The organism is Novosphingobium malaysiense (genome assembly GCF_000802225.1).
Lineage (GTDB): Bacteria > Pseudomonadota > Alphaproteobacteria > Sphingomonadales > Sphingomonadaceae > Novosphingobium > Novosphingobium malaysiense.
The window spans coordinates 514,720-745,405 of the sequence record NZ_JTDI01000001.1; the positions used below are offsets into that span (position 1 = coordinate 514,720).

198 protein-coding genes (1 of these 198 cut by a window edge) are annotated in these 230,686 nt (G+C 64.1%); 86 read left to right on the top strand and 112 right to left on the bottom strand.

Features of this window, described 5'->3' with window-relative positions; genetic code table 11:
* Window positions 1–260: 260 nt before the first annotated feature.
* Window positions 261–2,570: a TonB-dependent receptor gene (locus tag LK12_RS02245; protein ID WP_039278735.1), complete on the top strand. Its 2,310-nt coding sequence runs from the start codon at window positions 261–263 to the stop codon at window positions 2,568–2,570.
* Between the two features lie 110 nt (window positions 2,571–2,680).
* Here the strand turns inward: LK12_RS02245 and LK12_RS02250 are convergent, their stop codons facing one another.
* On the bottom strand, window positions 2,681–3,460 hold the full coding sequence (locus LK12_RS02250; RefSeq protein ID WP_156135357.1) for a TetR/AcrR family transcriptional regulator: 780 nt from the start codon (window positions 3,458–3,460) through the stop codon (window positions 2,681–2,683).
* A gap of 149 nt (window positions 3,461–3,609) precedes the next feature.
* Here LK12_RS02250 and LK12_RS02255 point away from each other — a divergent pair, with 149 nt between their 5' ends.
* Both LK12_RS02255 and LK12_RS02260 read left to right on the top strand, forming a co-directional pair.
* Window positions 3,610–5,826 (top strand): molybdopterin-containing oxidoreductase family protein, encoded by a 2,217-nt coding sequence (locus LK12_RS02255; protein WP_052223099.1) that lies wholly within the window; start codon window positions 3,610–3,612, stop codon window positions 5,824–5,826.
* Window positions 5,827–5,851: 25 nt separating this feature from the next.
* Window positions 5,852–6,400 carry a carboxymuconolactone decarboxylase family protein gene (locus tag LK12_RS02260; protein ID WP_039278742.1) on the top strand — a complete coding sequence of 183 codons (549 nt, stop codon included), beginning with the start codon at window positions 5,852–5,854 and terminating at the stop codon, window positions 6,398–6,400.
* A gap of 106 nt (window positions 6,401–6,506) precedes the next feature.
* Here LK12_RS02260 and LK12_RS02265 read toward each other — a convergent pair whose 3' ends face one another.
* Window positions 6,507–7,850, bottom strand: coding sequence for an aromatic ring-hydroxylating oxygenase subunit alpha (locus LK12_RS02265; RefSeq protein ID WP_052223100.1), 1,344 nt, complete (start codon window positions 7,848–7,850; stop codon window positions 6,507–6,509).
* 169 nt (window positions 7,851–8,019) lie between these two features.
* On the opposite strand from LK12_RS02265, the gene LK12_RS02270 reads away from it, so the two are divergent.
* A complete protein-coding gene (locus tag LK12_RS02270; RefSeq protein ID WP_039278748.1) occupies window positions 8,020–8,670 on the top strand; it encodes a TetR/AcrR family transcriptional regulator in 651 nt (216 codons plus the stop codon).
* Here LK12_RS02270 and LK12_RS02275 read toward each other — a convergent pair whose 3' ends face one another.
* A complete protein-coding gene (locus LK12_RS02275) occupies window positions 8,671–9,486 on the bottom strand; it encodes a sugar phosphate isomerase/epimerase family protein (RefSeq protein ID WP_156135358.1) in 816 nt (271 codons plus the stop codon).
* A gap of 220 nt (window positions 9,487–9,706) precedes the next feature.
* The gene (locus LK12_RS02280; protein ID WP_039278752.1) at window positions 9,707–10,438 is read right to left on the bottom strand and encodes a ThuA domain-containing protein; all 732 of its coding nucleotides are present in this window, start codon (window positions 10,436–10,438) and stop codon (window positions 9,707–9,709) included.
* A gap of 85 nt (window positions 10,439–10,523) precedes the next feature.
* Between LK12_RS02280 and LK12_RS02285 the strand changes: the two genes are divergently transcribed.
* Genes LK12_RS02285 through LK12_RS02295 form a run of 3 tightly spaced genes read left to right on the top strand, consistent with a single transcriptional unit; the run spans window position 10,524 to window position 13,254 of the window.
* Window positions 10,524–11,741, top strand: coding sequence for a CaiB/BaiF CoA transferase family protein (locus LK12_RS02285; RefSeq protein ID WP_039278754.1), 1,218 nt, complete (start codon window positions 10,524–10,526; stop codon window positions 11,739–11,741).
* The gene (locus tag LK12_RS02290; RefSeq protein ID WP_039278757.1) at window positions 11,738–12,106 is read left to right on the top strand and encodes a Zn-ribbon domain-containing OB-fold protein; all 369 of its coding nucleotides are present in this window, start codon (window positions 11,738–11,740) and stop codon (window positions 12,104–12,106) included. The genes LK12_RS02285 and LK12_RS02290 overlap by 4 nt, the downstream gene beginning before the upstream one ends.
* Window positions 12,103–13,254, top strand: a complete 1,152-nt coding sequence (locus tag LK12_RS02295; RefSeq protein ID WP_039278761.1) for an acetyl-CoA acetyltransferase — start codon at window positions 12,103–12,105, stop codon at window positions 13,252–13,254. Before LK12_RS02290 ends, LK12_RS02295 begins: the two co-directional genes overlap by 4 nt.
* A 44-nt stretch (window positions 13,255–13,298) precedes the next feature.
* On the opposite strand, the gene LK12_RS02300 is transcribed toward LK12_RS02295, so the two are convergent.
* A complete protein-coding gene (locus LK12_RS02300; protein ID WP_039278764.1) occupies window positions 13,299–13,763 on the bottom strand; it encodes a VOC family protein in 465 nt (154 codons plus the stop codon).
* Between the two features lie 97 nt (window positions 13,764–13,860).
* On the opposite strand from LK12_RS02300, the gene LK12_RS02305 reads away from it, so the two are divergent.
* On the top strand, window positions 13,861–14,634 hold the full coding sequence (locus tag LK12_RS02305; protein WP_039278768.1) for an enoyl-CoA hydratase/isomerase family protein: 774 nt from the start codon (window positions 13,861–13,863) through the stop codon (window positions 14,632–14,634).
* An 8-nt stretch (window positions 14,635–14,642) separates the two neighbouring features.
* Here LK12_RS02305 and LK12_RS02310 read toward each other — a convergent pair whose 3' ends face one another.
* Window positions 14,643–15,284 carry a TetR/AcrR family transcriptional regulator gene (locus LK12_RS02310; RefSeq protein ID WP_039278770.1) on the bottom strand — a complete coding sequence of 214 codons (642 nt, stop codon included), beginning with the start codon at window positions 15,282–15,284 and terminating at the stop codon, window positions 14,643–14,645.
* A 211-nt stretch (window positions 15,285–15,495) separates the two neighbouring features.
* On the opposite strand from LK12_RS02310, the gene LK12_RS02315 reads away from it, so the two are divergent.
* The 5 genes from LK12_RS02315 (at window position 15,496) to LK12_RS02335 (ending at window position 19,508) form a co-directional block, all read left to right on the top strand.
* Window positions 15,496–16,722 carry an aromatic ring-hydroxylating oxygenase subunit alpha gene (locus LK12_RS02315; RefSeq protein ID WP_052223101.1) on the top strand — a complete coding sequence of 409 codons (1,227 nt, stop codon included), beginning with the start codon at window positions 15,496–15,498 and terminating at the stop codon, window positions 16,720–16,722.
* 41 nt (window positions 16,723–16,763) lie between these two features.
* Window positions 16,764–17,570 (top strand): SDR family oxidoreductase, encoded by an 807-nt coding sequence (locus LK12_RS02320; RefSeq protein ID WP_039278772.1) that lies wholly within the window; start codon window positions 16,764–16,766, stop codon window positions 17,568–17,570.
* Window positions 17,567–18,037 (top strand): VOC family protein, encoded by a 471-nt coding sequence (locus LK12_RS02325; protein ID WP_039278773.1) that lies wholly within the window; start codon window positions 17,567–17,569, stop codon window positions 18,035–18,037. Before LK12_RS02320 ends, LK12_RS02325 begins: the two co-directional genes overlap by 4 nt.
* Window positions 18,038–18,108: 71 nt before the next feature.
* The gene (locus LK12_RS02330; RefSeq protein WP_039280141.1) at window positions 18,109–19,011 is read left to right on the top strand and encodes an acyl-CoA thioesterase; all 903 of its coding nucleotides are present in this window, start codon (window positions 18,109–18,111) and stop codon (window positions 19,009–19,011) included.
* On the top strand, window positions 19,008–19,508 hold the full coding sequence (locus LK12_RS02335) for a MaoC/PaaZ C-terminal domain-containing protein (RefSeq protein ID WP_039278776.1): 501 nt from the start codon (window positions 19,008–19,010) through the stop codon (window positions 19,506–19,508). The genes LK12_RS02330 and LK12_RS02335 overlap by 4 nt, the downstream gene beginning before the upstream one ends.
* A gap of 46 nt (window positions 19,509–19,554) precedes the next feature.
* Here LK12_RS02335 and LK12_RS02340 read toward each other — a convergent pair whose 3' ends face one another.
* The 7 genes from LK12_RS02340 to LK12_RS02370 all read right to left on the bottom strand — a co-directional run bounded on the left by LK12_RS02340 (window position 19,555) and on the right by LK12_RS02370 (window position 28,145).
* The gene (locus tag LK12_RS02340) at window positions 19,555–20,718 is read right to left on the bottom strand and encodes an acyl-CoA dehydrogenase family protein (protein ID WP_039278777.1); all 1,164 of its coding nucleotides are present in this window, start codon (window positions 20,716–20,718) and stop codon (window positions 19,555–19,557) included.
* A 47-nt stretch (window positions 20,719–20,765) separates the two neighbouring features.
* Entirely contained in the window at window positions 20,766–22,208 is a 1,443-nt protein-coding gene (locus LK12_RS02345) for a dihydrolipoamide acetyltransferase family protein (protein ID WP_039278780.1), read from the bottom strand.
* A gap of 3 nt (window positions 22,209–22,211) precedes the next feature.
* A complete protein-coding gene (locus LK12_RS02350) occupies window positions 22,212–23,231 on the bottom strand; it encodes an alpha-ketoacid dehydrogenase subunit beta (RefSeq protein WP_039278782.1) in 1,020 nt (339 codons plus the stop codon).
* Between the two features lie 13 nt (window positions 23,232–23,244).
* Window positions 23,245–24,219 carry a thiamine pyrophosphate-dependent dehydrogenase E1 component subunit alpha gene (locus LK12_RS02355; RefSeq protein WP_039278784.1) on the bottom strand — a complete coding sequence of 325 codons (975 nt, stop codon included), beginning with the start codon at window positions 24,217–24,219 and terminating at the stop codon, window positions 23,245–23,247.
* Window positions 24,220–24,244: 25 nt separating this feature from the next.
* Entirely contained in the window at window positions 24,245–25,612 is a 1,368-nt protein-coding gene (locus LK12_RS02360) for an aromatic ring-hydroxylating oxygenase subunit alpha (protein WP_231568196.1), read from the bottom strand.
* On the bottom strand, window positions 25,612–26,373 hold the full coding sequence (locus LK12_RS02365; RefSeq protein WP_039278785.1) for an SDR family NAD(P)-dependent oxidoreductase: 762 nt from the start codon (window positions 26,371–26,373) through the stop codon (window positions 25,612–25,614). Before LK12_RS02365 ends, LK12_RS02360 begins: the two co-directional genes overlap by 1 nt.
* A gap of 134 nt (window positions 26,374–26,507) precedes the next feature.
* Window positions 26,508–28,145, bottom strand: coding sequence for a class I adenylate-forming enzyme family protein (locus LK12_RS02370; RefSeq protein WP_039278787.1), 1,638 nt, complete (start codon window positions 28,143–28,145; stop codon window positions 26,508–26,510).
* A 390-nt stretch (window positions 28,146–28,535) separates the two neighbouring features.
* Between LK12_RS02370 and LK12_RS02375 the strand changes: the two genes are divergently transcribed.
* The 3 genes from LK12_RS02375 (at window position 28,536) to LK12_RS02385 (ending at window position 30,942) form a co-directional block, all read left to right on the top strand.
* A complete protein-coding gene (locus tag LK12_RS02375) occupies window positions 28,536–29,087 on the top strand; it encodes a TetR/AcrR family transcriptional regulator (protein WP_231568197.1) in 552 nt (183 codons plus the stop codon).
* Between the two features lie 146 nt (window positions 29,088–29,233).
* Entirely contained in the window at window positions 29,234–30,154 is a 921-nt protein-coding gene (locus LK12_RS02380; RefSeq protein ID WP_039278789.1) for an SDR family oxidoreductase, read from the top strand.
* A 35-nt stretch (window positions 30,155–30,189) separates the two neighbouring features.
* Window positions 30,190–30,942, top strand: coding sequence for an SDR family oxidoreductase (locus LK12_RS02385; RefSeq protein ID WP_039278794.1), 753 nt, complete (start codon window positions 30,190–30,192; stop codon window positions 30,940–30,942).
* An 84-nt stretch (window positions 30,943–31,026) separates the two neighbouring features.
* Here the strand turns inward: LK12_RS02385 and LK12_RS02390 are convergent, their stop codons facing one another.
* The gene (locus tag LK12_RS02390; RefSeq protein WP_039278796.1) at window positions 31,027–32,373 is read right to left on the bottom strand and encodes an aromatic ring-hydroxylating oxygenase subunit alpha; all 1,347 of its coding nucleotides are present in this window, start codon (window positions 32,371–32,373) and stop codon (window positions 31,027–31,029) included.
* On the bottom strand, window positions 32,370–33,728 hold the full coding sequence (locus LK12_RS02395) for an aromatic ring-hydroxylating oxygenase subunit alpha (RefSeq protein ID WP_039278797.1): 1,359 nt from the start codon (window positions 33,726–33,728) through the stop codon (window positions 32,370–32,372). Before LK12_RS02395 ends, LK12_RS02390 begins: the two co-directional genes overlap by 4 nt.
* Before the next feature lie 176 nt (window positions 33,729–33,904).
* Here LK12_RS02395 and LK12_RS02400 point away from each other — a divergent pair, with 176 nt between their 5' ends.
* Entirely contained in the window at window positions 33,905–34,444 is a 540-nt protein-coding gene (locus LK12_RS02400) for a VOC family protein (RefSeq protein ID WP_039278799.1), read from the top strand.
* A 31-nt stretch (window positions 34,445–34,475) separates the two neighbouring features.
* On the opposite strand, the gene LK12_RS02405 is transcribed toward LK12_RS02400, so the two are convergent.
* Both LK12_RS02405 and LK12_RS02410 read right to left on the bottom strand, forming a co-directional pair.
* Window positions 34,476–36,626 carry a PQQ-dependent dehydrogenase, methanol/ethanol family gene (locus LK12_RS02405; RefSeq protein ID WP_231568198.1) on the bottom strand — a complete coding sequence of 717 codons (2,151 nt, stop codon included), beginning with the start codon at window positions 36,624–36,626 and terminating at the stop codon, window positions 34,476–34,478.
* A 104-nt stretch (window positions 36,627–36,730) separates the two neighbouring features.
* Complete coding sequence (locus LK12_RS02410) at window positions 36,731–39,235, bottom strand: TonB-dependent receptor (protein ID WP_039278802.1); 2,505 nt, start codon at window positions 39,233–39,235, stop codon at window positions 36,731–36,733.
* 244 nt (window positions 39,236–39,479) lie between these two features.
* Between LK12_RS02410 and LK12_RS02415 the strand changes: the two genes are divergently transcribed.
* The 6 genes from LK12_RS02415 (at window position 39,480) to LK12_RS24520 (ending at window position 43,495) form a co-directional block, all read left to right on the top strand.
* Complete coding sequence (locus tag LK12_RS02415; RefSeq protein WP_039278805.1) at window positions 39,480–40,034, top strand: nuclear transport factor 2 family protein; 555 nt, start codon at window positions 39,480–39,482, stop codon at window positions 40,032–40,034.
* Window positions 40,035–40,045: 11 nt separating this feature from the next.
* Complete coding sequence (locus LK12_RS02420) at window positions 40,046–40,348, top strand: putative quinol monooxygenase (RefSeq protein ID WP_039278808.1); 303 nt, start codon at window positions 40,046–40,048, stop codon at window positions 40,346–40,348.
* A 4-nt stretch (window positions 40,349–40,352) separates the two neighbouring features.
* Window positions 40,353–40,649 (top strand): putative quinol monooxygenase, encoded by a 297-nt coding sequence (locus LK12_RS02425; protein WP_039278810.1) that lies wholly within the window; start codon window positions 40,353–40,355, stop codon window positions 40,647–40,649.
* A 413-nt stretch (window positions 40,650–41,062) separates the two neighbouring features.
* Window positions 41,063–42,829, top strand: a complete 1,767-nt coding sequence (locus tag LK12_RS02430; RefSeq protein ID WP_039278816.1) for a DEAD/DEAH box helicase — start codon at window positions 41,063–41,065, stop codon at window positions 42,827–42,829.
* Window positions 42,830–43,037: 208 nt separating this feature from the next.
* A complete protein-coding gene (infA, locus tag LK12_RS02435) occupies window positions 43,038–43,307 on the top strand; it encodes a translation initiation factor IF-1 (RefSeq protein WP_039278822.1) in 270 nt (89 codons plus the stop codon).
* Window positions 43,308–43,342: 35 nt separating this feature from the next.
* Window positions 43,343–43,495, top strand: a complete 153-nt coding sequence (locus LK12_RS24520; protein WP_156135359.1) for a hypothetical protein — start codon at window positions 43,343–43,345, stop codon at window positions 43,493–43,495.
* A 97-nt stretch (window positions 43,496–43,592) separates the two neighbouring features.
* Here the strand turns inward: LK12_RS24520 and LK12_RS02440 are convergent, their stop codons facing one another.
* Window positions 43,593–44,267 (bottom strand): spermine/spermidine synthase domain-containing protein, encoded by a 675-nt coding sequence (locus LK12_RS02440; RefSeq protein ID WP_039278834.1) that lies wholly within the window; start codon window positions 44,265–44,267, stop codon window positions 43,593–43,595.
* A 584-nt stretch (window positions 44,268–44,851) separates the two neighbouring features.
* Here LK12_RS02440 and LK12_RS02445 point away from each other — a divergent pair.
* On the top strand, window positions 44,852–45,058 hold the full coding sequence (locus tag LK12_RS02445; RefSeq protein WP_039278837.1) for a cold-shock protein: 207 nt from the start codon (window positions 44,852–44,854) through the stop codon (window positions 45,056–45,058).
* 68 nt (window positions 45,059–45,126) lie between these two features.
* Complete coding sequence (locus tag LK12_RS02450) at window positions 45,127–45,321, top strand: hypothetical protein (RefSeq protein WP_039278841.1); 195 nt, start codon at window positions 45,127–45,129, stop codon at window positions 45,319–45,321.
* A 21-nt stretch (window positions 45,322–45,342) separates the two neighbouring features.
* Here the strand turns inward: LK12_RS02450 and LK12_RS02455 are convergent, their stop codons facing one another.
* Window positions 45,343–45,909 (bottom strand): hypothetical protein, encoded by a 567-nt coding sequence (locus LK12_RS02455; protein ID WP_156135360.1) that lies wholly within the window; start codon window positions 45,907–45,909, stop codon window positions 45,343–45,345.
* Window positions 45,910–45,954: 45 nt separating this feature from the next.
* Here LK12_RS02455 and LK12_RS02460 point away from each other — a divergent pair, with 45 nt between their 5' ends.
* On the top strand, window positions 45,955–46,956 hold the full coding sequence (locus tag LK12_RS02460; RefSeq protein ID WP_039278844.1) for a sensor histidine kinase: 1,002 nt from the start codon (window positions 45,955–45,957) through the stop codon (window positions 46,954–46,956).
* A gap of 101 nt (window positions 46,957–47,057) precedes the next feature.
* On the opposite strand, the gene LK12_RS02465 is transcribed toward LK12_RS02460, so the two are convergent.
* Window positions 47,058–47,873 carry a hypothetical protein gene (locus LK12_RS02465; RefSeq protein WP_039278848.1) on the bottom strand — a complete coding sequence of 272 codons (816 nt, stop codon included), beginning with the start codon at window positions 47,871–47,873 and terminating at the stop codon, window positions 47,058–47,060.
* Window positions 47,874–47,987: 114 nt separating this feature from the next.
* A complete protein-coding gene (locus LK12_RS02470) occupies window positions 47,988–49,253 on the bottom strand; it encodes a S8 family serine peptidase (RefSeq protein WP_039278851.1) in 1,266 nt (421 codons plus the stop codon).
* A gap of 83 nt (window positions 49,254–49,336) precedes the next feature.
* Between LK12_RS02470 and LK12_RS02475 the strand changes: the two genes are divergently transcribed.
* Window positions 49,337–49,834: a sigma-70 family RNA polymerase sigma factor gene (locus LK12_RS02475; protein WP_039278935.1), complete on the top strand. Its 498-nt coding sequence runs from the start codon at window positions 49,337–49,339 to the stop codon at window positions 49,832–49,834.
* Window positions 49,831–50,598, top strand: a complete 768-nt coding sequence (locus tag LK12_RS02480; protein ID WP_039278938.1) for a zf-HC2 domain-containing protein — start codon at window positions 49,831–49,833, stop codon at window positions 50,596–50,598. Before LK12_RS02475 ends, LK12_RS02480 begins: the two co-directional genes overlap by 4 nt.
* Window positions 50,599–50,628: 30 nt before the next feature.
* Here the strand turns inward: LK12_RS02480 and LK12_RS02485 are convergent, their stop codons facing one another.
* The 14 genes from LK12_RS02485 to LK12_RS02550 all read right to left on the bottom strand — a co-directional run bounded on the left by LK12_RS02485 (window position 50,629) and on the right by LK12_RS02550 (window position 68,785).
* On the bottom strand, window positions 50,629–51,261 hold the full coding sequence (locus LK12_RS02485) for a hypothetical protein (RefSeq protein ID WP_156135361.1): 633 nt from the start codon (window positions 51,259–51,261) through the stop codon (window positions 50,629–50,631).
* Between the two features lie 129 nt (window positions 51,262–51,390).
* Entirely contained in the window at window positions 51,391–52,185 is a 795-nt protein-coding gene (cobA, locus tag LK12_RS02490; protein WP_039278944.1) for a uroporphyrinogen-III C-methyltransferase, read from the bottom strand.
* The gene (locus tag LK12_RS02495; RefSeq protein WP_039278946.1) at window positions 52,182–54,755 is read right to left on the bottom strand and encodes a nitrate reductase; all 2,574 of its coding nucleotides are present in this window, start codon (window positions 54,753–54,755) and stop codon (window positions 52,182–52,184) included. The genes cobA (LK12_RS02490) and LK12_RS02495 overlap by 4 nt, the downstream gene beginning before the upstream one ends.
* A 5-nt stretch (window positions 54,756–54,760) precedes the next feature.
* Window positions 54,761–55,150, bottom strand: a complete 390-nt coding sequence (gene nirD / locus LK12_RS02500; protein WP_052223171.1) for a nitrite reductase small subunit NirD — start codon at window positions 55,148–55,150, stop codon at window positions 54,761–54,763.
* The gene (gene nirB / locus LK12_RS02505; protein ID WP_039278947.1) at window positions 55,150–57,645 is read right to left on the bottom strand and encodes a nitrite reductase large subunit NirB; all 2,496 of its coding nucleotides are present in this window, start codon (window positions 57,643–57,645) and stop codon (window positions 55,150–55,152) included. The genes nirD and nirB overlap by 1 nt, the downstream gene beginning before the upstream one ends.
* A 287-nt stretch (window positions 57,646–57,932) precedes the next feature.
* Window positions 57,933–58,376 carry a cyanase gene (cynS, locus tag LK12_RS02510; protein WP_197063439.1) on the bottom strand — a complete coding sequence of 148 codons (444 nt, stop codon included), beginning with the start codon at window positions 58,374–58,376 and terminating at the stop codon, window positions 57,933–57,935.
* A complete protein-coding gene (locus LK12_RS02515) occupies window positions 58,373–60,184 on the bottom strand; it encodes a bifunctional protein-serine/threonine kinase/phosphatase (RefSeq protein WP_231568200.1) in 1,812 nt (603 codons plus the stop codon). The genes cynS and LK12_RS02515 overlap by 4 nt, the downstream gene beginning before the upstream one ends.
* A gap of 39 nt (window positions 60,185–60,223) precedes the next feature.
* The gene (locus LK12_RS02520) at window positions 60,224–61,045 is read right to left on the bottom strand and encodes a formate/nitrite transporter family protein (RefSeq protein ID WP_039278950.1); all 822 of its coding nucleotides are present in this window, start codon (window positions 61,043–61,045) and stop codon (window positions 60,224–60,226) included.
* A gap of 29 nt (window positions 61,046–61,074) precedes the next feature.
* Window positions 61,075–62,313 carry an alginate export family protein gene (locus tag LK12_RS02525; protein ID WP_052223104.1) on the bottom strand — a complete coding sequence of 413 codons (1,239 nt, stop codon included), beginning with the start codon at window positions 62,311–62,313 and terminating at the stop codon, window positions 61,075–61,077.
* Between the two features lie 206 nt (window positions 62,314–62,519).
* On the bottom strand, window positions 62,520–64,217 hold the full coding sequence (locus tag LK12_RS02530; RefSeq protein WP_039278953.1) for an ABC transporter ATP-binding protein: 1,698 nt from the start codon (window positions 64,215–64,217) through the stop codon (window positions 62,520–62,522).
* 32 nt (window positions 64,218–64,249) lie between these two features.
* Window positions 64,250–65,284 (bottom strand): ABC transporter permease, encoded by a 1,035-nt coding sequence (locus LK12_RS02535; RefSeq protein WP_197063440.1) that lies wholly within the window; start codon window positions 65,282–65,284, stop codon window positions 64,250–64,252.
* 28 nt (window positions 65,285–65,312) lie between these two features.
* Window positions 65,313–66,743, bottom strand: coding sequence for a CmpA/NrtA family ABC transporter substrate-binding protein (locus tag LK12_RS02540; RefSeq protein WP_039278957.1), 1,431 nt, complete (start codon window positions 66,741–66,743; stop codon window positions 65,313–65,315).
* 223 nt (window positions 66,744–66,966) lie between these two features.
* Window positions 66,967–68,175, bottom strand: a complete 1,209-nt coding sequence (locus tag LK12_RS02545; protein WP_039278960.1) for an ABC transporter substrate-binding protein — start codon at window positions 68,173–68,175, stop codon at window positions 66,967–66,969.
* Between the two features lie 31 nt (window positions 68,176–68,206).
* Window positions 68,207–68,785, bottom strand: a complete 579-nt coding sequence (locus LK12_RS02550; protein ID WP_039278963.1) for an ANTAR domain-containing response regulator — start codon at window positions 68,783–68,785, stop codon at window positions 68,207–68,209.
* A gap of 173 nt (window positions 68,786–68,958) precedes the next feature.
* Here LK12_RS02550 and LK12_RS02555 point away from each other — a divergent pair, with 173 nt between their 5' ends.
* From LK12_RS02555 to LK12_RS02580, 6 genes are all read left to right on the top strand, one after another.
* Window positions 68,959–70,200 (top strand): polysaccharide pyruvyl transferase family protein, encoded by a 1,242-nt coding sequence (locus LK12_RS02555; RefSeq protein WP_082010307.1) that lies wholly within the window; start codon window positions 68,959–68,961, stop codon window positions 70,198–70,200.
* A 153-nt stretch (window positions 70,201–70,353) separates the two neighbouring features.
* Window positions 70,354–71,925, top strand: coding sequence for a hypothetical protein (locus LK12_RS02560; protein ID WP_231568202.1), 1,572 nt, complete (start codon window positions 70,354–70,356; stop codon window positions 71,923–71,925).
* Window positions 71,926–72,382: 457 nt separating this feature from the next.
* Window positions 72,383–75,127: a S8 family serine peptidase gene (locus tag LK12_RS02565; RefSeq protein ID WP_039278966.1), complete on the top strand. Its 2,745-nt coding sequence runs from the start codon at window positions 72,383–72,385 to the stop codon at window positions 75,125–75,127.
* Window positions 75,128–75,589: 462 nt separating this feature from the next.
* Window positions 75,590–76,144 (top strand): calcium-binding protein, encoded by a 555-nt coding sequence (locus LK12_RS02570; RefSeq protein WP_039278969.1) that lies wholly within the window; start codon window positions 75,590–75,592, stop codon window positions 76,142–76,144.
* 209 nt (window positions 76,145–76,353) lie between these two features.
* Window positions 76,354–77,301, top strand: coding sequence for a sulfotransferase family protein (locus LK12_RS02575; protein ID WP_052223105.1), 948 nt, complete (start codon window positions 76,354–76,356; stop codon window positions 77,299–77,301).
* A gap of 7 nt (window positions 77,302–77,308) precedes the next feature.
* Window positions 77,309–78,805 carry a hypothetical protein gene (locus LK12_RS02580; RefSeq protein ID WP_052223106.1) on the top strand — a complete coding sequence of 499 codons (1,497 nt, stop codon included), beginning with the start codon at window positions 77,309–77,311 and terminating at the stop codon, window positions 78,803–78,805.
* 164 nt (window positions 78,806–78,969) lie between these two features.
* On the opposite strand, the gene LK12_RS02585 is transcribed toward LK12_RS02580, so the two are convergent.
* From LK12_RS02585 to LK12_RS02620, 8 genes are all read right to left on the bottom strand, one after another.
* Entirely contained in the window at window positions 78,970–79,836 is an 867-nt protein-coding gene (locus tag LK12_RS02585) for a glycosyltransferase family 2 protein (RefSeq protein WP_039278972.1), read from the bottom strand.
* Window position 79,837: 1 nt separating this feature from the next.
* Complete coding sequence (locus LK12_RS02590; protein ID WP_156135362.1) at window positions 79,838–80,986, bottom strand: acyltransferase family protein; 1,149 nt, start codon at window positions 80,984–80,986, stop codon at window positions 79,838–79,840.
* Window positions 80,983–82,224, bottom strand: coding sequence for a glycosyltransferase family 4 protein (locus LK12_RS02595; protein ID WP_231568207.1), 1,242 nt, complete (start codon window positions 82,222–82,224; stop codon window positions 80,983–80,985). Before LK12_RS02595 ends, LK12_RS02590 begins: the two co-directional genes overlap by 4 nt.
* A gap of 50 nt (window positions 82,225–82,274) precedes the next feature.
* Window positions 82,275–82,823, bottom strand: coding sequence for a polysaccharide biosynthesis/export family protein (locus LK12_RS02600; RefSeq protein ID WP_039278977.1), 549 nt, complete (start codon window positions 82,821–82,823; stop codon window positions 82,275–82,277).
* A 35-nt stretch (window positions 82,824–82,858) separates the two neighbouring features.
* Window positions 82,859–83,992: a glycosyltransferase gene (locus LK12_RS02605; protein ID WP_052223107.1), complete on the bottom strand. Its 1,134-nt coding sequence runs from the start codon at window positions 83,990–83,992 to the stop codon at window positions 82,859–82,861.
* Window positions 83,989–86,223: a GumC family protein gene (locus LK12_RS02610; RefSeq protein WP_082010310.1), complete on the bottom strand. Its 2,235-nt coding sequence runs from the start codon at window positions 86,221–86,223 to the stop codon at window positions 83,989–83,991. Before LK12_RS02610 ends, LK12_RS02605 begins: the two co-directional genes overlap by 4 nt.
* Window positions 86,224–86,503: 280 nt before the next feature.
* Window positions 86,504–87,865 carry an HlyD family type I secretion periplasmic adaptor subunit gene (locus LK12_RS02615; protein ID WP_039278979.1) on the bottom strand — a complete coding sequence of 454 codons (1,362 nt, stop codon included), beginning with the start codon at window positions 87,863–87,865 and terminating at the stop codon, window positions 86,504–86,506.
* The gene (locus LK12_RS02620; RefSeq protein ID WP_039278982.1) at window positions 87,862–89,607 is read right to left on the bottom strand and encodes a type I secretion system permease/ATPase; all 1,746 of its coding nucleotides are present in this window, start codon (window positions 89,605–89,607) and stop codon (window positions 87,862–87,864) included. Before LK12_RS02620 ends, LK12_RS02615 begins: the two co-directional genes overlap by 4 nt.
* A 278-nt stretch (window positions 89,608–89,885) precedes the next feature.
* Here LK12_RS02620 and LK12_RS02625 point away from each other — a divergent pair, with 278 nt between their 5' ends.
* Complete coding sequence (locus tag LK12_RS02625) at window positions 89,886–91,370, top strand: TolC family protein (RefSeq protein WP_052223109.1); 1,485 nt, start codon at window positions 89,886–89,888, stop codon at window positions 91,368–91,370.
* A 456-nt stretch (window positions 91,371–91,826) separates the two neighbouring features.
* Here LK12_RS02625 and LK12_RS02630 read toward each other — a convergent pair whose 3' ends face one another.
* Complete coding sequence (locus tag LK12_RS02630) at window positions 91,827–92,552, bottom strand: sugar transferase (protein ID WP_231568208.1); 726 nt, start codon at window positions 92,550–92,552, stop codon at window positions 91,827–91,829.
* 256 nt (window positions 92,553–92,808) lie between these two features.
* Window positions 92,809–93,555: a sulfotransferase family protein gene (locus LK12_RS02635; RefSeq protein WP_231568209.1), complete on the bottom strand. Its 747-nt coding sequence runs from the start codon at window positions 93,553–93,555 to the stop codon at window positions 92,809–92,811.
* Between the two features lie 255 nt (window positions 93,556–93,810).
* Here LK12_RS02635 and LK12_RS02640 point away from each other — a divergent pair, with 255 nt between their 5' ends.
* Entirely contained in the window at window positions 93,811–95,259 is a 1,449-nt protein-coding gene (locus LK12_RS02640; RefSeq protein ID WP_231568210.1) for an oligosaccharide flippase family protein, read from the top strand.
* Here the strand turns inward: LK12_RS02640 and glgX are convergent.
* From glgX to LK12_RS02665, 5 genes are read right to left on the bottom strand one after another with little or no spacing between them, the layout of a single operon-like run.
* The gene (glgX, locus tag LK12_RS02645) at window positions 95,256–97,076 is read right to left on the bottom strand and encodes a glycogen debranching protein GlgX (RefSeq protein ID WP_039278989.1); all 1,821 of its coding nucleotides are present in this window, start codon (window positions 97,074–97,076) and stop codon (window positions 95,256–95,258) included. The two genes, LK12_RS02640 and glgX, sit on opposite strands and share 4 nt — an antisense overlap.
* Entirely contained in the window at window positions 97,073–98,539 is a 1,467-nt protein-coding gene (gene glgA / locus LK12_RS02650) for a glycogen synthase GlgA (RefSeq protein WP_039278992.1), read from the bottom strand. Before glgA ends, glgX begins: the two co-directional genes overlap by 4 nt.
* Window positions 98,540–98,591: 52 nt before the next feature.
* Complete coding sequence (gene glgC, locus LK12_RS02655; RefSeq protein ID WP_082010311.1) at window positions 98,592–99,854, bottom strand: glucose-1-phosphate adenylyltransferase; 1,263 nt, start codon at window positions 99,852–99,854, stop codon at window positions 98,592–98,594.
* A 32-nt stretch (window positions 99,855–99,886) separates the two neighbouring features.
* Entirely contained in the window at window positions 99,887–102,052 is a 2,166-nt protein-coding gene (gene glgB / locus LK12_RS02660; protein WP_039278993.1) for a 1,4-alpha-glucan branching protein GlgB, read from the bottom strand.
* Entirely contained in the window at window positions 102,049–104,478 is a 2,430-nt protein-coding gene (locus LK12_RS02665) for a glycogen/starch/alpha-glucan phosphorylase (RefSeq protein ID WP_039278996.1), read from the bottom strand. The genes glgB and LK12_RS02665 overlap by 4 nt, the downstream gene beginning before the upstream one ends.
* 303 nt (window positions 104,479–104,781) lie before the next feature.
* Here LK12_RS02665 and LK12_RS02670 point away from each other — a divergent pair, with 303 nt between their 5' ends.
* The 4 genes from LK12_RS02670 (at window position 104,782) to LK12_RS02685 (ending at window position 109,146) form a co-directional block, all read left to right on the top strand.
* Window positions 104,782–105,516 (top strand): enoyl-CoA hydratase/isomerase family protein, encoded by a 735-nt coding sequence (locus LK12_RS02670; protein ID WP_039278998.1) that lies wholly within the window; start codon window positions 104,782–104,784, stop codon window positions 105,514–105,516.
* Between the two features lie 17 nt (window positions 105,517–105,533).
* Window positions 105,534–105,959 (top strand): nuclear transport factor 2 family protein, encoded by a 426-nt coding sequence (locus tag LK12_RS23680; RefSeq protein ID WP_052223110.1) that lies wholly within the window; start codon window positions 105,534–105,536, stop codon window positions 105,957–105,959.
* A gap of 107 nt (window positions 105,960–106,066) precedes the next feature.
* Entirely contained in the window at window positions 106,067–107,344 is a 1,278-nt protein-coding gene (locus LK12_RS02680; RefSeq protein ID WP_039279001.1) for a cation:proton antiporter, read from the top strand.
* Window positions 107,341–109,146, top strand: coding sequence for a DUF389 domain-containing protein (locus LK12_RS02685; protein ID WP_231568212.1), 1,806 nt, complete (start codon window positions 107,341–107,343; stop codon window positions 109,144–109,146). Before LK12_RS02680 ends, LK12_RS02685 begins: the two co-directional genes overlap by 4 nt.
* Before the next feature lie 65 nt (window positions 109,147–109,211).
* On the opposite strand, the gene LK12_RS02690 is transcribed toward LK12_RS02685, so the two are convergent.
* Both LK12_RS02690 and LK12_RS02695 read right to left on the bottom strand, forming a co-directional pair.
* On the bottom strand, window positions 109,212–109,934 hold the full coding sequence (locus LK12_RS02690) for a 4-carboxy-4-hydroxy-2-oxoadipate aldolase/oxaloacetate decarboxylase (RefSeq protein WP_039280173.1): 723 nt from the start codon (window positions 109,932–109,934) through the stop codon (window positions 109,212–109,214).
* 8 nt (window positions 109,935–109,942) lie between these two features.
* On the bottom strand, window positions 109,943–110,899 hold the full coding sequence (locus LK12_RS02695; RefSeq protein ID WP_039279002.1) for a hydroxyacid dehydrogenase: 957 nt from the start codon (window positions 110,897–110,899) through the stop codon (window positions 109,943–109,945).
* Between the two features lie 169 nt (window positions 110,900–111,068).
* On the opposite strand from LK12_RS02695, the gene LK12_RS02700 reads away from it, so the two are divergent.
* Window positions 111,069–111,992: an SMP-30/gluconolactonase/LRE family protein gene (locus LK12_RS02700; protein ID WP_039279004.1), complete on the top strand. Its 924-nt coding sequence runs from the start codon at window positions 111,069–111,071 to the stop codon at window positions 111,990–111,992.
* Here the strand turns inward: LK12_RS02700 and LK12_RS02705 are convergent.
* The 3 genes from LK12_RS02705 to LK12_RS02715 form a co-directional block, all read right to left on the bottom strand.
* A complete protein-coding gene (locus LK12_RS02705; protein WP_039279006.1) occupies window positions 111,989–112,408 on the bottom strand; it encodes a GlcG/HbpS family heme-binding protein in 420 nt (139 codons plus the stop codon). The two genes, LK12_RS02700 and LK12_RS02705, sit on opposite strands and share 4 nt — an antisense overlap.
* Window positions 112,409–112,511: 103 nt before the next feature.
* On the bottom strand, window positions 112,512–113,231 hold the full coding sequence (locus tag LK12_RS02710) for a GntR family transcriptional regulator (RefSeq protein ID WP_039279009.1): 720 nt from the start codon (window positions 113,229–113,231) through the stop codon (window positions 112,512–112,514).
* Window positions 113,232–113,308: 77 nt separating this feature from the next.
* On the bottom strand, window positions 113,309–114,664 hold the full coding sequence (locus LK12_RS02715) for a GntP family permease (protein WP_039279011.1): 1,356 nt from the start codon (window positions 114,662–114,664) through the stop codon (window positions 113,309–113,311).
* 176 nt (window positions 114,665–114,840) lie between these two features.
* Between LK12_RS02715 and LK12_RS02720 the strand changes: the two genes are divergently transcribed.
* A complete protein-coding gene (locus tag LK12_RS02720) occupies window positions 114,841–116,133 on the top strand; it encodes an HD-GYP domain-containing protein (protein WP_039279014.1) in 1,293 nt (430 codons plus the stop codon).
* On the opposite strand, the gene LK12_RS02725 is transcribed toward LK12_RS02720, so the two are convergent.
* Both LK12_RS02725 and LK12_RS02730 read right to left on the bottom strand, forming a co-directional pair.
* Entirely contained in the window at window positions 116,134–117,918 is a 1,785-nt protein-coding gene (locus LK12_RS02725; protein ID WP_331454115.1) for an SLC13 family permease, read from the bottom strand.
* A gap of 13 nt (window positions 117,919–117,931) precedes the next feature.
* Window positions 117,932–119,497 carry a carbon-nitrogen hydrolase family protein gene (locus LK12_RS02730; protein ID WP_039279015.1) on the bottom strand — a complete coding sequence of 522 codons (1,566 nt, stop codon included), beginning with the start codon at window positions 119,495–119,497 and terminating at the stop codon, window positions 117,932–117,934.
* A 191-nt stretch (window positions 119,498–119,688) separates the two neighbouring features.
* Here LK12_RS02730 and LK12_RS02735 point away from each other — a divergent pair, with 191 nt between their 5' ends.
* Window positions 119,689–119,961 (top strand): hypothetical protein, encoded by a 273-nt coding sequence (locus LK12_RS02735; protein WP_039279017.1) that lies wholly within the window; start codon window positions 119,689–119,691, stop codon window positions 119,959–119,961.
* Here the strand turns inward: LK12_RS02735 and queF are convergent.
* Window positions 119,958–120,419 (bottom strand): preQ(1) synthase, encoded by a 462-nt coding sequence (gene queF, locus LK12_RS02740; protein WP_039280175.1) that lies wholly within the window; start codon window positions 120,417–120,419, stop codon window positions 119,958–119,960. The two genes, LK12_RS02735 and queF, sit on opposite strands and share 4 nt — an antisense overlap.
* A 137-nt stretch (window positions 120,420–120,556) precedes the next feature.
* Here queF and LK12_RS02745 point away from each other — a divergent pair, with 137 nt between their 5' ends.
* From LK12_RS02745 to LK12_RS02760, 4 genes are all read left to right on the top strand, one after another.
* Window positions 120,557–121,828: a hypothetical protein gene (locus LK12_RS02745; RefSeq protein WP_039279019.1), complete on the top strand. Its 1,272-nt coding sequence runs from the start codon at window positions 120,557–120,559 to the stop codon at window positions 121,826–121,828.
* 28 nt (window positions 121,829–121,856) lie between these two features.
* Window positions 121,857–123,071 carry a cystathionine beta-lyase gene (gene metC / locus LK12_RS02750; protein WP_039279021.1) on the top strand — a complete coding sequence of 405 codons (1,215 nt, stop codon included), beginning with the start codon at window positions 121,857–121,859 and terminating at the stop codon, window positions 123,069–123,071.
* Window positions 123,068–124,132 (top strand): mechanosensitive ion channel family protein, encoded by a 1,065-nt coding sequence (locus LK12_RS02755; protein WP_039279023.1) that lies wholly within the window; start codon window positions 123,068–123,070, stop codon window positions 124,130–124,132. Before metC ends, LK12_RS02755 begins: the two co-directional genes overlap by 4 nt.
* A 104-nt stretch (window positions 124,133–124,236) precedes the next feature.
* Window positions 124,237–124,650, top strand: coding sequence for an acyl-CoA thioesterase (locus LK12_RS02760; RefSeq protein WP_039279025.1), 414 nt, complete (start codon window positions 124,237–124,239; stop codon window positions 124,648–124,650).
* Window positions 124,651–124,681: 31 nt separating this feature from the next.
* On the opposite strand, the gene LK12_RS02765 is transcribed toward LK12_RS02760, so the two are convergent.
* A complete protein-coding gene (locus tag LK12_RS02765) occupies window positions 124,682–125,578 on the bottom strand; it encodes a sensor domain-containing diguanylate cyclase (protein WP_231568214.1) in 897 nt (298 codons plus the stop codon).
* Between the two features lie 300 nt (window positions 125,579–125,878).
* Complete coding sequence (locus LK12_RS02770; RefSeq protein ID WP_039279030.1) at window positions 125,879–126,559, bottom strand: helix-turn-helix domain-containing protein; 681 nt, start codon at window positions 126,557–126,559, stop codon at window positions 125,879–125,881.
* A gap of 171 nt (window positions 126,560–126,730) precedes the next feature.
* On the opposite strand from LK12_RS02770, the gene cobA (LK12_RS02775) reads away from it, so the two are divergent.
* From cobA (LK12_RS02775) to LK12_RS02795, 5 genes are read left to right on the top strand one after another with little or no spacing between them, the layout of a single operon-like run.
* Window positions 126,731–127,534: a uroporphyrinogen-III C-methyltransferase gene (cobA, locus tag LK12_RS02775; RefSeq protein ID WP_039279032.1), complete on the top strand. Its 804-nt coding sequence runs from the start codon at window positions 126,731–126,733 to the stop codon at window positions 127,532–127,534.
* Window positions 127,531–127,827 (top strand): DUF2849 domain-containing protein, encoded by a 297-nt coding sequence (locus LK12_RS02780; RefSeq protein ID WP_039279034.1) that lies wholly within the window; start codon window positions 127,531–127,533, stop codon window positions 127,825–127,827. Before cobA (LK12_RS02775) ends, LK12_RS02780 begins: the two co-directional genes overlap by 4 nt.
* Window positions 127,827–129,461: a nitrite/sulfite reductase gene (locus LK12_RS02785; RefSeq protein ID WP_039279036.1), complete on the top strand. Its 1,635-nt coding sequence runs from the start codon at window positions 127,827–127,829 to the stop codon at window positions 129,459–129,461. Before LK12_RS02780 ends, LK12_RS02785 begins: the two co-directional genes overlap by 1 nt.
* A complete protein-coding gene (locus LK12_RS02790) occupies window positions 129,454–129,885 on the top strand; it encodes a DUF934 domain-containing protein (RefSeq protein WP_039279038.1) in 432 nt (143 codons plus the stop codon). Before LK12_RS02785 ends, LK12_RS02790 begins: the two co-directional genes overlap by 8 nt.
* A 26-nt stretch (window positions 129,886–129,911) precedes the next feature.
* Window positions 129,912–130,709 carry a phosphoadenylyl-sulfate reductase gene (locus LK12_RS02795; protein ID WP_039279040.1) on the top strand — a complete coding sequence of 266 codons (798 nt, stop codon included), beginning with the start codon at window positions 129,912–129,914 and terminating at the stop codon, window positions 130,707–130,709.
* A 6-nt stretch (window positions 130,710–130,715) separates the two neighbouring features.
* On the opposite strand, the gene LK12_RS02800 is transcribed toward LK12_RS02795, so the two are convergent.
* The 3 genes from LK12_RS02800 to putA all read right to left on the bottom strand — a co-directional run bounded on the left by LK12_RS02800 (window position 130,716) and on the right by putA (window position 136,368).
* Window positions 130,716–131,543, bottom strand: coding sequence for a hypothetical protein (locus LK12_RS02800; RefSeq protein ID WP_039279041.1), 828 nt, complete (start codon window positions 131,541–131,543; stop codon window positions 130,716–130,718).
* The gene (locus LK12_RS02805; protein WP_156135364.1) at window positions 131,540–132,691 is read right to left on the bottom strand and encodes a GNAT family N-acetyltransferase; all 1,152 of its coding nucleotides are present in this window, start codon (window positions 132,689–132,691) and stop codon (window positions 131,540–131,542) included. The genes LK12_RS02800 and LK12_RS02805 overlap by 4 nt, the downstream gene beginning before the upstream one ends.
* 80 nt (window positions 132,692–132,771) lie before the next feature.
* Entirely contained in the window at window positions 132,772–136,368 is a 3,597-nt protein-coding gene (gene putA / locus LK12_RS02810) for a trifunctional transcriptional regulator/proline dehydrogenase/L-glutamate gamma-semialdehyde dehydrogenase (RefSeq protein WP_039280180.1), read from the bottom strand.
* Between the two features lie 99 nt (window positions 136,369–136,467).
* Between putA and LK12_RS02815 the strand changes: the two genes are divergently transcribed.
* The 3 genes from LK12_RS02815 to LK12_RS23685 all read left to right on the top strand — a co-directional run bounded on the left by LK12_RS02815 (window position 136,468) and on the right by LK12_RS23685 (window position 139,308).
* Complete coding sequence (locus LK12_RS02815; RefSeq protein WP_039279043.1) at window positions 136,468–136,938, top strand: Lrp/AsnC family transcriptional regulator; 471 nt, start codon at window positions 136,468–136,470, stop codon at window positions 136,936–136,938.
* Window positions 136,939–137,026: 88 nt separating this feature from the next.
* Window positions 137,027–137,896, top strand: coding sequence for an SDR family NAD(P)-dependent oxidoreductase (locus LK12_RS02820; RefSeq protein WP_039279047.1), 870 nt, complete (start codon window positions 137,027–137,029; stop codon window positions 137,894–137,896).
* A gap of 80 nt (window positions 137,897–137,976) precedes the next feature.
* Window positions 137,977–139,308, top strand: a complete 1,332-nt coding sequence (locus LK12_RS23685; protein ID WP_156135365.1) for a serine hydrolase domain-containing protein — start codon at window positions 137,977–137,979, stop codon at window positions 139,306–139,308.
* Between the two features lie 28 nt (window positions 139,309–139,336).
* Here LK12_RS23685 and LK12_RS02830 read toward each other — a convergent pair whose 3' ends face one another.
* The 4 genes from LK12_RS02830 to LK12_RS02845 are packed head-to-tail and all read right to left on the bottom strand — an operon-like array spanning window position 139,337 to window position 144,133.
* Window positions 139,337–142,081: a xanthine dehydrogenase family protein molybdopterin-binding subunit gene (locus tag LK12_RS02830; protein ID WP_039279050.1), complete on the bottom strand. Its 2,745-nt coding sequence runs from the start codon at window positions 142,079–142,081 to the stop codon at window positions 139,337–139,339.
* Window positions 142,078–142,551 (bottom strand): (2Fe-2S)-binding protein, encoded by a 474-nt coding sequence (locus LK12_RS02835; protein WP_039279054.1) that lies wholly within the window; start codon window positions 142,549–142,551, stop codon window positions 142,078–142,080. Before LK12_RS02835 ends, LK12_RS02830 begins: the two co-directional genes overlap by 4 nt.
* Entirely contained in the window at window positions 142,548–143,417 is an 870-nt protein-coding gene (locus LK12_RS02840) for an FAD binding domain-containing protein (protein ID WP_039279057.1), read from the bottom strand. Before LK12_RS02840 ends, LK12_RS02835 begins: the two co-directional genes overlap by 4 nt.
* Window positions 143,414–144,133, bottom strand: a complete 720-nt coding sequence (locus tag LK12_RS02845) for a CoxG family protein (protein WP_039279060.1) — start codon at window positions 144,131–144,133, stop codon at window positions 143,414–143,416. Before LK12_RS02845 ends, LK12_RS02840 begins: the two co-directional genes overlap by 4 nt.
* Before the next feature lie 265 nt (window positions 144,134–144,398).
* On the opposite strand from LK12_RS02845, the gene LK12_RS02850 reads away from it, so the two are divergent.
* Window positions 144,399–145,298 (top strand): SMP-30/gluconolactonase/LRE family protein, encoded by a 900-nt coding sequence (locus LK12_RS02850; protein ID WP_039279063.1) that lies wholly within the window; start codon window positions 144,399–144,401, stop codon window positions 145,296–145,298.
* Between the two features lie 106 nt (window positions 145,299–145,404).
* Window positions 145,405–146,223, top strand: coding sequence for an SDR family NAD(P)-dependent oxidoreductase (locus LK12_RS02855; RefSeq protein WP_039279065.1), 819 nt, complete (start codon window positions 145,405–145,407; stop codon window positions 146,221–146,223).
* A 35-nt stretch (window positions 146,224–146,258) separates the two neighbouring features.
* On the opposite strand, the gene LK12_RS02860 is transcribed toward LK12_RS02855, so the two are convergent.
* From LK12_RS02860 to LK12_RS02865, 3 genes are all read right to left on the bottom strand, one after another.
* On the bottom strand, window positions 146,259–146,630 hold the full coding sequence (locus LK12_RS02860; RefSeq protein WP_039279067.1) for an EthD domain-containing protein: 372 nt from the start codon (window positions 146,628–146,630) through the stop codon (window positions 146,259–146,261).
* A gap of 99 nt (window positions 146,631–146,729) precedes the next feature.
* Entirely contained in the window at window positions 146,730–146,858 is a 129-nt protein-coding gene (locus LK12_RS25265; protein WP_269430630.1) for a hypothetical protein, read from the bottom strand.
* A 100-nt stretch (window positions 146,859–146,958) separates the two neighbouring features.
* On the bottom strand, window positions 146,959–148,674 hold the full coding sequence (locus LK12_RS02865) for a flotillin family protein (protein ID WP_039279070.1): 1,716 nt from the start codon (window positions 148,672–148,674) through the stop codon (window positions 146,959–146,961).
* A 616-nt stretch (window positions 148,675–149,290) separates the two neighbouring features.
* On the opposite strand from LK12_RS02865, the gene LK12_RS24525 reads away from it, so the two are divergent.
* Window positions 149,291–149,446 carry a hypothetical protein gene (locus LK12_RS24525; RefSeq protein WP_156135366.1) on the top strand — a complete coding sequence of 52 codons (156 nt, stop codon included), beginning with the start codon at window positions 149,291–149,293 and terminating at the stop codon, window positions 149,444–149,446.
* Here LK12_RS24525 and LK12_RS25345 read toward each other — a convergent pair.
* From LK12_RS25345 to fdhD, 6 genes are all read right to left on the bottom strand, one after another.
* Entirely contained in the window at window positions 149,407–149,595 is a 189-nt protein-coding gene (locus LK12_RS25345; protein ID WP_197063441.1) for an OB-fold-containig protein, read from the bottom strand. The genes LK12_RS24525 and LK12_RS25345 overlap by 40 nt on opposite strands.
* 27 nt (window positions 149,596–149,622) lie before the next feature.
* Window positions 149,623–150,201 (bottom strand): class I SAM-dependent methyltransferase, encoded by a 579-nt coding sequence (locus LK12_RS02875; protein ID WP_197063442.1) that lies wholly within the window; start codon window positions 150,199–150,201, stop codon window positions 149,623–149,625.
* A 256-nt stretch (window positions 150,202–150,457) separates the two neighbouring features.
* On the bottom strand, window positions 150,458–151,111 hold the full coding sequence (locus tag LK12_RS02880; RefSeq protein WP_039279076.1) for a YqiJ family protein: 654 nt from the start codon (window positions 151,109–151,111) through the stop codon (window positions 150,458–150,460).
* Window positions 151,095–151,793 carry a hypothetical protein gene (locus LK12_RS02885; protein WP_039279080.1) on the bottom strand — a complete coding sequence of 233 codons (699 nt, stop codon included), beginning with the start codon at window positions 151,791–151,793 and terminating at the stop codon, window positions 151,095–151,097. Before LK12_RS02885 ends, LK12_RS02880 begins: the two co-directional genes overlap by 17 nt.
* Before the next feature lie 3 nt (window positions 151,794–151,796).
* Window positions 151,797–153,011, bottom strand: coding sequence for a toxic anion resistance protein (locus tag LK12_RS02890; protein ID WP_039279083.1), 1,215 nt, complete (start codon window positions 153,009–153,011; stop codon window positions 151,797–151,799).
* A gap of 149 nt (window positions 153,012–153,160) precedes the next feature.
* A complete protein-coding gene (fdhD, locus tag LK12_RS02895) occupies window positions 153,161–153,904 on the bottom strand; it encodes a formate dehydrogenase accessory sulfurtransferase FdhD (RefSeq protein ID WP_231568215.1) in 744 nt (247 codons plus the stop codon).
* 537 nt (window positions 153,905–154,441) lie between these two features.
* Between fdhD and accD the strand changes: the two genes are divergently transcribed.
* From accD to LK12_RS02940, 9 genes are all read left to right on the top strand, one after another.
* Window positions 154,442–155,290 (top strand): acetyl-CoA carboxylase, carboxyltransferase subunit beta, encoded by an 849-nt coding sequence (gene accD, locus LK12_RS02900; protein ID WP_039280188.1) that lies wholly within the window; start codon window positions 154,442–154,444, stop codon window positions 155,288–155,290.
* Complete coding sequence (gene accB, locus LK12_RS02905; protein ID WP_039279085.1) at window positions 155,287–155,754, top strand: acetyl-CoA carboxylase biotin carboxyl carrier protein; 468 nt, start codon at window positions 155,287–155,289, stop codon at window positions 155,752–155,754. The genes accD and accB overlap by 4 nt, the downstream gene beginning before the upstream one ends.
* Before the next feature lie 14 nt (window positions 155,755–155,768).
* Window positions 155,769–157,118 carry an acetyl-CoA carboxylase biotin carboxylase subunit gene (gene accC / locus LK12_RS02910; protein ID WP_039279089.1) on the top strand — a complete coding sequence of 450 codons (1,350 nt, stop codon included), beginning with the start codon at window positions 155,769–155,771 and terminating at the stop codon, window positions 157,116–157,118.
* 139 nt (window positions 157,119–157,257) lie between these two features.
* A complete protein-coding gene (locus tag LK12_RS02915) occupies window positions 157,258–158,205 on the top strand; it encodes an acetyl-CoA carboxylase carboxyltransferase subunit alpha (RefSeq protein ID WP_039279092.1) in 948 nt (315 codons plus the stop codon).
* A gap of 182 nt (window positions 158,206–158,387) precedes the next feature.
* Window positions 158,388–160,868, top strand: a complete 2,481-nt coding sequence (locus LK12_RS02920; RefSeq protein ID WP_039279096.1) for a DUF1592 domain-containing protein — start codon at window positions 158,388–158,390, stop codon at window positions 160,866–160,868.
* Window positions 160,865–162,205: a DUF1552 domain-containing protein gene (locus tag LK12_RS02925; RefSeq protein WP_039279099.1), complete on the top strand. Its 1,341-nt coding sequence runs from the start codon at window positions 160,865–160,867 to the stop codon at window positions 162,203–162,205. The genes LK12_RS02920 and LK12_RS02925 overlap by 4 nt, the downstream gene beginning before the upstream one ends.
* Window positions 162,198–163,541, top strand: coding sequence for an ankyrin repeat domain-containing protein (locus LK12_RS02930; protein ID WP_039279101.1), 1,344 nt, complete (start codon window positions 162,198–162,200; stop codon window positions 163,539–163,541). The genes LK12_RS02925 and LK12_RS02930 overlap by 8 nt, the downstream gene beginning before the upstream one ends.
* A 31-nt stretch (window positions 163,542–163,572) precedes the next feature.
* On the top strand, window positions 163,573–164,049 hold the full coding sequence (locus LK12_RS02935) for a c-type cytochrome (protein ID WP_039279104.1): 477 nt from the start codon (window positions 163,573–163,575) through the stop codon (window positions 164,047–164,049).
* A gap of 17 nt (window positions 164,050–164,066) precedes the next feature.
* Complete coding sequence (locus tag LK12_RS02940) at window positions 164,067–164,750, top strand: cytochrome b/b6 domain-containing protein (protein ID WP_231568216.1); 684 nt, start codon at window positions 164,067–164,069, stop codon at window positions 164,748–164,750.
* 99 nt (window positions 164,751–164,849) lie between these two features.
* Here the strand turns inward: LK12_RS02940 and LK12_RS02945 are convergent, their stop codons facing one another.
* The 5 genes from LK12_RS02945 to LK12_RS02965 all read right to left on the bottom strand — a co-directional run bounded on the left by LK12_RS02945 (window position 164,850) and on the right by LK12_RS02965 (window position 173,102).
* Window positions 164,850–166,262, bottom strand: coding sequence for a nucleobase:cation symporter-2 family protein (locus tag LK12_RS02945; RefSeq protein WP_231568217.1), 1,413 nt, complete (start codon window positions 166,260–166,262; stop codon window positions 164,850–164,852).
* 35 nt (window positions 166,263–166,297) lie between these two features.
* A complete protein-coding gene (locus LK12_RS02950) occupies window positions 166,298–167,659 on the bottom strand; it encodes an 8-oxoguanine deaminase (RefSeq protein ID WP_039279107.1) in 1,362 nt (453 codons plus the stop codon).
* A gap of 28 nt (window positions 167,660–167,687) precedes the next feature.
* Window positions 167,688–168,800 (bottom strand): purine nucleoside permease, encoded by a 1,113-nt coding sequence (locus tag LK12_RS02955; RefSeq protein ID WP_039279113.1) that lies wholly within the window; start codon window positions 168,798–168,800, stop codon window positions 167,688–167,690.
* 64 nt (window positions 168,801–168,864) lie between these two features.
* A complete protein-coding gene (locus tag LK12_RS02960; protein ID WP_039279116.1) occupies window positions 168,865–171,330 on the bottom strand; it encodes a TonB-dependent siderophore receptor in 2,466 nt (821 codons plus the stop codon).
* Between the two features lie 197 nt (window positions 171,331–171,527).
* The gene (locus LK12_RS02965) at window positions 171,528–173,102 is read right to left on the bottom strand and encodes an adenosine deaminase family protein (protein WP_052223115.1); all 1,575 of its coding nucleotides are present in this window, start codon (window positions 173,100–173,102) and stop codon (window positions 171,528–171,530) included.
* Window positions 173,103–173,345: 243 nt separating this feature from the next.
* On the opposite strand from LK12_RS02965, the gene LK12_RS02970 reads away from it, so the two are divergent.
* From LK12_RS02970 to LK12_RS02985, 4 genes are all read left to right on the top strand, one after another.
* Window positions 173,346–174,287 (top strand): LysR family transcriptional regulator, encoded by a 942-nt coding sequence (locus LK12_RS02970; RefSeq protein ID WP_039279120.1) that lies wholly within the window; start codon window positions 173,346–173,348, stop codon window positions 174,285–174,287.
* 86 nt (window positions 174,288–174,373) lie between these two features.
* Window positions 174,374–174,907, top strand: a complete 534-nt coding sequence (locus LK12_RS02975) for a phosphoribosyltransferase (protein WP_039279124.1) — start codon at window positions 174,374–174,376, stop codon at window positions 174,905–174,907.
* Window positions 174,908–174,941: 34 nt separating this feature from the next.
* Window positions 174,942–175,520, top strand: coding sequence for an LOG family protein (locus LK12_RS02980; RefSeq protein WP_039279127.1), 579 nt, complete (start codon window positions 174,942–174,944; stop codon window positions 175,518–175,520).
* On the top strand, window positions 175,517–175,876 hold the full coding sequence (locus LK12_RS02985; RefSeq protein ID WP_039279130.1) for a nuclear transport factor 2 family protein: 360 nt from the start codon (window positions 175,517–175,519) through the stop codon (window positions 175,874–175,876). Before LK12_RS02980 ends, LK12_RS02985 begins: the two co-directional genes overlap by 4 nt.
* Before the next feature lie 4 nt (window positions 175,877–175,880).
* Here LK12_RS02985 and LK12_RS02990 read toward each other — a convergent pair whose 3' ends face one another.
* From LK12_RS02990 to LK12_RS03080, 19 genes are all read right to left on the bottom strand, one after another.
* A complete protein-coding gene (locus tag LK12_RS02990; protein WP_039279133.1) occupies window positions 175,881–176,972 on the bottom strand; it encodes a nucleoside hydrolase in 1,092 nt (363 codons plus the stop codon).
* A gap of 26 nt (window positions 176,973–176,998) precedes the next feature.
* Complete coding sequence (locus tag LK12_RS02995; protein ID WP_039279137.1) at window positions 176,999–178,015, bottom strand: adenosine deaminase; 1,017 nt, start codon at window positions 178,013–178,015, stop codon at window positions 176,999–177,001.
* Complete coding sequence (gene guaD, locus LK12_RS03000) at window positions 178,012–179,298, bottom strand: guanine deaminase (protein ID WP_039279140.1); 1,287 nt, start codon at window positions 179,296–179,298, stop codon at window positions 178,012–178,014. Before guaD ends, LK12_RS02995 begins: the two co-directional genes overlap by 4 nt.
* The gene (gene xdhC / locus LK12_RS03005) at window positions 179,298–180,215 is read right to left on the bottom strand and encodes a xanthine dehydrogenase accessory protein XdhC (RefSeq protein WP_039279144.1); all 918 of its coding nucleotides are present in this window, start codon (window positions 180,213–180,215) and stop codon (window positions 179,298–179,300) included. Before xdhC ends, guaD begins: the two co-directional genes overlap by 1 nt.
* The gene (gene xdhB / locus LK12_RS03010; protein ID WP_039279149.1) at window positions 180,212–182,521 is read right to left on the bottom strand and encodes a xanthine dehydrogenase molybdopterin binding subunit; all 2,310 of its coding nucleotides are present in this window, start codon (window positions 182,519–182,521) and stop codon (window positions 180,212–180,214) included. The genes xdhC and xdhB overlap by 4 nt, the downstream gene beginning before the upstream one ends.
* Window positions 182,514–183,938, bottom strand: a complete 1,425-nt coding sequence (xdhA, locus tag LK12_RS03015; RefSeq protein WP_039279152.1) for a xanthine dehydrogenase small subunit — start codon at window positions 183,936–183,938, stop codon at window positions 182,514–182,516. The genes xdhB and xdhA overlap by 8 nt, the downstream gene beginning before the upstream one ends.
* The gene (locus LK12_RS03020) at window positions 183,935–185,185 is read right to left on the bottom strand and encodes a urate hydroxylase PuuD (protein WP_269430631.1); all 1,251 of its coding nucleotides are present in this window, start codon (window positions 185,183–185,185) and stop codon (window positions 183,935–183,937) included. The genes xdhA and LK12_RS03020 overlap by 4 nt, the downstream gene beginning before the upstream one ends.
* Complete coding sequence (uraH, locus tag LK12_RS03025) at window positions 185,133–185,465, bottom strand: hydroxyisourate hydrolase (RefSeq protein ID WP_039279157.1); 333 nt, start codon at window positions 185,463–185,465, stop codon at window positions 185,133–185,135. The genes LK12_RS03020 and uraH overlap by 53 nt, the downstream gene beginning before the upstream one ends.
* Window positions 185,462–185,905, bottom strand: a complete 444-nt coding sequence (gene uraD / locus LK12_RS03030) for a 2-oxo-4-hydroxy-4-carboxy-5-ureidoimidazoline decarboxylase (RefSeq protein WP_039279161.1) — start codon at window positions 185,903–185,905, stop codon at window positions 185,462–185,464. The genes uraH and uraD overlap by 4 nt, the downstream gene beginning before the upstream one ends.
* Window positions 185,905–186,285: an oxalurate catabolism protein HpxZ gene (gene hpxZ, locus LK12_RS03035; RefSeq protein ID WP_039279164.1), complete on the bottom strand. Its 381-nt coding sequence runs from the start codon at window positions 186,283–186,285 to the stop codon at window positions 185,905–185,907. Before hpxZ ends, uraD begins: the two co-directional genes overlap by 1 nt.
* The gene (gene puuE / locus LK12_RS03040) at window positions 186,282–187,178 is read right to left on the bottom strand and encodes an allantoinase PuuE (protein ID WP_039280198.1); all 897 of its coding nucleotides are present in this window, start codon (window positions 187,176–187,178) and stop codon (window positions 186,282–186,284) included. Before puuE ends, hpxZ begins: the two co-directional genes overlap by 4 nt.
* A 5-nt stretch (window positions 187,179–187,183) precedes the next feature.
* Window positions 187,184–188,422 (bottom strand): pyridoxal-phosphate-dependent aminotransferase family protein, encoded by a 1,239-nt coding sequence (locus LK12_RS03045; protein WP_039279167.1) that lies wholly within the window; start codon window positions 188,420–188,422, stop codon window positions 187,184–187,186.
* A complete protein-coding gene (locus LK12_RS03050; RefSeq protein WP_039279170.1) occupies window positions 188,412–189,743 on the bottom strand; it encodes a Zn-dependent hydrolase in 1,332 nt (443 codons plus the stop codon). Before LK12_RS03050 ends, LK12_RS03045 begins: the two co-directional genes overlap by 11 nt.
* 193 nt (window positions 189,744–189,936) lie before the next feature.
* Window positions 189,937–191,514, bottom strand: coding sequence for a gamma-glutamyltransferase family protein (locus LK12_RS03055; RefSeq protein WP_039280200.1), 1,578 nt, complete (start codon window positions 191,512–191,514; stop codon window positions 189,937–189,939).
* A gap of 10 nt (window positions 191,515–191,524) precedes the next feature.
* Window positions 191,525–192,457: a 5'-methylthioadenosine/S-adenosylhomocysteine nucleosidase gene (locus tag LK12_RS03060; protein WP_039279173.1), complete on the bottom strand. Its 933-nt coding sequence runs from the start codon at window positions 192,455–192,457 to the stop codon at window positions 191,525–191,527.
* Window positions 192,457–193,809 (bottom strand): NCS2 family permease, encoded by a 1,353-nt coding sequence (locus LK12_RS03065; RefSeq protein WP_156135403.1) that lies wholly within the window; start codon window positions 193,807–193,809, stop codon window positions 192,457–192,459. The genes LK12_RS03060 and LK12_RS03065 overlap by 1 nt, the downstream gene beginning before the upstream one ends.
* A 30-nt stretch (window positions 193,810–193,839) precedes the next feature.
* Window positions 193,840–195,198 (bottom strand): AtzE family amidohydrolase, encoded by a 1,359-nt coding sequence (locus tag LK12_RS03070; RefSeq protein WP_039279179.1) that lies wholly within the window; start codon window positions 195,196–195,198, stop codon window positions 193,840–193,842.
* Entirely contained in the window at window positions 195,195–196,334 is a 1,140-nt protein-coding gene (locus LK12_RS03075) for a bile acid:sodium symporter family protein (protein ID WP_039279182.1), read from the bottom strand. Before LK12_RS03075 ends, LK12_RS03070 begins: the two co-directional genes overlap by 4 nt.
* 216 nt (window positions 196,335–196,550) lie before the next feature.
* Window positions 196,551–197,012: an Lrp/AsnC family transcriptional regulator gene (locus LK12_RS03080; RefSeq protein ID WP_039279184.1), complete on the bottom strand. Its 462-nt coding sequence runs from the start codon at window positions 197,010–197,012 to the stop codon at window positions 196,551–196,553.
* Between the two features lie 123 nt (window positions 197,013–197,135).
* On the opposite strand from LK12_RS03080, the gene LK12_RS03085 reads away from it, so the two are divergent.
* The 4 genes from LK12_RS03085 (at window position 197,136) to LK12_RS03100 (ending at window position 201,576) form a co-directional block, all read left to right on the top strand.
* Window positions 197,136–198,188: a Leu/Phe/Val dehydrogenase gene (locus tag LK12_RS03085; protein WP_039279186.1), complete on the top strand. Its 1,053-nt coding sequence runs from the start codon at window positions 197,136–197,138 to the stop codon at window positions 198,186–198,188.
* Window positions 198,189–198,288: 100 nt separating this feature from the next.
* A complete protein-coding gene (gene fumC / locus LK12_RS03090) occupies window positions 198,289–199,671 on the top strand; it encodes a class II fumarate hydratase (protein ID WP_039279188.1) in 1,383 nt (460 codons plus the stop codon).
* A 112-nt stretch (window positions 199,672–199,783) separates the two neighbouring features.
* Entirely contained in the window at window positions 199,784–200,716 is a 933-nt protein-coding gene (locus tag LK12_RS03095; protein WP_039280202.1) for a formylglycine-generating enzyme family protein, read from the top strand.
* 8 nt (window positions 200,717–200,724) lie between these two features.
* Window positions 200,725–201,576, top strand: coding sequence for a DUF695 domain-containing protein (locus tag LK12_RS03100; RefSeq protein WP_039279190.1), 852 nt, complete (start codon window positions 200,725–200,727; stop codon window positions 201,574–201,576).
* A gap of 55 nt (window positions 201,577–201,631) precedes the next feature.
* Here the strand turns inward: LK12_RS03100 and maiA are convergent, their stop codons facing one another.
* From maiA to phhA, 4 genes are all read right to left on the bottom strand, one after another.
* Window positions 201,632–202,273, bottom strand: coding sequence for a maleylacetoacetate isomerase (gene maiA / locus LK12_RS03105; protein ID WP_039279192.1), 642 nt, complete (start codon window positions 202,271–202,273; stop codon window positions 201,632–201,634).
* Window positions 202,274–202,289: 16 nt separating this feature from the next.
* Window positions 202,290–202,859, bottom strand: a complete 570-nt coding sequence (locus tag LK12_RS03110) for a VOC family protein (RefSeq protein ID WP_039279194.1) — start codon at window positions 202,857–202,859, stop codon at window positions 202,290–202,292.
* A 116-nt stretch (window positions 202,860–202,975) separates the two neighbouring features.
* On the bottom strand, window positions 202,976–204,076 hold the full coding sequence (gene hppD, locus LK12_RS03115) for a 4-hydroxyphenylpyruvate dioxygenase (RefSeq protein WP_039279196.1): 1,101 nt from the start codon (window positions 204,074–204,076) through the stop codon (window positions 202,976–202,978).
* Window positions 204,073–204,936, bottom strand: coding sequence for a phenylalanine 4-monooxygenase (phhA, locus tag LK12_RS03120; protein WP_039279199.1), 864 nt, complete (start codon window positions 204,934–204,936; stop codon window positions 204,073–204,075). The genes hppD and phhA overlap by 4 nt, the downstream gene beginning before the upstream one ends.
* Window positions 204,937–205,043: 107 nt before the next feature.
* On the opposite strand from phhA, the gene LK12_RS03125 reads away from it, so the two are divergent.
* On the top strand, window positions 205,044–205,505 hold the full coding sequence (locus LK12_RS03125; RefSeq protein WP_039279201.1) for an Lrp/AsnC family transcriptional regulator: 462 nt from the start codon (window positions 205,044–205,046) through the stop codon (window positions 205,503–205,505).
* 17 nt (window positions 205,506–205,522) lie between these two features.
* Here the strand turns inward: LK12_RS03125 and LK12_RS03130 are convergent, their stop codons facing one another.
* From LK12_RS03130 to LK12_RS03140, 3 genes are all read right to left on the bottom strand, one after another.
* Window positions 205,523–210,274, bottom strand: a complete 4,752-nt coding sequence (locus tag LK12_RS03130; protein ID WP_156135367.1) for an NAD-glutamate dehydrogenase domain-containing protein — start codon at window positions 210,272–210,274, stop codon at window positions 205,523–205,525.
* A gap of 283 nt (window positions 210,275–210,557) precedes the next feature.
* Entirely contained in the window at window positions 210,558–211,448 is an 891-nt protein-coding gene (locus LK12_RS03135; protein ID WP_039279205.1) for an ROK family protein, read from the bottom strand.
* Window positions 211,445–212,470, bottom strand: coding sequence for a glycoside hydrolase family 68 protein (locus LK12_RS03140; RefSeq protein ID WP_231568218.1), 1,026 nt, complete (start codon window positions 212,468–212,470; stop codon window positions 211,445–211,447). Before LK12_RS03140 ends, LK12_RS03135 begins: the two co-directional genes overlap by 4 nt.
* Window positions 212,471–212,765: 295 nt before the next feature.
* Here LK12_RS03140 and LK12_RS03145 point away from each other — a divergent pair, with 295 nt between their 5' ends.
* The 3 genes from LK12_RS03145 (at window position 212,766) to msrA (ending at window position 216,007) form a co-directional block, all read left to right on the top strand.
* Complete coding sequence (locus tag LK12_RS03145; protein WP_039279207.1) at window positions 212,766–214,100, top strand: MFS transporter; 1,335 nt, start codon at window positions 212,766–212,768, stop codon at window positions 214,098–214,100.
* Window positions 214,101–214,137: 37 nt separating this feature from the next.
* On the top strand, window positions 214,138–215,208 hold the full coding sequence (locus LK12_RS03150; protein ID WP_156135368.1) for a LacI family DNA-binding transcriptional regulator: 1,071 nt from the start codon (window positions 214,138–214,140) through the stop codon (window positions 215,206–215,208).
* 121 nt (window positions 215,209–215,329) lie between these two features.
* Window positions 215,330–216,007: a peptide-methionine (S)-S-oxide reductase MsrA gene (msrA, locus tag LK12_RS03155; RefSeq protein ID WP_039279211.1), complete on the top strand. Its 678-nt coding sequence runs from the start codon at window positions 215,330–215,332 to the stop codon at window positions 216,005–216,007.
* Here the strand turns inward: msrA and LK12_RS03160 are convergent.
* The 5 genes from LK12_RS03160 to LK12_RS03180 form a co-directional block, all read right to left on the bottom strand.
* A complete protein-coding gene (locus LK12_RS03160) occupies window positions 216,004–217,194 on the bottom strand; it encodes a BaiN/RdsA family NAD(P)/FAD-dependent oxidoreductase (RefSeq protein WP_039279213.1) in 1,191 nt (396 codons plus the stop codon). The genes msrA and LK12_RS03160 overlap by 4 nt on opposite strands.
* Window positions 217,191–218,813, bottom strand: a complete 1,623-nt coding sequence (locus LK12_RS03165; protein WP_039279215.1) for an NAD(P)/FAD-dependent oxidoreductase — start codon at window positions 218,811–218,813, stop codon at window positions 217,191–217,193. The genes LK12_RS03160 and LK12_RS03165 overlap by 4 nt, the downstream gene beginning before the upstream one ends.
* 178 nt (window positions 218,814–218,991) lie before the next feature.
* Window positions 218,992–220,782, bottom strand: coding sequence for an acyl-CoA dehydrogenase C-terminal domain-containing protein (locus LK12_RS03170; protein ID WP_039279217.1), 1,791 nt, complete (start codon window positions 220,780–220,782; stop codon window positions 218,992–218,994).
* A 40-nt stretch (window positions 220,783–220,822) separates the two neighbouring features.
* Window positions 220,823–223,150, bottom strand: coding sequence for a 3-hydroxyacyl-CoA dehydrogenase/enoyl-CoA hydratase family protein (locus LK12_RS03175; RefSeq protein ID WP_039279219.1), 2,328 nt, complete (start codon window positions 223,148–223,150; stop codon window positions 220,823–220,825).
* Entirely contained in the window at window positions 223,147–224,283 is a 1,137-nt protein-coding gene (locus LK12_RS03180; protein WP_039279221.1) for a thiolase family protein, read from the bottom strand. The genes LK12_RS03175 and LK12_RS03180 overlap by 4 nt, the downstream gene beginning before the upstream one ends.
* 205 nt (window positions 224,284–224,488) lie before the next feature.
* Here LK12_RS03180 and LK12_RS03185 point away from each other — a divergent pair, with 205 nt between their 5' ends.
* The 7 genes from LK12_RS03185 to LK12_RS03215 form a co-directional block, all read left to right on the top strand.
* The gene (locus LK12_RS03185) at window positions 224,489–224,923 is read left to right on the top strand and encodes a DUF2147 domain-containing protein (RefSeq protein ID WP_039279223.1); all 435 of its coding nucleotides are present in this window, start codon (window positions 224,489–224,491) and stop codon (window positions 224,921–224,923) included.
* A gap of 44 nt (window positions 224,924–224,967) precedes the next feature.
* Window positions 224,968–226,266, top strand: coding sequence for an OmpP1/FadL family transporter (locus LK12_RS03190; protein ID WP_039279225.1), 1,299 nt, complete (start codon window positions 224,968–224,970; stop codon window positions 226,264–226,266).
* On the top strand, window positions 226,266–227,963 hold the full coding sequence (locus LK12_RS03195) for a long-chain-fatty-acid--CoA ligase (protein WP_039279226.1): 1,698 nt from the start codon (window positions 226,266–226,268) through the stop codon (window positions 227,961–227,963). Before LK12_RS03190 ends, LK12_RS03195 begins: the two co-directional genes overlap by 1 nt.
* Before the next feature lie 38 nt (window positions 227,964–228,001).
* A complete protein-coding gene (locus LK12_RS03200) occupies window positions 228,002–228,406 on the top strand; it encodes a MerR family transcriptional regulator (RefSeq protein ID WP_052223176.1) in 405 nt (134 codons plus the stop codon).
* Window positions 228,399–229,271, top strand: a complete 873-nt coding sequence (locus LK12_RS03205) for an acyl-CoA thioesterase (protein ID WP_039279231.1) — start codon at window positions 228,399–228,401, stop codon at window positions 229,269–229,271. Before LK12_RS03200 ends, LK12_RS03205 begins: the two co-directional genes overlap by 8 nt.
* A gap of 212 nt (window positions 229,272–229,483) precedes the next feature.
* Window positions 229,484–230,062, top strand: a complete 579-nt coding sequence (locus LK12_RS03210; protein WP_052223116.1) for a hypothetical protein — start codon at window positions 229,484–229,486, stop codon at window positions 230,060–230,062.
* A protein-coding gene (locus LK12_RS03215) for a PepSY-associated TM helix domain-containing protein (RefSeq protein WP_039279233.1) crosses the window boundary here: on the top strand, window positions 230,059–230,686 show its 5' portion. Its footprint extends 707 nt past the window's final position; the window shows 628 of its 1,335 coding nt (coding positions 1–628); it begins with the start codon at window positions 230,059–230,061; its stop codon lies beyond the right edge, outside the window. Before LK12_RS03210 ends, LK12_RS03215 begins: the two co-directional genes overlap by 4 nt.

Consider the following 230,686-nt stretch of genomic DNA (forward strand, 5'->3'; position numbering starts at 1 on the left):
AGCAGACAAAATTCCGCTTGACGCTCCAAAGGGCGCACGACATAACGAAACCATTAGGTTTCATAATTTCAGGGCCGTCTGGAACGGCATGGGTCCGCGAGCAAGCGGAGAGAGGCAAGGCTGCGCAAGATTGGCGCACGCGGCTGCCGAATTCGCCGCAAGATGCTGAAACAGAAGAAGTTTAAAGGAAAGAGCGAAAACAACGCGTCGATGCATCGGTCGATCGAACACCGGGCTTCGTGAACAATTGGGAGGGTTTTATGTCGCGGATTTCCGCCTTCACGACTTCGTCGATCTTTGGGCTCGTGGGCCTGGCAGTTGCTCTGCCAGCCCCGGCCATGGCCCAGGACGACCCGGCGACCGATAGCGAGAACGCGCCGATAATCGTCACCGCGCAGCGCCGAGAAGAAAAGCAGATCGACGTCCCCATCACGATCACGGCTATCGGCCAGGATCAATTGAAGACTGCCAATATCAGGAACCTGGCGGACATTTCGAAAGTGACGCCCGGCTTGCGCTTCGACAATGCCAGCGCCTTCTTTCAGCCGACTATCCGCGGCGTGGGCACGCCCGTCACCACCTCCGGCGGCGGCAGCAACGTGGGGATCTACATCGACGGCTTCTATTCACCCAATCCCCTGGCGGCGGACTTTCAGCTCATGAACGTCCAGAGCATCCAGGTCCTGAAGGGCCCGCAGGGCACGTTGTTCGGGCGCAATACCACCGGCGGCGCCATCCTCGTGCAGACTGCGGATCCCAGCACGGTCACTGCCGTCGAGACCAAGGTCACCGTTTCGCGCTTCAACCAGGTGAAGGCCCAGGGTTATGCGACCGTCGGCCTAACCGACGACATCGCCGTCGACGTCGAGGGGCAATATTCGCGTGGTGACGGATGGAAGACCAATATCGTCACCGGCCAAGAGGTGGGGGATTACCGGAACTGGTCCGTCAGGACCGGAATCAAGGCACAGCTTTCCAGCGATGTCTCGGTACTGCTGCGCTATCAGCACAACCACACCAACGATCCCAACCCTGCCCTGGTCTCCAGCTACAGGGACCCCGTCTTCGGCGAAGGCCAGCCCTATTACGCCGGCCCGGGCGAAACGACCTACGATCCCGACGAAATCGCGTCCGCCTATCCCATCTTCATCCACAACACCTCGGACGTGGTGCAAGGGACGATCAAGGCAGACCTCGGATTTGCGGATCTCGCGTCCTACTCCCAGTATCGCCGCGAGCGGGTCGATTCGAGCATTTCGCTCGATTACAACGGCACCCCGTTCCTGGCGCTGGGGCTGCCGAACAAGAACTCGACGTGGAGCCAGGAATTCCTCCTGAATTCGAAGCCGGGTGGGCGCCTGCAATGGACGACGGGGCTGTTCGCTTTCAGCAACAAGGACATCTACGTCACCTACATCGATAACTTTTATCCGACCCGGGTCAGACTGGGCGGCAACGGCACGACGACACAGACTTTCGCGGGCTATATCGACGCGACCTATGAACTTGCGCCGAACCTGTTCCTTACCGGCGGCGTACGTTACTCGCACGACCGCGTCGTCAATGCGTACTGGAACACGCGATATCTGGCCCCTGCCTATACCATGGCAGACGGGACGGTGGTTCCCGCCCCGGACGGGATCGTGGACGTTCCCGACATCTCAAGCAATCACTGGACCCCACGCGCCGTCATTCGCTACAAGCCCGACGACCAGTCGAGCATCTACGCGTCCTATACCAAGGGGTACAAGGCCGAGATCATCGACGTGGGCGGCTCGTGCGAAAATCCGACGGGCAACCTGTTTACCGGCCCCTTCGAATGCAACCCGATCAAGCCCGAGAAGATCGACGCTTACGAAGTCGGCTACAAGTTCGACAACCGGGTAGTCTCGCTCGATCTTTCGGCCTTCTATTACGATTACAGGAACCTGCAGGTTTCGCTTTATCTGCAAGGCGGACAGGCCAGCATCATCAACGCGGCCAAGGCCAAGATCTACGGCATCGACGGGCAACTCAGCGTGCGCGTGACCGAACGCCTCAGGGTGACGGCAGCGGGGGCGTGGACGCACGCGCGCTATACCGAATTCAACCACGCGCCCGTCTTCACCACCTGCAATCCGGCCGCCGCAGGCCTCACGCTGGCCGACTATGCACCAACAGGCGTTTGCGGCAATGGCGCCGCCTTCTATCTGCAGGGCACGGCCATCGGCCAGGAGCCTGTCACCTTGCGCCACACGCGGATGCAGCGCGCGCCCGATTTCACCGGCAACGCCGGCATCCACTACACCGCTGACGCAGGGGGTGGCACCCTTCAACTGAGCGGCATCGCCGCTTATTCCTCCAAGGTCTATTTCGGTCCATCGGGCAGCCAGTTCTACCAGAAAGCCTATGCCACCCTTGCTTTGCGGGCGCAGTGGACCGACGAAACCGACCGCTTCACGGTAGCCGTCTTCGGCGACAATGTGACCGACAAACGCTACAAGACCACGGTCCAGTCAGGCGGCAACGGCGTGGGCGCGAACTGGAACGAACCGGCCACTTACGGCATCGAATTCGGGTACAGGTACTGACCCGGAACCCGCGCGTCAGGCAGAACCCTGACGCGCGGAAGCCTGTCCGGTGGGCTGGATCACGTGCCTGCGGATGACACGACGCAGGATCGCGGCGCCCCGATCAGTGCCTAGTGATTCCCGGCGCCGGTCTCGAGACCATGCAGCCCAAACAGGAATATATCGATTCTCTGCTCGACTTCGACTTCCTCGGGCAGTTCGTTTTTCAGACCGAACAACATCTGCGTCTGCATACTGCCGATAATCATGTCGTAGAAATAATAGGGTATGCGCGGATTGTTCAGCGGCGGCAGAAGACCGTGCTCGACCATGTCCTTCAGGACACTGTCTATCGCGCCTTCGTACAATTCCCTGAGCGTTTCTACGGCTTGGCGCACAAGGTCCGGAAAGCGCATGCGTTCGGTCATCAGCATGCGGGCCAGGGCCACGTTTTCCTGAGACAGCGAATAGTTCATGATCAACTTCGCCAGGTTCTTGAGAACTTCGCGTGTGGTCTCCCCCGTCGGGCGGACTTCGAAATGAAGTTCCAGCGATTCCGGCAGGCATTGCATGCAGACGGTTTGAAAAAGCGTCTCCTTGTCGCCGATGTGATCATAGATCGTGCGCTTGGTTACACCGGCTGCCTTGCCGATGTCCGCAAGGGTGGTGTTACCAAATCCGTTCTCGATGAACAGTCTTGTCGCAGCAGATAGTATTGCCCGCTTTCTTATTTCTATCTCACCGGCAGGCGGCCGACCAAGTTTCGGCACCTTTTCATCGGTATTCGAGGGCTGCGATCTATTCATTTCTCTACTTTTATTCTGAGATTGCCCGAAAAATTTTCGAGGCAATATGTGCGGATCGACAGCCCTGTCAATGCTCCGACCTGTTTCCGGAGCGCTTGCGGGCACGCTGCGGGCTCATCGCCGCAGGCCTTGCTCCAGATCGGCAAAGATCGCCCTTGCCCTCTCCCATGCGCAGCCGTATAACGAAACCATGCGGTCTCTATAATACAATGGCTGGGCTACAGCCAAGCGGCCGCGACGAAGAGAGGACTCCGATGATCGAAAAGCGCCACACGGTCTGCCGGATCTGTCACGCGGCATGCGACCTTGTGGTGAGCGTGGAGAACGGCAAACCGGTCGCCATCCACGGCAACAAGGACAATCCCGCCTATCACGGCTATTCCTGCATCAAAGGCCGTGCGGCAGGCGCACTGCTGGAAGCCCCGTCTCGGCTGCTGCACAGCATGCAACGCCAGCCGGACGGCAGCCACCGCAAGATCCCGTCGGGCCGGGCGATCTCGCAAGTCGCCGCGCAACTCAGGCAGATCATCGACCGGCACGGCCCGCGCTCGGTCGCCCTGTTTACGGGGACATACTGCACGATCAATCCGCTGTTCGAGACGTTCGCCAAGGCATTCCTGCGGGCAATCGACAGCCCGATGCTGTTCGACAATCTCACCATCGACCAGCCCGGCAAATCGACCGCGCCGGGCCTGATCGGCACATGGCTTGCCGGCACGCCGTCGATGGACGAATGGGACGCCCTGCTCCTGGTCGGGGCAAATCCGATCGTGTCGATGAACGGCGGCCTCGGCGTCAATCCCGCCCGTCGGCTCAAGCAGATGCAGGCTCGCGGCATGAAGCTGGTCGTGGTGGACCCGCGCCGTACCGAATGCGCCGCGCGCGCCGACATCCACCTGCAGCCGCGTCCCGGCGAAGATGCCGCGATCATCGCGGGCCTTATCCGGCAGATCCTGGTCGATGCGATGGTCGATCAGGACTTCGTCGACGCCGAGACTACCGGCATCGAAGAGCTTGCAGCTGCCGTCATGCCGTTCACGCCTGCCATGGTCGCGCAACGCGCCGGCATAGAAGCGGACGCCCTAGTCAAGGCAGCCAGGGTGCTCGGCAAGGCCCGCTGCGGGGCCACGTCCTTCGGTACGGGCGCCAACATGTCCGGAGACCCCTCCACGGTCGAATATCTCGGGCGAGTACTGGCCAGCCTACGCGGTTGGTGGCGCCGGCCCGGAGACCAGCTCGCCAATCCGGGCGTATTCCTGCAGCCACTCCCCCCCATCGCCGCAACGCCAGGGCCGATGGCGGTCGAAGGCGTGGGCGCGCGAATGGAGGCGCGGGGCGTGACGGGAAGCCTTGCAGGAAACCCGGTCTCGGCTCTGCCCGATGAAATCCTGACGACGGGACCGGGCAAGATCCGGGCCCTCATCGTGGCTGGAGGCAATCCGGTCCTGGCCTGGCCCGACCAGGCGAAAACCGTGCAAGCCCTGGCCGATCTCGACCTGCTGGTCTGCATTGACCCGTTCATGAGCGCGACGTCGGAGATGGCCGATTACGTTCTCGCCTCGAGGCTGGGGCTGGAATGCGAAACCAATTCGGCCGCAAACGAGAAATGGGGCCTGTTCAACCCGGGGTGGGGCTATGAACAGCCCTATGGCCAGTCCAACCCGCCGGTAGTGGCGCCCCCTGAGGATTCGGATCTACGGGAAGACTGGGAATTCTTCTACGATCTGGCGCAAGCGATGGGCCTGCCGCTGGAGTTGCACTCGATCGCGCTGGTCGATCCGCAGGAAGCCGCTGCCAACGCCATCCCGCTCGATATGACCAGGAAGCCGAGCACGTCGGAGGCCTGGGCATCGGCCTTTACCGGCTCCCCTGTGCCCTACGAGGACATGCGCCGCCATCCCGGCCCAAGACTTGTCGACCGGGCGCCAGTGACAGTGCAGCCCAAGCCGGAGGGCTGGACGGGCCGCCTCGAACTGGCAGCCCCCCTGATCATGGAACGCTTGTCGCGACTCGGAAATCCACCCCCGTTGGCGGACGGGGCCTTCCCCTTCCGGCTCATCTGCCGGCGGTTGCAGGATGTCGTGAATTCGTGCGGCCACGACAATCCGATCCAGCTTCGCAAGTGGACCTACAACCCGGCCTTCATGCACCCGTCCGACCTGGAGGCGCTTGGCCTTTCGGCCGGAGATACGGTGACGATACGATCCGCACACGGGGCGATCACCGGTATCGTCGAGGTGGACGCCGGCTTGCGGGCGGGTTGCGTTTCCATGCCGCATAGCTGGGGACGCCATCCCGGGCGCGAGCAACGCCTCGACCGCGACGGCGCCAATACCGGGCGCCTGATCGCGATCGACCGCGATATCGATGCCTTGACCGGACAGCCGCTGATGAGCGCCATCCCGGTATCGGTCAGCCCGGCAACGGCGCCTGCCGAGACACCGCTGAAGCAATACGAGGCCGCGAAATGACGCAGCGGCAGATTGGGAGAATACCATGCGTGTCGAACTTCCCGAAGAACATCAGGATCGCCCGCTCGAACATGTCGGCAAGCACTATGCGAAAGAGATCGTCGCTGCTGCCGGCGTCTATGGCACCGCGCCTTATCAGCACAGCAAGTTAACACTGCGCGAACTTGAAGCGGCGCGCTTCCGCACCGCGCAGATCAACGGCTGCAGTACCTGCACCGCGTTTCGCGGCGCCCGCGACTTCCCGGGCATGTTCGAAAGCTTCGACGGCGACATCGAGAATTCTGTCTACACCCGCGGTCCGGCGCCCGACGAAGACTTCTACCGCAATGTCGAGAACTGGCGCGACTACCCCGGCTACAGCGAGCGCGAACGCCTTGCCATCCGCTATGCCGAAGGCCTCGGGCTCACGCCGCACGAGATTGCCGAGGACGAGGATTTCTGGTCGCGCGCCAGGGCCGCCTTCAGCGACGACGAACTCGTCGACATGACCTATTCGATCGGCGCCTGGATGGCCAATGGCCGCGCCCTGCACGCCCTCGGCCTCGATCTCGTGTGCTCCTTCGCTCCGGCCTGACGTCTCCCTGGAAGCGGGGAGCGGCTTCGGCGCCCAGCTCGCTATGAATCGCGCCGTGTCGCAAGCCGTCTGACTTCCGGCCTCCGGCACTGGTGGTGACTGCGCTTCATTCGCGCCGGTTGCCGGAGAGGTAACGGTCGAGCGTCTGGTGGAAATGACGGATGCGCGATTCCGCATAGCTGGCAAGGTGAACCTTGCCGGTCGGCGACGCTTTCAGGCCTCGCTGCACGAGGGGCATGTTTTCCATATCCTGATCGATCACGGGCCCCAGGATCGGAAGCTCCTGGGCAGCGCTCCACGGCTCGTCTTCGCCCAGCCAATGCACCTTCGCGGCCTCGGGCCGGCCCCCATCGGCCGGCAGGCGCTTGAGCATCATGACTTCCATGATGCAGGAATCGACGTCGCGTCCATTGGGCCGCCAGCGATAGACTATGTTCGGAGCGAAGCCGCCCCACGGCGCGAAATTGGGAAAGACGTTATAGACAAGGGCATCGAGCATTTCGGCATCCGTTGCGTCGTCGAGCCCGCCCGCCACCTTGCGTCCGAGCGCGCGCCTGGAGATGTTGCCGAGCACCGCTCGCGCGCCAGCGTCCTCCCTGCCCGATGGAACAGCATCGGGCGTGCGCCCCCACATTTCCAGCATCCCGTCCACGACTGCCCGCGCCCCGTGGCCTTCCCCCATGTGCGGACTGGCCGCTCCGAACGCCGCGAGATTACGGTTCACGTGCTTGCCGTAAACATCGTACTGCGATCCCACGTCGTCAAAGAACGGCAGGATCTGGGGGTGCGTGGCAACCACGTGATAGGATTCCATGAAGGCTTCCTGCGCCACCTTCCAGTTGCACGGGATGACGCGTGCAACGTGCGCTGCCTTGTAGCAATGTTCGGGCTGCCAGCGCACGAAATGCTCGGGCAGCACTCCCAGATAATCGACCAGCGGCTCTGCCTCGGGATCGAAATTGACGAATACGAACCCGCCCCATGTCTCGGCCCTGACGGGCACCAGCGACAGGTCATCGTCTGCAAGGTGCGCGAATTCAGACCGGCAAGGCAGCGAGTTCAAATTGCCATCCAGGTTCCAGCTCCAGCCGTGGAAGCCGCAGCGGATCGACTCGACCCGTCCCGCCTGGGTGAGCAGCTTGCGCCCCCGATGCAGGCAGACGTTGTGATAGGCGCGAACCTCCTCGGTTCCGCTCCTCACAATCAGCGCCGACCGGTCGACGATGTCGTAGACTTCAACGTCTCCGATTTCGGGAATGTCCTCGAGCCGGCAGGCCATCTGCCACACCCGCGACCACATCTCCCGGTCTTCGGCGTCGAAGAAGGCTTGCGACGTATAGCGGGCCGCGTCGAGCGGCGCGGTGTCGAATTCGGGTCTGGATTGCTCGCGCAACACCGGTGGAACGGGCCTGCTGTCCGAATCCAGCAACTGCTGATAGTTCGTTGTCATGGCCGCTCCGATGCATGCATTTGCACTGCAAGAGATTGACGCGGGTCAAATAAAAAACAATCATGCTTGATTATTAAATCCGCACGGCACGTTTTCGTTTGCCGGATACGTCGTCCAGACGGCAGGGAAATTGCAAAGCCCTCCCCTTGCCGAACATCGGGAGCCAGACTTGGCCGCTACAAAAAATGCTTCAAAGCCCGCCAACGACAAGGCGCAATCCCGTCAGGCTCTCAAGAGTGCGCAAACCCGTAGCCGGCTCATCGAGGCAACCATCCAGTGCCTGGTGAAAGTGGGATTTTCCGGCACGACCACGCCCCTCGTCGCGAGCGAAGCGGGCCTTTCGCGCGGGGCGATGCTGCATCATTTCGAGAACAGCGCCACGCTGATCCGGGCCACCATCGTGGAGTTGCACGAACGCAGGCTGCGCGCGTTCCGGCGTTCGTCCGAGACAAGCCAACACGACCCGACGACAATGGTCGGCGCCTACTGGCGCCAGGTCCAGAAACCAGCCTTCATCGCGTTTCAGGAACTGGCCATGGCTGCCCGCACCGACAAGGAACTGGCCCAGATCATGCGGCCGCTACAGGCGGAATACCGTGAACGCTTCAACGCGGAAGCCATTGCGCTCTACCCCGAGTGGCATTCGGCACCTGAGCAGTTCGCCCGGGCCATGGCGCTTTCGCAGACACTGATGGAGGGCATGGCGATGAGCCTCATGACGGGGGCGCTGGAAGAGGAAATGGTTCCGCCGCTGCTCAAGATGCTCGAAGAAAAAGTCCGCGACATGCGTCCGAAAGCCCTGGCGGAAGCAGAAAGCTGATCAGCATTCGCTGCGCTTGAGGACTTCCCGTGTCGCCGATACGGCACGGGCAATGCGCGTCGGCGCATCGACCCCGGACCTGGCATCCGCCTTGCGTGGCACTTCGACCTCGATCACGGTATCGTCGCGCAGCTTCCGCGCTATCTCGACGAGCGGGAACGCCCCTTCTCCCGGGATTCCCCGCGTGCCCACGGCTTCGCGCCACCACGCGTCCCGGTCGAGATGCAGGGGACCATCGCAGAATTGCGCGTAACCGATAAGGTCGGCGTTGGCCGCGACGGCCTCCGCGTCACCGCCGTTCCTCACGAGGTGCAGCACATCGCAGACCAGTTGGCCGTTGGGCCGATCCGCCTCCCGTACCACCGCGGCGGCAGAACCTATGTCGCAAACAGCTGAAAAGGCGTTGAATTCGAGGCCTGCACTCAGTCCGAAACGATCTGCGAAATCACAGAAAGCCGCGAACCTTTCAACCGCCTCGTGCCGATACGCGACATCGTGCACATGCGCCGTCGCGCGCGTCGCGCCCAAAGCCGCCCCGGTCTCCAGCGACCGTGCAAATCCTTCCCAGTCCTCCCGGCCATCAAGGGGGAAAACTTCAAGGTTGCAGACCGACACGCCTTCGGAAGCGAAGCAGGACCGCAAGTCGGGCACCGCGCCACTATCGACCAGCGGGTAGTGTTTGCGAGCAGCTTCGGGAACGTAGGTGAAGAGGCAGACGTGGTCGCACCCCGTCCGCCCGGCCTGCGCCACCAGCGCGCAGGGATCGAGTTCGAGCGCCGTCAGATGATGTAGCGAAAGTGCAAATCTCCCGATCACCTATGCCTCTCCATTCTCCTTATGCCTCACGCCTATCATCAAAAGACAATCATGTATGTCTTTTTTTATCGTCCTTCTTGGGTTAGACCGAAAGGGAAGTCCGCAAATGACGGGCCGTATCGGGAGAGACTGGAAGGTGACGCCGCCCATGAACCGCACTGACGAAGCCGCGCCCCGGGGTTGCGCTGCGCGGGCATGCGTTGCGCGTGCTGGAAAGAGGTCACGTCCGGCCGGGGCGAGCCCACGCGATCCCGCGGCGCAACAATTCATAGAAGACCGGATAATTCCACGCACAGCGCTGCGGATGCGGCCAGAAGGCCGTGATCGGTTGCAGGTCGTAATGCCCGCGGCAGTGGCCGAGCGTGAGGTAGAGGATAGCGCCCTGCCCGACATTGCGCTCGTAGAGCACGGGAACTTGCGCCTCGTCCCATGCGGCATCGCGGAATTCGTCGCAGGTCCCGGTGAAGGCGGTGTGCAGCAGGACGTCGATATCCGCCGTGCGGTGCGTGAGGTAGAGTTCGTCCTCGACCCTGAAATCCCGCAAGCCCTGCGTCATTTCATGGTCGCCCCGCGTGACGTGGACCTTGAACGGGGCGATCGGCGGATGACCGGCAAAACGGGTTCCCAGCAGGTTGGTGAAACGGGGCCGTTCCTCGGGCGTATCGATCACTCCGTCATCGGCAAAGCGCAGGATGGAGTTGGTGCCGTGCAGCGCCAGCCAGCGCCCGCCGCGGTCGAGAAAGGCCTCAAGCGCCTCTGTCTGCGTTTCGTCGGGCACCAGATCGCAAGTGTAGGTGATGAGCATGTCGGCCGCGGCCAGACTCGCCAAATCGGCGTAGTCGGACGCCACCGAGGCGCGAATTTCGGGCCGTTCCGCAAGCAACTTGAGCAGTTCGAGGCGGGCGAAGTCGATGTCGTGATACTTGCCCGCGGCGACCAGATGAACCTTCATTACGGAAAACTCCCCTCACGTGCGTGTCGTGCACGTACGCGAGGATAGGATCGGGAAGAGACTTGGCAATGAGCGGAGAATACCAGTGAGCGGACGCGGCGAGGGACCATTGGCGGGCGTCAGGGTGCTCGATCTCACGAGTGTCCTGATGGGCCCCTACGCGACGCAGATCTTCGCCGATCTGGGCGCGGACGTAATCAAGGTGGAGAGTCCGCAGGGCGATACCACGCGCTTCATCCCCCCCGGGCCGGACGCCTCGCGCGGGGCCATGTTCCTCAACGTGAACCGCGGCAAGCGCAGCATCGTGATGGACCTCAAGCAGCCGGAAGGCCGCGCGGCGCTGCTGCGCATGGCCAGGAATGCCGACGTGTTCATCCATTCGATGCGTTCGAGCGCGATCGGCCGGCTCGGCCTCGACTACGCTGCCCTGCAGGAAGCCAATCCGCGGATCATCTACGCCAATCTCTATGGCTTTTCCCGCAATGGCCCGTATCGCGACTATCCCGCCTACGACGACATCGTGCAGGCCGCCTCCGGCATCGTCGACCTGCAGGCGCGTCTGTCGGACGGCAAGCCGACCTATGCCGCCACCGTGATCGCGGACAAGGTCGCCGGGCTGACCGGCGCCTATTCGGTCATGGCCGCGCTCTACGCCCGCGAGAAAACCGGGGTGGGGCAGGAAATCGAAGTGCCGATGTTCGAGACCCTGGTCTCCTTCGCCATGGTCGAGCATCTGTGCGGCTCGCTCTTCGTGCCGCCGCAGGGGCCGCCCGAATATCCCCGCGCGACCTCCGAAGCCCGGCGCCCCTATCGCACGGCGGACGGCTATATCGGCGTGATGATCTACAACGACAGGCACTGGCGCGCCTTCTTCGACGCGCTCGGAAACCCGGACTGGTCGCGCGATCCGATCTACGCCTCGATGCGCTCGCGCACGGAGAACATCGGCTCCGTTCTCGCCAAGGTCGCCGAAGTGATCGAAACGCGCACCACCGACGAATGGGTGAGCCTTTTCCGCGAGGCCCACATCCCGGCCACGCCCATCGCCAGCCTCACCGACCTGCTCCACGACCCGCATCTGGTGGCAACGGGGTTCTGGCAGGAACGGGAAACGCCCTGCGGCACCTTGCGCTTTCCCGGTATCCCCACCAGCTTCTCCGCCACGCCCGGCGCGATCGGCGACCCGGGCCCCGCCCTGGCAGGAGAAAGCGAAGCCATCCTGAGCGAGGCCGGCTTCACGACGGACGAAATAGCCTCGCTGGTAGCGAGCGGCGCGGTGGAACGCACGGAGGTCGAGGCATGAGCGGACCCGAAGCCCACTGGCGCGCAGCGCTTGCCGAAGGACGGTTTCTCCTGCAGCGAACCGCTGAAGGCACCGCGATCTTTCCGCCGAGAGTGGCCGCCCCGGGACGCGGCGAGCCAACGCTCGAATGGTTCGAGGCCTCTGGACGCGGCACTGTCTATTCGCTCTCGTGGATCCAACGCCGTCCCCCGGCCGCCCCGTACAACGTCGCCCTGATAGACCTGGAGGAAGGCGCGAGACTGATGAGCCGCGTCGAAGACGTCGACGCCGGGGCGCTGGCCATCGGCATGCCGGTCGAGGCCTTCATAGATCGCAGCGGCGAGGAGCCGATCCTCCTGTTCCGTCCGGCGGGGGACCGGTCATGAGCGATAGCTTTCCGCGCGGACGCACCGCTATTGCGGGACTGGCCACGTTCGGCGTGGGCGAAATGCCCGGATACTCTTCGATCGAACTGACGGCGAAAGCAGGGCTGCAGGCGCTCGAGGATTCGGGTCTTTCCCTGCGCGATGTCGATGCGCTCTACATCTGCCAGCCGGACGATTTCTTCGCCGGCCTGACCTTCGCCGAATATCTGGGCATTCAACCCCGCTATACCGACAACAACCGCACCGGCGGCTCGGCCTTCATGAGCCACATGGCCAGCGCCGCGCTTGCTCTCGATGCCGGCTACATCGATTGCGCCCTGATCGCCTACGGCTCCAATCAGCGCAGCAACGGCGGCAAGCTGGCCACGAAGATCACGAGCAATGCCTGGGATCTGCCCTATGCGCCGCTTTTCCCGCTGACCTCCTATGCTCTGGCCGCAACTCGGCACATGCACGAGTTCGGCACGACCCGCGAGGATCTGGCGGCCGTGGCCCTTGCCGCGCGGGCATGGGCGCAAACCAACCCGGAAGCCTTTGCCCGCGGCCCGCTCACGCTCGACGATTGTCTGTCCGCGCGCATGGTCAGCACCCCGATCTCCGTGCGCGATTGTTGCCTGGTGACGGATGGCGCGGCAGCCATCGTCATGACCCGTACCGATCGCGCGCGTGATCTCGCCAAGCCTCCGGTCCCGGTACTGGGTGCAGCCGCAGCGACCTGGTGGAATTCGATCGCCCAGGCGCCGGACGTGACCGTGACGGCAGCTTCGGAGTCCGGCCCTCGCGCCATGGCCATGGCCGGCGTGTCACCGGACGACATCCAGACCGCGCAACTCTACGACGCCTTCACGATCAACACGATCCTGTTCCTCGAAGACCTCGGCTTCTGTCCCAAGGGCGAAGGCGGGCGTTTCGTGAGCAGTGGCGCCATTGCCCCGGGCGGTAGCATGCCGGTCAACACCAACGGCGGCGGCCTGTCCTATTGCCACCCCGGCATGTACGGGTTGTTCGCGATCATCGAGGCGGCACGCCAGATACGCGGCGAAGCGGCCAACCAGCTGCCGGGTATCGATCTGGCCCTCGCCCACGGCAACGGCGGCACCCTGTCCAGTCAGGCGACGGCGGTGCTGGGCAGCATGGCGACGCTTTGACGACAGCGCCGATCGTGACCGCCCGTGGAAAAGGGCCAGAAAGATCAGGCTTTGGCGCCGATCCATTCCTCGATCATCGGCCGGATCGGTTCGCCGACCAGTTCGAGCACCGGACCGTCGCCGCGCGCCATATAGGCCATCTGGCCGTAGCGATGCTTGGGCGAGGCGCCTGCCGCGATGAGACGCCAGCCTTGCGTCAGCAGGCGCTCGACCTCGTCTCCGACATTGTCCACCCAGGCGCCGACGTGCGCGGGCGACACGGCGAGCAACGCCTCATAAGCGCCTCCGGGCACCATTTCGATCAACTCGACATGGATCGGCCCCGGGCGCGAGTAGGTAACGGTCAGGTGGGCTTCCGACCAACCGGTGTCCGGGAGCCAGACACGCAGCGGGGCGAAGTTGCGTACCGGTGCCCACTCGAGCCCGAGGCCGCGACCGAGGCTCTCCATGGCCCTGCCGATATCCGGCACGATGCGGCCGTGGTGATGCAGGTTGGCAAACGCTTCCATGTCACTTTCTCCACTTCGTCCGGAAGGCATAGCGGCCCAACCGGGGCAATCTTGCCCTGCTTTCCGGGATATTCATTGCAATCGGGAGACCAGCACGATGCCGGACCTTGTTGTTGAACGGCACGGCGCCGTCAGCCTGCTGCGGATCAATCGCCCGGAGGCGCGCAATGCGCTCGATGCGGTAACCTCGCGGGCGCTCGACGAAGCGATCTCCGCGGCGGAGGCCGACGATGCGGTCGGTGCCATGATCGTCACCGGCACCGGCGAGCGGGCCTTCTGCGCCGGCATGGACCTGAAGGAAGCCGCCAGCATAGGGGCTGGCCACGGCCTTGTCCCGGGGCGCGGTTTCGGCGGCATTACCGAGCGCAAGCGGACCAAGCCGCTCGTTGCCGCGATCAACGGCACTGCCGTCGCGGGAGGCTTCGAAATCATGATGGCCTGCGACATGGTCTTCGCCGCCGAGCATGCCATGATGGGACTGAGCGAAGTCAAACGGGGCCTTTTCGCCTTTGCCGGCGGCATCCAGCGGCTTGCCCGGCAGGTTCCAAGGGCGACGGCGCTGGCGATGATCATGACCGGCGAACTTGTGCCGGCGCGCCGCCTGCATGACCTGGGCATCGTCACCGAAGTGGTCCCCTCCGCGACGCTTCTTGAACGCACGCTGCATGTCACGCATGCAATGCTGGAAAACAGCTGGCAGGCGATCCGCAATGGCCGCGACCTCTACGAACTTTCGACCGGCATGGACATCGACCAGGCCCTTGCCGTCGGCAATGCCTGGGGCAAGGCAACGCTGGACAGCGCCGACAGCCGCGAAGGAATCGGAGCCTATGCCGAGGGGCGCAAGCCCGGCTACAACGAACGCGGATGACCGTGCCCTCACCGGCACCGCATCCCGCCGATGCCAAGCGCAACGGCATGATCGCATATGCGCCGGATGGAATGAACGCCGGTCGGCCGCACCCAGTTGTGCAGCGAATTGAGGAATCCCAGCAGGCATAGCGCGGCGACCTTGGGATCGAGATCTTCGCGCAGATCGCCTTCCGCCTGCCCACGTGCGACCAGAGCCTCTACACGCAGACGATAGGCGCGCTCTTCCAGAACGAACTCCTGCGCGCGCTCCGGCGGCAGGTGCTTGCGTGCCTCGATGAAACCGGCCGTGAAGACGGTCTCGGTGCAGACGTAGCGGGCATGGGCTTCCACCATCGTCTCCAGCAGGCTCACCGCCCGACCTTCGCCTTCAGCCTGCGCCGCAATGGTGCGCAATCCCCTGGCATGGGCTTCGCGCATGACATGGACGAGCAAGTCGCTCTTGCCGTTGATGTAGTGATAGAGACTGCCCTTGAGCATGCCGAGCCGTTCCGCGATGTCGCGAAGGGACGTTCCCTCGTAGCCCTTTTCGGCGAACAGTTCAGCTGCTGCCGTCACCAGCTCCGGCCAGCGATCCGCCCTGTCCTTGCGCTTCGTGCGGATCGCTCCTGCGGCCAGTTCCGGCCCTCTCTTCAGTGCATTTGCGACCATTGCGCTCCCTACACCGTTACCAAACGATCGTTTGGTGCAACCCCAAGCTCGTCCGGCGGATAAAAACAATCAATCTTGACTGTTTAATTGCACGATGGGTAGAAAGGCAAGCATCGCTTCGACCGAATCAAACAATCTTGTTTGTTTTTTGATTCGGTCACGCCGGCCTTCACGGACAAATCCGGCCTGGGCCCCAAGGGAGAGAAAGCCGATGCTCGATCTGGTAAGAAACCAACGTCCTGAAAACGACTTTGCGCGCATGGATTACGAGCGCGACCGCAAGGGACCGCCCGAAGGCTTTCCAGCCCTGCCCGACATTCCCGGCAGCCGCTACACCGACGCCGAGTTTCTTGAACTCGAAAAGGAAATGATGTGGGACAAGGCCTGGCTCTATGCCGGCCATACCGACCAGTTGCCCGAAAACGGCTCGTGGTTTCTCACCCGCAATTCCGGCGCCCCGATCATCGTCGCGCGCAACATGCAAGGTGAGATCAAGGCTTTCTACAACACCTGCCAGCACCGTGGCGCGCCGCTCGTCACCGAGGAGTCCGGCCAGGGACGTGGCTTTGTGTGCGGCTATCACGGCTGGAGCTACACTCTCGACGGCAAGCTCACCGCCGTGCGCGACAAGCGCGATTTCGTCGATCTCGACTTTTCGTGCCGTTCGCTGGTGCCGGTACGCTGCGAACAGCTCGGCTCGCTGATCTTCATCAACAAGGATCCCGATGCCCAGCCGCTGATGGAGCACATCGGCCCGATGGCGGCGCAGCTCGAACAGTTCCAGCTCGACACGCTGCGGCTTGTCGACAGCCGCAGCTACGAGGTGGACTGCAACGTCAAGGTGCTGCTCGACGCGTTCCTCGAGGTCTACCACCTCAAGTCGATTCACATCGACACGGTAGACCGCTTCCTCGACCACCGGGCGATGATCGTCACGCTCTGGCCCAACGGTCACAGCCGCATGGCGACACCGAACCGGCGCCCGGACTGGGTCGACCCGGGAACTGTCGGCATGCCCGAGATCCCGTCGATCAGCGAGTTTCCGGCGAAGAACAACGTCAGCTACCAGATCTATCCCAACTTCGTGATGCCGCCGGCCCCCACCGGCATTCCCATCCTGCAGTTCTGGCCGCTCGGGCCGCGCCGTTCGCGCGTCGTCTCGAGCTGGCTGGCGCCCGACCACGATCCGGAAAACCCGCATCCGCTCTGGCCCACCCGGCTCGGCAACTGGGAACGCATCCTCTACGAGGACCTGCAATACGCTCCGCAGATCCAGGAATCGCTGGAGAGCCCCGGCTTCAAGGGCATGCCCCTCAACTACCAGGAACGGCGGATCTACCACTGGCACGAAGAACTCGACCGCCGCATCGGCCTCAACCGCGTTCCCGAACGTGCCCGCGTCAAGCAGGTCCTCGAACCATGGGTGCAGAAAGACTGAAACGCTCGGCACAACAAGCATAAGCGCGGGAGAGAAGCATAATGGCAAGTCTGGAAGGCAAGGTCGCCGTCGTGGTCGGCGCGGCCAATCGTGACAACATGGCCCAGGTCATAGCCCGGCGCCTCGCCGATGACGGGGCGCATGTAGTTGTCGCCGGCCGCAAGCCCGAAGAGCTGGAACGACTGGCGAAGGAGATCGGCGGCCATGCGGTAAGCCAGTGCGACCTGACCAGCGAGGAGGACCTTGCAAGGCTGGCCCGCGGAACGGTCGACAAATTCGGCGGGCTCGACATCGCCGTCAACGCGACCGGGTGGGGGCTGCTCAAGCCCTTTCTCGAAACCACCAAGGACGATATCGAGCGCATGGCGGCGCTCCAGTTCACCGGCGCGATCCTGTTCTATCAGGCGATGCTGCGGGTGATGCGCGATGGCGGCTCACTGATCCAGATTTCCTCGGCCACCGCCTCGATCATGCTGGAAGACCACGCTGCCTACATGGGAAGCAAGGCCGGCGCAGACCACGTGATCCGCTGCATCGCCAACGAATTCGGCCACCGCGGCATTCGCGCCAACTCGGTCGCCCCCGGCTTCACGGTCACGCCCATGGTCGGCAAGGCCGCGCACAACCCGGCGATCATCGACACGTTCGCCAAGGAATATCCGCTCGGCCGCGTCGGGACGAGCGAGGACATTGCCGAGGCCGTCTCCTGGCTGGCGGGCGATGCCTGTTTCATGTCCGGCCAGGTGCTGCAGGTGAACGGCGGCCTGACGCTGCGCCGAAATCCCACCAATGCCGAGATTGTCGGTGCCGTGAAGGCCGCCCGCGCCGCCGCGGCCCCGGCGTCATGATCCGCGGCGTCCACCACCTCGCCATCTCGACCCCGGACCTCGACCGCTTCGTCGACCATTACGAGCGCTGGTTCGGTTTCGAGCGTGCAGGCGAAGGGGGGTGGGAGATTGGCAACACGCGCATCGATACCATGGTGGGGCTGAAGGATAGCGCGGCGCGCTACGCGATGATCCGCCTCGGGAACCTGCATATCGAAGTGTTCGAGTATGCCAGCAATGCCCCGCAGGACGTGCGCCCGCGCATGTGCGATCGCGGGATCACGCACCTGTGCCTCTACTGCGATGACGTGTTCGCCGAGTATGAACGGCTGAAGGGGCTCGGCATGGCCTTCAACTGTCCGCCCGGAGGCTCTGGCGCGACGCGTGCCACTTACGGCCGCGACTGCGACGGGAATGTCGTGGAACTGCTTCAGATCGTGGATTCCGACTGCGCCTTCGCATTCGAGAAGCAATGCGCCGCATGCTAGAGGGGGACGGCAAGATCGCGACTGCCACCTCACCAACGACGCGCGACTCCGGCCCTGCGAGCGTACCTGCCATGACCCAGTCCAACCCCTTCCCCGACGACCCACAAGCGGAACGCCATCTGGCCTATGCTTTCGAGACCATCGGGGAAGACCGGTTTCGCGTGGCGCCGATTCCGAGCGGCTTGCTGCGCCTGTTCGGCGGGATGATCGTCTCGCAATGCCTTGCCGCCGCGCAGCGCACCGTTCCCGAAGACAAGATGGCGCACAGCCTTCATGCGTATTTCGGCAAGCCAGGACGTGTCGACCGCCCCAACGAGTTCACGGTGAGCCGCGAACTGGACGGTCGCACGTTCGCCAATCGTCTGGTGCGGATGTCGCAGGATGGGTTGCCGCTGATGAACTGCATGGTTTCGTTCAAGACCCCGGAAACATCGGCCCACCACGCCATGGCCATGCCGGCTGTGCCGGCGCCGGAAGATTTGCCTCGGCTGGAAGACATCATGGCCGAGCGCGGCGCTGCACTCCCGGACCGCCACCGGCCGTTCTGGCAGCGCCGTCAGCAGATCGACTGGCGGCCGGTGGAACCCTTCCCGTTCGAGACCGACAAGCCACTTTCCGCCTCGCGTCACTTCTGGTTCCGCTTCCACGGGCCCGTGGAAGGCGATTTGCCGATCCACCAGCGGTTGCTCGCCTACGCCTCGGACCAGCACATATTCCACACCGGTTTGCGCCCATTGGGCGTCGACTGGACCGATCCCCATCTCCAGACCGCCAGCCTCGACCATGCGATATGGTTCCACGACCGGTTTCGCGTCGATGACTGGTTGCTCTATGCTCTGGACGCACCGGCCGCCGGCAATGCGCTGGCCATGGGACGCGGGGCGATCTTCCGGCGCGACGGAGCGCTCGTAGCCACGGTCAGCCAGCAGGGCCTTGCCCGCATCCTGAATGAGCGAAGGGAAGACAAGTTGTGACCCAATCCGGCTTCAGCCCCCGCGCACCCTACCGCACTTTCGAGGATCTGAAGGTGGGAGAGAAGCGCACCTCGCGCTCGCGGACGGTGACCGAGGAGGAAATCCTCGAATTCGCCCGCACCTACGACCCCCAATGGTTCCACACCGACCCGGACAGCGCCACGCAGTCGGTCTTCGGACAGGTCGTGGCCAGCGGAATCCACGTGCTGGCCATGTGGCGCCAGCTCGATCACGAGATCAACTGGGACATCGATTTCGTATGCGGGGTGGGCTGGGACGAGCTGCGGCTGAAGCGCGCGATCCGGGCCGGCGACACGATCCACGTCACCAGCGAGATCGTGTCGCTCGAACCTTCCAAGTCGTCGACCGACCGGGGTACGGCCAAGACCCGCTACGCCGTGGTTCTCGAAGACGGGACCGAGGCAGTGACGTTTACCAGTATCAACCTCGTCTACACGCGCGAGGGAAGGGAGCGGATGGCAGGTACCGCGCGCTGACGCGACCGGTACCTGCACACCCCCTCATGGCCTGCTCCGTCAACGCCTAGCGGCGCTGGTCAAAACGCCGCCCCAGCATGGCCGAAGCTATGTTCACTTTCTGGATGTCGATGGCCCCGCCGGCGATACCCCAGCCCCAGGAATCGCGCAGGCGCCGCTCCATGGGAAATTCCTTCGAATACCCGTAAGCCCCCATGAGCTGCATGGCATCCCCCGTCACCTCGCGGGCGATGGTGTTGGCGAAACACTTGCCGGTGGAGCTGTGCAGCACCGAAGGCAGGCCGTCCTCGGCCTGCGAGGCGGCGCGCCAGATCAGCAGACGCGCGGCCTCGACCTTCATCTGCATCTCGGCGAGCTTGAGCTGCACTGCCTGGAACTCCGCAATCGCCTTGCCGAACTGCTTGCGCTCCTGGACGTATTCACACACATCCTCGAGCGCGCCCGAGGCCTGCGCCAGCGACATCGTGGCATTCCCGCAGCGCTCCAGATCGAAGGCTTCCATGAGCTTCTTGAAGCCGCCGCCGGCATGCACGATGACGTTGTCGAGCGGGACTTCGCAATCGTCGAAATTGAGATCGGACGACGGAATGCCGCGAAACCCCATGAGCTGTTCATTCGGGCCGAAGGATAGGCCCGGGGCGTCCTTTTCGACGAGCACAGCGCCAATGCCCTTGGCCCCAGGATCATCGGACAGGCGGCAGTAGACCACATAGGCATCGGCATGGCCGCCGCCGGAGCACCAGCGCTTGGTGCCGTTGAGCACGACCTTGTCGCCCCGGATCACGCCCTTGGTCTTGAGATCCGTGAGCGCGCTGCCCGCATCCGGTTCCGACATCGACACGGCCACGACCAGGTCTCCGCTGCACACCGCCGGGACGACCCGCTTCCTGAGAGCATCCGACCCGAAGTGTTCGATGGCGCGAACCGGGCCCACCGAGGATTCGAAGATCGGAAAGCCGACGGCCGAAGAGATCTTTCCGAACTCCTCCAGCACGACGAGCGCCTCGATATTGCCAAGGCCCAGACCACCCAGATCACTGGACACATTGATGCCCAGAAAACCCAGTTCGGCAAAGCGCTTCACCAGGTCCCGGCCGGGGGGCTTGTTGTCGCGCTCCAGCTCGGCGGCAATGGCAGGCAGTTCTGCGCGCGCGAACGAGCGGGCAGCGTCCTGGAGCTGCAACTGGTCGTCGGTCAACGTGAAATTCATCTTGCGGGTCCTTTGCGGACGCATCGCCCCATGGGGCGGCGTCGATGTCAGAGCAGGTGCGGCTGTTCGAGCAGGTCGGCGAGTGCCGCCATGAAACGGCCGCCGTCGGCGCCGTCGATGGCGCGGTGGTCGCACGATAGCGACAGGTGCAGCACGGGGACGATGCGAATCGCGCCATCGTCGTCGATCGGCTCCGGACGCGCCTTGCCGACTGCCAGGATGGCTCCCTGCGGCGGATTGATGATCGCATCGAACTGTTCGACGCCAAAGCTGCCGAGGTTCGAAAGCGAGAAGCTGCCCCCGGTGAATTCCTCCGGCTTGAGCTTGCCGCTGCGGGCACGCTGGGCCAGCCCTTTCATCTCCGCGCCAATTTCTGTGACGGTCTTGCCATCCGCCGCGAATACGATCGGCGTTACCAGCCCGCGATCGGTCGCAACGGCGACCGACACGTCCGCCGCCGCAAAGCGATGGATGTCGTCGCCGTGGACCTGGACATTGACCGCCGGCACTTCCATCAATGCCAGGGCGCAGGCCTTGAGGATGAAATCGTTGATGCTGGGGCGCTCACCTTCCAGCGAGGCACGCAAGGCCAGCAGGCGGTCGGCCCGCACGCGGCGGCGCACATAGAAGTGCGGGATCTGCTGCTTGGACTGCGTTAGCCGCCGGGCGATAGTGCGACGCATCGAACTCATCGGCACGATGTCCGCGCCGGCGCCTGCGCCCGGAGCGGAAACGCTCGGCGTCGCGGAGGAAGCCGACGTTGCCGCGGCCTCTGCCCCCGTTGCCGGCGCCTGCTGTTCCAGCACGGCCAGCACATCGTCACGGCGCACCTTGCCGCGGTGGCCAGAGCCCTTCACTTGTGCCAGGTCGAGCCCGTTGAGCGAAGCGAGGCGCCGGGCGACAGGCGTGGACAGGACCGAACTCGCCGGTGTGGGCGGATAGGCGCCCACCAGTTGCGGTGCCGCTTCCGGCCTGGCCGCCTGGTGCACGTCCTGTACGAAGATCTTGCCGTTGCGGCCCGATCCCTTCACGCCGGCAAGGTCGACACCCAGCTTGTGCGCCTCTTCGAGTGCGACCGGACTGATCAGGACGCCTTCCGGCACTGGCGGCGCCGCGGCTTTTGCATCGGACGACGCCGGAGCGGCCGCAGGCGGGGCAGACTTCTCGTCTCCATCCGGTCCGAACCCCGCCTCCGACGGGGTAAAGCCGGCGATCAGGGCATCGATTTCCTCTGCCGAAGCCTCGCCGCCATCCGAGAGCACGGCGAGCAGCGCCCCGACCGGATAGGTTTGCCCGGCCTCGGCGATGATCCGCACGAAGCGTCCATCGGCCTCGGCTTCGACTTCGTTGGTGATCTTGTCGGTTTCAATCAGCGTCAGCACGGTGCCACGCTCGAAAGGGGCGTTTTCCTCCACCATCCAATCGGCGATCGTGCCTTCGGCCATCTCGATGCCCCACTTGGGCATGGTGAAAGGCTTGAGCTTGGCCATTCCTCAGCCCTCCTGGCGGAAACCGAGCACGCGGCGCACCGCTTCCTCGATCTTCTGCGGGGATGGCACCCAGGCCCGCTCAAGATTGCGCGCGAAGGGGATCGGGCTGTGCGGGGCCGTCACCATCGCGGGGGGAGCCTTGAGGCTGGTAAACGCCCTTTCGCTGACCATCGAGGCAATGTCGGAAGCGAGGCTGCAACGCGGCGGGCTTTCATCGACAACGACGAGACGGCCCGTCTGCTCGACGGACTCGAGAATGGCGTCCTCGTCGAGCGGGCTGGTCGTGCGCAGATCCAGAAGGTCGATTCCGATCCCGTCCGGCTCGAGCTTTTCTGCCGCCTTCTCCGAGAAGTTGACCATTCTCCCGCAGGCGACGACGGTCACATCCCCGCCCTCGCGCACCACGCGCGCCTCGCCGAAACGCTGGCGATGGTCGCCGTCGGGCACTTCGCCCTTCACGCCGTAGAGCGTCTTGTGCTCGAAGAACATGACCGGATCATCGCCCCGCAACGCTTCGGTCAGCATTCCCTTGGCATCGGCAGGCGTGGTGGGAAGTACCACCTTGAGGCCGGGAATGGCGGTAAGCATGGCATAGACCGACTGGCTGTGTTGCGCCGCCGTCTGCATGCCGGCGCCGTAGACCAGCCGGACCACGGCCGGGCACTTGGCCTTTCCGCCGAACATGTAGCGGAACTTGGCCATCTGGTTCCACAGCTGGTCAAGGCTGACGCCCACGAAGTCGGCGAACATCAGTTCGGCCACGGGCCGCTTTCCGGAAAGCGCAGCCCCCGCGGCCGCGCCGATGATGGCGCTTTCCGAGATCGGCGTATCGATCACGCGCTCGGGACCGAATTTCTCCCAGAGGCCCGGGCTCGTGCCCCAGATCCCGCCGATGGCTTCGGGGCCGCCCGCGGTCCCGTTGCCCCCGACCACATCCTCGCCGAGCAGGATGATGTCCTCGTCGCGCTCCATTTCCGAAAGGAGCGTGCTGGCGATTGCCTCGCGAATGTTCATGACTGCCATTGCGCGGATCCTCTCAGTAATATTCGACGTAGACGTCATCGGCGACGGTCGCTGCGTCCGGAAGCTCGTCGGCGCGGGCTTCGGCCACGGCCTCGTCGATCAGTTCCCCGACCTCGGTATCGACAGCATCGAGGTCCTCGTTCGTCAGCAGAGCGGCTTCGGTGACGCGGGAGCGGAAGGCCTTGAGGCAGTCTCGCTCCTCGCGGATACGTTCGAGCTCCCCCTTGCCGCGATAGCGCTGCGGATCGCCCTCGAAGTGGCCGTAATAGCGTTCCGTATCGAGTTCGATCGCTGCCGGTCCATTGCCGGCGCGGACATATTCGAGCAGTTCGGCGAAAGCGGAATAGGTATCGAAGAAATCACAGCCGTTCGCGCGCCAGGCCCTCATGCCGAACGCTTCGGCGCGACTGGCGATGTCCTTGTCCGTACCGACCGCGTAGGCGTCGCCGGTATGCTCGGAATAATGGTTGTTCTCGAAGACGAAGATGGCCGGCACCTTGGTCACGGAAGCCAGGTTCATGGCCTCGAACGTCGTACCCTGGTTGCAGGCACCATCGCCGGAAAAGGCCACACCGACCCGCCCCTTGCCCTGCAGCCGCGCGGCAATGGCAGCGCCGACCGCCTGCGGCGCGCCGCCGCCGACGATGCCGTTCGCGCCGAGCATCCCGACGTCGAGATCGGCGATGTGCATCGAACCGCCACGCCCCTTGCACAGGCCTCCGGCGCGTCCATAGATCTCCTTCATCATACCCTTCACGTCGCAGCCCTTGGCAATGCAGTGGCCATGCCCGCGATGGGTCGAGACGATCTTGTCCTCTACCGTAAGCTGGTCGCAGATTCCGACCGCGACGGCCTCCTGGCCGGCGTAGAGGTGGGTGAAGCCCGCGATTTCGCCGGTCTTGATCTCTTCGTGCAGACGCTCCTCGAAATCGCGGATGGTCTTCATCCGGCGATAGGCGCCCAGCAGTTCGTCACGATTGAGTTGCATGTCCTCTCCCCGAAAGTGGGCGTTTTTAGAGATCGCCCGGCTGCTTCTGGCCGGGTCCGTAGATGTAGTCGTCGATCACCTTGTGGAAGTGCCGGATCCGCAGTTCCTGGTCGCCGATCCAGAGGCCGGGAAAATAATCGGACTGCATGCCCAACTGCACCGTCGGCAGATTGAACGCATCCTGATCGAGAACCTGCCCGATGGTCTTGTCGCCGTGCCGGAAGCGCTGGTGGCGGACCCGTTCGGGCCACTCCTCGCCTTCGGGCACCAGCTCGAACATCCAGATATCGTAATACATCCGGTTCGGATCGGTAGCGTGCGGCCGCTGCCGGAACATCATGATGTCGTCGGCATGGACGTTGATCGAGATGTTGGGAAAAATGAAGTAGTGGTAATCGTCGGTCAGCTGATCGTCGTTCAGCTCCGAATAGTCCTTGCCCTGCTCCGGTCCGTGTTCACGCTTGAAAAGCTGCACGTCGCGACGGATGTCGCTGACACGCCCCTCATACTCCGCGGGGTCCATGCCGGCATTGACCATGATCTCGTGGATCGCCGGCGGGATCTGGCTCGGCAGGGCCACGCGCGGGCTGATTGCCGCGAAGGGAATGAGGTAGCGGTTGTGACGACCGTAGCAATCGATCTGGACGTTGATGTCGTCGAGATACCACTTGAGCTGCGGGTGGATCCCCTGGACGTGATATGTCTCGTTGAAGGCATCGACCGACGTCTTCCAGTTGCAATCCCATTCGACGGTGATGTCCCTGCGCCAGGCCATGCGCTCGGGATGATAGGGCTCCAGGTGCTGGCGCAGCGGTTCGATGAAATCCTCGAAGGGCTCCACGTCCGGGTCGAGTGAGTACCACACGAAACTGTTCCACTCGACGCACGGCAGAGGCGTGGCGGTCATCCCCGGAGGGCCACCCTGGAAAAAGGTGCACATGTCCGGGATATGCTCGAGCTTGCCGTCCAGGCCGTAGGTCCAGTGGTGATACATGCACTGGAAATTCTCGGCATTTCCGCGCCCCTCGGGCCGCAGGCGATTGCCTCGGTGCAGGCAGACGTTCGGGAAACAGCGCACCGAGCCGTCGGCCTGTCGGACGATCAGCACCGATTCCTTGCCGATGTCGGTGCAGATGTAGTCCCCGGGCTCCTTGAGATCGTCGGACCTTCCGCCGAGCAGCCAGACCTTGGTCCAGATCCTTTCCCATTCCAGCTTCATGAATTCCGGCGCATAGTAACGCTGCGCGGGAATGAGGTCCGTTCCCAGTTCGGGATCCGGTGCCTTCTCGACGGGAGTGCCGTTGCCTGTGGTCTCGGGATCGACACGTGGGACGTCGACGACGCGCCGGGCGTCCATCGCTGCCGCATCCCATCCCATGATATGCTTGTTCATCAGAAATGCGTCCGGTTGGTATAGCCCCCGTCCACGACCAGATGGGAGCCGTTGCACCAGCTGGCGGCGTCGCTGGCCATGAACGCGATCGCCTTGGCCACCTCGTCGGGGCGGCCGAGACGGCCCATCGGCTGCTGGCGCAACTGCGCGTTGTAGAACTTTTCCATCGTTCCCTTGATCATGTCCCAGTTGCCGCCCTCGAACTCGATCGGGCCCGGCGACACGACATTCACCCTGATCCCGTGCTTGCCGTGAAACAGCGCGAGCTGCTTGCCCCACGTCACCAGACTGGCCTTGAGCGCGTTGTAGGGTTGCGGGCCGCCCATGGCCTCGAGCACCGAGGTCGTGGCGATCAGGACGATCGAACCGCTTTCCTGCTCGGTCATCGTCGGGAGCACGCCTTCCACGGCGCGCACGGCTCCCATGAGATCGAGTTCGAAAGCATTGTACCAGTACTTTTCGGTGCCCATCCCGCTGCCGCCGGACGTGAAGGGAACCAGGATGTCGGCCCCGTCGAGCTCCTCGATCGCCCATTCGATCCAGGCCTTGTAGTCATCGGGCTGCTTGGCGTTGACCGGCTTGCCGACGATGCGGGTCCCGTACTTGCCGAGCTCGGCGACGGCATCCTTGACGCTATCTTCGCTGCGCGCTGTCAGGGCAATGTCGCAACCCTCGCGGGCAAGGACTTCAGCTACGGCGTAACCGATGCCGCGCGCAGCCCCTACGAGAATCGCCTTCTTGCCTGCCAATCCCAAATCCATGTCGTCTCTTCCTTGTCAGACCGGCGGGCCCACGCTTGGCGGCACAACCGGATTTCAGGTCTTTTCCATCTAGGTTCGCATCATCTGCGGATGCAACAAAAAAGCATTCATGACTGCTTTTTATATTGATGCGGTCACGCCGCCTGAAGTTCCTCTATCAGGCTGTCGCGGAGCCGGAACTTCTGGATCTTGGACGTCGACATCGGCCATTCGGTGACGAAGCGCACATGGCGCGGCACCTTGAAACCGGCGATCTTGCCCTTGCAGTAGGCGATCAGTTCCTGCTCCGTGGTGTTCGCCCCTTCCGCCAGTTCGACGAAGGCTGCCGGCACCTCGACATATCGCTCGTCGGGAAGCCCGACGATCTGCGCCAGCTTCACGGCCGGATGCGTTTGCAGCATTGCCTCGATTTCGGCTGCCGCCACGTTTTCGCCGCCGACTTTCAGCATGTCCTTGATGCGGCCATGGAACATCACGTTGCCATCCGCGTCGATCGTGCCGATGTCGCCAGTGTGGAACCAGCCGTCGCGTATGGCCTCGGCCGTCTTTGCCGGGTCGTTGTAGTACCCCTTCAAACGGTTGGGGCCGCCGAGCACGATCTCGCCCTTCTCGTCGGTTCCGCAGTCCTTTCCGGTGGCAGGATCGACGATGCGGATCTGCCATTCATCGAGAGGGACACCGCAGCGTTCCGTGCGTACTTCGTAGCTGTCGGTGAGCCGGCTGGTGGATACCGTCCCCGCTCCCTCGGTGAGGCCATAGGTCCCGACCTGGATGGTATGCGGCATGGCCTCGGCCACGGCATGCTTGATCCACTCCGGCTGCACCGCGAAATTGGAGTTCATCACCCTCAGTTTCGACAGGTCGGTGTTCTTGAATGTCGGGTGGGTGATCAGGTCCTGCATAATCGTGACGAAGCTGGGATAGGCGATCGTCGCGCCTTCGCGGCCGAGCATCTCCAGCCCCAGCCCCGCATCGAAGCGCGGGATGGTCATGTAGGTGCCGCCCAGATCGAGGATCATCGTCATTGGCAGGATGCCGGCGATGTGGAAGATCGGCAGCGGCGACCAAACCTTGTCCTCGCTGGTGCATTCGTAGCGCACGCCGAGGTTGCGGCTGTTGGCCACCTGAGCCCGGTGGGCGATCATCGCCCCCTTGGGATTTGCGGTCGTGCCGGACGTGTAGAGGATCATGCCGGTATCCTGCGGCGACACGGCATCGATGCGCGAATCGACCTGGGCATCATCGACCGCCGCGCCCTTCGCCAGTGCGGCCTTGGCGCTGACGAGATAGGACGCGCACTCGTCATCCAGACAGATGATGCTGCGAAGACGCGGGGCTTCGGGCAGCGACAGGTGCCAGGGGTCGCCAGCCGAACGAAGCGACGGCAAGGCGGCGTCGAGCCGTTCGCCGAAATCGAGGCTTTCCGCTACCTTGCCGGTGGTCACGATGGTCACGAGGTCGGCGTTTTCGACAACGTACCCCAGTTCGTGGGCCTGGTAGCGGGCATTGACCGGGACGGCCACCGCCCCGGCCATGACGGCACCGTAATATGCCGAGATGAATTCCACGCAGGTGGGCAGAAGCAAGCCGACGTTCTCGCCGGGCGTGACGCCCATGGCGATGAAGGCCCTGGCCCAGTCGCGCGCAGAGTCGTTCAACTCGGTGTAGCTCATCCGCCGATCGGGAAACACGATCGCGTCCCGGTCGCCGAAGCGCGCTGCCGAGGATCGAATCATTTCGCCCATCGTGAGGACCGGCTGTCCTTCACCCATCGCCTTCTCTCCCGTGTTTTTCTTTCCGCGGAACGGGCTGCCTGCCAGCCCCGCGCCTGGATCATTTGCAAGCAGCTTATCACTCACAAACGAAATTACAATCATTCATGATTGTTTTTATATGTCTTCCGGCAGCAGGCTTCGAGATAGCGATATTGCAAGGATTCCCGCCTCGCGACGGCTGGCAATCTTGTACTTCCGGCAGGCCTCCGGGTACAGGAGCAGGAATCAGGCCGTTTCCGCATGGGCAACGGCAACTCATTTCGGGCGAATCACATGGCTCTCTCGCGAACGCGAACCACGCGCACCAAAAGTACGGCGAAAGCTACGCCGAGCCGCGCATCCGGAGGCACGCTGCAAGCGGCTAAGGCAGCCCAGACGCGCAGCCGCTTGATCGATGCAACGGTGCGCTGCCTCGTGAAATACGGATATGCAAACACGACAACGCCTCGCGTGGCGGAGGAAGCCGGCCTTTCGCGCGGCGCGATGATGCACCACTTCGAGAACGGCGCGGCACTGATCAAGGCCACCGTCAAGGAACTTCACGAAAAACGTCTCAGGGCTTTCCGGCGGGCTGCTGAAAAGCCCGAACACGACGTCGACACGCTGGTCGAAACCTATTGGGCGCAGGTCCAGAAGCCTGCCTTCATCGCCTTCCACGAACTGGCAGTCGCCGCCCGCACCGACAAGGACCTCGCCGAAATACTGCATCCGCTGCAGGAAGAGTTTCGCGAACGCTTCAATGCGCAGGCTGAAACGCTGTTTCCCGAGTGGGCCAGCGTGCCCGAACAGTTCGATCTGGCCATGAATCTTTCCCAAACCATCCTCGAGGGCATGGCGATCGGAATCGAGACGGGAGCCATGTCGCCCGAGAAAGTCCCCGCCATGCTGCACCATCTGGAGAACCAGATCCGCGCGCTTATGCCCCCCGCCGCCACCTGAACGGCAGGCCACCTCTCGAAAATCCACCATTGTCCAATATAAAAACAATCTTGTTTGTCTTTTTGATGCGTTGTCGCTAGCATATGATCCTGATGTGAGGAGCGCCGGCGCCGCCGCGTTTCGCAAAATTCGCAAGGACCAGGGTATTGAACGCGCCAGGAACGCACACTCCGAAAGTCTTCCGTCCCGAAGACGTCGAGACGGATCGCCCCAAACGTGGCCTCGACGAGGACGACCTGCGGCGGCAAAGCACGATCTACCGAGATGACCTGCTCGCCGGTCAGACCGTGCTCATTACCGGTGGCGGGAGCGGCATGGGCAAGGCCGCAGCCTTCCTTGCGGCCCGTCTGGGCGCTCGGGTCGCCATTTGCGGACGAGACCCCGAAAAGCTGGAGACCACGGTCAACCTCGTGCGTGAAGACTCGGGCGGCGAAGTCCTCGCGGTCCCCACCAACATTCGCGAACCGGAAGCCGTCGAGACGCTGATCGACAAGGTACACACCCATTTCGGCGGGATCGACACGATCGTGAACAATGCCGGCGGGCAATTCCCGCAGGACGCGATCGACTTCTCACGCAAGGGCTGGCTCGCCGTCATCGACACCAACCTCAACGGCACATGGTGGATGATGCAGGAAGCAGCCAAGCGCTGGCGGGCCGCGGGCACGCCGGGCAACATCATCAACATCGTTGCCAACGTGGAACGCGGCATGCCGCAGGCTGCGCATACATGCGCCGCCAGGGCGGGGGTCATCTATCTTTCGAAGACCCTGGCGACCGAATGGGCACAATGGAACATCCGCGTGAACTGCATCGGCCCCGGCGTCATCGAGACCGAAGGGTTCCGGATGTACCCGGAAGAGGCGCTTGCCCGTTTCCACAAGGCGAACCCGATGAAGGCGCGCGGCAATGCCTGGGACGTTGCCGAGGCGATCGCCTATCTCGCATCGCCGGCGGCACGTTTCATCAACGGTGACCTTATGATCATCGACGGCGGCCAGGCCCAGTGGGGCGTCGTGTGGCCCGCCGGGATGCCGGAATATTTCAACGAGGACGGGGCCGCCTGAGCTCCGCTTCGACACACAAGAAAACGGAGAGGATGATGGGTCGAGTTGAAGGCAAGGTGGCGCTCGTCACCGGGGGCGGTTCTGGTCTGGGCGCGGCCGACTGCGAAGCGCTGGCGCGTGAAGGAGCGACGGTCGTCGTCACCGACGTGAAGCTGGAACCGGCGCTCGCCGTTGCAGACCGCATTGGCAACGGTGCGATGGCCATGGCTCTGGACGTCGCCGATGAAGCCCAATGGAGCGCGATCATGCAGGAAATCGACGCCCGTTTCGGTCGCCTCGACATCCTGGTGAACAATGCCGGTGTCGTGCTGAACGCGGATGTCGAGGAGACCACCCTCGAGCAGTACCGCTGGGTGAATTCAGTCATGTCGGACGGCGTGTTCCTTGGCTGCAAGCATGCCATTCCGCTGATGAACAAAAACGACGGCGGATCGATCATCAACATGAGCTCCACCGGCGCCCTGCTCGGCTATCCGATCTTCTTCGCCTATTCCGCAGCGAAGGGAGCCGTAAGGGCGATGACCAAGTCCATCGCCGTCATGTGTCAGGAAAAGGGCTACAAGATCCGCTGCAATTCGGTCCATCCAGGCGCCATCGAAACGCCGATGGTGCAGACCGCGGAAGGGCGCGCGCCGCAGGACGTTGCCGAGGGTGTCCTGCCGCCGGGCACGCCGGGACATCCCAAGGACATTGCCGCGCTCGTGCTGTACCTGGCGAGCGACGAGTCCCGCTTCGTCAACGGAGCCGAGATGGTCATCGACAACGGCGTGACGATCCGCCCCTTCTGACCGACCCCGCACGGCCGACGATCGAAAAAAAGGGCGGGTCCGCGCGGGCCCGCCCTTTGTGCTCTCGGGCCGGGAGGAGAGAGATCAGCCCTCGAGCCAGGTATCGAGTTCCTTGTGGAAGTGGCGCAGCCGAGCCTCCTGTTCACACCACAGGGGCCCCTTGAAACCCCGCGACCGGGCGCCCTTTTGAACGATGGGCAGAAGGTCGGAATCCTGATCCAGCACTTCGCCCATGCCGGGCGGCTCTCCCAGGCCGGTATGAACAACCTCCGGACGCGTCGCTCCGGTCAGGTCGACGTCATCGCCCAGCCCCATCCAACCCGGAGCCCCATATCCAGGCGCATCCACGTGGCGATACAGGATCGTCGTTTCGTAGGTGAACTGTTCGGGGTCGCTGGCGTGCGGCTTGAAGCGGTGCAGGAAGACGGCTTCCGGATGACAGCCGATCTGCACATTGGGAAAGATCCCGAAAATCGTGCTGTCGGTGAGCTGCGCGTCCGAGAAATGGGTGTAGTCCAGTCCGATCCGCGCCGCCCGCTCGCGCTTGGCCACGGCCACGGCAGCCCGGCTTTCCATGGCCGTGCCATCGAATCTCTCCGGGTCGATACCCGCATCCGCCAGGAGCATGGCGATCCCCTCGTTGATCCCTTCCTGGTCCGGAAAGTGCGAATTGGGCTGCGCCATGGGTACGAACTGGCGGCTCAGGCCACCCGGGAGAAGATCGATGTGCGTCCGGTCGTCGATCACGCCCATGGTCTGCGGGTGGATCGCGTGAAGGTGGTAGCTTTCGTAGAACGCGTCGATGCCGCCTTTCCAGTTGGCTGCCCAGTCCGACCGCCGGTGCTGGACGACGTGCATCCGGTCGATGGCGTAGGTCTCCAGCATGGGCAGGACCGGCGCCAGATATTCCGAGAGCGGCGGCACGTCATCCGACATGGAGATGAACACCAGACCCACCGTCTCTTCGGCGCGCACCGATGTCAGGTCGGTCCCGTGACAGAGCACTTCAGGCCGGAACGTCTCGCTGTCCGTGACCTTCTGGTTGCTTCCGTCGAGGCCGAAACGCCACGAATGGAATGGACAGGTGAAGCTGTCCTGACTGCCCATCTCACCCGTTACGAGCTGGCTGCCGCGATGCGGACAGACGTTGTAGTGGGCGCAGACCTTTCCGTCCTTGCCGCGCACGACGATGAAGCTTTCGGGGCCGATGTCGAATTTGACCCAGTCGCCCGGCTCCTGAAGATCGCTCGAGGGTGCGGCAAGCAGCCAGGTCTTTGTGAAGACCTTTTCCCACTCCTGCTCGAAAAACGCCTTCGACGTATAGCGAACGGGATCAGGACGCTGCGTTCCGTTGTCGATGGGGGCAGCCGCCTGATCGAACGGGTGCCGGGATCCCTTGTGGACCGCCCAGCTGCGCGGATCGTAATTCATGCGCCCTTGCCCGCGTTCATCCGGCGATCAAGTTCCGCATGGAAGTGCCGCAGGCGACCTTCCTGTTCGCTCCACAGGGGGCCCTTGAACCCGCGCGAGCGCGCGCCTTTCTGGACGATCGGCAGCAGGTCCGAATCCTGGTCGAGAACTTCTCCGAGCCCTGGCGGCTCACCCAGTCCGGTGTGCACGATCTCGGGACGGGTTTCACCGCTGAGATCGGTCTCCTCGCCGAGCCCCATCCACGCAGGCGCGCTGTAGCCCGGCGCATCGACGTGCCGGTAGAGAATGCAGGTGTCATAGGTGAACTGGTCGGGATCGCTTTCGTGCGGCAGGAAGCGGTGCAGGAACACGGCCTCCGGATGGCAGCCGATCTGGACGTTGGGAAACAGCGAGTAGACCACGGAATCGCTCAGCTGACTGTCGCTGAACCGCTCGTACCCCAGGCCCAACTGCTCCGAGCGCTTGCGCTTGGCCTTTTGCACCGCTGCGCGCGCCTCGGTGGCGGTCCCGGTATACGTTTCGGGATCGATTCCGGCGTCGGCGAGCATCGACTGGATACCCGGGTTCACCGTCTCCTGATCGGGATAGCGCGAGGCCGGCTGCGCGAAAGGCACGAACTGCCTGGACAGACCGCCGGGCCAAAGGTCGATCTGGGTGCGATCATCCATGAGGCACTGGGTCTGGGGGTGAACGGCGTGAAGGTGATAGATCTCGGCGAAAGCGTCGACCCCGCCCTTCCAGTTCGCGCCCCAGTCCGAGCGGCGGTGCTGGACCACGTACATCTTGTCGATGTCGTAGAGTTCGAGTTGCGGCAGAATGGGCGCCAGCCATTCCTTGAGCGGCCCGATTTCGGGATCCATCGAAATGAACACGAGCCCGACCGCCACTTCGCAGCGCACCGAACTCAGGTCGTGGCCGTGACAGAGGACCTCGGGCCGAAAGGTTTCTTCGTCGGTGACCGCGATGTTCTTGCCTTCGAGATCGAACTTCCAGCTGTGGAACGGACAGGTAAAGCGGTCCAGCGAGCCGAAATCGGCAGTGACAAGCTGGCTGCCGCGGTGCGGGCACACGTTGTAGTGGGCGCGCACCTGGCCGTCATCGCCGCGCACGACGATGAAGCTTTCGGGGCCGATATCGAACTTGAAGAAGTCTCCCGGCTCGGGAATGTCCGATGCAGCACCGGCGAGCAGCCAGCTTTTGCAGAAGACCTTTTCCCACTCCTCGCGCATGAAATCCGCGTCGTAATAGCGACGCGGGTCCGACCGGTCCGTGCCGTTGTCGATAGTCGGCGCACGGTCGTTGAAAGGATGGGGTGTGCCGACATGGATATTCCAGGTGTCGAAATCGAGCTTCATCTTGCATCCCTCTCCGTTTGGGATTTGTGCCGGCAATCGGGCGCCGGTAATCCTGCAAAGGCCGATATTCTGTAGATCGACTCCTTTGGGCTGGACCTTCATTAAAAAACAGTCATGATTGTTTTGCAAGCCGCTTTCTCGGTAATGGGAACAGACGGCAAGACGGGAGAGACCGAATGAGCCAAACCTATGGAAACATCTTTCAGATCGCCTACGTCGTGCCCGACATCGACAAGGCGGTGACGCACTGGGCCACGAACATGGGGGTGGGGCCGTTCTTCGATTTTCCGGTGCCCTTGCCCTTCGAGGAACTGTCCGTGAACGGGCGGTCGGTTCCGCTCGACGAGGACATCTTTTCCGCGGTCGCCGTCAGCTTCAGCGGCGACATGATGATCGAACTGATCGAGCCGGGCAACGCCCCTTCGACCTATCGCGACTTCCTCGAATCCGGCCAGACCGGCGTCCATCACCTGGGCACGTTCGTCGACAACTTCGACGCCTGCCTGGCCGATGCACGCAGGCGCGGCGTCACGGTTCTAGCCGAAGGGCTGCTGCCGTTTTCGCGCTTCGCCTATCTCGACACCGCAACGCCGGGCCTGAGCCCGATCATGGAGATCGTCGATCCGTTCCCGCCGATGCTGGAGGCCTTCGCCATGATCCGCGAAACGGCTGAAGCGTGGGACGGCACCAACATCCGCCGCGCGCTTCCGGAATAGGGCGTGGCACCGGGGGCAACCGGCGTACCGATCAGCCCCCGGGCTTCATTTCGGAGCCGGCAGAATGGGCGTTTACGCCCTTGCGCAAGAGGTCGGCCCGCGACCGGATGTACTGCCTCAGGGCATCGAGATCCTGCTGCGGCAACTCCCCGAACTTCGGCATGCCGTTCGACACCAGAGCCCCGTCGTGCACGACAGACGCGAAGGCATCGGGGCTAGGCGGAATGGGCGAAGTTCGCAGATCGGGTGCGGTACCTCCGGCGATCGCGCCGGTTCCGTGGCACACTGCACAGCGCGTGTTGAAAATCGTCTCTCCCTTTTGCGCCAGCTTCGCATCTTCACGATAGTCGGGATCGTCGAAGGCAACCGGTTTGTAAGGCGTGCGCGGCGGCAAGGTCTTGTCGCCCCCGAGTGCGAATGTCAGAACCCGACGCGCCTGAGTGCGATAGTCGATGCCGTACTTGGCGAACATGGGGCCGAACAGGCCCGCACTCGTGCCGATGCCGGCGACCACGGTCACGTACTGCTTGCCTCCCACGCTGTAGGTGATCGGCGGCGCCACGACGCCGGCCTTTGCATCGAAATTCCACAGGCGCTTGCCGCTGACAGCGTCATAGGCCGAAAAGTCGCCGCTCGGCTGGCCCTGGAAGACCAGATCGCCGCCCGTGGCCATGACGCCGCCGCTGAGATGAACATCCATCGGGACTTTCCAGCGCGCCTTCTGGGCGACGGGATCCCATGCGATCAACCAGCCGGTCGTCTTCGTACCGCCGTCGCTGATGCTGTAGCCCACCCCGGTCGAAAGCCCCATTCCGCCGGCCCACTTGAAGGTATCCCGAGTAATCCCGGTATCGTCGTAGGTGACCTGCAGATCGATAGCGGGAATGTAGACCAGCTTGGTTTCCGGACTGTATGCCATGGGCATCCAGCTATGTGCGCCGAGCGGCGTCGGCCGGAACGTCACGGGACCATCCTCGTAACGGACATTCGGCGCTTCGACCGGCCGCCCCGTCTTGAGATCGATCTTGCTGGCCCAGGTCACGTCGACGAACGGCTCAGCCGAAATCAGTTTCCCGTCCTTGCGGTCGATGACGTAGAAAAAGCCGTTCTTCGGCGCGGTCATCACCACCTGCCGCGGCTTTCCGTCGATCGTGAGATCGGCCAGTTCCATGTCCATCGCGGCATTGAAGTCCCAGCTTTCGCCCGGGTTGATCTGATAGTGCCACTTGTATTTGCCGGTCTTGGCATCGAGCGCCACGATCGAGCAGACGAACAGGTTATCGCCCTTGCCCATGCTGCGAATCTTGTGGTTCCACGGGGCCCCGTTGCCAGTCCCGATGAGGATCTGGTCGTTTGCCTTGTCGTAGGTGATGGCGTTCCAGACGCTGCCGCCTCCGCCGTACTTCCACCAGTCGCCGTGCCACGTCTTCGCCGCCATCTTCATGGCATCGCTCTTGTAGCCATCGGCCGGATTGCCCGGCACCGTGTAGAATTTCCAGAGGAACTTGCCGGTATCGGCATCCCAGGCGGTCACGAAACCGCGCACCGGGCTTTCATCCGATCCACCGTTGCCGATGATCACCTTACCGTCGAACACGCGCGGCGGGCCGGAAATGAACAGCGGATCGTCCTTGCCGAAAGTCTCGGCCGTCCACACCGGCTTGCCGGTCTTTTCATCAATGGCGATCAGACGGCCATCCTGCGTGGCGGTGATGACCTTGTGATTCCAGTAGGCGATGCCGCGGCTACCCCAGCCTTGGCGCAACTTTATTCCCGAAACTTCAGGAGCATGCGGATCGTAGGTCCACTTAACCTTGCCGGTCGCGACGTCGATGGCCCGCACCACGCTATATCCGCTGGCAAGATAGACCGTACCGCCCACCTCGATCGGCCCCGTCGCGGGATTGCCGGGCGGAAGGTCTACCGACCATGCCAATCCAAGCTTGCCGACGGTATCGCTGTTGATCTGGTCGAGCGGACTGAAATGCTGCTCGCCATACGTCCGCCCGAAGGCCGGCCAGTCCTTGCCGTCGCTCCCGTCCTGTAGTTGAGCGTGCCACTGCTGCTGACCGGACACCTCTTGTGCACCGCCTTTTCCCAGCACGTTGCATGCGGAGAGCGAAACGGTAGCCGTGGCTGCAAAAAGCCACAGGCCCCGCGATTGCCTTGCGATCCTGATCACTTCAATCCTCACCGAAAAACCGCGTACATCGAAGGGGGCGCGGCTTTTCCTTCCGTCGTCGAAAAAGGCTCCGGCCGGACTTCGCCAGCCGGAGCCCAGGTCCGTCAGCGGTAATCGCCAAGCTTAAAGCCCAGCTCGAGCCCGAAGTAGCGCGGCGGACCATATTGCGAGTTCAGCCACAGGCCGGCGACGTTCTGCACGCCGACACGATAGCGCTCGTTCGTCAGGTTCTTGCCGATAGCCCGGATGTAATACTTGCTGTCGACCTGTGCGAGCGTGATCGATGCGTTCACCAGTGTCCGTGCGTTGAGGAACGTGTTGCCCAACGGATCATCGATCGCCTGGGTGTTCAGGTTACGACCCGTGTAGGCGACGTTGCCGTTGAACGTGACTTTGTAGTTGTCTCCCAGCGGCAGCGAATAGGTGCCGTCGATGGTCCACTGCCACTTGGGCGCACGATCGAGCGGTGCGGTCGACAGGTCGTATCCGGCGTTGTTCGCCGTATAGGAATTGTACTTTCCGTCTTGATAGCCAAGCACCCCGCGCAGCGTCAGCCCCTCGATGGGGTTGGCCTGGGTTTCGATCTCCAGGCCCTTCACGGTCGCGCTTGCGGCATTCACGAACAAGGTGACCTGGTTCGGCTGCCCGTTGACCTCGATGGGCACGTTGAGCTGCTTCTGCAAGTCCTTGTACTTCACGTAGAAGGCCGTTGCGTTGAAGCGCAGACGGTTGTTCAGGAACTGCGACTTGAAGCCCGCTTCGTAGCTGTCGGCCTTCTCCGGATCGGTGGCGCGCGCCGCTTGCCGGAACGCATCGAGGTCGCTGCCGAAGGCTGCAAAACCGCCGATCTGGTCGTTGAAGCCACCGCCCTTGTAGCCGTGGGAATAGGTTGCATAGAGGTAGAGGTCGTCGTTCGCCTGATAGCTGACGCTGGCGCGGTAAGTGGGCTCCCGCCACTTGTCGGAGACCGTGACGACACCCGCCGGGTACTTGAATACGCTGGCGTCGAGGGCATGGTCGATGGTGATCGACGGATCGAAACCGCCGCCCAGCGCAGGAATGAAGGTCTGCTGACGGCCATACCAGGTCTTGTCGTCCCAGGTGTAGCGGCCGCCGGCCGTGATCGTCAGCTTGTCCGTGGGCTTGAAGGTGCCTTCGAGGAACAGTGCTCGCGATTTCGCATTCTGCGCGTTGCACAGCAGATAGGGCGTATTGTTCCATTCACCGAACGGCAGCGGCCCAGAGGTCAGATCAAGGAACCCGAGGATCTGTCCGACGCAGAAATCGATCTTGTCACGCTGGTAGAAACCGCCCGCAACGAAGTTGAAGGGACCCGAGAAATCCGAAGCGAAGCGCAGTTCCTGCTGCCAGGTCTTGCGGTTGTCGTCACGCGTGGCGTCGAAGAACGACAGCAGTTGTCCGTCGCTGCCCACGGCAGTGGCACCGGCGTAGGAGTTGGGAATCCGCGAACGCTGGTAGCGGTAGCCGGAAACCGACGTAAACGTGCCGAACCCGGTATCGTACTCGATGTTGGCATAGATGCCGTCCACCGAAATACGCTGCCCTTTGTCCATGTAGAGCAGGCCGTCGTTACGACCGGTGTAGGCCGCGCGGTCGAGCGGGTCGGTGCCCTGCGCAGACGGATCGGTCAGGCCCAGCAGATCGGTCAGGAATGCATTGTTGCCGGTATAGAGATAGTTCTCGTTGACCGAAGGCACGACCTCCGAACGATCCCGGATCCACTCGTACTGGAACAGCGCCCTTAAGTCGGGCGTCGGCTCCACAAGCAGCTTGGCGCGCGCCTGCCACACGTCCTTGCCGCCGAGAGTGGAATTGTCGAGACAACCGGTGGCGCCGTCAAACTTGTTGGGCACGAAGCCCGTAACCGGACCGTAGCAGGCACCGTTCTTGTAGTAGCCATCGGAATATTCGTAACCGCCCACGAGGCGGAACGCGGCAATGTCACCGATCGGGACATTCAGGGCGGCCTGAACCTTCTTTTCCCCGAAGTCGCCGATCTCGGCACGTCCTTCGACGCCGACGTAGTTGAGAACGGGCTTCTTGGTCGTGACGGTCACGACGCCGCCCGTGGTGTTCTTCCCGAACAGCGTGCCTTGCGGCCCGCGCAGCACCTCGACCTGCGCCACGTCGAAGGTGTCGAGCAACTGGGTCTGCACCGACGGCACCACGAAGTCATCGACGAGCACGGCAACCGGCGGCTCGAAATAGACGATGATGGACGTCTGACCGACACCGCGCATTGCAAAGCTGGCGGCATTGAAGTTGGCGATCGTGGCTGCCGAGAAGTTCGGAACGAACGCCGCGACATCGCCAAGATCGCGCGGGGCGGCCTGGGCAATGAGGGTGCTGTCCACGGCTGAAACGGAGACCGGCGTAGACTGCAAGTCGGTGGATCGACGGGTTGCCGTGACGACGATTTCACCCAACCCCGTCGAAGCGCCGCTGGCAGCCGCCTGGCTTCCGCTGGCATCTGCGCTGTCGGTTGCTGCAGTGTCGTTCGCCGCGTCTTGCGCCCACGCCGGACTTGCGAGCACGCCCGTCATCAGGGCCAGGGCGCACGTGGAGCCATAAAGGCTTTTCCTCAACATTCGCTCTCTCCTTGTGCCTCGCCATGATTGCGAGTTGCCACTCTGATAGCACGATTCACGCGCATAGCAATCAATCATGTTTGTTTTTTTGATTCCAGCTTCCGGGCCGTTGATTCCGGGCGTCGCGGACCGCACAAATCGCCCGGACTACCGGCGTGACACCCACATGTTTTATACATTCACGATTGTTTTTAATTTGCGAAAGCCTATGCTCCGGGAAAGGCTGTAGCCCCGGGAGAAAAGGATGACCGCACTGGAAGCGCGCGTTGCGCGGCTCGAGGCCGAATCACAGATCCGGCAGCTCATCGCGCACTACTGCTTCGACATCGACGACCGGCTGATCGAGAGCATTCGCGACCTTTTCACGGAGGACGCCGTGCTCAAGTCAGCCGATGGCGTGATGTACGCGGAAGGGCCCGATGCCATCATCGAACAATACCATGGTCGTTTCGACGCGCTGGGTCCGGGCCATCACTTCATGCACGACGTCCAGATCGATTTCGTCGGCGACGGCCTTCAGGAAGCAACCGGCCGCGTCTCGGGCCATGCGGAACTCGTTCGCAACGGGAAGATGATGCTGGCGGCGCTGCGCTATGCCGACCGCTATCGCAACACCGAAAAAGGGTGGAAGTTCGCAGAACGCGAAATCGCCTTTCTCTATTACGTGCCGCAATCGGATTATCCCGGAATCCTGCTCGAGAGCAACCGCAACCGCGCCTACGATACGCCCGGCGCTGCGGACTTTCCGGAACGCCTCGCTTCCTGGATCACCTACGAGAAATCGCGCGACCGCGCTTGAGGAGAGACTTTATGCCGTTCAGTTTCCTGTCCCGATTTCGCATTCGCGACGACCGGCAAGACGAATTCATCGCCCTTGCACACGAGATGAAAGCGCTGTCGGCAAAGGAACCCGGCACACTCCACTACCAGTTCTATCGACTGGCGGAGCCGGGGATGTTTGCCGTGTACGAAAGCTTCATCGACGAAGACGCGGACGCGGCGCACATGGAATATCCCCACAACAAACCTCTGATCGAACGCATGGTTGCCTGCATGGACGGCGGCTACGAGCGTGAAATGCTCTTCGACCTCGAACCGCACCCGAAAGGCTGATCCCATGGCACACAAGAGCTTCATCGCCCGCCTGCGCACCAAGCCGGAAAAGCGCGCCGACATGATCTCCCTGCAGACTGAATTGAAGGGGCTTGTCTTCCAGCATGAACCGGACGCCCTCGTCTACGAACTGCTTCAGTCGGACAACGATCCCGACATGTTCCACGTCATCGCAACATTTCGCGACGAGGCAGCCTACGAAAAACACATGCACATCGATTTCCATGACCGGCTCGTCCCCGGCATCCTCGAGTGCCTTGCCGAGGAAATGCAACTGACTTTCCACGCATCCCTCGACTAGAGGCCCGGGCAAGCGGTTGCCGAAGGTCGATTTCGCACAAACCGCCTTCCACCGCGCCAAAGAAAGCAATGCCCCCCCGCCCTGCCATGCCCCGACCATCGGCTCGCCCGGCGGCATTGCGGCATGCGGTCAGGGCTGCCCCGATCGGCGCGCGTTCGATATGGCCTCGCAATCCATGTCTTGAAACGTGCGCCCGTCGGTTGCCAGGATGATGGCGCGCTTCAGGGCTTTGCCCGAGGAAGCGCTCGCTGCACTGGAATGAATGGTGACTGTCCGCCACAGGGCTGCTAAGGGCCGCCCTCTCAAGGCGAGCGAGAATCACGAATACACTCGCCGCCGCCGGCCAGTAGCGCGCAGCCGGATACTTTCACGCGCTTCGCCACGACCGGCGACACCATTGATTTGCGAGAAAAATGCCCTTTTCCAAACTTCCGCCGTTGCTCGGCGATGCCTTGTCCGACCGCGGCTATGCTGCGCCCACACCCGTACAGGCTGCCGTCCTCGAAGCCGATGCGCACGGCCGCGATCTCATCGTTTCCGCCCAGACCGGCTCGGGCAAGACCGTGGCGTTCGGCCTCGCCATGGCCGGCGATCTCCTCGATGCAGACGGACACCTACCCCCTTCCCCGACACCGCTTGCCCTGATCGTGGCACCGACGCGCGAACTGGCGCTGCAGGTCAGCCGCGAATTGACGTGGCTCTACGACAAGTACGGAGCCCGCCTGGCGACCTGCGTCGGCGGCATGGACGCGAGCAAGGAGCGCCGCGCACTCGGCCGCGGCGCCCAGATCGTCGTCGGCACCCCGGGCCGCCTGCGCGATCATCTGGAGCGCGGAGCACTCGACCTGTCGTCGCTGCGCACCATCGTGCTCGATGAAGCGGACGAAATGCTCGACATGGGCTTTCGCGAGGACCTCGAGGAAATTCTCGACGCGACGCCGCCCGAACGCCGCACGCTGCTGTTTTCGGCCACGATGCCCAAGCCGATCGCCGCGCTTGCGCGCCGCTATCAACGCGACGCTCTGCGCATTTCCACCGTCGGCGAGGACCGTGGGCATGGCGACATCAGCTATCAGGCGATGGCGGTGGCTCCGGCCGACACGGAAAACGCCGTGGTCAACCTGCTGCGCCTCCACGAGGCCGAAACAGCGATGCTGTTCTGCGCCACGCGCGACAATGTGCGCCGCCTGCACGCCAGCCTTGTCGAGCGCGGGTTTGCCGCCGTCGCGCTTTCGGGCGAGCATAGCCAGAACGAACGCAACCAGGCGCTTCAGGCCCTGCGCGACCGGCGCGCGCGGGTCTGCGTCGCCACCGACGTCGCGGCCCGCGGCATCGACCTGCCCAGCCTCAGCCTCGTCGTTCATGTCGAGATCCCGCGCGATGCGGAAACGCTGCAGCACCGCTCGGGCCGAACCGGGCGTGCCGGCAAGAAAGGCACGGCGGTCCTTATCGTCCCCTACACCCGTCGTCGCCGCGTCGAATCGATGCTGCGCGGCGCCAAGATTCCGGCAGAGTGGATCGCGCCGCCTTCGGCCGAGGACATTCGCAAGGCCGATAGCGAAAGGTTGCTGAGCACCCTGCTGGCGCCGGTCGAATTCACCGATGAGGACCGCGCGCTGGCCGACCGCCTGCTGGCCGAGCGCAGCGCCGAGGACATCGCTGCTGCGCTGGTCCACGTCCACCGCTCGCGCCTGCCGCAGCCCGAGGAACTGCTCGGCAACGATGCCCCGCGCGAGAAACGCGGGCCTCGACCGGGGTTCGAGGACAGCGTGTGGTTCAAGCTCAACGTCGGACGCAACCAGAACGCCGATCCGCGCTGGATCCTGCCACTGCTGTGCCGCAGGGGCCATGTCGGCCGTGGCGAGATCGGCGCGATCCGCATCGACACCCGCGAAACCCATTTCGAAGTCCCCGGCGCCATCGCCGATCGCTTTCTCGACGCCGTCAAGCGCACGGCCGGCGGCGACGACGAAGTCGAGATCGAACGCTCCACCAGCCAACCGCCCCCGCACGGCGGTCATTCCCGCCACCGCGAAGGCGGAGCCGGCCGCAAGCCGTTCAGGAAAGGCCCGGGCAACAAACCCGAGCGGGGCTTCGGCAAAGGTCCCCACAAGGGGCCGGGCAAGGGCAGTGGCGCACCGAAGAAGCCGTTTCACAAGAAGAAGCGCCGACCTGAGTGAAGCACACCTGACGAACTGGCCTTCGAGCTTTCCTCGGGTGAAATCTTGAATTCCTGCGATTTCGCCCTAAATGAGTGCTCGCTACGTCGCCTGCGACGGGACATCGACGGCCGCATTGCGCGGCTTTCCCCTTTTCAGCTGCCCGGCTCGCCTGCTTGCCACTGCGCCTGCACGGCCGGATACGCACATGCATTGATGGAAGAACGCATTGGCCAAGGAAGAACTGCTGACGATGGAAGGCCATATCGAGGAAATCCTCCCCGATGGCCGGTTTGCCGTCGTACTCGACAACGAGCACAAGATCATCGCCTACACCGCAGGCAAGATGCGCAAGTTTCGCATTCGCTCGGTAGTGGGCGACCGCGTCCACGTGGAAATGACGCCTTACGACCTTTCGAAGGGACGTATCGTCTTTCGCGAGCGCACGCCCGGTCAACCGGGCGGGCCGCCACGCAGGCGCGGCAATTTCAAACGTTAAGAGGATGCGGCCAAGAGCCGCGACTAAAGGACTATATGCATTTACGTAAGAAGGGTGCCTCGAAGCGCCCCAAGACCATTTTTCAAAGCTATCCCCATACGGCCGGGACGATGAGCCCGGCATTGCGCCCGGAAGGGCTGCTGAGCAAGGAACACCTGCGGCGCGTTGTCGCTGCCATGGTCGACTGATCCGGGGTCTCATGCCGGGGCAGCGATGCCCCGGACATGCCGCGATCCGAATCCCGCCTTCGCACAGGCAGTCGGAATCGCCCTCGATCACCCGGTGTCAGGGCTTCCTGGCAAACCAGATAACGTGGCGGAAGCCCTTGTTGTTGGGACGCGCCCGCACGGTCACCGAAGACACCTCGAAACCGGCCTCTTCCAGGCGGTCGGTGAACGCGGGATCGGGCCAGGCCGACCAGATCGCCAGCACGCCGCCCGGGCTGAGTGCCCGCATTGCGTAGCGCAACCCCTCCCGGGAATAGAGCCGGTCGTTCTCGAGCCGCGTCAGGCCCTCGGGACCATTGTCGACATCGAGAAGAATGGCATCGTAGCCGCCGCGCGCGGCACGAATGAGCATCGCCACGTCTTCCCCGACGAGCATCACCCGCGGATCGTCCAGACACCCGCCGGTCAATTGCCGCATCGGCCCCAGGGCCCATTCGATGATTTCCGGAACGATTTCAGCGACGAAGACGTTCGCATCGTCGTCCAGGGCCGCAAGCGCGGCGCGTAGCGTGAAGCCCATGCCGTAACCGCCCACCAGCATCTGCACGCGTTCGCGATTGCCGAGCCGTTCGCAGGTCATCGTGGCCAGGGCTTCTTCCGAAGCACTGGCCACGGTGCTCATGAGTTCGTTGTCTTCGAGCAGGATGGTGAACCCGTCTCCGTGCTGCACCAGCCTCAATTCCACTCCGCCGGGCACATGCGCAATGCCTACCAGGACGTCTTCGTCGATCATGAATTACTCCCGGGGCGAGAATGGTCTCGGCTTTCAAAAGGGTCCGGCAGGCCCCCGTCGCGCCGCCAGGCGACGGGCATGGATCAAATCGAAGCATGCTTTCCGGGCCGGTCGGAACGCAGCACACGCAACTCGTTTCGAATTTGCGGGGGTAGAGAAACGTAAATTTCGTCGCTGGCGTAAGCGGGAGCACGGGCGTCTCTCAGCCGGGACATGCCTACGTGACGATGGTCCCGATCAATCATCGATGGGCGACTTCGAAGCGTCAGGCAAGAGATGCCCCGGGAGCGCCCAAATACTCTGTGGATTAGTCTGGAGGGCCGGATCGCGTTGCCGTCCATCGGCGCACCAAAGCCATTGCTGCACGATAATGGACGAATTGGGCCTGTCATTTCACAGCCTTTTCTGCTAACCAATGACGGCTGACGTCGAATTTTGCGACGGTTCTCGACAATCTTGGCTTAGGCGACGCGAATCCGTCGCTTTTCCCGCTTGCGACGATTTCCTTTCAACTGACGATTTGACGCACGACCGGTCTCCGCAATTTCGCGGAGCGGAAACCCGTTTCTTGAAAGGAAACACACATGCCCATCGGAACCGTTAAATTCTTCAACACCGACAAAGGTTATGGCTTCATCGCCCCCGAAGACGGCGGTCAGGACAGCTTCGTGCACATTTCCGCGGTGCAGAATGCCGGGATGCACACCCTCGAACGCGATCAGCGGATCTCCTACGAGATCGAAGTCGGCCGCAACGGCAAGGCGTCGGCGGTGAATCTGCAGGCCGCCTGATCCGGCTCCCGCCGAAGCGCGCAGCCGGCGCGCTTCGGCCCCGCCCATTCCTGCATAAAAGGAGCCCCATGGCCTTTACTCTCGATTTCTGCGAGGCCCGCGCCCGCGATGCTGCCGAAGCTGCTGCTACCGCCAAACTCGCCAACGTGCGTGACCGTGAACTGCGGTCCGAGGCGGCTTGGCGCGCCATGGCAGATCAGATTGTGCAGATCGAAAAGAAGCGGATGGAGCGGCTCAACGAGAAAGCCGAAGCGAGCAACTGAGGCTGGACCTCGACCAGCGCCTCAGCCCCCGAATTTTTCATTCCAGATCGTGTAGGCAAAACTGGCAGACCATGTGATCAGCATGAAGCCGGCGAGCGATTGCAGCATGATCAGCAGACGGATCGCTCCGAACGCTTCCACCTGTGTATATCCCAGAGTGGCGAAGTTGATTCCGGCAAAAAACAGCGCTTCGCCGAACGCACCATCGAAATACATCAGTCCGCCACCGTCGGGCACGTAATGCGCCCAGATGATGGACAGCGCGCAAAGCGCGATCTCGCTCAGGTGCAGCAGGAACAACCCTATGAACGCGGCCAACACGGCCGAATAGCTGCGGCTTGCCGGATGCAGCCGCTTCACCAGCAGGATCCCGGCCAGGTGCCAGGCTCCGAGCAGGGACACGAACACAATGCCACCCAGAAGCATCGTCCATTCGGCATGAGTCATCCGTTTCCATCCGTTCGACCGGCAGAGCAAAGCATTGCCAAAACCAACGCTACGGCCTGCGGGAGGTTCCGGTGCGGCGTCGGTCCGCGGAGGCCGCCGCCGATTTGAGTCGTCAGATTCCAAAATGGTATCTATGCTCAACGGCTTATTCGCATGGATGCAGGGTGTGGGAGGGCAGAGCGCTCGATGAAAAGGCTGGCCAACTACGATGTCGTCCGCAGGTTCCGCCCGGGGCCGGCAAGGCTGGGCGTTCAATTGCTGTTCGGTCTGGTGCTCGCCTGCCTGATGATCGCACTGAGAAGTGCTGTCGATGTCATAGCGCCCACCTCCGGGCCTTTTGCGCTGGTCTACCCCACGGTTCTTCTCGCGACGCTTTATGGCCGGTGGCCGGCGGGGGTCCTCGCCTATTGCGTGAGCTTTGTCTGGGCCTGGTACATCGTCCTGCCTTCGGAGCATTCGTTCAACTTCGAGGTTCCCACCGATCCCTTGCGGGTGGTCATCAATGCCTTTGCGGTGCTGGTGGTGCTGGTGTTTGCCGAGATATTCCGCTGGGCCGTGCAGTCGGCCATTTTCGAACGGGACCGCGAAATCGAAAGGCGCATCCTGCTGTTGGAGGAACTGGAGCACCGCACGAAGAACAACTTCGCCCTGGTGGCGAGCCTGCTGGAATACCAGAAGCAGCGCGAGGTCCATCAATCGGTGGACGAGGCGCTCGACCAGACCCTTACCCGCATCCACTCGTTCGCCCGGGCCTATGCCAATCTGGCCGAGACGCAGGGAGAAGGGGCGGCCGTCGCCATGCAGCCCTATCTAGAGGATATCGTGGCGAAAGTGACAGCCGGCATGTTCGACGAGAACATCGAGGTTGCAAGACGGATCACCCCCCACGTGCTGCCGCGGCAGGTAGCAGTGGCGATCGGCCTGTTCACCAACGAAGCGCTGACCAATTGCGCCAAGTACGCCTTTCCCGAAGGCCGGGAGGGCAAGGTCGTCATCAGCTTCGACGCGAATGACGAAGGCTGGACGCTGGAGATCTTCGATAACGGCGCGGGTGATCTCGCCGCCAACGCCCCGTCGACCTCGGGGATAGGCACGAGGCTTCTGAATGCCTTCGCAAGCCAGGCCCAGGCACGGTACGAGATGCAAAAGGGGCCGCACGGCTGCACGGTTCGCCTTTCCAATCGATAGCACAGACGGAAAACGCCCCCGAAGAGCCTGGCTCTTCGAGGGCGTCTCACCGCCGCTTGCTCGGTGGGGGGATGGGACGCGGCGGTGGGGAGACCCGGTAATCAGCCGCCGGAGGCGCTCACCCCCACGCTGGCCGAACCATTGACTCCGCCACTTGCCGAACCGGAGCCCGTCGTCGAGCCGGAAGCGGAGGCGTGATTGCTGCCGGCATCCGCAGAGGCAGAGCCACTGCCCGACCCGGAGCCGCTGGCATTCGAGGCGCTATCGGCCATAGCACCGGCCTTGTTGCGCGCAGCCGCGGCCTGCTGGCTGGCAGCGTTGCGAACGGCACTGACTGCACCCGTGGCGGTGCCGGCAACCCCGGAAGCCATGCCGGCCGGATTGATCGGCAGGGTCGAGGCGCCGGTCACGCCGCCGGTTCCGGAGGCATTGCCGTCAGCCGATCCACCGGCATTCGCACTGCTGGCCGACCCGGAGGCAGCGCCGCTGCCGGCCGCCATGGCGGTTCCCGTGAGGTTGCCCGCATTACCGGTGACGCCTCCGGCTGCCTGCCCGGCAGAACCAACGACGCCGCTTGCGGTCGAACGCGCATTCGTCACGGTGTTGGTGACCGCCGAGGTATCCGGCGCGGGCACATCGGGTGCGCTCACGGACTTGTTGGCGCTGGCCTGTGCATTTCCGTCCAGCGTCGAGGTAACGGTGCGACCGGTGCGCGAGATGCCGGCATCGCCAGCTCCGCCCATCGTGCTGCCGACAGTGCCGCCTGCACCGCCCAGCGTACCGCCGACTGCACCGCCCACGGTGCCTCCGACCATGCCGCCGAGGCCTCCGCCACCCAGCAGCTGGGCATTGGCCGCGCCGGGCATGGTTGCGACGGCGAGGGTGGCAATGGCGGTTCCGAGAGTTAGCCTGTTCATGGTGCTTCTCCTTCCTTTCGTCCGCCCCCCGATGGGTTGGTGTCGTCTCGGGGGTGTCTGGGGAAGGAACGAGCCGCCTTTTCGATTTCATCCGCGAAAAAATGAAAAAATTTTCTAGAGACCGGATCGGCAGATGTCGCACACGATTCCGCGTCCTGTCCGGCGCGAGGCATCGACAGCTTCGCTATCGACCGCCTTCAGGGCCTGCGACGCACGGGTGCCGGATGTCAGCCGCGCCGCGATGCGCGAGGCGGCAAGCGGGGCCGCGAAGGAGGTTCCGCGCAGATCGATCCGCCCCTTGCCGGGAACGATGGCGGACATGTCCGCGCCCGGAGCGGCATAATCGAGATGGCTTGCTCGCCCCGCTTCGATCAGGACACGCCCGGCACCGTCGACGCCGGTAACCGCGACGACCCCCGGGTACGATGCGGGATAGGCCGGCGGCGCGGCTGCGCCGTCATTGCCCACGGCTGCGACCACCACCATTCCCCGGGTACGCGCGGCCGAGATCGCCCGTCCGAGCAAGGGATTGGCCGGTCCCACCAGGCTTATCGAGACCACGGGAACCCCTTGGGTCCGCATCCACCCCAGGGCCTTGGCTATGGCTAGTGCGTTTCCGCCGGCAGGATCGGTGCCATAGACGTCCGCACCATAGACACGGGCCGTTCCTGCACCGGCCAGCAGGGACGCAATGGCGGAAGCGTGGTCACTGCGATGCGGGGCGCCCTTCGCAAAGCCGCGCTGGCCCGCAAGCAGGTCTGAGCCGGATATGCCCCCGTCGATGACCCCGACGGTCCCTCCCCGCGGAAGCGCGCCAGACGAGGCAGCGGCGGCAGTGCCGACGGCGACCGTTCGGCCCGACGGAAAGTAGAGTTGATCGGCGCTGACGTCGTGGCCCGGCAGAGCCTTGCGCAATCGCTTCACAGATTTCGCAAGGGACATTGCTTCCGGCACCGCAAGGCGCGCATAGCGGGTGTCCAGTCCATCGATCTCGCCCTGTTCGAGGACGGAATACCCCTCCCGTCGGGCAACATCGAGCGCCATCTGATCCGGATCGAGTAGAAGAACGACGCCGCGCACGGCAGGCTGGTGCCGCTCGTCCCACGCGACGACATCCTGGTGGTCGGACACGTAGTGCGCGATGCGCTGCAACCGTTTTCGCGCAAGGGTACGCGCACCGGAGGCTGCTTCCTCGACAGGGTCCAGTGCCGTTTCGGTAACCTCGCCCACGGCATCGCGGACTTTTCCCACGGTGCCCAACGGATCCACGGGCAGCGGCGCAGAGGGCAGGGCACCGCCCAACTGCGCGTTCACGGGTCCCGCGGCAAGCATCATCAATGCCGCCGCAATCGTCAGTCCTGTGCTTGTTCGTCTGTCCATGGTCTTGTCCGATAACAAATTTCGTAGCACTCAGGGATGAAACGCGCCTGACCATCCGTTTCATCCCCAGGCAAGACAAGTCTATGAGCATGAACCGTTTCTGCGAGGAATTGACTGCGCTGCTACCGCGCCTGCGGCGATTTGCGCGCGGTCTGACGCGCGACGCGGCCGATGCCGACGACTTGTGCCAGCAAACCGTAGAGCGCGCGCTCAAGGCCCGCCACCAGTGGCAGGAAGGCACGCGGCTCGATGCTTGGGTATACAGGATCATGCGCAACCAGTGGATCGATGAAGCAAGGGCAAGGACGCGGCGTTCCCAGACGTTCGTCCACGAAGACGAAGGAGCGAACGTAGGCACGAGCGGTGCTGCGGATGCCGAGAACCTCGTCGAACTGGGGAACGTCGGCCGGGCTCTCTCTCGCCTGCCCGATGAACAGCGCGAGGCCGTGGTGCTCGTGCTGGTCGAGGGTTTCGCCTATAAGGAAGCTGCCGAAATCATCGGTGTCCCCCAGGGAACGCTGACATCCCGCCTGGGGCGTGGACGAGAGGCCCTGATGCGCGAACTGGGAGAATTGGCGTGAGCGTGACGAACGAAGAGCTGATGGCCTATGCCGATGGCGAACTGTCGGCTGCCGATGCCGCCCGCGTGGAGGCTGCGGTCGCGGCCGATCCGGCTCTTGCCGAGCGGATCGCGGCCGAAAGACGGTTGCGCGACAGCTTGCAAGGCCACCTGAATCCCGTGACAGAGGAACCTGTGCCCGACAGTCTGAACGCCATGATCGCCGCGGCCGCCGAGGAAGACGCGCGCGCGGATCGGGGCAAGGTTGTCAGCCTCGCGGAAGCGCGAGCCGAACGGGCCAGGAAAGAGGCAGGGACCGCAGAACCCAGGCGTCCCTTCCTCCAGCGTTGGGGATCGGGCCTTGCCATCGCCGCGTCGCTGGTAGTGGGCGTTGCCCTTGGAACACAGATCGCTTCGAACGGTCCGATCGAGCAGAGAAACGGAAAGCTGGTTGCCTCCGGTACGTTGGCCAGGGGCCTCGATGCCAAGCTGGCGGCAACGCAGGGCGAAACCGGATCGCTGCGCATTCTCACCAGCTTCGAGAGCAAGGCCGGTTCCTATTGCCGGGTGTTCGACAGCCGTGCGACGGCAGGCATCGCCTGCAAGGACAAGTCGGGCTGGGTCCTGGAAAGAACGATGGCGAGCAGCGCCCAGCAGGCCAGCCAGTACCGCCAAGCCGGCTCGGCCATGAGCGAACTGATGGCTGCGGCGCAGGATATGGCCAAGGGCGCGCCGCTCGATGCCGCGCAGGAGCGCGCGGCGAAGGCGAAGGACTGGATGCGGTAAGCACCGGAATGTTCGCGCGAAGGCAGCGCCTCAATTGGGGCTTATCGCACCTTGGCCGGATTGCAGCGTTGCGACCTGGGGACCGATCGGACGGATCGGAGCGGTATCGTCCAGACCGCCGCAGCCCCGGGATGAATCGGCACAGCCGGTAAGCTCCACGGGCTCACTTCGTCCAATCGACGCCAATTCCGCCTCCACATCGATGATTCGCGCGGACCCGCGAGCCTTCACGGCAGACCCGGGCGGCGACGCTTCGGCATCGGGCCCAGCGACCGACGAAGCCCGTCCCTGCGCCGTTTCGTAACCGGCATGATCCCGATGAGCGGTTCGCGACGGCTCTGGATCATAGGAGTAGGGTTCCGGTTCCGGAACGGGTTCGGGGTCGTAATAGTCATAGATGGCCAGCCGCCTGTTGCGCATCAGGCCGTGCGACCAGAGTTCGTGGACTTCGACTCGCCCGTGCGGCGTGATCAGCGGATAATGGTCTGGCGAAGGCGTCACCTGCCTCTGCGTGTCTCCGTAGGACGTGATGGCATGCTGCGGGATCGATCCGAAGACATTTTCCCCGCGGTCGACGGGCCGGGTATTGACCGACTGACTGGCCACGATGCCCAGTAGCGGGCCGAGAACCAGTGCGCCGGGGACCAGGGCGGTGCATTTCACGTTTGCAAGCTCCGATTCAAGCTCGGGGTACACTCTTGCAATGCACAATCGGCCCTGACGTTCCCGCAAGGGGCCGGTTCACGTGGTGCGCTCCCTGCCTCTTCGCGAGGATGAAACGGAGCGGCAGGACTATCCTGCAAAGCCTTCCGCGACCTGCGCGACGATCGCGTCCGCGCCATCCGGACGGGCCATGGCGGCGCCGATAAGCAGCAGGGCCGGGCCATCGCCCAGGGCGGTACGTGCGGCGAGCGGGAGAAGATCGAGCCGCGTGTGGAAATGGCGCTCGGACGGAAGACTTGCATTTTCGACCAGAGCGACCGGCGTATCGGCGGGCAAACCGGCTTCGATGAGACTGGCCGAGACCTGCGCTGCAGCAGCCTTGCCCATGTACACAGCAAGCGTGGCCTCGGGGTCGGCCAGGCGCGACCAGTCGAGGTCGAGAGCCTCGCCGGCGCGGGCATGCGCGGTGACGAACGTAAGCTTGCGCGCCAACCCGCGAAGTGTGAGCGAAGCCCCGAGGCTGGCGGCGCCGGCACTCGCGGCGGTGACGCCGGGACAGATGCGCACGACGACGCCGGCAAGGCGGCAGGCCTCCAGTTCCTCGGTGGCGCGCCCGAATATCGCCGGATCGCCGCCCTTGAGGCGAACGACCTTTTCACCCTGAAGTGCGGCCGCGACGATCAAGGTGTCGATCGTCCCCTGGTCCTTCGAATGACGCCCCGAACGCTTGCCGACATGGACGAGACGCGCCGCCCCAGCGGCCATCTCGAGGATGTCGGGGCCGACCAGGGCGTCGTAGAATATGATGCTGGCCTCGGCGATCAGGCGTTCGGCCTTGCGAGTGAGCAGTTCGGCATCGCCGGGACCGGCGCCGACGAGCCAGACCGAACCGGCCGGAAAGTCATCCTTGCGAATATCGGTCATTGGGCGGCTTCCTGTTCGAGGGAGGAAAAGGTGGCGATCAATCTGGCGATTGCCGGGCGGCACGATCCGCAATTGGTGCCGGCGCGCGTGCAGGCGCCGACTTCGGCAACGGCCGCGGCTCCGTCGTGGACGGCGAGCGCGATTTCCTTTTCGCCGACGCCATGGCAGACGCAGACGATCGGACCACGATCCGGCAGCGGGGTGCTTGGCCGGCCGGCCAGCACTTCGGCGGCGCTGGCTTCCTTCAGGCCGACCTGTTCCGCCACCCAGGTTCGCGACGGCAACTCGCCGGAACGGGTGACATAGGCCGCCGCGATCAACGCACCGTCCTCGCCGCGCACGGCAATGCGGCGCATGCCTCGCGCGGTATCGGCGACTTCCAGTCGTTCGCCATCGGGAAGCAAAGCAGCAAGGTCGATCGTGCCGTCGCCGGCGAGTTCATAGAGCCAGCCGGTCTTCACGCGCGAGCGGGTCCAGTAGAGCACGCCTTCGGGCGCGAGCACGTCTCGGCGGACCACGAACGCGCGCCACTCGGGCGCTATGGCTGTCACCCGGGCCGCGCCGTTCTTGTAGCCGGGCTGGCCGGATACCGGGTCGACGGCCTGCGAAGGCAGACGGTTGCTGCGCCCCTGCCCAGCCATGGCATCGCTCCAGTGCATCGGCACGCAGATCTCTCCGCGCCGTTGCCCCTTGGTCAGGGAAACGCGGTAGACGCTGTTGCCGTGGGCCGTTTCCACCCGCCCGAAGCCACCTTCGACGAGCCCGAGGTCGCTTGCATCGTCCGGATGCACTTCCAGCAACGGCTCGGGCCGGTGATGCGACAGGGCCGGCGACAGGCCGGTACGCGTCATCGTGTGCCATTGGTCGCGGTAACGCACGGTGTTGAGGCGCAGCGGGAATGCCGGATCGGTGACTTCGGCGGGCGCGGTCACCGCCACCAGCCGGGCCTTGCCCGAAGCGGTCGGATAGCCCTTCGCGAACGGCCGCTCCCCGCCCCACTTGAACGGTTCCATGTCCGCGTAGGCGGCATCGTCCATCTCCGCCAGGACGGCGAGATCGAGCACCTTGTCCCGTGCCTTGGCCAGGCCGGTCATATGCGCGTACTCGCGGAATACGGCGGCTGCATTGGCCCAGGCGAAACTTTCGCCCCAGCCCATGCGAGCAGCGACGTCGGCAACGATCTGCCAGTCCGCACGCGTTTGCCCCGGCGGCGAAAACAGCGCCCGCTGCCGGCTGATGCGGCGTTCCGAATTGGTCACCGTCCCGTCCTTTTCCCCCCATGCATGGGCGGGCAGGCGCACGTGGGCCAGGCGCCCGGTATCAGTGTCGGCGATGACGTCGGAGACAACCACGGTCGGGCAGCGCGCCAGCGCCTCGCGCACGAATGTGCTGTCGGGAAGCGAAACCGCGGGATTGGTCGCCATTACCCAGAGAAACCTGATTTTTCCCGCGTGGACGGCCCGGAACATGTCGACCGCCTTGAGCCCCGGCCCGGTGCAGATGTTAGGCGCGTTCCAGAACGCGGCTGCCTCGGCTCGCTCCTCTTCGGAAAAGCCGAGATGGCACGCGAGCATGTTGGCCAGTCCCCCCACCTCGCGACCACCCATTGCATTGGGTTGGCCGGTGATGCTGAACGGCCCCGCGCCGATCCGATTGATCCGGCCCGTCGCGAGGTGGAAGTTGGTAATCGCATTGCCCTTGTCGGTACCGCAGACCGACTGGTTCGCCCCCTGGCTGAACAGCGTGACCGTGCGCGGGTGCCGCGCCACGAGATCGCAGAGCTTCCTGAAGATCGCATCCGGGATGCCGGACTCCGGAGAGAGGTCGTCCCAGAATCCGGCATCCACCGCCACGTGGGTGGCAAGGTATTCCTCGTCCACCAATCCGCGCCGCTTCATGTCCGCCAGCAGCGCGTTGAACAAAGCGACGTCGCCATCGGGCGCGACGGGAATGTGCAGATCGGCCTGTTCCGCCGTTTCCGTCCTGCGCGGGTCGATGACCACGATCCTGGTGCCGCGACGTTCGCGGGTCTTTTCCAGCCGCTGCCAGATCACGGGATGGCACCAGGCGGTATTGGAGCCGACCAGCAGCACGAGGTCCGCGGCATCCAGGTCGTCGTAGGAGCACGGCACCACGTCCTCGCCGAAGGCGCGCGTATGCGCGGCGACCGCGCTGGCCATGCACAGGCGCGAATTGGTGTCGATGTTGCCGCTACCGATGAAGCCCTTCATCAACTTGTTGGCGGCATAGTAGTCTTCGGTGAGCAACTGGCCGGACACGTAGAACGCCACGCTGTCCGGACCGTGTTCTGCAATGCAGTCGCGCATGCGCCCGGCGACGAGGTCGAGCGCCTCGTCCCACGAAGCCTCGCCCTGCCCGATCATCGGCGCCAGCAGCCGCCCTTCGAGGCCGACGGTTTCTCCCAGATGCGTCCCCTTGGAGCACAGGCTGCCACGGTTGGCGGGGTGATCGCGATCGCCGCTGATGGCGACCGCGCGTTCGCCGCGCACCTCGGCCGAGATGCCGCAGCCGACGCCGCAATAGGCGCAGGTGGTGCGGATCGCGCCCATCTGCGTCAGGCTGCCCGGTCCTGCACGGCGATGTCCTGCACAATGCTATCCTCCACGGAGACCGGCTCGCCGAGCACGGCCGAACGCAGCAGGTAGATGCGCCCGGCATCGACCTTGAGCGGGATGGTGGGCACGCAGCCCTCGTCACCGCCCAGCGCCTTGCCGCTGCGCAGCGAGATGTTCCAGTTGTGCAGCGGGCAGGTCACCACGTCGCCGTGGACGATGCCCTGGCTGAGCGGGCCGCGCTTGTGCGGGCACTGGTTGCGGATCGCGAAGAACTCGCCCCGCATCGTGAGGAACACCGCGATCTCCTCCCCGCCCGCCACCGGCAGGGTGCGGGCCGTGCCCGGTTCGATCTGGGTGATCGGGCCGATATCCAGCCAGTTGCCGATCATCATGCGTTCTCCATCTTGGCGCCGGGGAACGGACGGACCTCGGCAAGGTGCTGGTGCAGTTTCTCGTGCTCGCCCGCGGCGCGCTTGGCCCAGGGATCGTCCTGCATGAACTGCTGAGAAAAGCGGAAGCGCGCGGCGTAGTGCTCGATGGCGCCTTCCTCGGCGAGGCGGTCCTTGACGTAGTCGAGTCCGACGCGCTCGACCCATGGCGCGGTGCGCTCGAGGTACCAGGCTTCCTCGCGATAAAGCTGGATGAAGGCGGCACAGACATCGAGCGCTTCCTGCTCGGTCTCCACCTTGCACAGCAGGTCGGTGGCGCGAACCTTGATGCCGCCGTTACCGGCGATGTGCAACTCGTAGCCGGAGTCCACGCAGACGACGCCGAAGTCCTTGATCGTCGCTTCTGCGCAATTGCGCGGGCAACCCGAGACGGCGATCTTGAACTTGTGCGGCATCCAGGAGCCCCAGGTCATCCGCTCGATCTTGACGCCGAGGCCGGTCGAATCCTGGGTACCGAAGCGGCACCATTCCGACCCGACACAGGTCTTCACCGTACGCAGCGACTTGCCGTAGGCGTGGCCCGAGACCATGCCGGCGGCGTTGAGGTCGGCCCAGACTGCGGGCAGGTCTTCCTTCTTGATTCCGAAGATGTCGAGACGCTGGCCGCCGGTCACCTTCACCATCGGCGCATTGTACTTCTCGACCACGTCCGCGATCGCGCGCAGTTCGGTGGGATTGGTCAGACCGCCCCACATGCGCGGGACCACCGAATAGGTGCCGTCCTTCTGGATATTGGCGTGCATGCGCTCGTTGACGAAGCGGCTCTTCTGGTCGTCGACATATTCGCCGGGCCAGGCGCAGAGCAGGTAGTAGTTGAGCGCGGGACGGCACGAGGCGCAGCCATCGGGCGTGGTCCAGTGCAGTTCCTGCATGACCTGCGGGATTTCCTTCAGCCCCTTCTCGACGATATGCGCGCGCACATCGCCGTGGGTGAAACTGGTGCACTTGCACATCGTCTTCGGCCCGCTCTCGACCTCGCCGCCCAGCGTCAGCGACAGCAGGCTTTCGACCAGGCCAGTGCACGAACCGCACGAGGCCGAGGCCTTGCAGGTGGAGCGCACCGCATCGAGCGAGTGCGCGCCGCCATTGATGCACGAGACGACCTGGCCCTTGGATACGCCGTTGCAGCCGCAGATTTCTGCGTCGTCCGAAAGGGCAGCAACGGCGGCATTAGGGTCCGCGAGGGCGCCCCCCGAGGCGAAGGCCTGGCCGAAGATCAGCGCTTCACGGATCTCCGAGACATCCTCGCCCTTCTTCATCAGGTCGAAGTACCAGGAGCCGTCGGCGGTATCGCCGTAGAGCACGGCGCCGAGCACCTTGTTGTCCTTGACGATCACGCGCTTGTACACGCCGCGCGAGGCATCGCGCATGACGATATCCTCGCAGCCTTCCCCGCCCGAGAAGTCGCCTGCCGAGAACAGATCGATGCCCGAGACCTTGAGCTTGGTGGAAGTAACCGAGCCTTCGTATCCGGTCGGGTTTTCGGTGACGTGGTCCGCCAGCGCGCGGCACATATCCCACAGCGGCGCGACGAGGCCGTAGCACAGGCCGCGGTGCTGGACGCATTCGCCGACCGCCAGAACCGACGGATCCGAGGTGACCATGTGGTCATCGACCATGATGCCGCGCTCGACCTCAAGACCGGCTTCACGGGCGAGCCCGGTGGCGGGACGGATACCCACCGCCATGACGACGATGTCGGCGGGGATCTCGGTGCCATCTTCGAGAAGGACCGCAGCGACCTTGCCGTCCTTGCCGACGATTTCCTTGGTGTTGGCGCCAGTCAGGATGGTCTGGCCGCGGCGTTCCAGTTCGGTCTTGAGCAGCCATCCGGCGGCTTCGTCGAGCTGGCGTTCCATCAGCGTGGGCATCAGGTGAATGACCGTCACGTTCATGCCGCGCAGGTTGAGCCCGTGTGCAGCCTCAAGGCCGAGCAGACCGCCACCGATAACAACCGCGTTGCCGCCCTTACCGGCCGCCGCCACCATCTTGTCGACGTCGTCGAGGTCGCGGAAGGTCACCACGCCGTCCAGGTCCTTGCCGGGGACCGGGATAATGAAGGGATCGGAGCCGGTGGCGATGAGCAGCTTGTCGTATGGTTCGATGCGGCCCGAGGCAGCGACGACGCGCTTGTGCTCGCGGTCGATGCTCTCGACCTTGTCGCCCGACACCAGCGTGATGCGGTTGTCGTCGTACCATGCCTGGGTGTTGATGACGATCTCGTCGAAGGTCTTCTCGCCCGCCAACACCGGCGAGAGCATGATGCGGTTGTAGTTCACGCGCGGCTCGGCGCCGAAGATGGTGACATCGAACCGGCCCGGATCGCGCGCCAGGATCTCTTCCACCGCGCGGCAGCCCGCCATGCCGTTGCCGATCACCACAAGCCGCTCCCGGCTACCCGTGGCGCCGGTGGGCGTGCCTTCCTCGAAGTTCATCGGTGCATTCACGTCACGTCTCCGTTCGTAACGCGCACACAAAAAAACCGCCTCGTGCCTGTCCCATTCGGGAGAGGTACGGGCGGCTTCGGTGCCACGCGTCTGTAAGTCTGATACGAGGCGCTGATTTCGTCCATCAGTGGACGGCGCTTTCTCGCTGAAACCGTCTTTAACCGATTCGCGCCGTCGGGAGCAAGCCGGTTTTTGCACTGCAGCAGGAAAAGTCCTGCCGGGCCGGATGCCTCCCCTTCCCGGATGCTTCCGGAAAGAAGAGGCTCTGCAGCGTGTTACCAGCTCTTGTAGGGCAGGAACTTGCCGCTCATCACGACTTGCACCCGGTCGCCCTTTTCATGGGCGACGCGGTTCACTTCCATGTCGAAATCGATCGCGCTCATGATTCCGTCGCCGAACTTTTCCTGAACCAGTTCCTTGAACGCCTCTCCGAAGACGCCGGTGATCTCGTACCAGCGGTAGATGCAGGGATCGGTCGGCACGGTCCTGGGGAAGTCCTTGGTGGGATATTCGCTGAGCACGACTGCCGCTTCTGCGGGCAGATCCAGGAAATCGACGACCTTGCCTGCAGCGTCCGGCAGCAGGCTGTTCATGCCGAGGCACGCCGAAGTCACGAAGACTTCGCTCAGCCCGGCGGCCTCGGCGATCGCTGCCCAGGTAATTGTCTTTTCCCGCATCTTGGCGCGGATCATCGTCGTCACGTCTACCTTGGTCATCATCGTGCAGTCTCCTCGGTCTGGATTTTCGTAAACTGGGGGGGATCCGCCTCCCCGCCGCGCGTCAGCAGCGATGCTGCCAGAGCAAGAGCCAGCAGCGCGCTGACCGCCTGCCAGAGCCGCTCGGGCCGGCGGGCCAGCCATGGACGTTGCGCGGGGGCAGAAAGCGCCGTGTTGGGATGAGTCAGGTCGTAGATGAATTCGGACAGTTCGCCGTAACGCTTCGCCGGATCGACGGCGACGGCACGCGCGATAGCGGCATCCATCCATTCCGGCACGTCCGGATTGTGTTCGCTTGCTGGGACATAGGAGAGGCGCCCTTGCGCGGCGCGCGTCGTGGCGTTCGACAGGCGCGGCCCGTAAGGCAGCTCCCGAGTCAGCAGATAGTAGGCAACAGCCCCGAGCGACCACAGGTCCGAGCCGCGAGAGGCAGGCCGGCCAAGCCAGATCTCGGGCGCGGTGAACTGCATGGTTCCGGCAAACATCGCATCGCCGGCGGGGCCCGCGATTTCATCGAGCCCAGCCACCTGCGCCGAGCCGAAGTCGATGATCGTCACCGTCCCTTCAACATCGATTATGACATTGGCAGGCCGCAAATCGCGGTGGACGATCTCGCGGCGGTGAAGCGCCTGCAGGCCCGATGCGATCTGCTTCACGATGGAACGGACCGCCACCAGGTCCGGCTCGCGCTGCTGATGCGCCCATTGTTCCAGAGTCGCGCCCTCGACATAGGCGGTTACCGCATAGGCATGGCGACGCGATGCGCGCGCGGGCGGGGCCTTGAGCACATGTGGATGGCTGACCCGGCGGGCTACCCACTCCTCCAGCATCAACCGGCGCAATTCCTGCGCATTGCCGCCATGCTCGGTAGACGGCACCTTGATTGCGACCCTTTCACCGCTGTCCAGGTCGCGAGCGAGATAGACGTGGCTACGGTGCCCGGCATGGAGTTCGCGGAGAATGGCGAAGCCCTCGAACTGCCGCCCGGCAGTCAGTTGTGGCGCAGGCGGAAGCGCGGCTTCCTCTCCGGCGATGTCGTCGAGCCCACCCTGCGGCAGGGAGTCGACGCGCACCAGCTGAACTGTGAGATTGTCCTCGCTGCCCGCTGCCAGCGCCGCCTCGCACAAGGCCCGCGCCGCCGCATCGAGATCGGGATTTGCCGCCGCCTCGATGAAGGCGCGATCGTCCAGCGCATCGTGGACGCCATCGGTGGAAAGCACGAAGACATCGCCCACCGAAACCGGCAAACGCAAATGGTCGATCTCGACGTGACGGTCCGAGCCCAGAGCCCGGGCGAGAAAGCTGACACCGCCGCCCAGGTTCAGCCGGTGCGCCTCGGTGAATGGCTCGAGACGCTCGCCGGACACACAGGCGATGCGCGAGTCCCCGATGTGGAACAGCCAGGCACTGCGCCCCTTGAGCACCAGCGCGGAAAAGGTACAGACCATCCCGCGCTCGCGCGCCTCGTCGGACAGGCTGCGCGCGCCTCCCAGGTTCTGGGCATGCATCCAGGAATTGGTCGCCGCGATCACCCGCTGGCCGCTGGTCGACACGGACCAGGCCTCGGACGTCGCGAAATAGTCGTTAAGGAAGCTCTTGACCGCGGTCTCGGCCGCCGTTGCCCCAAGCGGGCTGGTGCTGATGCCGTCGGCGATGGCGACCGCAATACCCTTGGTCGCCAGCGTTTCCCGCTCCGGCACCAAGGCACCATGGAAGTCCTGATTGGCTTCCTTGGCGCCGGCAGTGGAGAACTGGCCGATGGTGACGGATAGCTGGGTCTGCATCGCCGGATAGAGTGACCGGGAGAGCAACTGGGATGCTCCCCCGGTCACGCAGCCAAGGGGATAGGATCAGGCTGCGAGCTTTACGACGCGCTTGGGCGAAGCCTTTGCGTGCGTCGCGTAGAGCATGAGTCCGGTGAAGGTCAGGCCGCCGACGAGATTGCCCAGAACGACCGGAATCTCGTTCCACAGCAGGTAGTCGCCGATGGTGAAGTTGCCGCCGAGCATGAGGCCGGTCGGGAACAGGAACATGTTCACGATCGAGTGCTCGAAGACCATGTAGAAGAAGAGCATGATCGGCATCCACATGGCGATGACCTTGCCCGAGACGGTGGTCGAGATCTGCGCACCGACGACGCCGGTCGAGACCATCCAGTTGCAGAGCATGGCGCGCACGAAGATCGTGAGCCAGCCGGCACCGCCGAAGGCGGCATAGCCGACCGTGCGGTTCTCGCCGATGACCGCCATCTTGGCGCCGACTTCGGCGACAGGCGCGGAGAAGCCGTAGGTCCAGTAGATCGCCATCATCACGGCCGTGGTCAGGGCTCCGGCGAAGTTGCCGGTAAAGACGAGCCCCCAGTTACGCAGCACGCCGCCCCAGGTGCAGCCCGGTCGCTTGTCCCAGACCGCGAGCGGGCAAAGCACGAAGACGCCGGTCAGCAAGTCGTATCCCAACAGGTAGAGCATGCAGAAACCGACAGGAAACAGGACGGCGCCGGCGAGCGGCTGGCCGGTCTGCACGTTGATGGTGACTGCAAAGGCCGCGGCAAGGGCCAGCGTGGCGCCCGCCATATAGGCGCGGACCAGCGTGTCCTTGGTCGACATCATGATCTTGGACTCACCGGCATCGATGAGCTTGGGTACGAATTCAGATGGTGCGAGATATGCCATGTTCGATTACTCCCTGTCTTGCCCCGAAATCAGTAGGAAAAGGAAACCTGCAGCCAGAGCTTCTCGGTATCCGTGCCGAAGTTCTTGGCGTCGTAATTCGCGTACTTGAGAAGGAATGGATAACCGCCGAGCTTGAAGGTCATGACGGCATCCCATTCCTGGCCGTAGTTCACGCTGCCGAAATCGCTTTCGAACTTGTGGTAGATCACGGTCGCGCCAACGCCCTTGAAGGGGCCGGCATCGCCGATCTTCGCCGATGCGGACCCGAAATAGTCGCGCAGACCGGTTGCCGGCGTGGTCAGGAACAGGTCGGCCCAGCCGTTGAAGGCATGGGCAGTGGCAAGCGGCGTCTGGAAGGCAGCGACGCCGTCGTCGCTGCCCAGTTCCTCGTAACCCGCCTTCAGCCCGAAGCCGCCTACGCCGACGCCGAGTTCGGCGTTGATATAATCAGCGGAATAATCGACCGGATTGAGCTCGTAATCCTGCTGGGTGGCATAGCGCAGCTTGAAGTCCATCTTCACTGCGTCACCCAGCGGCAGGCTGCCCGTTGCCATGGCGCCGAACGTCTTGCTCGAGAAGGCGATACGGTCGTCGTAGTCGAGCAGGTAGGCAAAGCCGACGAGCTTGACCGGCTTCACGTCGATCGTGCCGTTCACCAGGAAGAAGTCGCCGTCGAAATGCTCGTTCGGGCTGTCGATCCCGAAGATGGTGCGCTGCGAGATCGAGTACGTCGCATCGAGTGAGAGCGGCCCGAACTTCGCCTCGCCGCGCACGGCATCGAAGGTCTGCTCGTTCTGCCGCCAGCCGACATTGCCGACGAAGCGGGCATCGTCGAGGATGATGCGCTGGCGGCCCAGCGTCACCTTGAACGCCTGGCCCTTGTAGGAGGCCTGCAGGCGGTTGAGCTCGACGTTCTGCGGATCGGCAACGACCGAATAGGGCTCGGCGCCGAGATAGCCGTTATTGCCGGGAATCGTGTCGTTGTAGTGATCGACGATCGCCAGCGTGCCTTCCGCCTCGGCCAGGAACGAAAGGTTGTGAATGGTCGCTTCGGCGCCCGCGCGCATGCGGATGGTCACGGCGTCAGCATCGAGGTTCAGGTCGTCCTGATCGACGTGCTCCCAGCGCAGGGTGCCATCGATGATCGGGTCGATAGTGAGATCGTCGTTGACGACAATCGGATCGCCGGCCTTGGCCGCTGCAGGCGCAGCAACGGCGAAAGACGCGGTGGTGGCAGCAAGCACGGCAAGCGAAAGTACAGTCTTCATAAGCGTAGCCCTCCGAAGAGCGCCCTTCCCCAGGACGCCCGGTCCAAACTGGATCGAAGGCAGACGCCATTGCCCGCCGGTATTAATCCTCTCCCGGGCTGCTTCCGGCCCTTTGTTTCGCGCTTCGCACGGCGGGCGCCCTTGCCCGTCCGCCGCCCCTCATGAGCGAGCGCTTGCATTCGCTCCTCCCGCTGGGGAGGATGTATTCAGGCAGCCTTGGCCGCCGGTCCGTGGTCGTATTCGGCCAGGAAGTGCAGCACTTCCTGACGGTATTGATAGAACTTCGGGTCATCGAGCAGCGCCTTGCGGTCGCGCGGGCGCGGAAGGTCGACCTTGAGCACCTTGCCGATGGTGGCGCGCGGACCATTGGTCATCATCACCACGCGGTCGGCCAACAGGATCGCCTCGTCGACATCGTGGGTGACCATGATCGCGGTGACCTTGGTGCGGTTCCAGGTTTCGACGAGCACGTCCTGCAGGTCCCAGCGGGTGAGGCTGTCGAGCATTCCGAATGGCTCGTCGAGCAGCAGCAGACGCGGGCTGAGCGCAAAGGCTCGGGCGATACCGACGCGCTGGCGCATGCCGTTCGACATTTCCGCCGCCATCTTTTCCTTGGCATCGGCCAGGCCGACGCGGTCCAGATAGTAGTCGACGATATCGCGCCGCTCGCCCTTGGAGGCATGCGGATAGACCCGCTCCACGCCGAGGGCAACATTCTGGCGGGCCGTGAGCCAGGGCATCAGGCTGGGCGCCTGGAACACCACGGCCTTGTCCGGGCCAGCCACGTCGATCTCGCGGTTGTCGAGGACGATGCCGCCCGCGCTGATCTCGTTGAGGCCGGCAGCCATCGTCAGCACCGTGGACTTGCCGCATCCGGAGTGGCCGATCAGCGAGATGAACTCGCCCTTGTCCATCAGCAGGTTGAAATCCTCGACGACGGTCAGCGGCCCCTTGGGGGTCGGGTAGACCTTGTTGAGCTTGTAGAATTCCAGATAGCGGCGTTCGACTGCGGATTTACCCGCCTCGACATAGGCGCTCGGCAGCTCGGTTTGCTTCTGGCCCGCGAACAGGTCCAGCGGGGTCACCTCGGGCAGCGGCACGCTGCTTTCGCCCACGCTGGAGCCTTCCTCGTTCAGCGCGCCGAGGTAGCCGACGATCTGCTTGCGCAGGTGCTGGTAATGCACGTCGTCGTTGACCGCCTCGCGATCGCGCGGACGCGGCACGTCGACGGTGTAGATCTGCCCGATCTTCGCGGCCGGCGCCGGCGTGAGCACGGCCACTCGGTCGGCCAGCAGCAGCGCTTCGTCTACGTCGTTGGTGACGAGGATGATGGTGCGCTTCTCTTCCTTGCGGATGCGCTCGATCTCGTCCTGCAGCTTCGAGCGGGTCAGGGCATCGAGCGCGGAAAGCGGCTCGTCGAGCAGCAGGATTTCCGGTTCCATCGCCAGGGCACGGGCAACGGCCACGCGCTGGCGCATGCCGCCGGAAAGCTGGGCCGGCTTGCGGTCCATGGCATGGCCGAGCCCGACCAACTCGACCTTTTGCTTCACCAGCGCTGCCCGTTCCGCCTTGCTGCGGTCCTGATGGACGGCATCGACGGCAAGCGCGACGTTCTTTTCGACGGTCAGCCAGGGGAACAGCGAGTAGGACTGGAAGACCAGACCGCGATCCTTGTCCGGCCCCTTGATCTGCTGGCCGCGCAGCAGGATCTCGCCGGCATCGGGTTCGATCAGCCCGGCAATCGCGGAAATCAGCGTGGTCTTTCCGGCCCCCGAGAAGCCGAGGATGGCGATGAATTCGCCTTCCTCGACATCGAGGTCGATGCCGTCGAGCACCTGCGACACGCCGCCGGACTGGCCGGTGTAGGACTTCGAGACGTCCTTGAGCGAGAGGATCGTGGCCATGGGCTGGGTTCCCTTGAACTGGCGTTTCAGGTTCAGGCGATGCGGTTGCGGCTGGCGAACTTCTCGACGCCCATCATGATCCGGTCGAGCAGGAAGCCGATCAGGCCGATGACGATGACGGCGAACATAATGCGGGCGAGCGACTGGCTGGAGCCGTTCTGGAATTCGTCCCACACGAACTTGCCGAGGCCCGGGTTCTGCGCGAGCATTTCCGCCGCGATCAACACCATCCAGCCCACGCCCAGCGACAGGCGCATGCCGGTAAAGATATAGGGCAGCGACGAAGGCAGCACGAGCTTGGTCAGCTTGGCGAACCAGCCCAGCTTGAGCACGCGGCCGACGTTGAGCAGGTCCTTGTCGATCGAGGCCGTGCCCACCGCGGTGTTGATCAGCGTCGGCCAGAGCGAGCAGAGCATCACCACCAGCGCGGAAATCACGAAGGCCTTGGGCAGGATCGGATCTGCGCTGGAGATCATGGCCGAGATCACCATGGTCACGATCGGCAGCCAGGCGAGCGGGCTGACCGGCTTCATGATCTGCACCAGCGGGTTGATCGCGGCGTTGAACATCGGCGAAAGGCCGGCGGCAAGGCCGATCGGCACCGCTACCACGGTCGCCAGGATGAAGCCGAGCGCCACGGTCTCGAGCGAGGTGAAGACCTGATCGAGGAACGTCGGCGGACCGGCGTAGTCGAAGGCCATCGCCTGCGTGCCGGCGGCGATGCGGGCATCCTGCGCCGCATAGAATTCCGCCTTGGCCTCGTTCGATGCCTGCCACTCGTCGAAGAGCGCCACGCCCTGCTCGGCCACTTCGACCGGGCCGGGAAGCGCCCCGAGCGAGGTGTCGACCTGCGGCGCCAGGGCAGCCCACAAGGCGAGGAACGCCACAATCCCGAGGACCGGGGCGATCAGCCCCTTCCCGAATTTCGTGACAACCTCCTGCAGTTTGCCCGCAGGTGCCGGAGCGGGGCGCGAAGCCTTGCTCGGCGTTTCGGCCGGCTTGTTTGCGATTTCGGTCGCGGTGTTCTCCGTTTCGGCCGGAGCGATGTCGGCAAAAGCGGTTGCCATCGAAATTCTCCTCGGGATTGTGCGGCGATCAGTTTCCGGTCACGCCGGAAGCCGTTACGCGCTGGCCTTGCTTGAGGCCGATCTTGAGCTTTGCGAGATAGGCGTTGGGCTGCTTGCCATCGTAGGTGATGCCGTCGATGAAGCCGCCCTGTTCGCCGCGGAAGCCGTCCGTTTCGGGCACGGCGTCGGCCGGGATCTTGCCGTCTTCGACAAGGCTCTTCGCGGCCGTCAGGTAGAGGTCGGGGCGATAGACGGCCTTGGCCTCGTCAAAGTACCACTGGTCGTCGTGATCTTCGGGGATCTGCCCCCAGCGGCGCATCTGGGTCATGTACCAGATGGCGTCCGAATAGTACGGATAGCCGGCGTGCTTGTCGAAGAAGATGTTGAATCCGGGAGCCGGACGCGTGTCGCCCGGTTCGAAGGTGAACTTGCCGGTCATCGACGCGGCGATCACGTCGTAGTCGGCACCGACATAGTTCGACTGCGAGAGGATCTTCACCGCTTCGGGCCGGTTCTTGCCGCCGTCGGCATCGAGCCACTGCTGCGCCTTGATGATCGCGCGCAGCATGGCCTTGGTGGTGTTCGGGTACTTTTCGGCGAAGTCCTTGCGCAGGCCGAAGACCTTCTCCGGATTGTCGTGCCAGATCTCGTCGTCGGTGATGATCGGCACCCCGATCTTCTTCTGCACCGCGGCCTGGTTCCAGGGTTCACCCACGCAGTATCCCTCGATGGTGCCGGCCTCGAGCGTCGCGGGCATCTGCGGCGGCGGCGTGACCGAGAGCTGGACATCGGCATCGACCGTGCCGCCCACGTCGCCCGGCGTGTAGAAACCGGGGTTCAGGCCGCCCGCCGCGAGCCAGTAGCGAAGCTCGTAGTTGTGCGTCGAAACCGGGAAGACCATGCCCATGTTGAAGGGCTTTCCCTGCTTCTTGAAGGTGGCGACGACGGGCTGGAGGACCGAGGCCGAAATCGGGTGCTTGGGCTTGCCGTCCGCATTGGTCGGCAGGTCCGGCTTCACCATGCTCCAGACCTTGTTGGAAACGGTGATCGCGTTGCCGTTTAGATCGAGGCTGAGCGGAGCGATGAGGTCGGCCTTGGTGCCGTAGCCGATGGTCGCGGCGATTGGCTGGCCGGCGAGCATGTGCGCTCCGTCGAGCTGGCCGCCGATCACGCCGTCGAGCAGAACCTTCCAGTTCGCCTGCGGCTCCAGCGTGACGTTCAGGCCCTCCTCCGCGAAGAAACCCTTTTCCTTGGCGATGGCGAGCGGGGCCATGTCCGTCAGCTTGATGAAACCTAGCTTCAACACCGGCTTCTCGACGGCGCCTTCAGCCGATGCCGCAGCCGCTGCGTCTGCCGAGGGCGCGGCACTTTTGCTGCCACAGCCCGCCAGCGCGACGCTTGCCAGCAGCGCGACGACTGCTGCCCTGCGCGTAAAACCAAACCCCCGATTGCTGCTCATCTAAACCAACCCCACATTCCCTGCGGCAAACACGAAAAAACCGCCTCGACGCACGTCCTCTCGGGACGACATCGGGCGGCTGCGTTGCCACTGATTGCTGATAGCGCAGTCCGGTTCTGTTTCGCCCCCAACCTTGGGGGACACCGTGCTGCGACACGCATCGTTTAAGCGATTCGGTCCTCTGGCGTAAAGCCCTTTTTTGCAGCGCAGCAGCAAATACCGATCACGGAAGACGTGAAATATATCCTTGGATGTCGTGTGGATCGAACACCATCCCGTCGAAGAAAACGTTCTTCTCCAACATCATGGAACCTTGCTGCGTCCCCACCACCGTGGGCGCGTCCAGACTGCCTTCGACCTTCGAACTTGCCCCCGGTAAAGGCGCGCCGGTGCCCAGCAACGCACTGCGATAGACATCGGGACGAAACACCCCGGCGGCCTGCCGGCATTCGTCGGCGTCGAATGGCGTACCGTCCCAGCGCACCATCTGCGTATAGAGCCATTCGGCCTGGCTAACCCACGGAAAATTGGCGGCTTCGCGGTGCTGGAACATGAAATCGGGATAATGGACTACCGGCCCGTCGCGGGCGATGAGCAGCTGGTCGGAAATGGCGCGGCGGATCAGTTCCGCCGAGCCGTCGAGGTATTCCGGCCGGGCGAGTATCTCGGCATTGCGATCCCAATTCTCGGGATCGACGAAATGCGCTCCGGCATTGCACAGCGCCCGAATCAACCGCTCGACGGTGTCCCGCTTCTCTTCCAGCGCAGCCTGGCGCATGGCGAGAACCTTCTCGACGCCGCGCCGCCAGATCTGCGCGGTGGAGAGCACGATCTCGCCCGCACCCTGCTGCACTGCAACACTGTTCCACGGCTCGCCCACGCACATTCCGTCGACTTCGCCGCGCCTCAGCGCATCGGCGCAGAACGGTGGCGGAACCGTCGAGATGTCGACGTCCTTGTCGGGGCGAATCCCGCAGGCGGCGAGCCAGTAGCGCAGCATGTAGTTGTGGCTCGAATAGCGGTGGACCACGCCAAAGCGCAGCGGCCGGCCGGCTGCGAGGCGTTCGTCCGCTATGACCTTGAGCGCGGCGCCCACTTCGGTCGGCGATCCCATGCCGCCTTCGGGCCGGACCTGCGCAGCCAGATCCGGCTTCAATGTAATGGCATTGCCATTCAGTCCCAGCACGAACGGCACCGACAGCGGCTGGGCAGGACGCCCGCGTCCCAGCGTCGCCGCGATCGCCAGCGGTGCAATCAGATGGGCAGCATCGCTATGTCCGTAAAGCAGGCGATCCAGCACCGTCGCCCAGCTCATGTCCTTCACCAAACGCAGCGAAACGCCCTCTTCCTCGGCAAAGCCGTGCTCGTGCGCCAGAATCGGCAGACAGGCATCGACCAAGGGCAGAAATCCGATTGTCAGTTCGGTATTCACGTCAAGCAATCCCCCAGAGTCCCCCTCGCCATCACCCGCCTCCCATCAGGTTGTGGGCCGTCACGATGGCTTCGGCGATATCGGCGATGCGTTTTCCCTGGTTCATCGCCGCCTTGCGCATTTCGGCATAGGCCTTGGGCTCGGGCAGCCCCCTGCTATCCATAAGAATTCGCTTGGCCTTGTCGATGGTCTCGCGCTCGGCCAGCTTGCCCTTGGCCTCGGCAAGATCCTGCTGCAGGCGTGAGAAGGCATTGAACCGCCGGACGGCGAGATCGAGGATAGGCCGGATTCGGCCAGGCGCCAGTCCGTCCACAACATACGAAGAAACCCCTGCCTCGACCGAAGCGGCAATCGACTCGTCGTCCGATTCGTCGACGAACATGGCAATCGGGCGCTGCAAAGCGCGGCTCACCGCGAAGTACTCCTCGAGCACGTCGCGCGATGGGTTGCCCAGGTCCATTAGAACGATATCGGGCTCTATTTCGCCGATGCGCGCCAGCAGTCCGCGCCGTTCAGTCACGACGAACAACTCGCAATCATCGAGCGTTGCGAGACCCTCCCGAATGATGGAGGCGCGCGCGGCGCTTTCGTCGATAATGGCAATGCGCATGTCCGGTCTTTTGCAGTGCAGCACGCCGCATGACAAGAGTGCGTCGGCCTTTGCCCGTTAGCGCCGACCGGAAAAGCATCCGAAGCGGGTCCAGTTGCGATACCGTCCCTGCGCATCCCCCGCATACCCCTGCCGACATGCCCCATGTCCACGCAGCCACTGTTCCCGCACCGATGCGGCGTGCCGGTTCCTTCGCAGGTCTCGAGATCCCTCGCAGCGATGCGCGCGTCCGGATCTTCAACGTGAAGTACAGTCCCAACCTGGGCGACGGCCTGTTGGCCGAATGCCTGGAACAGGCACTCGTCGAAGCCGGAGCCGCATCGGATACCTGCTCGGTCGATCTTGCCGGCAGGTCCGCGTTCGCAACAGGGGGCTCCAGCCGCTCGATGCAGCTGCGTGTGCTCGATACCTTGCCCGCCACCGTGCGCCACAATGCCGTGCGCCTCCCGCTGGCGATCCAGTCCAGGCGCCTCTGGCGGCCGCACTACCGCAAGGCGCTGGACGGCGCGGATTGCGTCGTCATCGGTGGAGGCAACCTGATTACAGATCTGGATCTCAACTTTCCCACCAAGCTTGCTCTTGCCGTCGATGAAGCCGCACGGCGCGATTTGCCGGTGTTCCTTTATGGCTGCGGTGTTTGCAGCAGCTGGAGCCAGCGCGGCCGCTCGCTGTTGCAACAGGCGCTGAGCCGCAAGGTAATCCGCCGGGTCTTCGTGCGCGACGAGCGGTCCCGCGAACAGTGGCGCCAGCTGGTCGGCCCTGCTTGTGATCTGGACGCCACGGTCGTGCGAGATCCCGGGCTACTGGCCGCCGAATGCTATCGCGTCCCCTTGCGATGCCGGAACGTGCAGGCGCCGCTGATCGGCATCAACGTGACCAGCCAACTTGCCCTGCGCTATCATTCCGAAGAGCCGCCCTCGCCCTTGGCGCTGGATGCCTGGTATCTGGGCCTTGCCCGGACCCTTGTCGCGAAAGGCTGCCGGATCAGCATCTTCACCAACGGCTCTCCCGAGGACCGGGCCTGCGCCTTGCGGCTGCGCCCTGCCTTCGAAGCCATGGGCGATCGCGGCACGGTGCGTTTTCCCGAACCGCGCACACCTGCAGACCTGACGTGCGTAATTGCCAGTCTCAACGCCGTAGCCGCCTTCCGCATGCATGCAGTTATCGCGGCCTATTCCTGCGGCGTCCCCTTCCTGGCGCTGGCATGGGATCCCAAGCTCGAGAGTTTCGTGCATTCGGTCAGCCGGGCAGACTGGTTGTGCAGACCGGTCAGAATGTCGGGCGAAGCGGCAGCGGAGCAATTGCTCGATGCCATGCGCCACGGCCTTCCCGAGGCGCAGCGCAGGCTCACGCTCTTTCAGGCGCGCGGCGACATTGCCGTGCTGCAAAACGAAATCGCCCGAGCCGTGAGCTGACCCGTGCGAACACGCCTCCTTTTCCCGCTCTGCTGCCTTCTCGCCATATCCGGCCCTGGCGCGCCGGCGGCGCAAGGGGATGCCCCAGCGACCACGCGCATTGGTGCAGCCTCCAACTTTTCCCAGGGATGGAGCGAACGGACCCGGCAGGCGGTGCTGAAGCTGAACGTAGCCCGGCTGCGCGACAGCATCCGCTGGGCGGAAGTGGAACGCTCGCCCGGCAGCTATACATTCGATACACCCAGAACGTCGTGGCCCGTCCGCCTTGCCGGCGTACCTGTGCAGATCACGCTGACGCTGAACTGGGGCAATCCGCTCTACGACAACGGCAAGACGCCCCATTCCCCCCGCGCGCTGGCAGCCTTCGGCAGATTCGCCGCAGCCGTGGTCCAGCGATTTCCGCAGGTCGACACGCTCGAGATCGGCAACGAGGTCAATGGCGGGAATTTCGTGAACGGGCCGGTAAAGACGGCCGGCCTGTCCCGACGGGGCAGGTATCATCTCGCCATGGTTCGAGCTGCAGCGGATGCCGTCGAAGCCGTTCGTCCCGACGTGACGGTGATCGGCGGGTCCACCCATTCGCTGCCCGCAGGTTTCCTGTGGCCGCTGCTCGAACTGCCCGGCGCGTCGGCTGTCAAAGGGCTCGCACTCCACCCCTACACCACGCCCATCGACCAACTTCCAGAGCAGATCGGCTTCCTGCGCCGGCAGGTCCGGGCTGCCCGCCTGCCGCTCTACATCACCGAGTTCGGCAGTCAGAAGGCCCAGCGCGCCGCCGACGACCTCGTGCGTGGCTACGCCACGCTGGCCGCCCTCGGCGTCGCTGAAATGGATTGGTACCCCCTCAACGAGCGCGGCGACGGCATGATCCCGCTCATCGGACGTGACGGAAGGAGGACAGGCGCAGGCAAGGCCTTCCGTCTTGCGCAGTCCTGGCTGGCTGAATGGCCCGTTCGCAATGCCAGCCCCGATCCCTTCACGTTCGTCTATGTTTTCGGTGCCAACACCGCCGTCGTATGGGGCGCGCCACGCGCCCTTTCCGTAGATGCAACGGTCAAGGCCTTCGACGCGACCGGAACGCGGCTCTCCCCTGACGATCTCGCCCTGCGCGAAGATCGGGCGCTGATCCTGAGAGGCCCCGGACTGCTGGGTACCGGCATGTTCGGTTCCGACAAACCTTTCCGCTTCGGCTGCACGCCCCTGATCGCCGACAGCTTCTACCAGTTCGGCTATCCCCTTGCCGGAAAGGGGCAGGCGCAGGGCGATCCTTTTACGCGTTCCCTGCGGCTAGACGGCCACGACATTCCTTTCGAGGTCATGCCCGGGCAGCAGCGGAGATCCGTGCCATGGACACCTTATCTCGGGCGCCCCGACATGATCAATCTGCGCCTGATGGCCGACTCCATGCTGCCGGACTTCGGCGCAAGGGATGGCGCGATCGTGCACCGTTACGCCGCCAGCAAGGATCGGCGCCTGCACCTGATCGCCACCTTTGCAACGTCTGCCCGATCGACCGACGGCATCAGCGTCATAGTCATGCGGGACGGGCGTAACCTGACAGCGCAGGCAGGCACGTCGGCCCTGCGGATCGATCGCCACCTGGTCATGCGAAAGGGGCAGACGCTGACAGTCGCAGTAAGCCCGCGGTCGACCCCGCGCGGCGACACTACGCGCTATCGGATTCGGCTGTTCGACGAGGAGAAGTGCAGGGACACGTCGCATTAGCGTACGGCCGTGCGCCGCTTGAGCAGCGGCAGTTTCAGCACGCTTCAGCAAAAATTGCCCAGATGCGGGTTCGCGCATCGAAAATTTTCTCTCGGGGCGCCCTGACGGGCATCCGCACAGATCCGTAGATTGCCAGCCGCGATCGCGATCCTCGGCGCGCGCCGCCGTCTCATGAGACAATTCTGTTCGATTGTATGGTTAACGCATCCGGATCGGGAGCTCAGCAATCGCCAGCGCTTGCCGACAAGCACGCCTAATCGGCTACTTAGGTATATGTATTGCTCCATATAAAAAATGAATAGCCCAAAAATATTTCCATGTATTTTGTCATTAATTTCAGTTTACCATCCTTCCAAAGCCTTGATTAAATATAGCACCCATACCCGTCGCTTGAACGCGGATTTGCCGCGCAAATGCTGCATCAGACAGAAAAACGTAAAAGCCACGGGATCGCTACATGAGCAAAATGTATACGCCGCTGCCGGCAGGCGGAATGGTTACGCCTGCCTTTTTCTTCAACGATACGTATGAAAAGAAGCAGTGGTATCTTGATCATTCACACCTTTCGCCCCTGAGCATCGACGCATACTCTGCCTGGGAAGACTACAGGGGTTCGGGTGTAAATATCGGCGTCATCGATTCGCAGATCGACTTTCGCCATACCGACCTGAGCAAGGCCTACGATTCCTTGCAGGACTACAACTTCGCGCTCGCCAGCGACCAGGTCACGATCACCGACAGCGATGTTCCCTATTATCACGGGACGGCCGTGGCGGGCATCATCTCCGCCGAAGCCGGCAATGCCCACGGAACTGTGGGCATTGCGCCGGACGCCAAGCTGGTCGGTCTCGCCATCGATTACCAATCCGACGACGTGGTCGGCCAGATCGTATCCGCACTTCGCGCTTCTGCCAGCCTCGATGTCGTCAACAACAGCTGGAGCTTCGTCTCCAACTTCGAGGACGATTTCAATCGTCACCCGGAATATTGCGAGGCGATCGAATACGCTGCCGAACACGGCCGCAACGGCCTGGGCACGTCCATCGTCTTCGCAGCTGGAAATGCCGGCTCCGGCGGTGCGTCCAACTACCACAATTTCCAGAATTCGCCCTTCACCATCGCAGTAGGTGCAGTGAATGCAGACGGCACGCCCGCCTCGTTCACCAGCCTCGGGGCCAACGTCCTGCTCTCGGCCGCCGGGTCGAGTGTCTACACCACCACGCTCAAGGACCGATATGCCGACTACGACGGCACGTCATTTGCCGCGCCGGCTGTAACCGCCACGGTCGGCCTCATGCTCGAGGCCAATCCCGATCTCGGATACCGCGACGTTCAGCAGATCCTGGCCTACTCCGCTCACCGCGGTGGCCTCTCCGACAGTGCGAATTTCGGCGACGGCTGGCGCACCAACGGCGCCACCACCTTCAACGGCGGCGGCCTGCACTTCAACGATGCCTTCGGCTATGGCTTCCTGAATGTTCACGATGCCGTCCGGATGGCGGAAACATGGACCGGTCAACGGACCCATGCGAACCTTGCGAGCGCAAGCCAGTCGATCGAGATCGACCAGGACCTCGTAGCCGGTTCGCGGGACCATGCTTCGGCCCGGATCGAGATCGGCGAAGACATCGACATCGAGCACGTCCAGGTCGCTCTCGACCTGCGATGGGTCGATACCGGCGATCTGGACGTCTATCTGACTTCTCCAGATGGCACTGTCGTGCGGCTGGTCTACGACCTTCCCGGCCATGACCGGGCAGGCGGCCTGCGCAATTTCGTCTTCGATTCCGTCGCGTCGATGGGGGAGCGCTCCGACGGCACCTGGACGATAGACGTCTACAACCGCAACCCGGACGCCACGGACAAGGACGGCACGGCGATGACCGGCCTTTTCCAGGACGCGACGCTTACCGTCCTCGGCAGCCGCGAAGGCCTTGGCGACGATACCTACGTCTACACGGACGAGTTCGGCTCGCTCTATGAAGGCTCCGATCTGAGCGACCGAAGCACCCTGCACGATGCGGACGGCGGCATGGACGCGATCAACGCCGCCGCCGTGACGTCCGCCTCGACAATCGACCTTTCGGGCGCATCGAGGACCACGATCGCGGGGATCACCCTTTCACTGACGGCAAATACGATTGAAAATGCCTATTCCGGCGACGGCAAGGACACTCTGATCGGCAGCGCGGCCAATAATGTGCTGCATGCCGGGCGCGGGGACGACACGATCTATTTCAGCTTCGGCAATGACACGATCGACGGCGGGCGCGGCGAGGATCGCCTGATCGTGAATGCCAGCTTCGGCAGCATCACCGGCCTTGTCGCCCAAGACGGCACCTTGACGATTTCCACCCCTGCCGGAGGGACATCGAGCATCACCGGCATGGAAACCTTCGTGTTTTCCGATGGCACATATGCCTACAGCGATCTGCTGCAATTCTTCGAGGCCGGCGGAACGGCGCCACCACCGGAGCACGATGCCCCCATCACTCCGCCCGATCCGGACTTGCCCGGCAACGGCGGTTCAACGCAGGATCAAATCGACGACACGCCCGATGCGCCGCGGGGACCCGACACGTTCGACGAAACCGGGCGCGCCTACGACAGCACTCTCACCGGCACGCGCAGCGCAGAAAAGATCAAGGGCGGCGCCGGCGCCGACTGGATCGATGGCAAGGACGGCGACGACAAGCTGCTGGGATATGACGGTGACGACGCCCTCCTCGGCGGCGATGGCGACGATCGCATGACCGGCGGCGGCGGCCACGATTACCTCGACGGCGGGGCCGGGGCCGACAGGCTTTTCGGGAATGCCGGTGGCGACAAGCTGCTCGGCTTCGACGGTGACGATCTCATCAAGGCCGGTGCGGGGGACGACTGGATCGAAGGGGGCAGCGGCCGCGACCGGTTGTTCGGCGGAGACGGCGCCGACACGTTCGTGTTCGATCTTGCCGATCTGGACGCAACCGACATCATCTACGATTTCGATGCCGAGGAAGGCGACCGCATCCTTGTTCGCGGTCCTGCGGCCGATGCCGAAGCGACCTTCGAATTCGAACGGCATGGCAGCAGCACCTATCTCGAGGTGCACATAGGAGGAGAAACTTTCGAGATTGCCCGCATCAAGGGTGAGAACGTCGACGACCTGGGCATGTCGATGAGCATGTCCAACAGCGATCTGGGCATTCTCTGGGCCTGAGGCGGGAGCCATCCCGCGGCAATGTGCATGAACGAGGTCAAGACCCGCGGGAAGCGAAGACGATGGCGCGCGTGCGCGCCGTCGTACGGCGGCTCGCGGCGCCAAAACCACGTTCATGCATGCATCCAGAAGATCTTGAGACACGTCCATTTTGAAGCGTTTATGTTCGCGCAGTCGATCGCATACACAGATCGAAAACAATAATCTACAATATTACCACAGGATTTGCACCTAGATATATTTACATATAATATATCCGTATTAAACAAATAATATTCTATTTAATCGAAGTTCAATTATTAACAGCATTGCCAATAATAATTGCCAATCACTATTGATCATTCATCTCGAAAGAGTCTCGATTCGCCGATAAGATCAACAGGGTTGCCGGCACCGCGTGATCGAGTGGGCCACTTGCGTGGCGCGACATGACACAGGGCAGCAAACTGAAAGGAATTTCTTATGGCAGTGATTGGTCCAAACTCCGATGGCACCAAGGTCGAAGGGACCTCGGATTCCGACGTGATCGATTCGGGCGGCGGCATAGATGCAGTTCACGCCGCGGAGGGCGACGACGAGGTCTATGGCGGCGCCAACCGGGACCGCCTCTACGGCGAGGATGGCAACGATTACCTCGACGGTGAGGGATCGAACGACAAGATCGACGGCGGCGCCGGGGACGATACCCTTGTCGGCGGCGGTCAGGACGATCGCCTCTACGGGGGCGACGGCGACGATACGATCATTGGCGGCGACGACAACGACGTGCTCTATGGCGACAATCCGGCCGACGGAAACGACAACGAAGGCGGACATGACATTTTCATGTTCGATTCGGCCGATGGCACCGACAAGGTTTTCGATTTCGAGCATGGCATCGATCAGGTCGTCCTGAGCGACGGCGGCGCCTACACGATCGAATTCACCGGCTCCGGCAACACGGTGCTGACCTACGGATCGACCACCGTCACCTTCTACGACGAGATCCTCGACGCCAGCGACATCCTGGTAGCCTGACCCCCCGCGGTCATAGCCTGACCGTAACCGGAAAGGATGGGACGTGGCTGGCCGCGTCCCATCCTTTTCTCATTGCAGCGCGCTACCGCGACTTGCCGGCCCGGGGGAATATCGCCGTTTCGGAGCATCCTCCTTTTTCCAGACCGCGACATCGCAGGTAGCACGGCACAGAACCGAATGTCCTGAAACTCTGGGCCGGGAGGAAGGAATTGAACGTCCGCAGCCAACCTTGTCATGCCGCGTCGATATCCCCGGTCGAGATCGCACAGACCTCCTCCGATCTGTTGCCCCCCAACCTCTTCATCATCGGCGCGTCGAAATCGGGATCCAGCGCGCTCTACGCCTATCTTGCCGCGCACCCCGATATCTGCATGAGCGCCGAGAAAGAACCGTGCTTTTTTGTCGACCAGGCGGAACTGGCCAGCGCCTGGCCGATCATGGCCCGCCGTCCCTGTTCGCACGATTGGGCCGCCTATCTCGAACTCTGGAAGCATGGCGCGCAGGCGCGGTATCGCGGCGAAGCGAGCGTCTACTATTCGCAAGCTCCACACCGCAGCAACGTGGCAGCTCGGATAGCCGCATCCTGTCCGGAATCACGCATCATCTATATTGTTCGTGAACCGGTGACCCGCGCCATCGGTCACTACTGGCAGCGCTTCAAGGAATTCCAGGAACCGCTGGATATCGAGACAGCCATGCGCACCAATCCGCTCTACCGCGACACGTCGGACTATGCGCTGCAACTCCAAGCTTATCTCGACCATTTCGATGCCTCGCGGATCCATGTCGTCGTGGCAGAGGAATTGCGCCAGCATCGCGCCGAGACACTGGCAAGATGCATCGACTGGCTCGACCTGGGTTCCTTCGCCTTTCACCCTTCCCAACTTGCAGACTATCATCGCTCGCCACCCACCAGCCGCCGCCAGCGCTTTCCCCTCGTAGGCAGATTGCGGGATTCCGAAGCCTGGGCCTCGGCTCGCAAACGCCTCCCCGGCGCGATCGTCGAACGGCTACGCCGCGTTTCCACGGTCTCGTTCGACAAGCAGGAAATCGATGAGAGCGGCGCGCGCGCCTACCTCGCGTCCTGGCTGGCCCCGCGCCGCGCCGCCTTCGAGGCTATGATCGGGCGCAGAATTCCTGCATGGGACGGCGTCTGATGCGGCCATGACCGCCATCCCCATAGCGCTGTTCTGGTTACTCGCTATCTGGGGGCTGCTTTCGCGCGGGCCCGTTCTGCTCTATCTGTTCTTTGCCACGATGCCGATCGGTGCTTTCGCTGTCATTCCCGCCGCATTGACCGGCGGACTGACCTTCACGGCAGCACCGGTCGTTGCTCTCCTGCTCATCGCGCGCACTTTTGCGGACCAGAGTGGTCCCGCCGCCTTTACGGCGCTGGCCGTACTGCCCACCAGGCTCATGCTCCTCACGCTGTTCTGGCTAGTGGCTGGCATTGCCACGCTCTTCATGCCGCGCCTGTTCGCGGACAGCGTCATGGTGGTGCCCGTGCGCGGAATCCTCAGTGCCGCCGCGCCACTGCAGCCTACGGCACAGAACATTTCGCAGTTCACCTACATGTCGATCGCCATTCTGTCCGTCTTTGCCTTTGCCCGCATCCTTCGAACAGGTGACATGCGGCAGCACGCGCTCAGGGCGATCTGCGTGGGCGCGACCGTCGCAGCTGTCACCGGCCTGCTCGACTATGCCAGCCAGTACCTACCACTGGATGCGGTCCTCGATCCGTTCCGGACCGCCAGCTATTCGCTGCTGACGGACATCGAGGTACTGGGAAGCAAGCGCGTGGTCGGCCTCATGCCGGAAGCCTCGTCCTACGGCGGCATTTGCCTGGCATTTCTGAGCGCCCTCTATTTCTATCGCCGCGCCCTCGACGACGACCGCGCGAGGCAGTTTTATGTCCCCGCCATCCTGGCCTTGCTGACGATATGCGTCTGGCTTTCAAAGTCGACGGGCACATACATCGGCCTCGGCGTACTGCTCCTCATGGCGGCGCTCGAATGGTTCCTGCGGTTCAATACGAGCGATCTTAACGGCGCCATCTATCGAAAGGGGCTCGGAATCGAGACGGCGGTGGTGGTGTCGTCCTGCATCGTCATAGCGGTGCTGGCGATCGTCGACCCGGCCATGTTCGATCCGGTGGGATCGATGATTCAGCGCATGGTTCTCGAGAAACGGTCGTCCGTTTCCTTCGAGGAACGCGGAATGTGGCGTTCGGTGGCCATAAGTGCGCTGGCAAGCACGCAAGGACTAGGCGTCGGACTAGGCAGCACGCGATCATCCAGCGCTGTCGTCGCAGTCTTCAGTTGTACCGGGATCGCGGGCGGCATGCTGTTCTATGCCTTCGTGCTTCAGTGCCTCCTGAGACGGTCGACAGGGGCGGTGGCGGAAAAACGCCTTTTCATGTCGGCATTTCGGTTCTCTTTCGTGCCCACCTTCGCCGTATCGCTGATGGTGGGCGACGCAATCTTTGGCGGCCTTGCCGCCTTCGGTTTCGGTCTGGTGACGGCCCTGGCGAGCATCGAGCCGGCAAGGCACCCAATCACCCGGAACGCCTTGCTTCCCGATGCGGGCCGAGCACATCACTCGGCGGAAATTTCCCGTTCGAACCCTTGCCGACGCAGGCCTATCGACCAGACAAGGGCGTAAAGGAAGAGCCAGGCTGGCCAAAGCAGAGCGTCGCGCATGTCGCGTCGGCGGCGTCCGGGCACGGGCACCGGGCCTTGAATGCCGGCAAATCGGCGCGCCGCGAAAACCCAGCCCGCCAGGTAGATGGCGACTCCTGCCAAGATGGTCTCGAGCATCACGACCTCCTACATTTCGAGGATCTTGCGCGGGTCCACTTGCCCTCGCAGAGAATCGACAATGGCCATCATGTTTCCCAAAAGGCGCCCGCGGCGGTCGATCGATGGCTCCGGCCTTATGCTTCGGATGGCGTTGGCAAACAGGTTCCTGGTCATGAGCCGGTTGCCGAGATCGGGCCGCATCGTGCCCTTGCGCTTGAGGTAGACGACGTTCGCCACCTGAGAATAGCCCAGCCGTTTTCCGGACGTGCGGCCGCCGCTGACCCCGAGATGCACGCCCGTCACGCTTGAGGCAGCAACCATCCGCCCCCGCCTCCCCAATCGATTGGTGAAGTCCACATCCTCCTGCCAACCATAAAGCGGCAGATTCTCGTCGAAGCGCAGCCCTTCGGCGGCCACCACGCGTATCGCCATGTTGCACCCGTAAAGCTCGTGACGGTCGGTGATCTGCGGCGGGAAGCGACATGGCCGGTCGGCAATGATCGCTTGCGCGGCCTCGATAGAAAATCCCCCCTGCAGAACACCGTCGGCCAGCAGTTCCGCGGTTATGCCCACCAAAGTCTCGTCGGCGCTGAAAAGCGCTTCGACATTAGCGATATAGTCTGGGGCAGGCACAAAATCGTCATCGAAGAAGACGACCACATCCGCCCGCCCTTCCAGCGCAGAGAGCGCACGATTGCGCTGGCGGCACAGCCCTTTCTCCGAATAGATGACTTCTGCCCGCCCTCGAGAGCGATCGATACCCGCGACATCGTCGGGCGAAACACTCGCGACCACGATGCCGTCGGGAGGGCGGGTCTGGTCGGCCAGCAGATCGACGGTGCGGCATACGAGCGCGGCCCGTCCCAGGGTAGCAACGACGACAAAGATGCGCACGCTAGGCCTCCCTCAACACGGGAATGCTGCGCCGGCAATGCCAGAGCACTTTGCTGAGCTGCATCTGCATTCGGCGTTCGAGCACCAGTGCGAATATGGCCGCCAGACCAGTGCACACGAGGGCCGTCAGGATCACGGCGAGAACCGGCGACAGGCCACTGCGGAAGAACAGCCCGAGAAGATACCCACCGGTAATCTGGTTGATGAGGTAGAGCGGGTACGTCAGCAACCCTGCCACCGTCGCAAACTGCGCAGCCCTCGGGCTGGAACCGACGCGAAAGAGCACGCAAAGGCTCATCAGCAGCGTCAGCCCACCCCATACCGCAACTGCAGCAAAGGGTGTCTGGCCATATTGCGCGACGCCGAGGCTGGAGCGCGCCGCATAATATGTCGCGATCAGCCCGATGCCGAAATTGATCAGGAACAGCGTCAGGTTCACGCCGACCGCCCGGCGCATAAACACCTGGTAGAGCGTAGCGCCGACGACGAAATAGCAATTCGTGGAAATGAGCGTGACGCGCAGCTTGTAGGACGAAGCCGCAACCGCAAGCTGCCGCCCCATATCTCCCGAAAGCCCCGCCTCGCCAGCCAGAACGACCCACCAGAACAGAATGTTGAACCCGGTTGCGGCAAGCGCGACGGTCGTGATCCGATCGATCATGCCTGCCCTGATGATTGCGAAGATCGCGGCATAGAACAAAGCCTCCACGACCAGCGTCCAAACAGCCCCGTCGACCCATGGCCCCACAGGGAAGAGGGCCATGGAACGAAGGAAACGCGGCGTGAGTTCGGACAGCGTCAACGCACCGCCGGCGAGTAGCACCAGTGCCGACAGCACGGTAAAGAACCACAAGGCCGGCACGATCCGGGTCACGCGGCCGATGAGGAACTCGGTGGCGGACTTGTTCTGCGCGGACATCAGGATGACGAACCCGGAGATGACGAAGAATATCTGTACGCCGACCCAGCCGAGGCTGCCCCAGGCCACGGCATCCGGAAAGATCACCGGCTCTCCCACCACGGCACGAATGCCGCGAGCCCCCTCTTCCGCCCACGACATGAACACGAGATGGTAGATCATGACGGCCTGGGCAGCGGCGAGACGCATCACGTCGAGCGAGGATATTTCACGTGTTCTCGTGGCAGTCATGCCTGCTCCCCCACCGCAGCAGCCGGCGCCGGAACCGGGGACGCCACAAGGTTCCGATAGTGAGCCAGGATTTCCTCGCACCAGCCGCTTTCATCGTTGCACAAACCCCGGTAACCGGCGTGCCCCGCGCGTGACATTGCGGCCACTCGGTCGTTGTCTGCATGCAGGGCTGCGATCTCGGATGCGAACCGGGCTACGTTCGCTGTATCCATGGCGGTGCCGAACCCGGCCTTTTCGACCTCGCCACCGATCAGCGCCCGCTCGCTCACGATGACGGGGACGCCGGAGCCCGCAGCCTCCAGCGCCACCAGCCCGAATGGCTCTGCCCAGCGGCTGGGCATCACTGCGAGCCGGGCCGTTGCAAGCGCCCTTGCCACCCCGGCCCGGTCCTGCCGGCCGAGAAATACCGCGCGCGGGTTGAGCGATCGTACGCGCTCCATCTCGCTACCTTCCCCGACGAAGGTGATGGGCACATCTGCCAGTTCGGCGGCTCGGGCAGCGAGGTCCGCTCCCTTTTCGGCCGAAATACGACCGATGAACACAATGCCGCGATTGCTTTCGGCATGAACCCTTTCGCGGCAGGGAGGCGTAACCGGATTGCGCACCGCAAAGAGCTTTTCGGCTGGCCATTGCCCTCGACGGAATGGGCTGGCCTGACCAGGATGGATCAACAGCAAGCGCTCCGCATTGCTGCTGCCATCCAGCAGGCCCCGCCGCAGGCCTTCGCGCCCGGTCCGCCAAAGCTTTTGGACTCGGGAGGACTTGTCGCACTGCGTTTGCAGGCAGGCGCGCGAAAGTGGCACAAGGGCGCAGTCCCGCTCCTTGGTGTAGTCGAAGAAAGCGCCGTTGGGACAGCAATTGAAATAGTCGTGCGCGTGCAGGATCAACCTGCCTTGCACGCTGCGCAGCGCGCCGAAAACGGCCGGGGACAGTACCTTGGACCAGCCGTGCAGGTGATAGACGGTGCCAGGTGTATCGTGGCGCCTGATCCAGCCACGCACACGTCGCAATACCGCGTGGTTGTAAAGCCCCACGGTGAGAGCTCCAACGGGGGACCGATCGAGCAGGGCCCGGGCGTGAAGCGGTATGAACTCGACATCCCGGCGATGGAAATTCGTCCCCGCATCGCCGGCGAAGAAGGTCACGGGCACGCCGCGTTCGCGCAGACCCGCGATCAACACCTGAACCAGGTGCGATGCACCGCCCAGCGCCTCGCTGAAATCATGGAGCAGAACCACCCGCTCCGGTCGGCATCGGCTCGTGACTGGTTCGTGCCGCACCGCGCGCCTCAAAAATACCGCTGGTCGATCCGGACGGTGTCGCCCGGAAGCACTGCGGCTCCGCTGGTCAGCTTGTAGGCCTTTTCCTCCGCCTCGTCGGCATGGCGGATGAAAACGACCTTTTCGTTCGCTCGGTAGGTAAACCCCCCTGCCTTGGCCACGAGTCCATGGACCGACATCCTTTCGCTGAAGGCATATTCGCCCGGCTTCTGTACCTCACCCAGGATGTAGATCGGCCGAAAGTTCAGGATTTCGAGATTGATCCTGGCATCGCGCACATAGTCCTGGCGCAACGTTTCCGCCAATTCGCGGCGCAATTGTCCAAGCGTCTTGCCCGCGGCCTGCACGGAGCCCACCATCGGCAAGCTGATCGTCCCCTCGTCGCTGATCGTATATTCGCCAGAAAACGCTTCCTCACGGAATACGTCTAATTGCAAAGCGTCGCCGGCAGACAAGCGATATTGCACGACATCCGCGCTAGGCAAGGTGTTGCTTGCGGTGGAGGCGCATCCCATCAGCAGGGCGCACGCGGCAAGGGCAATGGCGCGAAATGGCATGTCAGACCCTTTCATCACGTGTTGAAGCCATGGCGTCACGCCACCTGTCGGCGCACGCGGCCGGAATGGAATTCCAGCGCTTCCAGAATTCCGTTGGTAAAAACCTCGGGAGAAAACCGGGCAGCGTTCGCCACTGCAGAATCGGGCTGAAACCGGGGCAGCCACGCTTCGAACCGCTGCAGGCATTCACATAAGGTCTCTGCGCTTTGCCGATGATAGAACAGCCCGGTCGTGCCATCGACGACCGAATCCACGACGCCGCCCCTGCCCAGGGCGATGACTGGTCGTCCGCTGGCATTGGCTTCGACGGGGACAATGCCGAAATCCTCCTCGGCCGTAAAAACCAGCGCCCTGCAGGTCGCGTATGCGTGCTTGAGCTCGTCGAAAGTGAGGCGTTTTCGCACTTCGACATGCGGCGCGGCCTCAGCGGCTATTTGTGCGAACATCTCGCCGTCGCCGACCATCAGTGCCGGAAGGCCCAGCCGGTTGAATGCTTCGAGCGCAAGGTCCGCCCGCTTGTAGGGGGTCATCTGGCCGATCCAGAGATAGCGGTCGGAAATGTCGTGCGAAGGCCCGAACGCGTCGACGGCAACCGGCGGGTGCACGACGCGGGCCTCGCGCCCCCAGACCTTGCGGATGCGCCGGGCGATAAAGCTGCTGTTGGCGACAATGCCGTCGACGCGGCTGGCCGAACTGACGTCCCATTGCCGTAGCCGGTGGAACATTGCGGGCATCAGCAGGCGACTGAAAGACGGAGCGGATGCCTTGTAGTCCTGATAGTGATCCCACAGGTACCGCATGGGCGAATGGCAATAACAAAGGTGCAATGTGTCGGGGCCCGTGATGACCCCCTTGGCGGGTCCGGATTCGCTGCTGATCACCAGGTCGTATCCGCGCAGGTCCAGCTCCTCCAGCGCCATCGGCATTAGCGGCAGATACTTCTGGTAGTGCCGGCGGGCGCCGGGCAGACGCCCAATGAAGGTCTGGCGAACATTCGCCGCACGGATCCTTTCGGACACCTTGTCCGGATCGTAGACGTGCGTGAATACATCGGCCTGCGGGAACATCTCCAGCAGGTGCTCGAGCACACGCTCCCCGCCGCGCATCGCGACCAGCCAGTAGTGAACGAGGGCTATCCGCCGCGGGCTGGAAACCAACGATCGCGTCATGCGTAGTAACCCCGGTATTTCTCGTAGAAGCTGGCACTATCGTGGCCGCCGAAACGAACCTGTTTGTGCATGTCGACGCCGTTGAGCACGATGCCCAGCGCCTTGACCTTGCGAACCGGCAGTTGCCGCAATGCCGCCTTCACCACGCGGTCCATCGTCCTGCGCCAGTGAACGACCATCACGACATAATCGGCGAGCGAGACGATCTCGCGCGATTCCGCAATCGGCAGGATCGGCGGACAATCGAGGAGAATGACGTCGAAATCGTCGCGCAGCCGTGCAATCGTCCGCTGCAGCCGTCCTCGTTCGGTCAGACGTTCCCCCTTGGCCAATGGGCGCGTGATGGGAATGATCCGCAACGAGGATTCCGCCTCCTGATATTGCGGGGCGGCCGCGGAGTTCGAATGCAGCGCTTCGTGGATCCCGAGTTCGCTGTCGTGAAGACCGAATTGCTTACTCAATTGTCTGCGGATTACGTCGCAATCGATCACCAGCACGCGTTCATTGCCCATGGCCAGGGCGCGCCCCATGCACGCGGCGATGGTCGTCTTGCCTTCCCCGGGAACGGCAGAAGTGATGGCGATGACCTTGCCGGGAGCAGGTGCAGAATGCCGGATCGAGACGATGACGTTGCGCAGCGCTTCCGAAAATCCGCCATCGGGATGGTCGCGCACCGTCTCGAGGGGGGAGGCGGAATGAGGCTCCACCGTGCGGCAGGCGGGAACGAAACCCAGGCCGCGGATGCCCAGACGGCTTTCCACGTCGTCGAGCGTCGTCAGCCCACGATAGGAAAGCTCGGAGACAATCGCGAGCACCGCGCCGAGCATGAGCCCCACTGAAAATCCCAATGCGAGGTGAAGCGCCAGATTGGGCGATTTTGGCAGGAGGGGGGCGACCGCAGCTGAGATGAGGCGCGCCGTCGGCTGTTCGGTACCGCTACCGGCAACCACTTCGTTGTAGCGCTCGAGATAGGATTGATAGAGCGTTTGCGCGGCATCGGCGCGTTTTTCGAGATCGGCCAGCTTCACCAGTGCACTGTTATCCGTGCTTAGTTGCGCGCGGGTATCGCTGCGACTGGCGAGCAGCGAGGAAAGCCGTTGCCCGGACGCTTGCGCCCGCGATTCCAGCTTGCGGATGGAGCGGTCCACTTCCGCTCCGATCTGCCGGTCGAGATCACCGATCTGCCGACGCACCGTGACCAGATCGGGGTTGTCGTCATAGTACCTCTGCGAAAGATCGCGTTCGTGCACCACGAGTTGCGCGCGCTGTGCCCTGAGCGTCGACACCGCGGGCGACGCAGCTGCCTCGCCCACCCTGTCAGCACCGCCGGTTCGCCGCTGCGACAGGGCGCTGGAAAGCGCGGCCTGGTCCCGAGCGGCTTCGGCCCGGGCTGCGGCTATCTGCTGGTTGTAGGTGGAAATCTCTTGCTCTGTCAGGCTCGTAGCGGCCGAACTGAGCAGACCCGTATCCACGCGATAGGCCTGCACTGCCGCAAACGCCTTGTTCGCCGCCCGGCGTAATTCGTCGACGCGGGTTTGAAGGACCCGTGCGGCGGTCCGGCTGGTTCGCGCCCGTTCCCTGGCATCGTCTGTCGTAAACAGGCGCGCATAGGTGTTGGCGATCAGGGCTGCCCGCTCCGGATCGGAATCCTCGAAAGCGATCCGCAGATTGAAGGAATTGCCGACCCGCGCCACGTTGAGGCGATCGATCAGGTGCGTGACGGCCTTTTCCCGGAAGGCCGACGTGTCTTCGCCGGGATCGGTAGCCTGCCCGCCGACATGCATGCCCAGGGAGGACAGGATATTGTCGATCGCCGAGCGTGGCTCGACGACTACCGCGTAAAACGCCGCGTCGTTCAATAGCCCAGAGGTCGCCAGCACCTGTCCGGCCATCTCTCGCGACAGGATCAGCTCCATCTGGGTTTCCACGTCTTCGGATCGCGTCGGGCCTTCCGTCCCATCCGGCCGACTCTCGGGTACGAGGTCGGTGGGCTTCGTGATCATCACGACATCGGCGCTGGCGCGGTAGATACGCGGCAAGGCCGAGGTCCAAATCAGCGTCAGTCCGAGACAGAGCGCGAGTGTAAGGAGCAGCACGCCACGGCGGCGACGCAGCATCGCCAGGAGGAATTGCACCGTGATGTGCTCTTCCGAAGAGCGATAGGATTCCGCGCTTTCGGCGATAACCGGCGGAAGCCCGCCTTCCGATCGATAGAGCGCCGGAAGATTCACCCGATCTCTCCCCGCATCATGTGAGGACTGCCGTGCCGATGCCGGCACCGGACGTGGTGAACCGGCAGAGGCGCGTTTGAGCCCTTGTATCCAGACACCACGGCGGCTCCCCAAGACGATACCAGTTTGACGAACCCGCCCTTCATCCGGTTGGTAGATCCCACAAGACAACTGACCTGCGGCCGCAGCAGCCACAGAACATTTCCCCAATCCGCCCAAAAACTGAAAGCAGGTATTACCCTGCAGAAAGTCCTTGAACGCGTCGCAGAAGCTACTCCACCTACTCGCGCAGTGCGCGATTGAATTGATCCGAAAGCGGGCGAACTATGTATTGCAGGATTGTCCGCTCCTGGGTCCGAATGAATACTTCGACCGGCATGCCGACGGACAGACGCGCGTCACCAAGCTTTTCACGTTCTTCCTCCGGAATGGACACAGTGGCCGAATAAAATGCAGCATTCGTGGCCCGGTCGATCGAACGGTCGGCAGCGACACGGGTCACCTTTCCTTCCAACTCGGGAGTCGTGCGCATGTTGAGCGCCGTGAACCGCATGTGGGCAGATTGTCCGACCGCGACGCTGTCTATGTCGGTCACCCGAACTTGCGCACGCACTACGAGGCGATCGGCGTCGGGTACGATCTCCATCAACGGCTCACCGGCCGGCACGACGCTGCCAATGGTGCGCACCTGAAGCTTGTCGACGATGCCGTTCTGCGGGGCACGTATCGCGGTGCGTTCGTTCTGGTCGCTCGCCACGACATCTTCCTTGCGCAAGTCGGCAATGGCGGCCTGCACCTGCCCCAGCTCAAGCGCAGCCCGGCTCTTGGCAGCGCTGTTCACGGCGGCCATCTGAGCCTGCAGTTCCCCGATGCGAGCTCGCGCCTGCGCTATGGCGGAGCGGGCTGCGCTCCGTTGCGCCTTGACGCCCACCGCCGACCGTTCGAGTGCATTCAACCTGTCGAGAGTCGTCAGGCGGTCCTCGTAGAGCTCGCGGGTCTGCGCCAGTTCCTCGCGGATGAGGTCCTCCTGCCGCTCGTACGCCTGCGCCTGACTGGCGCTGGTCTCGATCCGGGCCTGGGCCTGCGCGATCTGGGCCTGCAATTGCCGGATCTGGTCCGCCCGAGCCTGGCGAGCGAGGGCAAAGCTGCGGCGCTCGTCCGCGAGAATGCCGGACACCGCGGGATCCCCTGACCGCCGCAGCAATTCCCCGGCAAAGGTGACCGACGCCGCGCCGCCCTGGACCGCCCGCAAACGCGCAGCCTTTGCCAACAGCTGGTTCAGCCCGACGCCCGTGTATTCAGCCGCGGCGCCTGAGACGGTATCGTCCAGCCGGATGAGCACCTGCCCCCTGTCGACATGATCGCCGTCCTCGACGAGAATATCCGCGACGACGCCGCCGAAGGGATGCGAAATCTCTTTCACGTGCGATTCCACGGACACTTCACCCGGCGCGATCACTGCACCGGCCATGGGCAGAAAGGCGATCAGCCCGCCGACGCCGAAGACCAGCGCGGCAACCGCGCCAAGGCCTAGACGAACCAGCCGCGACAGCCCCTGCTCCGCCCGCCGCGAGAATCCTGCGCCAGCCGTTTTCGGCTCACCGGTCGGAGCCGCTTCGACAAGAGGCATCGTCTGGCTCATCCCTCTACCCGTTCCGGCCTGGAACCGCGATCATCCTCGCCGCGCGAGATTGCCGCAGGCTTCTGCATTCGTGCCTCGAACTCCTCGCGCGTTTCGAAGCGCTGACGCTGCCCATTCTGCATCACCATGATGTGGCTAACATGGGCGACGACGCTCGGCCTATGGGCAATGACCAGGACTATTCCGCCCCGTTCCCGCACCCCCTTTATCGCCATGCCGAGAGCCGTTTCCCCGTCGTAGTCGAGGTTGCTGTTAGGCTCGTCGAGCACGACGAGAAACGGGTCCCCGTAGAGTGCGCGCGCCAACGCAATCCGTTGCTGCTGACCTGCGGAAAGACCTCCTCCATGCGACCCGATCACGTGATCGTAGCCGCCCTCGAGCCGCACGATCAGTTCGTGGCAATCCGCCGCCCGGGCCGCTTCGAGAACCGCTTGCGGGTCCGCGTCGGCCCGGAAGCGTGCGATGTTCTGGGCAATGGTGCCTTCGAACAGTTCGATGGACTGGGGAACATAACCGACAATCCGGGCGATCTGATCGGAGGACCACTGGTCCAGCGTGGCCCCGTCGAGACGGACCGATCCGCGCAGAATGGGCCATATCCCGCAGAGCACGCGCGCCAGCGTCGTCTTGCCCGAACCGCTGGGCCCGACCACCGCCAGCGCGTCGCCTGCCGACAAGTCGAAGCTGACGTCGGCCAGCGTGACCGTCCGCGTGCCCGGCGGTGCGGCCGTCACGCGCGACACGCGAAGATTGGCCTTTGGGTATTCCAACCCCATTGGTTCGATCCGGTGGGGGACGGCCTTCAACAGGTCTCTGACCCGGCCCAGCGCCTGCCGGCTGCTGACCATGCCCTTCCAATTGGCAATCACCTGCTCGACCGGCGCAAGGGCACGCGAGGACAGGATGGAACTGGCGATGATGATGCCTCCGGTCGCGCTGCCGCGAATTACCAGATAGGCACCCAGCGCCAAGGTCGCAGACTGCAGCAACAGGCGGAACGCCTTGGTAATGCCGGACATTGTGCTGGAAAGGGAGGAAAAGCGATCGTTTGCCCGGAGGTAGGCCGCTTCCACCGCGTGCCATTCCCCGCGCCGCGCCCCGGCCATGCCCAAAGCCTTGAGCGTTTCGGCATTGCGCAGCGTCGCCTCGGCGAGATCCGCGCGCCGCGCTCCGCTGCGCATGGTCTCGACAGCGAGCGGTGCAGTCAGCCGGTTGTTGAGCAGCATCAGCGAGACCAGCACCAGTACGCCAAGGAGGGCGAGCAGCCCCAACGACCAGTGGAAGACGCTCAAGATCAACAGGTAGACGACGATCCACGGCAGATCGAGAATGGCCAGCGGCCCCGGACCGGACAGGTAACTGCGTGCGGTATCGATATCGCGCACCATCTGTGTCCCGTTGGGCATGGCTCCGCGGCTGAGCTCGTAGCGTGATATCACGTCGAGTACGCGGTCGCTGATGGAACGCATGAACAGCGAGCCCACGTGGACCATGATCCGGCCGCGCACCACGTCGAGAACAGCCTGAAAAGCGTAGGCGACCGCCACCATCACCAGCAGACTGACCAGAGACGGCACGCTGCGGCTCGGCAAGACGTCGTCGTATGTCAGGAGCATGAAGAAGGAGCCCGACAGGAGCAGCACGTTATAGACGCTGCTGATCGCCGCCACGGGCAAAAGTACACGGCGCAGCGGCGCCATGGCCGTTTTCAATTCACCGGAGAGCCGGCCCGCCAGGATCACGATCGGGCCTCCACCGCCGCCACCGCGATGAAGCCCGTCCCCCTGCCCAATTTCCGGGCTGTTCCCGTATTCGGACCAGCGGCATCTCCTTTCCTGAGCCGCCGGTACATGCGCTCGACCATAAATACGTCCTGTCCGGAACCATCTCTGGCTGCACCAGAACAGGGTATTTTCTAAACCACCAGAAACAATACATCAGGTTTGGGCAGTATAGGTGCCGAAAACACCGACTTCTGAGAATGTATAGGGATTATTACTTGTCCATATCTACCTACAGGATGGTTGTAACAGCCCTTTCCCTGACGTATTCGTCAGGTGCCGCACATGCGGACACCCTCGAGCAGGCGCTTTCTACGGCATACCAAGGCAACCCGGAAATCCAGGCAAACCGCGACTTGCTGAGCGCCGCCGATGAGGGCGTTGTTCAGGCCCAGGCCGCCTATGGACCGACGCTCAGCGTGAACGCGCGCCACGCCTTCACGACGGCACGCACGCGTGGCCCCCTAATCCCGTCTTCGAACGATGGCTTCGCCACCTCGGCCGAAGCGGACCTTTCCCAGCCCCTTTTCACGTCGGGCCGCCTCGCCGCCAATCTCGATGCTGCCCGCGCCACCCGCTCCGGCGAGCGAGCGAGGCTGAGGGCCAGAAGCCAACAGCTGATCCTCGATGTCGTGACGGCCTATGTCTCGTTGCAACGTGACATCGAGCTTCATGGCGTTGCAGTGGAAATATACCGACTGCTGAAGCAGCAGCGAGACGTCACAGTCGCGCGCTATCGCTTGCGGGATTCCACCCGGCCCGACGTCGACCAGACCGCCAACAGGGCGCATTTGGCTGCTGGCCGCGTCATCGCGGCCCGCGCCACGGTCGAAACAAGCGCGGCGCGATATCGCAATCTGGTGGGCCGATATCCGAACACGCTCGCCCCCCTGCCGCAATTGCCGGTCGTGCCTGCCTTGGCCACGCTTTATGCGCAAGCCGAGAGGCGCAATCCGACCCTCGCTGAAGCAAAGTTCGCAGAACGGCGCTCACGCGCCCTCGTCGGCGCCGCGCGGGCGCAGATGCTTCCCCAGGTGAGCGCCTTTGCATCCGCCGCGCGCATTCCTCTAAGCCCCTATCGGAACCGATTCCGCGAGGAATCTGCCGTGGCCGGGGTCAGCCTGACAATGCAGATTTACTCGGGTGGTCGGCAGTCTTCCGCCTTGCGCGAAGCGATAGACCGCAACCTGGCGGATCAGCAACTCGTCGAACAGGCGCGACGCGACATGCGGGAAGCACTGGCCACGGACTGGAGCCTGCTGCAGGCGGCGGATACCGCTCTGCCGCGTTACCAAGAAGCAGTACGCGCCGCCGAACGCGCACTGAGAGGCGTAAAGACCCAGGAAACCTCTGGAATCAGGACCTTGCGAGATGTCCTCGACGTAACCAACGACCTTCTCAACGCCCGAACCGCCGCCGTGCAGACCCGTGCCGAAAGATACTTGCTCCACGTGGCGGTGCTGCGCGATGCCGGCGTCCTGACGCTCGGGCTCTTCGCGCGACTTCCCGCTTACGATCCCGGCCGACGTCGATCCGGAGCGGGCGAACTGGCGGGATTCCCCTTGCGCCCGATCCTCGAGCCGGTCGACCGCCTCCTGCTCGACGAAGGGGTCCCGACTGCTCCCGTCAAGGTGGAGAACACAGCAACTTTCGACTTCCAAGAACAGGCAAGTCCGCTTGCACCTCGCGTTGGCGAAAACACATCGACACCGGATGACAATTGATTCCGGGCATTCGCTCGAAAATGGAGTCGATTTCGTCGCGCTCTTGACGCCCCCTCGCGCTGACACCCTCGGTCTGGACCGAGCCGAAAGCTATTGGCGCAAGCGGCTGGCAAAGCCCCAGAAAACTCATGCCAGGACGGAATCCGGGAACCCCTCTCGCCTCACCGAGGTTTGCATGATGTATAAGTGTGCAAACCGGCGTATATTCCGCTTCACACTATGGTAGTGGCCTTGCGCCTAACAAGAGACCAGACGTTGCATATTCCGGAGCGGAGAAGTCGCATGGACAGGCTCACTCGTCGTCAGACTACCTCATCGCGATTCCATCTGGGCGACAGGATTTCGTACACGGGCTGGATCACGGCTGTCACGGCAGGACTGTGCCTTTGGGCCCTGATATTTGCGCTCGTATAAGGATTCGACGCTGATGCCCGCCAACTTGTCCGGAGCGGTCCGTCAGTAGGCTCCGCGGGAAAAGACCACGACGGGAACGGTCTTGCACAGCAGCCACGCGTCCAACGCCAGACTCTTGCGCTGGCTGTAGGTTACGTCCATCGCCACACGGCTCTGAAAGGAGACGTCGCTTCTGCCGCTGGTCTGCCACAAGCCGGTAAGGCCGGGCCGGACATTGCAATAATGGATGAAATGGCGTCCGTAGTGATCCACTTCGGCTTCCACGATGGGCCGCGGCCCGACAATGCTCATGTCCCCCATCAGCACGTTGATGAGTTGCGGAAACTCGTCCAGGCTCAGCTTGCGCATGAATGCGCCGACCCGCGTCACGCGCGGATCGCATTTCAGCTTGCGCATCGCCTCCCATTCACGCTGCGCTTCCGGATCGGATGCCAGGTGACGATCAAGGATGGCATCCCCGTCCAGCTTCATCGAGCGGAACTTGTAACAGTTGAAAAAGCGGCCCCTGTAGCCGATCCGCCGGTGCACGAAGAAGATCGGTCCCGGATCGCTGACGAACACGACGACGGCCAGCAGAGTAAGGAAGGGGAGCACGACAATCAGGACCGCCGATGCAACGAGGATATCGAAGCTGCGCCAGGCATAGACCTCGCGACGGGATACGGGCCTGGGCGCAAGACAGATCCTGTCCCGGCGCTGCGCGTTGCCGTTTTGATGATCGAGTGCCCCTGCCGATGTGACGGCATTCGAATCAGCCGTGTTCGCCACTTGCTCCTCCCTGAAGTCGGACACCGGAAATGAATTCCAGCATTACGAACCAAGGCTAGCATTGGCTATTTCGCATCCGCAACGAGAGTTATATTCGGTTTGGCCCTACATTAAATCCATAAATATTTAGGCTATACCGAGACATTCAAGTATTAAACCATAGGTTGGAATATATAGATTGGGCGTTTTGGCGACAAAGGTTACCCGGTATCGGACCATGTTTGTCGCATCGCGGAATGCTAGGCCTTCCGCGAAACTACGCCTTCCCCCTGTCCTCACTATAGAGGTCGCAAAGACGCAGGTACCTGTCTTCACATTGCGCAGCGAGCTCGGGCGGAATTTCCAGCGGCGCATCTGCGTGAGGATCGTGAAGCCGCGGTTCGATACGCGCATACCGCCCGCTGGTCAGCGGATCGCCGCCACCGCCCTGCCGCGAGGCAGGGGGGCTGTCGTAGCGGTTCACAAGCGGAGGCACCAATTTCAGCCGCGCCGAGATCGCGGCAAGCTGGCGTGCCGGGTCGCGAAGAAGTGCCTTGTGCGTGAGGCCGATGCGCCGATCGGGAGGAAAACGACGCCATAGCGTCTCGAGGGCAGCGAGCCGCTCAACATAGTAAGCGGCCGCGGCCTCCTGCGTCCGGTACTCGTTCTTGCCCACCCGCCGGAAAAGCTTGACGATCGAGCGAATGGCGTCGCCCGGCCGGCGCACCATGAAAACGGCGCGCGCATGGAAGAACTCGGGCGGGGCTTCAAGGTCGTATCGCGAATGGAGAACCTTGTCGAAGAGGTAGTCTGCCTGCGGTTTTCGGCCTCCGCGGCGAAGTTGGTTGAGAGCGAGTTGCCCGAGCGCCGCTCGCCCGTCATGGCGGACATGCGTCTCTCCGTATCCGCTGACATCCGGCCTGGAGCACAGGATGTTCGAAAGTGCTGTCGACCCGCAGCGCATGTGCGCCAGCACGAACAGGCAGTTACGATAGCGATATTGCCGGGCGGAATGGCTGATCAACCAACCCGCGGCTCGCTTTCCAGTGTTTCGCAGTACATGAGCCATGGCCAGAACCCTACACTAGGGCATCGATTTCCAGCTCGCAAATTGCTCCATCCCGGCGGGAGTTCGCGTTCGCTTCCCTGCCGCCGATGGTAAGTTTGCCGGGCCGGCGCTGCCTTCCTTTTGCAAATGCGCCCGGGCGCAACCGGCGAAACAGCCTTCGCATCCCAATTCCACTTGCGGGGAACGCACATGAATCCTGCCGGTACCGCTGTGAAGCATACGCGCGCCGGCAAGGTGGGTCGACAGGGCGCCAAAGCGCTGTTCGCCTTTGCGGCGCGCTCGCTGCAACAGGCCGCCACCCTGCTTGTCACGCTGCTTGCCGCCCGCTTCCTGCCTCCCGCGCAATACGGCACGTACAGCCTCGCAATCGTGTTCATCGTCCTTGTCCAGACGATGACGTACACCGGATTCTACCAGTTTATTCTCACCGCGAAGGAAGATGACGCCGCGGTCCTCTCCACCTGTTTCTGGCTTATTCTCGGCCTCGCGTCGCTGGCATCGGCGGGTCTGGCCCTGGCGGCATTTCCTCTGGAATGGATGTTTCAGGCAAAGCCGCTCGGCACTGTCCTTGTCCTGCTAGCGCTGGTCCAGCCGCTCGCGAGCTTCGGCGCATGGTCGTCGGCAGCGCTTCTTCGCAGCGGTGCAATCACGCGCAACTTCGCTGTAATGTTCGCACAGAACCTCGCGGCACTCACCGGCGGAGCATTCCTGCTATGGCACTGGCACTCCGTCTTCGCTCTCGTCGCATTCCGCTATCTACGGGTCGTTACCGGCGCCGCGCTTCATGCGATGCTGGGCTGCGACAGGCCCCGCATGATCTTCCGCCGCGATCTGGCCGGCAAGGCGGCCGCGTTTTCCGCGGGGCTCTATGGCTCGCGCCTGCTGAACTTCCTCGCACGCTATGCCGCCGACCTGATGCTGGGAATGTTGCATTCGCCGGCGGCGGTCGGCCTCTACCGCTTCGGAAACCGGATCGCGACCGGTGCAACGGACATCATCAACCAGCCGATGAGCAGCTTCGCCGCGACACAGTTCGGCAGTGCGGGCCGGCAGGACAAGGACCTGGCGACACCGCTCTCCCGGTTTGCCGGCACCATTACCCTACTCAGCGGCATCGTCGGTGCAGTCGTCATCGTCTTCGCCCGCGACGTGATCGAGATTTTCTTCCGGTCCTCGTACCTTCCGGCTCTCGTCGTGACCTACGCCATGGCCCTGCGCGGCGCAGCCAGTGCCGGCCAGTTGCTGGTAGAGCCAGCGTTTGCCGCCATAGGTCGCACCGGGTGGGTGATGATCTTCGACATGGTCAGCGCCGCCGTGGCTGTCGCGGCCATATTTGCTGCCTCTCCATTCGGGCTCGAAGCCCTCGCATGGACACAGGTCCTCGTGGTTCTGGGCACAACCGTCTGGGCCTTCTGGCTGCTCCATTGGCGCGGCACCGTTCGGGTCGGCGGAGCCATCCGCAATTTTGCCGCTGCCCTTGTTTTGTCCGGCTGCTACGGCATCGTCCTTCATGCCGGACGGCGGGTGCTTTCGACCTTGCCATTCGGCCGATTGGAGGCACTCGGGCTGGGCCTTGCCCTGGCCGCGATAGCCGGTCTGGCACTCGTGGCACTGGCCACGAGATTGCGCGTGTTCAGCTTCCAGGCATTTTCCGGCTAGGCGGTAAAATCGATCCGGACGAGATGGCGCGCGCGGCAGATCTCCACGCGCAGTTCGCCTTCGCCGGTGCCCTCTTCCGGCTCGGCATCATAGATGAAAGTGTGGCCGTTGCGGTCTTCCCAGTCGGCGATGGTCATCGGCTTGCCTGCTGCCGTCAGCCATTGCACCTTTTCGGGGAACCGCGCGAAGGACCGCAGCCGGCTGTGCCGTTTGGCGGACAGGTCCGCGACGTAATCCTCGAGTTCGGGATCGCGGCGGTCCCAATCGACCCAGCTTATGGCATTATCCTGGCAATAGGCATTGTTGTTGCCCATCTGACTGCGTCCGAACTCATCCCCGGCCGTAAGCATGATCGTGCCCGTCGATGCGAACAGCGTGCCGAGCAGCGCCTTGATATCCTCCTTGCGAGCGGCAAGGACGCGCGGATCGGCACTCGGCCCCTCCACGCCATTGTTCCAGCTGAAGTTCTCGCCGTGTCCGTCGCGGTTCTGTTCGCCATTGGCCTCGTTGTGGCGACGCGCGTACGAAACGACGTCTGCCAGCGTAAAGCCGTCGTGCGCTGCAAGGAAATTGACCGACCGGCAGTCGGAATGCGGCTGATGCGGCCCGAAGACGTCGGACGAACCGGCGAGGCGGGTCGCCAGCACGCCGATGCCCGTCTCACCTTTCCAGAAGCGGCGCACGTCGTCGCGAAAGCGGTCGTTCCATTCCAGCCAATGCGCCGGAAAGTCGCCAAGATGATAGCCATCGGGCCCGATATCCCATGGCTCTGCAATCAGGATCCTGTCGGCAAGCAACGGGTCGTCCTCGATCTCCGCGAAAATCGGGGCGGCGGGATCGAACCCGGGCCCGCGCGCCATGACAGGGGCCAGATCGAAACGGAAGCCGTCGATGCCGCAATGAGCGACGAAGTGCCGCATGGTGTCGAGCGCAAGGCGACGGACCGCGGGATTGGCGAAGTCGAGCGTATTGCCGCAACCGGTGTCGTTGATCAGCGTCCCGTCGGGCGCATGGGCGTAGGCTGCATTGTCGAGTCCGCGCAGCGACAGCACGCCCCCTTCGACGTCGCTCTCCCCCGAATGGTTGAAGACGACATCGAGCAGGACCCCGATCCCCCCGGCATGGAGAGCCGCCACGGTATCGCGCAATTCGGCTACGCCGCCGGGGCACAGTCCCGGATCCAGCGCCATCATCGCCACCGGGTTGTATCCCCAGGCATTGACGAGGCCGAGCGGCGGCAGATGCCGCTCGTCGATCCAGGCGACGATCGGCATCAGTTCGACGGCACCGACGCTCAGCTTCCTGAGGTGCGCAATGACCGAGGGGTGAGCCAGCGCGGCGACAGTGCCGCGCACGTCTTCCGGCACGTCCGGATGGCGGATGGTAAAGGCGCGGACGTTGAGTTCATAGACAAGGCCCCCGGTCGTGAATTGCGGCGGCTCCTGCGGCAGGGGCTCGGCCGGCGCCGGAACGATCGCGCGCGGGACGATGTCGGCGGTGTCCTCGCCGAACATGGCAAGCCGCGGATCCTGCCTGAAACGCCGGTCCAGCTCGACCGCATAGGGGTCGACCAGCAGCTTGGCAGGGTCGAACCAGTGCCGATGCGTGGGCGACCATTCACCCGCGGCGCGGTAGCCGTAAAGCGCCCCGGCAAGATTTCCGGGCAGTTCGATCACCCAGTCCGGCCCTTGCCGTTCCATGACATGGCGAGTTTCGCCGTCTCGAGAAAACAGGCACAGCCAGACCGCGTCTGCATGCGGCGAGCGCACCGCGAAGCGCGTGGACTGCGCGCCAACTTCAGCACCCAGAACCGTCATGCCGTCAACGATCGGTAGAGATCCGCATAGGCCGCCCCGCTGGCTTTCCAGGAGAAATCGCACTTCATGCCGTTGTTCTGGATGCGCTCCCAGACGGCCCGGTCCTGATAGAGCGCGACGGTGCGGGTCAGCGCGGCGGCGAGACTATCGTAACCGACGCCATCGAACTGGACGCCTGTCGCGCAACCGGCCGCCAATGCGGCGGGGTTCGCATCGATTACCGTATCGGCCAATCCGCCGGTTCGGGTCACCACCGGAATGCAGCCGTAGGCGAGGCCGTAAAGCTGGGTAAGGCCGCAAGGTTCGAAGCGCGAGGGCACCAGGATCGCATCGCCTCCGCCCTGCATGCGGTGCGATAGGTCTTCGTCGTAGCCGATCCTGATGCCGATGCGCCCCGGATGGCGCGCCGCCGCCCGGGACAGCGCCTGTTCGATCTGCGCGTCTCCCGAGCCGAGCAGGGCCAGCCTTGCCCCGATCCCGACAAGATGGTCGAGCACTTCGGGCAGAACATCCATGCCCTTTTGCCAGGTGAGGCGCGAAATGACGATGAACACGGGACCATCGTCCTCGTCGAGCCCGAACTCGGCTTCCAGAGCGCGCTTGTTGGCAATGCGCTTTTCCAGCGTGCGGCGTCCGTAGGGTTGCGAAAGGTATGGATCGGCGCTCGGGTTCCAGACCTGGGTATCGATTCCGTTGAGGATCCCGTGCACGGCATCGCCCCGCGCAATGATCAACCCCTCCAGTCCCATGCCGAACGAACTGGACCGGATCTCGCGTGCATAGGTCGGGCTGACCGTGGTCACGGCATGGGCACAGGCCAGTCCCGCCTTCAGCAGGCTCACCCCGCCGTGGTATTCGACGCCGTCGAGCGACCACGCAGCGTCGGGCAGGCCAAGCCGGGGAAAGATGTCCGCACCGAACCAGCCCTGAAACGCCATGTTGTGGATCGTCACCACCGAGGGGATCCGGCCTTCCTTTCCCCCGAAGGGCGCAAGGCGCAGGTAGGCGGCGGCCATGCCACCTTGCCAGTCGTGCGCATGGACCAGGTCGAAACGCTGCGTCTTCTTGCGCTGTACCAGGGCGCCCCCCGCGATGTCGGCAGCGGCGCGTCCCAGGGCTGCGAAGCGCTGCCAGTTGTCCCCCCAGTCGAGACCTGCGGCGTCGGTGTACGGAGCGCCTGCACGGGCGAAGAGGGACGGGGCATCGAGGACGAGCAGCGGATGCCCGCCATCCAGCTTCCCGGCCAGCAGCCTGGCGGGTGTGCCCAGCAGCGAATCCCAGGCGAATACGGCGCGCCGCTGCTTCAACGATTGCACGACGGCAGGATACCCCGGCAGCAATGTCGTCATTGCCACACCGTGGGGTGCGAGCGCGCCAGGCAATGCGCCGACGACGTCCGCCAAACCGCCGGTCTTGATCAACGGCACGGCTTCGGATGCGACGGAAAGGACTTTCAGGGCCAAAAACTAGATCCCATGCTTCACATGGTCAGCCTTGGACGAAAACGGCCTCGCATCAAAGCTCCAACCTCTCGATCATCGGCTTGGTTATCAGGCACACGCCGTTGTCGGTGCGGCGAAACCGCCGGGCATCGAGTTCTGGGTCCTCCCCGACGACCAGGCCCTCGGGGATACGCACGCCCGAATCGATCACGACCTTGTTCAGACGCGCCTCGCGGCCGATATTGCAGTAGGGCAGGATCACGGCTTCGTTCACGCTTGACCAGCTGCCCATCTTCACGCCCGTAAACAGCAGCGACCGGCGTGCCGTGGCGCCCGAGACGATGCAGTCCTGGCTGATGAGTGAGGAGATCGCCTGTCCGCGCCGCCCTTCCTCGTCGTGCACGAACTTGGCCGGCGCGGCGACGACGGTGTCCGTCCAGATCGGCCACTCACGGTCATACATGTTAAGCTTGGGGACTGTGTCCGTAAGATCCAGATTGGCCTCGAAGTAGGCATCCACCGTGCCCACGTCGCGCCAGTATTCCTCGATCTCTTCGGCCGCGCGGATGCAGGAATGGGTAAAGCGATGCGCCTGGGCCTTACCGTGCCTGACGATATGCGGGATGATGTCGCCGCCGAAGTCGCGACTGGATTCGGGATCGGCAGCGTCGCGACGCAACTCGTCGAAGAGGAACTTCGTTTCGAACACATAGATGCCCATGGACGCCAGCGCATGGGCAGGATCGCCTGGGATGCTCGGCGGATCGGCCGGTTTTTCCAGAAACGAGGTGATGACGTCGTTCTCATCCACGTGCATGACGCCGAATGCGGTCGCGTCCCTGCGCGGAACGACGAGGCAGCCCACGGTCACGTCCGCGCCCGAATTGACGTGCTGCTGCAGCATCAATTCGTAGTCCATCTTGTAGATGTGATCGCCTGCGAGGATCACCATGTACTTCGGGCCGTAGGCCTCGATGATATCGATATTCTGGTAGACCGCATCGGCCGTGCCTTCATACCAAAGCAGCTCGGATATGCGCTGGCTCGCCGGCAGGATATCGAAACTCTCGTTGCGTTCGGGCCGCATGAAGTTCCAGGCGCGGTTCATGTGCCGGATCAGGCTATGCGCCTTGTATTGCGTAGCCACGCCGATGCGACGAATGCCGGAGTTGATTGCGTTGGACAGGGCAAAGTCGATGATCCGGCTCATGCCCCCGAAATACACCGCCGGCTTGGCGCGGTTGTCGGTCAATTCCTTGAGCCGGCTGCCTCGTCCCCCGGCAAGAACGTAGGCCATTGCATCGCGAGCAAGCGGCTGTCCGATCGATGTCCTCATCGCAGGCATTCTCTCCTCTTCAAGACCACGCTTCAACCTGCATATTCAAGCATGATGGTCGCCAGCGGCGGCAGGGTTACCATGGCGTGGCCGTCGGCCACTTTGACCTGGCCCAGGTTTCCTTTTCCCGATCCGCCGTAATGCACGGAATCGCTGTTCAACACTTCGTTCCACTTGCCCGCGAGCGGCAGGGGCAACCGGTAATCGGTGCGCAATTCCGGTGTCATGTTCGCGACCACGGCAACAGGCGCGCCCGCCGGCGCCTTGCGCAGCCATGCAAAGACCGAATTTTCGGCATCATCGACGACCAGCCACTCGAACCCTTCGCTTTCGCAGTCGGCGCCATGAAGGGCCGGCTTGGCGCGGTACAGGCGATTGAGATCGCGAACGAGATTGCGCACGCCGTCATGCGCGGGGGCTTCGCACAGGTCCCAATCGAGGGCGCGCTCCTCGCTCCATTCGCGGCGCTGGGCGAACTCCTGCCCCATGAACAGCAGCTTCTTGCCCGGATAGCCCCACATCAGCGCATAATAGGCCCGCAGATTCGCAAACTGCTGCCAGTCGTCGCCGCTCATCTTGGACAGCAGCGAGCCCTTCCCGTGCACCACCTCGTCATGGCTGAGCGGCAGCACGAAGTTCTCGGAAAAAGCGTACATCAACCCGAAAGTGATGTCTTCGTGGTGATGGCGCCGGTGCACCGGATCGCGGCCCATGTAGCGCAGCGTGTCGTTCATGAAGCCCATGTTCCACTTGAACCCGAAGCCGAGCGCCGAGCGGCCGCCCCTCTCGTCGGCAGGCTGGGTCACGCCGGGCCACGACGTGGATTCCTCGGCAAAGGTCATGAACCCCGGATGCTCTGCGTAGACGGCCCGGTTGGTGGCACGCAGGAAGTCCACCGCTTCCCAGTTTTCCCGCCCCCCTTGCGCATTGGCCACCCATTCGCCTTCCTTGCGCGAATAGTCGCGGTAGAGCATCGAGGCGACGGCATCCACGCGCAGCCCGTCGACATGGTAGCGCTCGGCCCAGAACAGCGCGTTGTTGACCAGGAAGCTCTGCACTTCCCTCCGCCCGAAATTGTAGATCAGGGTATTCCAGTCAGGATGAAACCCGAGCCGCGGGTCTTCGTGCTCGTAGAGCGCGGTTCCATCGAAGCGGATCAGGCCGTGCTCGTCGGTGGGAAAGTGGGCCGGCACCCAGTCGAGGATCACGCCGATACCGGCGCGGTGGGCCCCGTCCACGAAGCGTGCGAAACCGGCCGGCTCGCCGAAACGCGACGTCGGTGCATAAAGGCCGGTCGTCTGGTACCCCCACGAGGGATCGTAGGGATGCTCGCTGATCGGCATGAACTCGATATGGGTAAAGCCCATGTCGACGACATAGGGAAGCAGTCTATCGGCAAGCTCGTCCCAATTGAGAAACCAGTTCCAGCGGTCGCGCTGCCAGGACCCGGCGTGAACCTCATAAATCGAGATCGGCACCCTGCGCGGATCGACCGCGGCCCAGTGCGCGCGATGCTCGTCGTCTCCCCAGTCGACCTTAGCCGGGACCGCCGTCATCGAGGCGGTATTGGGACGGATTTCCGACATGAACGCGAAAGGATCGGCCTTGAGCGGACGCACTGCGCCATCCGCGCCGACGATGTGGTACTTGTAGGCCCGGTAGTCGCCGATCTCGGGAATGAAGATTTCCCACACACCGATGTCGGTGCGATTGCGCATCACATGGCGCTTCGGGTCCCAGTCGTTGAAATCGCCCACCACGCTGACCAGCCGGGCATTGGGCGCCCAGACGGCGAAATGCACGCCACGGCATCCCTCGTGCTCGACCAGGTGGGCACCCAGCTTGTCGAAGAGACGATAATGCGTGCCTTCCGCAATCAGGAAATCGTCTACCGGGCCGAGGACGGGCCCGAAGGAGTAGGGGTCGGTAACCAGCCAGTCATGGCCCTCTGCCCGGCAGCGGTAACGGATCGGCTGGGGCTGCGCCTGCAAGCCACCCTCGAACAGCCACCGGTCATCGACCTTGCCAAGGATACCCAGGTGGCGCCCGTCAAGGCTGAAGGCCTCCGCCTCCTCGGCCCCGGGCAGGATCGCGCGGGCAAAGGTGCCGCCGGGGCCGGTATGGGTTCCCAGAAGCGCAAACGGGTCTGCACAAGTGCCCTCCAGCAGAGACTCGATCGCGCTCGCGGCAGGTTTCAACGGACCTTCCAGATGTCCCTCGCATATTCGGAAATGGTACGGTCGGAGGAAAACCATCCGACATTCGCGATGTTGCGGATCGCCGCGGCCCGCCAACCGGCAGTATCCTCCCAGCGCGCGTCGACAGAGCGCTGCGCGGCCGCATAGCCGTCGAAGTCGGCGGCGCACATGAACCAGTCGCTTTCGTAGATGCCGCCGACCAGGCCGGCATAGCGGTGCGGATCGTCGGGCGAGAACACCCCGGAGGCAATCGCCGAAAGGGCCTGGCTCAATTCGCGCGACCCTTCGATGGTCTCGCGCGGATCATAGCCGCTGGCCCGCTTGTGCGCCACTTCGTCTGCGGTCAGCCCGAAGATTACGATGTTCTCGTCGCCGACCTTGTCCTTGATCTCGACGTTGGCGCCGTCGAGCGTGCCGATGGTGAGGGCACCGTTGAGTGCGAACTTCATGTTGCCGGTACCCGAAGCTTCCATGCCCGCTGTCGAAATCTGTTCCGACAAGTCTGCAGCCGGGATGATCTTTTCGGCCAGGCTGACATTGTAGTTGGGTACGAAGACGACCTTGAGCAGCCCTCCGACCGAAGGGTCGCTGTTCACCCGGCGGGCGATGTCGTTGGCCAGTTTGATGACGAGCTTGGCGTTGTGATAGCTCGGTGCCGCCTTGCCGCCGAAGATCTTCACGCGCGGCACCCAGTCGCGTTCGGGGTGGCTGCGGATCTGGTCGTAGAGCGCCACCGTCTCGATCAGGTTGAGAAGCTGGCGCTTGTATTCGTGGATGCGCTTGATCTGGACGTCGAACAGCGCATCGGGATCGAGCCGCACCCCCATCGTCCGCTTGATGTAGTCCGCCAGCACGACCTTGTTGGATCGTTTCACCTCGTGGATCCGTTCGCCCAGCGCCACGTCATCGGCAAGGGCATTGAGATCGGACAGCTTTTCCGCGTCGTCGAGGAACCCGTCCCCGATGGCGTCGCGGATCACCTTGGTAAGACCGGGATTGCACTGTTGCAGCCAGCGGCGAGGCGTAACGCCGTTGGTCTTGTTGTTGATGCGGCCGGGATAGAGGGCGTGAAGATCGGCGAACACCGTCTCCTTCATCAGCTCGGTATGCAGCGCGGCAACGCCGTTGACCGAGTGCGCCCCGACAAAGGCCAGGTTGGCCATGCGCACCCGCCGCTCGCCGCCTTCGTCGATAAGCGAGATCGCCGCGATCTGCTCATGGTTGCAGCCGGCCTTGTGCGCTTCGCGCAGGATGCGGCTGTTGATTGCGTAGATGATCTGCATGTGCCGCGGTAGCAACCGCTCGAACAGCGGCAGCGGCCAGGTTTCGAGCGCTTCGGGAAGCAGGGTATGGTTGGTGTAGCTGACGGTCTGCTTGCAGATCTCCCAGGCCTCGTTGAACTCCAGCCCCTCCACATCGACGAGGATGCGCATCAATTCGGCGACGGCTACCGAAGGGTGAGTGTCGTTGAGCTGGATTGCGGCCTTTTCCGCCAGAGTGCGAATGTCGCCTTCGTACTGCACGTGACGGCGCACGATGTCCTGAATGGATGCCGCGGTGAAGAAGTACTCCTGACGCAGTCGCAGTTCCTGGCCCGCGGGGCTGGAGTCTGCCGGGTAGAGCACGCGCACGAGGCTGTCCGCCCGCACCTGCTCTTCCAGGGCGCCGATGTGATCGCCCGCGTTGAAGGCATCGAGGCGGATCGGATCGAGCGGGCTGGCCGTCCACAGGCGCAGCGTGTTCACCCGCTTGCCCCGCCAGCCGACCACCGGCGTATCGACTGCCGTGGCCTCGACCTGCTCGGCGGGATCCCAGATCACCCCGTCGTCCTGTGCGGAAACCTCTCCCCCGAAGCCGATGCGATACGAACTCTCGACGCGCTCGAATTCCCAGGGGTTGCCGTGGGCAAGCCACGTCTCGGGCAGTTCGACCTGCCAGCCATCGTCGATGCGCTGGCGGAACATGCCATTCACGTAGCGGATGCCATAGCCGTAGGCCGGAATGTCGAGCGTCGCGAGACTTTCCATGAAGCAGGCAGCGAGGCGGCCCAGTCCGCCGTTACCCAGCGCGGCATCGGGTTCAAGCTCCTCCAGCGCGGACAGTTCAAGGCCATGCGCGGCCAGCGCCTTTTCCATCTCCGCGGTCATGCCCATGTTGGACAGGGCATCGCGCAGAAGGCGGCCGATGAGGAATTCCATGGACAGGTAATAGACGCGCTTGTCGCCCTGGTCGTAGGTCTGCCGGGTCGAGGCGATCCAGCGGTCGATGATCTGGTCCCGCAGTGCCAGTATCGAGGCGGTATACCAGTCGTGCTGCTTGGCTGCGCGCTCGTCCTTGCCAACGCGGTGGCGCAGTACCTCGACGATGTGCCGGTCGAATTCCGATGGATTGGCGGGCTTAAGCACGGGGACGGGATCGGTAGCCACTAGAGCACTCCTGGTCAGACCGGCACGGTACCAGACTTGGTCCCCGGCGCGGCACCGGTTATCGCGTACACGGGGACAAGCCCCACCCTTCCCAATCTTCAAGTATCATGGCTAGCACAGGCCAAGAAAGCGGCAAGGCACATTGTGCAGTGCCGCAATTTTTTTCCAAAGTTGCCGGGCAGTTCACAGCCTCCTGCGAACTTCGCGCGGCCAAACGGAGCAGCGTTTCTTGCCGGCAGAGGCATTGTACAACAGCACCGCGGCTGTAACTGCAGGTACAGAGAACATGGAAAGGGATCGAACATGACCACACGTATCGTGCGCGAAGACGAAGGCGGTCTGTGCTCGCTTACCCTGAACCGACCGGACAAGCTCAACGCGCTCGATACCGAGACCTTCGAGGAACTCGATGCCCACTGCGCCCTGCTGGAAACCCAGACCGGCAGCGTGGGCTGCGTCGTGCTCAAGGGCAGCGGCCGGGCCTTCTGTGCCGGCGCGGACATCGGCGGAATCGGAGAGGGCTTTACCGACAGCCGCTTCAAACCCGGCGTGATCGCGCGCCTTGCATCGCTGCCGCAGCCGGTGATCGCGGCCATTCACGGCGTCTGCTTCACCGGCGGACTGGAGCTTGCTTTGGCAGCGGACGTGATCGTGGCGACACGCTCAGCGCGGTTTGCCGATACGCACGGCAAGTGGGGCCTCGTCGGCGCCTGGGGCATGACCCAGCGCCTGCCGCGCCGCGTCGGCATGAGCCAGGCCAAGCGCATGATGTTTTCCGCCCAGCCCGTCGGCGCGGAAGAAGCCCATCGTCTGGGCCTTGTCGACATTCTCGCGGAAGACGACGCGCTCGATGCGACCGTTGGCGAGTTCGCGGGTCAGGTGGTCGAGAATTCCTGGCATACCAACATCGAGACCAAGAAGCTGCTCGGCGCCACCGACGGCATGACTCTCGACGAAGGGCTCGCCTGGGAATTCGAGAACTATCCGGGCTTCGCGCCCGACCATGCCGAGCGGCTGGCCCGGTTTTCGAAGAAATAAAGAAGGAGGGGATAGCCATGACACAGGCCAACAAGGACGTAGTGCTCGCGTTCATATCCGCGATGGATCGCGGCGATGCAGAGGCCGGCGCGCAATGCCTCGATCCGGAAGCCGTCACCATCGCCAAGGGCTTCGGCAAGCTCTCCGGCGAGCGCCGCTACGACACCATCGTCGGCACGCTGGGCGCATTTCGCGAACTGATGCCTGAAGGCATGAACCCGACGATCCATTCGGTCACCGCTGAAGCGGACCGCGTGGCTGTGGAGTTCGAAGGGAATGCCAAGCTGGTGAACGGGACGCCGTACTGCAACCAGTACTGCATGGTCTTCACCCTGCGAGACGGGCGCATCGTGCATGTGAACGAATATTACTGCACCATTCTGGCCGACGAAGCCATCGGCCCCTTGCTGGAGGCGCGGGCGAAAGCGCTGCCCTGGAGCTGACCAGTAAATCCCCACAGCCGCCAGCGCTTCGAGCCTGCGCTGGTGGACGACGGGCTCGGTCGAACTGCCGCTAGGAAACGCGCGCGGGTCAGGCTAAGCACTCAGTCATGCATGACCTGACAGCGTTCGACGCCGCCGCCATCCTCATCGTGCTTGCCGCCGCTCTCGGCTATTTCAACTATCGCGTTCTCGGGCTGCCATCGACGGTCGGCCTGACGGTGATGGGCACCCTCGCCTCGCTGCTGGTCGTCGCCTACGACAGCCTGGTTCCCTCGAGCACGCTGGCCGAGCAACTCGGGACGTTCCTGACCGACATCGATTTTTCGACCACGCTGATGGAGGGAATGCTCTCGTTCCTGCTCTTTGCCGGCGCCATGCACGTGAACTGGGCAGACATGCGCAAGGGGCGCTGGCCGATCCTCGTGTTCAGCACCGTCGGCGTGCTGCTTTCCACCGCCATTGTCGGCTTCGCGTTCCAGTTTCTGACGCGCGCACTCGGCATAGAGATTCCGCTGATCTGGTGCCTCGTGTTCGGTGCGCTGATCAGCCCGACCGACCCGGTCTCGGTAATGGCAGTAATGAAGCGCGCAGCGATGCCCGATACGCTGCAGGCGACCGTGGCGGGCGAGAGCCTTTTCAACGACGGCATCGGCGTCGTCGTCTTCACCATCCTGATTGCCATCGCCACAGGTACCGAAGCGTTCAGCTGGTCCTTCGCCGTCAGCCACTTCATGCAGGAGGCGCTGGGCGGCGCCGCGCTGGGGCTGGCCGTGGGCTGGGTCGGTTTCCTCGCGATGAAGTCGATCGACGAGTATGTGATCGAAGTGATGATCAGTCTTGCCGTGGTGATGGGCGGGTACAGCCTTGCCATGGGCCTTCACGTCAGTGGCCCCGTCGCCATGGCGGTTGCCGGCCTGATCATCGGCAATGCCGGCATGGCCCACGCCATGAGCGACGTTACGCGCGATCACGTTGTGAAGTTCTGGACGCTGATCGACGAAGTACTCAACGCCGTGCTGTTCCTGCTGATCGGCCTCGAAGTCATCGCGCTCGATTTCCTTCCCGCCTACCTCGCAGCCGGAGCCGGCGCGATCCTGATCGTGCTGGCCGCGCGCATGATCGCGGTCGGTGTGCCGCTTGCGGCGATGAAACGCGTGATCGATATGGGGCCGTTGGCGTTTCCAACGCTGGTCTGGGGCGGTCTGCGCGGGGGCATCTCGGTCGCGCTGGCGCTGGCGCTACCGGCATCGGCGATCCGCAGCGAACTGCTGGTCGCCACGTATATTGTCGTCATTTTCGCCGTTGTCGTGCAGGGCGGCTCGATCGGCTCGCTGATCCGCCGCATGCAGGAACGCTACTCTCCCGAACTGGATCTCGATACGTGAGCGAAACGCCATACGCCGCCGGGCCGGCCATGCCCGACGAGCGCCTGCCCGGGCAGCCTGCCCCGGGAGAAGGCCGGCCCATGCCGCAACAAGACGAATACAAGGGCCGCCTCAACGAAATGTGGCGCAACCGACCGCAATGGGTACGCCGTGGAGAGGCCTTCTTCCACCTCATGCGCGTCAAGTTCGCACGCGCCATCCTGCTGCCGCAACTGACGCCCGACCTCGCCTTCGACTTGCGCCAGACGGTGCGCAAGGAAGGCCAGCTCACGCGCGGCTACATCCTCATGTCCGCACTGGCCGCAGGCATCGCCACGCTCGGTCTGCTGCAGTCCTCCACAGCGGTGGTCATCGGCGCGATGCTCGTCTCGCCGCTGATGAGCCCGATCGCGGCCATGGGCTTCGGCTTCGCCTCGCTCGATGGCCATCGGATCCGCGATGCGATAAAGGTCGTCGCCGTCGGCGCAGCCATCGGCATCCTCACCGGCATGCTGCTGACGTGGCTGTCGCCGATCCGCAACGCCACGCCCGAAATCCTCGCGCGTACCGAGCCCAACCTGCTGGACCTTGCCGTGGCCCTGTTCTCGGGCATTGCCGGCGGGTACTCGACGATCATCGGCAAGGGCGGCACGGCCATCGGCGTCGCCATCGCCACCGCCCTGATGCCGCCGCTGACGGTGATCGGCTACGGCATCGGCGTCTTCCAGCCGATGTTCGCCATGGGCGCGCTGCTGCTGTTCCTGACCAACCTTGCGGCGATTACCTTTGCCTTTGCACTGATCGCCCGGCTGTCCGGCGCGGCCCGCCCACTCGGTCGCGTCGAAATGACGCCGCGCTACATCGCCATCCTCATCGCCGCCTTCCTCGCGCTGGCGACGCCCCTCTCGATGACGCTGATGAAGCTTTCAAATGAGGCGCGCATCCGCACCGCGGCGCGCAGCGCCATTGTCGAGGCGTGTGGCAGGAAAGGCGTGACTGTCGCCCAGCTCGACGTGAAGACGAGCGTATTCGGCGCGCCAGCCGTCGATGCGCTGGTGATCGCCCGCAGCTATACCACCAATGCCGCCGAGCAGGCCGAAAAGCTGATCAAGCAGGAACTCGGCGAGGACGTGGACATCAATCTCCAGCAGGTCCTGGCCGCCGACGTGCATGCCCAGACCCGCGCGATGGTCGATGCCGCGATGGAACGCACGGCGGCCGGCATCGCCGCCGACGTCCCCCCGTTCCAGACCATCCGCGAAGCCATCGGCCTGCCCACCCGCTCGCTCTGGACCGACCGCGCCCAGCGCATGGTCTATGCCGAACCCGTGCCCGCTCCCGGCTGGACGCTGGCGGACTACCGCGACGTCGAACGGCAGGCGACGAAAGCAGTTTCGGGCTGGACCGTGCGGCTCGTGCCCCCGCCCCAGCCGAACCTGACAGTACTGCTTCAGCAACCGGTCAACGAAGCGGGCGAAGCCGCGCCTGCTCCTGAAAATGCAATATCACCGGATCTCGCGCTATGGGCGCTGACTCGCTGGGGCATGAGCAAAGTCACGCTGTCCGGTGCCGACGAGCCGGCGCTGGCCGGCCTGTCCAGACGACTTTCCGATGCGGGTATCAAGTCGCGCGTAAAGGCGCCGCCGGCTCAGGAAGTGCCCTCCTCTCGGCCTGAAGTGACAGCCGATGAACCCGCGCAGCCCGTGATCGCCACCATCGGCATCTATTCGCAAAGCCCCTCGCAGGAAGCGGCGGCCAGGGCTGCGGCGGAGAAGGCTGCCGCCGAGCAAGCGCAGGCGGAAGCGCAGGCGCAGGCAGAATAGAAAAAGACCGGAGCCGCTCGCAGCAGGCGGCTCCGGTCTCCTGCATGGGCCGCAGGGCCGATGGCCTAGCGGTCCTCCTCCCAGGTGCAGTCCTTGATGGCGATGCCCAGATCCTCGATCACCGCGCGCATACCGAGAATGTCGAACAGGACTTCGCCCTCCTCGATGCGGCGGCGGAATTCGACTTCCTTTGCCGCCCGCGTCTCGGCGTTGGTTACCGCGAGTTCGATGAGATCGCGCGGGATCACCAGAATGCCGTCGCTGTCGCCCACGATCAGGTCGCCGGGCTCCACGAACACGTTGTCGATCACCACCGGCACGTTGACGGCTGCGGGTCCGCGCTTCTTGGGGTGTTCCACCGAAACAGCCGTCGACCAGACCGGATAGCCCAGCTCACGGATCGCATCGACGTCACGCGTGGCGCCATGAACGACCGTGCCGACCAGCCCCTTCTTCTTGGCGAACGTGCAGGCAACATCGCCCCACAAGGCGCCCTGATGACCGCCGCCATTGGTCAGGACCAGCACGTCTCCGGCCTCGGCGGTGTAGAGCGCGGCGTGAATGGCCAGGTTGTCGCCGGGAAAGTTCCAGGCGGTCACGGCTGGGCCGCAGACCTTCTGGCCCGGCGCGATCGGCACCATGGCCGGGCTCATCAGGCACATGCGCCCAGCAATTTCCCCCAGCCCTTCGTGCAGATCGGCAATGCCGAACTTGGCCGCGCGAGCAACAAGCGCCGGATCGGGGCGCGGAACGCGGCTGTAGATCACGGATTTGACGGGAGGTGTCATACGGGTCGTCATGCAAGGGACTCCGGATTGAGCAAGGTTGCGGGGGGCCTGCCCGCGGCCACGTCTTCGATGACGGCGGCGACATTGAGCGCCATGTCCTTCATGCCCGCTTCGGTGACGCCCGCGACATGCGGCGACAGCAGGCAATTGGGCAAATCGAACAGCGGATGATCGGCGGGCGGCGGTTCGGCCTCGAACACGTCGATCCCCGCCGCGGCGAGCTGGCCACAGCGCAAAGCCTCGGCCAGTGCGGCCTCGTTGATGATGCCGCCACGCGAGCAGTTCACCAGAATGGCATGCGGCTGCATCAGACCGAGTTCGACCGTATCGATAAGATTGCGCGTACCTTCGGTCAGCGGCGTGTGGATCGAGATGACATCGCGCTGCAGCAGATCGGCCAGCTCCATCGGCTCGACGCCTGCCGCGCGGATGTCGTCTTCCGGCACCATGGGATCGTAAGCCGCGACCTCGGCTCCGAACCCGGCACTGCAGATCTTGGCAACCACGCGGGCGATGCGGCCGAAACCGATCAGGCCCACCCTGGCGCCGGTCAGGTCCCCCAGCCGGATGCCCCAACGCTCGGCCCAGCGGTCTTCGCGCACCAGCGCATCCATCTCACGCACGCGGCGCAGCAGCGCCAGCATCATCGAGACGGCGCCTTCGGCCACGGCGGTCGAGTTGTTGCCACCGGGCGTATTGGCGACCATCACCTGTCGGCCGGTCGCGGCGGGAATGTCGATGTTGTCGACCCCGGCGCCGTGCTTCACGATTGCCTTGAGGTGCGACATCGAACCGAACACGTCTTCGCCGAGCGGACTGGTGCGAATGACGATCACGCTCGTATCCGCGAGCCGCGGATCGTCGCGCCAGCCCTCGCCCGCAATCACATCATGCCCTGCGGCGATGCGTTCCACCCCGGCAGGATGGATCGGATCGACAATGCATACGAGTTCGCGTGAACTCACCGAAACCTGCTCCCTATCGTCGGTTTATGTATACCATTTTTGAAAAAGCGGTGTCGTTCTCCGTGAAAGGTCTTGGCCGCGAGGTCAACTCATAATAGGGCTCTACGCAACAAACATGTATCCGATCCGGATGATCGACGTCCGGGCGATGCCCCGTCAGGAGAGAGTGATGTTCGCCGCCCCGCCCGCTGTCACGGCCGAAGTGTTCTGCCGTATTCCCGACAAGTTCCGCCGCTTCGACGAGACCACCGAATGGGCGCAGGTCCAGCTCCACGGTGCGGCCGCGCCGGTCTTTCTGGAGGGGCCGGTGTTCGATGCCGACGGGAATCTGTGGGTGACGGACATTCCCTGGGGCCGCATGTTCAAGATCGCGCCTAACGGCTCCTGCGAGGTCGGCTTCGAATACGACGGACAGCCAAACGGGATGAAATTCCTAAACGACGGGCGCCTGCTGGTTGCCGATCATCACAAGGGCATGGTGATTTGCGACCCCAAGACCGGCAAGAGCGAGCCGTGGTTCGACCGTTATCTGCTCGAACCGTTCCTGGGCTGCAACGACCTCACCATCGCGAAAAACGGTGACATCTGGTTCACCGATCAGGGCCAGTCGGGCTGGCACAACCCCAACGGCCGCCTGTTCCGCGTGCGTGCCGGGAGTGACCGGCTCGAACTGATGCTCGACGGCATCCCCTCGCCCAACGGGTTGGTGCTCAACAAGGCGGAAACAGCGCTCTACCTTGCCGTCACCCGCGCGAATGCGGTCTGGCGCTGCCCCCTCGTCAACGACGGCGAGGTGATCAGCAAGGTCGGCACCTATATCCAGCTTTCCGGCGGTTCCGGCCCCGACGGCCTGACCATCGACGCCAACGACAATCTCGTCGTCTGCCATGTCGGCTTCGGCGCGGTCTGGCTGTTTTCCGACCGCGGGGAACCCATGCTGCGCATCGACGTGCCCGAGGGCCGCTACACCACGAATGCAGCCTATGGGGGGCCGGACAACAGGTGGCTGTACTTCACGGAATCGAGCACCGGCACGGTCTACAAGGTGGAGATGCCGGTGCCCGGTCGGGAAATCTATCCGGCGAGCATTTAGCCCGCCGTCAGGCCCGCCGCCGCGATCCCGGCGAACGCCGCTTCCTCGTCCTTGTCCGACAGGTCGCCGCTGACGCCGACGGCGCCGAGCAGCGCGCCTGCCGCATCCTTGATCAGCACACCGCCCGCGGCCGGGATCAGCTTGCCGTTCCATGCGGCGGACAGCGCTGCCATGAACTGCGGACGGTCCGCCGCCATGTCGCCCAGCTTGCGGCTGGAGGTGCCCATGGCGAGCGCCCCTTCCGCCTTGCCGCCGGCAATTTCGGGACGGCCGTAACCCGAGCCGTCTTCCCGCTCCATCGCCACGAGGTGGCCACCGGCGTCGAGCACCACGACCGTAAGCGGATTGAGGTCCATTTCGCGCCCCTTGGCGCGGGCGGCGGCAATGACGGTACGGGCCTGTTCGAGGCTGATCATGGCATGGTCCTCTCAAGTCTTGCGATGGGATGTGCCCTATCCGCCTAGCGCTCGCGCCCCTCCGCCCGCAAGCCTTTATGTATACAAAGGTGAACTTAGGGTATTACTCGACTGCGTCGAGGACCGGCGGCGGAAAGGGTATCGCCTCCCCTGCCGATCCGCTCAGCAAATGGCCGTAGCGGACCAGCGCCGTGCGCGTGCGGCGGATGTGCATGACCAGCGCGGCCTGCGCCGTCTCCACCTCGCGCTTGGCGATGGCATCGAACAGGAGCTGGTGTTCGATATCGTGCGTGCGCCCGGCACCCTCATTGGCGCCGCCCATCGCCAGCTTCATGTAGGCGCGGCGATAGCTCTGCGTCGTGTCCCACACCCGCTCGACGATCTGCGCCAGCAGCGGCGTGTTGTGGCGGCGGTAGGTGATCCAGTGGAATTCCCGGCCCAGGGCAATGGCTTCGTCGATGTCGTCGGTCTGCTCGTTGCGGTCCATCACGCCGCGCAGATCGGCAATGTCCTCGTCCGTCAGATGGGGCACGCTGTCCGCCAGCAACAGCGGCTCGATCCGCTCGCGGATTTCATAGGACACTTCCAGATCGCGCCGGGTCAGGCTCGTGACACGGGCGCCGGCGTTGGCGCGCATGGTCACGAGGCCGCGCGCCTCCAGCATGCGCAGGGCATCGCGGACCGGGATCCGGCTGGTCTCCAGCTCCTCCGCCAGTTCGTCCTGCTTGATCCGCGCGCCGGGCGCGAGGTCGCCCGACAGGATCCTCTCGGCGAGGATGTCGGCAACCCTCTGGCTGGCAACGATGGCTTGGTCTTTACTCATGTGCGCCCCGGAATTTGGTATACGATGACCCATAACGGATTTGCCCACGCAGGCCAACGATCGCAAAACACAGGGGGTCAGGTCAGCGAAAACAGCCCTATCGCCACCGCGAGCCCGAGAATGGGCACGAGAACCGTCAGCACACCGACGGCAGGATAGGCGTCGTGGTGTGTCTCGCCGCAGATGGCGCGGACTGTGGTCACGACATAGCCATTGTGCGGCAGGCTATCGAGCGCGCCGCTGGCGATGGCAACGGTACGGTGGAGTTCGGCGGGGTTGGCCCCCATGGCGAGATAGGCCGGTGCGAGCAGCGGCAGCGCGATCGTCTGACCGCCAGAGGCCGATCCGGTCAGGCCGGCGATCACGGTCACGGCGATGGCGGCCCCGATGAGCGGGTCTCCGGGGATATGTTGTACGGCATCGAGCGCCATCTGGAAGGCGGGCGAGAGCGACGCGACCGCCCCGAAACCGACGACGGCGCAAGTATTGGTGATGGCCACCACCGCCCCGGTCGCGCCGCGCGAAAAGGCAGCGGGCATGGTCCCGCGCGAACGCACGCCGATCAGCACGGCAATCGCCGTACCCGCCCCGAGCGCCACCACCAGCGCCCACTTGCCCAGCGAAGCGCCGGGCAACAGCGCGGAAACGGGGCCAAGCGTCTGCGGGTACTGAAAGACCATAAAGACGGCCAGCACCACAACGAGCGGCAGCAAGCACAGCAGTGGATGCGGCAAGTGGCGATCGGCATCGACCGTGTCGTCGCTGGGCCGGTGCTCGAACCGCTCGCCCCGCGCCACGGCCCGCTTCACCATGCGGTCGAGCAGGAAATAGCCGAGCCCGGCCATCAGCAGCGCCACGACAAGGCTGACCTGCCAGCCGGCGTAGGCATCGGTTCCCAGATATTGCATCGGAATGAGGTTCTGGATCTCGGGTGAGCCGGCGCTGGTCATCGTGAACGTGACCGAGCCGAAGCACAGCGCGGCGGGTATGAACCGGCGGGGCAGGTCGGCCTCGCGGAAGAGGTGCACAGAGAGCGGATAGACGGCGAAGCCGACAATGAAGACGGACACGCCCCCGTAGGTCAGCACCGCGCAGGCCGCGACGACGGCCAGAACCGCGTGGCGGATACCGATCTTGCGCACCACCCATTGCGCCACGCTTGCCGCAGCGCCGCTGGCACCCATCACCTCGCCAAAGATGGCGCCGAGCAGGAACATCAGGAACCAGTCCGCGAAAAAGCCCGTAAACCCTTTCATATAGGCCGTGGCAAAATCGGGCGCGCCTTCGCCGGCAAGTGGCGGCAGCCATGCGATGCCGCTGGTCAGTGCGACAAACGCCGCCGCGATAGGCCCGGCGAGCAGGATATTCACGCCCCGCACCGTCATCCAGATCAGCAGAATAAGAGCCAAAGCAAGACCGATGGCACTGATCAAGGCGCTAATCTCCCCTACCCTTTCCCGAACAATGCCCGCATGTTGCAGATGCGACCGAGCCTTGTCCATTCAGCAAATTGCCAGTTCGTTAATACGGTGTTTGCCAAAGCCTTAGCGACTCCGTTTATGACCGCTGGCGTATGACGACAGTCTGAAAAAGAGTTTGGCGGTCGCACATGGCATTGAAAGAGATTTCCACGTCTGAAGTTGAAATGGGGATGTACATTCACAGCTTTCAGGGAAGCTGGTTGAGTCATCCCTTCTGGCGCGCACGCTTCCTGATAGAAGACGACGAACGCTTGCAGGCGGTGCGCCAGGCCGCGCTGGAAGGCGTCGTTATAGATACCGAGCGCGGAATCGATGTCCGTGCCCCGTCGGAAGCTCCGCCAGCGCGCGGACCGGCCCTTCATCCCGCCCTGAAGACGCCAAGCCGCCGCACCGTGTCGGTTGCTTCCCCCGCACCGGCATCCCCTGCGCCATCGATCCGTGCAGCCGCGCCGCGCCCTGGCACGGTCACGGTCGCGCGCGAATTCGGCAATGCTCGTCGCGCGGCCGGCCAGGCGCGCAAGGTCATATCGAAAGTCTTCATCGAAGCGCGGCTCGGCAAGGCACCGCGCGTTACCGAAGTTACCCCAGTGGTGGAAGACATCTATGCCTCGATCGAGCGCAACCCCTATGCCTTCTCGGGGCTGATGCGCTGCAAATCGGAAATGGAGGCGATCTATCAGCACATGTTGTCGGTCAGCGCGCTGATGGTTTCGCTGGCCCGGCACATCGGCATGTCGCCCCAGGAAGCGCGAACTGCCGGAATGGCAGGGTTGCTGCTCGACGTCGGCGTCAGCCGGCTCGATATCGACCTGGCGGATCTCGATGGCGGCATCGAAGGCATCGACCCGGACCTGTGGCATCGGCACTGCTACATCGGCCGCGATCTGCTGGCCGCAGCCGAGGGCGTTCCCGAAGAAGTGCTGCAAGCCGTCGCGCGCCACCATGAGCATGTGGACGGATCGGGCTTCCCGCAGGGTCTGGCGAACCGGGAGATCGATCTCATCTCCCGCATGGCCGCCGTCTGCGACAAATTCGATCTCCTCGTGTCCGGTGCCGCTACCGGCACCCCCTGGGACCCTGCCGAGGCAATGCGCACGATGATGGGGCGCGACGGGGCGTACGACAGCGAGATACTCGCCCGTTTCCAGGAAGCGATGGGCGTCTATCCGGTGGGCTCTTTCGTCCGATTGCGCTCCGACCGCATTGCCATGGTGGTCGATCAGGACGCGTCCGAACCGGCCCTGCCGACCGTGCGAGCGTTCTATTCGGTCGCCACCGGCAAGCACGTGAAGGCCAAGACCATCGAGCTTGCCAACTGCTACGGCGAAGATGCGATCACCGGCATTGCCGATCTGGCCGAGTTCGGGCTTCCAGCAGCCGAAGACCTGCGCGAGCAGCTCTTCACGTTGGGCGCGAAGTAGCTAGATCCCGTACCAGAACACCAGCGAGGCCGACAACGCGGCGACCATGATCAGCACCAGTGGTATGCCCGGACGCAGGTAGTCGCCGAAAGTGTAGTCGCCTTCTGCCAGGATCATCATGTTGGTCTGGTAGGCTACCGGGGTTGCGTAACACAGGTTACACCCGAAGAGCACGGCCAGCACCAGCGGCTCCGCCGGCAGGCCGAGCTTGGCCGCGATGTTGAACGCGATGGGTGTCCCGACCGCCGCGGCCGCCGAGTTGGAAGCGAAGTTCGTCAACGTGGTGACGAAGACCATGATGGCAGCCAGCACACCGGCAGGCGGCAGGTATTGCAGCCATGCTGCCATCAGTCCGCCCAGCCAGCCGGCAGCGCCCGAGACCAGCATGAATTTGCCGAGCGCGATCGAGGCGGCGACCAGCACGATGACCTGCCCCGACAAGGCCCTGCCGACGCGCTCGAAGCGCACGCAGCCCGTCGCGAACATGAGAATCGCCCCGGTCAGCGCCGAAATCGCAATCGGGACGAGACCTGCAGAAGCCAGGCCCACGGAACCGAACATGATGGCGAACGCCACAGGGGCCTTGCCCGAGCGTACGATCTCCTGACCACCTTCGAGCTGCAACAGACCGTCGGCCTCTGCGAAACGATGCAGGTCGTCCGGCATTCCCATCACCAGCAGCACATCGCCTTCCTTCATTGGCGCGTCGGGCGTATGCGGCCGCGTGTCGCGAAGCGGCTGGCGAACATGGTGGATGCCCAGCATCGCGACGCCTTCGAAGCCGGCGGTCTTGGGCGTGAGACCGATCAGCCGGCTGTCGGGAGCGATGATCATCTCCGCCACCATCATGTCCTTGCCCGAACGCCCCGAATCAGCGCGGATGCGTTCGACGAGCCAGTTGGGAGCCAAGGTCGCGGAAAGCTTCCGCGCGGCTTCCTGCAGCCCCTCGAACGTGCCGGTTGCCAGGACGCGGTGACCGACATGCCCGCCCGCCCCCGGAGGCAACCACGCTTCCACACCATCGGGCAGGCGCCCGCGCGCTTCCTCGATGGTCTTGCCGCGCAACGTCGAGTCCTTCGCAATACGCAGCTTGGCAAGGAAGTGCCGGCTCTCGACCGCGACAGCACGGGTATTATCGGGCAAGAGCCGCGGCATGACGAGCCACATGTAGGGCAAGGCCGGAAGCATCGCGAACAGCACGATGGGCGTGAATTCGAAGACGTTGAGCGGCCGCATGCCCAGATCGTTGGCAATCGACACCACAAGGAGATTGGTGGACGTTCCGATGGTCGTGGACATGCCGCCGATCAGGATGGCCGCATTGACCGGCATCAGCGTCTTGGACGCGGGCATGCCGCCTTGCACGGCCATCTGCACCAGGATCGGGATCATCAGAACCAATACCGGGGTATCGTTGATGACCATGCTCAAGAGCATGCAAACCACCAGCGTGAACAACAGTGCGAACGACTTGTTGGTCCGCCAGATCTGCGCAAGCGCGCGCGCCGCCGGATCGAGCGCGCCGGTGACGACCATGCCGCGGCCGAGAATCATCAGCGAACAGATCGTCACGAGGGCGTAGTGCCCGAAGCCTTCGAAGGCGAGTGCAAGCCCTGCGTACTTGTCCTGCCCCGGCATCGGGAAGACGTAGAGCAGCAGCGCAATCGCGGCGATTGTCAGCAGCGACACCAACTCGACCCGCAGGCGGCCGTTGATGAAACCATAGAACATGCCCAGCGCGATCAGGATCGCCCCGGCCGCGTGAAGGTCTGGCAAATATTCCACGACGTTCGAGCGCTCAGCCCTGGGCCTGCGTCCATTCGACCCGGTAGAGGTCGAACCGCCGGTCCTTGAGGTTCTGAACTGCGCCCGACTGGCGCGCGGTCAGCAGAGAATCGAGGCTGAGATCGGCAATCGCGATCGTCTCCGTGTTGGGTGCGGTATCGGCCGCGACACCATCACGCGAGAAGGGGAAATCCGACGGAGTCAGAATCGCGCTTTCGGCGTAATGCACGTCCATGTTCTCCACGTTCGGAAGGTTTCCTACCACACCAGACGTAACGACATAGCACTGATTTTCCACGGCGCGCGCCTGGCAGCAGTACCGCACGCGCAGATACCCGCGCCGCTCGTCGGTGCAGAACGGCACGAACAGCATCAGCGCCCCCTGGTTGACGAGGTGGCGGGCAAGTTCGGGAAACTCGCTGTCGTAGCACACCATCACCCCAATGGGTCCGCAATCGGTAGGAATCACGTTGGCGCCATAACCGCCCTTGATGCCCCACCAGCGGCGCTCGGAGGGTGTCGGGTGCAGTTTCTGCGTTTCGTGGACAGAGCCATCGCGCAGAAAGGTGTAGGCGATGTTGCGAATTTCGGTTTTACCGCCACCAATCTTGGCTCGGGTCGGGTGTGTCCCCCCGACAATGTTGGTGTTGTAGCTGACTGCCATGCGCTGCATGAACTCGACGAAGCGCTCGGTGTAGTCGGCCACCTTGTCGATCGCCTTGGCCGGTTCAAGCTTGCGCTCATCGATGGAAAGCAATTCGAGCGTGAAAAGCTCGGGAAAGACAACGAAGTCGCTCTCATAATCCGCGGCGACGTCGACCCAGTATTCCACCTGCTCCTCGAACTGGTCGATGGTCTCGATCCGTCGCATCATGAACTGGACGGTTGCGACGCGCACACTGGAGGGCACGCGTTCCTTCAACCCCGGTATCGACTTGCCGGTATCACGCGGGGCCAGCGGGTTGGTCCAGTACATGAGGACCGCGCAGCCGCCGCTTTCCTTGTCGTTGGGAATATAGTCGCGCAGGATGCCGTGGGGCTCGTATCCCTGGTTCATCTGGAAGTTGATGACTTGGTCGCGGACCTTCTTTTCCTTCACCGCCTGAAGGTAGTCGGCAGGATTGGGATAGGTCCGCTTGCGACGATAGTAGCCGGGCATGCGGCCAGCGAAGGCGATGCCTTTCAGCTCGAAGTTCTGGCACAGTTCCTTGCGCTTGCGATAGAGCCGCTGGCCGATCCGCAGCCGGCGATAGTCGGGATCGACGCAGACCTCGAATCCGTAGAGGACGTCGCCATCCTCTGCCGGCGGACGGCCGTAGCCGCCGTTGCTGATTTCCTCCCAGGTATGCGGCTTGAAGGCGAGATCGGCGGTGACGATCATCGTCGCGCAATGGCCCACCACCTTGCCTTCGTACTCGGCGACAAACTGGCCTTCGGGGAAATTGATGACCTGCCCACGAATTTCGGCGCGGGTGAAGGCATCGGCCTTGCCGTAGACCTTCTCGGAAAGGCGCGCGATGGCGGGAGCGTCGGCCACAGTGGCTTCGCGGATGATGAGTTTCGCTTTGGTCTGATCCATGGGAGGCACTCTTACGCGCAAGGTTTCACGCGGTTCCAGTGGGGAATTGCTCGTCGGCGCAGCCAAGGAGGAAAGAATCCGGCTGCAAAGCGGCGTCGGGACAGGAATCTAGGACGAATTCAGGAAATTTCGCGCCGCAGGGATAAATTCTGCTCCTCGTTCGTTCTCCTTGATAAGAAAGGAGATATTGCATGAGCGCAACTTTATTCGCCTTGGCCCTGTTCGGGTGCTCGGACGACGGCACTGCCTGCCAGCGCCTTGCTGCTCCGGTCGACACCTACAAAACCCAGGCGGAATGCTCGGGAAAGCTCGATGAAGCGCTGAGTACCGAAGCTGCGCGCCGCGCTGACGCTCCGACCGTGTTTGCACAATGCCTGACCAGCCGCCAACTCGCGCTTCTCGGCAAGGGAACCGTGGACCTCACCAAGGTCAACGGCGTCCAGTTCGCTTCGGCCGGATTCTAGCCTCGTCCGCGATAGCCCTGGACACCCTGTTCGGGCACCCAGAGACCTTCCGGCGCTGCGCCCGACTGCCAGAATACGTCGATCGGGATCCCGCCGCGCGGGTACCAGTAGCCGCCGATGCGCAGCCAGTGCGGTTGCATTTCATCGAACAGGCGCTGGCCGATGCCGACCGTCACGTCCTCGTGAAAACCGCAGTGGTTGCGAAATGCCCCGAGGAACAGCTTCAAGCTCTTCGATTCGACGATAGTGGCCTGCGGGGCGTAATCGATCACGAGATGGGCGAAATCGGGCTGCCCGGTCACCGGGCAAAGCGAAGTGAATTCAGGCGCGGCAAAACGCACCAGGTAGAGTGTTCCGGCTCTCGGATTGGGCACGTAATCCAGCACGGCCTCCTCGGGAGAGGAGGGGAGGGTGCTTGTCTGGCCGAGGTGCAAAGGGGGCTTTGGAGTCTCGCTCATGTCGCAGCCCATGCCGCCTACACCGGGTTCTGACAAGCGCGGTGTCGCCGGTTCGACGGCTCGCCGCCACGACTGGTCGTGACAAGCGAGGACATTAAGATGCCATTCAGCGCGCTGGGGATTTGGGATGTGCCATCATGAGGGGCAAAACCAAATTCCTGTCGCGTGCCGTCGTGCTTGCCGCTTTCGCGGCCTCCGGCCAGGGCGCGCATGCGCAACCCCTGCAGGACTGGAGCCTGCCCGATCCGGATTCGACCTCGTCCGCTCCGGCCGTGCAAGGCCCCGTAGATCAGCAGAATCCGGTAATTCGTCCGGCCGAACCAGAGCCGACGCCTGCACCCACCATCACGGCGCCGCCTTCGCCGCCCCGTGATGCGCCGAGTCCCGCGCCGGCCCCGCGCCCGACGACCTCCCAAGCCCCAGCTCCCGCTCCAGCGCCGGCACGAACGCCATCCGCGGCGACGACGCCGGTCGAGCAGACGGCGACAGCGACCGAACGACCGACGGTCGAGGCCACGCCGACCGCTCCCCCGACGACCGCTCCGGCTGCTGCTCCCGAACAGCTTGGCGACGAAACCCCGCAATTGGAGGAGCCGCCGGCCACGGTGAGCCAACAGCGGGACTTGTCCATGTGGTGGTGGGCCATTCCCGCCGTAGTTGCCCTGCTGGTCCTCGGGCTGGCGTTGCTGCGGCGTCGCGCGACCCAGGCCTCGACCGAAGAGGAAGAGGCCGTCGCGCGCGCCGCACGGCCTGCCGCGCCCCCCACGCAAAGCAACACCGGTGCAGAGCCGCAGCGCGAAGCCCGCAGCCCGCCGGCCACCGCGCCTGCAATGGCACCGGCCACCCCGCCTGCCGTCCCCCGTGGGGACGAGATCGTCCGCGCTCGCGGGCAGATGGATTTCCAGCCGACGACGCTGCGTCTTTCGCTGGTCTACGCCACACTGCAATTCCATCTCCAGCTTACCGCCAGCACCGAATTTCCGGCCGGCAAGCTGCTGGCGGACATGATCTCTGCGCACGGGTCGCTTCCGCAGGACATGCAGTTGCGACCGCCGCCAGAGGCGCTGCAGACGATCGAGAGCTTTCCACGGCTGGCGCCGGGGCAGGTGCTCGACATCAAGGGGCAGTTGCAACTGCCGCTCAATGCGATCAGGCCGGTGCAGCAGGGAGGAGGCCAGTTCATGGTTCCGCTGATACGGCTGGCCCTGCTGGGCGACGATGAGCCGGGCCTGCCGCATCTGGAACTGGGATGCGTCTTTACCGTGGGCCTGCCCGGTTCTGGCCCGGCCCTTGCCCCGCTGCGCCTCGACACGGGCCCGCGCGATGTCACCGGCCTGTCCGCGCGCGAAATCGAAAGTGCCCGCCGCACGACGCTCTTGGGCCTCGACCACGCCCGCGCGGCGGGCTAGGCTTCTCTCCTCGCAAGCGGAGAGTACTTTGAGCGATACCAGCAAGTTGGCAAATGCGCGCACGGGAACCCGCCTCGTCGGCGCGGGCCGGCGCAAGGAATGGACCGGCCCGGTCGTCAATCCGCCCGTCTGGCGCGCCAGCACCCACCTCTATGAAAACACCGCGTCGCTGGCCGAAGGACCGCGCCGCAATGAGGACGGGCGCTTCTTCTACGGCCGCCGCGGCGCCCCGACGCAATGGGCCCTGAGCGATGCCCTGACGCAGCTCGAACCGGGCGCGACCGGCACCGTCCTGTACCCTTCCGGGGTCGCAGCCATTGCCGGGGTTCTGCTCACGGTGGTCAAGCCGGGCGATGTCCTGCTGATCAGCGACAACGCCTATGATCCCAGCCGGGCAATGGGCAAGGGATTGCTGAGCGATTTCGGCATCGAGCCCCGCTTCTTCGATCCACTCGACCTTGCCGCCTACGAAAGCGCATTCTGCGAACGGACCAAGGCCGTCCTGCTGGAAGCGCCGGGCAGCCTGTCCATGGAAATGTGCGACATGCCGGCCATGGCGCGCATCGCTCGGGAAAAGGGCGCGATTTCGGTGCTCGACAACACCTGGGCCGGCCCCCTCGGGTTCGCAGCGCTCGAGCATGGCATCGACATCACCCTGATGGCCTTGACCAAGCACGTTGGCGGTCATTCCGACCTCATGATGGGCAGCGCCAGCGCCGGACCAGACCTTTACCCGCGGCTGCGGCAGCGCGCCCAGCAGTTGGGCACTGTCGTTTCGCCCGACGATGCCGCGCTTGCCTTGCGCGGCCTGAGGACCCTGCAGCTGCGCCTGGAGCAGGAGACCGAAAGCGCCCTGCGGATCGCCCGGTGGCTTTCGAACCGCGAGGACGTGGCACAGGTTCTCTGCCCCATGCTTCCGGGCGCCCCCGGACACGACTTGTGGAAGCGAGACTTCACCGGTGGCTGCGGGCTGTTCAGTTTCGTCTTCCGCGGCGGCAACGCCGCCGCCCGCAACCGTTTCGTGGATGCCTTGCAACTGTTCGGTATCGGCTTTTCATGGGGCGGATATGAAAGCCTCGCCCTGCCGATAGACCCCTCCACCTATCGGACCTGCATGGCCTGGCCGCCCCGCCCCGGCGAGGCGGACAACCGCTACGGCGTTCGTCTGTCCATCGGGCTCGAGGATACCGACGATCTCATCGCCGACATCGAGCAGGCCCTTTGCGCCTGGCGCGCCGAATGATCTCGCTGCTGGCATCAGCCGCCACCGAGGTGCCGACCCCGGACGCAAGCGGCACTGCCGACCCCGGCGTGCTGGTCTCTTCACCGAGCCCGACGCCAACCTTGATAGTCGACGAGCCGGTCGCCGGTGCCGAGGGTCTGAAAAACGCCGTGGCCGCCAAGAGCGGTACCATAGGGCACTTCATCAATACCCTGGACAGCCTGGCCATCCAGATCGGCAGCATGCGCGTATCTGCCTGGGACATGGTCGTCGTGCTGCTCGTCCTCGCCTTGGTCTTCTCGGTTGCATGGGGCGTCAGCAGGCTCGCCCACCGGCTGCTCGCGCGGGCGACCCGACTGGACATGGCGCAGCGGCTGTTGATCGACAAGATGCTCAGCTTGATGATCTGGGCCATTGCGGTGCTGGTCGGCATAGACATGCTGGGCATAGACCTGACGGCGCTGACGGTCTTTTCCGGTGCCTTCGGTCTGGCCATCGGGTTCGGTCTGCAGAAAACCTTCGGCAACTTGTTTGCCGGGATCATCCTCCTGATGGACAAGTCCATCAAACCGGGCGACGTGATCGCCATCACCGATCAGGGAGGCAATTCCACCTTCGGTCAGATCCGCCGCATCGGAATTCGCGCCGTCTCGCTGACCACGCGCGACCAGAAGGAATACCTGATTCCGAACGAGAACCTGATGATCAATCAGGTGGAGAACTGGTCCTATTCCAGCAAGAACGTGCGTGTCCAGGTCCCCGTGGGGATCTCCTACAACTCCGACATCGTGAAGGCCGAGGAACTGATGCTCAAGGCCGCCCGGTCGGTGAAGCGCGTCCTCGACGCCCCGCCCCCCACGGCGTGGCTGGACGCCTATGGCGACAGCTCGGTCAACTTCATCATCCATTGCTGGATCACCGATCCGGAAGAAGGCATCGGCAACGTCCGCTCGCAGGTTCTCAAGGCCCTGTGGCACATGTTCCATGAGGAAGGCATCGAGATCCCCTTCCCGCAACGCGACATCAACCTGCGTGACAACCAGGCCCTTCAGGAACTGCTGGCAGCGATGCGCAAGACCTGAGACACTTTCCGTGCCGCGCGAAGCGAGCGAAAAACCGGTCTGCTTGTTCAAAAATCCCGGCAAGCCGGTATCGCGCGTCGCCTGAAAATGGTATTGACGTATACGTGAAGCAAGCGATTCCCCACCGTTTTCCAATCGGCATCGATCCCGACGACATCGACTTCATGGGTCATGTCAACAACGCCAGCTATCTCAAATGGGTGCAGGCAGCCGTGCTGGACCACTGGCGTGCGCTGGCCCCGGCGGACGCGATCGCCCGGCACCTGTGGGTCGCGCTCAAGCATGAGATCACGTATCGCAAGCCCGCCTTTCTGGAAGACGACGTGATCGCCACGGTTATCGTCGAGAAGGTGCAGGGCGCGCGCGCCTGCTACGAGACCGTGATCCGGCGCGGCGAGGAAGTGCTGGCCGAGGTGAAGTCGAGCTGGTGCTGCGTCGATGCCGAGACCATGCGCCCGTCGCGCATTGCCCGCGACGTGATCCAGCGGTTCTTCTTCCCGGCCCCCGAGAGCGAATAGCTCTTTCCGCGGGCATTGCGCGCTCTGCCGTCTAGTGGCGGACCTTCTGCAAGGCCTTTTCCATTTCGAGCCGGTTGCGGCCCTTGGTCTTGGCGACGAACAGTGCCATTTCGGCGCGCTCGATCGTCGAATCCAGGCTGACGCCGATCCGCGCCACACTGGCGCTGGCCGTGATCGCAAAGCGGCTTTCCCCGACGCTTTGCCTCAGTTCGGCCAGGGTGTTGATCACCCGGCTGCAGATCGCCTCTGCCTCCTGCGGGCTCGTGCGCGGCAGCAGGACGGCGAACCGTTCGGACCCGATCCGCGAGATCAGGTCGTCCGAACGCAACATCTCGCGCAGCAGGTCGGAAAATACCACCAGCACTTCGTCACCGGTGCTTTGCCCGTACTGCATGTTGATCGTTCGGAAAAAATCTATGCTGAAAAGGGCGAGGCAGCCGTCCATGTCCTTTTCGATCATGTGTTCCAGCATTGACACGAAAGCCGCGCGATTGGTCAGCTTGGTCAGCGGGTCGGTGTAGGTGGCCGCAAACAGCTGCTGTTCCAGGTTTCTGCGCTGGTCTATGCTGCGCATGATGCTGACGGCACCGTAAGGTTCGCCATTGTCGTTCTTCAGCGCCCTTGTCTGGATTTCGAACCAGCACTGCCGGTCATCGCTGGTTATCGCGGGGAACTCCACCCAGTCTCCCGAGTTCGAGCCGGCAAGGGCGTCGCTGTAGGCTCGCTCGACACCCTTTCGGGCCTCGGGCGCAACAAGATCGAGCAGACGCATGCCGACGCGAATGTCGGGCATGCGAAAGCCCTGCTTCTCAAGCCCAGGCGAAGCATAGACGATATTTCCCGCCAGATCGGACTTCAGGATGATGTCGGAGGTGCTCTCCGCCAGCAATCCGCAGATAGCGGAACTCTCCTGAAGCGTGAAATTCATGCCCATTCCGGTAATGCCCCGAATTCCTGAAATTGACACGGAGCCAGGAACGAAAAATCGCGAGCTGAAGAATGCAAAAATCCGGAACCCGGAAAATAGTTACTGCTCGTGATACACCTTACCCCGGCCCTATAAAGTTTTATAAAAGCATAAGGCTGGTTGCCCCTGTTATATAACGAACCTTATGCTTTTTCTTTGTTATTCAGTTATTTACCATCGACTTCGGGATTCGAAAACCCCAAAAAACCTGAGGGTTGGCAGGCCTGCGCGAAACGTGAAGGGAGTTCCGGAACCGGGACCCTAGAGCTCGATCATGATGCGGATCTTGTCGGGCGTCGTCTCGACGGCCGCGGCGATCTGATCGCGGCAGCGGGAGATGAGTTCCGGCAGACCCGGCACCGTGCGGCTGGGCTTGAGATCCATGCTGGTGACGCCCAGGGCCTCGGCAATCGCGTCAAGGCGGTCTTCGATCGGGCGGGCCCGTCCCTGCTCCCAGGCCCAGACCGTAGGCTTGCTCACGCCAAGGCGGGCGGCGAGTTCACCCTGGGTGAAACCGCGCAGCTTGCGCAGCCGGTGGATCCGCTCCCCCAGGCTTTCGCCGCCGATCGGGGCGGGGCCCACAGGCTGCGGGGCCGGACCGATGCCGGTCTTGTTCTGCACCGCACTGCGTAGTTGCGCAGCACTGAGCGTGGCTGGCGATAGCGGTGCCTCGAAGGCGCAGCCATAAAGCCGGTCGCTCGCCCAGGCGACATGCGCACGCATGGTCCCCGCCTCGGGCAGTGCGACATCGATCGTATCGCCGATCTCCAGTTCGTTGTCGGTCTCCAGCAACAGCCCGGTTTCCGAGACATTGTGGACAAGCACCTTGGCGGCTACGCCGGATTCCAGGGCGCCCTGGGTTTCCAACAGCAGCCTGCGCCGGTTGGCACGTGGCTGGCCCTCGCTCGACATTGTTTCTTCGAAGTGCGCCGAAATCGGCATAAATCAGTCTCCCGCGGAGACTCGAATCGTCAACCCGTCAGGTTAAGATTCGGTTAGCGAGGGGGTTAAGCGAGGTCCTAACGTAACATCACGGAACGGCTAAAGCTGCCCTAATGCCGTACAAAGTCATTCTGGCTGGCGATAAGAGGCCAAACGCGCCATCTCGCCACCATGGTAGCGAATCCCTCCCTCACCGGCCGCCAGGCCCCTGTCGGCAAGGTCCATCTTGTCGGCGCCGGCCCGGGCGACCCCGACCTTCTGACGCTGCGCGCGGCAAGGCTGCTGATGAGCGCCGGCCTGATCGTGCATGACGGGCTCGTCGATCCGTCCATCCTCGCGATGGCGAAGCCGGGCGCGCGCATGGTTTCGGTCGCCAAGAGCCGCTCGCGTCACACCATGAAGCAGGAGGCGATCAACGACCTGCTCGTGCGCGAAGCGCTGGCAGGCAACGACGTCGTGCGCCTGAAAGGCGGCGATCCCTTCATCTTCGGTCGCGGCGGCGAAGAAGCCGAGGCCTGCCATGCGGCCGGCGTTCCGGTCGAAGTGGTTCCGGGCATTTCTTCGGCCCTAGGTGCAGCCGCGGCCGCGCAGGTGCCATTGACCCACCGCGATCACGCCTCGATCGTCTCGTTCGTCGCCGGTCAGTGCAAGGGCCTGACCGACCAGGACTGGTCGGGTCTGGCCGGGAAGGGCCGCACGCTGGTGATTTTCATGGGCGTAGCCACGGCACCACTGATCAGCGAGAAGCTGATTGCCGACGGCCTGACCCCGGACATGCCGGTTGCCGTCATCGAGAAGGCGACCCGCTCCGACATGCGCGTGCTGCGCGCCCCCCTTGCCGGCCTGGCCGATCTGGTCGAGGCCGAACGGGTCAAGAGCCCGGCTCTCATCGTTATCGGCGAAGTCACCGCCGAACCCGACCACACCATTCGCGCGCTCGCATCGCAAGCCGGGGCGCTGGAGACGACACCATGAAAATCCTGACCGGCAACGACCTCAAGAGCGGCGCGGTCGTCTGGTGGACCGGCGTGGGCTGGTCGCTCGACGTCAACAACGCTGCCGATGTCGGCGAGGACGGGACGAAGATCATTGCCCGCGAGGAAGGCGCGCAGAACGTCTTTGCCGCCTATGTCATAGATGGCGAGAAGACTTCCGACGGGGTGCGCCCCGCCCATATCAAGGACCGCATTCGCGCCTTGGGCCCCACCGTGCGCCCCGACCTGACGCTCAAGCCGTCCGACCCCGAAGCCGTTAACTGGGTGATCTGATGTACAAGTACGACCAATACGACCAGCAGATGGTCGACACGCGCGTCGCGGAATTCCGTGACCAGGTTCGCCGCCGCCTTGCCGGTGAGCTGACCGAGGAGCAGTTCCGCCCGCTGCGCCTGCAGAATGGCCTCTACCTGCAGCTCCACGCCTACATGCTGCGCGTCGCGGTGCCCTACGGCACGTTGAACTCGGCGCAGATGACGGTGCTGGGCGATATCGCGGACAAGTACGACCGCGGCTACGGCCACTTCACCACCCGCCAGAACATCCAGTACAACTGGATCAAGCTGGAAGACACGCCTGACATCCTCGCCGATCTGGCGAAGGTGGAAATGCATGCCATCCAGACCAGCGGCAACTGCATCCGCAATATCAGCTCGGACCAGTACGCGGGCGCCGCGGCCGACGAACTCGTCGATCCGCGCCCCTATGCCGAGCTGCTGCGCCAGTGGTCGAGCTTCCACCCGGAATTCCTGACCCTGCCACGCAAGTTCAAGATCGCAGTAATCGCCAGCGAGACCGACCGCGCGGCCATGCGCCTGCACGACATCGGCATCAAGATGGTGAAGAACGACGCGGGCGAGATCGGTTGCCAGTTCTACGTCGGCGGCGGCATGGGCCGTACCCCGATGATCGGCCCGATGATCAAGGAATTCGTGCCGCTCGATCAGCTGATCACCTATTCGGAAGCCTGCCTGCGGGTCTACAACCGCTACGGCCGCCGCGACAACAAGTACAAGGCGCGCATCAAGATCCTCGTCCACGAGTTGGGCAAGGACGAATATGCCCGCCAGGTCGAGGAAGAGTTCGCGCACCTGCTGAGCCAGGGCATCGAACCGCCGCTGGCCGAACTCGAACGGATCAAGCCCTACTTCGACGATCCCGCGTTCGATACCGGGGCATCGGATGATCTCGACTTGTCCGATTCCGATTTCCGCGTCTGGGTGGAGCGCAACTGCCACGCCCACAAACAGGCCGGCTATACGATCGCCACGGTCAGCCTGAAGCCGATCGGCGGCATTCCGGGCGACGCCAGCGCGGACCAGATCCGCCTGATGGCGCAGCTGGCCAAGGACTACAGCTTCGACGAACTGCGCGTGACCCATGCGCAGAACATCGTCTTCCCGCACGTGAAGAAGGCAGACCTCTACACGCTGTGGCAGAAGCTGGACGAGGCAGGCCTCGGCACCGCGAACCTCGATTCCGTGGGCGACATCATCGCCTGCCCCGGCCTCGACTATTGCAGCCTGGCCAATGCCCGCTCGATCCCGGTCGCGCAGAAGATCTCCGAGCGCTTCGGCTCTGCAGAGAAGCAGGCCGAGATCGGCGAGCTCAAGCTGAAGATTTCGGGCTGCATCAATGCCTGCGGCCACCACCATGCCGGCCACATCGGCATCCTCGGCGTCGATAAGAAGGGCGTGGAGAACTACCAGCTCCTGCTCGGCGGCTGCGAAGGCGCCGACACTTCGCTCGGCAAGATTACCGGACCCGGCTTCGACGAGGACGGCATCGTCGATGCCGTCGAGAAGGCTACCGGCGTCTACCTCGCCAACAAGCAGGAAGGCGAGCGCTTCCTCGATACCTATCGCCGCATCGGCATGGATCCGTTCAAGGAGGCTATCTATGGTTGAAGTCCAGTTCCGGTTCCGTGACGACGAGGCGGTCAACGATCCCGCCGTGACCGTGGATGCCTTCACCGAGCAGTCCAATGCCACTGCGGTGCGGATCGAGCCGGGCGATGATGCCCGAGCGCTGCTGCCCTACCTCGATCAGCTTGCGCTGGTGGAAGTGAACTTCCCGGCCTGGACCGATGGACGCGGCTATTCCTCCGCCCGTATCCTGCGCGAAGCGGGCTACACCGGCGAAATCCGCGCCGTGGGCGACGTGGTGATCGACATGCTCAGCCACCTCAAGCGCTGCGGCTTCGACGCGTTCGCGCCGGAGCATCCGCTCAACCCCACCGACGCACAGAACGCGTTCGAGCGGTGGGACAATGTCTATCAGGCCACCGCCGATGGCCGGAAGCCGATCTGGGCGCTGCGGCACCAGAGCTGAAAGGACTTCCCGAAGGGACTGACGATATGACCGACGCGACACGCATCCGCGACCGCATCGACACCGGCCCGCGCTTCAGCGAGGCCGATGCCGTGCGCCTCAACCGCCTGTTCCGGGGCGCCGACACGACAGAAATGCTCGAGACGATGCTCAAGGAACGCATGGCGGGCGATGTCGCGATCGTGTCCAGCTTCGGCGCCGAGTCCGCGGTGCTCCTGCATCTCGTCAGCCAGGTCGATCCCACGGTGCCGGTCCTGTTCCTGGAAACCGGCAAGCACTTCCCCGAGACCTTGGCCTATCGCGACCAACTGGTCGACCGCCTGGGCCTCAAGGACCTGCGCAACCTGACGCCCGATGCCGAGGAGCTGGCGAAGAAGGACGAAAGCGGCCTGCGCTGGTCCTACGACCCGGACGGCTGCTGCGAGATCCGCAAGGTCAAGCCGCTGGCCAAGGCGCTGCTCGGCTTCGATGCCTCGATCACCGGCCGCAAGGCCTTCCAGGCCTCGACCCGCTCCAGCCTGCCACGCTTCGAAATCGACACCACCGACGAACAGGGTCGGCTCAAGATTAACCCGCTGATCGACTGGTCGCCCGAGCGCATCGCCGCCTATATCGCAGAGCACGACCTGCCGCCGCACCCGCTGGTGGCCGAAGGCTATCCCTCTATCGGTTGCTCGCCCTGCACCAGCAAGGTCGCGCCGGGCGAGGATCCGCGCTCGGGCCGATGGAAGGGGTGGGACAAGACCGAATGCGGCATCCACGTTCCCGGCCAGGACGACGGTCCGTCCAGCGAGCTGCCGCCGGGCTTCGATCCGGTATTCTGAGCGACGCTAACCCAGCCTGTCCCTGAGCCACCACCAGGGCAGGTAGGGGCGCTCCAGTAGCTTTTCCGCGGCATAGGGCCACCAGCCCGGTCCGAACGGCCAATACAGCCGGACAGGCACCCCCAGCGCCTTTGCCACTTTGCGAGTGCGATTCCCTGGCAGACCGCGGAGCTGCTCGAGTTCGCAGGGTGTTCCTGCATCGAGCAAGACGCGGAGGGCCCGTTCAGCCAGAGCGGGATCGTGGGTGGCCACGCCTACCGGTGCCTTGCGGCCGGCCAGGGCCCAAGCGATATCGAGATAGGCTTGCGCGAAATTGGCAACATCGCCGCCAGGGTCGGCCCATTCGCCCTTGACCAGGCGGATCCGCATCGGGGTGTCGCGGAATCTTGCGGCGTCGGGAGCGGTGCGATGCCAGCGGGCAGGCAAAGCCACGCCCGCTGCCGGAAACTCGTCGGCCATCCACGCGGCCAGTTCCATCGTCTGCTTCGCCTGGGCATGCGTCAGGGCATCGAAGACGACGGTCATTCCCGCCTCGCTTGCTGGCCCGGCGACTGCGCGCAGGTTGGCCTTGTCGAAGTACAGAGGCGATGCCTTGATGGCTAGGCAGGATCCCGCACGCACGCCGTGCATTTCCGCCGAAAGGCGGGCACAGGCTTCGATTATCCCTGCCGCCACCCCGTTCCAGGCCGGAAAGTAGCTTAAGGTCGCAGCGATTCCCCGGCCTTCAAGCGCGCGGGCAGCCCGTGCGGCAGCCGCGGCATCTGCCGCCGGCGCGACAGCCTCGACCGTGCGCGACAAGGCCTGCTGCATTCTCGTGGCGAGCCCCGCGCTCATCCAGCCTCCCCTCCTCGGCGGAAAAGCCGGCGCGGCAGGCGCTGACGGCCCCAGATTGCAGCTTCGGCCAGGAGTGTTGCCAGACCGCGCGGGTTGAACGGATACGTCTGCACGCGCAGGCACGGAACGGCATCCTGCGTCCATGCCTCGGCAATCCAGGGCTCGACTTCTCCCAGCATTTCGAAACCGCGCAAGCCCCGATCGGCGGCATCCTTCAAGGCAAAGAGCATCAACAGATTGCCGGGCGAGCAACGGGCAAACTCCTCGTCGAATCCGATCTTGAAGAGCCAGTAGCGCCGCTGGAACTCGACCGCGAGTTGCATGGCCACCGGGCGCCGATCGATGCGCATGAACGCGATTCGGCAGCGCCCTTCGCGGCATGAGCGCAGGAGAAAATCGCGAAAGAAAGCACCCTTGGCAGCATCGCTTCCCAAGGCCGAACCGGACTCGCCTTTCCAGCCCCGCTGCTCGACACCGACGGCCTGTTCGAACAAGTCGTCGAAGGTGTCCGGAGCCGGTTCGTGCATTTCGAACGTGACGTCGCCCAGCGCATCGGCCCGGCGCCGGGCGCGGCGAAAATCGGAACGACGGCCAGCGTTGAAGCGCAGCTCGGGATCTGCCCCATCCGGTTCCAGTGCCATGGTGGGCCAGGCCTGTGCCGGTCGCGCAACGACGAATGCCCTTCCCTTGGCAGCGTGGCGAAGGGCAGGTACCAGCAAGGAGTCGGCCGGGACGCGATCGAGCCGCAGCGGCCGCGCAAGGCCGACCACTTTATGCGCCAACCGCCGGGCCGCGACACCATCGCGGCAAAGAGCATCGACAGGTTCATAGACCTGGCGCACACCTGCTGCATGCCAGCGCGAAAACGGGCCTGACCGGCGACACAGCGGGAGTATGGCCAAGGGCTTGCCACCTTCGCAGATCGAAACGACCTTCAGGATCCGGCCGGGAAGCATCGTGCCAGCCAGCGCGGCGTGAAAGGCATATGTCTGGGAAGGTAGCGTGGCCGAGGCTTCCATCTCCCACCACCCTTTGGCCAGCATTTCGTCGCGCAACGCGATCGGCGCGGAAAGCCCTCCGGCTTCACGCGATTCCTGCGGTTCCGGCAATTCGATCCATGGCCGCTCGTGCCGCATGGCCTCCGCCAACGCTGCGCGACGAATGTCGCTTCCAGAAGGTGTCTAGGCCAAGAACCCCTTATTCGTGGTTAACTTGGCATACGCACGGTTCAGCCGATCATCATGAGGCTCGCATTTCCGCCCGCAGCCGTAGTGTTTATCGATGTGGACACTTCCTCCAGTAGCCAGGCGCAGCCAGGTCCTGGCCCGGTATGCACCGGCACGATCGGACCTTCCTTTCCGGCGACGTCCATGCACGCCTGGGCGATGACATCGTCCTCGCCTTCGACAAGGCATGCAGAGAAGGGCTCACTGGCATCCGGCCTGAATCGAGCGGCAATCGGTGCGGGCAGGTCATCGGGCAAACCCATGCCCTCCACCGTGCCGCGATTGCCGCTCGCCAGCACCGCCGCCATCTGATCGAAAAGCCCCACATCAGTGGTGGGGCGCAGCAGCACGCGACCTCGCGGATGCAGGGCGTAGCGATTGCACTCTCCCACCGGCCCCGGCAGTTCCAGCATCGTGCCGAGCGCGCATTCGGCTCCCAGCGCGCGAGCGCGCACCGCGGCCTCCGCATTACCGCGCCGCTCGAGCCAAGAGGCAAAATCCTCCAAGCGCGCATCCACAGCCTCCGATGAAGGCAGGACACACGGCGCGTCCCTCACCAGCCGCCCGAGATACAGTGGCCCGCCCGCCTTGGGCCCAGTGCCGGAAAGCCCCCGCCCGCCAAAGGGCTGCGATCCGACGATGGCGCCGATGACGTTGCGGTTCACATAGATGTTGCCGACGCGCACTTGCGAAGTGACTTGCGCGACGGTGCCGTCGAGCCGGGTGTGAAGGCCGAACGTCAGCCCGTATCCGGTCGCATTGATCTGATCGATCAGCGCGTTCATGTCCTTGCGACGGAAGCGTACGACATGCAGCACCGGCCCGAAGACTTCGCGCCCGAGATCGCTGATCGAATCGATCTCGATGATCGTCGGCGCCACGAAAGTTCCGCGAGACGCAACTTCCTCAGGAACGGCGAAGCGGGTCACGCGGTGTCCTTGTTCGCGCATGGCTTCGATGTGCCGCTCGATGTTTGCCTGTGCTTCGGCGGTGATGACCGGCCCTATATCCGTGGCGAGACGATCGGGATTGCCGATCCGCAGTTCCGCCAGAGCGCCCTTGAGCATATCCAGCGTCCGATCCGCCACATCCTCCTGCAGGCACAACACCCGCAAAGCCGAGCAGCGCTGGCCGGCACTGTCGAAGGCCGAGGCGATCACGTCGCCCACCACCTGTTCGGCCAGAGCGGAGGAATCGACGATCATCGCGTTCTGTCCACCCGTCTCAGCGATCAGCGGAATCGGCTTGCCGTCCGGCGAGAGCCGTCCGGCCAATTGACGCTGGATCAGGCGCGCCACTGCGGTCGAGCCGGTGAACATGACCGCAGCCACCTGCGGCGCTTCCACCAGAGCCGCGCCGACGCTGCCATCGCCCGTCACCAGTTGCAGGGCATCCGCCGGAACGCCGGCCTCGTGCAGGATGCGCACTGCCTCGGCCGCGATCAGCGGGGTTTCCTCGGCAGGTTTCGCCAGCACCGGATTGCCCGCGACCAGCGCCGCCGCGACCTGCCCGGTGAAGATCGCGAGCGGGAAGTTCCAGGGGCTGATGCAGACCACCGGTCCCAGCGGGATCTGATCCGCCCCGAATGTCTCGCGCGCCTGCCTGGCATAGAAGCGCAGGAAATCTATCGCCTCGCGCACTTCCGCCACGGCATTGGCCGCGGACTTGCCCGCCTCGCGCATGGCAAGGCCCATGAAGACCTCGAGCCGCTCCTGATAGCTGTCGGCGGCCAGTTCCAGCATGGCCGCGCGTTGCGCGACGGGGATACTGCTCCAACCGCTGATGGCGGCACGCTGGACTGCTTTGGCAGCGTCCTGTGGGGGAACATCGATAACGTTTCCGACCTGATCCCGGTGATCGGCCGGGTTCAGGACAGGCCGCGACTGCCCGTTCGAACCGTCCGGTCGTGCCGTCCATGTCTGCTCCGCCGATTGCCGCAAGGACTGCGAGAGCGACTGCAGGGCGAGTTCATCGGTCAGGTCGATACCGGCTGAATTGCGGCGGCCGGGAAAGATATCGCCGGGCAAGGCGATCAACTCGTGCCGGGCGCCCGGCTGCGGCATGGCGCGTACGACTTCGGCCGGATCGGCGACCAGATCCGCCACCGGCACTGCCGGATCGCCAATGCGGTTCACGAACGAGGAATTGGCGCCGTTTTCCAGCAGCCGGCGGACCAGATAGGCCAGCAGTGTCTCGTGGGTGCCTACCGGGGCATAGATACGGCAGGGCCGGTCCAGCTTGCCGGCCCCGACGACCTGTGAATAGAGCGCCTCGCCCATGCCGTGCAGGCACTGGAACTCATATTGGCCAACCGAAAAGTCCGGCCCGGCAAGATGATAGATCGTCGCCACCGTCTGGGCATTGTGGGTGGCGAACTGCGGGAAGACCTCGTCGGGTGCAGCAAGCAACTTTCGGGCGCAGGCGATATAGGCCACGTCGGTGTGGACCTTGCGGGTATAGACCGGGAAGTCGCTCAGCCCTTCGACCTGCGCGCGCTTGATCTCGGCATCCCAGTATGCGCCCTTCACCAGACGGACCATGATGCGCCTGCGGGCCCGGCGCGCCAGATCGACGATCCAGTCGATGACCATTGGACAGCGCTTGCCATAGGCCTGAACCACGAAACCCAGACCGTCCCAATCCCTGAGATCCGGATCGAGCGCGAGGCTTTCCAGCAGGTCCAGCGAGAGTTCGAGGCGGTCTGCCTCCTCGGCATCGATATTGAAGCCGATGCCGTACTCGCGGGCCATGGCCGCCAGAGCCTTCACGCGCGGCAGCAGTTCTCCCATCACCCGGTCCGCCTGCGCGCGGGCATAGCGGGGGTGGAGCGCGGACAGCTTGATCGAAATCCCCGGCCCCCGGTAGATGCCCTTCCCCGCCCCGGCATCGCCGATAGCCTCGATCGCCCGGACATAATCATTGTAATAGCGCTCGGCATCGGCCGCGGTCATCGCCGCTTCGCCCAGCATGTCGTAGCTGTAGCGGAAGCCTTTCGCCTCCCGCTCCCGAGCGCGCTTGAGTGCGTCCCCGATGGTTTCGCCGACGACGAATTGCTCGCCCAGCATGCGCATAGCCAGATCCACGCCCCGGCGGATCACCGGCTCGCCCGCCCGCGCGATCAGCCGCGTCAAGGCGCGGGACAGGCCCCGATCGTCCACGCTGCCCACCAGCTTTCCGGTCACGACAAGCCCCCAGGTCGCCGCATTGACGAAGAGCGACTTGTCGCCGCTCAGGTGTCCGCTCCAGTTGCCGTGGGCAATCTTGTCGCGGATCAGCGCATCGCGCGTGGCCGCATCGGGAATGCGCAGCAGCGCCTCCGCCAGGCACATCAGCGCCACGCCTTCCTCGCTGGAGAGCGCATATTCCTGAACCAGCCCCTCGACCCCGCTACCCTTTCGTTCCGCACGCAACGCCGTGACAAGTTCTGCCGCCGTCTGGCGTATGGCGTCGCGCTCCGGCGCCGGAAGACTGGCGGCTTCGAGCAACGGTGCGAGGCATTCGGCCTCGTTCCGGCGTCGGGCCCCGGCAATGGCACGTCGAAGCGGCGAGAGATCACGGATGGCCGGCGAAAAGGCGGCGAAGGGGGGCTCGGCTGTCATGTGGCCCATCATACAACAGTCACATTCGGCAATGTGACTTATCAGCACGCTTGAAAGAGTCTATTAGCCCTAACTTAATCATAGAATTGGTCATTTATAATGAAAAATGCCGGAACTACGGTCGATCTGGACGATCTGGACCGCAGGATTATAGCTGTCCTGCGGCGAGACGGCAGGATCACGGTCACCGATCTCGCAAAAGAGGTGGGGATGTCGAAGACGCCGTGCCAGGTGCGCATGCGCAAGCTGATCGAAAGCGGCGTGATCCGGGGCTTTCGCGCCATTGTAAATCCGGCCACCCTCGGGCTCGATCATGTCGCCTTTACCGAGGTCAAATTGTCCGACACGCGCGAACAGGCGCTCAGCGAATTCAACCGAGCGGTCCAGCGCATTCCCGAGATCGAGGAATGCCACATGCTGGCCAGCAGCTTCGACTACCTGCTCAAGGTGCGCACGGCCGACATCCGCCGCTACCGCGTGGTGCTGGGGGAGAAGATTTCAAGCCTGCCGCATGTCTCCAGCACCTCCACCTTCGTGGCGATGGAGACGGTGAAGGACTCCAGCCGGTAGATCGCTGGCGCGCTTCCGTTCACGGGCCTCTTGTAGACCTGTTCAGCGGCGATAGCATGCAGGCAAAGCAATACCGGGAGAGAAGCCAATGCCTGACGCCGTGCCCGTCGCCATCGTCACCGGGGCCAGCCGCGGTGCCGGCCGGGGCATAGCCGTCGCGCTGGGTTCGCACGGCTGCACCGTCTACGTCACCGGTCGCTCGCAGAAGGAAGGCGATGCCTCGATGCCCGGCACCATCCACGCCACCGCACGCGAAGTGACCGAGGCGGGTGGAAAGGGCATTGCCGTCGCCTGCGACAGCAGCGACGACACACAGATCGCCGCGCTCATCGATCAGGTCATGGCCGAACAGGGCCGCATCGACATCCTGATCAACAACGCCTGCGCCGTCCACGACCGGCTCAACGATCCCGGCCAGTTCTGGGAAAAGCCGCTGGCCATCGGCAACATGATCGACGTCGGCGTGCGCAGCGGCTTCGTCACCTCGTGGTATGCCGCGCCGCACATGGTGAAGCAGGACAAGGGACTGATCCTGTTCACCTCCTCGCCCGGTTCGATGCACTACTGCTTCGGCCCGGCCTATGGCGCGCACAAGGCCGGGGTGGACAAGATGGCCTTCGACATGGGCGTCGACTTCACAGATGCGGGCGCGAACGTCGCGGCGGTCTCGGTCTGGATGGGCGCACTCACCACCGAGCGGTTGATGCAGATGATGGAAGCCGAACCCGAACGCTTCGCGCACCTCGACGGGTTTCTGGAATCGGCAGGCTACACCGGCCACCTCGCCTGGGCACTGTGGAACGACCCGGACCTGATGACCTACAACGGCAAGACGATGATCGGCGCCGAACTGGGCCAGCACTACGGCATCACCGATATCGGCGGCAAATTCCCGCCCTCGGCCCGGCTCGGCACTGGCGCCGAACCGCCGCAATATGCGCCGTACAAGGTAAAATAGATCCTGCCTCTGGAGAGACACCGCATTAGGTAAATACCGGTTGGTTGACGGCGCTGGATGCGGCGTTGATAACGGGCGCAATGATAAGAATTCTGGTCGCGTTCGCCTTTGTAATCGTCTCAGTTCCCGCAGCCGCCCGCCCGGTTCAACCAGAGGGTGACGTGGCCGTTCGGCTGGAGGAAGCCCTTTCCGCCGCAGCGGAGCACGATCGCTTCTACGGCGCCGTGCTGCTGGCGCGTGACGGTGAAGTGGTTCTGCGCAAGGCATACGGCCCAATCGATGAGGCCGGCACTCGGGCCACAACCGGGCAGCCGTACAACGTCGGTTCGGTGGGCAAGCTGTTCACGATGGCCCTGGTGCTGGAACGGGTCGAAGACGGCACGCTGTCGCTCGATGATACCATCGCTCGACACTTGCCGAACAGTGGCCTGCCGGGCGCACAAGACATCACGATCCGCCAGCTGCTCAGCCACAGTTCGGGGTACGGCGATTATTTCAGTCACCCCGACTATACGCTCGAGCAGCGGACGTTGGACGACTTCCTCGACCTGGTCCGGACCAGCAAGGTCGAATTCGCCCCGGGCAAGGGCTTCGCCTATTCCAATTCCGCCTTCTGGGTACTCGCCGCAATCCTCGAAGCGACCGATGCACAGGATCGCGACTGGCAAACCATCTTTGCCGAAGACGTGTTCGACCGCGCGGGCATGGAAGTGCGCGAGTTCCAGCCCGACATGGAGTACGCGGCCCGCCCGAAGGGCTTCGCCCTGCGCCCTGACGGCACGGTTGAGACGACCTTCGACGACCCGCGCCCCGGTCCCGACGGCGGCTGGTATACCGGCGTGGACGACATGCTGGCGTTCGACCGGGGCCTCGGCCACGGATTTTGGTTCGGCACGGCGCTGCGGGAAGAAAGCGAACGCCCCCTGACCTACTTTCCCAGCCTCGGCGCGGACGTCGGACTCGTCTGGGAAATCTATGACGAGAACGGTCGGACCTACGTCACCAAGGGCGGCACGACTACTGGCGGCGGCGCAGAATTGGTGAACTTCCGCCATGGCAAAGCGAACTATACGCTGGTGATGCTCTCCAATCTGGAGAACGCGCCCCTGAACATTTTCCGGGACGTGCTTGCCTATGCGCTTGGCGACGAAGGGGCATCGCTTCCGGGACCGGCACCATTGGTGGCGTTCTATCGGGCCGCCACGCAATCGAGGCTGCCCGGAGCTTCCGAACTGAAGGCATGGGCCGAGAGGCATGGCGTGACGGTGAGGCCGATGCCCATGCTGATGGCCGCCAATGCCCTGCGGAAGAAGGAAAATTACGATGCGGCCAGATCGCTTCTGGACCTGACGCTGACCGAATATCCGGACAATGCCGTCGCCAAGCAACTTCTGGCCGCATTGCCCGAATGACGCATCACTGCGTCATTCGGGCAATGCCCTAGGCCCGCACCGCGTTCACTTTCGCTGTGCCGAACATGCCCATCTTGCACTTGCCGGTGATCGTGTCGCCCGAGGCCTGAAGGTCGTACTTGAGCGTGACCTTCATCGGCTTGTCGACTTTCACCTCGAACTTCATCCGGCCGTCCTCGAAGGTGCCGCCCGAAAAGTCCTGCTGGCCTTCCGGCGCGGAGAGATAACCGGACAACGCCGTGCCATCGGTCTCGAAGTGGGCGAGGAACGTCTGCCCGCCCATCGGTGCCTTGAGCGTCATGTCCCAGTCGCCATCGATGCTGGCAGCGGCGAGTGCCGGTGCGGGCGCGGGTGCTTCCGCCACAGGTTCGGCGGGTGCTTCTTCCGCTACCGGTGCAGCCACCGTCTTTTCGGCGGGGGCGTGATGGCCGGAGACGTCGCGCTGTTCGATCACGTCGAGAATGCGCGACGGAGTCAGCGGCAGGGTCACTTCGCCCGTTTCGCCGCCGAGTTCGCCGAAAGGCGCGAGGGCATCGGCGATGGCGTTGACCAGCGTCGGCGGGCCGATGATCGCCCCGCCCTCACCCACGCCGCGCATGCCGCCGATGGTCTGCGAGGGCGTGTTGGCGTGCAGGTATTCAAAGTCCGGCACGTCCGAGATCGTCGGCATCAGGTAGTCCTTGAACGTTGCCGCGAGCGGATTGCCGCGCGCATCGTAAGGCATGTCTTCCAGCAGAACCTGTCCGATGGCCTGTGCCAGCCCGCCCGCAATCTGGCCCTCGACGACGCCGGGATTGATCACGGTCCCGCAGTCCTCGGAACTGATCCAGCGCAGGATCTTCACGAATCCGGTTTCGGCATCGACTTCGACCACGCAACAATGCGCGGCGCTGGTCATCGTCATCGGCGGCGGCTGATAGCGGAACTGCGCCTCAAGGCCACTTGCCATGCCCTCGGGCAGACGCGCGGGCTCGCCATAGGCGATCTCGGCCAATTCCTTGAGCGAGCGCGACATTTCCGGCGCGCCTTCGACGTGGACCATGCCGCCGTCGATGGTGACGGCATCCACCGGGGCGTTGGAGAGGTGCGCGGCGACCGCCTTGACCTTCTCGGCCAGTATCTCGGTCGCTTTCCAGGTCGCGCCGCCGGCAATCACGCCCTGACGGCTGCCCGCCGCGCCCGGACTGAACGCGCCGATTGCGCTGTCTCCCTCGAAGACCGAAATGTCCTCGTAAGCGACGCCGAGTTGTTCGGCGATCACCTGCGCCATCGTCGTGGCCGTGCCATGCCCCTGCGAATGCGTGGAGAGCATGGCAACGACCTTGCCGGTGGGTTCGATGCGTAATTGCACAGTCTCGCCGGTCATGGGCGCCATGGCACCGGCGGAACCAGTCGGTTCGATGTAGGTCGCAATTCCCATGCCGAGGTAGCGGCCCTGCTTGCGCGCCTCGGCCTGCTCCTTGCGGAAGGCGGCGATATCGACATTGGCGACCAGCTTCTCGAGGCATTCGCCCGGCGTGATGTCGGTCACCTCGATGCCCATGTTCGACGTGACCGGCTGATCGGGCAGATAGATCAGGTTCTTGCGGCGCAGCTCGACCGGATCGATGCCCATCTTGCGCGCAGCCTTGTCGAGCGTGGTCTCGCGGATCAGCGATTCCATCGCCCAGGGGCCGCGATAGCCGCCCAGCCCCATCGTGTTGGTGTACCAGCCGCGCGTGACGAAGCCATAGGCCGGCAGCTTGTAGGCCGGCCACATGAACATGTGCACGGCGATGTTGGCATCCTCGCCCATCGGCCAGGCACCGTTGTTGCAGGCATAGTCGGACCAGCCCGCCAGCAGCTTGCCTTCGTCGTCGAGGCCGATCGTCAGCGACACTTCCTGCTCGCGCGCATGGCTGGAAGCGGTCAGGGCCTCGTAGCGATCCTCGATCCACTTGAGCGGCCGGCCAAACAGGCGCGCGGCAACCACAACCGCCACTTCCTCGCGCCAGGGGATGTTCTTGAGGCCGAAACCGCCGCCGACGTCCTTGGCTATGACGCGGATCGACTCCTGCGGCAGACCCATCACCAGCGCTACGTAGCGGGCGGCAAGGTGCGGGCTCTGGCAGCCCATCCATACCGTCATTTCGCCCGACCCCTCGGGCGACGCCACGCAGGCGCGGCATTCCATCGGCGACTGGGCGATGCGTTGGTGGCGGATCGTGTGAGTGACGACATGCGGCGCCTTGTCCAGCAGCGGCTGGATCGCCTCTTCCAGCATGTCCTCGTCGCCCATTTCGGCAGCGATGTTGTCGTCCTTGTCCGGATGGACCAGCGGGCCGGTCCTGGCATCGGCAATGGTGACGACCGGGGCTTCCTCCTCGATCTCAAGCTCGACCAGCGCGGCGGCGTCCTCGGCCTGCGCCCGGCTTTCGGCAATCACCATGCACACCGGATCGCCGACACAGGCCACGCGCCCGTCGGCCAGCAGCGTCACCGGGCTTTCGATGGGCGTGAAGAAGAAGCTCATCATCTGCACCGGGATCGCGGCGAGATCATCCTGCGTATAGATCGCCTGAACGCCCGGCATTTCGCGCGCCACGTCCAGATTTATGGACGCGATCCTGCCGCGGGCGACAGGGCTGCGCACGAAAGCGATGTGCAGCATGCCGGGCAGCTGGACATCATCGGTGAACTGCCCGCGCCCGGTCAGCAGGCGCCCGTCCTCCTTGCGCGGCGTGCGTTCGCCGACATAGCGCGTCGCGCCGACGCTGCTCGCGTGATAGTTCATGCCGGTTCTCCCGCAAGCTGGCGTATCGCGCGGCGAATGCCCTGGTAGCCGGTGCAGCGGCAGATATGGCCGGACATGGCCTCTTCCATTTCACTGGTGGTCGCGGAGGGGTTGTCTTCGAGCACCGTCGCCAGAGTGATCGCCACGCCCGGCGTGCAGAAGCCGCATTGCAGCCCGAAGTTGTCCTTGAGCGCCTGCTGGACGCGGTGAAGCGTGCCGTCCGGTTTGGCGAGACCTTCCACCGTGGTGATCGCACAGCCGTTCGCCTGCACTGCCAGCATCAGGCACGAGCGCATCGCCACCCCGTCGACGCGCACCGTGCAGGCCCCGCAGACGCCGTGCTCGCAGGCGAGGTGCGTACCGGTATACCCCAAGCCTTCGCGCAGGAACTCGCCAAGGCTTGTGCGCGCTTCCACCGTGGCGCTGTGACGATGACCATTGACGGTGAGGTCGATCTTGTGCTCGCTCATGCGGCGCTCCTGATATCGAGGGTCTCGCGCAGGGTGCGGGCGAAGATGCGCCTGCCCACGGTGCGGCGGTATTCGGCACTGGCGTGGTGGTCGTCGAACGGGGCGGTATCGGCCACGGCCAGTTCGGCCACGGCCTGCACGTCGATCTCGCCCAGCGCCTTGCCGACGAGTGCCCGTTCCGCCTGCCTGGCCCTGATCGGCGTCGGCCCCATGCCGAACCAGCCGATCCCGGCGCGGGCGATGGCGCCCGCTTCGAGCGCCAAGGCACCGACCATACCCACCAGCGCGAAGTCTCCGGTACGCTGTGCGACTTCGCGGAACAGCACGGTGTGCCCCTCCGGCCACTCGGGGTAGGAAATTCCGGTCACCAGTTCATCGGGTTCCAGCACGGTCATGTATGGGCCGAGATAGAACTCCTCCGCCTTGACGCTGCGGGTGCCGCGCACGGACGTAATCTCGATCGTCGCCCCCAGCGCCACGGCGGCGGCGGGCATTTCCGCGGCCGGTTCGCCCAGGGCCACCGAGCCGCCGACCGTCCCGCGATTGCGGGTCTGGTAGTGACCGACATGGCCCAGCGCCGTGACCAGTGCAGGCAAATGCTGCGCCAGCGTGGCGTCCTTGAGGGCATCAGCCTGACGGGTGGCCGGGCCGATGCGGATTGCACCGTCGGCGCGGCTGACGCCCTTGAGACCGGCAATGCCATTGATGTCGACGAGGATGAAGGGCTGGCTCATGCGCAGGTTGAGCAAGGGCATCAGTGTCTGGCCGCCCGCGATCACCGTCGCGCCGCCGCCGGCGTCGGCAAGCACCTGGCAGGCCTCGGCCACGCTCGTGGGCCGCGCATAGTCGAAAGGCGCGGGTTTCATCGCAGACCCCCGCGCCGTCCTGCTTCGTAGGCGGCTGCAGCCGTGACGACCATCAGCACCAGCACGAGAAGCATCTGCGAGTGCATCTGCCACATGCCCAGCGTGAAGCCTGCCAGAAGCGCCAGGACCAGGGCAGCGACCCATCCCCATAGCGGCGCAGGTTGCGACGCGACAGGCGCGGCCACGGGCACTGCCACCGGCGGCGTCGCCGCAGCCGCCCGTTCCGGCGCACCGGCCGCTTGCGGCGCCTCTTCGGCGGCGGGCGCAGCACCTGCCCCGCTCACGACTTCGCCGAACTTCGCGAAGAACTTGCCCGCAAGGTTCTTGGCGGTCGCATCGATGATCGGTCCGCCAAGCTGGGCCATGCGCCCGCCCACTTCCGCCTCGACATCGTAGGAAACCAGCGTTTCCCCGCCCCCGGCGTCGGAAAGACGCACTTTCGCACCCCCCTTGGCCGAGCCGGCAATACCGCCGTTGCCTGAACCGGTGATCGTGTAGCCGTTCGGTGCATCGATATCGGAAAGCTGCACATTGCCTTTGAAACGCGCACCGATCGGGCCGATCTTCACTTCGGCAACCGCGACGAAGCGATCGTCGCCTTCGCGTTCCAGGCTCTGGCAGCCGGGGATGCATTGAGCGAGAACGGCGGGGTCGTTGAGGGCCTCCCACACCTTCTGGCGCGGCGCGGCAATCCGCTGCTCGCCGGTCATCTGCATTCTGGTCTCTCCCCAATCCTTGACGTTGAACCGGCGTCGCGAGCCGGCTGCGCTATCGACCCGATACAACGCCGAGACGACGCGCGATGCAACCCCTATGAGCGACTATAGATCATATTTTGTTGGAACATGCAGTCATCGCTGCCGCGTTGGCCCGGCGTGACGAGTACAAGCCGTGCTTGACCGGCGGCGCTCCTGCCAACACTCTAGCGAACACGCGGCCGAGCCTCGCAAAAGATGCCGGCCTTAGCGAGGGAGAGTGAGCATGGCCGACCTGTCCGCAATGCAGTTCACCGAACTGGCGTCCGGCATCTATCTGGAAGGTCTCTCGGTCGATCACGAACGCGACGTGATCTGGTACAGCGACGTCGTGGGCGGGGGCATCCATGGGGTGAGGCCCGATGGAACCCCGGTGGCCGTCCTCGATCCCGAGCGAATGTGGACCGGCGGCATCATGATGAATGCCGACGGCGCGGTGCTCTCCAGCGGCCAGGGCGGTGTGCGCTGGAACAATCCCGCCGCTGGCACCTCCGGCTGGCTGATTGACGCAATCGACGGCAAGCCGGTGGGCGGCGTGAACGAGATGTGGCCCGACGGCGAAGGCGGGATGTTCTTCGGCACCATCGACATGGAATATATCATCGCCGCGCGCGAAACGCGGCCCGTCGACCTCTACCGGCTGACGCGGGACCGCGAAGTGATCCGCATCGCCGAGGACCTGCGCTTCACCAACGGCATCGGCTACAACCCGGCTCGTCGCGAATTCTACTGCTCCGAGACCTTCGGCAAGGGCCTGATCTGGGACGTCACGCCCGATCTCATGCTCGAGAACAAGCGCGTCCTGCTCGACCGCGACGACTGCGACGGACTCGCGCTCGATTGCGAGGACAACATCTGGATTCCCGGCGTCTATTCCCCCGGCATCATCCGCCGCGTGACACCGCAGGGTGAGGAACTCGAACCGATCTCGACGCCGCCCGGTGCCACCACGCAAGTCCGCTTCGGCGGCGACGACGGGCGCGACATGTACATCGTTCTGGTCCCCGAAGATGCGGGCGATTGCCTCAAGAACGGACGGCCGCTTTCGGGCACTTCCTCGCTCTGGCGCGGACGCTCGCCGGTGGCGGGCGTAAAGGTGCCACCCACCGAATTCGCATTGTCCTGAAACAGGGGCCCGCCGTGGCGATCTCACCGCATCGACGCTGGCCTGCATGCAAACCGGGAGCTACCTAGGCAGCTCTTCAGATAGCCGAGAAAGAAGGAAAGAGGTCATGAGTGCGAGCGCAGTCCCCGGCACGATCGTCATCACCGGCGCGGCCGGCGGTATGGGCAATCCCGCTGCCATCCGCTTTGCCGCAAAGGGCCGCAAGCTGCTCCTGTGCGATCTTCACGCGGAACCGGTCGAAGCACTGGCTGCCGTGCTGCGCGGCACCGGCACCGAAATCCGCACGCTCGCCGGCGACATTGCCGCCCCCGATTTCTCCGACCAGATCCTTGCCAAGCTCGATGGCGAGCCGATTGCCGGGCTGGTGCATACCGCCGGGCTCTCCCCGACGATGGCGGACGGCGAGCGCATCTTCTCGGTCAACTACGATGCAACGCTAAACCTCATTGCCGGCCTGCTGCCGCACTTCTCCGAAGGTGCCTGCGCCGTGCTGATCTCTTCGGTTTCCGCCTACATGCTGGGCGACCCGACCATGCTGGGCGCCGTTCGCGAGTTCGTGCTGACCGGCGACAAGAGCGGCATTGCGCAGTTCATGGCCGACCCCGGCATGGCCTATGCCGTATCCAAGCGCGCGGTCATCGGCCTCGTCGAGCGCGAAGCCACCGCCTTCGGCGAACGCGGGCTGCGCATCGCCTCGATCGCGCCGGGCTTCATCGACACCGCGATGGGCAAGGCCGAAGCGGAATCGAGCGAGCAGATGCGCGCAATGATCGGCATGGTTCCGCAAAAGCGCATGGGCCACGGCGACGAGATCGCTGCAGTCGCGGAGTTCCTCTGCTCCCCGAATGCCTCCTACATCAGCGGCTGCGACATCCGCGTCGATGGCGGCATCGTCGGCCATCTCGGCATGCGGGCGGGCGGTTAATAACGCTCACAGGTCCCGGGTGAGTTTTCAACCCATTAGGCCTTCGCAAAATCCGATTCCTTCTCGACTACCGTAGCGATGCGGAACGCCGTGCGGTCGAAGAGGTTCTTCTCGTCCTCGATGATCTCGTCGGGCATCAGGCTGGTGGTGATATAGGCCAGCGTTCCGCGGTAGGTCTCTTCGTTGTCGAACCACAGCTCGGTGATCACGTCCGGCGCATTGGTGAATTCGCCGGTTTCGGGATGCGGCTGCGGATCGATGTAGCGCCGGATGTAGCGCGAAACGCCGCTGGAATACTTCTCCGCGAGTGGCGCATGCTTGCTCTCGTAGTAGTCGCGGAACTGCTCGACCGAAATGTCCGGCCGCCGCTTCATGAACAGCAGGATCTTGTAGGTCTGCTCCGCCATTAGCCTCTCCAACATTGCTTTCTTTTGGCGAGGTCTAACACAGGCGGGCGGCCTGCGCCTGCCGCCACGGCGATCAGACGCAACGTCCCTGCCCGACCATCACTCGAACTCCTTGGCCACCCGCTTGTGCGCCTTGCGTTCGCGGTGCGCTCGCAAGCCGCCCCGTATCAACGCCGCGACCAGAAGAAACGGGACCAGCGAAGCTCCCAGGAGAATTATCGCCCACATACCTGTTGCTCCGAAACCGACTTTCCAAATTGGCCCTGGTGGATTTCCACCAGGCAAATTCAAAGCCCGGGAGATCCGATCCCCCGGGCTTCGCTTTGTCTCAGTTCACCGTCTTGGGACGATAGACATCATCCCCCGGCTCGTCGTTGTCGGCCACTTCGGGTGCTTCGGGAACCACCGGCTCGACGGCACCCTGCACCATGGTGGCGAGCGTGCTGCCATCGAGACCGAGCTCCTTCATCAGCCCGTCGATCATCGGCGCCTGAGCGCGATAGGCCAGCGCGGCGCTGACCGCGTCGTTGGCGAGGTTGCCCGAACCGCCGACCGGCGCTCCGGCACCCGATGCACCGCCGCCCTTCTGGGTGAGGCCATCGACCTGTACGATCTTGATCGAGTCGATCGCTTCCATCGGACGCACGCTCTCGCGCACGACTTCCGGCAGGACCTTGAGCAGCGCCATCTTCATCTTCAGCGAGACCTGATCCGAAGACAGGATGTTCGCGGCTTCGTTGATGGCCCGCTGACCGGCCGCCTCGACTTCGAAGCGGACACGCGCGGCTTCCGCACGCAGCTTCTCGGCTTCAGCCTCGCCTTCCGCTTCGAGCCTTGCAGCTTCGGCGCGGTTGGACGCGGCTTCCTTTTCGGCCTCGGCTTCCACCTTGACCGAGATCGCCTGACGCTCGGCCTCCTTGGCCGCCTCGATCAGCTCGATCCTCTTGAGACGCTCGGCCACCTCGGTTTCGCGGCTGGTCGTAACCTGCTCCTCGGCGGCAACCGCCTTGGCGCGGGCTTCGTCGGCCTGAGACTTGGCCTGGCTTTCCTCGCGGCTCTTGTTCTGGATCGCGATCTGCTGTTCCTGACGGGCCAGCTCGACCGCCTGGGCCTGCGCAATGCGGGCTTCCTCGATCGTGCGATCCGCCTCGATCTGGCGCGCGTCGACCTGCTGCTTCGCCTCGATCCGCGCTTCGTCCGCATCGCGGCCGCGCGCGGCCTGTTCGCGGGCGACTTCCGCCGCCTGCTCGGCCCGGCGCATTTCGACTTCACGCTCTTGCTCGAGGCGCGCGAACTCGTTGTCGCGCTGGATCTGCAGCGACTGCCGATCGGCTTCGAGGTTCTTCGTCTCCATCTGCACGCGCGTATCCTGCTCGATGTCGTTGCGCGTCTTCTTGCGCAGCTCGATCTGCTCGGTCAGCTTGGTGAGACCTTCGGCGTCGAACGCGTTGTTCGCATTGAAGTGCTCGATGGAGGTCTGGTCGAGACCGGTCAGCGAGACCGATTCCAGCTCAAGACCGTTCATCGCAAGGTCCGCTGCGGACACCTGCTGCACTTTCTGGACGAAGTCCGCGCGCTGTTCGTGAAGCTGGTTCATCGACATGCCCGCCGCGACGGAGCGCAGCGCGTCGACGAACTTGCCCTCGACGAGATCCTTTAGGGCCTCGGGGTGCATCGTGCGTGCGCCGAGCGTCTGCGCGGCCATGGCAATGGCCCCAGCATCGGGACGCACGCGAACGTAGAATTCCGCCTTCACGTCGATCCGCAAGCGGTCGAGCGTGATCAGCGCATCCCCGTTCTTGCGCTCCACGGCGAGACGCACGGTGTTCATGTTGACCGGCATCGTCTCGTGGAAGATCGGCAGCACCAGAGCGCCGCCGTTCATCACGACCTTTTCGCCGCCAATGCCCGTTCGCACGAACGCGATTTCCTTGCTCGCACGGCGGTAGAGCCGCGCCAGCATCACGCCGAATACGATGAGCAGGATGACGATGCCACCGGCGAGGATGCCGATGCCCATCAGGCCACCTGAAAGACCATCCATATTACCTTCTCCTTCAAGGGAATGCTGCGGACGGCACCATGCCCCGCTCTCGACTTCATCCCAACTCAAATGCGCGCACGCAGTTGAGCTCAAATGACATCGACCGGCATTTCCCCGCCTCTCGGACAGACAGGCGGCGGCGAACAGGTTTCAACAAAAACCCGGCATCGCTGGCTTGAACAGGCAGATCATGCTGACAGATTTACGTTAGTCTGGACCAGAAAAGGTCACTTCACCGTAGATCAGGATCGCGGCCTGCACGAACTTCGTCCGATACTGGCGCACATCTTCAAATTCTCCGGACAAAGATGCTGCAGACGGCCTCTCGCCCCGCTCTCGATTTCATCTTGTCTTGACGTTGTATAGCTGAAGCCCGATCCGGCTCCTAGGAAAACCGGATTTTTGCGAGTCGATTGCATTAATAGGTTGCCGATTTTTAATTGCCTACTCGGCGCTGGCTTCATCCTCGCTTGCTGCCGCAGACACGGCCGATGGGCCGGCTGCGCGCGCAACCGCAATCTCATCGATTTCCAGGCGGCGTATGTGCACACGCTTTATAGAAAGTCTTCCAATCGCCAATGCGCCTATGGCGACCGCGCCAAAAGCAAGTGCTCCCATGGCGAAGGCCCCCACGGCAAGCGCGCCCAACGCACCGGCGCCGGTCGCCGAGGCGCCGACCGCGATGGCTTTGCGAGTCTTCCTGCGGGATACGAACTGCCTCATGACTCGACTTTACGCCGAATACGACAAGAAAGAAACGTGCTCGCTCTGAACAAAAGACTGGTCGGCATTGTCGGGTTCAAACATTACGTGTTGCATCCAAGCGACGCGATCATTCACTCGGGCCCGCGCCGAACTTTCCGAACCGATTGCCTCTATGGATTGAGGATATTCATCTCTGGCGCGCCAAGGCAGAGACATAGTTCCCGGAGCCGCCGAAGCGCCAGCTCAACCGAAGATCTTTCTGGCAAGGGGTGATCTCAGCTGCGTCCCGATCTCGGTGTCGGCATATTGGCCGGACGGATCGGAGAAATGGAAGCTACCGCTATTTTCCAGAAGGAACTGCTTGTTGGGCAGCGCGGTAATTGGCCGCCCGACGCCCTCGGCAAAGTGGACCGCAAATGGAAACACCATTGTCGGTTCGTACTTGCGCTTGTGCTGCCAGATGGTCGGAGAGAAGTCATCTCCCCCCACGGCTCCGCCTTCTCGAATTTTCGGCCATATCCGCAACAGGTCGAGTGTAATCCCGCGCAAGGTGTGGTCACCGTCGATATAGGCGAAATCGAGTTGAGGAAGCTGGTCCGCCACTTCCGTGGTGGTGCCTCTCAGATAAATGCATCGGTTCTTGTGCTTGGCGAGCCGCGAGCGGGTTTCCTCGAGCGCAGCTTCCAGGTCGCTGTAGTTCAGCGGCTTGTTCCAGTCGTCGAGATTTCGCCAGGGATCGACGAGGTAATAGGCTTCGATGTCGGGGCAGGCGTCCAGCATTCGCTCAGCAAACTCCCCTCGCCAAACGCCGATCTCTGCCATTACGCGAACGCCACGGTCACGAATGAACTGCTTCCAATAGTCAAATCGAGCCATTTACGGATAATGCACTTAGGTCGAAAAAGATCCAACAAGTGTCCATTTCGAAGTCATGCAAACTTCGCCGATCGCGTCCGGCCGATAATCTTAAATATTACCTATGGAGCACAATAAATTACAGACACCACTGCCGTCCAAGTTCTGTCGTCCCCTATTCCGGTGGACGAAATTTTTCATCGTTCGATCCGGTTGCGCGCCCTCAGTCCAGCCGCGGCAGGTAGTGATCCCCGCGCGCGATGGCCTTGAACAGCTCGCCTTCGCGCCGCACGATCAGCACTTTCTCGCTCTGGACGAAGCGCTGGTCGGCGTTATCCGGTTCGAGCATCACGTAATGCGTCTGGCCGAAATGATCGGTCACCTTGGCGCGCGCGGGATTGCCCGCCGAGGCCGTGCCGATGACCACTTCCGCCTCGCGCCCCACGAGAGCCGAGACATTGATGGCCGTGGTCTCGTCCTTGGGCAGGACGCGACCGAGTGGGCGGGAAATCGCGCCGGTGGCGGGAAGGGAGACCGCCGCCGAGCCGGCACTCACCAGCAAGGCCGACCACGGCGCACCGGTAAGAGCCTCGAGAAAATGCTGACCGGCCAGGCCGATCACCCCGAAGAGAGACAGCAGGATCATCAGCCACATCATGAACGGCACGCGCCCGATGCCCAGCAGCGAAAGCAGCCCGGCATCGATGGCCATGTCCCCGTTTGCGTCGACGCCCACATCCACATCGGCATCGACCTCGCCGCCGAGCACATCGCCGAGACCGACCAATTGCAGCACGGCCAGCAGCGCGACCACGGCGAGCGCAACCGAAAACGGCAGGCTCTCCGGCTGGGTCAGCAGCTCAATCACGGTCGACATACTTGGTTTCGAGGAATCGGTTGCGCGTTGCTAGCGCGTCGATGTCGTTGCGCGAGAGATCGAGGCTCATCGCCTCGATCTCATCGGAAATGACGCAAAGGCCATCGACAAGCTGTTCGGAAGGGCTGGTGCCGGCAGTCCCCGGCTGGCTGCGCAGCGCAGGCGGAATACGCGTATAGCTGTCGACCAGTCCCGGAAGGTGTTCGGAAAGCAGCTTGCGCACCTCACGCGCGGCCGGGCCACTTTCCTCGACCGTTGCAAGCTGCGGCGCAATCTGTTCCAGCCGCACGCCGATCATGTCGATCGCGTCCACGGCCGCGTTCGGCAGCGCCCGGCGCTTGCCTTCGAGCCACAATTCGGTCGATCCGGCCAGTTCCGGCAGGCTGGCGCTACCAAGATCCGCGGCATGGGTGCGCGGGGTAGCCGGATAGATCGACAGCACCACGAACACCGCAATCCCCAGGAGGAAGGCCAGCAGGCTCGCCATGAAGGAAATCCCGCCCAGCGCCAGCGCCGCGATCAGCGTCGCGATCCAGATGCCCGACATCGCGAGGAAGGCACGCCGGATCCGCCGCATGCGAAAGCGCCATCGCTCCTTGCGGGCATTGTAGAGCCGCGCCGCACGCTGACGCCGGGCGGCGCGGATGACTTCCTGCGAAATGCGGGCGGGAGGCTGAGCCATCGATTACTGGTCCAGCGACTCCAGCAGCGACGGGGACGCCTTGCCGTCGGCCGAGACCCCCTCGGCCTGCCCCTGGGCGCGGGCGATGTAGGACTTGGACTTGTCGATCTCGCCTTCGAGTGCGGTGACCGTCTGCTTCATCGAATCGAGCGCCTTGAGCTTGAAGGTATCGATCGAATCCATGGTGTCGTAGATGTTCTGGAACGCGCGGCTGAGCGTTTCGAGCGGGATCGTCGCGCCGGCTGCCTGCTCGTGGATACGCGCGGTGTTGTCCTTCAGCATCTGGCCGGTGTTGTCGATGATGTTCGCGGTCGTGGTGTTGAGCGCGGTGATCTGGTCGAGCACCAGCCGCTGGTTGGCCATCGCCTGCGCCACCGTGACCGCCGTGCGCAGCGCGCCGACAGTGGTGGTGGAAGCGCGGTCCACGCCTTTGATCAGTTCGACGTTGTTCTTCTTGACCAGATCGAGCGCGAGGTAGCCCTGCACCGATACGGCCATCTGCGTCAGCAGGTCCTGCGTGCGCTGTCGCACATAGAACAACGCGGTCTCGCGCACCGCCTTGGCCTTCGCCGGATCGGTGTGGTCGAGGTTCTCGGCTTTCTGTTCCAGCGCCTCGTCGAGCGCCTTGGACATGAAGACCATCTGCTCCAGCTTGCCCATGGCAGCCCAGAGGTTCTGCCGCTCGACGTCGATCGCGGCATTGTCCATCAGCAGCTCGTCCTTGCCGCCCTGCAGGCGCGCAAGAATCGCGGCAATGTGCCCCTGCGCACTCTGGTAACCTTCGAAGTAGCTGCGCAGCTTCGAGCCGAACGGGATGATCCCGAAGATCTTGCGCTTCGACAGCAGGTCGCCCTTCGTCGAGGGATCGAGATCCTCGACCGTGCGGCGCAGCTCGGCCAGATCGGCACCGACGCCGGTATCCTTGTCCATCGCGCGGATCGGGCGGTCGAGAAAGCGGTTGGAGTGCCCCGCAGCCTCGGCGATCTCGCGCCGGCCCATGTTGGTGATCTGATCGACGCGGCGTCCGAACTCGGGCGAATTGGAATCCTGCGTCACCAGATCGTCGACGAATTCATCGACCCGAACCTGGAGCTTGGACTTCTGTTCCTCGTCCACAGGCACCAGCCCTGCGGCGCGCTCAGGCTTAACGGCCGGCACGGGATCGGGCGGAGTCAGCTTGAGCTCACTCGCGGTATCCTGGTCGGTCATGACGGCCATGCTGGGAAATCCTTGTCTTTTAAACCCCGGAACTCGAGGAAAGTTAGGATTACCGCCCCACGACTACAAGCAAAACCGGACGGGCGCGCCGCCGCTACTCGACGAAGGCATGACAGGGATCGACATTTGTCGCGATGCGCAAGGGGCGATCAGCAGACCCACAGCATGGAATCATCGCGCGCGACGACAGCCAGCGATAGCCCGGCAGCCTTGCTGCGCCGCACGGCGAGATCCGTCGGTGCGGAAATCGTCACCAGCAACGGGCAGCCCGCCCGGACGGTCTTTTCCACCAGTTCGTAGGAGCAGCGTGACGTCATCACGATGAAACCGATGGCCGGATCCAGCCCCCGCCGCGCGAGCGCGCCGACGAGCTTGTCCAGCGCATTGTGCCGTCCCACGTCCTCGCGCACGACCTGCACCGACCCATCCTCGTGGCAGAATGCCGCGGCATGAGTAGCACGGGTACGCGTGCCGAGCGGCTGGCGCTTGCGCAGTGCCTCGAGCGCGTGCCCGATGGCAGCGGAACTCGCCGCGCTTTGCCGTCGCAGCGCAGGAAGCGGTCGAAGCGCGGCCTCCACACCCTCGATGCCGCAAATGCCGCAGGAACTGTCTCCCACCCGGCGCCGGGCCCGCTCGAGAATGGGGCCGAGACGTTCGACCGGCAGGTTTACCCGGGCGACATGCCCGCCACCCCAGTCACCACCTTCGACCTGGTGCAGCGCCACGTCGCCGACTTCTGCAGCTTCCGCAAGCCCTTCCGCCATCAGGAACCCGGTAACGAAGTCCTCCAGATCGGTCGGGGTCGCCATCATCACCGCATAGGCAATTCCGTTTGTCTCGATCGCCACAGGAGTTTCGATGGGGATGGCAAACGCTTCTTCTGCTTCCGGCACGGCGCCATAAGCGCTTCGCCGCACCCGCACCTCAACGGCACCATCGATGACTTCTGACTGTTTCAGGTCGCTGCTCCTGCCGGATTTTCGAACCGCCGCCGCTGCACATGCCCCCCATAACGCGCGAGACGGAAAACGTCATGCCGCGGGTCCGCAAGAGCAGAATACGAATGCCCATGCCGCAGAATTTTTACCTTGTAGTGCGGATCACGAACTGAGGCTTATTTGTATCCACAAATTGGATCTTTTGTTAAACACCTTATACAAACCCGATTTTTCGTATACATTTTTCCGATGAGCATCGCTGGCGCGCTACGCCCCGGCGATGGGCGCGCGCCTCAGTTGCCCACAGATGAAGCCAATTTGGCTTGCGGCAGCGAACCCGTTTCCCCTAAACGCGCGCCTCATTCCGGCAGTGCGCACCAGAACAAAGGGGCATGCAGGTCGCCATCCGGAATGGTTCGAGGCTGCATTTATCGCACGGTCTCACGGCCCGTCATGCAGACCGGTCCGTTCAACGAGATAGGTACGCACCAAATGAGTTGGCTCAGCAAGGTCCGCAATTCGCTTTCCAGTCTGGCGAAGCGTGACACGCCCGATAATCTCTGGATGAAATGCCCGAGCTGCAGCCAGATGCTGTTCGCAAAGGACTTCGAAGCCAACCTCTCGGTCTGCCCGCATTGCCAGCACCACGGCCGCATCGGCGCCAAGGCGCGCTTCGACCTGCTGCTGGATGCCGGCTACATTGTGCTGCCCACGCCGAAAGTCCCGGAAAATCCGCTGAGCTTTCGCGATACCAAGAAATATTCCGACCGCCTCAAGGCGGCCCGGGCCGGCAATCCTTACCCGGACGCGCTGACCAACGCCCTCGGCACCATCGAGGGCATGAAAGCCGTGCTCGGCGTGCAGGACTTCAAGTTCATGGGCGGCTCGATGGGCATGGCCGTGGGCGAGGCCTTCGTGGCCGGCATCGAGCGCGCCATGGCCGAGAAGTGCGGCTACGTGATCTGCACCGCGGCGGGCGGCGCCCGCATGCAGGAGGGTATCCTCTCGCTGATGCAGATGCCCAAGACCACCGTGGCCACACGGCGCCTTGCCGCCGCCGGCCTGCCCTACATCGTCATCCTGACCGATCCCACCACCGGCGGCGTCACCGCGAGCTATGCCATGCTCGGCGACGTGCAGATCGCCGAACCGGGCGCGCTCATCGGCTTTGCCGGCCAGCGCGTGATCCAGGACACGATCCGGGAAAAACTCCCCGACGGCTTCCAGCGCGCCGAATACCTCTACGACCACGGGATGGTCGACATGGTGGTCCATCGAAAGGACCTGAAAGGCACGCTGGCCATGCTGCTCGGTTACCTTGAACGAAAGGACGTCGCGTGAATATCGATAGCGCTCTGGTTCGCGAGCTGGCCGAACTGCTGGCCGAAACCGGCCTCTCGGAAATCGAAGTGGAGGACGGCGACCGCAAGATCCGCGTCAGCCGCCAGTTGGTGCAGCAGATGGCGGCGCAGTACGCCGTCGGCGCGCCTGCCATGCCGATGGCCGCTGCCCCTGTGGCGGAACCGGTCGCCGCGGCTCCCGCTGCCGAAGCCGCACTTGCCGCCGCTCCGGTCGATGCCGTGAAGTCGCCGATGGTCGGCACCGTCTATCTCGCCCCGGAACCGGGCGCGGCCGATTTCATCTCGGTCGGCAAGGCCGTGAAGGAAGGCGACGTGCTGCTGATCGTGGAGGCCATGAAGGTGATGAACCAGATCACCGCGCCCAAGTCCGGCACGGTCACTGCCATTCTCGTCGACAACCAGCAGCCGGTCGAATTCGATCAGCCGCTCGTGGTGATCGGCTGAGGGCGGAGCGCTTCATGGCCATCAAACGCCTCCTGATTGCCAACCGCGGCGAGATCGCCCTGCGCATCCATCGCGCCGCGCGCGAGATGGGCATCGAGACGGTCGCGGTGCACTCCACGGCCGACGCCGACGCCATGCATGTGCGCCTCGCCGACCATGCCGTTTGCATCGGCCCCGCCTCGGCCTCGGACAGCTATCTCAATGTCGCCGCGATCATCTCGGCGGCCGAGATCACCGATGCCGATGCGATCCATCCCGGCTACGGCTTTCTCTCCGAGAACGCGCGCTTCGCCGAGATCGTCGAGAGCCACGACATCGCCTGGATCGGCCCCAAGCCCGAGCATATCCGCACCATGGGCGACAAGGTGGAAGCCAAACGCACCGCCGGCGCGCTGGGCCTGCCGCTGGTGCCGGGCTCGGATGGCGCGGTCGAGGACGTCGCTGAAGCCAAGAAGCTGGCTGCCGAGATCGGCTATCCGGTCCTGATCAAGGCCGCTTCCGGCGGCGGCGGGCGCGGCATGAAGGTCGTGCAGAACGAAGGCGAACTGGAAAGCCAGATGGGCCAGGCCCGTTCGGAGGCCAAGGCGGCCTTCGGCGACGCCACTGTCTACATGGAAAAGTACCTCGGCAACCCGCGGCACATCGAATTCCAGGTCTTCGGCGACGGCAATGGCAAGGCCGTCCATCTGGGCGAGCGCGACTGCTCCTTGCAGCGCCGTCACCAGAAGGTTCTGGAAGAAGCCCCCTCCCCGGTCATCACTCCGGAAGAGCGCGAGCGCATGGGCGGCATCGTCGCCAAGGCCATGGCCGACATGGGCTATCGCGGCGCGGGCACGATCGAGTTCCTGTGGGAAAAAGGCGAGTTCTACTTCATCGAGATGAACACCCGCCTGCAGGTGGAACATCCCGTCACCGAAGCGATCACCGGCGTCGATCTGGTGCGCGAACAGATCCGCATTGCCGAAGGCAAGCCGCTCTCGTTCACGCAGGACGAACTTGAGTTCAAGGGCCACGCGATCGAGTGCCGCATCAATGCGGAAGACCCGTGGACGTTCGCCCCCTCGCCCGGTCTGGTGAGCAGCTACCACGCGGCGGGCGGCATGAACGTGCGCGTCGATAGCGGTCTCTACGCGGGCTATCGCATCCCGCCCTATTACGATTCGATGATCGGCAAGCTGATCGTCTCCGGCCGCACCCGCGAAGGTGCGATCCTGCGCCTCAAGCGGGCGCTGGAGGAAATGGTGATCGAGGGCGTGAAGACGTCGATCCCGCTGCATCAGGCCCTGCTGGAAGATCCCGAGTTCAACAGCGGCGACTATACGATCAAGTGGCTCGAGGAGTGGCTCGCCAAACGGGCGGGCTGATCGGAATGACACTAACCTCTCCGTTCGTGTCGAGCAAAGTCGAGACACCTGGGCGCCAGCGGTTCTCGACTTCGCTCGAACCGAACGGAGATTGGATCTGGCCCGATAGCCCGGCCAAGACACGACGGACTAGATACGCATGACTTCGTTCCTGGACTTCGAAAAGCCGATTGCCGAACTGGAAGCGCGCATCGCCGAACTGCGCGCCACGGCCGACGGCAGCGACCTCGACATCGGGGCGGAAATCGCCAAGCTCGAAAAGAAGAGCGCGGCGATGCTGACCGGCACGTATGCCAAGCTCTCGCCCTGGCAGAAGACGCAGGTTGCCCGCCATCCTCAACGCCCGCACTTCGTCGATTACATCCGGCTCGCCTTCACCGACTTCGTGCCGCTGGGCGGCGACCGTCTCTATGGCGAGGATGCGGCGATCATCGGCGGGCTGGCGAAGCTGGATGGCCGCAAGGTCATGGTGATCGGCCATGAAAAGGGCCACGACACCGCCAGCCGCATCAAGCACAATTTCGGCATGGCCAAGCCCGAAGGCTACCGCAAGGCGATCCGCCTGATGGAAATGGCGAGCAAGTTCGGCCTGCCGGTGGTGACGCTGGTGGATACCGCCGGCGCCTTTCCCGGTGTCGAGGCCGAGGAACGCGGACAGGCCGAAGCCATTGCCCGCTCGACCGAGGCCTGCCTCGGCCTTCAGGTACCCATGGTCGCCGCGATTGTCGGCGAAGGCGGTTCGGGCGGCGCGGTCGCAATTGCCAGTGCCAACAAGGTCCTGATGCTCGAGCATTCGGTTTATTCGGTGATCTCGCCGGAGGGCGCCTCCTCTATCCTGTGGCGTACGCCCGACAAGGCCGCCGATGCCGCCACCGCCATGAAAGTCACCGCGCAGGATCTGCTGGACCTTGCGGTGATCGACTCCATCGTGCCCGAGCCGGTCGGCGGCGCGCACCGAGATCCCGCCGGAACCGCCCGCGTACTGGCCGAAGCCCTGGGCCGCGAACTGGCCGCTCTCGACGGCAAGGATACCGCCGAAATCCTGCGTCAGCGCGAAGAACGCTTCCTCAGGATTGGCTCGCTCTAAGGACCCTCGCCGTGCCGGGAAGGACAGCGTGCGAATTATCCGCACGCTTCGGCAAATTAATGGCAATGGACGCAACACGGCCCAGCCGATAGTCAAAAGGCCCGACAGGAACCCTGCTTCGGCAGGGACAGGCAGACCGCAGCCAGTCGGGCAGCGGATCGGCAAACGGGGTCGAACATTCCATGAGCCAGCAATGGCGTATTCCACTCGGCAGCAGCGCGCTGGCGTTTAGCGCGTTCATCACGGCTACCTGCGTGCTGGCCGCCCGGAGCGGAGATGAGGCCGCCCATGCCGTTGAAACGCCGGTAGCATCCGAGAGGCAAGCACAGGCAGATATGATCGAGCCGATGCTCGATAAGTACTGCTCGCGCTGCCACAACGATTTCGACATGGTCGCGGGTCTCTCGGTCTACGACCTCAAGGCCGAGGACCTGCGCACCGGCGCCCATGCCGAGGAATGGGAAAAGATCCTGCGCCGCGTCGCCGCCGGCGAAATGCCGCCGCATTCCAAGCCCCAACCCGACCCCGCGATGCGCGCCGCCTTCGTGCAGTGGCTGGACACGTCGCGCGCGGGCTATGCCGCCGCCAACCCCGATCCGGGCCACGCGACGATCCGCCGCCTCAACCGCTATGAGTACGCCAACGCCATCCGCGACCTGCTTTCGCTCGACGTCGATTTCAGCCGCGAATTGCCGCAGGACAATTCGGGCTACGGCTTCGACAACATCGCCGACGTGCTCACCGTCTCGCCGACGCTGATGGAGCGCTATGTTGCAGTAGCGGGCAAGGTCGGGCGGCTGGCGACCGGGCTGACCTCGCGTCGCGAGTTCGTGACGACCTATCAGGTACCCAAGGACGGCTCGATCAAGAACTCGGGCGTGCCTGCCTACAACCAGCGCGCCAGCGCGGACCTGCCGCTGGGATCGCGTGGCGGCGGGGCGTTCAAGTACTTTGCCCGTTATGACGGCGAATACGAGATTGCGGCTTGGCTCAATTCGAATACCAACAACGAAACCGACCGGCTTACCGAGGATCGCTATAGTGTGCGGGTGCCGATGAAGGCCGGTTCGCACCTCGTCGGTCTTTCATTCCGCCGGCAGCTCTGGCCCGACGAGAGCGTGCAGACGCTGCGCAATTCTACTGACTACGTGCCGCTGCCGCTCGACAAGCCGACGATGCTGCCGCTCGACGTGTGGGTCGATGGCGAGCGGGTGAAGACGGTCGAGGTGCCCTCCTACCGGATGCATGAGCGCTATTCGCAGCGGAACTTCCCGCGCGACGTGCTGCAGATCGACATCGCCGGCCCTTACGAGGCGACCGGCATTCCCGACACGCCAAGCCGCCGCGCGATCTTCCTGTGCCAGCCCAAGCGCGCCTCGCAGGAAGAAGCCTGCGCCCGCAAGATCGTCTCCACCCTTGCCCGCCGCGCCTGGCGCCGCCCGGTCGGCGAATTCGACATCGCCCCGATCATGGGCATTTACGCGCAGGAGCGCGCCGCCTCCGATTTCGAGCACGGCATCGAAGCGGCACTGGAAGCGATCCTCGTCTCGCCCGAATTCCTGTTCGTGGTCGAAAGCGATCCGGCCGGCAGCCTGCCCGGCAGCGTACATTCCGTCACCGACCTCGAACTGGCCACACGGCTCTCGCTGTTCCTGTGGAGCAGCATTCCCGACGAACGGCTGCTATCGCTGGCAGAGAAGGACAAGCTGAGCGAGCCCGGCGTGCTCGATGCCGAAATCGCGCGGATGCTGGCCGATCCCAAGGCCGAGGCGCTCACGGACAACTTCGCGGGCCAGTGGCTCTACCTGCGCAACCTAGACCAGCAGCGGCCGGACATCGACGCCTTCCCGGATTTCGACACACGGCTGAAGCAGGCGATGGACACCGAAACGCGCCTGTTCTTCGCCAATGTGCTAACAGCCAACCGGCCGCTCACGGACTTTCTCGAAGCCGATTACACCTACCTCAACCAGCGCCTTGCCGAGCATTACGGCATTCCGGGCGTGGTCGGCACGGCGTTCCGCAAGGTCGATCTCGATCCGTCCTGGCATCGCGGCGGTCTGCTGGGGCAGGCGAGCATCCTGACCGTGACATCGTACAACAACCACACCTCCGTGGTGAAGCGGGGGAAGTGGATCCTCGACAACATCCTCGCCTCGCCGCCGCCGCCACCGCCCGCCGACGTTCCGGCCCTCAAGACCGAGCACGACGGTCGGGCGCTCAACGCGCGTGAGCAGCTCGAACTGCACCGCGCCAACCCGACCTGCGCAGCCTGCCATGTGAAGATGGACCCGCTCGGCTTCGCGCTGGAGAACTTCAACGCCGTGGGCGGCTGGCGCACCATGGACGCAGGCCAGCCGATCGATGCCGGGGCCGTCCTGCCCGATGGCACGAAGTTTTCCGGCATTTCCGGCCTCCAGGCGATCCTGATGGACCGCAAGGACGAATTCGCCCGCGCCTTCACCGAGCGGCTGATGACATACGCGCTCGCGCGCGGTCTCGGGGCGCAGGACATGCCCTCAGTCCGCGCGATCGCGGGCGATGCTGCTGCCGACAACTACCGCGTGCGCACGGTGATCAAGGGCATCGTTACCAGCCCGGCCTTCACCAAGCGAAAGACGCCGGAACCCTTCAAAGCCGCTTATGCGAGGCCCGTGAAATGAGGATCACCCGCAAGCCCTTGTCCCGCCGCACCATCCTGCGCGGTGTAGGCACCGCCATGGCCCTGCCGTACCTCGAAGCGATGATGCCGAGCGCCCATGCCGCCGACGTGGCGCAGCGGCCCAAGCGGCTGCAGGTGTTCTATACCCCCAACGGCATGACCATGCCCGAGTACCGGCCCACTGGCGAAGGCGTGGACTTCACGCTTCCGGCGACGCTGGAGCCACTCGCGCCGCATCGCGATGCGATCACGGTCATTACCGGCCTCGGCCATCCGCAGGCCGCCGCGATGGGTGATGCGCCTGCCGGCCATGGCCGCTCCTGCCCCGCCTTCCTTACCGGCGCCCATGCCCGGCAGACCGAGGGCACCGACATCCGCTGCGGCACTTCGATGGATCAGGTCTTCGCCGCGCATCTCGGCGATGCGACGCAGATCCCCTCGCTCGAACTGAGCATGGATCAGGCGAGCATGGCGGGTAGCTGCGACATCAACTATTCCTGCGCCTATACCAACGGCATCTCCTGGCTGACGCCCACCGTGCCGCTGCCCGTCACGGCTAATCCGCGCGCGGTGTTCGAACGGCTGTTCGGCGACGGCGAAGTGCTCGACGAGAAGAGCCGCCTTGCCCGGTTGCGCAAGCAGGCCTCGATCCTCGACTACGTGATGGAGGACACCGCGCGGCTTTCCGGCAAGCTGGGCATGGCCGACCGACACAAGCTGGCCGAATATCTCGACGCCACCCGCGCCATCGAAAAGCGCGTCCAGCGTGCGGAATCCTCGCCGCCAAGCCCGCAGGCCAAGGCAATGAAGCAGCCCCCCGGCATTCCCGACGATTTCGCCGAGCACATGAAGCTGATGATCGACCTGCAGATCCTGGCGATGCAGGCGGACATCACCCGCGTCGGCACCTTCATGGTGGGCCGCGAGATCTCGAACCGGACCTATCCCGAGATCGGCGTGCCGGATTCGCACCACATGCTCAGCCATCACGGCAACAACCCGGACAAGATGGCAAAGCTGGCAGTGATAAACCGCTATCACATGACATTCTTCGCCTACATGCTCCAGCGCATGAAGGACACAAAGGACGGCGAGGGATCGCTGTTCGACCGAACGCTGGTTCTGCGCGGTTCGGCCTTCGGCGATTCCAACGAGCACGACTACATGGACCTGCCCGTCGTCGTTTCGGGCGGACTGGTGAAGGGCGGACGCCACATCAAGGTGGAGCATGGCACCTCCATGTCGAACCTGCTGCTGGCCGGGCTGAACCTGCTCGATGTACCAGTCACATCCTTCGGCGACAGCACCGGCCCGCTGCGGGAACTGACCGATGCGTAAGGCCGCTGCGCTCCTGCTGGCAGCCACGGCGATGGCTTCGGCTGCGTCGGCCGAGCCTGCAGGCCCGGCACCCGATCTGCCCCGCGCTATCGCAGCCGATGATCTCTCAGGCGCAAAGGCTGGCCTCGCCACCGGCGCAAACCCGAATGCCGTCTTCGGCTATGGCGAAAGCGCGCTTGCCCGGGCTGTCGAGACACAGGACGCTGCACTGGTGGACCTGCTGCTCAGCCATGGCGCAAAGCCCGACACGAAAGACTCCGAGGGCTTCACGCCGCTGATCCTCGCCTGCGAGCGCGGCAATGTGGAAATCGTCTCCGCCCTGCTCGATGCCAAGGCTAATGTGAATACACCCATGCCCGACGGCACCACGCCGCTGGCGATCTGCGCCCGGTTCTCGAAGACTGAAACAGTATCGCGGATGCTGGCGATGGGCGCCAAGCCGGGCAGCGCGGACGCGCGCGGCCAGACGCCGCTGATGTGGGCGGCCTCCACGGGCAATGTCGAGACCATGGCGCTACTGCTCAAGGCCGATGCACAGATCGACCGCACGACGGAAGCCGGCTTCACGCCGCTGTTCTTCGCCATCAAGAGCGGTGTTCCCGAAGCGGCGCAGCTCCTTCTCGATGCCGGTGCCGACACGGCCCATCGCGGCCCCGAGAACACCAGCGCGCTGCAGCTGGCGCTTTACCAGAAAAACTGGAAGGCCGCCGCGATGCTGATCGAACGCGGCGCAGCCGATCTCGCCGAGCGCGACCGCAACGGCAACCAGCCGCTCCACGCCGCTGCGGCTGGCGGCGACAGCGAACTGGTCGCTCTTCTTCTGGCCAAGGGCGCCGATGCCAACGGGCTCACCGGCCCATCGCGCATCACCTGGGTGACCGAAGCCAACCTCGGCGTGCCGCCACCGCCTGTTCCGCCCACCCCGCCACTGCTCACCGCTGCGGAACATGGCCGGACGGACGTGATGAAGCTTCTGGCCGATGCAGGCGCGGACAAGGCCTTCGTTGCAGAGAACGGCACCAATGTCGTGCTCGCCGCTGCGCACAGCCATAGTCCTGCCTCGCTCGAACGGGCCCTGTCTCTGGCGCCGGACGCCAATGTCGCGGATGCCCAAGGCAACACGCCGCTGCATGTCCTGCTCATGGGCGGCTTCCACTCCGATCTGCAGGCGATGTTTCGCGTCCTTGCCGACCACGGCGCGCGCACGGATATTCCCAACAAGAAGGACATGACCGCCGCACAGTTCGCCGAAAAGGGGCTGACCACTGTGCGCGAAGCCTATCAACATGCCTTTGCGGATACGCCCTCTCCCATGGTAGCCGTTTCACACGATTGAACTTTCCCCCATCGCAGGACAGGATCTACGCATGACACGAACCCGGACCCTCGCCCTCGCCGCTGCCGGCGTAATCGGTCTCGCCGCCGTTGCCGGAACCGGCACGCTGGCCAGTGCCGCGCCTTCCGCCAGCACCGTGATCGCCACGCGCCAGGCGAACTACAAGAAGATGGGCGCTGCGATGAAGACCCTGAAGGACGAGCTGCAGGGCAGCGCAGACAAGGGCAAGATGGTGGCCGCAGCCCGCACGCTCGCCGCTACCGTGCGAGTCCAAAGCAAACTGTTTCCGGACGGAAGCGGCCCCTCTTCCGGCGTGAAGACCGATGCGCTTCCGGCCATCTGGACCAACCGCGCCGCCTTCAACGCCGACATGCAGAAGGCGATGACGGAAGCAGACAAGCTGGTCGCCGTCGCCGGTTCGGGTGATAAATCCGCGATCATCGCGCAGTTCAAGGCCACCGGCGCGACTTGCGGCGGTTGCCACCGCCAGTTCCGCGCCGACGACTGACGGGAGCCGTTGCAGCGATGAGCGAGACCATGACCGCCACCGGCTCCACCCGGATCTGGGACCTGCCCCTGCGGCTGTTTCACTGGCTGCTGGTCGCGCTCATCGCCTTTTCATGGTGGAGCGGCGAAGAGCATTACATGGAGTGGCACCGCCTCTCCGGTTACGCGATCCTCGCCCTTCTCGTGTTCCGCCTCTGGTGGGGTTTCACCGGATCGCGCACGGCGCGCTTTACGCAATTCGTACGCGGACCGGGCGCGGTGTTCACCTACGCAAAGACCCTGTTTTCATCCTCGCGCCATACTGCCGACGGTCATAATCCGCTCGGCGGCTGGAGCGTGATTGCCATGCTCCTGGCCATCGCCGCCATGGTGATCGCCGGCCTGTTCGCCGTGGACGTGGATGGCTGGGAATCCGGGCCGCTCGCCTATTGGGTGAGCTTCGAGCAGGGGCGCAGCGCTGCCGAGTTCCATGAAACCGTGTTCAACGTGATCATGGCGCTGATCATCCTGCACGTCGCCGCGATCGTCTTCTACCTCGCGGTGAAACGCATGAACCTCTTGCGCCCGATGATCACCGGAAGGCGCACCAAGACGGCGGAAGAAGCGGTCGAGGACGCCCGCTGGTCGCCGGCTATGGCGCTGATCGGCATCGTCATCGCAGGTGCTGTCGCCTGGTTCGTATCGACCGGCTTCCGCTTTTAAAACCAGTTCCCGACTTTCCGTTCGTGTCGAGCGAAGTCGAGACACGCCAGCGCTGTGCCAACGTGTCTCGACTTCGCTCGACACGAACGGGTGTGTACCTCAGTGGGCGGGTTCCACCTCCCCATCGCGCCCCGGCACCAGCAGGTTCAGCACCACGGCGCTGAGGGCCGCCGGCAGCACGCCCGATCCCAGCAGGACCCGCAGGGTCTCGGGCAGGTGCTGAAGCGCGGCGGGTTCCAGTTGCAGCCCCAGCGCCAGCGATAACGACACCCCGAAGATCAGCATGTTGCGCTGCGTCCATTCGACGCTCGACAGCATCGAGAGCGCGGCCGAAGCGACCATGCCGAACATCACGATCACGCCGCCGCCCAGAACCTCAATGGGGATGGTGGTTACCAGCGCGCCGATCTTGGGCACGAGACCGCACAGGATCAGGAACACCGCGCCGACCGTCACGATATGCCGGCTCATCACCCCGGTAATGGCGATCAGGCCGACGTTCTGGCTGAAGCTCGTATTCGGCAAGGCGCCGAAGACTGCCGCGACAGCGGTGCCGACACCATCGGCGAACGTCGCGCCCGACAGTTCCTTGTCCGTCGCCGGGCGTCCGGCTCCGCCCTCGCAGATGCCCGAGACATCGCCCACCGTCTCGATGGCGGAGACGACACCCATCAGGCAGAAGCCGAGAATGGCCGACGTCGATATGGCGAAGCCGAAGTGGAAGGGCCGCGGCACCATGAACCAGCCGACCGTTTCCACCGGCTCCAGCGAAACCTTGCCCATCGCCGCCGCCACGGCATAGCCCACGCACAGCCCGATCAGCACCGAGGCCGTCGACCAGATCCCACGCGCGAAGAAGCTTAGCGCCAGCGTAGTTCCGGCGACGACAGCCGCCAGAAACCAGCTTTCGCCCGATCCGTATGCGGGCGTACCGGCCGCCGGAACGCCGCCTGCCGCGTACTGCACGCCCACGCGCATCAGCGACAGGCCGATCATCAGCACGACAAGCCCCGTCACCATTGGCGGCAGCGCGAAACGGATGCGGCCGACGAAGAAGCTCAGCACCATATGGAACAGGCCGCCGAAGATCGCTGCGGTCGTCAGCGCCGCCATGGCGGCTACCCCCTGCCCCGCGACGATGGGGATCATCACCGGCAGGAACGCGAAGCTCGTTCCCTGCACGATCGGCAGCCGCGCGCCCATGGGGCCGGCGCCGATGGTCTGGAACAGCGTGGCAATGCCCGCGAACAGCATCGACATCTGGATCATGTAGATCAGCGCCGCGGTATCGCCCGAACCGTATCCGAACCCGGCCGCTCCCGCGACGATGATCGCGGGCGCCAGATTGCTGACGAACATCGCCAGCACATGCTGGATACCGAGCGGGATCGCCATGGCCATGCCCGGAAAGTAGTCCGGGTCGCGCGCCTGTTCGGGAGACATGACCCCGCGGTAGGACTTCGCCGAGGGGATCGGTCCCCCCTCCTCCAGAAGCTGCGGTATCGCGGTCATAGGCATTCCTTCGCCAGGGGAGGTTTGCGCATCGCTCATGCCAGTTCCATGAGACGCGAAAGCGAGCGGCTGGCAGCCTCGATCACGTGCCCGCGCTCGACTGTGACGAGATCGCGGTCGCGCACGACGGCACGGCCTTCGACGAACACGTCACGCGCACCGGAGGGGGGTGAAAGCAGCAATCCGGCCACCTTGTCCCAAGCGCCGAGCGAAGGAATGTCGCCGACGTCCCACAGAACGAAATCTGCGCGTTTGCCCGGTTCAAGCGATCCGCAGTCGCTGCGGCCAAGCACTTGCGCGCCGCCGCGCGTCGCCAGCCAAAGCGCCTCGCGCGGATCGAATGCATCGGCGCCGTTCTGCACCCGCTGAAGCAGCATCGCCTGCCGCGCTTCCTGCAGCAGGTGTCCGCTGTCGTTCGAAGCCGAACCATCGACGCCGAGCCCCACCGGCACCCCGGCATCGGTCATGGCCCGGACCGGCGCGATGCCCGAGCCGAGCCGGCAGTTTGAGCAGGGGCAATGCGCGACCCCGGTGCGGGTCCGGGCGAAAAGGCCGATCTCCTGCGCATCGAGCTGCACGCAGTGGGCGTGCCACACGTCCGGCCCGGTCCAACCCAGATCATCGGCGTACTGGCCGGGCCGACAACCGAAGCGCTCCAGCGAGAAGGCAACGTCATCGGCATCCTCGGCCAGGTGGGTATGCATCATCACCCGCTTGTCTCGGGCCAACGATGCGGACTCGCGCATCAGGTCGGTGCTGACCGAAAACGGCGAACACGGCGCCACCGCAACACGTAGCATGGCGCCATCGTCGGGATCGTGAAACGCGTCGATCACGCGGACGGTGTCCGCAAGGATGGCCTCCTCGTCCTCGACCACACAGTCGGGCGGCAGGCCGCCCTTGCTCTCGCCCACGCTCATAGAGCCGCGCGTGGCGTGGAAGCGCAGGCCCACTTCACGCGCGGCATGAATGGAATCGTCGAGCCTTACGCCCTCGGGAAAGAGATAGTGGTGGTCTGAACTCATCGTGCAGCCGGACAGCGCGAGTTCGGCGAGGCCAAGCTGCGTCGCCGCGAAAACGTCCTCCGGCCGGTACTGCGCCCAGATCGGGTAAAGCCGCTTGAGCCATCCGAACAGCGAAACGTTGATCGCCCCCGGCAAGGCGCGTGTCAGCGTCTGGTAGAGGTGGTGGTGGGTATTCACGAGACCCGGCGTGACAACGCAGCCGCGCGCATCGATAACTTCGTCCGCTTCATCAGCCAGCGGAGCAAGCTCGGCACCCGAGCCTACCGCTTCGATCGCACCATCGCGAAAGACCATGGCGCCATCGGCAATCTCGCGCCGCGCATCGTCCATGAGGACGAGGCAATCGGCATTGCGGACGAGCGTCAGCCCCATGATAGCACCAGCCTCGTCCGCTGAGCCATCAGGGCGTCACACTCTCGTATTTGCCCCAGTTGTCGAGCAGTTCGTCCACGACCTTCGAACCCACCGTGTAGAGGTTCTCCACCGCCGCCTCGAGTCCGGCATATCCCTCGTTCTCGCGCAGCAGATAGGTGGCGGGATCGATACCCGGCGGCGGCATCGTGTAGTTGCTGCCCGCGCGCATCACCAGCACGCGGTCGCGATCGACCCGGCCGATGTTGTCGAGATAGGTCATCGCCTGGAGCACGCCGGTGTCTTCCATGGCCGAGGTCACGAATTCGCCGCGTCCGCTCGTCCAGTAACGGACCCAGGCATTGGCCCAGTCGGTCATCAGCTTGCCGTGCCAGAAGGTCATCGCCGAAAGCTGCTCGCCTTCCAGCACGAAGGGCGGTTCCTGCGCCGGCGGGTAATCGGTGAACTGTGCGCGCTCGGCGGCAATAGCCTCGGAATCGGGAAGCTCGATATTCTTGGTCAGGTTGTAGGCCCAGGCCTCCAGCGACGGGTTGATCCGGAACATCTCGCCGCCCGAGGGATCGGGCTTGCCCTTCATGTCGTTGGGGCCGTTGGTGTGGCGCGGAAAGTAGCCGAACTTCCAGTCCGCCGGAATTTCGCGCGGATCGATCTCGTGCGCGAGATCGCCATCGACCACATAGCGGGCCCAGGCAACCGAACCGATGGAGGCATCTTCCGGATCGATCCCGGCAATGCCGGCAACCAGCCAGTAGGCCTTGCTGAGATCGAAACGCGGATCGAGCCCCAGCGCCATGGTCGCGGCGGTCGAGCGCGCGGTGCCGATCCCGGTCACGACGCCCAGAACCTGCGTTTCGGGATTGTAGTAGAGATCGTGGAACGACTGCGGGAAAGGGATTCGCATGGCCAGGCCGCGACGCTCTTTCCAGAGCTGGAATTCGCCCGCGACGTCGCCTTCGTCCTTGCCGATCTCGAACAGCGAGACGACCACGACCTTGACCGGCAGCGGCGTTTCGCAGGGTCCGCCGGGTTCGCACTCGGATATGTCCGGTATGGCTGCCGGCTGGGCATGAGCCGCTCCGCCCGACAGGCACAGGGCCAGGCAGGCCCCGACAATGACGGCAAGGCGGTTGAGAAAATGCATCGATGACCTCGTAGGAAATCGAGGGGCGCCGGCCGAACCGACGCCCCTCTCTCGGTGGGACCGGTCAGAACTTGTAGGAAATCGTGCCCTGGAAGCTGCGCGGCCTCTCGGGCAGAACGATCGTCGAGCCGAAGATTTCCGTGAAGTTCGCGCGGAAGTAGCGCTCGTTCGTGACGTTCTTGACGTTCAGGCGGAACAGCCACGGGCCGGTTTCAAACGAAGCGCCGAGATCGACAAGCGTGTAGGCAGGAAGCTTCACCGCCTGCGACTGCCCGGAATAGACCGAAGGCACATTCACGATGCTGCCCGACAAAGCGATACCGTTGTCGAAGGCATACGTCGCAGTCGCCGAGTACAGGTGGGTCGGGATACCGGCACGACGCGACGCGTTCTTGTCAGGAATGGGCACCAGACCGATCGGCTGACCACCGAGATACAGTGTCGGGTCCGAAACGTTGACCAGATCCTCGATGCCGAAGAAGCTGAACAGCGTGCCGTTTTCGATCGCGGTCAGGTTGTAGACCTTGGTGCGGGTATAGGCACCGGTCAGCAGCAGGTGATCGTTGACCGACCAGCGCACCTCGGCTTCGAGGCCCTTGGTCTTCACCGCCTGGTTCACCGTGATCGACTGGCGATTGTAGTCGGTGCGTTCCTGCTGATAGAACGAAAGAGCCGCATAGAGGCGGCTGTCGAGGAACGAGCCCTTGATACCCGCTTCCTTGAGCTTGGACGCGGACATGAAGGTGCCGCTATCGATGTCCTCGGCGTAGATTTCAGCGCCCTGGCCGGCGATCACCGTGGTCTGGCGCGCAAGAGTGACATAGGGAATCAGGCCGAAGGGCAGCTTGTACGAGGCACTGGCCGTCCACGACCAGCCGCCGTCGCTGCCGCTGGCAGCCACAACGTCCGGCTGCGTCTCGTCCAGCATGGTCTCGGTAAGGTAGCGCGACTTCGCCTTGATGTGATCGTAGCGGGCACCCACCGTCAGATTCAGACCGAAGTTGAAATCGAGATCGGCAAGACCGGCAAAGGCAACGTCGGTATAGTGGCCCTTGACGTTGTTGGTGAAACCGCAGTCGGCGGCAGTGTAGCCCGGCTGGTCGCTGAACGGACATTCGAGCGCGAGCAGGCGATCGGACAGCGCATTGTAGCCGACGGTCAGGTCGACGCGATTGAAGTACTCGTAAGTGTAGTCGTCACCGTGCTTGAAGTTCGTGTAGCGGACCGACGGTGAGAGCTGGAACGAGAATTTGCCGGCCTTGTTCTCGAAATCGAGCTGCGCGACGATCTTGTCCTCGAACACCCAGGAATCGTGGAACTGCGAGAAGCCGTAGGCATTCTCGTTGTAGTTCTCGTAGCTGTCGTAAAACATCTGGTTCTTGATCGAGAACACGCCTTCGCCCTTGTAAATCAGGTCGGCGTAGAATGTGGTCGACCGGTTATCGAGACGATCGGTCTTGCCCGTTAGCGTGTCCTTGCGGCTCAGCTTCGCGGTTCCGGTATTGGTGAGGTTCAACAGCGTGTAGTCGCCGCTGTTGTAGCAGTCATCAGTGATGGAACTCGCAAACACGCCCCCGCCGCACTGGAAGCCGCCGAAGACCGACAGGCTGCCGAGCGGCGTCGAAGCCACCTCGCCTGCCGAAATCTGACCGTCGCCGTTGAAGTCCAGCGGCTGCGCGGCCCCGGTGATGTAGGTGCCGTTGTCGACCAGGTCCTGCGTCACGCGGTTCCAGCCGCCGTTCTGCTGGCCCTTGTAGTTCTGATACATGCCGCCGAATTCCAGCCGCAGGCCGGGCGCCAGGTCCGTGTCGAATGCCCCCTGCAGAACGGTCTGCTTGGTAGACATGTTGTGGTAGTAGCTGCCGGAATCCTCGATCTCGGCATAGAGGCTGTAGCCGAACTCCTGCGATCCGAGCTTGCCCGGACCGCGAATCTCGGCCTGGAGGTCGGCCTTTTCCCAGCTGCCGCCGGTGAAAGATATCTTGCCTTCGGGCTCCGAAAGGTAGGAACCACCCTTCACGCGCGCGGTCTTGGGCACGAAGTTCATGTAGCCGCCGGTCTTCGACGGGCCGTAGATCGGCGAGGCCGGACCGCGCACGATGTCGATGCGGTCGGAAGCCGCGATCGGCGTCGGATAGTTGCCGGGGTTGTCGAGGCGGCGCATGCCGCGAAAATAGGTCTCGCCCGGAGTGCCGCGAATATCGAGCGCGCCGCCGACACCGAAGAACGAGTTGGTGAACGCACCCGGCGACTGGGCGACGAGGTCGTAGATGTCGGTGATACCGAAGCGTTCGATCTGTTCCGAGCTGATCGTCGATGCCGAACGCGGCGTTTCGGTGAGCGTCTTTTCGAACCCGAATACCGAGCCGACATCAGACACCGGCAAAGCGTCGAGCGCACCCGTCACGATGATCTCGCCGTCTACCGGCTCCTCATCGTCCGCGGCATGTGCCGGAGAGGTCAACGCGGTGCAGCAGAACAGGCTGGCGGCCGCCGCGAGAAGCGGCTTGCGAATACCTTTATGCTGCATAGCAATAAACCCATGAACATTTGTAGAATTATGCTTGGCCATCGTGATTCACCCCATGTTTTCAGCGGGAACAGGACAACCCCGTTCTCTCGCCCCTCATTCGTGTTGTGATGACCTCTCCCGCATGAGCGCCATTCTTTATGCAGCGCAGCATTGCATGACTGTCATATTGGCGAAGACGTAAAGCTGGCGACCTCCTAGGACCCTTGTGATGTGCTGAAACGGTCGAGCCGCTGCTCGAACCGGTCGAAACGACTTTCCAGATCGGCCTGCAGGCGAGCTTTTTCGTTCGCTGCGAGAAACGGCTTGCAGCGGCTGCCGGACAGCGCCTCGGCGCAGGGCTGCACCGCCGCCCCCAATGCGCCCTCGCGCCACAGGCTCCTGCCGGACAGAAAGGCATATTCCAGGCTCGCGCGGGCCAGTTCCTTCAGGTCGGTGTAGCCCAGCCCGTGCTCCATGGCCGCGCGGCGGTATTCGTTGGTCATGTCCGAGCGCAGCACGCCTTCATCGTCGGTGGACAGGACCACCGGGACTCCCATGCTGCGGTAGAGGGAAAGCGGATGCTCTCCCCCCTTCACCCCGAGAATGACGGCATTGCTGGTCAGATTGACTTCCACCGCAATGCGATCGCGCGCCATGCGGGCCAGGGTTTCGGGAGCCTCGTCCTCGTAGGCGATGTCGGTGCCGTGACCGATCCGCTGCGCCCCCGAAGCGACAGCGCGAGCGATATGGTCGCGTAGATCCTGAGGGCGCACCAAGCCGAGCGTCAGTTCCCCCGCGTGCATGGAGACGTTCACGTCGGGATAGCGGGCTTCCAGAAACCGAAACATCGCCATGTGCAGGCCGTAGTCACGAAGCGCCACGGGATCGTCTTCGGGCATGACGATGTTGACCCCCACGAAGCGCGGGTCGCGGTCGGCCAGCGCAAAGCCGGCGATCAGCGATCGAAAGGCGATGGCGGGGGCCATGCTGCGCCACGCGAAAGTCAAGTAGTGTACCGCGACATCGCAGCCCGGTCTTGCCGCCTTCGTACCGCAAGAGAGATCCCCCCGGGCATCGGCCTCAATGCGGTCGACTTCGGCCATGGCCTTGTCCAGCAGTCCGCGAACCGTGCCAATCTCGCGCGCGTAGACCGCGCCCAGATCGTCCTGTTCCAGAGGCTGCTCGCCGCCGGCCATGGCGTATTCCACGAGCACCCGCGGGTTGTTCATGAGCTCGAGGTAGCTGACGTTGTTGCGCGCCGCGCTCTGGCGCGTTGCGGATAGCCAACGGCCGGGATCGAGTGGAAAGGCAGCGCCGAGCTTGTCGAAACTGGAGAAGAACTGGGTGTGCCCGGAAACGTCGTCCGCCCCGACGCCGCGCTGATAGCCGCGCGTGGAAAGGGAATCGATCAGCCTGGCATAGGCAAAGGTCTGCTCCACCGCCATCGTCGCCAGCTTGCGGTCGTCCGGGCACGGCGCGGCGACGATACGTTCGATGTTCTCGTCGGCACACATTCCCCGCGCCGCCGCTGCTTCGAGAAAGTCCTCGGCGTAGATGCTGCCACCCAGGTGATTGTGGAGGTCTCCGCCCTTGGGCATGGCCTGGAGGAACATACGCAGCTGCGCGGCATTGCCGGAAACCTGATCGAACTTGGCGGCTGCGGCCGCCTCGTTCGCCGCGTCCGCGCGCGCGCTACCGGGGACGAGCGACAGAGCGATTCCGGCCGTGCAAGCCAGCGCCAGTGCGCGCAGGCCTGCCTTTGGAAGGCGCTCTTTAAGTCTCGTCAACATTCCCCAGACCCCGCAAGCGGAAGCGCGCGTCCGGGGGTGCAAAGGCACGCAGGAACGGCGTTTCCGAGCCGAACGAGCAGCAAGCGACCGGCATCCGCTACCGGGGAGGATCGGAAAGACGGATGCCGGGCCGGCCGCACCTTTCGGTGTTGTCAAAGTGGTAGGCACTTGACTTGGTGCGAGCAAACGCAATGAATCCTACGGTGCGTTGCAAAAATTAGAGCGGGTCAGAAAGACGGGTCCATGCCGGCATTTTCGCGTTTCCTTCGTTACTTCATGGCCGTGGGGCGGCTGGGCTCGATCCGCAAGGCGGCCGACGAGCTCAATGTCTCGGCCTCGGCCATCGCCCGCCAGATCCTCAATGTCGAAGCGGAAATCGGCACGCCGCTGTTCGAACGGCTGCCCAGTGGCCTGAGACTTACTGCCGCGGGCGAAATCATGATGGGCGCCGGCAACCGGTGGGAAAAGAACATGGTCGACGTGCGCGCCCAGATCGAGGATCTGCGCGGGCTCAAACGCGGTCATGTGGAGATGGCCATCATAGACGCGCTGGCCAAGGGCCACATCCCGGCCGCGATCCGTTCCATCCAGAGCCGCTATCCCGGCATCAGCGTGGGTGTGAAGGTCCTCGAGAACGACGAAGTCCGCAAGGCGGTGGCCAGCGGGGAAGTCGATTTCGGCATCCTGTTCGAACCGCAATCCTTCCGCGACCTGTCGGTCCGCGCCTTCGTCGAAGTCGTGCTGGGCTTCGTGACGCTGCCCGACCATCCCCTCGCGCAGGAACGCGAGGCGCGTTTCTCTGCCTGCACCGGCCTTCCCGTGATCGTGCCGGCCGAACCCCTGGCGGTATGCCAGCAGGTAACCGTTCTGGAAGGCGCCATCGGCATGGAGCTGGAGCGCAAGGTCAGCTCGGACAACATCCAGATGATTACCTCGCTGGTGCTCGAAGGCGTGGGCATCGGCGTGCTGACGTCGCTCGACGTCATTACCGAGGTGAAGGCCGGACTGCTTTCCTTCACGCGCATTTCGGACACCTTGCTGCGGCCGATGACCCTGGCGCTGTGCACGAATTCGGCGCGCACGCCGTCCTATGCCGCAAGTCTCGTGCTTGGCGAGATCGAGACCGGGTTCCCCCAGCTCAGCTATCCGGCGTCCATGCATCCGCCCACGGAAAACCGGGACTGAGGCGGGCCACCGCAATTGCGCATCCCGCATCGCAGCATATAACGAGGGGATTCGCCCAACACCGTGCACGACAGGATTCGCGACTGATGAGCCAGACCGCCGAGCCCGAACTCCACTACCTGGAATATTACGAGGACTTTCTCGCCAAGGTCCGCGTCCTGTCCCGCAAGGTGCGCGATAGCGGCTGGATGCCGGAATTCGTGATCGGCGTGGGACGCGGCGGCCTGGTTCCGGCAGTGTACATTTCCCACCAGCTCGAACTGCCGATGCTGTCCATCGATCATTCCTCGAAGGTTCCCGGCTTTGCCGACGAGCTTCTCGCCAAGGTTGCCGGCATGACGGCCGAGGGCAAGCGAATGCTGTTTGTCGACGATATCAACGACAGCGGCGGTACCATCTCCTACATTCGCGACCACCTTGCCGACAGCGGCTTCAACACGGACAACCTGCGCTTTGCGGTCGTGATCAACAACCGGAGCTCCAGGGTCGAGGTCGACTTGTGGGCCGACATGATCGACCGCGCCGAGGACAAGCGCTGGTTCGTCTTCCCGTGGGAGTCGGTCGGCACCAAGGACAGCATCGTCGAAGAAGCGCTTTCGGTGCCCGAACGGCTTTCCTGAAGCGCCGCCCCCCTCTTAAGAAAGATACTCCCCCATGCGCATCTGCGTCTACCTCGGCTCCTCTCCGGGCCGAAACCCTCTCTATCGCGAAGCAGCCGAACAGTTCGGCACCCTCCTGGCAAAGCGCGGCATCGGCCTGGTCTATGGCGGCGGCGAAGTCGGCCTGATGGGCGTGATCGCCGACGCAGTATGCGCGGCAGGTGGCGAAGTGATCGGGGTCATCCCCGAAGCCCTGCGCGCCCGCGAAAAGGACCACCACGGGATCACGGAACTGCATGTCGTGAAGACGATGCACGAACGCAAGGCGATGATGGCCAAGCTGGCAGACGGCTTCGTCACCCTGCCCGGCGGTATCGGCACGTTCGAGGAAATGTTCGAGGCCTGGTGCTGGGCCCAGCTCGGCTATCATCAGAAGCCTGTTGGCCTGCTCAACGTGGGCGATTTCTACGACGGCCTCACCCAGTTCATCGACAAGATCGTCGAGGAAGGCTTCCTGCAGGAGCGCCACCGCGCGATGCTGATGATCGAACGCGAACCCGAAGCCCTGCTCGACCGCATGATGCACTACATGGCACCGGAAACCGAGCACTGGCTTGGCGAGAAGGACCTGTGACCAAAAGCCCGCGGCAGGTCGTCGAGACCTGGGTAGAGCGTTTCAACGCCGGCGACGCCGACGGTCTTGCCGCGCTCTATGCCGAGGACGCGGTCAACCATCAGATGACGCAGGACCCGGTCGAAGGCCGCGCAGCAATCCGCACCATGTTCGAGAACGAGTTCGCGGCCGCCGAGATGACCTGCCTGGTCGAAGCCATCCACGAAGCCGGCGACGTCGTCGCGCTGGAGTGGCGCGATCCGCTCGGTCTGCGCGGCTGCGGCTTCTTCACCGTGAAGGACGGTCTCATCCACTTCCAGCGTGGCTATTGGGACAAGCTGTCATTCCTGAAGATGCACGGCCTGCCCATCGAATGAAGGTCTAGCGCGGCCGCCTGGCACCCTGCGCCATCGCTTCCACCATCACGGCTTCGAGCCGCCTGGGATCGATCGCGCGAATTACATGCGCCTTCTGCTCCCCAAGGCCGGGCTGGTAATGCTCCCGCCAGCTCAGCATGTCGCCGTAACTCGCACCGAACTGGGTATCGAAATCGACGTAGAGATCTTCCTCGTTCGTCACCATCCCCGGATCGAGCACATATCCGGCGGCGATTTCGTCCCACAGCGGAAATCCGGGCTCTAGCCGGGATATGAAAGCCGCGACATCGGGCGGAGCGGCCTTGGCCATCTGCCTGAGCAGGCCGGGCGTGCGCTGCGTTGCAGTGGAAGGATCGACCGGCACCACCGTCAGCTTGCGCCAGGGACTGTGCGACACGATGCTCGCAGCCTCCGGATCGAAGCGGGCATTGAACTCGCGGCGCGGCGAATTGGCGAATTCACGGGCAAATTGGCTGGCCTGCAAATTGTCCAGAACCTGTTGCGGATTGAGGCTGCCGCCCATGTAGACCAGTTCCCCCACCAGTGAGGCGAATTGCGGATCGAGCCGCTGTGCCAGTGCCAGGTTGGTCAGCGGTCCGCAGGCCACGATGGTGATCTGCCCGGGATACTTGTGCACCATGCGAATGAGGAAGTTGGCGGCAATCTCCGGTGCCGGCTTGAGAGCCGGATTGCCATCGGGCAGGTTGACCGGATCGTCGGGCCCGTAATAGGCGGGCGTACTCTGGGCCGTGGGCTCGACCCATTGTTTCATCCAAGCCCCCTTCCACGTCAGCTTGCCGTAGAGTGCTTCCCAGCGGTCGGTGAGCGCTTCGGAATTGAGCAAGGGATACGTCGCGCCCTGCACAACCGGGACATCGGGCCGATGCGCGATTTCCAGCCCGCGCAGGACCATTGCCGTCGCCCGGTTCGCCCAGGTGTTGCCGGAGACCGTAGTGATGCCGACGACGTCCACCTCGCTGCTTTCGAGAAGCATCAGGTGCATGAGCGCGAAACCCTCGTCGTCGATTATGACCTTGCGCTTGGCATCTGCCGCGTGGGCCGTGCCCGGCGACACCGCGAGCAGGATCCACATCATGAAAAATGCTCGCACAGCCCTACGCATCAGGTGTGCGCCTCCACGTAGGCGTCGAGCTTCGCCAGATGGGCGGCAATGGCCTCCGAAGAAAGAAAGGAACCCGTGAAGCTGTTGCGCGCCAGCGTGACGATTTCCTCTATATCCAGTCCACGGGCCTCGGCCACGGCCCGAAAATTGTCGCCGATGTAGCCGCCGAAATAGGCCGGGTCGTCCGAATTCACTGTCGCCCTGAGGCCAAGGGCGAGCATGCGGTCTATCGGGTGATCGGCAAGGTCGCCGACGACGCAGAGCTTGAGATTGGAAAGCGGGCAGACCGTCAATGTCATGCCCATGTCCGCCAGCCTGTCGACCAGTACCGGGTCTTCCAGCGAGCGGTTGCCGTGATCGATGCGGTCGACGTGGAGCAGGTCCAGCGCCTGGTAGACGTATTCGGGCGGCCCTTCCTCTCCGGCGTGGGCGGTGATCTTGAGCCCCTTGGCGCGCGCTGCCTCGAAGACCTGCGCGAACTTGACCGGCGGGTGGCCGACTTCCGAACTGTCCAGCCCGACGGCTGCGATCCGGTCCAGCCAGGGTTCAGCCATTTCCAGTGTCTCGAAGGCAGCCTCTTCGCTCAGATGGCGCAGGAACGAGAGGATCAGCTTGCTGGTAATGCCGTGCCTGGCTTCCGCCCCGGCCATGCCCGAAAGCAGGCCCTCGATCACGTCGGCAAAAGGGATGCCCCGGTCCGTGTGCGTCTGCGGATCGAACATGATCTCGGCGTGCACGACGCCGTCCGCCGCAACGCGGTCGAAGTAGGCGGCGGCGAGATCGCGAAAATCCTGCTGCGTGCGCAGGACATCGGCACCGGCGTAATAGATGTCGAGGAAGTCCTGCAGGTTGGAAAAGGCATAGGCCGCGCGCACCTCCTCCACCGAAGCATAGGGAATCTCGATCCCGTTGCGCCTTGCCAATTCGAACATCAGTTCGGGCTCCAGACTGCCCTCGATGTGCAGGTGAAGCTCGGCCTTGGGCAGGCCGGTGATGAAGCTGTCGAGATCGATCATGGACTGGTCCTCTGCCAGGCGCATTCGCCCAGCACGTAAGTGCGCGCCACGGCGCGGTCGTCGCCGAGAATCTGTAGCGCGAAGAGACGTTCGGCAAGCTCGTTCGCGCGGGTGCGCCGCTCGAGCAGCGGCGTCGCGGCGCAATCGAGTACTACGAAGTCGGCCTCCTGCCCGGGTTCCAGAGCGCCCACCTTGTCGCCGATGTGAAGCAGCGACGCACTGCCGGCCGTGGCAAGGTACAGCGCCCGAAAGGGATCGAGACGCAATTCGCGCGCGAGGGCGACCTGATAGGCGAGCCCGGCGGTATGCAGCATCGAGAACGACGTGCCCGCGCCGACGTCGGTACCGAGCCCCAGCCGCACCCTGTGCCGGTCTGCCCGCCCGAAATCGAAAAACCCGGAGCCGAGAAACAGATTGGAGCTGGGGCACACAGCGATGCCGGCGCCGCTGTCATGCAACCGTGCAAAAGCGCGATCGGACAGATGGATGCCATGCGCAAAGACGGAACGCGGCGTGACGAGGCCGAAGCGGTCGTAAGCGTCGAGGTAGTCGGCAGCCCCTGGGAAGCGCGCTTCCACCGCCGCGCATTCGTGGACATTCTCGGCAAGATGCGTGTGCAGCAGCACTTCGGGGTGCGCGGCCAGCAGCGCCCCGGCGTCGGCAAGCTGGGCATCGCTGGAAGCCAGCGCAAAGCGCGGCGTCACGGCATATCCCAGCCGCCCGCGCCCCCGCCAACGCCGGATCAGCCTTTCGGTTTCGGCGCGGCCCGAAGCCACCGTATCCTTCAACCCGTCCGGTCCCAGGTCCATCAGCACCTTGCCCGAAACGATACGCATGTTTCGTTCAAGCGCCGCCTCGAACAGGGCATCGACCGATTGTTCGTGCACCGTGGGATAGACCAGCGCGCTGGTGGTGCCATTGCGCAGCAGTTCGTCGAGGAAGAATGCCGCCACACCTTCGGCATGGGCCTTGTCGACGAAAGCCTTCTCCGCCGGGAAGATGTGCCGGTTGAGCCAGTCGAGCAACTGCTCCCCGTGCGAGGCGATGCGGTCGGTCTGCGGATAGTGGACATGTGCGTCCACGAAGCCGGGGACGACGAGGCCGGGCAGCGTTTCGATCTCCACGTCCGGGAATTGCTCTGCCAGATCGGCATGGGCCCCGCGAGCAACGACGATTCCGTCCTCGACGACGAGCAACCCGTCCGGCTCATGGCGGACAGCATCGGGCGCATCGCGCGGGTCGTACCCGACTGAGAGCAATTCGGCGCGGTAGCCCCGGATCATCACTGCCCCCTCAACCGCAAGAGCTGCGCCAACACGGCGATGGCGATCACGTCGGGCTCCTTGCCATGCACGCCGGGGACGCCAATCGGCGTGGTCAGGCGGGCCAGCGTTTCCTCACCGATCCCGTCCGCTTTCAGCCGCGAACGGAAGCGGGCGATCTTGGTGGACGAGCCGATCAGGCCGATGAATGCCACCGGATCGCGGCTCAGCGCTGCCAGCGTGAGGTGATAGTCCAGCGGATGATCGTGCGTCAGGATCAGGATCGCGGCATCGTCGGGCGCTTCTGCCACGCAACGGTCGATCTCCTCTTCCGGCACCACGGTCACCCCGTCGATCTCCGCCTGTTCGGGCCGTGTGTCGAACCATGCGAGTTGCAGCGGCAAGCCGGTCATGTGCCGGGCGATGGCTTGTCCCACATGCCCTGCCCCGAATAGGTAGACCGGACGCGGACGCTCCCCGACCGGCTCCACGAAGCGAGCACCGACGTCCGGCCGATCCCCGCGTGCGGATTGCCGGGTTGCGGTCTCGCGCTCGAACACAGCGCGGGCGATAACGCCGTCATGCAGCATCGTTTCCAGCATTCGTCCCGGCTCGGCATCGTGAAGCCAGTCCAGCGCGGCGGGATCTATATGCTCGATCAGCAGGCGCACCCTTCCGCCGCAACACTGACCCAGCAACGGCCCCAGCGGATAGTCCTGAATGCGCCATGCGCCCCTGGGATGATCGAGGATTGCGCGCGCCTGCTCGATCGCGCGGAATTCCAGCTGACCGCCACCGATGGTGCCCTGCTGCCCCTCCACCGTGACCAGCATGCGCGTGCCAGCCCCGCGCGGCGCGGACCCCTCTGTCGCGAGCACCGAGACCATCGCGCAGGGCTCCGGTCCGAGCCTTCGCAGCCATCCGACCCACTGCGTCATGACGTCCGGTGCCCTGCAATCGCCTTGAGGATGCGCTCGGGCGTCGCCGGGGCATCGAGCTGCGGCAGGTCTTCCTTGGCAGGCGCCGTGGCGGCAATCGCACGATTGAGCGCGGAGAACACCGAGATCGCCAGCATGAACGGCGGCTCGCCCACCGCCTTGGAGCGGTTGATGGTCGGCTCGACATTCTCGCCGTCCCACAAGGTGACGGTGAAGTGTTTCGCGCGGTCCGAGGCCGTCGGGATCTTGTAGGTCGCGGGCGAGTGCGTGAGCAGGCGGCCCTTGTCATCCCACACCAGTTCCTCGGTGGTGAGCCAGCCCTGCCCCTGGATGAAGCCCCCCTCGATCTGACCGACATCGATTACAGGGTTCAACGACCGGCCGACATCGTGGAGAATGTCGACCGCCAGCACCTTGTGCTCGCCGGTGAGTGTATCGATGGCCACTTCGCTCACCGCCGCGCCATAGGCGAAGTAGTAGAACGGCCGCCCGCGGTGCGCGGCCCGGTCATAGGCGATGTCGGGCGTCGCATAGTAGCCGGTGGAAGAGAGCGAAATGCGCCCGATGTGCGCCTTGCGCGCCGCCAATCGGAAGGGAACGGTCTCGGAGCCGACACGGATGCCATCGGCGGTGAAGCACACCTCGGCCTCGCCACATCCATGCGTGCGCGCGAGAAAAGCCGTCAGCCGCTGCCGGATCGTCATCGCCGCTTTGTAGGCGGCCATGCCGTTGAGGTCGGCGCCGGAACTGGCCGCCGTCGCCGAGGTGTTCGGAACCTTGTCGGTGCGAGTGGCGGTGATCCGCACTTGCGAGAAGGGAACGCCGAAAACGTCCGCCACCACCTGCGCCACTTTCACATAGACGCCCTGCCCCATCTCGGTGCCGCCGTGGTTCACCTGGATCGACCCGTCGGCATAGACATGCACCAGCGCGCCCGCCTGGTTGAGATGGGTGGTGGTGAAGCTGATCCCGAATTTCACCGGGGTGAGCGCGATCCCCTTCTTGATGACGGGATTGACCGCATTGAACGCCTCGACCTCGACGGCCCGCTCGTCATAGCGCGCCGTCTCGCGCAGCCGGGCGATCATCTGCGGCGCGATGTTGTCCGCCACCGTCATCCCATACTGGGTGACGTCCCTTCCCGGGCCGTAGAGGTTGGCAAGGCGCACTTCGAGCGGATCCTTGCCGAGCCGCGCGGCGATGTGATCGATGATCCGCTCGATCGCCAGCATGCCCTGTGGTCCGCCGAAGCCCCGGAAGGCGGTAGCCGAAACCGTGTTCGTCTTCAGACGCTCGGAGACGATCTCCACGTCGGCGAGGTAATAACAGTTGTCCGCATGGAACATTGCGCGGTCGTTGATCGCGGGCGAGAGGTCCTCGGTGGCGCCGCAATCCGATGCGAGGCGCAACGACAGGGCGAGCAGGCGCCCTTCGTCGTCATAACCGACGTCGTAAGAGACTTCGAACGGATGGCGCTTGCCGGTCATGACCATGTCGTCGTCGCGGTCGCAGCGGAACTTGGCGGGCCGTCCGGTCTTGTGAGCGACAAGCGCGGCCGCGGCGGCGAACAGCGCCGCCTGCGTTTCCTTGCCGCCGAACGCCCCGCCCATGCGCCGCACTTCCACCGTCACGTCGGCGGAGCTGAGACCGAGCATATCGGCCACGAGGTGCTGGATCTCGCTGGGGTGCTGGGTCGAGCTGAGGATATGCACCTGCCCGTCCTCGCCCGGCGTCGCGACGGCGACCTGCCCCTCGAGATAGAAGTGATCCTGCCCGCCCATCTCGAAGCGCCCCGAAAGGCGGCGCGGGCAGGATTCCATCGCCTTGGCCGCATCGCCGCGGACCATGTGCTGGGTTGTCTCGATCAGCGAGTCCGCCGCGCGGGCCTGCTCCATCGACAGCAGTGCAGGGAGCGGTTCGTACTCGACCCTGCCGAGCCTTGCGGCCTTGCGCGCGGCCCGCTGGCTGGTGGCGGCCACGAGAAAGACAGGCTGGCCGTGGCAGATCACATCCCCGGTGGCGAGGAGCCTGTCGTCGTGGGCCACCGGGCTCACATCGTTGGCACCGGGAATGTCCGCCGCGGTAAAGACCGCGACCACGCCCTCTGCGGCCTTCACCTCCGACAGGTCCATCGAGACGATCCGCGCACGGGCCTCGCTGCTCTGCCCGAAAGCGAGGTGGAGCATGCCGAGCGGCTCGGAGACGTCGTCCGTATAGCGCGCCTCGCCGGTGACGTGCATGTGTGCACTGTCGTGCGGGTGCGAGGGCTTCTCCAGCACCTTCCAGGCGGGATCGCGTTCAGCCATCGAGCGCCTCCAGGTCGAGCACCGAAATCGCCGTACCCTGTTCGCGCAGCCACAACCGGCGCAGCAGGTTGGCCGCTGCTTCAAGGCGATAGGCAGAAGAACCGCGCACGTCCGTGAGCGGAGAAAAGTCGCTTTCAAGCACCTGCGCCGCTGCTTCCATTGTCTCCTGCGTGAAGTGCTGGCCAACCAGTGCCGCCTCGCACGCTGAAGCCCGCCTGGGCGTTGCCGCCATGCCGCCGAAGGCGACGCGGGCGGAGGTAATGGTACCGGCCTCGACCGTCAGCGCTATCGCTCCGCACACGGCCGAGATGTCACTATCGAAACGCCGCGAGAGCTTGGCCATGTGGATCACCGCATCGGGATCGGGCTTCGGCACGCGAAGGGATTCGACGAATTCGCCGGGCTGGCGATCCTGCTTGCCGTAATCGAGAAAGTAGTCCTCCAGCGGCATCATCCGCCGCCCCTTGGCGCTGCGAAGAGTCAGCTCCGCGCCCATCGCGATCAGCGCCGGGGGGCCATCACCGATAGGCGAGCCGTTGGCGATGTTACCTCCGACTGTGCCGGCATTACGAACTTGCAGCCCGCCGATGCGCCGCACCAGTTCGCCGAGATCGGGATGCAGCCGCGCAAAGGGCGCGTGGGCATCGGCATAACGCACGCCAGCCCCGATGATCAGCGCATCCTCGGTTTCCCCTATGGCGGACAGGTCCGCCACATCGCCGAGGAAGATCACCGTTTCGAGCGTCTTCAGCCCCTTGGTCACCCACAGGCCGACATCGGTGGCGCCGGCGACCATGCGCGCATCGGGATGTTCAGCAAGCAGCGTCGCCAGTTCCTCGCAAGTCTTCGGTGCAAACCAGCGCCGGCCTCGCCATTCGCCCGAAGCGCTTTCCGCGCCCAGTTCCGCAAGCCGGCTCACCAGCGCCGCGTCGTCGCGCGGGAGGCTGCCGACTGTTTCGCCTGCCTCCAGGATCGGGCCATAGCCAGTGCAGCGGCACAGGTTGCCCGCGATCACGTCCGCAACGGGCAGATCGGAACCGCTCGCGCCAATGGCCCGGCCATAAAGCGACATCACGAAGCCCGGCGTGCAGAAGCCGCATTGCGAGGAGCCGTTGGCCGCCATGCAGACCTGCAGAGAGTTGGGCGCGCCCTGCTCTTTCAGGCTTTCGACCGTCAGCAGCGCCTTGCCATGGAGCATCGGCAGGAACTGGATGCAGGCGTTGACCGAGCGCCATGCCACACTGTCACCCGCCGCCTCGCCCACCAGCACGGTGCAAGCGCCGCAGTCGCCCTCGGCGCAGCCTTCCTTGGTGCCGGTGCGACGCATCTTGTAGCGCAGGTGATCGAGCACGGTTGCGGTCGGATCGACTTCGGCCAGTTCGACCACTTCGCCATCGAGAATGAAACGGACGCTCATTGCGATGCTCCCTGCGCGATCCATGCACCCAGCTTGCGGCGTTCCTCGTCGGTCATTCCAGTCGCATTCCCCAGAGGCATAGTCTGCGAATCCACTGCCACCCGCCTGATCCGGTCGGTGACCGCGTGGACGTGATCATAGCTGTCCAGTTCCACGCCCAGCGGCGGTTCGGAAAACGCTTCGTTGGTGGGGTGTTCGGCGTGACAGCCGATGCAGTGCTTGGCGAAAATCGGCTCCACATCGCTGTAGGTCAGCTTCGCGTCCGAAACTGGCTTTGCCGCCCCCGCCTTCTCCGCCGAGACATAGGTCACGCTCACCAGCGCCAGGGCCACGGCGAGCGCAATGGCGCCCCCGGTCGGTCGACCAAGGTGGCGCAAGTTAAACACATGGCGCACCGCGACGCCCGTCCCGCCCAGCAGCGCGAGCACCAGCCAGGGCCGCTCGGCGCCGTAGGTCATCGGGTAGTGGTGGCTGATCATGATGAACAGCACCGGCAGTGTCATGTAGTTGTTGTGCAGCGAGCGCTGCTTTGCCGCGAGGCCCAGCGCCGGGTTCGGCTCCTCGCCCGCCTTGAGCGCGGCAACGACCTTGCGCTGGTTGGGAATGATGACGAAGAAGACATTGCCGACCATAGCCGAGCCGACGATCGCGCCGATGTGGAGATAGGCCCCGCGCGAATTGAAGATCGCATTCAGGAATATCGCCATGCCCAGAAGGAACGCGAACCACACCGCGCCCAGCACGCGGTTGTCGCGCCCCAGCGGCGACTTGCAGGCAAGGTCATAGAACAGCCAGCCGACGATCAGCGCGCTCATACCGATGATCGTGGCATCTTCGCCCGAAAGGTTCGCCTTGGCCGGATCGACGAGGAAGTTCCGCGCGCCGACGTAATAGACCAGCACCAGCAACGAGAACCCGCTCAGCCAGGTGAAATAGGATTCCCATTTCGTCCAGTGCAGCACCTCCGGCAGCGCTTCGGGCGCGGTCTGGTACTTCTGCGAATGGTAGAAGCCGCCGCCGTGGACCGCCCAGTCCTCGCCGGTCACGCCTTCTGGCGCGGTGCCGGGCTTGGGCTTCTTCAACCGCAGGTCGAGCCCCACGAAGTGGAAGGAGCCGCCGATCCAGGCAATGCCCGCCGTCAAGTGCAGCCAACGGAGCCCGAGATTCAGCCATTCTGTCAGATCGAAGTGCAAATCAGCTGCCCCGGTACGTCGAATACGAATAGGGCGAGACCAGCAGCGGCACATGGTAGTGCCCGCCGTCGGCCATGCCGAAGTCGATCGTCACGACATCGAGAAACGGCGGCTCGGGGAGGTCCACGCCCTGCGCCCGGAAATAGTCCGCAACCATGAAGCGCAGCGCATAGCGCCCCGGCGTGAGCGGGCCGGGGACCAGATCGGGGCAGCGTCCGTCATCGTTGGTCACGCCCTGAGCGATCTCGCCATCCGGGCCGGTCAGCACGAGCGCGAGGCCGGCGGCAGGCCTGCCGTGCATGGTGTCGAGGACATGGGTCGAAAGCGTGGTCATGCGGCCATGTCCTCCAGACGCAGGCGGACGATCTCGCCGATCTGCCCGATGGCGGTGGCGATTTCGGTCTCGCGATCATTGGCGAGGCGCGCCTGCATGGCCGCGAGAATGCCGGCCTTGTCGGTCAGGCGAACGCAGATGATGAAGGGAAAGCCGAACTTCTCGCGATAGGCCGCGTTCAGCGCGTGGAACTGCTCGTATTCCTGCGGCGTGAGCCGGTCGAGTCCGGCGCTGGCCTGTTCCGATGCGCTGGCATCGGTCAGCGTCTTGTCGATCGCCGCCTTGCCCGCAAGTTCCGGGTGCGCGCGGATAAGGGCAAGCTGCTCTTCGGACGTGGCCTCGTTGACCACAGCCATGAGGTCAGCATGCCGATCGCCGCTCGATGGCCGGGCGTCGGCGCGGTCCTCCACCCAGGGGCTATGTTCGAACAGCGCCGCCATCAGTGTGTGTTCCCTTCAAGGCTGACGTGGGCGGAAACGACTTTCCAGCCATCTTCGAACTTGACCCAAGACTGCGTCTGGCGCCCGCGGCGCTCGGAGCCTTCGCGAAAGAACTCGGCATCGGCCGTGGCGAAGCAGTCACCGTAGACCGTGATCGCGACTTTACCGAGCTTGCGCTGGGGGGACCCGCCACGTCCCTTTCGGAATTCTCGGATTTCCTCGATGCCGTAGAGTACTTCGCCAGCGCCATAGCGGTTGGTCGTGGGTGCATCGTGGAACAGTGCATCCATCGCCGCGACATCGTCTGCCATCAGCGCGCGTTCATATTCGTAGAAGGCTTCGGTCACTTCGGCGTGGAGGACGGGATCGTCGATCTTCATGCCGCTGCTCCTTGGTACGGATGCACCTTCATCCAGTGGCGGGCGATATCGATGCGGCGCGCCACCCAGGCATCGCCGCTGGCCATGACGTGATCGAGGAACCGGGCCAGCCAGCGGGCACGGCCGGGCTTGCCGGCAATGCGGCCATGCAGCCCCACCGACATCATCCGACCGCCTTCCTCGCGAAGCTGGTCGAACGTGTCGCGCATGTGGCGGAAAAACTGCTCGCCCTCGGTAAAGCCGTTGAGCGCGACGATCTTCATATCATTCACGTCGAGCGTGTAGGGCACGATGAGCTGCGGCCTGCCGTACCTGGCGTCCCAGTAAGGCAGATCGTCGGCATAACTGTCCGCATCGTAGGCAAAGCCGCCTTCCTCGACGACGAGGCGCGCGGTGTTCGGCGAGGTGCGCCCCTGATACCAGCCGAGCGGGCGCGAGCCGGTGAGCTTCTCGTGCAGTGCGATGGCCTCGGCGATGTGCGCGCGTTCCACATCCTCTGGCACATACTGGTAATCGATCCAGCGCAGCCCGTGGCTGGCGATCTCCCAATCGGCCTTCAGCATCGCCTCGACCGCTTCCAGGTTCATCTCCATGGCCTTGGCGACGCCGAACACCGTCACCGGCAGCCCGCGTTCCGCAAACAGACGATGCAGGCGCCAGAACCCGGCACGGCTGCCGTATTCGTAGAGGCTCTCCATCGCCATGGCCCGGTCGGGATGGCTGGCTGCGCCCACCATTTCGGACAGGAACGCCTCGGAGCCCTTGTCACCGTTGAGGACAGAGTTTTCCGCGCCTTCTTCGTAGTTGATGACGAATTGGACCGCGACGCGCGCGCCGTTCGGCCACTGCGGGTCGGGTGGATGCGCCCCATAGCCGACAAGATCGCGGGGGATCATGCTCACCCCCACGCCTCGATGGCAGCCGGCACCGCCTCGCCCATAGGCAGCGCGTAGCCCTCCATGCGCAGGCAGGCCTCCAGCGCCGCGAGCGTCAGCAGAACCTTGTGCTTCATGGCGTTGTAGCCCATCGCGCCGAGACGCCAGATCTTGCCCTGCAGCGGGCCGAAGGCAGTGCCGATCTCGATCTCGAACAGCTCGCGCATGGCCTTGCGCACCGCTTCGCCGTCGACGCTGTTGGGGATGTAGACACCCGTGACGTTGGTCATGCGGTGGGCATCGTCACCGAACACGGTGAGCCCCATCGCGCGCAGGCCCGCCGTCATCGCCGCACCGGCACTGGCATGACGGGCAAAGCGGGCTTTCAGTCCCTCACCCAGCGCCACGCGGGCGCATTCGCGAGCCGCATAGAGCATCGAGGTCGCCTCGGTATGGTGGTTGAGGCGCTTTTCGGACCAGTAGTCCATGATCATGGCGAGATCGAAGTAGTTCGAGCCGATACGCGGCCCCTTGCCATCGGAGAGGCCGTCCATGCGGATGCCCGCCTCGGTATGGCGGCGCGAAAAGATATGCTCGGCCGCGCGGTCCGAAATCGTGATCGGCGCCGAGCCGGAAGGGCCGCCAAGGCACTTCTGCAGGCCGCCGGACACGACATCGACACCCCAGCGGTCCGCCGCCAGTTCCATGCCGCCAATGGTCGCGGTGGCATCGACATAGCTCAGCGCGCCCGCCGCCTTGCACAGATCGCCCAGACCTTCGAGCGGCTGCGCCATGGTGGTCGAAGTGTCGCCGTGGATCGTCGCGACAAGGCGCGGCGAGGTGCGTTCGATAGCCGCGGCAATCGTCTCCATCGGCACGACTTCGCCCCAGGGCACATCGACCGTCTCGATACGGGCGCCGATCCGGGTGAGGATTTCCGTCAGCAGCAGCCCGAAGCGGCCGAAGTTGACGACCAGCACCGTATCGCCCGGCGCGACCATCGAGACCAAGGCAGCCTCGATCCCGGCGCGCGCGGTGCCGTCGATCAGCATCGTCCACTGGTTCTGCGTACCGAAGATCGGACGGTAGAGCGCCATGATCTGGTTCATGAACCCGGTCATCTCCGGGTCGAACTGGCCCAGCAGGTCGGCGCTCATCGCGCGCAGCACGCGCGGGTGCGCGTTGATCGGGCCCGGCCCCATCAGCAGACGCTGGGGCGGGTCGATCTCGCCGAAGAGGAGGGAATCGAGTTCAGGCGGCATTGGTCTCTCCGGCGCGCGTTCCCAGGCGCTCGATAAAGCCGAGCATCACCTGCAACGCGATCTCCGCGTCCTCAGGATCGACATGCTCGGCGGGATTGTGGCTCACGCCGCCCTTGCAGCGGATGAACAGCATGGCGGTGGGACACAGCGCGGCCATGTTCATGGCATCGTGGCCGGCCCCCGAAACAAGGCGCCGCACCGGCTGCCCGGCGCCGATCAGCGCCTCGTCCATCAGGTCCATCAGCTCGGCATCGCACGGGCTGGCGGGTAGATCATGGATGCGCTCGACGGCGATATCCAGATCGCGGGCTTCAGCGATTTCGCTCAGGCGGGCCAAGATGGCCTTGGCCACCCGGTCGCGCCGCTCTTCCTTGCCCGAACGCACATCGATGGTGAAGTGCACGGCGCCGGGAATGACGTTGGGCGCGCCCGGCATGGCCTCGATCATCCCCACGGTGGCGACCACGTCGGAATTGTCCCCCCGCGCGATCTGCTCGACGGCAAGGACCATGGCCGCCGCGCCAGCCAGCGGATCGCGGCGCAGGCGCATGGCCGTGGTGCCCGCGTGGCCGGCCATGCCCTTCACCGTGACGGCGTAACGCAATTGTGCAGCGATGCCGGTGACGGTGCCCACGGCCAAACCATCGGCCTCAAGAACCGGGCCCTGCTCGATATGGGCTTCGAGGTAGGCCCTGATCGTCCCCGGTTCGCGAGCGGCAGTCAGATATTCGGCAATTCCCTCTCCGTTCGTGTCGAGCGAAGTCGAGACACCGGCGCCTGACGTGTCTCGACTTCGCTCGACACGAACGGAACAAAGAGCCTGATCGAGAGTGACGCCTTCAGCGTCGGCCATGTCCAGCGCAGCCGCTTCCAGCGTGCCTGCCACAGCCCGGCTGGTGAGCATGGCGGCAGGAAAGCGCGAGCCTTCCTCATCCCCGAAAGCGTAGATCTCGATGGGGAACGGCATGCGCCGCCCCTGCGCGTGGAGCGCCGCAACGCTCTCGATGCCGAGCATGATCCCGAGCGGCCCGTCATACCGCCCGCCATCGCGCACGCTGTCGAGGTGACTGCCGATCACCAACGCGGGTGCATCGGGAGTGGTCCCCTCGTAGCGGCCGACGAGGTTGGCGGCGGCATCGCGGTGCGCCGTCATGCCTGCCGCTTCCATCCAGCCGGCGATCTCCTCCTGCGCCGCGGCATAAGCCGGGGTGAGATAGCCGCGGTAAAGACCGCCCGCCATATCGCTGAAGGGCGCCACGCCCAGCGCATCGCAGCGGTTTACAGCGCGGGCTCCGCCGGGCGGGAGATCGAGCCCGATCATGCCAGTCCTCCCTTCCCCCTCGATGGGGGAAGGATAGCGCAGATTGCGCCGCCAGGCGCTAGAGAAGCTCGGATGGGGATGAAGGCGAGACGCCACGCGCGGGAACGCCCCCCCGCCCAACTGCGGCTAGACCGCTGCGCGGCCAAGCCTTCGTATCCCTCCCCCATCAAGGGGGAGGAAGCGGCGAGTTTCATCACCATGTCGCCACGCCTCCATCGCTGCGCGGATCGGTGGCGCCTTCGAACGAACCGTCCGCCTTGCGCACCACGGCGCCGGCATGGCCCATCGTCGCGGTCAGCGGACCGACGCGTTCGACGTCGTGCCCGGCTTCGGCAAGCTGGGCGTAAAGCGCCTCGTCGAAGCCGTCTTCCAGCTTGAGCGTGGTCGATTGTTCGCCCCAGGTGCGCCCCAGCAGCCAGCGCGGGGCGCTGATCGCATCCTGAAGGTCCACGCCGAAGCGGGCGTAGCGGCTGAACAGCGCCGCCTGCGTCTGCGGCTGACCCTCGCCGCCCATCGTGCCGTAGGCCATCACGCGGCCATCGTCGAACACGGCGAGCGCCGGGTTGAGCGTGTGGAATGGCTTGCGGCCGGGCTTCAGGGCATTCCACCCCTCCTCGGCAAGGCGGAAGGAGCTGCCGCGGTTTTGCCAGGTAATCCCGGTCTGCGGCAGCACGAGGCCCGAGCCGAATTCGAAGTAGGTGGACTGGATGCAGCTCACCACCCGGCCCTCGCTGTCTGCCGCGCCGAACCAGCAGGTATCACCCCACTGCGTCGGCCGCGGCCACGGCAGAGCCTTGGCAGGATCGATACGTGCCGCCAGCGCATCGAGCGCCCGAGCGTCATCGAGCAGGAACTGGAAGTCGTAATCGGTATAGGCCGGATCGCCGACATGCGCGTCGCGCAGCAGAAAGGCCTGCTTGGTCGCCTCGACGAGGCCGTGGACATGGTCGAACCCGTCCACCGAGGCCGCTTCCAGCCGGTCGAACAGGGCAAGGATAAGCAGCGAGGCAAAGCCCTGCGTCGGCGGTGCACTGTTGTAGAGCCGGGCACCGGTGATCGGCACATGCAGCGCCGCCGGGCGGGTCGGCTGATGCGCGGTTAGATCGGCCAGCGTCACCGGGCTACCCAGCGTTTCAAGATCCTCAGCGATCAGCGCGGCAAGGTCTCCGCCGTAGAAATCGTCGAGGCCATTGGCCGCGAGCAACTTCAGCGTGGCCGCGAGTTGCGGCTGGCGCAGCATATCGCCTTCGGCTAGCGGGCGTCCTTCGGGTTCGAAGATCGCGGCATAGGCGCCGGGCTGCGGGCGCAGTTCGGGCCCCTTGGCCTCGGCAATCGCTGCCCCTCCGCTGGTAACCGAAACGCCCTCCTCAGCATGGCGGATCGCATCGCGCAGCAGGCGGTCGAGAGGCAGCGTGCAGGATTCGTCCTCCAGCACGGCTTCCCAGCCGGAGATCGTGCCTGCCACAGTGTTCGCCGCCAGCGGCCCGCGATTGGGCACCGCATTCAGCCCTTCGTAGAGCGCAAGGTCGGCTCTGGCCGCTGCGCCACCGCATCCGTGGACCGAATGCACCTGGCCTTCCGGCTCGCGGATCACCCAGAAGCCGTCGCCGCCGATCCCGGTCATGTGCGGATAGACCACGGCCAGCGTCGCGGCCACGGCGACACAGGCCTCCACGGCGGTCCCGCCGTCCTTGAGAACGTCGCAGCCCGCCTGCGCCGCCAGATGGTGCGGCGCGGTTACCATTCCGTGGATTCCGGTGACGGTCTTCATCCCCGCATCCTCAATCCGGCAGCGCCGCCAGGAACGCGCGCACGACATGTGCCGAATTCACCGAGGCGAGATGCTCGAAGGTATCTTCCATGTTCTTCTCCCGATCGCCGCCGGCAAGGTCCGACAGGCTGCGAAAGATGATCGTGGGCACCTGATTGGCATAGGCCACTTGCGCCACGGCGGCACTTTCCATGTCGAGCACGCGTGCTTTCCAGGCGTGGTGCAGGTACTCGCGGAACTGCGCATTGTCGGCGAAGACGCCTGCACTCACGCCCGTACCGCCGACGACGACCTTGGGCGCCTTGTGCAAGCAAAGCTTGGTGTCGGGCAATTGGTGCGGCGACGGCGGGACGCAGCGCTTCATGGTGATAGTCGGCGCGATCTGGCGCGCGATGTCGAGAAGCTGCGGGTCCATCCGGAAGGTGTAGTGCCGTTTCGGCGCTTCCTCCGCATTGCCGACGCGGGTGCCGCGCGGGTACATGAAATTCCAGTTCACCGGCGCTTCGGGATCGACCGGCTCGGGCGACTTCCAGCCTTTCTTCGCCCTGCGGGCAAAGTTCACTTCCAGATACTGCCCCCAGTTCTCGGCCACGATGACGTCGCCGATGGTCAGACTGGGATCGACACCGCCGGCAATGCCCGAAAAGACGATGCGCTTGACCGCAAAGTGATCGAGCACGAGCTGTGTGTTCATCGCCGCGTTGACCATGGAGACGCCGCTCTGCATCAGCAGCACCGGTTTCCCCTCCAGCGTGCCGGTGAGGTAGGTACCGCCGTTGAGCTCGTACTCCTGCGGCTCCTCGACCGCGTGCACCAGCGCGTTCCACTCGGGGTAATAGGCCGTCATCACCAGCGTGCGCGGCGTCGCGTCCAGCTCCTCGGCCAACGCCGGCGCCGAGACCAGCGCGAAGAGCGTGGCAAGACAAAGCGCGATACGGCGCATCAGGCAGCTCCCATCCAGACGAAGCGGACGACGAAGAGCAGCGCGAGCACGAGCAGGAACCAGTCGGTCCTGGTGATCGTCCCGCGCACGATCTTCAGCGCGGCATGGGCGGTGATGCCGAAGGCGAGGCCATTGGCGATCGAGAAGGTCAGCGGGATCATCGCCACGGTCAGGAAGGCGGGAATGGCCGAAAGCGGGTCTTCCCATTCGACTTCGGTCAGCGGCAGCAGCATGAGGCCGCCGACGATGATCAGCGCCGGTGCCGTCGCCGCCAGGGGGATCACCTGCGCATAGGGCGCCACGAACATCATGGCGAGGAACAGGACGCCGGTGACGACGGCAGTCAGGCCGGTGCGCCCACCCGCCTGCACACCCGCCGCGCTCTCGACATAGCTCGTCACCGTGCTGGTACCGGCCATCGAGCCGACAATGGTCGCCGTCGCGTCGGTCACGAGAATGCGGTTGAGACGCGGAATGCGGCCATTCTTGTCCATGAGCCCGGCGCGCTTGGTCACCGCGACCAGCGTACCGATGTTATCGAACAGGTCGACGAAGAGGAACACGAAAAGGATTTCGAGCAGCCCGAGGCCGTGGCTTCCGGTCAGTCCGAACACACCACTCAAGTCGAGCTGAAAGGCCGTGCCCGTCAGTGCCTCGAGCGAATAGGGTTCGGGGCTGACCGAGACCATGCCCAGAGCCCAGCCTGCCAGCGTCGTGACGACAATGCCGATCAGCATCGCCCCGCGCACGTTCCACACGCTGAGCGCGCCGATGACCACGAGCCCGAAGATTGCCAGCGCCGCGCTCGGGTCCTTGAGGTTGCCAAGCGCCACGAAAGTCGCCGGATTAGAAACGACGATGCCGGCATCCTTGAAGCCGATGAAGCCGATGAACAGGCCGATGCCGCCGGCGACTGCGGCGAACAGATAATGCGGGATCGAATTGACGATAAGCTGGCGCACGCCCGTCAGCGTCAGGAACAGGAAGGCCACGCCCGAGATGAACACGCAGCCGAGCGCCACCTGCCAGGGCACGCCCATCTGCTGCACGACGGTATAGCTGAAATAGGCGTTGAGGCCCATACCCGGCGCCAGTGCCAACGGCGTGTTGGAAGCCAGCCCCATAAGGATAGAGGCAAAGGCTGCGGCAAAGCACGTCGCGGCCGCCACGGCGGCCACCGGCAGGCCCGCACTGCCCAGGATCGCCGGATTTACCAGCACGATATAAGCCATGGTCAGGAAGGTGGTGACCCCTGCCAGCACTTCGGTTCGCACGTTCGTGCCGCGTTCGCTGAGCGCAAAATAGCGCTCCAGCCTGCCCGATGCGGGCGGCGTTTCGGGCCTGTGGTCCATCGTTTCGGTCTGCGTCACGCTGCTGTCCCCCTAGACCGCCACTGGCGGCGTCCCTGCCCCGATAGTCTCCGCCCCCGAAGGCGGTGTCGACCCGATAATGCCCTGTTGTTCCAATTGCGTGGCAAAGCGGAAAAGGGCCGCCTCGCCATGCGGCCGGCCGATCAGTTGCAGCCCCAGCGGCAAGCGCCCGGGACGATGGAGTGGAACCGCCAGGGACGGCAATCCGGTAAAGGTGATCGGCTGGGTATGAATGCCGAGATCGGCCCGCGCCGGAGCCAGCTTGCCATCGATCTCGATACGCGGATCGTCGACCGGTGGTGCGACGCAGGGTGTTGCCGGCGCCAGCAGCACGTCGAAATCCGCAACCAGCGCCAGAACCTGCGCGCGATATTCTTCCCGAAAGGCTTGCGCCTCATCATAGAGGTCCTGCGGCAGCAGGGCGCCGGCGATCAGCCGGTCGCGCGTCGCCGGATCGAAAGCCAGCGCGTCCTTCGCCAGCGCCTCGCGATGCAGCGCGCCGCCCTCGAAGGCAGTAACAAGGAAGGCCGCGGAGCGGGCCCGGGCGATATCCGGCAATTCGATCAGCGGCGTCTGGGGCGCGATGGCATCGATAGCGGCAAGCTGGTCCGGATCGGCATTTTCGCGAAAACGGCCGCCCAGCCGCGCGACCCGTGGCGACGCGCCCTTCTGGGCAGTCTTGTGGCCGGAGAGCACTGCCCAGATGCACGCCATGTCCGCGACGGTCGTGGTGAAGGGACCGATGTCGTCGAAACTCTCGGCAAATGGGAACACGCCTCTTAGCGGCAGGTCGGCATGGGTGGGCTTGAGCCCGTAGGTCCCGGTCAGGCTGGCAGGTACGCGGATCGAACCGTTGGTATCGGATCCGAGCGAGAAAGGGAGCAGCCCGGCGGCGACAACCGCCGCCGAGCCGCCCGAGGAGCCGCCAGCCAGGCGGGAGGGATCGTGTGGATTTCGAGTGGTGCCGTGGGCCGCGTTGATGGTCGCGAAGCCATAGGCAAACTCGTCCATGTTGAGGGTCGCGACCAGAACGGCACCGGCGTCGCGCAGGCGCGCGATGGCTTGAGCATCTTCGGTCGCGGGAGGTGCGTCGGCGTAGATCGTCGAGCCCGCCGTGGTAGGCAGACCGGCCACATCAAACAGGTCTTTGACGCCGTAAGGCACGCCTGCCAGCGGGCCGGGATCGGTCCCCCCAGCAACCAGCGCGTCGATCCGCGCGGCTTCCTCACGGGCCCGCTCTTCCAGCACGCGCGTGACCGCCAGCAGCGGCGCAGCGCGCGCGGCGATATCGGCAAGGCAGTCTTCGAGCACCTGCATGGCGCTCACCTTGCCGTTGCGCACGGCGGCGGCGATCTCCTGCGCAGCTTTCACGAAACATTCCCCCGCATGCGCTCGGCATGGCTGGAAAGCAGCGCGAGGTTGGCAGCCACGCCCGGTGCGCAAGGTTCGGGGATGCGAAGACCGATGGCTTGCGCAGCAGCAGCGATCTCATCGGGCGTTTGCGGGATACGGGCCGGTGCGGAAGCTCCGGTTTCCTCGGCGTCGCGCGCAAACCGCGCGGCCAGCCAGGCGCAGACGAATAGCTGGAGCTGGTGAAAGATCATCAGTGGCAGCACGATCATGCCCACTTGCGCCGGGGCGAAAAGGGCGCCGGCCATGGGCACACCCGAAACGAGGCTTTTCTTGGACCCGCAGAACAGCAGGACGACGGCATCCTCGCGCGGCAAGCGGGTCACGCGGGCCAGCAGCGCGTTGATGCCCATGATGAAGGCCAGGATAACGGCGCTGATCAACAGCAGTTCGAGCAGGTCCGAAAACTCCAGAACCTGCCAGATGCCGTTCACCACGGCGGCACTGAACGCGGAATAGACCACCAGCAGGATCGAGCCGCGATCGACCGGCATCAGGATCGCCTTGTGCCTGTCGATCCACTTGCCGATCACCGGGCGCAGGAAGTGTCCGGCGAGGAACGGCACCAGCAGTTGCATGACGATGCTGCGCACCGCGCTCCAGTCGCCGCCCTGCCCGGTCCGCGCCGACTGGATGAAGATCCCGACGAGCAGTGGCGTCAGCAGGATACCCAGCAGGTTGGATAGCGAGGCGCTGCACACGGCGGCCGCAACATTGCCGCGCGCCATGGCGGTGAAGGCAATGGAGGACTGCACGGTGGAGGGCAGCAGCGTGAGGAACAGCACGCCCGAGAGCAGCAGCGGGTTGATCCAGCCCTGCGCCAGCCGCTCGGTGACCAGCCCTGCGACCGGGAAGAGCAGATAGGTCGAGGCCAGCACCATCAGGTGCAGACGCCAGTTGCCAATGCCCTGCAGGATCGCTTCGCGCGACAGCTTGGCGCCATGGAGGAAGAACAGCAGCGCGATCGCCGCATCGGCGAGGATGTCGAACCCGTCGGCCGCCACACCGCGTACCGGCAGGAGCGATGCCGTCGCAACGACGGCAATCAGCCACAGCAGAAACGGGTCTACGGAAGGGACAAACGGCGCGCGACGCATGGATACCCTACCTGCCGCCTTGCCCCCTATCGATCAAACGCAATGATCTGCACGGATCGTTGCAAAAAAGGCAGCAGCCGGAGCCCGCGTAAAGATCAGTTAGCACGCTTACCTCCCATTCGTGTCGAGCGATGTCGAGACACGTTAGCGCAGTTCAAGCGTGTCTCGACTTCGCTCGACAAGAACGGGCTCGGGGTCAAGTTTCTCGCCGCACACCTAAATCGGCAGCGCGGTCGTCGCCTTGATTTCCGAAAGCGCGACGGTCGAGGTAATTTCCTGCACGCCGGGCAGCTGCGAGAGCTTTTCGAAGAAAAACTGTTCGTACGCGTTGATGTCCTCGGCAACCACGCGGATCATGAAGTCCACCGATCCCATCAGCACGTAGCAGTCCAGCACCTCGGGAAATTCGCGGATCTTGGCGGCGAATTCGTCGAGGTTGGCGCGGCCGTGCGCGTTCAGCTTCACTTGCGCGAAGACGTGCGCGTTCATCCCCACCTTGTGACGGTCGACAATGGCAACACGGCGCTTGATGAAGCCTTCGCGCTCCAGCCGGTCGATACGCCGCCAGCAGGGCGAGGCCGACAGCCCTACCCGTTCGGCGATCTGCGCGGTCGTCTGGCTGGCATCACGCTGTAGCTCGCGAAGAATTTTTCTCTCATATTCATCAAGCCCGGTCATTTCATTCTCATAACACGCCTTGAAAGAACGGTCTTTGCGAAAATTGGGCTATTGGCTCGGAAATGAGGTGAGAAATCTCTCTGCCATGCTGCGATTATAGTGGGACCGAGAAGGAGTTCTGAAATGGTCACCGCCGCCCACCGCATGATGCCGCCGATGGAATATGTCCGCCTGCACGACGAAGCCGCCGGGCTCGACGGGGTGATTGCGATCCATTCCACGGCACGCGGGCCGGCCGCCGGCGGCTGCCGTCTGTGGACCTATCCCGACGCCAATGCCGCCATGGTCGATGCCTTCCGCCTAGCCGAGGGCATGAGCTACAAGAACGCCATGGCCGAACTGCCCTTCGGCGGCGGCAAGGCCGTGCTGCGCAAGCCGGAAGGCAAGTTCGACCGCCGCGCCCTGTTCGAGGCGTTCGGCGCTGCCATCGAAAAGCTCGATGGCCGCTATGTGACCGCCGAAGACGTCGGCACCAGCGTTGCCGACATGGAATTCGTCGCCAACAAGACGCGCCACGTTGCCGGCCGCACCTCGCGTCCGGGCTTTGCCGGAGGCGATCCCTCGCCCTGGACCGCGCTCGGCGTGTTCGAGGCGATGAAAGCAGCTGTGCAGTTCCGCTTCGGCAGCGGCCTTTCGGGCGTGACCGTGGCCGTGCAGGGCGTTGGCAATGTCGGCGGCGACCTCTGCCGCCGGTTGCATGAGGCAGGCGCTCGCCTGATCCTTGCCGATATCGACGCCGAACGCTGTACGGCTCTAGCCAGGGAATTCGATGCAGACGTTGCTTCCATCGACGACATTGCGCAGGCAGACGCCGACGTCTTCGCACCCTGCGCCCTCGGCGGCGCGCTGAACGAGAAGAGCGTTGCCAGCCTGAAGGCGGGCTTGGTCTGCGGCGCGGCCAACAACCAGCTGGCCGAACCGGGCATTGCCAAGACCCTGCTCGAGCGCGGCATTGCCTATGCCCCCGACTATGTCGTCAACGCGGGCGGCATCATCAACGTCTCCGCCGAATACCTCGGCGAAAGCGTCGAGGACGTGCGCACCCGCACGATGAAGATCGGGCCGCGCACGGCCGGCATTCTCGAGGAAGCTGCGCGCGACAATCTGCCGCCCTCGGTCGTGGCTGACCGAATGGCCGAGCGGCTGATGTCCCGTCCCATCGCCGACGTCGCCTGATCGACCAGGCTTCTCGCCCCCAAGCCTGGCGCGGAACAATGGTGTTACCGGCTTCGTTCCGGTAACCGGGAGTCCCCAGGCCAGAGGGAGGCGAAAGCCCATGGACACGCGCCGCGAAACCGACAGTATCGGAGACATAGACGTCCCTGCAGACGCCTATTGGGGCGCGCAGACCCAGCGCAGTATCGAGAACTTTCCCTTCGGCGCGACCGAGCGGATGCCCATGGCGATCGTCCACGCCATGGCGCTGGTCAAGCAGGCCGCCTCGCGGGTGAATCGCCGCCACGGGCTCGACGCGGAACTGGCCGACGCCATCGAGAAAGCCGCCGAGGAAGTCGCGCATGGGCGGCTGGACGACCAGTTCCCGCTGGTGATCTGGCAGACCGGCAGCGGCACCCAGACGAACATGAACGTCAACGAGGTGATCGCCGGGCGCGCCAACGAGATCCTCACCGGCCAGCGCGGCGGCAAGTCGCCGGTGCACCCCAACGATCACGTCAACAAGAGCCAGTCCTCCAACGACAGCTTCCCCACCGCGATGCACGTGGCAGCGGCGCTCGCGGCCTCACATAGTCTGGTCCCGGCGATGGAACGGCTGGAAAGCGCGTTGCTGTCCAAGGCCAAGGCCTGGGACGAGATCGTCAAGATCGGCCGCACCCACCTGCAGGACGCGACCCCGGTCACGCTGGGGCAGGAGTTCTCCGGCTACTACGCGCAGATACGGCTTTCCCGCACGCGAACCATGCCGCTGATCGAGCACGGCCTGTGCCGGCTGGCGCAGGGCGGCACCGCCGTCGGCACCGGCCTCAACGCGCCCGAAGGCTTCGGCCAGGCCTTCGCGGAAGAGATCGCCGCGCTTACCGGCCTGCCCTTCGTCACCGCGCCCAACAAGTTCGAGGCACTGGCGACGCACGATACACTGGTGGAGTTCTCCGGGCGGCTGAACACACTGGCGGTCGCGCTCAACAAGATCGCCAACGACATCCGCTGGCTCGCCTCCGGCCCGCGCTCCGGCCTTGGCGAACTGGACCTGCCCGCGAACGAGCCGGGCAGTTCGATCATGCCGGGCAAGGTCAATCCCACCCAGTGCGAGATGCTGACGATGGTCGCCGCGCAAGTGATCGGCAACCATCAGGCGGTGACCGTCGGCGGCATGCAAGGCGCGTTCGAACTAAACGTGTTCAAGCCGCTGATCGGGGCGGCGGTGATCCGCTCGATCCACCTGCTGTCCGTCGGCATGACGAGCTTCACCGAGCGCTGCGTCGAGGGGATCGAGCCCAACCGCGAGCGGATCGCCGAACTCGTCGACCGCTCGCTGATGCTGGTCACCGCACTGGCACCCGAAATCGGCTACGACAATGCCGCGAAGATCGCCAAGCATGCCCACGAGACCGGCCAGACCCTGCGCGAGGCGGCTCTGGAACTGGGGCTGGTCGATGCCGAGACGTTCGACCGCGTGGTGCGGCCCGAAACGATGGTCTGAGGTTTCGCGAAAGGCCAGCGGCCTGTATGGGCAGGCTGATCGCACCTGGAGAGGCTGGCAGTTGGAACAGACGGATATCGACGAAGCATCGCGTCCCGCAGCGACCGAGGGCATGGTCTTCGTGCCGGGCGGCACTTTCACCATGGGCTCCGAGCAGTTCTATCCCGAGGAAGCCCCGCTGCGGCGCGTGGTGGTGGACGGCTTCTGGATCGACGAGACGCCCGTGACCAACCGGCAATTCGCCCGCTTCGTCGAAGAGACCGGCTATACCACCGTAGCCGAGATCGCGCCCGATCCGAAGGACTATCCCGGCATGCTGCCCGAGATGGCGAAGGCCGGATCGCTCGTCTTCCACAAGACCGCGACGCCGGTTGATACGTCAGACCCAAGCAACTGGTGGCGCTTCGAGTTCGGCGCCGACTGGCGCCATCCCCTCGGCCCGGATTCCGACATCGATGCGCTGGACCTGTGGGATCATCCCGTCGTGCAGGTCGCCTATGCTGACGCCGAAGCCTACGCGAAGTGGGCGGGCAAGGACCTGCCGACCGAGGCCGAATTCGAATATGCCGCACGCGGCGGCCTAGAAGGCAAGGAATACGCTTGGGGCGACGAACTGGCCCCCGGCGGCGAAATGCTGGCGAACTACTGGCAGGGCCTGTTCCCCTTCGCCAACCAGTGCCTCGACGGGTGGGAGCGCACTTCCCCCGTCAGGAGCTTCCCGGCCAATGGCTTCGGCCTCTACGACATGATCGCCAACACCTGGGAATGGACCCGCGACTGGTGGAGCGACAAGCCCGAAGTCGCCAAGAAGAAAGCCGGCGGCTCATGCTGCACACTCAGCAACCCGCGCGGCGGCAAGTTGAAAGGCAGCTTCGACCCGGCCCAGCCCGGCGTGCGCATCGGCCGCAAGGTCCTCAAAGGCGGCTCACACCTGTGCGCGGCCAACTACTGCCAGCGCTACCGCCCGGCCGCGCGCCATCCGGAGATGGTCGACACGGCGACCAGCCACATCGGCTTTCGCTGCGTGGTGCGGGTGAAGGGGTAGGACGTAAAATGTCTAAAATGCAGAAGCTCAGAAGAGCCATCTCCTCGCTCTTTGCGGCTCTTCTTCTCCCGACGAATTCGCAGGCTTCTTCAGACGCACCTATCCCCACCGATACAGATCGCTGGATGGTCTACGACCGCTTGGCAGACGATGGACGCCCTCTTGTCGTTCTGGTTCGAACTGGAAATGCCGAGGCTACGGCTTTGCTCCAGCACGGCGTTGCCACGGCCATCAATTGTCGGGCGGACGCGGCCAATGTGAACGACCAAGGCATGCCGCAGGGAACGGCACGCCTCTATTCGCTTGAAGACCGACTGGATGAAGCGCCAGCGTTACGTTCAGCTCATGCAATCCGTGTGGCCAGTGTGACAGGACAAGGCCAGCGACGGATGTACTTTGTCCATCGCAATCCAGTCGATTTTGCCTCGATTCTGGCAAGTAGCGAAGTTGAAGGCTTCCTGTGCAGCACATCCGAAGTTTCAGACCGGCAAGCCTTGATCCAGCTCGTCACGCCAACCCCGCTGGAAATACAATTGAATGGGGATCAAGAGGTTATCGCGAATCTGCTGAAGAACGGCGACGACGGTTTACTGCCGCGAAAGACCGACTTCTGGTTTTATGGCGAGAAGGCCGCTCTGAGTAACCTTGCGACTCATCTGAAGCCCTTCGGATTTTCGATCGATCATTGGACCACGAGCCCCATGGGCTTGGTCCTCACTCGGGACATGCCCGTCGATCTGGCAAGCTTCCGTAAAACGACACCCATCATTGTCGATGGCACCACGCGATACGATGTTACGTATGATGGTTGGGAAACCCTCGTAATTTCAGAAGCATCAGCACCGCCAACAGGCAATTGAACTCTGCAGGCCGCCGCCAACCAACGGCTTTTGGCCGACAGTACGTCCGCTCAATCTACATTTTTGCGGGAGCATCCGGCTGATTATCCGGATGCGCTGCCACGAATGCAGGGTGCTTCAGACACGCGGCCTCGATCCGCGTCATATGCGGCATGGCTGACAGGTCGAAATCGAACCGGCGCGCGTTGTAGAGTTGCGGTATCAGGACGCATTCGAACATCCCCGGCGCGTCGAACAGGTAGTCGCCGCTGCCCAGCGCGGAGAGGCGCGCCTCCAGCGGGACGAGGGTCTTCCGCAGCCAGTGGCGATACCAGGTGTCGACCTGTTCCGGCGCCAGGCCGAGATCGGTCTTGAGGTAGGCCAGCACCGGGGAATTGAGCGGGGCGTGCAGTTCGGTCGCGATCGCCATGCTCAGTTCGCGCATGGTGAAGCGGTCTTCCACGTCCGCCGGCAGTAGCGCGCGATCGGGATAGCGCTCGTCCAGCCATTCGAGGATCGCCATCGACTGGGCATAGACGCGGCCGTCCGCTTCGAGCGCCGGGACGCCCGCGAAGGGATTGATCTTGCGATAGGCCTCGCCGCGCTGCTCGGCTTCGAGCAGGTTCACCGGGACGACCTCGTAATCCAGCCCCTTGAGATTCAGCGCGATGCGCAGGCGGTAGCTGGTGGAGCTGCGGTAGTAGGCATAGAGGCGCATGGGGCTGGCTTCCCGGTCAGGTTTCGGCGGCGATCTTCTCGTGCAGCCACGCCGCATGGCGCGGGGCCTTCTTGGTGCGCGACCATTCCTCGAGCATGTCTTCGGCCACGTCCTTGAGGTTCTGCATCTGGTCAGGCGTACCGAACTGCCACGCCAGTTCAAGGCGATGGCCGTTGGGATCGAAGAAATAGATCGACTTGAACACGCCGTGGTGCGTCGGCCCGACCACATCGAGGCCGCGGGCTTCGGCGCGGGCCTTGGCCGCCAGCAGGCTTTCCTCGCTGTCGACCTTGAAGGCGATGTGCTGCACCCAGGCCGGCGTCGCCTCGTCGCGGCCCATATCGGGCGCGTTGGGCAGTTCGAAGAAGGCCAGCACATTGCCGCCGCCGGCATCCATGAAGATGTGCATGTACGGGTCCGGCTCACCGGTCGAGGGCACTTCGTCCTCCGCGATAGCCAGCATGAAGTCCATGCCGAGCACATCGCGGTAGAACTCCACCGTCTCCTTCGCGTCGCGGCACCGGTAGGCGACGTGGTGGATGCCGCCCAGAACGGGCGCGCGCTCCGCTGCAATGTCTTGTGTCATTCCTGCCTCTCCATAATCAGTGGAGCCCGCCGGACCGCGACCCGGAAAAAAGCACGGTCGGCCGGGCTCCGGGGCTGGCTGCACCCGGGCGCAGCCCCGCCCCCCAGTCGGTGGTCTTATTCCGCGGGCTCTTCGACCTGCAGCACGCCGCGGCGAACCTGATCGCGCTCCATGGATTCGAACAGAGCCTTGAAGTTGCCCTCGCCGAAGCCTTCGTCGCCCTGGCGCTCGATGAATTCGAAGAACACCGGGCCGACCTGCGCTTCTGCAAAGATCTGCAGCAGCAGGCGGGGTTTGCCGCCTTCGGTGGTGCCGTCGAGCAGGATGCCGCGCGTTTTCAGCTCATTGACCGGCTGACCATGGCCCGGCAGGCGCTCGTCGAGCATGTCGTAGTAGGCCTCGGGCGGCGCGGTCATGAACGGCACGCCGAGCTTCTTGAGGCGGTCCCAGGCCTCGAGCAGATTGTCGGTGATCAGGGCGATGTGCTGGATGCCTTCGCCGTTGAACTCGCGCAGGAACTCCTCGATCTGGCCCTTGCCGCCTTCGCCCTCTTCGTTGAGCGGGATGCGGATCTTGCCGTCGGGCGCGGTCAGCGCCTTGGAGGTCAGGCCGGTATATTCGCCCTTGATGTCGAAGTAGCGGATCTCGCGGAAGTTGAAGAGCTTCTCGTAGTAGTCCGCCCAATAGGCCATGCGGCCGCCGTAGACGTTGTGCGTGAGGTGATCGATCCGGTCGAAACCGGCGCCCTTGGGGTGACGGTCGACGCCGGGCAGGTATTCGAAATCGATGTCGTAGATCGACAGGGCATCGTCGCCGTCGCGCTCATAGCGGTCGATCAGATAGATGATCGAATTGCCGATGCCGCGAATACCGGGCAGACGCAGTTCCATCGGGCCGGTCTCGACCTGCACCGGCTCGGCCGAACGCGCCAGCAGTTCGTCGTAGGCCTTGCGCGCGTCGCGCACGCGGAAGCCCATGCCGCAGGCCGAGGGGCCGTGCTCGCGGCTGAAGAACCAGGCCGGGCTGTGCGGCTCGTAATTGGTGATGAAGTTGATCTCGCCCTGGCGCCAGAGCTCGACGTCCTTCGAGCGGTGGCGTGCGATCTTCGTGAAGCCCATGGCTTCGAAGATCGGCTCGAGCACGCCCTTTTCGGGCGCGGAGAATTCCACGAATTCAAAACCGTCGAGGCCAATGGGGTTTTCGAAAAGATCAGTCATGCAGGTGCTCCGGAAAGGGTGATGGGGTTTTCGCCGGGCAGGCTCTCGCCCGCCGGCAGTGCAGGCGCGTCGCGCCACTTTTCGTAGACAGGCCCGAAATCGAGACCGACCAGCTCGTCGATGAGTTGGGGCAGGCTTTCGAGCACGAAATAGGTCTTCTGGAAGTCGTCGATCATGTACCCGGTGCGCATCACGCGAACCGGATCGAACGGCAGGCGCAGCACGTCGGTGTCGTCGATGGAATAAACGGTTTCGGATGCCGAGGAGATGATCCCCGCCCCGAAAACCTTGAGGGCATCACCCTCGCGAACGAGACCGAATTCGATGGTGTACCAGTAGATCCGCGCCAGCATCGCCAATGCGTCCATCTCCATCGCCCGCGTCCCGGCCTTGCCGTAGAGCTCGAGAAAGTCGGCAACCGCCGGATCGAGCAGCATCGGCACGTGGCCGAAGAAATCGTGAAACACGTCCGGCTCGACGAGGTAGTCGAGTTCGTGCTCGTCGCGGATCCAGCGTGTTACCGGGAATCGGCGGTGCGCCAGATGATCGAAGAACACGTCATCGGGAATGAACCCGGGGACCGCCACGAGCTGCCACCCGGTCGCCGGCCCGAGAATGGCGTTGGCATCCTCGAACCGCGGAATACCCTCGGCGCAGTCGAGCCGGGCAAGACCGTCGCGAAAGGAGGTACAGGCGTAGCGGGCGACAAGGCCCACCTGGCGCGCATGGAGGCGGCGCCAGCGATCATGCATCTCCGGGGTATAGGCATTCCAGTCCTGGCCGACGGTGTAGTCGGCAGCGGCACCTTCGTATTCTCCCCGAAGGCCGCTTGTGCTTGTTTGCGTACACGGCTTCTTCATGGTTGAGACAATACCACAAGTCACGCTCGATTATCGTGCGTTTACGGCATCCCAATCGGGTGATATTGGTAGATTTCGCTATTCGATGACAACAAATTAGGTGATCCGTGCCGCTGGACGAATTCGACCGCAAGATCATCCATTCGCTGCAGGAAGACGCGCGCATGCCGGTGGCCCAGGTTGCCGAACGCACCGCGCTGTCCGCCACGCCGGTCAGCCGTCGCATCAAGCGGCTTGAGGATGACGGCGTGATCCTGGGCTATCAACCGGTCCTCAATGCCCGCCGGCTGGGCTTCGAACTCGATGCCTATGTGCTCATCAATCTCGACGGGCACAGCGACGCGAACATATCGCGCTTCGAGCAGGCCATTCAGGACAATCCCTACGTCATCGCCTGTCACGCGGTGACCGGCGACATGGACTATCTCGTCCACGTCATCGCCCGCGACGTCGAGCACCTCTCGCAGATCACGCTCAAGTCGCTCGTGCGCATACCGGGCGTGCGCGACGTGAAGTCGATCATCGTCCTCGAAACGATCAAGGACGCGCGGGCGCTGCCACTGGAATAGGCAGGGCGGGCGACCCGTCAGCGTCCCAGCAGGTTCCTGGCCTGGCTGGCGATCTGGGCCAGCATCGCCGGCGTGATCGTCACTGCGTTCTCGGCACGGTGCACCATCGAGCGGAAGGCCGCTATCGAGGTCATGTGATGCCGCCCCCAGTCCTCGGCGGCCGCCAGCGGGTTCTTCCTGCCCAGCTTGCTGCTGGCAAGCCGCTTGAGGAAGTCGAGCCGCATCTGCTGGAAATCGCGGGCGAGCCCGGCCACCAGCAGCCGTTCCCATGGGTCCGATGGACTCATGATCGCAGCACTCGACTGGGCCCAGTCGAGCCCCAGCCCTGCCCCGATGCGGGTAAAGGCGGCGACAAGATCGCGCGGGCCGATCCCGGTCTCGGCAGAAAGGTCGGCGATACCCACGGCGCCATCGAGATCGAACAGGTTGCCGACATCCTCGACCACTTCTTCGGGCACCTCCATGTCCCGGAAGCCGGCACGCAGCTTCAGCGAATGGGCAAGCGTGCGTTCGCCAAGCAGATCGGACGTATCGACCGACAGCGCGGCAATACCGCCCTTCAGCCGATCCAGGATATCGCAGGGCGATACCTGCCCCGCGCCCGCGCGAAGCAGGTCCGCCATGTGGCCGCGCACGGCAATGGCCACCCGGCCAAAGAGCTTGATGCGCGCCGCTTCCGGCATCGACGCCGTCTCGAGGCGCTGCCAGAGCGCGTCCAGCCCGAACAGCCGCTCGGCGAGCGCAAAGGCAGCGGCGACCTGGGCCAGGTCCGCGCCTTCCTCTTCAGCGAGTTCGAAGGGATGAACGATGCCGAGCCGATTGACGATCCGATTGGCCAGTTGCGTCGCAACGATTTCGCAGGCGAGGCGGTGCGACTTGATGAAGCGCGGGTACCTTTCCTGCATGGGCTGCGGGAACGCCTCCAACAGCATGCCGACAAGGCATTGGTCGCCGGGCAGATCGCTTGCCTCGATGGCATCCTGCAGCAGCAGCTTCCCGCTCGATAGCAGAACGGCGAGTTCGGGACGGGTCAAGCCACGCCCGTCCTGCGCTCGGCGCGCCAGCGTCTCGTTGTCGGCCAGGCCTTCGGTGCGGCGATCGAGATGGCCGCCTTCCTCCATCATTTCGATCAGGCGGACGTGCGAGGGCATGGCCTGCGCGCCGCCGCGCTCCGCGATCGAGAGCGCCAGGGCCTGGAGCCGGTTATCCTCGAGCACCAGTGCCGCAACCTCGTCGGTCATCTCGCGAAGCAACTCGACGCGCTTCTTCTCGGACAGTTTGCCGGCCCGGCGCGCCGCCGCCAGCGCGATCTTGATGTTGACCTCGTTGTCCGAGCAATCGACGCCGGCCGAATTGTCGATGAAGTCGGCGTTGATCCGGCCGCCCTGGCCCTGCCGTCCCTTCAGGGCGAATTCGATGCGGCCGGCCTGCGTGACGCCCAGGTTCGCGCCTTCGCCAATGACCTTCACCCGAAGCTCGTCGGCGCTCACGCGCAGGTCGTCGTTGGTCGGATCGCCCACCGTCGCGTTGTTCTCGGTGGATGCCTTCACGTAAGTGCCGATACCGCCGAACCAGAGCAGGTCGGCAGGCGCGCGCAGGATTGCCGAGATCAGCGAGTCCGGATCGATTTCCTCCGCTTCGATGGCCAGGGCCTCACGTATCTCGGGCGACAACGGGATCGACTTCATGGTGCGGGGAAAAACGCCACCGCCTTTGGAGATCAGCGACGCGTCGTAGTCCTCCCAACTCGAATGCGACAACTCGAACAGCCGCTTGCGCTCGGTCCAGCTCCGTTCCGGGTCGGGATGCGGATCCAGGAAGATGTGACGGTGATCGAATGCGGCGACAAGCTTGATCGCCTGCGACAGCAGCATGCCGTTGCCGAAGACATCTCCCGACATGTCGCCGCAGCCCACCACGCGAATGGGATCGGTCTGGACATCGACGCCGAGCTCGAGGAAGTGGCGCTGCACCGAGACCCACGCGCCGCGCGCGGTGATGCCCATCGCCTTGTGGTCGTAGCCGTTGGAGCCGCCGCTCGCGAAAGCGTCGTCGAGCCAGAAATCACGCTCTGCTGCGATGGCATTGGCGACATCGGAGAAGCGTGCCGTCCCCTTGTCGGCAGCGACGACGAAGTAGGGATCGTCGCCGTCCAGTATCTGCACGCAAGCCGGATGGATCACCTTGCCGTCGACGATGTTGTCGGTAATCGATAGCAGCGTCGAGACGAAGATCTCGTAGGCCGCCTGCCCCTCGGCCGCCCACCCGGCGCGATCCTGCGCCGGATCGGGAAGCTGCTTGGGATAGAACCCGCCCTTGGCCCCGGTCGGCACGATGACCGCGTTCTTGACGCGCTGGGCCTTCATCAGGCCGAGAATCTCGGTGCGATAGTCGTCCCGGCGGTCAGACCAGCGCAGGCCGCCGCGCGCCACGGGGCCGGCGCGCAAGTGAATGCCCTCGACACGGCGTGAATAGACGAAGATCTCGCGCCACGGCACGGGCTTTGGCAGGCCGGGAACGAGCGTCGAATCGAACTTGAACGCCAGGGCGACATGCCCGGCGGGTGCAAAGGCATTCGTGCGCTGCATCGCGAGAACGAGATCGCGATAGGCCCGCAACAGGCGGTCGTCGTTGATGGCCCCGACGCCGGCCAGACCATTGCGGATGGCGTCCTCGGCCCGATCGCGGGCTTCGGTACGATCACCGTCGAAATCCGGATCGTGAATGGCGCGGAACAGGTCGATGAGCCCGACCGTGACCGTGGGCGCGCCCTGCAGCGCATCGACGACGGTCGGAATGCCGAAATGGGTGCCTGCCTGGCGCATGTAGCGATACCATGCCCGCAACCAGTTCGCCTCGCGCTTGGACAGGCCAAGGGCGGGAACCAGGCGATTGAACGCATCGTTCTCATTGGCGCCGTTGAGCACGCCGCACAGCGCATCCTGGATCATCGGCGCAAGCTGCAGCACCTCCTCGGCGTTGGTGCCTGCGGGAAGGGCCAAGGTGAAATCGTGAATGGTGCCGATGCCGCCGCGCTCGAGCGGCGTGGGGACTTCCTCGAGAACGCGAAAGCCGAAATTCTCGAGCGCCGGCACGGCATCGGAAAGCGGCAAGTGCCCATGCGCTTCGTATATCTTGAGGCGCAGGCGGCCCGGCTCGTCGCTTTCGCGGGCGTAAAGGCGTGCATCGCGATGGCCGATCACGTGCTCGCTGTCGGCCGCATCCCCGACAACGATCTTGCGCATGTGTCCGATGTCGACGGCAGCCTCGGCAGGCCCGTAGTCGGTACGGTATCCGAGCGGAAAGGCATCGGCATAGCGTGCGGCAATTGCTGCGGCACGGGCCGGCTCCAGCGACTGGGACTGGGACAGGGCGGCCTCGACGGCCTCGGCCCAGCCGCGCAGCATGACCTGGAGGCGATGGTCGAGGTCATCCTCGTCGGGTTCGTGAACACCTTCACGAATGTCCACCGTAAAGCGCAGCATCGCGAGGTTCCCGGCCTCGACCTGCAGACTCCAATCGAGCGTCGGCGCGTCCGCGGCCTCTTCGATCATCGCCTGGATGCGCTTGCGCATATCGGTGGAGACATTGTCGCGAGGCATCCACACGAACACGAAAAGGTGCCGCATCAATGGGGCGCGGGCGATGATGAGGCGTGGTCGCGGGCGGTCGACGAGACCGATCATCGTGGTCGCGAGCCGTTCCACGTCGCGCGCACCCAGGCCCAGGACGAGATCGTGAGGCAGGCTGGTAAGCGCGTGAGCCAGCGCCTTTCCGGTATGGCTGACCGGATCGAGGCCCAGCTCCTTCGCCAGGTCGGCCAGTTGCCGGCGCAGTCGCGGCACCCGGTCCGGCGGTGCGACCAGCGAGGCGCTGGTCCAGACGCCGGCATGAACCGACAGGGCCGTGACCAGACCTTTTTCAATGACGGGAATGAGAAACAGGTCCAGCGGCACCCGGCGATGGACCGTGCCCATCTGGTTTGCCTTGATCACCATCGGCGCGCGCACTTCACCGGCCGCCACTTCGGCATCGAAGGCCGCGAACGCACGGGCATAGCTGGCATCGGATAGCAACTCGTTCGATCCTCGCCGGCAGATGCCGAGACGCTGCGACCGGCTGCCGTCCCGCTTGCGGGTGACATGCCCGAGCTGAGTCAGCATGCCTTCCGCGAACCAATGCAGCAGGGCCGCGCCTTCCTCGTCCGTAACGGCTTCGGCATCGGCCTGCATCGCCTCGACCATGCGCGGCCAGTCGTTGACCGCATAGCGCACGTCGGCAAGCGTCGTTTCGATCGACCGCAGGAGGGCGCGGCGTTGCCGGGCATCGATCCGCGGCGTCTCGATGTAGATCATCGATTCGCGGAGGCCCGCACCGGCTTCGGCGTCCGGGATGGCGAGGAGATTCCCGTTTTCGTCACGCTCCACGGAAAGCACCGGGTGCGCCAGGAGATCGATCACGAGCCCCACGTCGGCAATGGCGGCAGCAACGGAATCGACGAGAAACGGCATGTCGTCGTTGATGAGGGCGATCCGAAGCAGGCGGCGCTCTTCGCTGGACGACGCGAACTCGATCACGGGCTCGCCCGGCTTGCGGACCTGGCCTGCCGCGAGCAGGAAGCGTGCTGCGTCGTCGACCCACTCCCCGTCGGCAGGCCCGTCGCCCGGCAGCATCGAATCGCGGATGCGCCGGGCTATGGCCTCCTGCAGCGCGGCCTCTGATCGCCCGCTTGCCTTGGCCGGATTGGAGGTCAGTCCGTCAGCACTCATTTCTCTCTCCGCGATCCACTCTACCGGCCGCGCTTCTGCGACGCGACGCGGTTACGACCTATCACCAAACGTGATCGTTTAAACGACCCTGCATCCACGGTCCTGCAGCCATGCTCCGTGGAAAACGCTCAAGAAATGACAACGACGGGCGCCGCCGACGGTTGCGAACCGCAAGCCTAACGAGCCGACCGATATTTTCCCAACGATGTAACACGATTTCCTAAGCGCGCAATATTCGTTCCATCAATCCTGCTGTCGGCGAGGCGGTTCCAACTCGCCCAGCTCACTCGGCGGCAGCCCTCTCGGCGAGTATCAATGCCCCCATGGGTCCGGCATTGTCCCCCATTGCCGGCGGCGTGATCATTCCGGCAAGAACCTCAGGCGTAAAATCGCGCAGATAGCCGCCGAGGATTTCGGGGAGCCGGCAAAGGGCGGCTGGCAAGAGATGCGGCTGCTTGTTGGCAACGCCCCCGCCTACCACGATGCGCTGCGGAGAGAGCGTCAGCACCAGCGCGGCCAACAGTTCGGCAAGATCATGAACGACCGGCGTCCATGCGGGGTCGGCGGCATCGACCCGCGAGGGATGACGTCCGAACCTCGCCTCCAGCGCCGGACCGCTGAGCAAGCCTTCCATGCAATCGCCATGAAACCGGCATGCGCCAGCGAACCGGTCCCCCGCCAGTCGGCGCAAGCGGACGTGCCCGATTTCCGGGTGCAACATGCCGTGCACCGGTTCACCATCCACCAGCACGCCGCCGCCCAGCCCGGTTCCGATCGTCAGATAGACGATCACCCTACAGTTCCTCGCTGCACCCAAGCGCCACTCCGCCACACCAGCCCCGTGGACATCGGTATCGAGGGCAACCGGCAACCGGAGCGCGTCGGCCAGCGGCTGGACGATCCGCGCGCCGGACCAGCCGGACTTGGGCGTATCAAGCATCGTGCCGTAATCGGGCACATCGCGCGCTACCCGGATCGGCCCGAAACTGGCCACCCCCACTGCCTGCAGGGCATCCTGTCGCTGCCAGAGTTCGATTGCTTCGATCGCGCGCGAGAGCGTCTCGTCCGGCGTTGTTGTCGGGAACTCCAACCGGTCGCGGATCAGACCGGGCCGGCCTTGCACGACGATTGTCTTCGTCCCGCCCAGTTCGATTCCGGCGAAATTCTTGCTCATGCGCCGATTTCTGCCAGCGCGGCGGTATCTCCATCAAGGCGCACTTTCAGGAAAGGTGCAAAAGTCCCGCCGAAATGCCTGCGCCCCTGCGGCTTTGATCGCGCTGAAACGTTGCCGACACCCCAATAATCGACGAAGGCGGCTACGCTCAGGTCCGGAAGAACCCACCAGCTGTAGGACTGGAAGGGCTCGCTCGCGGCATTGGCGAAGACGAGACCGTGACGGTTCAGCAATCGCCACGGCCCGGCCATGCTTTCCGACACTGCGCCGTAGAGCCCTGTCGGCGCATCGATCCCCGGCGAAAAGGCGGCCGCCTGCGTCGACCAGAAGAGGTAAAGACGACCGGCGTGTTCAACGATATGCGGACGTTCCAATTCGTTGTTGGTTCCGCAGGCATCAATCAGCGGGGCCACGACGCGAAAACTTCCCTGCCCCTCCCCGACAGCGCAGCCGATCACCCCGTTGTACTCTTCCGGCTTTCGGGCAGAGGACGCCGTGAAGACGAGGTACTCCGTACCGTCGGACAGGCAGTAGAAGGCCGGGTCGCGAAACGCCTTGATCTGGCCCGGCCGTCCAGACCCTTCGTGTTCGTGCATGTAGAGATGGCCATCAGGCCGCACGATCTCCACCGGATCGGACCATTCCGCAAAAACGCCCGGCCCTTCCACTAGCTGCGTTGCGGCGGAGAATATCCGCTGGTGGCTCGATATGGCCGTCTCTCCGCGCACGCCCGCCGCTGTAAAATAGAGCGTGACGTCTTTTCCGCAGGCAACCGCACAACCGGACCATTCCCGGCTGCCCGGCGAAAAACCGACGGGAAATGTCGGTCCGATATGCGCGAACCGTCCATCGATCCGGTGGAAATGGTGAATGCTCGCCACGCCGTGGCGCCGTTCGGGATCGGCATCGACCGGTGCGGCCAGTGCAAACCACAGTTCGCCGCCACGCCAGGGAAGCGGGCGACCATCGCGCGCGGCGAGGGGCCAGGCATCCCAGACATCGATTTCCGCCGAGACGCGCACAACGTCCTTCTGTTCCAGCGTCGGCGCCCGTTGGCATGCGGAAGACTGAAGCAGGGAAAGATGGGGCGCCCGCCAGTCCAGCGTCTGGGCACGAGGCTCGGAAGACCGGGAAGAGGTCACACGTCCACCATACAAACGATTGTAGACGCCGAAAGTGAAAGCTTTGCAACTCCAAGGTGGATCGCTTTGGCGGTAGGCTCTCCGCGTTGGCGCATAAACCGCGCGCCGCCCGGCCTTGAGCGGAGCAACAATGCCCCATAGACAGAAACCAGCCGCACAACCGGGAGAAACCCCGATGGCCGAGCCCGCCAAGCCCCGCCTCTCGCTGTTGCGCATAATCGAAATGAACATCGGGTTTTTCGGGCTGCAGTTCAGTTTCGGCCTGCAGCAGGCCAATATGGGGCCGATTTACGGCTTTCTGGGCGCCAACGAGGCGACGATGCCGCTGCTCTGGCTGGCCGGGCCGGTCACGGGGCTTGTCATCCAGCCCGTGGTCGGGGCGATGAGCGATCGCACAATGTCCCGCTTCGGCCGGCGAACGCCCTATTTCCTGATCGGCGCTGTGATCTGCTCCCTGTGCCTTTTCGCCATGCCCTATTCGTCGGCCGTATGGATGGCGGCAGGGCTGCTCTGGTTGCTGGACGCCGGCAACAACATTACCATGGAGCCCTACCGCGCCTATGTCGCGGATCGGCTGGCGCCTGCGCAACATGCGACAGGGTTCCTCACCCAAAGTGCGTTCACCGGCTTCGCCCAGACACTGTCCTATCTGGCCCCCACCCTTCTCACAGCCGTGATCGACCGCGAGGTCCTGGAGGCCAACGGTGTCCCGACCGTGGTGCGGCTGGCTTTCGTGATCGGTGCGGTCCTGTCGATCTCCACGATCCTCTATTCGGTGCTCCGCGTGCCGGAACTGCCCTTGTCTGACCGGGAGCGCGCCCGGATCGCGGGCAACCCGCTGACGCCCTCGGCGACCCTGCGCGAGATCGGCAGCGCCATGATGGAAATGCCGCGGCCGATGCGGCAACTGGCCCTCGCCATGTTGTGCCAATGGTATGCGATGTTCGTGTACTGGCAATACATCGCCTTTGCCCTCTCGCGCTCGCTCTATGGCACGGCCGACACGGCATCCTCACAGTTTCGCGATGCCGCGCTGACAGCGCAGCAACTGGGGGCCTTGTACAATGCAGTGGCCTTCGTCGCCGCCTTGGCGCTGATCCCGCTGGTACGCCGGCTCGGCGCCCGCAGAGTCCATGCCGCTTGCCTAACAGCGTCCGGTGCGGCGATGCTCACGATATCGATTGCCGGCTCGCTTGCCCTGCTCCTTCCGGTGATGGTCGGCATCGGCCTGGGTTGGGCAGGCATGATGGGCAACACCTACGTGATGCTAGCCGATTCGGTACCGCCTGCCCGGACCGGTATCTACATGGGAGTTTTCAATATTTTCATCGTTGTCCCGATGCTGATCGAAACCGTCACGATGCCACTGCTGTACCAGCCGTTGCTGGCCGGGGATCCGCGAAACGCCTTGATACTCGCGGGTCTGCTGATGCTGCTTGGCGCGGTAGCGACGCTGTTCGTCGCCGCCGGTGATCCGCCCGAGAGGCGCTGTTGCTATCCACACAAGTAACTTCCGCCCCCTCGGTCATGCTGTTAAGAACAAAACGATGACATCTGGCATGGGCAGCGGTGGGGGCGACGGAGACGTTCCGGACAATTCCGGGGCGGACACGAAGGTTCGCACCCTCGCCGACCTGGCGCGCCTTGCCGGTGTTTCCGCAGGCACCGTGTCGCGAGCCCTGGCCGGCAAGTCCCTCGTCAACGCAAAGACGCGCGAGCGGATCCAGGCGCTTGCCCGCGAACACGGCTTCCGCCCCAACCAGATGGCAAGCAAGCTGCGTTCCCGGCGCACGGGCGTGGTCGGCGTCGTAATCCCTCTCGGGCATGAAAAGCGCCAGCAGATTTCCGATGCGTTCTTCCTCACCCTGCTGGGGCATCTGGCCGACGAACTGACCGAGAGCGGTTACGACCTCATGCTAAGCCGGGCTATACCCGACGGTTCCAGCGACTGGCTGGAACGCATGACCGGATCGGGCATGGTGGATGGCGTGTTGCTGATAGGCCAGTCGGATCAGTTCGACGTCATCGAACAGGTATCGGCCAGTTACCGCCCGCTGGTAGCCTGGGGCACGTGCCGCGAAGGCCAGCATCACTGCGCGGTAGGAACGGACAACTTGGCTGGCGGTCGCATGGCCGCCGAACATCTTATCGCATCGGGAGCGCGCCGACTGGCGTTTCTCGGGGAAACGCTGGGCATCGAGATCGAGGAACGGCACCGCGGCGTTGCAGCCGCCGCAGCCGAGGCCGGGGTAGACCTGCTTCACATCCCGATCAGCCTCGCCAGCGCGGAAATGGGGGCGCAGATCAAGGCGGCTACCGAGGAAAACGAACACGACGTTGACGGCATCGTCGCGGCCTCCGACCTGATCGCGATGAATGTCCTGCATTGCCTGCACGAACAGGAGCGCCGCATTCCCGATGACACACAGGTCATCGGCTTCGACGACCTCCCCCTGGCGCAGTTGACCATGCCTCCTCTCACCACGATCCGACAGGAAATCGCCATCGGCGCCAAGGCCATGGTGGACAAGCTCAAGGCCCGCATCGCCGGCGAGGAGCCCGCGGGCCTGAAGATGCCGCCGCGCCTTGTGCAGCGCGGAACCACGCGGCCTGTCTGATACGGTCTCCGCCGCAAGGCCGGCCGTGTCTCAAGGCCGATTGTCGGCAGCAGGTTTGCCGGTGTAACCTCGCGCTATCCCCGAACGAACACCATATGGTAGTGAAACGGGAGAAGAAGACATGAAATTCCGCCCCCTGCCTTTCGCGGCGCTGGGCATTGCCGGCGCGGTAGCGCTCGTCGCCGATAGCGGCGCTGTTTCGGCCAGCAAGTCCAGAAATCTGGCCGATTTTCCAGAACCGCCGGCGGCGTCGTCCACGCCGAAAGGCAATCAGGTCGCGGTGCTTGCGGGTGGTTGCTTCTGGGGCATGGAAGGCCTGTTCGAGCACGTCAGGGGAGTGAAGTCGGTGGTCTCCGGTTACGCCGGTGGCACCAAGGCGAACGCCAGCTACTCGAAGGTCTCGACAGAAAAGACCAGGCATGCCGAGGCCGTGCGCATCGTCTACGATCCGGACAAGGTGAGCTACGGCACCCTGCTCAAGATCTACTTTTCGGTCGCACACGATCCCACGCAAGTGAACCGCCAGTACCCGGACACCGGCCCCAGTTACCGCTCGGCGATCTTTCCGCAAACCGCAGAGCAACGCCGGATCGCCGCAGCCTACATCGCCAAGCTCGACAAGGCGAAGGCCTACAGCAAGCCGATCGCGACCAAGCTAGAGAGTGGCAAGTTCTATCCAGCCGAAAGCTATCATCAGGACTTCATGCGCAAGAACCCGAACAACGGCTATATCGTGCGTTACGACAAGCCCAAGATCGCCGCGTTCAAGAAGGCCTGGCCCTCGCTCTATCGCAGCTAGAGTGCAAGGCCGGCAGCGCGGGCGCTCGCCCAGGCCCACTGGAAATTGTAGCCGCCCAGCCAGCCGGTGACGTCCACCGCCTCGCCAATGACGTAGATCCCCGGCGCGGCCCGCGCTTCCATCGTCTTGGAAGACAGGCCCGCCGTATCGATGCCCCCGGCAGTGACTTCGGCCTTGGCGAAGCCTTCCGACCCGTCGGGCACGAAGGGCCAGCGGGCCAGCTTCGCTTCGGCCGCAGCCAGTGCCTTGTCGGAGAGGTTGCCGAGATCGCCCGATACACCCAGCCGCTCGCACAGCACTTCGGCCAGCCGGTCGGGCAAGGCCTCGGACAGGACCTTGCGCATGGTGGTGCGGGGACGGTCGCGCTTGGCCTCCTTGAGCCAGCCTTCGACGCGATCCGGCAGGAACTGCGTCGTGACCGTATCGCCGCGCTGCCAGTAACTGGATATCTGCAGGATCGCCGGGCCCGACAGCCCGCGATGGGTGAAGAGCGCGGCCTCACGGAAGGCTGCCTTGCCCTTCTCCTTGCCGCCGATGCGGGCAATAATTTCTGTCGATACGCCCGAGAGATCGCGGAACAGCGCTTCCTCGCCCGGCAGTGTCAGCGGCACGAGCGCGGGGCGCGGCTGCACCACCTTGAGCCCGAACTGGCGGGCAAGATCATAGGCAAAGCCGGTCGCGCCCATTTTCGGGATCGAGGGTCCGCCCGTGGCGATGACCAGCGCCGGCGCAGTCGCCTCGGTTTCGCCATAGGTAACGCGGAACTGTCCATCGCCATGCGCCACATCGCGGATCGCCTCTCCGCATTGCAGCTCGACCCCGCCCTTGGCGCATTCGTCCAGCAGCATTTCAACGATCTGTTTGGCGCTGTCATCGCAGAAGAGCTGGCCAAGCGTCTTTTCGTGCCAGGCGATGCCATGGCTTTCGACAAGCGCGAGAAAGTCCGCCGCCGTGTAACGGCTCAGCGCGGACTTCGCGAAGTGCACATTCTTCGAAAGGTAGCGATCCGGTGCGGTGTGAAGATTGGTGAAGTTGCAGCGCCCGCCGCCGGAAATCAGGATCTTCTTGCCCGGCCTGTCGGCATGATCGAGCAGCAGCACACGCTTGCCGCGCTGTCCGGCCGTGGCGGCGCAGAACAGCCCGGCCGCCCCGGCGCCGAGCACTATGGCGTCGTACGTCGGGTTCACGCAGGCACCAGTTCCAGCGCCAGCGCCTCGGCGACGCGGATGCCATCGACGGCGGCTGAGAGGATCCCGCCCGCATAACCTGCGCCCTCGCCCGCAGGATATAACCCGTACGTATTGAGGCTCTGGAAGTCGCGGCCACGGGTGATACGCACCGGAGAGGAGGTTCGCGTCTCCACACCCGTCATCACCACGTCGGGATGATCATAGCCCGGCACCTGCCGTCCGAAGACGGGCAGTGCTTCGCGGATGGAATCGATCACGAAATCGGGCAGGCACTGCTTGAGATCGGTCAGGTGCACGCCGGGCTGATAACTCGGCGTCACTTCACCGAACTCGGCGGAAGGCTTTTCCTCGAGGAAGTCGCCGAGTTTCTGGCCTGGCGCCTTGTAGTTCGAACCGCCCGCCTTGAAGGCCAGTTCCTCGAACTTGCGCTGGAAGGCGATGCCCGCCAACGGATCGCCGGGGTAGTCGCGCTCGGGATCGATATCGACGACCAGCCCTGAGTTGGCATTGAACTCGGCACGCGAATACTGGCTCATGCCGTTGGTGACGACGCGGCCTTCCTCGCTGGTCGCGGCGACCACGCGCCCGCCCGGGCACATGCAGAACGAATAGACCGTGCGGCCATTGCTGCACTTGTGTGAGAGCGAATAGGCCGCCGCGCCGAGGATGTCGTTGCCCGCATTGGGGCCGTAGCGGGCCTTGTCGATCCAGCTTTGCGGATGCTCGATGCGCACGCCGATGGCGAAGGGTTTGGCCTCGATGTGCACGCCGCGATCGTGGAGCACATGGAAGGTATCGCGCGCCGAATGGCCCACCGCCATGATGACGTGACTGGCGGGCAGATATTCGCCGGTCGAAAGATGCAGCCCGGCCAGACGGCGGATGCCGTCCTCGCCCTTCTCCACCTCGAAGTCCTCGACGCGGGTCTGGAAGCGGTATTCACCGCCCAGCTTCTCGATAGTCTCGCGCATCGACATGACCATGGTGACGAGGCGGAACGTGCCGATGTGCGGATGCGCTTCGGTGAGAATATCGTCAGGCGCGCCGGCCTTCACGAACTCGGTCAACACCTTGCGGCCGAGATGGCGCTGGTCCTTGATGCGGCTGTAGAGCTTGCCGTCGGAGAACGTGCCCGCGCCGCCCTCGCCGAACTGCACGTTGCTCTCCGGATCGAGCACCGAGCGGCGCCAGAGGCCCCAGGTATCCTTGGTCCGCTCGCGCACGGCCTTGCCGCGTTCGATGATGATCGGCTTGAAGCCCATCTGCGCCAGCACCAGCGCAGCCAGCAGCCCGCAGGGTCCGGCACCGATCACCACCGGGCGCGGGCCATCGTAGCCCTCGGGCGCACGGGTCACGAACTTGTAGGACGTGTCGGGCGTGGGCCGGACATGCGGATCGTCGGCGAAGCGCGCGAGCACCTCGGCCTCGTCGCTCACCATCACGTCGAGCGAATAGACCAGCTTGATCGCCGCCTTGCGCCGCGCATCGTTGCCGCGCCTTGCGACGGTCAGACGCTCGAGATCGCCGGGCGCGATGCCCAGCCGCTCGCACACCGCCTGTTCGAGGTGGGCAGGCGTATGGTCGAGCGGAAGCGCAAGATCGGTCAGGCGAAGCATGGCGCGCCTTTAGCGGTGAATCGGGCGGTGCGCTATCGTTCCTTCATCCTCCCTATCGCGCAGCGATCGGGAGGGGGACCGCCGCGCAGCGGTGGTGGAGGGGCATGAACCCCCCCCGTCATTCGCTACGCGAATGCCACCTCCCCATTCCCTCTGGGAACAGGGAGGATTGGATGGTTCAGAACGCGTCTGCTTCCAGCTCCATCATCGAGGCCTTGCCCGACTTGATCGCCAGGAACGCAGCGGTCGCCTGCGGCAGGATGCGGTCGAAGTAGAAGCGCGCCGTGGTGATCTTGGCCTTGTAGAAGGCGGTTTCCTCGCTGCCTTCGGCCAGCTTCGCCTGTGCCAGCATGGCGGCCTTGGCGAAGCAGTAGCCCATGGCGACGAGACCCAGCAGGCGCGTGTACTCGGTCGCGGCGGCGGCGGCTTCTTCCGGATCCTTCAGGCCCTTTTCGGCAATCGTCGCGGTCGAGAGCTGCAGCGCGCCGAAAGCCTTTTCCAGCCCTTCGATCATCTTGCCGAAGGTCTCTTGCTCCTTGTTCGCCTCGATGAATTGCGAGACGGGGTGGAAGAACGAGCGCAGGTAGCGGCCCATGTGCGCGGGCAGCTTGCGACCGACGAGGTCGAGCGCCTGAATGCCGTTGGTGCCTTCGTAGATCATCGCGATACGCGCATCGCGCACGTACTGCTCCACGCCGCTCTCGGCGATGTAGCCGTGACCGCCGTAGCACTGCACGCCGAGGTTCGCGGTTTCGAAGCCGAGATCGGTGAAGACCGCCTTCACCACCGGCGTCATCAGCGCGATGAAATCTTCGGCGCGCTGCTTCACTTCGGGATCGGTTGAATGCTTCTCGGCATCGAGCGCGCGGCTCACCCAGCCCGAAAGCGCGCGGCAGCCTTCGTTATAGGCGCGCATGGTCATGAGCATGCGGCGCACGTCGGGGTGGACGATGATCGGATCGGCCGGGCCGTCCGGGTTCTTCACGCCGGAGAGCGAGCGGCCCTGCACGCGCTCCTTCGCGTAGTACACGGCCGACTGGTAGGCCGCCTCACCGATACCGAGGCCCTGGATGCCCACCGAGACACGCTCGGTGTTCATCATCTTGAACATGGCCTCCAGCCCCTTGTTGGGCTTGCCGACCAGCCAGCCGACGGAATCGTCGAAATTGAGCTGGCATGTGGCCGAGGCCTTGAGGCCCATCTTGTGCTCGATGGCCGCGACCGAAACGCCGTTGGCTTCACCGGGCGTACCATCGTCCTTGGGCAGGTACTTGGGCACGAGGAACAGGCTGATACCCTTCACCCCGGCAGGCGCATCGGGCATGCGCGCGAGAACGAGGTGGATGATGTTCTCGGTCAGGTCGTGCTCGCCGGCCGAGATGAAGATCTTGCCGCCGGACAGCTTGTAGGAACCGTCGTCCTGCGGGACCGCCTTGGTGCGCAGCATGCCGAGGTCGGTGCCGCAGTGCGCCTCGGTAAGGCACATCGTGCCCGACCATTCTCCGGAGACCATCTTGGGCAGGTAGGCCTGCTTGAGCTCGTCGCTGGCGTAGGCTTCCATCGCGGTGGTGCCGCCATGGGTCAGGCCGGGATAGAGGCTGAACGAAAGGTTGGCCGAGCAGATCATCTCCTCGGTCATCTTGTTCACCTGCTCGGGCAGGCCCTGTCCGCCCCATTCCGGATCGGAGGCCAGCGCACACCAGCCGCCGTCGCGGAACAGGTCGTAGGCTTCCTTGAAGCCCTTGGGGGTGCGCACGACGCCGTTTTCCAGTGTACAGCCCTCGATGTCGCCCGATCGGTTGAGTGGCAGGAGCACTTCCTGCGCAACCTTGGCCGCTTCTTCCAGCACGGCATCGACGAGATCGGGCGTGAATTCCTCCAGCGCCTCGAGGTTGCCGAAACCGTCATCGTTGTGAAGCTCGTGCAGCACGAACTTCATGTCGCGCAAAGGTGCTTCGTAGACCTGCATTGTCACTCTCCTGCGGCGCGTCCGGCGCGCCTGTATTACATCAGTTGCGCAGCGGCTTGCCGGTTTCCAGCATGTGCTCGACCCGGGCAACGCTACGCGGTTCGCGCACGAGCCGCATGAACGTTTCGCGCTCCAGCTTGAGCAGTTCCTGCTCGCTCACGGTATCGAGCGGATCGGTCTCGCCGCCCGTCAGTACCGTGGCCAGGGCATCGGAAACGACCATGTCGTACTCGGTCGCCTTGCCCTGCTTGCGGAAGCCTTCGGCCGCCAGGCTCAGCGCTGCACGGCCGCTGGGTCCCGGCAGACGGAACTCCGGTGCTTCGGGCGGCGTGTAATCATCCACGAGCGAAAGTGCCTTCTGCTTGGCGTCGTAGAGCAGCCGATCGCGGTTCATGGTGATCCCGTCATCGGGACGCAGGAACAGCATTTCCTTGGCCTGCGCGGCGGACTTGGAGACCGTGGCGGTCGAGACCGTCTCGAACACCTTGGCGACCGGCGGCATCGGACCGCGCGGCATCATCTTGGCGTTGCGCGCACGATCGAGCATCTCGCCATTGCCGCCCCAGCCCGGCACGAGGCCGACGCCGCATTCGACGAGGCCGGTGTAAAGCTCGGCGTGGGCCTGGATCGCATCGCAGTGGAGCAGGATCTCGCACCCGCCGCCGACCGCGAGGCCGGCCGGGGCCCCCACGACCGGGAAAGGCGCGTACTTGAGGCCCTTGTAGGCCATCTGCCCGCCCGCCACGAGCTTCTCGATCTCGCTGTAGGCCGCGATGTTGAGCGCGAACAGGGCAAGGCCAAGGTTCGCACCGGCCGAAAAGCTGTCGGCATCGGTATAGACGACCAGCGCCTTGTACTGCGTCTGCACCAGCGGGATGGCCTTGACGATGAGCTTCATCACCTCGCCGTCGAGCGCGTTCATCTTGCCGGTGAATTCGAGGCAGACAACACCGTCGCCCAAGTCCCACAGCGCCGCAGAGCCGTTCTTGAGCAGCGGCTTGGACGACAGCTTCACATCGGCAAGGCGCAGCACGCCTTCGGGGCGGACCACGTCGTGATACTCGCCGTCGAGCCCGAGGAACTGGCGCTTGCCGTCCTCGATCCGGTAGAATGGGCGCTCACCGGCCAGTTTGAGGATCTCCGGCACCGGCTGGCCTTCGGCTTCGAGCCGCTCGGCCAGATACCTGGCGCCGAGCGTGTCGATCATCTCGAAGGGCCCGGCCTTCCAGTTGTAGCCGAGCTTCATCGCATCATCGATCGCGACCACATCGGCGGCGGCGGACGGCACGAGGCTGGCGGCATAGGCCAGCGTTCCGCCCAGGACGGCCCAGGCATAGGCGCCGATATCGCCCTTGCTCTCGACCAGCGCCTGCAGATCTCCCTTCGCGGCGCGACCCGAAGGACCGCGGGGGCTGATCTTTTCGCGATATTCGCCGGTCTGCAGATCGATGGCTTCCTTGCGGCGGCCCATCTCCTTGTTGAGGCGATAGAACCCGCCCTTGCCCTTGCGGCCGGTGTAACCATCGGCGATCATCTTCTCGATCAACGGCATGGTCCGGGCGATCGCGTGATAGGGATCGTCCTTGGGCAGCGTCGAGGTGAGGCTCGCCTGCAGGTGCGGCATGAGGTCGATGCCGACCAGATCGACAAGGCCGAAGATGCCGGTCTTGGGCACGCCCATCGGCTTGCCCGCGATGGCATCGGCCAGTTCCACGGTCAGCCCCATGTCGAACGCGGCATTGATGCCGAGCTGGATCCAGTAGGTACCGATACGGTTGGCGATGAAGCCGGGCGTGTCGTTGGCCTGAACCACGGTCTTGCCCATCGCGACGTCTGCGAACTGCTCGACCTTCGCGGCTACGCCGGCATCGGTGTCGGGACCGGTGACGATCTCGAGCAGGCGCATGTAGCGCGGCGGGTTGAAGAAGTGCGTGATCAGGAAGTCGCGCTTGAACGCGTCCGAGCGCCCCTCGACGAGGTTGGCGAGCGGGATCGTCGAGGTGTTCGACGAGACAGCCGTACCGTCGCGCTTCACCGCTTCAAGCTTGGCATAGAGGCCCTGCTTGATGTCGAGCCGTTCGATCACCGCCTCGATCACCCAGTCGCACTCGGCAACCTTGTCGAGGTGGTCTTCGATGTTGCCGGTCTCGACCAGCTTGGCCGCCGACTTGCTCATGAAGGGCGCGGGCTCGGTCTTGAGCATCTTCGCGACGGCGCCTTCGGCGATGGCGTTGCGGTTGCTGCCTTCCTTCGGAACGATATCGAGCAGCACCACCGGCACGCCGGCATTGGCGACCTGCGCGGCGATGCCGGCACCCATGGCGCCCGCACCGATCACGCAGACTTTCTTGATGGAACTATTGCTCATTCCACGGCCTCCAGCACGGTGGCAATGCCCTGCCCGCCACCGATGCACTGCGTCGCGAGCGCGTACTTGCCGCCATCGCGCTTCAGAAGCGCGGCCGCCTTGCCGACGATGCGCGCGCCGGTCGCACCGAGCGGATGGCCCATGGCGATGGCGCCGCCGTCGATATTGGTCTTGGCCGGGTCGATGCCGAGATCCCTGATCGAAGCGATAGCCTGCGAGGCGAAGGCTTCGTTCAACTCGACCACATCGAGGTCGGCGGCGGTGATGCCCGCGCGCTTCATCGCCTTCTGGCTGGACAGGATCGGGCCGAGGCCCATGGTCTCGGGCGCACAGCCGCTGATGCTGACCGACTTGATCCGCGCCATGATCGGCAGGTTGTGCTTGCGGGCATAGTCCTCGGTGGTGACGAGCACGGCGGCCGCCCCGTCGGTGAGCGGCGAGGACGTGCCGGCCGTGACCGTGCCGTTCGCGTCAAAGGCGGGCTTGAGGCCAGCCAGATCCTCGGCGGTGGTACCGGGACGGATAGCGCCATCCTCGCTGACCGTACCGTTCCTGGTCTCGATCGGAATGATTTCCTCCACGAACTTGCCGGATTCGCGGGCACCGGCGGCACGCAACTGGCTTTCGACCGCCAGAGCTTCCTGCTCACTGCGGCCGATCTTGTACTTGGAAGCGACGTTCTCTGCCGTCTCGCCCATGCTCATGTAGACGGCGCTTCGCTTCGCCAGTTCCGGGTTGGGCATGGGATTGAAGCCCATCATCGGCACGCGGCTCATCGATTCGACACCGGCGCAAAGGAAGGCCTCTCCCGCGCCGATGGCGATCTGGCCCATTGCGTAGTGAATGCCGCTCATCGACGATCCGCAGAAGCGGTTCACGGTCATGCCACCCACCGAAATCGGCAAGTCCGCAAGCAGTCCGATGATGCGCGCGACATTGAGGCCCTGCTCGCCTTCGGGGAATGCGCAGCCCACGATCAGGTCTTCCACGTCGGCCGGATCGACGCCGGTCTTGCCGACGAGGCCGCGAATCACCTGCGCTGTCAGGTCATCGGGGCGAACCCGAGCGAGCGCGCCCTTGTTGGCCAGATGAAACGGGGAACGGGCGTAGCCCGCGATCACGACGCTTTGCATGCATTCTCTCCATCGGCAGACGCGGCCCGTCGTTTGCGGGGCCGTATCGTCGCTGTGCTGAATTCTTCCCTATAGGTGCAATTCTTTCCCTATACGTCAAGCGAATTTTCGGCTAGGTACGCTGCATCAGCCCCCGGCCGAGCCTTCGCCTGCGATCGCTCCGCGCCGGAAAACAGGGGCATGGAGAGAAGTTGAAAGGTCGCACATGACACTACGCAAACTCGCAGGCGTGGCTGTGGTTTCCGCCGCCGCGTTCGCGAATCCTGCATACGCCGCCAGCCCGGACACAGTTCTGGGCACATGGCAGACGCCCACCCGCCACGGAGTGGTGGAAATCACCCGTTGCGGCGAATCGATCTGCGGAAAGCTGCTCGAATCGGACGGCATTCGCGACAACGCCGACCTGCGCGACGTGAACAACAAGGACGAAGCCAAGCGCGCGCGCCGCGTGAAGGGGCTCAAGATGCTCGGCGGCTTCGAACGCGATGACGAGAAGTGGACCAGCGGCTGGGTCTACAATGCGGAAGACGGAGGCACATACAAGGCAACGATAACCCCCACCGGAACCAATACCCTCAAACTCAAGGGCTGCATCGTCTGGCCCCTGTGCAAGACGCAGACATGGACCCGAATGCCATGACCGCGCGTTGCACCAACAGGAATGAATTTGGGAGATCCCTCAAAATGAAAAAGATTTACGGTCGCATCCTCCTGACGGGCACGGCCTCTGCCCTGGCCCTCGGCATGGCGGGAGCCGCCCATGCCCAGGCCTTCTACCTGCAGGAACAGTCGGTTCGTGCGCAAGGCCGCGCCTTTTCCGGTGAGGCTGCCGACACCGGTGTCGATTCCATCTGGTGGAACCCGGCCGCCATCGCCGGCATGGAAGGCGGCGAGGCAGCCGTTCACGTCAGCGCCATTCTGCCGCGCGGCAAGGTGACGGACCAGGGCACGGTCATAGTCCGCCCAGGCCAAGCCCCTGCGCCGGTCGGCGGCGATCCCGTCACCAAGAACCCCATCGACAACGGCGTCCTGCCGTCCGGCGCGGTCGCCTACGGTTTCGGCAAGGTTGCGCTGGGCCTCGCGGTCACCTCGCCCTACTCGTTCACCACCAACTATGCCGCAGACAGCTGGACCCGCTACACTGCCGACAAGACCAAGCTGCGCACGATCGACATCCAGCCCACCGTCGCGGTGGAACTGTCCCCGGGTCTCAAGATCGGCGCCGGTCTCAACATCGAACACGCCGACGCCACTTTGAGCAACTACCTGCCCAACCTCTCGCCGCTGCTGGCCGACGGGCACCAGAAGCTTTCGGGCAAGGGATGGGACATCGGCTGGTCGGCCGGCGTGCAGTACCACACCGGCCCGCTGTCGCTGGGCCTCGCCTACAAGTCGAGCGTCGAGCACACGCTCAAGGGTTCGGTGGAAACGACCGGGCTGCTCGGCCCGCTGGCCGGCCAGAACGGCACGGTCTCTACCAAGGCGAAGTTCTCGACCCCTTGGCAGGCGGTGGGCAGCATCCGCTTCCGCGCCACCGACAAGCTGACGCTCAACGGCCAGATTGTCCGCTATGGCTGGAGCAAGTTCGATTCCATCGACCTGGGCGATCCGCTCAACGTGTCGATCCCGGAAAACTACAAGAACGTGTGGAGTTATTCCTTCGGCGCCGATTACGCGGTGAGCCCACAGTGGACGGTGCGCGCGGGCATTCAGCATGCCGGCACGCCGACCCGCGACGGGGAGCGTGACGCACGCGTGCCGGATTCCGATCGCTGGAATTTCTCGGCCGGCACCAGCTACGCGCTGAACAGCAAGTTCACGATCGATGCTGCGGCCTCCTACATCGCCTTCAAGGACGCCACTATCGACCGCACCACTGCGGCCTATGCAGGCACGCCGGTGCAAACGCCGATCCTGGTAGACGGCACGCTCACAGACGCATCCGCGCTTGTCTTCTCTCTCGGCGCTCGGGTGAAGTTCTGATGAGTGGCGCGGCGACGATCGGCGGCAGCGACCGTCCGGCATCCTCCTCCCAACAGCCGGAAGAGATGCCGCCGATCGCGCCGCGGTTGCTGACCGATTTGCTCGACCATGCCGTAGAGCATCACGGGAAGTGGCCTGCCGTGGACTTCATGGGCAGGCAATGGACGTACGCCGAGATCGGCGATCTCGCCCGCAAGGCGGCGCGGGGCCTGCAGGATCTCGGCGTGACGAAGGGCACGCGCGTCGGCCTGTGCCTGCCCAATACGCACTACTACGTCGTCTGCTATTTCGCGATCCTGCGGATCGGCGGCGTCGTGGTGAACTTCAATCCGCTCTACACCGAGCGGGAAATGGCCCACCTGGTCGAGGATTCGGGTGCCGAAGTGATGATCACTTCCGACCTTTCTCTATCCTTGCCAAAGGTCGCGCCGCTGGTCGGGACCTTCAATCTCAAGCGCGTGGTCGTCTGCCCGTTTGCCGACGGTCTTCCCAGCATGAAGCGCAGGGCCTTCCTGCTGTTCAAGCGGCGCGACATCGCTCACGAACCGCACGACCTGCGTTACGTCCGCTTCACGGACCTGATCGCGCGTGATGCCGATCTCGATCCCGTAGAGCGCAAGCCGGACGATCTGGCCGTGCTGCAATATACCGGCGGCACCACCGGCGTGCCCAAGGGCGCGATGCTGACCCATGCCAACCTTGCGGCGAACTCGGCGCAGATGATCGCCCATGTCGGCCACATGCCGGACCGGCAGGAGCGCACGCTGGGCGTCTTGCCGCTGTTCCACGTCTTCGCACTGACGACGGTGCTGAACTATTCCGTCGACACCGCAGCCGAGATGATCCTGCTGCCCCGCTTCGAGATGAAGTCGTTCCTCGCCACCGCGCGGCGCACCAAGCCGACGCAGTTTTTCGGGGTCCCGACCCTCTACACGGCGCTGAATCACCAGGATCTGCACGGTGAATTCGACAGTGTGCGCGTGTGCATTTCCGGGGGCGCTCCGCTCCCCCTGGAAGTCCGCAAGGCCTTCGAGGACAGGACGGGTGTGCGGGTGGTGGAGGGCTACGGCCTTTCGGAAGCGAGCCCGATCATTACCTGCAATCCGCTCGAAGGCGTCGTGAAGGACAATTCCTGCGGCCCCGCCTTTCCCGGCACCGCCATCGAAGTGCGCGACCCGGACGAGCCCACGCGGCTGTGCAAGCAGGGCGAAAAGGGCGAGGTCTGCGCGCGTGGCCCGCAAGTCATGCTGGGCTACTGGAATCGCCCCGAGGAATCGGCGCGGACCTTCATCTACGGTGCCCTGCGCACCGGCGACATTGGCTATCTCGACGAAGACGGCTATCTTTTCCTCGTCGACAGGATCAAGGACATGATCCTGTGCGGGGGCTACAACGTCTATCCGAGGATCATCGAGGAAGCCATCTACGAGCATCCCATGGTTGCAGAGGCCGCCGTGATCGGCGTGCCTGACGAGTATCGCGGCCAGTCCCCCAAGGCATTCGTGACGCTTCACGAGGGGGGTGTATTGAGCGAAGAGGAACTGCTGGATTTCCTGGGCGAGCGGCTCAGCAAGATCGAGATGCCCAGCGCGATCGAATTCCGCGACACCCTGCCAAAGACCATGGTGGGCAAGCTGTCCAAGAAGGATCTTGCCGCCGAGGAAGCCGCGCGCGGGGAAGCGGGACAGGCCACGTGAGCGCCGCCAGCGCCGCACCCGCTTCGGATGTCCAGCAGATGCTGGGCATCCACGACGCCGCCAAGATGCTCGGCGTGACCATGCGCACCTTGCGCTTCTACGAGGACAAGGGCCTGATTGCCCCCCAGCGGGTGGGCACCACGCGCATCTATTCGCGCCGCGAAATCGGCCGCATGCAACTCATCCTGCGCGGCAAGCGGCTGGGGTTTTCGATCCGCGAGATCAAGGAATTTCTCGACCTCTACGACGTCGACCCCGAACACGTGGAGCAAGTCCGCCAGCTGCGCGTCAAGGTGAACCAGCGCATCAGCGACCTGCGCAAGCAGAAGCGCGCTATCGAGCAGACCCTGGAAGAATTGCTGACGATCGATCAGCAGGCCCAGGACTGGCTGGATGAGGCCCCCGTCGGTTCTTCCCAAGGCGAGGACAATTCCCGTGACTGACGCACTGCAGGCGGCCGTCGACGAACTGCGCGACCTGCTGACGATCGAAGACCTCGACACGGACCTCTATCGCGGCGCCGCCGCGGCCGAAGGACCGGAGCGCGTATTCGGGGGGCAGGTGGTGGCACAGGCGCTGTCCGCCGCCGCGCGCTCCATGCCGAAAAGCGACCAGGCCCATTCACTGCATGCCTATTTTCTGCGTGCCGGCGACACGACCCGTCCGATAATCTACCGCGTCCTGCGCGACTTCGACGGCGGCAGCTTTGCCAATCGCCGCGTCGTCGCCATGCAGGGCGGGCTGCCGATCCTCAATCTCGCCGCCTCGTTCCACCGGCCAGAAGACGGCTTCAGCCATGCCGCGGCCATGCCCGATGTTCCACCGCCCGAAGCCTGTCCGGATCTTGTCACTGCACTATCGGCTTCCGGCCAGCCCATGCCCTCGGCCATGCTGGAGCGGCTTGCCGCCTTCGACGTGCGCCCGGGACCGCCCTCGCCCGATGGCGGCGGTTCGGGAATGCCGAGCCAGTTCCTGTGGTTTCGCCTTGCCCGGCCCATGGACGCCGACCCGGCCATGCGGCGCATCGTGCTGGCCTATGCGAGCGATTTCGCGCTGGTGACCACGGCCGTGCTGCCCCACCCGGTCGACTTCTTTTCGCCCCGGCTGCAAATGGCCAGCCTGGATCACGCCGTCTGGTTCCACGACACCCCGCCGGTCGACGACTGGCTGCTCTATGCCATGGACAGTCCGTGGTCGGGACATGCCCGCGGTTTCGCGCGGGGAATGATCTTCGATCGGTCGGGAAACCTGTTTGCCAGCATCGCGCAGGAAGGTCTGTGCCGCGTGGTCGAGCCCAGGAAGGACTGAAGGTCACACGTCTTTGGCATGCCCCGATGCCGGGAAAGCGAACCGGAGCGAGAAACGAACGACCGGCGCTCGCCAAAATTCATCGAAACCCATTCTTGCTATTGCAACTTATTCGCATTACACGCTCCAGTGATACCTTGGGGAGCATCAATGCGAAATCGAAGGATTGCCGAACAGCGGCGCAATGAACACTGCCGACGGGGTCGTGCAGCGTGATCGCCAATGCCTTGCTGACCGGTGGCTGTGCCAGCGTGATCGCCGGAGTTGCAGTCCTGCGCGCCGCATGGGCACGTCCGCGGCGCAGGCCCGCGCTCAATACCGCCGGCTGGGGCCTCTTGCTTGCCGGGGCCGGGGCCGGATTGTCCGCCGCCGGCGCCTGGGGCACGTCCATCGTCGCGCTCGCCGGCATGGCAGCCGCCTGCCTGGTCCTCGCGTGGGCCGCCGCGACCGCCCCGCCCGGGCGGCAAAGGGCCTCTGATCGCCGTGTCCACATGCTGCCGGAAGGGGCCGAACCGCTTCGCCTTGGAGCACGTCTCACGACATTCGTGCTCGTGGCGCTCGTGGCCACCATAGTCTCGGCGGCGTTGGCCGTTTCCGTGGGCCATGTCGCGCGCCTTGCCGGATGGAGCGCGGCCGACAGCACCGTGACGGCGCTGCTGGCCATGCCCCTGACATGGTCGGCAATCACCTTCTTCCTCACCCTGCAGCCTGGCCGGGCCAGCCAGATCAAGGTGCTGGCGATATCCAGTGCGCCCGTGGTGCTGGTGCTGGCCCTGGGAGCATTCGCATGAGCGCCAGTCCCCCTCCCTCGACGGTCAAGCGCGCACTTGCCAGCCATGCCGCCGTCGGTCTCGTTGCAGGTGCCCTGCTCTATCTCGTCTGCCTGACCGGCACGATCTCGGTTTTCTACGCCGAATTGCAGCGGCTTGAACAACCGGATGCACCGGAGATGTCCGAAATCGCTCCATCCGCGGCGCAGCGCGCTGTCACCGCCGTGCTCGCGACAGAAAGGCCTGCGACGGAGCATCTCTACGTCCATCTCCCCGTAAGCGATCTTCCGCGCACGACAATCACCACCGACAATCGGGCCGTTCACGTGGCAGCGGACGGAAGCCTTGCCGGACCCGAAGAAATCGCCTGGTCCGACTTTCTCGTGGCCCTCCACTATGAGCTCAATGTTCCCGGCCTCGTAGGGTTGACGGTGGTCGGCGCGCTCGGGGCCATGATCCTCGCCCTGGTGATTTCGGGACTGGTGGCACACCCCAGGATATTTCGCGATGCCTTCCGCCTGCGCGCACGGGATGCCGGCGGAATTGGGCTGGCGGATTGGCACAATCGCCTCAGCGTGTGGACGTTGCCCTTTTCCATCGCCATCGCCCTCACCGGCGCCATGATCGGCCTCGCCTCGGTAACGG

Coding starts and splice junctions, on each gene's coding strand:
- LK12_RS02245 (WP_039278735.1), top strand. CDS start 261: ATGTCGCGGATTTCCGCCTTCACGACTTCGTCGATCTTTGGGCTCGTG.
- LK12_RS02255 (WP_052223099.1), top strand. CDS start 3,610: ATGATCGAAAAGCGCCACACGGTCTGCCGGATCTGTCACGCGGCATGC.
- LK12_RS02260 (WP_039278742.1), top strand. CDS start 5,852: ATGCGTGTCGAACTTCCCGAAGAACATCAGGATCGCCCGCTCGAACAT.
- LK12_RS02265 (WP_052223100.1), bottom strand. CDS start 7,850: ATGACAACGAACTATCAGCAGTTGCTGGATTCGGACAGCAGGCCCGTT.
- LK12_RS02280 (WP_039278752.1), bottom strand. CDS start 10,438: ATGAAGGTTCATCTGGTCGCCGCGGGCAAGTATCACGACATCGACTTC.
- LK12_RS02290 (WP_039278757.1), top strand. CDS start 11,738: ATGAGCGGACCCGAAGCCCACTGGCGCGCAGCGCTTGCCGAAGGACGG.
- LK12_RS02295 (WP_039278761.1), top strand. CDS start 12,103: ATGAGCGATAGCTTTCCGCGCGGACGCACCGCTATTGCGGGACTGGCC.
- LK12_RS02300 (WP_039278764.1), bottom strand. CDS start 13,763: ATGGAAGCGTTTGCCAACCTGCATCACCACGGCCGCATCGTGCCGGAT.
- LK12_RS02305 (WP_039278768.1), top strand. CDS start 13,861: ATGCCGGACCTTGTTGTTGAACGGCACGGCGCCGTCAGCCTGCTGCGG.
- LK12_RS02310 (WP_039278770.1), bottom strand. CDS start 15,284: ATGGTCGCAAATGCACTGAAGAGAGGGCCGGAACTGGCCGCAGGAGCG.
- LK12_RS02315 (WP_052223101.1), top strand. CDS start 15,496: ATGCTCGATCTGGTAAGAAACCAACGTCCTGAAAACGACTTTGCGCGC.
- LK12_RS02320 (WP_039278772.1), top strand. CDS start 16,764: ATGGCAAGTCTGGAAGGCAAGGTCGCCGTCGTGGTCGGCGCGGCCAAT.
- LK12_RS02325 (WP_039278773.1), top strand. CDS start 17,567: ATGATCCGCGGCGTCCACCACCTCGCCATCTCGACCCCGGACCTCGAC.
- LK12_RS02330 (WP_039280141.1), top strand. CDS start 18,109: ATGACCCAGTCCAACCCCTTCCCCGACGACCCACAAGCGGAACGCCAT.
- LK12_RS02340 (WP_039278777.1), bottom strand. CDS start 20,718: ATGAATTTCACGTTGACCGACGACCAGTTGCAGCTCCAGGACGCTGCC.
- LK12_RS02345 (WP_039278780.1), bottom strand. CDS start 22,208: ATGGCCAAGCTCAAGCCTTTCACCATGCCCAAGTGGGGCATCGAGATG.
- LK12_RS02350 (WP_039278782.1), bottom strand. CDS start 23,231: ATGGCAGTCATGAACATTCGCGAGGCAATCGCCAGCACGCTCCTTTCG.
- LK12_RS02355 (WP_039278784.1), bottom strand. CDS start 24,219: ATGCAACTCAATCGTGACGAACTGCTGGGCGCCTATCGCCGGATGAAG.
- LK12_RS02360 (WP_231568196.1), bottom strand. CDS start 25,612: ATGAACAAGCATATCATGGGATGGGATGCGGCAGCGATGGACGCCCGG.
- LK12_RS02365 (WP_039278785.1), bottom strand. CDS start 26,373: ATGGATTTGGGATTGGCAGGCAAGAAGGCGATTCTCGTAGGGGCTGCG.
- LK12_RS02370 (WP_039278787.1), bottom strand. CDS start 28,145: ATGGGTGAAGGACAGCCGGTCCTCACGATGGGCGAAATGATTCGATCC.
- LK12_RS02385 (WP_039278794.1), top strand. CDS start 30,190: ATGGGTCGAGTTGAAGGCAAGGTGGCGCTCGTCACCGGGGGCGGTTCT.
- LK12_RS02390 (WP_039278796.1), bottom strand. CDS start 32,373: ATGAATTACGATCCGCGCAGCTGGGCGGTCCACAAGGGATCCCGGCAC.
- LK12_RS02395 (WP_039278797.1), bottom strand. CDS start 33,728: ATGAAGCTCGATTTCGACACCTGGAATATCCATGTCGGCACACCCCAT.
- LK12_RS02400 (WP_039278799.1), top strand. CDS start 33,905: ATGAGCCAAACCTATGGAAACATCTTTCAGATCGCCTACGTCGTGCCC.
- LK12_RS02410 (WP_039278802.1), bottom strand. CDS start 39,235: ATGTTGAGGAAAAGCCTTTATGGCTCCACGTGCGCCCTGGCCCTGATG.
- LK12_RS02415 (WP_039278805.1), top strand. CDS start 39,480: ATGACCGCACTGGAAGCGCGCGTTGCGCGGCTCGAGGCCGAATCACAG.
- LK12_RS02420 (WP_039278808.1), top strand. CDS start 40,046: ATGCCGTTCAGTTTCCTGTCCCGATTTCGCATTCGCGACGACCGGCAA.
- LK12_RS02425 (WP_039278810.1), top strand. CDS start 40,353: ATGGCACACAAGAGCTTCATCGCCCGCCTGCGCACCAAGCCGGAAAAG.
- LK12_RS02430 (WP_039278816.1), top strand. CDS start 41,063: ATGCCCTTTTCCAAACTTCCGCCGTTGCTCGGCGATGCCTTGTCCGAC.
- LK12_RS24520 (WP_156135359.1), top strand. CDS start 43,343: ATGCATTTACGTAAGAAGGGTGCCTCGAAGCGCCCCAAGACCATTTTT.
- LK12_RS02440 (WP_039278834.1), bottom strand. CDS start 44,267: ATGATCGACGAAGACGTCCTGGTAGGCATTGCGCATGTGCCCGGCGGA.
- LK12_RS02445 (WP_039278837.1), top strand. CDS start 44,852: ATGCCCATCGGAACCGTTAAATTCTTCAACACCGACAAAGGTTATGGC.
- LK12_RS02450 (WP_039278841.1), top strand. CDS start 45,127: ATGGCCTTTACTCTCGATTTCTGCGAGGCCCGCGCCCGCGATGCTGCC.
- LK12_RS02460 (WP_039278844.1), top strand. CDS start 45,955: ATGAAAAGGCTGGCCAACTACGATGTCGTCCGCAGGTTCCGCCCGGGG.
- LK12_RS02465 (WP_039278848.1), bottom strand. CDS start 47,873: ATGAACAGGCTAACTCTCGGAACCGCCATTGCCACCCTCGCCGTCGCA.
- LK12_RS02470 (WP_039278851.1), bottom strand. CDS start 49,253: ATGGACAGACGAACAAGCACAGGACTGACGATTGCGGCGGCATTGATG.
- LK12_RS02475 (WP_039278935.1), top strand. CDS start 49,337: ATGAGCATGAACCGTTTCTGCGAGGAATTGACTGCGCTGCTACCGCGC.
- cobA (WP_039278944.1), bottom strand. CDS start 52,185: ATGACCGATATTCGCAAGGATGACTTTCCGGCCGGTTCGGTCTGGCTC.
- LK12_RS02495 (WP_039278946.1), bottom strand. CDS start 54,755: ATGGGCGCGATCCGCACCACCTGCGCCTATTGCGGCGTCGGCTGCGGC.
- nirD (WP_052223171.1), bottom strand. CDS start 55,150: ATGATCGGCAACTGGCTGGATATCGGCCCGATCACCCAGATCGAACCG.
- nirB (WP_039278947.1), bottom strand. CDS start 57,645: ATGAACTTCGAGGAAGGCACGCCCACCGGCGCCACGGGTAGCCGGGAG.
- cynS (WP_197063439.1), bottom strand. CDS start 58,376: ATGATGACCAAGGTAGACGTGACGACGATGATCCGCGCCAAGATGCGG.
- LK12_RS02520 (WP_039278950.1), bottom strand. CDS start 61,045: ATGGCATATCTCGCACCATCTGAATTCGTACCCAAGCTCATCGATGCC.
- LK12_RS02525 (WP_052223104.1), bottom strand. CDS start 62,313: ATGAAGACTGTACTTTCGCTTGCCGTGCTTGCTGCCACCACCGCGTCT.
- LK12_RS02530 (WP_039278953.1), bottom strand. CDS start 64,217: ATGGCCACGATCCTCTCGCTCAAGGACGTCTCGAAGTCCTACACCGGC.
- LK12_RS02535 (WP_197063440.1), bottom strand. CDS start 65,284: ATGGCAACCGCTTTTGCCGACATCGCTCCGGCCGAAACGGAGAACACC.
- LK12_RS02540 (WP_039278957.1), bottom strand. CDS start 66,743: ATGAGCAGCAATCGGGGGTTTGGTTTTACGCGCAGGGCAGCAGTCGTC.
- LK12_RS02550 (WP_039278963.1), bottom strand. CDS start 68,785: ATGCGCATTGCCATTATCGACGAAAGCGCCGCGCGCGCCTCCATCATT.
- LK12_RS02555 (WP_082010307.1), top strand. CDS start 68,959: ATGCGGCGTGCCGGTTCCTTCGCAGGTCTCGAGATCCCTCGCAGCGAT.
- LK12_RS02565 (WP_039278966.1), top strand. CDS start 72,383: ATGAGCAAAATGTATACGCCGCTGCCGGCAGGCGGAATGGTTACGCCT.
- LK12_RS02570 (WP_039278969.1), top strand. CDS start 75,590: ATGGCAGTGATTGGTCCAAACTCCGATGGCACCAAGGTCGAAGGGACC.
- LK12_RS02580 (WP_052223106.1), top strand. CDS start 77,309: ATGACCGCCATCCCCATAGCGCTGTTCTGGTTACTCGCTATCTGGGGG.
- LK12_RS02590 (WP_156135362.1), bottom strand. CDS start 80,986: ATGACTGCCACGAGAACACGTGAAATATCCTCGCTCGACGTGATGCGT.
- LK12_RS02600 (WP_039278977.1), bottom strand. CDS start 82,823: ATGCCATTTCGCGCCATTGCCCTTGCCGCGTGCGCCCTGCTGATGGGA.
- LK12_RS02605 (WP_052223107.1), bottom strand. CDS start 83,992: ATGACGCGATCGTTGGTTTCCAGCCCGCGGCGGATAGCCCTCGTTCAC.
- LK12_RS02615 (WP_039278979.1), bottom strand. CDS start 87,865: ATGAGCCAGACGATGCCTCTTGTCGAAGCGGCTCCGACCGGTGAGCCG.
- LK12_RS02625 (WP_052223109.1), top strand. CDS start 89,886: ATGGTTGTAACAGCCCTTTCCCTGACGTATTCGTCAGGTGCCGCACAT.
- glgX (WP_039278989.1), bottom strand. CDS start 97,076: ATGACGGTTCTGGGTGCTGAAGTTGGCGCGCAGTCCACGCGCTTCGCG.
- glgC (WP_082010311.1), bottom strand. CDS start 99,854: ATGAGGACATCGATCGGACAGCCGCTTGCTCGCGATGCAATGGCCTAC.
- LK12_RS02670 (WP_039278998.1), top strand. CDS start 104,782: ATGACCACACGTATCGTGCGCGAAGACGAAGGCGGTCTGTGCTCGCTT.
- LK12_RS23680 (WP_052223110.1), top strand. CDS start 105,534: ATGACACAGGCCAACAAGGACGTAGTGCTCGCGTTCATATCCGCGATG.
- LK12_RS02680 (WP_039279001.1), top strand. CDS start 106,067: ATGCATGACCTGACAGCGTTCGACGCCGCCGCCATCCTCATCGTGCTT.
- LK12_RS02690 (WP_039280173.1), bottom strand. CDS start 109,934: ATGACACCTCCCGTCAAATCCGTGATCTACAGCCGCGTTCCGCGCCCC.
- LK12_RS02700 (WP_039279004.1), top strand. CDS start 111,069: ATGTTCGCCGCCCCGCCCGCTGTCACGGCCGAAGTGTTCTGCCGTATT.
- LK12_RS02705 (WP_039279006.1), bottom strand. CDS start 112,408: ATGATCAGCCTCGAACAGGCCCGTACCGTCATTGCCGCCGCCCGCGCC.
- LK12_RS02710 (WP_039279009.1), bottom strand. CDS start 113,231: ATGAGTAAAGACCAAGCCATCGTTGCCAGCCAGAGGGTTGCCGACATC.
- LK12_RS02720 (WP_039279014.1), top strand. CDS start 114,841: ATGGCATTGAAAGAGATTTCCACGTCTGAAGTTGAAATGGGGATGTAC.
- LK12_RS02730 (WP_039279015.1), bottom strand. CDS start 119,497: ATGGATCAGACCAAAGCGAAACTCATCATCCGCGAAGCCACTGTGGCC.
- LK12_RS02735 (WP_039279017.1), top strand. CDS start 119,689: ATGAGCGCAACTTTATTCGCCTTGGCCCTGTTCGGGTGCTCGGACGAC.
- queF (WP_039280175.1), bottom strand. CDS start 120,419: ATGAGCGAGACTCCAAAGCCCCCTTTGCACCTCGGCCAGACAAGCACC.
- LK12_RS02745 (WP_039279019.1), top strand. CDS start 120,557: ATGAGGGGCAAAACCAAATTCCTGTCGCGTGCCGTCGTGCTTGCCGCT.
- LK12_RS02755 (WP_039279023.1), top strand. CDS start 123,068: ATGATCTCGCTGCTGGCATCAGCCGCCACCGAGGTGCCGACCCCGGAC.
- LK12_RS02765 (WP_231568214.1), bottom strand. CDS start 125,578: ATGAATTTCACGCTTCAGGAGAGTTCCGCTATCTGCGGATTGCTGGCG.
- LK12_RS02770 (WP_039279030.1), bottom strand. CDS start 126,559: ATGCCGATTTCGGCGCACTTCGAAGAAACAATGTCGAGCGAGGGCCAG.
- cobA (WP_039279032.1), top strand. CDS start 126,731: ATGGTAGCGAATCCCTCCCTCACCGGCCGCCAGGCCCCTGTCGGCAAG.
- LK12_RS02780 (WP_039279034.1), top strand. CDS start 127,531: ATGAAAATCCTGACCGGCAACGACCTCAAGAGCGGCGCGGTCGTCTGG.
- LK12_RS02785 (WP_039279036.1), top strand. CDS start 127,827: ATGTACAAGTACGACCAATACGACCAGCAGATGGTCGACACGCGCGTC.
- LK12_RS02790 (WP_039279038.1), top strand. CDS start 129,454: ATGGTTGAAGTCCAGTTCCGGTTCCGTGACGACGAGGCGGTCAACGAT.
- LK12_RS02795 (WP_039279040.1), top strand. CDS start 129,912: ATGACCGACGCGACACGCATCCGCGACCGCATCGACACCGGCCCGCGC.
- LK12_RS02800 (WP_039279041.1), bottom strand. CDS start 131,543: ATGAGCGCGGGGCTCGCCACGAGAATGCAGCAGGCCTTGTCGCGCACG.
- putA (WP_039280180.1), bottom strand. CDS start 136,368: ATGACAGCCGAGCCCCCCTTCGCCGCCTTTTCGCCGGCCATCCGTGAT.
- LK12_RS02815 (WP_039279043.1), top strand. CDS start 136,468: ATGAAAAATGCCGGAACTACGGTCGATCTGGACGATCTGGACCGCAGG.
- LK12_RS02820 (WP_039279047.1), top strand. CDS start 137,027: ATGCCTGACGCCGTGCCCGTCGCCATCGTCACCGGGGCCAGCCGCGGT.
- LK12_RS23685 (WP_156135365.1), top strand. CDS start 137,977: ATGATAAGAATTCTGGTCGCGTTCGCCTTTGTAATCGTCTCAGTTCCC.
- LK12_RS02830 (WP_039279050.1), bottom strand. CDS start 142,081: ATGAACTATCACGCGAGCAGCGTCGGCGCGACGCGCTATGTCGGCGAA.
- LK12_RS02835 (WP_039279054.1), bottom strand. CDS start 142,551: ATGAGCGAGCACAAGATCGACCTCACCGTCAATGGTCATCGTCACAGC.
- LK12_RS02840 (WP_039279057.1), bottom strand. CDS start 143,417: ATGAAACCCGCGCCTTTCGACTATGCGCGGCCCACGAGCGTGGCCGAG.
- LK12_RS02845 (WP_039279060.1), bottom strand. CDS start 144,133: ATGCAGATGACCGGCGAGCAGCGGATTGCCGCGCCGCGCCAGAAGGTG.
- LK12_RS02850 (WP_039279063.1), top strand. CDS start 144,399: ATGGCCGACCTGTCCGCAATGCAGTTCACCGAACTGGCGTCCGGCATC.
- LK12_RS02855 (WP_039279065.1), top strand. CDS start 145,405: ATGAGTGCGAGCGCAGTCCCCGGCACGATCGTCATCACCGGCGCGGCC.
- LK12_RS02860 (WP_039279067.1), bottom strand. CDS start 146,630: ATGGCGGAGCAGACCTACAAGATCCTGCTGTTCATGAAGCGGCGGCCG.
- LK12_RS25265 (WP_269430630.1), bottom strand. CDS start 146,858: ATGTGGGCGATAATTCTCCTGGGAGCTTCGCTGGTCCCGTTTCTTCTG.
- LK12_RS02865 (WP_039279070.1), bottom strand. CDS start 148,674: ATGGATGGTCTTTCAGGTGGCCTGATGGGCATCGGCATCCTCGCCGGT.
- LK12_RS24525 (WP_156135366.1), top strand. CDS start 149,291: ATGGCGAAGGCCCCCACGGCAAGCGCGCCCAACGCACCGGCGCCGGTC.
- LK12_RS25345 (WP_197063441.1), bottom strand. CDS start 149,595: ATGTCTCTGCCTTGGCGCGCCAGAGATGAATATCCTCAATCCATAGAG.
- LK12_RS02875 (WP_197063442.1), bottom strand. CDS start 150,201: ATGGCAGAGATCGGCGTTTGGCGAGGGGAGTTTGCTGAGCGAATGCTG.
- LK12_RS02880 (WP_039279076.1), bottom strand. CDS start 151,111: ATGTCGACCGTGATTGAGCTGCTGACCCAGCCGGAGAGCCTGCCGTTT.
- LK12_RS02885 (WP_039279080.1), bottom strand. CDS start 151,793: ATGGCTCAGCCTCCCGCCCGCATTTCGCAGGAAGTCATCCGCGCCGCC.
- LK12_RS02890 (WP_039279083.1), bottom strand. CDS start 153,011: ATGGCCGTCATGACCGACCAGGATACCGCGAGTGAGCTCAAGCTGACT.
- accD (WP_039280188.1), top strand. CDS start 154,442: ATGAGTTGGCTCAGCAAGGTCCGCAATTCGCTTTCCAGTCTGGCGAAG.
- accC (WP_039279089.1), top strand. CDS start 155,769: ATGGCCATCAAACGCCTCCTGATTGCCAACCGCGGCGAGATCGCCCTG.
- LK12_RS02915 (WP_039279092.1), top strand. CDS start 157,258: ATGACTTCGTTCCTGGACTTCGAAAAGCCGATTGCCGAACTGGAAGCG.
- LK12_RS02920 (WP_039279096.1), top strand. CDS start 158,388: ATGAGCCAGCAATGGCGTATTCCACTCGGCAGCAGCGCGCTGGCGTTT.
- LK12_RS02925 (WP_039279099.1), top strand. CDS start 160,865: ATGAGGATCACCCGCAAGCCCTTGTCCCGCCGCACCATCCTGCGCGGT.
- LK12_RS02930 (WP_039279101.1), top strand. CDS start 162,198: ATGCGTAAGGCCGCTGCGCTCCTGCTGGCAGCCACGGCGATGGCTTCG.
- LK12_RS02935 (WP_039279104.1), top strand. CDS start 163,573: ATGACACGAACCCGGACCCTCGCCCTCGCCGCTGCCGGCGTAATCGGT.
- LK12_RS02940 (WP_231568216.1), top strand. CDS start 164,067: ATGAGCGAGACCATGACCGCCACCGGCTCCACCCGGATCTGGGACCTG.
- LK12_RS02945 (WP_231568217.1), bottom strand. CDS start 166,262: ATGACCGCGATACCGCAGCTTCTGGAGGAGGGGGGACCGATCCCCTCG.
- LK12_RS02950 (WP_039279107.1), bottom strand. CDS start 167,659: ATGGGGCTGACGCTCGTCCGCAATGCCGATTGCCTCGTCCTCATGGAC.
- LK12_RS02955 (WP_039279113.1), bottom strand. CDS start 168,800: ATGCATTTTCTCAACCGCCTTGCCGTCATTGTCGGGGCCTGCCTGGCC.
- LK12_RS02960 (WP_039279116.1), bottom strand. CDS start 171,330: ATGCAGCATAAAGGTATTCGCAAGCCGCTTCTCGCGGCGGCCGCCAGC.
- LK12_RS02965 (WP_052223115.1), bottom strand. CDS start 173,102: ATGTTGACGAGACTTAAAGAGCGCCTTCCAAAGGCAGGCCTGCGCGCA.
- LK12_RS02970 (WP_039279120.1), top strand. CDS start 173,346: ATGCCGGCATTTTCGCGTTTCCTTCGTTACTTCATGGCCGTGGGGCGG.
- LK12_RS02975 (WP_039279124.1), top strand. CDS start 174,374: ATGAGCCAGACCGCCGAGCCCGAACTCCACTACCTGGAATATTACGAG.
- LK12_RS02980 (WP_039279127.1), top strand. CDS start 174,942: ATGCGCATCTGCGTCTACCTCGGCTCCTCTCCGGGCCGAAACCCTCTC.
- LK12_RS02990 (WP_039279133.1), bottom strand. CDS start 176,972: ATGATGTGGATCCTGCTCGCGGTGTCGCCGGGCACGGCCCACGCGGCA.
- LK12_RS02995 (WP_039279137.1), bottom strand. CDS start 178,015: ATGATCGATCTCGACAGCTTCATCACCGGCCTGCCCAAGGCCGAGCTT.
- guaD (WP_039279140.1), bottom strand. CDS start 179,298: ATGATCCGGGGCTACCGCGCCGAATTGCTCTCAGTCGGGTACGACCCG.
- xdhC (WP_039279144.1), bottom strand. CDS start 180,215: ATGACGCAGTGGGTCGGATGGCTGCGAAGGCTCGGACCGGAGCCCTGC.
- xdhB (WP_039279149.1), bottom strand. CDS start 182,521: ATGGCTGAACGCGATCCCGCCTGGAAGGTGCTGGAGAAGCCCTCGCAC.
- xdhA (WP_039279152.1), bottom strand. CDS start 183,938: ATGAGCGTCCGTTTCATTCTCGATGGCGAAGTGGTCGAACTGGCCGAA.
- LK12_RS03020 (WP_269430631.1), bottom strand. CDS start 185,185: ATGTGCCGCTGCTGGTCTCGCCCTATTCGTATTCGACGTACCGGGGCA.
- uraH (WP_039279157.1), bottom strand. CDS start 185,465: ATGACCACGCTTTCGACCCATGTCCTCGACACCATGCACGGCAGGCCT.
- uraD (WP_039279161.1), bottom strand. CDS start 185,905: ATGGCGGCGCTGTTCGAACATAGCCCCTGGGTGGAGGACCGCGCCGAC.
- hpxZ (WP_039279164.1), bottom strand. CDS start 186,285: ATGAAGATCGACGATCCCGTCCTCCACGCCGAAGTGACCGAAGCCTTC.
- LK12_RS03045 (WP_039279167.1), bottom strand. CDS start 188,422: ATGCCGCCTGAACTCGATTCCCTCCTCTTCGGCGAGATCGACCCGCCC.
- LK12_RS03050 (WP_039279170.1), bottom strand. CDS start 189,743: ATGATCGGGCTCGATCTCCCGCCCGGCGGAGCCCGCGCTGTAAACCGC.
- LK12_RS03055 (WP_039280200.1), bottom strand. CDS start 191,514: ATGAAGACCGTCACCGGAATCCACGGAATGGTAACCGCGCCGCACCAT.
- LK12_RS03060 (WP_039279173.1), bottom strand. CDS start 192,457: ATGCGCCGTATCGCGCTTTGTCTTGCCACGCTCTTCGCGCTGGTCTCG.
- LK12_RS03065 (WP_156135403.1), bottom strand. CDS start 193,809: ATGGACCACAGGCCCGAAACGCCGCCCGCATCGGGCAGGCTGGAGCGC.
- LK12_RS03075 (WP_039279182.1), bottom strand. CDS start 196,334: ATGCGTCGCGCGCCGTTTGTCCCTTCCGTAGACCCGTTTCTGCTGTGG.
- LK12_RS03080 (WP_039279184.1), bottom strand. CDS start 197,012: ATGACCGGGCTTGATGAATATGAGAGAAAAATTCTTCGCGAGCTACAG.
- LK12_RS03085 (WP_039279186.1), top strand. CDS start 197,136: ATGGTCACCGCCGCCCACCGCATGATGCCGCCGATGGAATATGTCCGC.
- fumC (WP_039279188.1), top strand. CDS start 198,289: ATGGACACGCGCCGCGAAACCGACAGTATCGGAGACATAGACGTCCCT.
- LK12_RS03095 (WP_039280202.1), top strand. CDS start 199,784: ATGGTCTTCGTGCCGGGCGGCACTTTCACCATGGGCTCCGAGCAGTTC.
- LK12_RS03100 (WP_039279190.1), top strand. CDS start 200,725: ATGTCTAAAATGCAGAAGCTCAGAAGAGCCATCTCCTCGCTCTTTGCG.
- maiA (WP_039279192.1), bottom strand. CDS start 202,273: ATGCGCCTCTATGCCTACTACCGCAGCTCCACCAGCTACCGCCTGCGC.
- LK12_RS03110 (WP_039279194.1), bottom strand. CDS start 202,859: ATGACACAAGACATTGCAGCGGAGCGCGCGCCCGTTCTGGGCGGCATC.
- hppD (WP_039279196.1), bottom strand. CDS start 204,076: ATGACTGATCTTTTCGAAAACCCCATTGGCCTCGACGGTTTTGAATTC.
- phhA (WP_039279199.1), bottom strand. CDS start 204,936: ATGAAGAAGCCGTGTACGCAAACAAGCACAAGCGGCCTTCGGGGAGAA.
- LK12_RS03130 (WP_156135367.1), bottom strand. CDS start 210,274: ATGAGTGCTGACGGACTGACCTCCAATCCGGCCAAGGCAAGCGGGCGA.
- LK12_RS03135 (WP_039279205.1), bottom strand. CDS start 211,448: ATGAGCAAGAATTTCGCCGGAATCGAACTGGGCGGGACGAAGACAATC.
- LK12_RS03145 (WP_039279207.1), top strand. CDS start 212,766: ATGGCCGAGCCCGCCAAGCCCCGCCTCTCGCTGTTGCGCATAATCGAA.
- LK12_RS03150 (WP_156135368.1), top strand. CDS start 214,138: ATGACATCTGGCATGGGCAGCGGTGGGGGCGACGGAGACGTTCCGGAC.
- msrA (WP_039279211.1), top strand. CDS start 215,330: ATGAAATTCCGCCCCCTGCCTTTCGCGGCGCTGGGCATTGCCGGCGCG.
- LK12_RS03165 (WP_039279215.1), bottom strand. CDS start 218,813: ATGCTTCGCCTGACCGATCTTGCGCTTCCGCTCGACCATACGCCTGCC.
- LK12_RS03170 (WP_039279217.1), bottom strand. CDS start 220,782: ATGCAGGTCTACGAAGCACCTTTGCGCGACATGAAGTTCGTGCTGCAC.
- LK12_RS03175 (WP_039279219.1), bottom strand. CDS start 223,150: ATGAGCAATAGTTCCATCAAGAAAGTCTGCGTGATCGGTGCGGGCGCC.
- LK12_RS03180 (WP_039279221.1), bottom strand. CDS start 224,283: ATGCAAAGCGTCGTGATCGCGGGCTACGCCCGTTCCCCGTTTCATCTG.
- LK12_RS03185 (WP_039279223.1), top strand. CDS start 224,489: ATGACACTACGCAAACTCGCAGGCGTGGCTGTGGTTTCCGCCGCCGCG.
- LK12_RS03190 (WP_039279225.1), top strand. CDS start 224,968: ATGAAAAAGATTTACGGTCGCATCCTCCTGACGGGCACGGCCTCTGCC.
- LK12_RS03195 (WP_039279226.1), top strand. CDS start 226,266: ATGAGTGGCGCGGCGACGATCGGCGGCAGCGACCGTCCGGCATCCTCC.
- LK12_RS03200 (WP_052223176.1), top strand. CDS start 228,002: ATGCTGGGCATCCACGACGCCGCCAAGATGCTCGGCGTGACCATGCGC.